Source organism: Chromobacterium sp. W521 (assembly GCF_052805975.1).
This window is the reverse complement of record NZ_JBRBAF010000008.1, coordinates 1-223,878: the sequence shown is the minus strand read 5'-3', so window position 1 is coordinate 223,878 and position 223,878 is coordinate 1. Positions and strand designations below refer to the sequence as shown.

212 protein-coding genes, 5 tRNA genes and 2 pseudogenes (1 of these 219 only partly in view) are annotated in these 223,878 nt (G+C 64.0%); 119 read left to right on the top strand and 100 right to left on the bottom strand.

From position 1 onward, the window contains the following. Positions 1–97, top strand: partial view of an EAL domain-containing protein gene (locus ACUXV1_RS14705; RefSeq protein WP_446015722.1) — the end only. 2,399 nt of this gene lie to the left of the window's left edge; the window shows 97 of its 2,496 coding nt (coding positions 2,400–2,496); the start codon falls outside the window, past its left edge; it ends in the stop codon at positions 95–97. Between the two features lie 58 nt (positions 98–155). Here the strand turns inward: ACUXV1_RS14705 and serS are convergent, their stop codons facing one another. After that, the gene (gene serS, locus ACUXV1_RS14700; protein ID WP_043633099.1) at positions 156–1,442 is read right to left on the bottom strand and encodes a serine--tRNA ligase; all 1,287 of its coding nucleotides are present in this window, start codon (positions 1,440–1,442) and stop codon (positions 156–158) included. A gap of 26 nt (positions 1,443–1,468) precedes the next feature. Further along, complete coding sequence (locus ACUXV1_RS14695; protein ID WP_446015721.1) at positions 1,469–2,785, bottom strand: replication-associated recombination protein A; 1,317 nt, start codon at positions 2,783–2,785, stop codon at positions 1,469–1,471. 166 nt (positions 2,786–2,951) lie between these two features. Between ACUXV1_RS14695 and ACUXV1_RS14690 the strand changes: the two genes are divergently transcribed. The 4 genes from ACUXV1_RS14690 to ACUXV1_RS14675 all read left to right on the top strand — a co-directional run bounded on the left by ACUXV1_RS14690 (position 2,952) and on the right by ACUXV1_RS14675 (position 7,178). Beyond that, positions 2,952–3,482, top strand: a complete 531-nt coding sequence (locus ACUXV1_RS14690) for a GNAT family N-acetyltransferase (RefSeq protein WP_161524150.1) — start codon at positions 2,952–2,954, stop codon at positions 3,480–3,482. Positions 3,483–3,719: 237 nt separating this feature from the next. Continuing rightward, positions 3,720–4,352, top strand: a complete 633-nt coding sequence (locus ACUXV1_RS14685; RefSeq protein WP_043633106.1) for a helix-turn-helix transcriptional regulator — start codon at positions 3,720–3,722, stop codon at positions 4,350–4,352. A gap of 126 nt (positions 4,353–4,478) precedes the next feature. Next, positions 4,479–5,795 (top strand): amino acid permease, encoded by a 1,317-nt coding sequence (locus ACUXV1_RS14680; protein WP_081556688.1) that lies wholly within the window; start codon positions 4,479–4,481, stop codon positions 5,793–5,795. Positions 5,796–5,861: 66 nt separating this feature from the next. Beyond that, positions 5,862–7,178 (top strand): L-cysteine desulfidase family protein, encoded by a 1,317-nt coding sequence (locus ACUXV1_RS14675; protein WP_446015720.1) that lies wholly within the window; start codon positions 5,862–5,864, stop codon positions 7,176–7,178. Positions 7,179–7,782: 604 nt separating this feature from the next. On the opposite strand, the gene ACUXV1_RS14670 is transcribed toward ACUXV1_RS14675, so the two are convergent. Beyond that, complete coding sequence (locus ACUXV1_RS14670; RefSeq protein ID WP_446015719.1) at positions 7,783–8,535, bottom strand: PAS domain-containing protein; 753 nt, start codon at positions 8,533–8,535, stop codon at positions 7,783–7,785. Then, positions 8,495–9,028, bottom strand: coding sequence for a WbuC family cupin fold metalloprotein (locus tag ACUXV1_RS14665; RefSeq protein ID WP_446015718.1), 534 nt, complete (start codon positions 9,026–9,028; stop codon positions 8,495–8,497). Before ACUXV1_RS14665 ends, ACUXV1_RS14670 begins: the two co-directional genes overlap by 41 nt. 144 nt (positions 9,029–9,172) lie before the next feature. On the opposite strand from ACUXV1_RS14665, the gene ACUXV1_RS14660 reads away from it, so the two are divergent. The 3 genes and pseudogenes from ACUXV1_RS14660 to ACUXV1_RS14650 form a co-directional block, all read left to right on the top strand. Further along, a complete protein-coding gene (locus ACUXV1_RS14660) occupies positions 9,173–9,544 on the top strand; it encodes a hypothetical protein (RefSeq protein WP_162787860.1) in 372 nt (123 codons plus the stop codon). Positions 9,545–9,761: 217 nt separating this feature from the next. Next, positions 9,762–9,912 (top strand): annotated as a pseudogene (locus ACUXV1_RS14655) (transposase); the annotation flags it as partial. Beyond that, a pseudogene (locus tag ACUXV1_RS14650) lies at positions 9,898–10,193 on the top strand (integrase core domain-containing protein); the annotation flags it as partial. The pseudogenes ACUXV1_RS14655 and ACUXV1_RS14650, both read left to right, overlap by 15 nt. A gap of 400 nt (positions 10,194–10,593) precedes the next feature. On the opposite strand, the gene ACUXV1_RS14645 reads toward ACUXV1_RS14650, so the two are convergent. Beyond that, a tRNA-Leu gene (locus ACUXV1_RS14645) sits at positions 10,594–10,678 on the bottom strand. Between the two features lie 167 nt (positions 10,679–10,845). Here ACUXV1_RS14645 and ACUXV1_RS14640 point away from each other — a divergent pair. The 3 genes from ACUXV1_RS14640 (at position 10,846) to ACUXV1_RS14630 (ending at position 14,394) form a co-directional block, all read left to right on the top strand. After that, the gene (locus tag ACUXV1_RS14640; RefSeq protein ID WP_039753556.1) at positions 10,846–11,535 is read left to right on the top strand and encodes a Bax inhibitor-1/YccA family protein; all 690 of its coding nucleotides are present in this window, start codon (positions 10,846–10,848) and stop codon (positions 11,533–11,535) included. A gap of 595 nt (positions 11,536–12,130) precedes the next feature. Beyond that, the gene (locus tag ACUXV1_RS14635; protein ID WP_446015717.1) at positions 12,131–13,921 is read left to right on the top strand and encodes a S8 family peptidase; all 1,791 of its coding nucleotides are present in this window, start codon (positions 12,131–12,133) and stop codon (positions 13,919–13,921) included. 2 nt (positions 13,922–13,923) lie between these two features. Continuing rightward, complete coding sequence (locus tag ACUXV1_RS14630; protein WP_019100266.1) at positions 13,924–14,394, top strand: hypothetical protein; 471 nt, start codon at positions 13,924–13,926, stop codon at positions 14,392–14,394. 58 nt (positions 14,395–14,452) lie between these two features. On the opposite strand, the gene ACUXV1_RS14625 is transcribed toward ACUXV1_RS14630, so the two are convergent. Both ACUXV1_RS14625 and pta read right to left on the bottom strand, forming a co-directional pair. Continuing rightward, positions 14,453–15,937, bottom strand: a complete 1,485-nt coding sequence (locus ACUXV1_RS14625; RefSeq protein ID WP_446015716.1) for a methyl-accepting chemotaxis protein — start codon at positions 15,935–15,937, stop codon at positions 14,453–14,455. Between the two features lie 343 nt (positions 15,938–16,280). Further along, positions 16,281–18,374 (bottom strand): phosphate acetyltransferase, encoded by a 2,094-nt coding sequence (pta, locus tag ACUXV1_RS14620; protein WP_019100264.1) that lies wholly within the window; start codon positions 18,372–18,374, stop codon positions 16,281–16,283. Positions 18,375–19,045: 671 nt separating this feature from the next. Here pta and ACUXV1_RS14615 point away from each other — a divergent pair. The 7 genes from ACUXV1_RS14615 to ACUXV1_RS14585 all read left to right on the top strand — a co-directional run bounded on the left by ACUXV1_RS14615 (position 19,046) and on the right by ACUXV1_RS14585 (position 26,090). Beyond that, positions 19,046–20,155 carry an aromatic ring-hydroxylating oxygenase subunit alpha gene (locus ACUXV1_RS14615; RefSeq protein WP_019100263.1) on the top strand — a complete coding sequence of 370 codons (1,110 nt, stop codon included), beginning with the start codon at positions 19,046–19,048 and terminating at the stop codon, positions 20,153–20,155. 213 nt (positions 20,156–20,368) lie between these two features. Next, positions 20,369–20,896: a hypothetical protein gene (locus ACUXV1_RS14610; RefSeq protein WP_114152326.1), complete on the top strand. Its 528-nt coding sequence runs from the start codon at positions 20,369–20,371 to the stop codon at positions 20,894–20,896. Between the two features lie 29 nt (positions 20,897–20,925). Beyond that, positions 20,926–21,783: a DMT family transporter gene (locus ACUXV1_RS14605; protein ID WP_446015714.1), complete on the top strand. Its 858-nt coding sequence runs from the start codon at positions 20,926–20,928 to the stop codon at positions 21,781–21,783. An 81-nt stretch (positions 21,784–21,864) separates the two neighbouring features. Further along, positions 21,865–22,677 (top strand): DMT family transporter, encoded by an 813-nt coding sequence (locus tag ACUXV1_RS14600; RefSeq protein ID WP_052051953.1) that lies wholly within the window; start codon positions 21,865–21,867, stop codon positions 22,675–22,677. A 48-nt stretch (positions 22,678–22,725) separates the two neighbouring features. After that, a complete protein-coding gene (locus ACUXV1_RS14595; protein WP_194427871.1) occupies positions 22,726–23,241 on the top strand; it encodes a ClbS/DfsB family four-helix bundle protein in 516 nt (171 codons plus the stop codon). A 64-nt stretch (positions 23,242–23,305) separates the two neighbouring features. After that, positions 23,306–23,668: an STAS/SEC14 domain-containing protein gene (locus ACUXV1_RS14590; protein WP_019100258.1), complete on the top strand. Its 363-nt coding sequence runs from the start codon at positions 23,306–23,308 to the stop codon at positions 23,666–23,668. Positions 23,669–23,777: 109 nt separating this feature from the next. Next, positions 23,778–26,090, top strand: a complete 2,313-nt coding sequence (locus tag ACUXV1_RS14585) for a Tex family protein (protein WP_446015713.1) — start codon at positions 23,778–23,780, stop codon at positions 26,088–26,090. Positions 26,091–26,277: 187 nt separating this feature from the next. Here the strand turns inward: ACUXV1_RS14585 and ACUXV1_RS14580 are convergent, their stop codons facing one another. Beyond that, on the bottom strand, positions 26,278–26,760 hold the full coding sequence (locus ACUXV1_RS14580) for an Lrp/AsnC family transcriptional regulator (protein WP_043590381.1): 483 nt from the start codon (positions 26,758–26,760) through the stop codon (positions 26,278–26,280). A 131-nt stretch (positions 26,761–26,891) separates the two neighbouring features. On the opposite strand from ACUXV1_RS14580, the gene phhA reads away from it, so the two are divergent. The 4 genes from phhA (at position 26,892) to ACUXV1_RS14560 (ending at position 32,023) form a co-directional block, all read left to right on the top strand. Continuing rightward, a complete protein-coding gene (gene phhA, locus ACUXV1_RS14575) occupies positions 26,892–27,785 on the top strand; it encodes a phenylalanine 4-monooxygenase (protein WP_114152100.1) in 894 nt (297 codons plus the stop codon). 458 nt (positions 27,786–28,243) lie between these two features. Further along, entirely contained in the window at positions 28,244–29,236 is a 993-nt protein-coding gene (locus ACUXV1_RS14570) for an extracellular solute-binding protein (protein WP_039753549.1), read from the top strand. Between the two features lie 110 nt (positions 29,237–29,346). Beyond that, positions 29,347–30,957, top strand: a complete 1,611-nt coding sequence (locus ACUXV1_RS14565) for an ABC transporter permease (RefSeq protein ID WP_446015712.1) — start codon at positions 29,347–29,349, stop codon at positions 30,955–30,957. 1 nt (position 30,958) lies between these two features. Beyond that, positions 30,959–32,023, top strand: a complete 1,065-nt coding sequence (locus ACUXV1_RS14560; protein ID WP_446015711.1) for an ABC transporter ATP-binding protein — start codon at positions 30,959–30,961, stop codon at positions 32,021–32,023. Between the two features lie 106 nt (positions 32,024–32,129). On the opposite strand, the gene ACUXV1_RS14555 is transcribed toward ACUXV1_RS14560, so the two are convergent. The 10 genes from ACUXV1_RS14555 to queC all read right to left on the bottom strand — a co-directional run bounded on the left by ACUXV1_RS14555 (position 32,130) and on the right by queC (position 39,393). Further along, complete coding sequence (locus ACUXV1_RS14555) at positions 32,130–32,642, bottom strand: hypothetical protein (RefSeq protein WP_446015710.1); 513 nt, start codon at positions 32,640–32,642, stop codon at positions 32,130–32,132. 23 nt (positions 32,643–32,665) lie between these two features. Beyond that, positions 32,666–33,514 carry a phosphoserine phosphatase SerB gene (gene serB, locus ACUXV1_RS14550; RefSeq protein ID WP_043590365.1) on the bottom strand — a complete coding sequence of 283 codons (849 nt, stop codon included), beginning with the start codon at positions 33,512–33,514 and terminating at the stop codon, positions 32,666–32,668. A 60-nt stretch (positions 33,515–33,574) separates the two neighbouring features. Next, positions 33,575–34,045, bottom strand: coding sequence for a DoxX family membrane protein (locus ACUXV1_RS14545; protein WP_446015709.1), 471 nt, complete (start codon positions 34,043–34,045; stop codon positions 33,575–33,577). Positions 34,046–34,312: 267 nt separating this feature from the next. After that, complete coding sequence (locus ACUXV1_RS14540; RefSeq protein WP_446015708.1) at positions 34,313–35,062, bottom strand: HvfC/BufC family peptide modification chaperone; 750 nt, start codon at positions 35,060–35,062, stop codon at positions 34,313–34,315. After that, positions 35,049–35,876 (bottom strand): MNIO family bufferin maturase, encoded by an 828-nt coding sequence (gene bufB / locus ACUXV1_RS14535; RefSeq protein ID WP_231138311.1) that lies wholly within the window; start codon positions 35,874–35,876, stop codon positions 35,049–35,051. Before bufB ends, ACUXV1_RS14540 begins: the two co-directional genes overlap by 14 nt. Before the next feature lie 48 nt (positions 35,877–35,924). Then, positions 35,925–36,200, bottom strand: a complete 276-nt coding sequence (locus ACUXV1_RS14530; RefSeq protein WP_019101487.1) for a BufA1 family periplasmic bufferin-type metallophore — start codon at positions 36,198–36,200, stop codon at positions 35,925–35,927. A 163-nt stretch (positions 36,201–36,363) separates the two neighbouring features. Beyond that, positions 36,364–36,624 carry a BufA1 family periplasmic bufferin-type metallophore gene (locus ACUXV1_RS14525; RefSeq protein WP_043590359.1) on the bottom strand — a complete coding sequence of 87 codons (261 nt, stop codon included), beginning with the start codon at positions 36,622–36,624 and terminating at the stop codon, positions 36,364–36,366. Positions 36,625–36,934: 310 nt separating this feature from the next. Next, positions 36,935–37,570, bottom strand: coding sequence for a 7-carboxy-7-deazaguanine synthase (gene queE / locus ACUXV1_RS14520; protein WP_043590358.1), 636 nt, complete (start codon positions 37,568–37,570; stop codon positions 36,935–36,937). A 103-nt stretch (positions 37,571–37,673) separates the two neighbouring features. Beyond that, complete coding sequence (locus tag ACUXV1_RS14515) at positions 37,674–38,693, bottom strand: 6-pyruvoyl trahydropterin synthase family protein (protein ID WP_446015707.1); 1,020 nt, start codon at positions 38,691–38,693, stop codon at positions 37,674–37,676. A 1-nt stretch (position 38,694) separates the two neighbouring features. Then, a complete protein-coding gene (gene queC, locus ACUXV1_RS14510; RefSeq protein WP_203391436.1) occupies positions 38,695–39,393 on the bottom strand; it encodes a 7-cyano-7-deazaguanine synthase QueC in 699 nt (232 codons plus the stop codon). Positions 39,394–39,754: 361 nt separating this feature from the next. Here queC and ACUXV1_RS14505 point away from each other — a divergent pair, with 361 nt between their 5' ends. Beyond that, positions 39,755–40,864, top strand: coding sequence for a M35 family metallo-endopeptidase (locus tag ACUXV1_RS14505; RefSeq protein ID WP_446015706.1), 1,110 nt, complete (start codon positions 39,755–39,757; stop codon positions 40,862–40,864). 121 nt (positions 40,865–40,985) lie between these two features. Here the strand turns inward: ACUXV1_RS14505 and dcuC are convergent, their stop codons facing one another. The 7 genes from dcuC to ACUXV1_RS14470 form a co-directional block, all read right to left on the bottom strand. Beyond that, a complete protein-coding gene (gene dcuC / locus ACUXV1_RS14500) occupies positions 40,986–42,335 on the bottom strand; it encodes an anaerobic C4-dicarboxylate transporter DcuC (protein WP_446015705.1) in 1,350 nt (449 codons plus the stop codon). A 323-nt stretch (positions 42,336–42,658) separates the two neighbouring features. After that, positions 42,659–43,192, bottom strand: a complete 534-nt coding sequence (locus tag ACUXV1_RS14495; RefSeq protein WP_161524137.1) for a DUF5610 domain-containing protein — start codon at positions 43,190–43,192, stop codon at positions 42,659–42,661. A gap of 179 nt (positions 43,193–43,371) precedes the next feature. Further along, on the bottom strand, positions 43,372–43,998 hold the full coding sequence (locus tag ACUXV1_RS14490) for a DUF5610 domain-containing protein (RefSeq protein WP_081557137.1): 627 nt from the start codon (positions 43,996–43,998) through the stop codon (positions 43,372–43,374). A 216-nt stretch (positions 43,999–44,214) separates the two neighbouring features. After that, positions 44,215–45,291 (bottom strand): glycerophosphodiester phosphodiesterase, encoded by a 1,077-nt coding sequence (gene glpQ / locus ACUXV1_RS14485; protein ID WP_446015704.1) that lies wholly within the window; start codon positions 45,289–45,291, stop codon positions 44,215–44,217. Positions 45,292–45,714: 423 nt separating this feature from the next. Beyond that, positions 45,715–46,731, bottom strand: a complete 1,017-nt coding sequence (locus ACUXV1_RS14480) for a Gfo/Idh/MocA family oxidoreductase (RefSeq protein WP_446015703.1) — start codon at positions 46,729–46,731, stop codon at positions 45,715–45,717. Between the two features lie 20 nt (positions 46,732–46,751). Further along, positions 46,752–47,747, bottom strand: coding sequence for an inositol 2-dehydrogenase (gene iolG, locus ACUXV1_RS14475; protein WP_446015702.1), 996 nt, complete (start codon positions 47,745–47,747; stop codon positions 46,752–46,754). Beyond that, a complete protein-coding gene (locus tag ACUXV1_RS14470) occupies positions 47,740–48,606 on the bottom strand; it encodes a MurR/RpiR family transcriptional regulator (RefSeq protein ID WP_019101473.1) in 867 nt (288 codons plus the stop codon). The genes iolG and ACUXV1_RS14470 overlap by 8 nt, the downstream gene beginning before the upstream one ends. Positions 48,607–48,810: 204 nt before the next feature. Between ACUXV1_RS14470 and ACUXV1_RS14465 the strand changes: the two genes are divergently transcribed. The 15 genes from ACUXV1_RS14465 (at position 48,811) to ACUXV1_RS14395 (ending at position 66,018) form a co-directional block, all read left to right on the top strand. Then, positions 48,811–49,854, top strand: a complete 1,044-nt coding sequence (locus ACUXV1_RS14465; protein ID WP_043633192.1) for a sugar ABC transporter substrate-binding protein — start codon at positions 48,811–48,813, stop codon at positions 49,852–49,854. Between the two features lie 63 nt (positions 49,855–49,917). Beyond that, positions 49,918–51,063, top strand: a complete 1,146-nt coding sequence (locus ACUXV1_RS14460; protein ID WP_114152106.1) for an ABC transporter permease — start codon at positions 49,918–49,920, stop codon at positions 51,061–51,063. Positions 51,064–51,336: 273 nt separating this feature from the next. Next, entirely contained in the window at positions 51,337–52,131 is a 795-nt protein-coding gene (locus ACUXV1_RS14455) for an ATP-binding cassette domain-containing protein (protein WP_114152108.1), read from the top strand. 14 nt (positions 52,132–52,145) lie between these two features. Continuing rightward, a complete protein-coding gene (locus ACUXV1_RS14450; RefSeq protein ID WP_446015701.1) occupies positions 52,146–54,104 on the top strand; it encodes a bifunctional 5-dehydro-2-deoxygluconokinase/5-dehydro-2-deoxyphosphogluconate aldolase in 1,959 nt (652 codons plus the stop codon). After that, on the top strand, positions 54,101–55,957 hold the full coding sequence (gene iolD / locus ACUXV1_RS14445) for a 3D-(3,5/4)-trihydroxycyclohexane-1,2-dione acylhydrolase (decyclizing) (protein ID WP_446015700.1): 1,857 nt from the start codon (positions 54,101–54,103) through the stop codon (positions 55,955–55,957). Before ACUXV1_RS14450 ends, iolD begins: the two co-directional genes overlap by 4 nt. Before the next feature lie 14 nt (positions 55,958–55,971). Beyond that, entirely contained in the window at positions 55,972–56,892 is a 921-nt protein-coding gene (iolE, locus tag ACUXV1_RS14440) for a myo-inosose-2 dehydratase (protein ID WP_446015699.1), read from the top strand. After that, the gene (iolB, locus tag ACUXV1_RS14435) at positions 56,889–57,698 is read left to right on the top strand and encodes a 5-deoxy-glucuronate isomerase (protein ID WP_043633212.1); all 810 of its coding nucleotides are present in this window, start codon (positions 56,889–56,891) and stop codon (positions 57,696–57,698) included. The genes iolE and iolB overlap by 4 nt, the downstream gene beginning before the upstream one ends. Positions 57,699–57,785: 87 nt before the next feature. Then, entirely contained in the window at positions 57,786–59,081 is a 1,296-nt protein-coding gene (locus ACUXV1_RS14430; protein WP_446015698.1) for an aminopeptidase P N-terminal domain-containing protein, read from the top strand. Between the two features lie 43 nt (positions 59,082–59,124). After that, positions 59,125–60,288 carry an FAD-dependent oxidoreductase gene (locus ACUXV1_RS14425; protein ID WP_081555343.1) on the top strand — a complete coding sequence of 388 codons (1,164 nt, stop codon included), beginning with the start codon at positions 59,125–59,127 and terminating at the stop codon, positions 60,286–60,288. Between the two features lie 13 nt (positions 60,289–60,301). Then, the gene (locus tag ACUXV1_RS14420; protein ID WP_446015697.1) at positions 60,302–61,453 is read left to right on the top strand and encodes a UbiH/UbiF family hydroxylase; all 1,152 of its coding nucleotides are present in this window, start codon (positions 60,302–60,304) and stop codon (positions 61,451–61,453) included. Positions 61,454–61,477: 24 nt separating this feature from the next. Further along, the gene (locus tag ACUXV1_RS14415) at positions 61,478–62,212 is read left to right on the top strand and encodes a DsbC family protein (protein WP_043633224.1); all 735 of its coding nucleotides are present in this window, start codon (positions 61,478–61,480) and stop codon (positions 62,210–62,212) included. A gap of 96 nt (positions 62,213–62,308) precedes the next feature. After that, positions 62,309–63,034, top strand: coding sequence for a hypothetical protein (locus ACUXV1_RS14410; RefSeq protein WP_194427887.1), 726 nt, complete (start codon positions 62,309–62,311; stop codon positions 63,032–63,034). Between the two features lie 129 nt (positions 63,035–63,163). Further along, complete coding sequence (locus tag ACUXV1_RS14405; protein WP_043633234.1) at positions 63,164–63,424, top strand: acyl-CoA-binding protein; 261 nt, start codon at positions 63,164–63,166, stop codon at positions 63,422–63,424. A 321-nt stretch (positions 63,425–63,745) separates the two neighbouring features. Then, positions 63,746–64,216, top strand: coding sequence for a molybdopterin-dependent oxidoreductase (locus ACUXV1_RS14400; RefSeq protein ID WP_052051949.1), 471 nt, complete (start codon positions 63,746–63,748; stop codon positions 64,214–64,216). After that, the gene (locus ACUXV1_RS14395) at positions 64,216–66,018 is read left to right on the top strand and encodes an ATP-binding response regulator (RefSeq protein ID WP_043633241.1); all 1,803 of its coding nucleotides are present in this window, start codon (positions 64,216–64,218) and stop codon (positions 66,016–66,018) included. The genes ACUXV1_RS14400 and ACUXV1_RS14395 overlap by 1 nt, the downstream gene beginning before the upstream one ends. A 212-nt stretch (positions 66,019–66,230) precedes the next feature. On the opposite strand, the gene ACUXV1_RS14390 is transcribed toward ACUXV1_RS14395, so the two are convergent. The 8 genes from ACUXV1_RS14390 to ACUXV1_RS14355 form a co-directional block, all read right to left on the bottom strand. Then, positions 66,231–67,094 (bottom strand): helix-turn-helix domain-containing protein, encoded by an 864-nt coding sequence (locus tag ACUXV1_RS14390; RefSeq protein ID WP_019101843.1) that lies wholly within the window; start codon positions 67,092–67,094, stop codon positions 66,231–66,233. Positions 67,095–67,567: 473 nt separating this feature from the next. Continuing rightward, positions 67,568–69,658 carry a flagellar biosynthesis protein FlhA gene (locus ACUXV1_RS14385; protein ID WP_043633243.1) on the bottom strand — a complete coding sequence of 697 codons (2,091 nt, stop codon included), beginning with the start codon at positions 69,656–69,658 and terminating at the stop codon, positions 67,568–67,570. Next, positions 69,655–70,797, bottom strand: a complete 1,143-nt coding sequence (flhB, locus tag ACUXV1_RS14380; protein ID WP_043633245.1) for a flagellar type III secretion system protein FlhB — start codon at positions 70,795–70,797, stop codon at positions 69,655–69,657. The genes ACUXV1_RS14385 and flhB overlap by 4 nt, the downstream gene beginning before the upstream one ends. Then, a complete protein-coding gene (gene fliR, locus ACUXV1_RS14375) occupies positions 70,790–71,569 on the bottom strand; it encodes a flagellar biosynthetic protein FliR (RefSeq protein WP_043633249.1) in 780 nt (259 codons plus the stop codon). Before fliR ends, flhB begins: the two co-directional genes overlap by 8 nt. 2 nt (positions 71,570–71,571) lie before the next feature. Next, positions 71,572–71,844, bottom strand: a complete 273-nt coding sequence (gene fliQ / locus ACUXV1_RS14370; protein ID WP_043590304.1) for a flagellar biosynthesis protein FliQ — start codon at positions 71,842–71,844, stop codon at positions 71,572–71,574. A 25-nt stretch (positions 71,845–71,869) separates the two neighbouring features. Continuing rightward, on the bottom strand, positions 71,870–72,634 hold the full coding sequence (gene fliP, locus ACUXV1_RS14365) for a flagellar type III secretion system pore protein FliP (RefSeq protein ID WP_043633252.1): 765 nt from the start codon (positions 72,632–72,634) through the stop codon (positions 71,870–71,872). After that, positions 72,634–72,996, bottom strand: coding sequence for a flagellar motor switch protein FliN (fliN, locus tag ACUXV1_RS14360; protein WP_043633256.1), 363 nt, complete (start codon positions 72,994–72,996; stop codon positions 72,634–72,636). The genes fliP and fliN overlap by 1 nt, the downstream gene beginning before the upstream one ends. Positions 72,997–73,027: 31 nt before the next feature. Further along, a complete protein-coding gene (locus ACUXV1_RS14355; protein ID WP_043590303.1) occupies positions 73,028–73,894 on the bottom strand; it encodes a FliM/FliN family flagellar motor switch protein in 867 nt (288 codons plus the stop codon). 474 nt (positions 73,895–74,368) lie between these two features. On the opposite strand from ACUXV1_RS14355, the gene ACUXV1_RS14350 reads away from it, so the two are divergent. From ACUXV1_RS14350 to ACUXV1_RS14265, 18 genes are all read left to right on the top strand, one after another. Continuing rightward, a complete protein-coding gene (locus ACUXV1_RS14350; RefSeq protein WP_446015695.1) occupies positions 74,369–74,710 on the top strand; it encodes a flagellar hook-basal body complex protein FliE in 342 nt (113 codons plus the stop codon). Between the two features lie 18 nt (positions 74,711–74,728). Then, positions 74,729–76,429: a flagellar basal-body MS-ring/collar protein FliF gene (gene fliF / locus ACUXV1_RS14345; RefSeq protein WP_446015694.1), complete on the top strand. Its 1,701-nt coding sequence runs from the start codon at positions 74,729–74,731 to the stop codon at positions 76,427–76,429. After that, entirely contained in the window at positions 76,413–77,465 is a 1,053-nt protein-coding gene (locus ACUXV1_RS14340) for a flagellar motor switch protein FliG (RefSeq protein WP_019103733.1), read from the top strand. The genes fliF and ACUXV1_RS14340 overlap by 17 nt, the downstream gene beginning before the upstream one ends. Beyond that, positions 77,462–78,169: a flagellar assembly protein FliH gene (fliH, locus tag ACUXV1_RS14335; RefSeq protein ID WP_043633262.1), complete on the top strand. Its 708-nt coding sequence runs from the start codon at positions 77,462–77,464 to the stop codon at positions 78,167–78,169. The genes ACUXV1_RS14340 and fliH overlap by 4 nt, the downstream gene beginning before the upstream one ends. 3 nt (positions 78,170–78,172) lie before the next feature. After that, positions 78,173–79,486 (top strand): flagellar protein export ATPase FliI, encoded by a 1,314-nt coding sequence (gene fliI / locus ACUXV1_RS14330; protein WP_043633264.1) that lies wholly within the window; start codon positions 78,173–78,175, stop codon positions 79,484–79,486. Further along, a complete protein-coding gene (gene fliJ, locus ACUXV1_RS14325) occupies positions 79,483–79,917 on the top strand; it encodes a flagellar export protein FliJ (RefSeq protein ID WP_043590291.1) in 435 nt (144 codons plus the stop codon). Before fliI ends, fliJ begins: the two co-directional genes overlap by 4 nt. 110 nt (positions 79,918–80,027) lie before the next feature. After that, positions 80,028–81,371 carry a flagellar filament capping protein FliD gene (fliD, locus tag ACUXV1_RS14320; protein ID WP_043633265.1) on the top strand — a complete coding sequence of 448 codons (1,344 nt, stop codon included), beginning with the start codon at positions 80,028–80,030 and terminating at the stop codon, positions 81,369–81,371. 115 nt (positions 81,372–81,486) lie between these two features. Next, a complete protein-coding gene (gene fliS / locus ACUXV1_RS14315; RefSeq protein WP_019103737.1) occupies positions 81,487–81,879 on the top strand; it encodes a flagellar export chaperone FliS in 393 nt (130 codons plus the stop codon). Next, positions 81,866–82,153, top strand: a complete 288-nt coding sequence (locus ACUXV1_RS14310; RefSeq protein ID WP_019103738.1) for a hypothetical protein — start codon at positions 81,866–81,868, stop codon at positions 82,151–82,153. Before fliS ends, ACUXV1_RS14310 begins: the two co-directional genes overlap by 14 nt. Further along, the gene (locus tag ACUXV1_RS14305; RefSeq protein ID WP_446015693.1) at positions 82,150–83,151 is read left to right on the top strand and encodes a flagellar hook-length control protein FliK; all 1,002 of its coding nucleotides are present in this window, start codon (positions 82,150–82,152) and stop codon (positions 83,149–83,151) included. Before ACUXV1_RS14310 ends, ACUXV1_RS14305 begins: the two co-directional genes overlap by 4 nt. Positions 83,152–83,168: 17 nt before the next feature. Next, complete coding sequence (locus ACUXV1_RS14300) at positions 83,169–83,612, top strand: hypothetical protein (protein WP_043633268.1); 444 nt, start codon at positions 83,169–83,171, stop codon at positions 83,610–83,612. Positions 83,613–83,618: 6 nt separating this feature from the next. Beyond that, a complete protein-coding gene (locus ACUXV1_RS14295; RefSeq protein WP_081555331.1) occupies positions 83,619–84,311 on the top strand; it encodes an RNA polymerase sigma factor FliA in 693 nt (230 codons plus the stop codon). 17 nt (positions 84,312–84,328) lie between these two features. Then, complete coding sequence (motA, locus tag ACUXV1_RS14290; protein WP_043633272.1) at positions 84,329–85,195, top strand: flagellar motor stator protein MotA; 867 nt, start codon at positions 84,329–84,331, stop codon at positions 85,193–85,195. A 13-nt stretch (positions 85,196–85,208) separates the two neighbouring features. After that, entirely contained in the window at positions 85,209–86,192 is a 984-nt protein-coding gene (locus ACUXV1_RS14285) for a flagellar motor protein MotB (RefSeq protein WP_446015692.1), read from the top strand. 223 nt (positions 86,193–86,415) lie between these two features. Further along, positions 86,416–87,108, top strand: a complete 693-nt coding sequence (locus ACUXV1_RS14280) for a Crp/Fnr family transcriptional regulator (protein WP_043633274.1) — start codon at positions 86,416–86,418, stop codon at positions 87,106–87,108. Between the two features lie 125 nt (positions 87,109–87,233). Beyond that, on the top strand, positions 87,234–87,503 hold the full coding sequence (gene flgM, locus ACUXV1_RS14275) for a flagellar biosynthesis anti-sigma factor FlgM (RefSeq protein ID WP_081555330.1): 270 nt from the start codon (positions 87,234–87,236) through the stop codon (positions 87,501–87,503). Beyond that, complete coding sequence (flgN, locus tag ACUXV1_RS14270; RefSeq protein ID WP_043633278.1) at positions 87,504–87,929, top strand: flagellar export chaperone FlgN; 426 nt, start codon at positions 87,504–87,506, stop codon at positions 87,927–87,929. It abuts the gene before it with no gap. Beyond that, positions 87,910–88,626, top strand: a complete 717-nt coding sequence (locus ACUXV1_RS14265; protein ID WP_446015691.1) for a glucosaminidase domain-containing protein — start codon at positions 87,910–87,912, stop codon at positions 88,624–88,626. The genes flgN and ACUXV1_RS14265 overlap by 20 nt, the downstream gene beginning before the upstream one ends. 521 nt (positions 88,627–89,147) lie before the next feature. Here ACUXV1_RS14265 and ACUXV1_RS14260 read toward each other — a convergent pair. The 3 genes from ACUXV1_RS14260 to ACUXV1_RS14250 form a co-directional block, all read right to left on the bottom strand. Continuing rightward, positions 89,148–89,555 carry a VOC family protein gene (locus ACUXV1_RS14260; RefSeq protein WP_081555328.1) on the bottom strand — a complete coding sequence of 136 codons (408 nt, stop codon included), beginning with the start codon at positions 89,553–89,555 and terminating at the stop codon, positions 89,148–89,150. Between the two features lie 187 nt (positions 89,556–89,742). Next, positions 89,743–90,921: an MFS transporter gene (locus ACUXV1_RS14255; protein WP_446015690.1), complete on the bottom strand. Its 1,179-nt coding sequence runs from the start codon at positions 90,919–90,921 to the stop codon at positions 89,743–89,745. A gap of 15 nt (positions 90,922–90,936) precedes the next feature. Beyond that, positions 90,937–91,671, bottom strand: coding sequence for a hypothetical protein (locus ACUXV1_RS14250; protein ID WP_194427893.1), 735 nt, complete (start codon positions 91,669–91,671; stop codon positions 90,937–90,939). A 419-nt stretch (positions 91,672–92,090) separates the two neighbouring features. Between ACUXV1_RS14250 and ACUXV1_RS14245 the strand changes: the two genes are divergently transcribed. The 7 genes from ACUXV1_RS14245 to frdD all read left to right on the top strand — a co-directional run bounded on the left by ACUXV1_RS14245 (position 92,091) and on the right by frdD (position 99,011). After that, complete coding sequence (locus ACUXV1_RS14245; RefSeq protein ID WP_043633286.1) at positions 92,091–92,642, top strand: GNAT family N-acetyltransferase; 552 nt, start codon at positions 92,091–92,093, stop codon at positions 92,640–92,642. 194 nt (positions 92,643–92,836) lie between these two features. Beyond that, on the top strand, positions 92,837–94,162 hold the full coding sequence (locus ACUXV1_RS14240) for a methyl-accepting chemotaxis protein (RefSeq protein WP_043633289.1): 1,326 nt from the start codon (positions 92,837–92,839) through the stop codon (positions 94,160–94,162). Positions 94,163–94,357: 195 nt separating this feature from the next. Continuing rightward, complete coding sequence (locus ACUXV1_RS14235) at positions 94,358–95,683, top strand: anaerobic C4-dicarboxylate transporter (protein WP_043633291.1); 1,326 nt, start codon at positions 94,358–94,360, stop codon at positions 95,681–95,683. Between the two features lie 13 nt (positions 95,684–95,696). Further along, the gene (frdA, locus tag ACUXV1_RS14230; protein ID WP_446015689.1) at positions 95,697–97,481 is read left to right on the top strand and encodes a fumarate reductase (quinol) flavoprotein subunit; all 1,785 of its coding nucleotides are present in this window, start codon (positions 95,697–95,699) and stop codon (positions 97,479–97,481) included. Beyond that, complete coding sequence (locus ACUXV1_RS14225) at positions 97,478–98,254, top strand: succinate dehydrogenase/fumarate reductase iron-sulfur subunit (protein ID WP_446015688.1); 777 nt, start codon at positions 97,478–97,480, stop codon at positions 98,252–98,254. Before frdA ends, ACUXV1_RS14225 begins: the two co-directional genes overlap by 4 nt. Continuing rightward, positions 98,251–98,649, top strand: a complete 399-nt coding sequence (locus ACUXV1_RS14220; protein ID WP_043633295.1) for a fumarate reductase — start codon at positions 98,251–98,253, stop codon at positions 98,647–98,649. Before ACUXV1_RS14225 ends, ACUXV1_RS14220 begins: the two co-directional genes overlap by 4 nt. Then, positions 98,646–99,011 carry a fumarate reductase subunit FrdD gene (gene frdD / locus ACUXV1_RS14215; protein WP_446015687.1) on the top strand — a complete coding sequence of 122 codons (366 nt, stop codon included), beginning with the start codon at positions 98,646–98,648 and terminating at the stop codon, positions 99,009–99,011. Before ACUXV1_RS14220 ends, frdD begins: the two co-directional genes overlap by 4 nt. Before the next feature lie 74 nt (positions 99,012–99,085). Here the strand turns inward: frdD and ACUXV1_RS14210 are convergent, their stop codons facing one another. Both ACUXV1_RS14210 and ACUXV1_RS14205 read right to left on the bottom strand, forming a co-directional pair. Further along, on the bottom strand, positions 99,086–99,334 hold the full coding sequence (locus ACUXV1_RS14210) for a hypothetical protein (RefSeq protein ID WP_081555321.1): 249 nt from the start codon (positions 99,332–99,334) through the stop codon (positions 99,086–99,088). Between the two features lie 120 nt (positions 99,335–99,454). After that, positions 99,455–100,348: a LysR family transcriptional regulator gene (locus tag ACUXV1_RS14205; RefSeq protein WP_446015686.1), complete on the bottom strand. Its 894-nt coding sequence runs from the start codon at positions 100,346–100,348 to the stop codon at positions 99,455–99,457. Between the two features lie 109 nt (positions 100,349–100,457). On the opposite strand from ACUXV1_RS14205, the gene ACUXV1_RS14200 reads away from it, so the two are divergent. Continuing rightward, entirely contained in the window at positions 100,458–101,846 is a 1,389-nt protein-coding gene (locus ACUXV1_RS14200; protein ID WP_446015685.1) for an MFS transporter, read from the top strand. After that, complete coding sequence (locus tag ACUXV1_RS14195; RefSeq protein WP_446015684.1) at positions 101,843–102,241, top strand: hypothetical protein; 399 nt, start codon at positions 101,843–101,845, stop codon at positions 102,239–102,241. Before ACUXV1_RS14200 ends, ACUXV1_RS14195 begins: the two co-directional genes overlap by 4 nt. 6 nt (positions 102,242–102,247) lie before the next feature. Here ACUXV1_RS14195 and ACUXV1_RS14190 read toward each other — a convergent pair whose 3' ends face one another. Further along, positions 102,248–103,444 carry a phosphatidylinositol-specific phospholipase C gene (locus ACUXV1_RS14190; RefSeq protein ID WP_446015683.1) on the bottom strand — a complete coding sequence of 399 codons (1,197 nt, stop codon included), beginning with the start codon at positions 103,442–103,444 and terminating at the stop codon, positions 102,248–102,250. Positions 103,445–103,681: 237 nt separating this feature from the next. After that, positions 103,682–104,524 (bottom strand): LysR family transcriptional regulator, encoded by an 843-nt coding sequence (locus ACUXV1_RS14185; protein WP_446015681.1) that lies wholly within the window; start codon positions 104,522–104,524, stop codon positions 103,682–103,684. 251 nt (positions 104,525–104,775) lie between these two features. Here ACUXV1_RS14185 and gloA point away from each other — a divergent pair, with 251 nt between their 5' ends. After that, positions 104,776–105,171, top strand: coding sequence for a lactoylglutathione lyase (gene gloA, locus ACUXV1_RS14180; RefSeq protein WP_114153878.1), 396 nt, complete (start codon positions 104,776–104,778; stop codon positions 105,169–105,171). A gap of 55 nt (positions 105,172–105,226) precedes the next feature. Here gloA and ACUXV1_RS14175 read toward each other — a convergent pair whose 3' ends face one another. The 3 genes from ACUXV1_RS14175 to ACUXV1_RS14165 form a co-directional block, all read right to left on the bottom strand. Then, positions 105,227–106,855, bottom strand: a complete 1,629-nt coding sequence (locus tag ACUXV1_RS14175) for a methyl-accepting chemotaxis protein (RefSeq protein WP_194427900.1) — start codon at positions 106,853–106,855, stop codon at positions 105,227–105,229. A gap of 149 nt (positions 106,856–107,004) precedes the next feature. After that, entirely contained in the window at positions 107,005–107,967 is a 963-nt protein-coding gene (locus ACUXV1_RS14170) for a sugar-binding transcriptional regulator (protein ID WP_337882635.1), read from the bottom strand. Between the two features lie 75 nt (positions 107,968–108,042). Beyond that, complete coding sequence (locus ACUXV1_RS14165; protein ID WP_446015679.1) at positions 108,043–108,516, bottom strand: RpiB/LacA/LacB family sugar-phosphate isomerase; 474 nt, start codon at positions 108,514–108,516, stop codon at positions 108,043–108,045. 302 nt (positions 108,517–108,818) lie between these two features. On the opposite strand from ACUXV1_RS14165, the gene ACUXV1_RS14160 reads away from it, so the two are divergent. From ACUXV1_RS14160 to dhaL, 7 genes are read left to right on the top strand one after another with little or no spacing between them, the layout of a single operon-like run. Next, a complete protein-coding gene (locus ACUXV1_RS14160) occupies positions 108,819–110,303 on the top strand; it encodes a sugar ABC transporter ATP-binding protein (RefSeq protein WP_446015678.1) in 1,485 nt (494 codons plus the stop codon). A 39-nt stretch (positions 110,304–110,342) separates the two neighbouring features. Continuing rightward, positions 110,343–111,323, top strand: a complete 981-nt coding sequence (locus ACUXV1_RS14155; RefSeq protein ID WP_446015677.1) for an ABC transporter permease — start codon at positions 110,343–110,345, stop codon at positions 111,321–111,323. A 54-nt stretch (positions 111,324–111,377) separates the two neighbouring features. Continuing rightward, positions 111,378–112,379 (top strand): substrate-binding domain-containing protein, encoded by a 1,002-nt coding sequence (locus ACUXV1_RS14150; protein ID WP_166452732.1) that lies wholly within the window; start codon positions 111,378–111,380, stop codon positions 112,377–112,379. 11 nt (positions 112,380–112,390) lie between these two features. Then, positions 112,391–113,485: an MDR/zinc-dependent alcohol dehydrogenase-like family protein gene (locus ACUXV1_RS14145; protein WP_446015676.1), complete on the top strand. Its 1,095-nt coding sequence runs from the start codon at positions 112,391–112,393 to the stop codon at positions 113,483–113,485. An 11-nt stretch (positions 113,486–113,496) separates the two neighbouring features. Then, the gene (locus ACUXV1_RS14140) at positions 113,497–114,276 is read left to right on the top strand and encodes a GolD/DthD family dehydrogenase (protein ID WP_446015675.1); all 780 of its coding nucleotides are present in this window, start codon (positions 113,497–113,499) and stop codon (positions 114,274–114,276) included. 10 nt (positions 114,277–114,286) lie between these two features. Then, positions 114,287–115,297, top strand: coding sequence for a dihydroxyacetone kinase subunit DhaK (locus ACUXV1_RS14135; protein ID WP_446015674.1), 1,011 nt, complete (start codon positions 114,287–114,289; stop codon positions 115,295–115,297). Further along, entirely contained in the window at positions 115,291–115,962 is a 672-nt protein-coding gene (gene dhaL / locus ACUXV1_RS14130) for a dihydroxyacetone kinase subunit DhaL (protein ID WP_446015673.1), read from the top strand. Before ACUXV1_RS14135 ends, dhaL begins: the two co-directional genes overlap by 7 nt. A gap of 20 nt (positions 115,963–115,982) precedes the next feature. Here the strand turns inward: dhaL and ACUXV1_RS14125 are convergent, their stop codons facing one another. Further along, on the bottom strand, positions 115,983–117,668 hold the full coding sequence (locus ACUXV1_RS14125) for a S8 family peptidase (protein WP_114153886.1): 1,686 nt from the start codon (positions 117,666–117,668) through the stop codon (positions 115,983–115,985). Positions 117,669–118,335: 667 nt separating this feature from the next. Between ACUXV1_RS14125 and ACUXV1_RS14120 the strand changes: the two genes are divergently transcribed. Beyond that, positions 118,336–118,842 (top strand): hypothetical protein, encoded by a 507-nt coding sequence (locus tag ACUXV1_RS14120; protein WP_196783858.1) that lies wholly within the window; start codon positions 118,336–118,338, stop codon positions 118,840–118,842. A 135-nt stretch (positions 118,843–118,977) separates the two neighbouring features. Here the strand turns inward: ACUXV1_RS14120 and ACUXV1_RS14115 are convergent, their stop codons facing one another. Further along, entirely contained in the window at positions 118,978–120,162 is a 1,185-nt protein-coding gene (locus tag ACUXV1_RS14115) for an MFS transporter (protein ID WP_446015672.1), read from the bottom strand. A gap of 193 nt (positions 120,163–120,355) precedes the next feature. On the opposite strand from ACUXV1_RS14115, the gene ACUXV1_RS14110 reads away from it, so the two are divergent. Both ACUXV1_RS14110 and modA read left to right on the top strand, forming a co-directional pair. After that, positions 120,356–121,738: an aminotransferase-like domain-containing protein gene (locus ACUXV1_RS14110; protein ID WP_446015671.1), complete on the top strand. Its 1,383-nt coding sequence runs from the start codon at positions 120,356–120,358 to the stop codon at positions 121,736–121,738. Positions 121,739–122,108: 370 nt separating this feature from the next. After that, positions 122,109–122,852, top strand: a complete 744-nt coding sequence (gene modA / locus ACUXV1_RS14105) for a molybdate ABC transporter substrate-binding protein (RefSeq protein ID WP_446015670.1) — start codon at positions 122,109–122,111, stop codon at positions 122,850–122,852. A gap of 776 nt (positions 122,853–123,628) precedes the next feature. Here modA and ACUXV1_RS14100 read toward each other — a convergent pair. Next, positions 123,629–124,093 (bottom strand): hypothetical protein, encoded by a 465-nt coding sequence (locus tag ACUXV1_RS14100; RefSeq protein ID WP_446015669.1) that lies wholly within the window; start codon positions 124,091–124,093, stop codon positions 123,629–123,631. Between the two features lie 161 nt (positions 124,094–124,254). Then, positions 124,255–125,931 carry a DUF6119 family protein gene (locus ACUXV1_RS14095; protein ID WP_446015668.1) on the bottom strand — a complete coding sequence of 559 codons (1,677 nt, stop codon included), beginning with the start codon at positions 125,929–125,931 and terminating at the stop codon, positions 124,255–124,257. Positions 125,932–126,394: 463 nt separating this feature from the next. Between ACUXV1_RS14095 and ACUXV1_RS14090 the strand changes: the two genes are divergently transcribed. Continuing rightward, complete coding sequence (locus tag ACUXV1_RS14090) at positions 126,395–126,844, top strand: hypothetical protein (protein ID WP_446015667.1); 450 nt, start codon at positions 126,395–126,397, stop codon at positions 126,842–126,844. A gap of 207 nt (positions 126,845–127,051) precedes the next feature. Here ACUXV1_RS14090 and ACUXV1_RS14085 read toward each other — a convergent pair whose 3' ends face one another. Continuing rightward, positions 127,052–128,836, bottom strand: coding sequence for an acyl-CoA dehydrogenase C-terminal domain-containing protein (locus tag ACUXV1_RS14085; RefSeq protein WP_446015666.1), 1,785 nt, complete (start codon positions 128,834–128,836; stop codon positions 127,052–127,054). Between the two features lie 198 nt (positions 128,837–129,034). Here ACUXV1_RS14085 and ACUXV1_RS14080 point away from each other — a divergent pair, with 198 nt between their 5' ends. The 7 genes from ACUXV1_RS14080 to folE all read left to right on the top strand — a co-directional run bounded on the left by ACUXV1_RS14080 (position 129,035) and on the right by folE (position 136,764). Beyond that, positions 129,035–129,586, top strand: coding sequence for a DUF2062 domain-containing protein (locus ACUXV1_RS14080; protein WP_019100393.1), 552 nt, complete (start codon positions 129,035–129,037; stop codon positions 129,584–129,586). A gap of 9 nt (positions 129,587–129,595) precedes the next feature. After that, a complete protein-coding gene (locus ACUXV1_RS14075) occupies positions 129,596–130,153 on the top strand; it encodes an NUDIX domain-containing protein (RefSeq protein WP_043633343.1) in 558 nt (185 codons plus the stop codon). After that, a complete protein-coding gene (locus ACUXV1_RS14070; protein WP_081545720.1) occupies positions 130,140–130,457 on the top strand; it encodes a PilZ domain-containing protein in 318 nt (105 codons plus the stop codon). Before ACUXV1_RS14075 ends, ACUXV1_RS14070 begins: the two co-directional genes overlap by 14 nt. Before the next feature lie 400 nt (positions 130,458–130,857). Then, positions 130,858–132,786, top strand: a complete 1,929-nt coding sequence (locus tag ACUXV1_RS14065; RefSeq protein WP_043633347.1) for a PrkA family serine protein kinase — start codon at positions 130,858–130,860, stop codon at positions 132,784–132,786. Positions 132,787–132,935: 149 nt separating this feature from the next. After that, positions 132,936–134,219: a YeaH/YhbH family protein gene (locus tag ACUXV1_RS14060; RefSeq protein WP_043633352.1), complete on the top strand. Its 1,284-nt coding sequence runs from the start codon at positions 132,936–132,938 to the stop codon at positions 134,217–134,219. A gap of 168 nt (positions 134,220–134,387) precedes the next feature. Beyond that, on the top strand, positions 134,388–135,902 hold the full coding sequence (locus tag ACUXV1_RS14055) for a SpoVR family protein (RefSeq protein WP_043633356.1): 1,515 nt from the start codon (positions 134,388–134,390) through the stop codon (positions 135,900–135,902). 223 nt (positions 135,903–136,125) lie between these two features. Next, the gene (gene folE / locus ACUXV1_RS14050; protein WP_043633360.1) at positions 136,126–136,764 is read left to right on the top strand and encodes a GTP cyclohydrolase I FolE; all 639 of its coding nucleotides are present in this window, start codon (positions 136,126–136,128) and stop codon (positions 136,762–136,764) included. Between the two features lie 4 nt (positions 136,765–136,768). On the opposite strand, the gene ACUXV1_RS14045 is transcribed toward folE, so the two are convergent. From ACUXV1_RS14045 to ACUXV1_RS14030, 4 genes are read right to left on the bottom strand one after another with little or no spacing between them, the layout of a single operon-like run. Then, the gene (locus tag ACUXV1_RS14045; protein ID WP_446015665.1) at positions 136,769–137,548 is read right to left on the bottom strand and encodes an ABC transporter ATP-binding protein; all 780 of its coding nucleotides are present in this window, start codon (positions 137,546–137,548) and stop codon (positions 136,769–136,771) included. Next, positions 137,541–138,515, bottom strand: a complete 975-nt coding sequence (locus tag ACUXV1_RS14040; RefSeq protein WP_114153900.1) for a FecCD family ABC transporter permease — start codon at positions 138,513–138,515, stop codon at positions 137,541–137,543. Before ACUXV1_RS14040 ends, ACUXV1_RS14045 begins: the two co-directional genes overlap by 8 nt. Before the next feature lie 35 nt (positions 138,516–138,550). Next, entirely contained in the window at positions 138,551–139,363 is an 813-nt protein-coding gene (dapB, locus tag ACUXV1_RS14035; protein ID WP_043590230.1) for a 4-hydroxy-tetrahydrodipicolinate reductase, read from the bottom strand. Then, entirely contained in the window at positions 139,360–139,743 is a 384-nt protein-coding gene (locus tag ACUXV1_RS14030) for an outer membrane protein assembly factor BamE (protein ID WP_019101531.1), read from the bottom strand. The genes dapB and ACUXV1_RS14030 overlap by 4 nt, the downstream gene beginning before the upstream one ends. 93 nt (positions 139,744–139,836) lie before the next feature. On the opposite strand from ACUXV1_RS14030, the gene fur reads away from it, so the two are divergent. The 3 genes from fur to ACUXV1_RS14015 are packed head-to-tail and all read left to right on the top strand — an operon-like array spanning position 139,837 to position 141,684. Then, positions 139,837–140,262: a ferric iron uptake transcriptional regulator gene (fur, locus tag ACUXV1_RS14025; RefSeq protein WP_019101530.1), complete on the top strand. Its 426-nt coding sequence runs from the start codon at positions 139,837–139,839 to the stop codon at positions 140,260–140,262. Beyond that, positions 140,259–140,960 carry a leucyl/phenylalanyl-tRNA--protein transferase gene (gene aat / locus ACUXV1_RS14020; RefSeq protein ID WP_019101529.1) on the top strand — a complete coding sequence of 234 codons (702 nt, stop codon included), beginning with the start codon at positions 140,259–140,261 and terminating at the stop codon, positions 140,958–140,960. Before fur ends, aat begins: the two co-directional genes overlap by 4 nt. Next, positions 140,947–141,684, top strand: a complete 738-nt coding sequence (locus ACUXV1_RS14015; RefSeq protein WP_039754930.1) for an arginyltransferase — start codon at positions 140,947–140,949, stop codon at positions 141,682–141,684. The genes aat and ACUXV1_RS14015 overlap by 14 nt, the downstream gene beginning before the upstream one ends. A 258-nt stretch (positions 141,685–141,942) precedes the next feature. Here the strand turns inward: ACUXV1_RS14015 and ACUXV1_RS14010 are convergent, their stop codons facing one another. From ACUXV1_RS14010 to ACUXV1_RS13975, 8 genes are all read right to left on the bottom strand, one after another. Next, on the bottom strand, positions 141,943–142,410 hold the full coding sequence (locus ACUXV1_RS14010; protein WP_043633371.1) for a glycine zipper 2TM domain-containing protein: 468 nt from the start codon (positions 142,408–142,410) through the stop codon (positions 141,943–141,945). Positions 142,411–142,525: 115 nt separating this feature from the next. Then, a complete protein-coding gene (locus tag ACUXV1_RS14005; RefSeq protein ID WP_446015664.1) occupies positions 142,526–143,554 on the bottom strand; it encodes a quinone-dependent dihydroorotate dehydrogenase in 1,029 nt (342 codons plus the stop codon). Positions 143,555–143,612: 58 nt separating this feature from the next. Next, entirely contained in the window at positions 143,613–144,203 is a 591-nt protein-coding gene (locus ACUXV1_RS14000) for a malonic semialdehyde reductase (RefSeq protein WP_446015663.1), read from the bottom strand. A 28-nt stretch (positions 144,204–144,231) separates the two neighbouring features. Then, positions 144,232–145,068 (bottom strand): flagellar motor protein MotD, encoded by an 837-nt coding sequence (gene motD, locus ACUXV1_RS13995; protein WP_019101524.1) that lies wholly within the window; start codon positions 145,066–145,068, stop codon positions 144,232–144,234. Between the two features lie 19 nt (positions 145,069–145,087). Continuing rightward, on the bottom strand, positions 145,088–146,029 hold the full coding sequence (locus ACUXV1_RS13990; protein WP_194427912.1) for a S49 family peptidase: 942 nt from the start codon (positions 146,027–146,029) through the stop codon (positions 145,088–145,090). A 40-nt stretch (positions 146,030–146,069) separates the two neighbouring features. Continuing rightward, positions 146,070–146,432 (bottom strand): Rieske (2Fe-2S) protein, encoded by a 363-nt coding sequence (locus ACUXV1_RS13985; RefSeq protein ID WP_081555305.1) that lies wholly within the window; start codon positions 146,430–146,432, stop codon positions 146,070–146,072. Beyond that, on the bottom strand, positions 146,408–147,067 hold the full coding sequence (locus tag ACUXV1_RS13980) for an HAD-IA family hydrolase (protein WP_081555304.1): 660 nt from the start codon (positions 147,065–147,067) through the stop codon (positions 146,408–146,410). Before ACUXV1_RS13980 ends, ACUXV1_RS13985 begins: the two co-directional genes overlap by 25 nt. Position 147,068: 1 nt before the next feature. Then, complete coding sequence (locus ACUXV1_RS13975) at positions 147,069–148,004, bottom strand: RluA family pseudouridine synthase (RefSeq protein ID WP_446015662.1); 936 nt, start codon at positions 148,002–148,004, stop codon at positions 147,069–147,071. A 522-nt stretch (positions 148,005–148,526) separates the two neighbouring features. Here ACUXV1_RS13975 and ACUXV1_RS13970 point away from each other — a divergent pair. From ACUXV1_RS13970 to ACUXV1_RS13955, 4 genes are all read left to right on the top strand, one after another. Continuing rightward, the gene (locus ACUXV1_RS13970) at positions 148,527–151,469 is read left to right on the top strand and encodes an Rne/Rng family ribonuclease (protein WP_446015661.1); all 2,943 of its coding nucleotides are present in this window, start codon (positions 148,527–148,529) and stop codon (positions 151,467–151,469) included. 95 nt (positions 151,470–151,564) lie between these two features. After that, a tRNA-Asn gene (locus ACUXV1_RS13965) sits at positions 151,565–151,640 on the top strand. Positions 151,641–151,885: 245 nt separating this feature from the next. Then, entirely contained in the window at positions 151,886–153,328 is a 1,443-nt protein-coding gene (locus ACUXV1_RS13960) for a sensor histidine kinase (protein ID WP_446015660.1), read from the top strand. Then, positions 153,325–154,932, top strand: coding sequence for a diguanylate cyclase domain-containing protein (locus ACUXV1_RS13955; protein WP_446015659.1), 1,608 nt, complete (start codon positions 153,325–153,327; stop codon positions 154,930–154,932). Before ACUXV1_RS13960 ends, ACUXV1_RS13955 begins: the two co-directional genes overlap by 4 nt. A 55-nt stretch (positions 154,933–154,987) precedes the next feature. On the opposite strand, the gene ACUXV1_RS13950 is transcribed toward ACUXV1_RS13955, so the two are convergent. The 3 genes from ACUXV1_RS13950 to ACUXV1_RS13940 all read right to left on the bottom strand — a co-directional run bounded on the left by ACUXV1_RS13950 (position 154,988) and on the right by ACUXV1_RS13940 (position 155,230). Then, positions 154,988–155,063 (bottom strand) — tRNA-Ala (locus ACUXV1_RS13950). A gap of 8 nt (positions 155,064–155,071) precedes the next feature. After that, positions 155,072–155,147: transfer RNA gene (locus ACUXV1_RS13945), tRNA-Glu, on the bottom strand. A gap of 7 nt (positions 155,148–155,154) precedes the next feature. Beyond that, positions 155,155–155,230, bottom strand: a tRNA-Ala gene (locus ACUXV1_RS13940). Positions 155,231–155,696: 466 nt separating this feature from the next. On the opposite strand from ACUXV1_RS13940, the gene ACUXV1_RS13935 reads away from it, so the two are divergent. Continuing rightward, the gene (locus ACUXV1_RS13935) at positions 155,697–156,038 is read left to right on the top strand and encodes an H-NS histone family protein (protein WP_081555299.1); all 342 of its coding nucleotides are present in this window, start codon (positions 155,697–155,699) and stop codon (positions 156,036–156,038) included. 353 nt (positions 156,039–156,391) lie between these two features. On the opposite strand, the gene ACUXV1_RS13930 is transcribed toward ACUXV1_RS13935, so the two are convergent. Next, positions 156,392–157,156 (bottom strand): FCD domain-containing protein, encoded by a 765-nt coding sequence (locus tag ACUXV1_RS13930; RefSeq protein WP_043633390.1) that lies wholly within the window; start codon positions 157,154–157,156, stop codon positions 156,392–156,394. A gap of 164 nt (positions 157,157–157,320) precedes the next feature. On the opposite strand from ACUXV1_RS13930, the gene ACUXV1_RS13925 reads away from it, so the two are divergent. The 5 genes from ACUXV1_RS13925 to ACUXV1_RS13905 all read left to right on the top strand — a co-directional run bounded on the left by ACUXV1_RS13925 (position 157,321) and on the right by ACUXV1_RS13905 (position 164,838). Then, positions 157,321–158,061 (top strand): (Fe-S)-binding protein, encoded by a 741-nt coding sequence (locus tag ACUXV1_RS13925; protein WP_052370338.1) that lies wholly within the window; start codon positions 157,321–157,323, stop codon positions 158,059–158,061. Next, positions 158,058–158,762 (top strand): LutC/YkgG family protein, encoded by a 705-nt coding sequence (locus ACUXV1_RS13920; RefSeq protein ID WP_019101513.1) that lies wholly within the window; start codon positions 158,058–158,060, stop codon positions 158,760–158,762. Before ACUXV1_RS13925 ends, ACUXV1_RS13920 begins: the two co-directional genes overlap by 4 nt. Further along, positions 158,759–160,222, top strand: a complete 1,464-nt coding sequence (locus ACUXV1_RS13915; RefSeq protein WP_118268083.1) for a LutB/LldF family L-lactate oxidation iron-sulfur protein — start codon at positions 158,759–158,761, stop codon at positions 160,220–160,222. Before ACUXV1_RS13920 ends, ACUXV1_RS13915 begins: the two co-directional genes overlap by 4 nt. Then, positions 160,219–163,047 (top strand): FAD-binding and (Fe-S)-binding domain-containing protein, encoded by a 2,829-nt coding sequence (locus ACUXV1_RS13910; RefSeq protein WP_446015658.1) that lies wholly within the window; start codon positions 160,219–160,221, stop codon positions 163,045–163,047. Before ACUXV1_RS13915 ends, ACUXV1_RS13910 begins: the two co-directional genes overlap by 4 nt. A 162-nt stretch (positions 163,048–163,209) precedes the next feature. After that, complete coding sequence (locus ACUXV1_RS13905) at positions 163,210–164,838, top strand: lactate permease LctP family transporter (RefSeq protein ID WP_446015749.1); 1,629 nt, start codon at positions 163,210–163,212, stop codon at positions 164,836–164,838. Between the two features lie 212 nt (positions 164,839–165,050). Here the strand turns inward: ACUXV1_RS13905 and ACUXV1_RS13900 are convergent, their stop codons facing one another. The 3 genes from ACUXV1_RS13900 to ACUXV1_RS13890 all read right to left on the bottom strand — a co-directional run bounded on the left by ACUXV1_RS13900 (position 165,051) and on the right by ACUXV1_RS13890 (position 167,129). Further along, entirely contained in the window at positions 165,051–165,518 is a 468-nt protein-coding gene (locus tag ACUXV1_RS13900; RefSeq protein WP_446015657.1) for a hypothetical protein, read from the bottom strand. Continuing rightward, positions 165,494–166,528, bottom strand: coding sequence for a winged helix-turn-helix domain-containing protein (locus tag ACUXV1_RS13895; protein ID WP_446015656.1), 1,035 nt, complete (start codon positions 166,526–166,528; stop codon positions 165,494–165,496). Before ACUXV1_RS13895 ends, ACUXV1_RS13900 begins: the two co-directional genes overlap by 25 nt. Before the next feature lie 313 nt (positions 166,529–166,841). After that, positions 166,842–167,129 (bottom strand): hypothetical protein, encoded by a 288-nt coding sequence (locus ACUXV1_RS13890; RefSeq protein ID WP_162787923.1) that lies wholly within the window; start codon positions 167,127–167,129, stop codon positions 166,842–166,844. 329 nt (positions 167,130–167,458) lie between these two features. Here ACUXV1_RS13890 and ACUXV1_RS13885 point away from each other — a divergent pair, with 329 nt between their 5' ends. Then, positions 167,459–167,677 (top strand): hypothetical protein, encoded by a 219-nt coding sequence (locus ACUXV1_RS13885; RefSeq protein WP_162787924.1) that lies wholly within the window; start codon positions 167,459–167,461, stop codon positions 167,675–167,677. A gap of 45 nt (positions 167,678–167,722) precedes the next feature. Then, entirely contained in the window at positions 167,723–167,869 is a 147-nt protein-coding gene (locus ACUXV1_RS13880; protein WP_156038819.1) for a hypothetical protein, read from the top strand. 246 nt (positions 167,870–168,115) lie between these two features. Here the strand turns inward: ACUXV1_RS13880 and ACUXV1_RS13875 are convergent, their stop codons facing one another. Genes ACUXV1_RS13875 through phnG form a run of 7 tightly spaced genes read right to left on the bottom strand, consistent with a single transcriptional unit; the run spans position 168,116 to position 173,698 of the window. After that, positions 168,116–169,264: an alpha-D-ribose 1-methylphosphonate 5-triphosphate diphosphatase gene (locus tag ACUXV1_RS13875; protein ID WP_446015655.1), complete on the bottom strand. Its 1,149-nt coding sequence runs from the start codon at positions 169,262–169,264 to the stop codon at positions 168,116–168,118. After that, complete coding sequence (gene phnL / locus ACUXV1_RS13870) at positions 169,261–169,968, bottom strand: phosphonate C-P lyase system protein PhnL (RefSeq protein ID WP_446015654.1); 708 nt, start codon at positions 169,966–169,968, stop codon at positions 169,261–169,263. Before phnL ends, ACUXV1_RS13875 begins: the two co-directional genes overlap by 4 nt. 4 nt (positions 169,969–169,972) lie before the next feature. After that, the gene (gene phnK / locus ACUXV1_RS13865) at positions 169,973–170,746 is read right to left on the bottom strand and encodes a phosphonate C-P lyase system protein PhnK (RefSeq protein ID WP_446015653.1); all 774 of its coding nucleotides are present in this window, start codon (positions 170,744–170,746) and stop codon (positions 169,973–169,975) included. Beyond that, positions 170,743–171,600, bottom strand: coding sequence for an alpha-D-ribose 1-methylphosphonate 5-phosphate C-P-lyase PhnJ (locus tag ACUXV1_RS13860; protein WP_446015652.1), 858 nt, complete (start codon positions 171,598–171,600; stop codon positions 170,743–170,745). Before ACUXV1_RS13860 ends, phnK begins: the two co-directional genes overlap by 4 nt. Continuing rightward, complete coding sequence (locus tag ACUXV1_RS13855; RefSeq protein ID WP_446015651.1) at positions 171,597–172,682, bottom strand: carbon-phosphorus lyase complex subunit PhnI; 1,086 nt, start codon at positions 172,680–172,682, stop codon at positions 171,597–171,599. Before ACUXV1_RS13855 ends, ACUXV1_RS13860 begins: the two co-directional genes overlap by 4 nt. Position 172,683: 1 nt before the next feature. After that, positions 172,684–173,256, bottom strand: coding sequence for a phosphonate C-P lyase system protein PhnH (phnH, locus tag ACUXV1_RS13850; RefSeq protein WP_043590162.1), 573 nt, complete (start codon positions 173,254–173,256; stop codon positions 172,684–172,686). Between the two features lies 1 nt (position 173,257). Next, a complete protein-coding gene (gene phnG, locus ACUXV1_RS13845; protein WP_019103505.1) occupies positions 173,258–173,698 on the bottom strand; it encodes a phosphonate C-P lyase system protein PhnG in 441 nt (146 codons plus the stop codon). A gap of 169 nt (positions 173,699–173,867) precedes the next feature. On the opposite strand from phnG, the gene phnF reads away from it, so the two are divergent. The 4 genes from phnF (at position 173,868) to ACUXV1_RS13825 (ending at position 176,470) form a co-directional block, all read left to right on the top strand. Further along, positions 173,868–174,590: a phosphonate metabolism transcriptional regulator PhnF gene (phnF, locus tag ACUXV1_RS13840; RefSeq protein ID WP_019103506.1), complete on the top strand. Its 723-nt coding sequence runs from the start codon at positions 173,868–173,870 to the stop codon at positions 174,588–174,590. Next, entirely contained in the window at positions 174,590–175,282 is a 693-nt protein-coding gene (locus ACUXV1_RS13835; RefSeq protein WP_203391473.1) for a DUF1045 domain-containing protein, read from the top strand. Before phnF ends, ACUXV1_RS13835 begins: the two co-directional genes overlap by 1 nt. Further along, positions 175,272–175,841, top strand: a complete 570-nt coding sequence (phnN, locus tag ACUXV1_RS13830; protein WP_194427926.1) for a phosphonate metabolism protein/1,5-bisphosphokinase (PRPP-forming) PhnN — start codon at positions 175,272–175,274, stop codon at positions 175,839–175,841. The genes ACUXV1_RS13835 and phnN overlap by 11 nt, the downstream gene beginning before the upstream one ends. 299 nt (positions 175,842–176,140) lie before the next feature. Beyond that, the gene (locus ACUXV1_RS13825; protein ID WP_043633645.1) at positions 176,141–176,470 is read left to right on the top strand and encodes a hypothetical protein; all 330 of its coding nucleotides are present in this window, start codon (positions 176,141–176,143) and stop codon (positions 176,468–176,470) included. Between the two features lie 180 nt (positions 176,471–176,650). Here ACUXV1_RS13825 and ACUXV1_RS13820 read toward each other — a convergent pair whose 3' ends face one another. Together ACUXV1_RS13820 and ACUXV1_RS13815 are read right to left on the bottom strand one after the other, a co-directional pair. Next, positions 176,651–178,273: a diguanylate cyclase domain-containing protein gene (locus ACUXV1_RS13820; protein ID WP_114152845.1), complete on the bottom strand. Its 1,623-nt coding sequence runs from the start codon at positions 178,271–178,273 to the stop codon at positions 176,651–176,653. Between the two features lie 77 nt (positions 178,274–178,350). Next, positions 178,351–178,995 (bottom strand): TetR/AcrR family transcriptional regulator, encoded by a 645-nt coding sequence (locus tag ACUXV1_RS13815; RefSeq protein WP_043633440.1) that lies wholly within the window; start codon positions 178,993–178,995, stop codon positions 178,351–178,353. Positions 178,996–179,092: 97 nt separating this feature from the next. Here ACUXV1_RS13815 and ACUXV1_RS13810 point away from each other — a divergent pair, with 97 nt between their 5' ends. The 7 genes from ACUXV1_RS13810 (at position 179,093) to ACUXV1_RS13780 (ending at position 185,123) form a co-directional block, all read left to right on the top strand. Next, a complete protein-coding gene (locus ACUXV1_RS13810; RefSeq protein ID WP_114152847.1) occupies positions 179,093–179,773 on the top strand; it encodes a DAPG hydrolase family protein in 681 nt (226 codons plus the stop codon). A 153-nt stretch (positions 179,774–179,926) separates the two neighbouring features. Beyond that, positions 179,927–180,949: a putative 2-aminoethylphosphonate ABC transporter substrate-binding protein gene (locus ACUXV1_RS13805; RefSeq protein ID WP_446015650.1), complete on the top strand. Its 1,023-nt coding sequence runs from the start codon at positions 179,927–179,929 to the stop codon at positions 180,947–180,949. Between the two features lie 68 nt (positions 180,950–181,017). Next, complete coding sequence (locus tag ACUXV1_RS13800; protein ID WP_052051936.1) at positions 181,018–182,118, top strand: putative 2-aminoethylphosphonate ABC transporter ATP-binding protein; 1,101 nt, start codon at positions 181,018–181,020, stop codon at positions 182,116–182,118. Next, a complete protein-coding gene (locus tag ACUXV1_RS13795; RefSeq protein ID WP_446015649.1) occupies positions 182,112–183,200 on the top strand; it encodes an ABC transporter permease subunit in 1,089 nt (362 codons plus the stop codon). Before ACUXV1_RS13800 ends, ACUXV1_RS13795 begins: the two co-directional genes overlap by 7 nt. Next, positions 183,097–183,834 carry an ABC transporter permease subunit gene (locus tag ACUXV1_RS13790; protein ID WP_446015648.1) on the top strand — a complete coding sequence of 246 codons (738 nt, stop codon included), beginning with the start codon at positions 183,097–183,099 and terminating at the stop codon, positions 183,832–183,834. Before ACUXV1_RS13795 ends, ACUXV1_RS13790 begins: the two co-directional genes overlap by 104 nt. Before the next feature lie 60 nt (positions 183,835–183,894). Next, positions 183,895–184,287 (top strand): DUF4280 domain-containing protein, encoded by a 393-nt coding sequence (locus ACUXV1_RS13785; protein WP_081555265.1) that lies wholly within the window; start codon positions 183,895–183,897, stop codon positions 184,285–184,287. Positions 184,288–184,622: 335 nt separating this feature from the next. Then, positions 184,623–185,123, top strand: a complete 501-nt coding sequence (locus ACUXV1_RS13780; RefSeq protein WP_446015647.1) for a hypothetical protein — start codon at positions 184,623–184,625, stop codon at positions 185,121–185,123. Positions 185,124–185,363: 240 nt separating this feature from the next. On the opposite strand, the gene ACUXV1_RS13775 is transcribed toward ACUXV1_RS13780, so the two are convergent. After that, on the bottom strand, positions 185,364–186,188 hold the full coding sequence (locus tag ACUXV1_RS13775; protein WP_446015646.1) for a substrate-binding periplasmic protein: 825 nt from the start codon (positions 186,186–186,188) through the stop codon (positions 185,364–185,366). A 182-nt stretch (positions 186,189–186,370) separates the two neighbouring features. Here ACUXV1_RS13775 and ACUXV1_RS13770 point away from each other — a divergent pair, with 182 nt between their 5' ends. Further along, positions 186,371–187,462 (top strand): agmatine deiminase family protein, encoded by a 1,092-nt coding sequence (locus tag ACUXV1_RS13770; RefSeq protein WP_446015645.1) that lies wholly within the window; start codon positions 186,371–186,373, stop codon positions 187,460–187,462. Positions 187,463–187,694: 232 nt separating this feature from the next. Then, on the top strand, positions 187,695–188,645 hold the full coding sequence (locus ACUXV1_RS13765) for a LysR family transcriptional regulator (RefSeq protein ID WP_446015644.1): 951 nt from the start codon (positions 187,695–187,697) through the stop codon (positions 188,643–188,645). A 151-nt stretch (positions 188,646–188,796) separates the two neighbouring features. On the opposite strand, the gene ACUXV1_RS13760 is transcribed toward ACUXV1_RS13765, so the two are convergent. From ACUXV1_RS13760 to ACUXV1_RS13720, 9 genes are all read right to left on the bottom strand, one after another. Next, positions 188,797–189,735 (bottom strand): carbohydrate kinase family protein, encoded by a 939-nt coding sequence (locus tag ACUXV1_RS13760; RefSeq protein ID WP_446015643.1) that lies wholly within the window; start codon positions 189,733–189,735, stop codon positions 188,797–188,799. Further along, positions 189,732–191,204, bottom strand: coding sequence for a xylulokinase (gene xylB, locus ACUXV1_RS13755; protein ID WP_446015642.1), 1,473 nt, complete (start codon positions 191,202–191,204; stop codon positions 189,732–189,734). The genes ACUXV1_RS13760 and xylB overlap by 4 nt, the downstream gene beginning before the upstream one ends. A 55-nt stretch (positions 191,205–191,259) precedes the next feature. Beyond that, positions 191,260–192,651: a D-arabinitol 4-dehydrogenase gene (gene dalD / locus ACUXV1_RS13750; protein ID WP_446015641.1), complete on the bottom strand. Its 1,392-nt coding sequence runs from the start codon at positions 192,649–192,651 to the stop codon at positions 191,260–191,262. A 19-nt stretch (positions 192,652–192,670) separates the two neighbouring features. After that, entirely contained in the window at positions 192,671–193,783 is a 1,113-nt protein-coding gene (locus ACUXV1_RS13745; protein WP_446015640.1) for an ABC transporter ATP-binding protein, read from the bottom strand. A 22-nt stretch (positions 193,784–193,805) separates the two neighbouring features. Continuing rightward, a complete protein-coding gene (locus ACUXV1_RS13740) occupies positions 193,806–194,489 on the bottom strand; it encodes an HAD family hydrolase (protein ID WP_446015639.1) in 684 nt (227 codons plus the stop codon). Then, positions 194,486–195,310: a carbohydrate ABC transporter permease gene (locus ACUXV1_RS13735; protein ID WP_194427938.1), complete on the bottom strand. Its 825-nt coding sequence runs from the start codon at positions 195,308–195,310 to the stop codon at positions 194,486–194,488. The genes ACUXV1_RS13740 and ACUXV1_RS13735 overlap by 4 nt, the downstream gene beginning before the upstream one ends. Next, the gene (locus tag ACUXV1_RS13730; RefSeq protein ID WP_194427939.1) at positions 195,307–196,239 is read right to left on the bottom strand and encodes a carbohydrate ABC transporter permease; all 933 of its coding nucleotides are present in this window, start codon (positions 196,237–196,239) and stop codon (positions 195,307–195,309) included. The genes ACUXV1_RS13735 and ACUXV1_RS13730 overlap by 4 nt, the downstream gene beginning before the upstream one ends. A gap of 85 nt (positions 196,240–196,324) precedes the next feature. Further along, positions 196,325–197,632, bottom strand: a complete 1,308-nt coding sequence (locus ACUXV1_RS13725) for an ABC transporter substrate-binding protein (protein ID WP_446015638.1) — start codon at positions 197,630–197,632, stop codon at positions 196,325–196,327. Positions 197,633–197,783: 151 nt separating this feature from the next. Next, a complete protein-coding gene (locus ACUXV1_RS13720) occupies positions 197,784–198,560 on the bottom strand; it encodes an L-iditol 2-dehydrogenase (RefSeq protein ID WP_043633477.1) in 777 nt (258 codons plus the stop codon). A 233-nt stretch (positions 198,561–198,793) separates the two neighbouring features. On the opposite strand from ACUXV1_RS13720, the gene ACUXV1_RS13715 reads away from it, so the two are divergent. Next, positions 198,794–199,741: a sugar-binding transcriptional regulator gene (locus ACUXV1_RS13715; RefSeq protein WP_043590141.1), complete on the top strand. Its 948-nt coding sequence runs from the start codon at positions 198,794–198,796 to the stop codon at positions 199,739–199,741. A gap of 73 nt (positions 199,742–199,814) precedes the next feature. On the opposite strand, the gene ACUXV1_RS13710 is transcribed toward ACUXV1_RS13715, so the two are convergent. After that, complete coding sequence (locus ACUXV1_RS13710; protein ID WP_446015637.1) at positions 199,815–200,156, bottom strand: hypothetical protein; 342 nt, start codon at positions 200,154–200,156, stop codon at positions 199,815–199,817. A 527-nt stretch (positions 200,157–200,683) separates the two neighbouring features. On the opposite strand from ACUXV1_RS13710, the gene ACUXV1_RS13705 reads away from it, so the two are divergent. Further along, positions 200,684–201,304, top strand: coding sequence for an XRE family transcriptional regulator (locus ACUXV1_RS13705; RefSeq protein ID WP_446015636.1), 621 nt, complete (start codon positions 200,684–200,686; stop codon positions 201,302–201,304). Between the two features lie 3 nt (positions 201,305–201,307). On the opposite strand, the gene ACUXV1_RS13700 is transcribed toward ACUXV1_RS13705, so the two are convergent. The 13 genes from ACUXV1_RS13700 to tssB form a co-directional block, all read right to left on the bottom strand. Continuing rightward, positions 201,308–201,835: a toxin-antitoxin system YwqK family antitoxin gene (locus tag ACUXV1_RS13700; RefSeq protein WP_043633482.1), complete on the bottom strand. Its 528-nt coding sequence runs from the start codon at positions 201,833–201,835 to the stop codon at positions 201,308–201,310. 4 nt (positions 201,836–201,839) lie between these two features. Continuing rightward, positions 201,840–203,846 carry a type VI secretion system Vgr family protein gene (locus ACUXV1_RS13695; RefSeq protein WP_446015635.1) on the bottom strand — a complete coding sequence of 669 codons (2,007 nt, stop codon included), beginning with the start codon at positions 203,844–203,846 and terminating at the stop codon, positions 201,840–201,842. Between the two features lie 23 nt (positions 203,847–203,869). Further along, positions 203,870–204,538: an endonuclease/exonuclease/phosphatase family protein gene (locus ACUXV1_RS13690; RefSeq protein ID WP_446015634.1), complete on the bottom strand. Its 669-nt coding sequence runs from the start codon at positions 204,536–204,538 to the stop codon at positions 203,870–203,872. A 37-nt stretch (positions 204,539–204,575) separates the two neighbouring features. Beyond that, positions 204,576–205,532 carry a hypothetical protein gene (locus ACUXV1_RS13685; RefSeq protein ID WP_446015633.1) on the bottom strand — a complete coding sequence of 319 codons (957 nt, stop codon included), beginning with the start codon at positions 205,530–205,532 and terminating at the stop codon, positions 204,576–204,578. Positions 205,533–205,602: 70 nt separating this feature from the next. Then, positions 205,603–205,752 (bottom strand): hypothetical protein, encoded by a 150-nt coding sequence (locus tag ACUXV1_RS13680; RefSeq protein WP_446015632.1) that lies wholly within the window; start codon positions 205,750–205,752, stop codon positions 205,603–205,605. A gap of 187 nt (positions 205,753–205,939) precedes the next feature. Beyond that, a complete protein-coding gene (locus tag ACUXV1_RS13675) occupies positions 205,940–207,004 on the bottom strand; it encodes a hypothetical protein (RefSeq protein WP_446015631.1) in 1,065 nt (354 codons plus the stop codon). Positions 207,005–207,103: 99 nt separating this feature from the next. After that, the gene (tssH, locus tag ACUXV1_RS13670; RefSeq protein WP_446015630.1) at positions 207,104–209,683 is read right to left on the bottom strand and encodes a type VI secretion system ATPase TssH; all 2,580 of its coding nucleotides are present in this window, start codon (positions 209,681–209,683) and stop codon (positions 207,104–207,106) included. After that, entirely contained in the window at positions 209,680–210,729 is a 1,050-nt protein-coding gene (tssG, locus tag ACUXV1_RS13665; RefSeq protein ID WP_446015629.1) for a type VI secretion system baseplate subunit TssG, read from the bottom strand. The genes tssH and tssG overlap by 4 nt, the downstream gene beginning before the upstream one ends. Further along, on the bottom strand, positions 210,693–212,492 hold the full coding sequence (tssF, locus tag ACUXV1_RS13660; protein ID WP_446015628.1) for a type VI secretion system baseplate subunit TssF: 1,800 nt from the start codon (positions 212,490–212,492) through the stop codon (positions 210,693–210,695). Before tssF ends, tssG begins: the two co-directional genes overlap by 37 nt. Then, complete coding sequence (gene tssE / locus ACUXV1_RS13655; protein WP_081557045.1) at positions 212,492–212,959, bottom strand: type VI secretion system baseplate subunit TssE; 468 nt, start codon at positions 212,957–212,959, stop codon at positions 212,492–212,494. Before tssE ends, tssF begins: the two co-directional genes overlap by 1 nt. Before the next feature lie 3 nt (positions 212,960–212,962). After that, positions 212,963–213,460, bottom strand: coding sequence for an Hcp family type VI secretion system effector (locus ACUXV1_RS13650; protein ID WP_019103270.1), 498 nt, complete (start codon positions 213,458–213,460; stop codon positions 212,963–212,965). Positions 213,461–213,525: 65 nt separating this feature from the next. After that, positions 213,526–215,004 (bottom strand): type VI secretion system contractile sheath large subunit, encoded by a 1,479-nt coding sequence (gene tssC / locus ACUXV1_RS13645; protein WP_019103271.1) that lies wholly within the window; start codon positions 215,002–215,004, stop codon positions 213,526–213,528. Between the two features lie 35 nt (positions 215,005–215,039). Next, positions 215,040–215,585, bottom strand: a complete 546-nt coding sequence (gene tssB / locus ACUXV1_RS13640) for a type VI secretion system contractile sheath small subunit (RefSeq protein WP_019103272.1) — start codon at positions 215,583–215,585, stop codon at positions 215,040–215,042. Between the two features lie 275 nt (positions 215,586–215,860). Between tssB and ACUXV1_RS13635 the strand changes: the two genes are divergently transcribed. The 5 genes from ACUXV1_RS13635 to tssA are packed head-to-tail and all read left to right on the top strand — an operon-like array spanning position 215,861 to position 223,430. Next, positions 215,861–216,322, top strand: a complete 462-nt coding sequence (locus tag ACUXV1_RS13635) for a type VI secretion protein (protein WP_114152206.1) — start codon at positions 215,861–215,863, stop codon at positions 216,320–216,322. A gap of 24 nt (positions 216,323–216,346) precedes the next feature. After that, complete coding sequence (gene tssK / locus ACUXV1_RS13630) at positions 216,347–217,693, top strand: type VI secretion system baseplate subunit TssK (RefSeq protein ID WP_446015748.1); 1,347 nt, start codon at positions 216,347–216,349, stop codon at positions 217,691–217,693. After that, positions 217,683–218,447: a DotU family type IV/VI secretion system protein gene (locus tag ACUXV1_RS13625; RefSeq protein ID WP_081557113.1), complete on the top strand. Its 765-nt coding sequence runs from the start codon at positions 217,683–217,685 to the stop codon at positions 218,445–218,447. The genes tssK and ACUXV1_RS13625 overlap by 11 nt, the downstream gene beginning before the upstream one ends. Next, positions 218,444–222,295: a type VI secretion protein IcmF/TssM N-terminal domain-containing protein gene (locus tag ACUXV1_RS13620; RefSeq protein ID WP_043633499.1), complete on the top strand. Its 3,852-nt coding sequence runs from the start codon at positions 218,444–218,446 to the stop codon at positions 222,293–222,295. Before ACUXV1_RS13625 ends, ACUXV1_RS13620 begins: the two co-directional genes overlap by 4 nt. Before the next feature lie 31 nt (positions 222,296–222,326). Then, on the top strand, positions 222,327–223,430 hold the full coding sequence (gene tssA / locus ACUXV1_RS13615) for a type VI secretion system protein TssA (protein ID WP_446015627.1): 1,104 nt from the start codon (positions 222,327–222,329) through the stop codon (positions 223,428–223,430). Positions 223,431–223,878 lie beyond the last annotated feature (448 nt).

Here is a 223,878-nt window from a genome sequence, read left to right as displayed (position 1 = left end):
CCTGCTGCGGCAGGGCTGCCGGCTGGGCCAGGGCTATCTATTCAGCAAGCCGTTGCCGCGAGCCGAGTTCGAGGCGCTGCTGGCGGCGCGGATGTGAAAAACGGCGCCCGCGATGGGCGCCGTTGTCTTGTGTCGGTCTTAAGCCAGGCTTGAGTTTAACCGCCGATTTTGTCGCGGCCGCCAAAGTAAGGCCGCAGCACCGCCGGGATGGTCACGCTGCCATCGGCGTTCTGGTAGTTTTCCAGCACCGCCACCAGAGTGCGTCCCACCGCCAGACCGGAGCCGTTCAGCGTGTGCACCAGCTGGTTCTTGCCGCTTTCGTCCTTGTAGCGCGCCATCATGCGGCGTGCCTGGAAGGCCTCGCAGTTGGAGCAACTGGAGATTTCGCGATAGGTGTTCTGCGCCGGTAGCCAGACTTCCAGATCGTAGGTCTTGGCGGCGCCGAAGCCCATGTCGCCGGTGCACAGCGTGATCACGCGGTAGGGCAGTTCCAGCGCCTTGAGGATGTTCTCGGCGTGGCCGACCATTTCCTCCAGCGCGGCGTAGGAGTCTTCCGGCTTCTCGATGCGCACCATTTCCACCTTGTCGAACTGGTGCTGGCGGATCATGCCGCGGGTGTCGCGGCCGTAGCTGCCGGCTTCGGAACGGAAGCAGGGCGAATGCGCGGTCAGTTTCAGCGGCAGTTCCTCAGCCTTGAGGATGCTGTTGCTGACGGTGTTGGTCAGCGTGATTTCCGAGGTGGAGATCAGGTACTGGTCCACATTGCCTTCTTCGCCGCCCTTGGTCACCTTGAACATGTCCTCGGCGAACTTGGGTAGCTGGCCGGTGCCCAGCAGCGCGCTGTCGTTGACGATGTAGGGGGTGTAGTGCTCAACGTAGCCGTGATCGCCGGTATGGGTGTTCAGCATGAACTGGGCGATGGCGCGGTGCAGCCGGGCGATGTCGCCCTTGAGCACGGTGAAACGCGCGCCGGACAGCTTGGCGCCGGTGTCGAAGTCCAGGCCCAGCGGCGCGCCCACGTCGACGTGGTCTTTGACCTCGAAGTCGAACTGGCGCGGCACGCCCACGCGGCGCACTTCCACATTGTCGTTTTCGTCCTTGCCCGTCGGCACCGATTCGTGCGGCAGGTTGGGGATGGACATCAGCCAGGCGTCCAACTGCTTTTGCACCGCGTCGAAGCCTTGTTCGGCGGCTTTCAATTCATCGCCCAGCGTCGCCACTTCGGCCAGGATGGCTGACACGTCTTCGCCCTTGCCCTTGGCCACGCCGATCTGCTTGGAGGAGGCGTTGCGCTTGGCTTGCAGTTCCTGCATGCGGGTTTGCAGGGATTTGCGTTCGGACTCCAGCTGATTGAAGGCTGCGGTGTCCAGGGTATAGCCGCGGCCGGCCAGACGGGCGGCGACGGCTTCGATGTCGTTGCGAAGCAGATTGATGTCGAGCATGGTTAGGTTGGTCCTGTTTCTTTCACTTATTCGGAGTCTTGCCGGGCGTCGTCGTCTAGCTGACGCAGGAAATCCAGCTTGTCCCGTATTTTGCTTTCCAGTCCGCGCGGAGTCGGCTGATACCAGCGCATGTCCTCTATTCCTTCCGGCAGATAGGTCTCGCCGGCGGCGTAGGCATGGGGTTCGTCGTGGGCGTAGCGGTATTCGTGGCCATAGCCCAACTCTTTCATCAGCCGAGTGGGCGCATTGCGCAAGTGTACCGGCACCGGCCGGGATTTGTCCTGTTTGATGAAGGCGCGGGCCTCATTATACGCCTTGTAGCCGGCGTTGCTCTTGGCGGCCACGGCCAAATACAGCGCGGCTTGAGCCAGCGCAAGTTCGCCTTCCGGGCTGCCCAGCCGTTCATAGGTGGTGGCGGCGTCGTTGGCGATCTGCATCGCGCGCGGGTCGGCCAGGCCGATATCCTCCCAGGCCATGCGCACCAGCCGGCGCGCCAGGTAGCGCGCGTCGGCGCCGCCGTCCAGCATCCGCGTCAGCCAGTACAGCGCCGCGTCCGGATTGGAGCCGCGCACCGATTTGTGCAGCGCGGAGATCTGGTCGTAGAAATCGTCTCCGCCCTTGTCGAAGCGACGCGCGTTGACGGTCAGCACCTCGGACAGAAAGTCGCGGTCTATCTGGCCGGTCTTGCGGGCGTAGGCGGCGGTGCGGGTCTGCTCCAGCAGGTTGAGGAAGCGGCGGGCGTCGCCGTCGGCGTAGCCGGTCAGCGTATTGATGGCGGCATCGTCGAAGCTCAGCCCCTCCAGCGCGCCGTTGGCGGCGGCCCGTTCGAACAACTGGCGCAGTTCTTCTTCGTCCAGGCTGTTCAGCACATAGACCTGGGCGCGCGACAGCAGCGCGGAGTTGACTTCGAAGGAGGGGTTTTCCGTGGTGGCGCCGATGAAGGTGAGCAGGCCGGATTCGACAAAGGGCAGGAAGGCGTCCTGCTGGCTCTTGTTGAAGCGGTGCACTTCGTCGACGAACAGAATGGTGTGGCGGCCGGAGCGCTGCAGCGCGGCGTGCGCGCGCTCCACCGCCTCGCGGATGTCCTTGACGCCGGAGAACACTGCCGACAGCGGGATGAATTCGGCGTCGAAACTGGCGGCGAGAATGCGCGCCAGCGTGGTCTTGCCGACGCCGGGCGGGCCCCACAGAATCATCGAGTGCGGGGTGCGCGCCTCCACGGCCAGCCGCAGCGGTTTGCCAGGGCCGATCAAGTGCCGTTGGCCGATCACCTCGTCGAGGCGGCCGGGACGTAGCGCTTCGGCCAGCGGTTTTTTCGGTTCATGGGCAAACAGATCGTTCATGGCGGGGTTCTGCGGCGGGGGAAATCAAAGCGACAGTATATCAGCTGAGCCGCTGGGCGCGCCTACCGCGCGGATTTGTTGCAGCGCAAAAAATATGGCGTTGACGGATGATTGCTGGCAGATTGTTTCCATTGTCATGATATTGCAAACGGCTTGGGAGGCAGAAATGCAAGCAGTGGATACCGGCCGCATGATTTTGCGGCCTTTCAAGGAGGATGATCTGGACGCCTTTTACCGGCTTGGTACCGTGGCCGAGGCCATCCGCTATGTCGGCAACACGCCTTTTGGCTCGCCCGAGCAAGCTTTGCAGGCAATGCGCGACGGCCCGCTAGCGGATTATGAGCGGCATGGTTTTGGCCGAGTGGCCTGCGTGTGGAAGGATAGCGGCGAAGTAATAGGCTTCAGTGGCCTGAAATACATGGCGGCGGTGGACGCGGTGGAATTGGGCTATCGCTTTCTGCCGGAGTACTGGGGTTTGGGCCTGGCCACCGAGTCCGGTCGCGCCTGTCTGCGCCTAGCGCGGGATGTTTACGCGCTGGACCGGCTGGTGGGCTTGGTGCATCCGGACAATGCCGGCTCCGCGCGCGTGTTGAGCAAGCTGGGCTTCGCGGTGGAGGGGCAGGTGCGTTTGGACTTCATTCCGGACACGCCGGTGGATTTGTTCGCCAGAGGGTTGTCGGCGGATGAGGCTTTGTAATGTGTAAAGAGGGAAGCGCCTTGACCTAGCTGTCCGGCGTTCAACTCCGCCTGGCCTGACGGCTGTCACTCTATTGTGTAACCCGCTCTTTTGGCGGGTTTTTTCATGGAGCGCCGCGTTGGCGACGGGCGGCGGCCTGAACGGGTTTGACGCGCGTCAAATGCGCTCGTGGTTGCGCATGACATGGATGAGTGGTGATGCATAGAATCTCAACGTGATAATTTTTTTGTCATCGCCATGAAACTGCAACTTGACGCGGAAGTGCTCGCCGATTTCGTGTCGGCCCTGTTGGGGCCGGACAGCGAAGTGGCTGTGCACGATCTATCCGATCCCAGCGCCTCGCTCAAAATCATCCGCAATGGGCATGTGTCCGGCCGCAGCGTCGGCGCTCCGGCCACCGACCTCGCCTTGAGCATGGCGCGGGAGTGCTCCGTCAAGGGGGGCGAGAACTATCGGCTGAACTACCGCAGCAAGACCCGAGGCGGAGTGTCGCTGCGTTCGTCCACCCTGGTGATCAAGGACGAGACCGGCCGCGTGCAGGCCATGCTCTGCGTCAACTCCGACGACAGCCGCTACAAGCGCGCGCTGGAGGCGGTGCAGGCTCTGCTGCCGGCAGAACTGTCTCACGACTCGCATCAGGAAACCTTGTCGCTAGGCATTGATGATGTTGGCGTGGGGATTATGCAGGGCGTGCTGGAGCAATACGCGATTGATCCGACGCGCTTGTCCGGCGATGAAAAACTGGAGGTGATCAGGGAGCTGAATCAGCGGGGCTTGTTCTCTATCCGCGGATTCGTCGGCAAGGCTTCGCAGGCGTTGGAAATCTCCGAACCCACTCTTTACCGCTATCTGAAGCAGTGTCGCGACTGAGGGCTTCCGATACGCATCCGAGAATCCCTTCACGCGCTGTTGGCGCAGCGCGGCGGGGAAACCCAAGCATCCGGTTGGCGCCGGAGGGCTTGAGACAGCAGATGAACCACTAAAGGAACAACGAGTATGGACATCACCCAAGTGGGCGTCAAGCCCAGGGCAAGCGCTGCCGAGCGCGCGGGCATGAGCGAAGCGGAGTGGCGGGAGGCGGTGCGTTTCGACGCTACCGACCGAGGTTGGGTCGTGATGAGCATCGGCATGGCGATAGGCGCCGGCATTGTTTTTCTGCCGGTCCAGGTGGGGTTGATGGGGCTGTGGGTGTTCTTGCTCTCCTCCGTTATCGGTTATCCGGCGATGTATTTGTTCCAGCGTCTGTTCATCAACACCTTGGCGGAGTCGCCGGAGTGCAAGGATTACCCCAGCGTGATCAGCGGCTATCTGGGCAAGAACTGGGGCATTCTGCTGGGGGCGCTCTACTTCATCATGCTGGTGATCTGGGTTTTTGTGTATTCAACCGCCATCACTAACGACAGCGCCTCCTTTCTGCACAGCTTCGGCGTGACCGAGACGCTGCTGTCCGCCAATCCCTTCTATGGCCTGGGGCTGATCTGCCTGCTGGTGGCGCTGGCTTCCCGTGGCGAGCAATTGCTGTTCAAGATTTCCACCGGCATGGTGCTGACCAAGCTGGGCGTGGTGGCGGTGCTGGGTCTGGCCATGGTTTCGGAATGGCGAATGGTCAATGTGGGCGCTTTCCCCTCGCTGGGCAGCCTGATCAAGGACGCCATCGTCATGCTGCCGTTCACGCTGACCTCCATCCTGTTCATTCAAAGCCTGAGCCCGATGGTGATTTCCTACCGCGCGCGGGAAAAGTCGCGGAAAGTGGCGCAGTACAAGGCAATGCGGGCGATGAACATCGCCTTCGGCATCCTCTTCGTTACCGTCTTTTTCTACGCGGTGTCCTTTACCTTGGCGATGGGGCACGAACAGGCGGTCAAGGCCTCGCATGAAAACATTTCCGCTTTGGCCATGGTAGCCAGCAGCATGCCGGGCGATATGGTGAAGCTGTTCAGCCTGATCCTGAATATTTTTGCGGTGATGACCGCGTATTTTGGCGTTTATCTGGGCTTCCGCGAGGCCTGCCAGGGCCTGGCGATGAATCTGCTGCGCCGGGTAATGCCGGAGGAGCGTATCCGGCCCGAGTGGGTGGCCAAGGGCATCATGGTGTTCACCGTCTTGCTGTCCTGGGGCGCCATCGTGCTGAACGCGCCGGTGCTGAGCTTCACTTCGATCTGCAGCCCGGTTTTTGGCTTGGTGGGCTGTTTGATCCCGGCCTATCTGGTTTACCAAGTGCCCTTCCTGCACAAATACAAGGGCGCCGCGCTCAAGATCATCATCGCCACCGGCCTGTTGCTCTGCGTGTCGCCGTTCCTGGCTTTCTCCTGATTTTCGCCGCCGGCCCGCCTTGTGGGCGGCGGCAAGGCATTTACTTGATTTGAAAGCGTAATCACTATGTGTACACCAACTCTCAACACCGATCTGTGGCCGAAGTTCGTCAAGGCGGCGCGCGCGGAAGTGGCGCCGGCGCTGGGTTGCACCGAGCCGATTTCATTGGCCCTGGCCTGTGCCATCGCCGCCAAGACGCTGGGCCGCGCGCCAGAGCGCATCGAAGCGCGGGTTTCGCCCAATCTGATGAAGAACGGCATGGGCGTGACGGTGCCGGGCACTGGCGCGGTGGGCCTGCAGATCGCCGCCGCGGTGGGCGCGCTAGGAGGCGACCCGGACGGCAAGCTAGAAGTGCTCAAGGGTTTGAGCGGCGAAGTGGTGGATGCCGCCAAACGCATGCTCGCGGAGCAGCGCGTGACGCTGAGCATCGCGGACGTGCCGAATATCCTGTATTCGGAAGCCCAAGTGTTCGCCGGCGACGAGACGGCACGGGTCTGCATCGCGGACTCTCACACTAATGTGGTGCTGATCGAGCGCAATGGCGCGGCGGTGTTCCGCGCCGAACTCGAGAGCTCCGGCCAGGCCGGCGCCGCATACGACTTTTCCGACGCGACGGCGCGGGATGTTTACGACTTCGCCACCCAGGCTCCGCTGGAAATGATGGATTTCATCCACGAGGCGGCCACGCTGAACGAGGCGCTGTCGCGAGCGGGCATGGGGGGGCAGTTTGGCCTGCACATTGGCGCAACCCTGCACAAGCAGGTGAGCGCCGGTTTGCTGTCGGACAATCTGTTGACCCGCATCCTCACCCGCACCACCGCGGCGTCCGACGCCCGCATGGGAGGCGCCACCCTGCCGGCGATGAGCAACTCCGGCTCCGGAAATCAGGGCATTGCCGCTACCATGCCGGTGGTGGTGGTGGCCGAGCATGTCGGCGCCGATCGCGAGGGGCTGACGCGGGCGCTGATGCTGTCGCACTTGATGGCCATTTATATTCACGCCCGGCTGCCCAAGCTGTCCGCGCTGTGCGCGGTCACCACCGCGTCCATGGGCGCGGCGGCGGGGATGGCCCAGTTGCTGGGCGGCGGCTACGCGGTGGCGGGCATGGCCATTTCCAGCATGATAGGCGACTTGGCCGGCATGATTTGCGACGGCGCGTCCAATAGCTGCGCGATGAAGGTGTCCACTTCGGCGGGGTCTGCTTACAAGGCGGTACTGATGGCGCTGGACGGCGTGTGCGTGGCGGGCAGCGACGGCATTGTGGAATGCGAGCTGGACGCCTCCATCGCCAACCTGGGCAAGCTGGCCAGCCAGGGCATGGTGCAGACTGATGCGCAGATTCTGAAAATCATGATGGACAAGCAAACCGCCGCCAGCGCTTGATCCCATCGCGCTAAATCCAACGCCCTCGACGCGTCTGCGTCTTCGAGGGCGTTTTTCATGGCGTGCGCTTGTGATCCCGGGAGCGTGCTTGCGAGCTAAGGCTCAAGCGGCTGGGAAAGCAGAGTGTACATACGAAGCATGAGCATGCTGAGCTTGTTTTAACGACGCATCGCCGAAGCGCAGCAGGTTTTCAACAGGCCCTGAGGAAAAGTGTGGAGCGTGGGCGGGACAAAGATAATGCAAGATAAACGGAAAACAGCGTGTTGAGCCGAGCCGCTTTGCTATGGCGGGAGGACGCTTGGCCCAAGCGTTTTGGAGAGGTATGGCTGCAATCAGGGTTGGTGCGAAAGGAGAGACTTGAACTCGTCCTGGTCGACATGAATGTGTAAAAATTCCGATTTGATCTGACAGTCAGGTGCCATCAAAGCGGGAGAATTTCAGATCGGGTCCGAGCTTCTAAAATTCAGATTGGCTAGGGCAGGTTTTTGCGTCGTGTCAGGAAGATGGTATCGACTATTTTATCCTGCTGGCATTGCTTTCAATGGTTGTTCTCATTGATTGGTAAGGTTCTGGTTTTCTTGAGGATGACTTATTCAGATCATTTTTAACTAGGCATGCGCAGAGGGATGAGACTGTATGCGGCTGCTCGCTCTAATAGCTGACTTGTCGTGTTTACATCGAACTTTACATAAAGCCTATCGCTAATGGCTGTTTGCACCGCACGAATTGAAATGTCTTTGCCATGAATCGTTGATAATATTTTTGCGATCTCTTTTGGGGATTTGTAGATGGATAGATAGTAAATTATCTCCTGCTCTCTATTGCTTAGACTTATTTGTATTCTACTTTTTTTGCTATCGCCGTGATTTATGCCTAGACGCTGGTTTAGGATGGATAGTTTAGTGTGCTGTGCATCATTCATGAACTTGTCAACTAAGTTGGCAAGTTGTAAATGTAGTTTATCAACGCTGCGTTCACGCTCTATCTCTTGCAGCCTTCTTTCAATGGTGACGTCTTTACAAAATCCGACCAATCCCACGGTCTTGCCATCTTGTATGATTGGGTGCTTAATGGTTTCTGACCAAATGGAGTCGCCATTTCCAGAAGGTATTTGTTCGAGTCTAGTGACAGTCTGTCCCGTCTCTAAAACAAGCCTATCATCTTTTTCAAAGAGTTCCCAATTGTGTGCCCAAGGCAGATCTATATCTCGTTTTTTGATAAGGGTGTCTATATCCTCGACTTCAACCATATCAAGAAATTTTTGATTGCACCCCATGAAGAATCGTTCCGCATTCTTCCAGAAAGTTGGGACGGGACTATAGTTTATTATCTGAAAATAATTTTCGCTCTTGTTCATACTGTTTTCCAATATCAGCTTCTTTCAGCCAAGTGGTAAAGTTTTTTACCTCGTGTTCGCCTTCGTCAGGCGCCCAGTCGGCAAATGTACGATCTATTTCTGGCCGCCCATAAGTAAAGCTACAGTTCCGTATCTCAAGATATGCACAGTCGGATAAAGGGACATAGCTGTGATACAAATTTTGCGGTATCTCAATTACGCGGTTGCAGTACTGACTTATCTCAACCTTGTTCAGTATTTTGCCTGCATCATCAAAAATGATAACAAGCATTTCTCCAGATATCCAAGTTAACAGCTCCCATTGATTATCACTTTCATGCTTGTGCGGCTTGATGTAAGAGTCCGACGCCATGCAGTTCACGAAGCGTTGAGGGATCTCATCGTAGCTGCTATGGATGAGGATTGGCGTGCGTTTTCGTGGGGCGTTTCTGCTCTCTTCAATAACAGCTTCTATGCAGTCGTTGCTAATAAGCTTAGATGTGATTGGCTGCATTTGAATTGTTCTTTCTTGAACTATTTGTAAAATGTGTTAACTTTAGCATGTTTTTTTGCCGTCGTGAACAGTTGTTTTTGCGTCTTGAAATATCCTCAAATCTTATAAAATCCCATCAGCTTTGCTTGATCGGAGTGCTTTGCCATGAATCCAGAAGAATATGCGTACAAACATCCTTCCTGTATGGGGTTGCTGTCATTTAAGAATTCATTTGCCCAAGTAGTGGCGCAACATGTTTTATCTTTGCCGGATAACGAGCTATCTCAGTTTGAACATTGCGCGAGGCGGCACGGCAAGATATCTGATATGGTTTGTATAGATGAGGTGTCTGTCAGTGATATGTTGGCCTCTCCATTTTATCGCCACCGAGCTGACATTATTGCTTACATTGACAGGAAGCCGGTCTTCTACTACACAGGGGTGGGCATCTATCAATGGAGCGATACCCTTGATAGGGAATGTCTGAGCTACTGGATCAGTTACCCGGAATTGCCTTTGGGTTGGGAGATAAACTAATAAATTTCGGTGAGGTTATTGGAAATGGGAGACTATTGTTTGAGCCTGTTATGTCGGCAATATGTTTTACCTGATAATTTAGCCTGGCCAGGCTCTGTGTACTCGAAGAAAAAAATCTTCACACTTGGCACCGCAGCAATTCAGCGTACGCGACGCCCCCCGGTATTGTGTAGCGCACGGCTTTAGAGTCCAGTCCACCATGACATGGAGATTGGATATGAAGAAACATTTCATTTGAAGAGCTGATCATCGGTTTCCTGCGCGAAGCAGAAGCCGGCATGTCCGCAGCAGAACTGTGCCGCGAGCACGTTTTCCCGGAGGCCAGTGATTACCTCTGGCGCAGCAAGTTTGGAGGCATGCATCTTACGCGTGTCCTCGAGCATTTGGCGCAGACAGGCGACTTGCCTAAAGCGATCAGGACCGATAATGGTCAGAAATTCTGCAGCCGTGCCATGCTCATCTGGGCTTATGCCCGTGGCGTCCTGCTCTTCCTCTCAAGCCCGGCAAGCCCAATCAGAATGCCTGCATCGAATCGTTCAACGGGTGCTTACGGGATGAATGCCTGATCGAACACGGGCTCACCCGCCTGCTCCATGCCAAGGTCGTCATCGAAGCCTGGCGAAGGGAATACAACAATGAAAGACCTAAGAACGTGTTTATGCTCTAGCGAGCAAGAGCTAGACAAGGCGAAAACGGCTGAGGAAAGTGGAATGGTCGAGTGGTACATGAGCATTTCGAAGAGGTTTTTAACGCCGTATCGCCGACGCGCAGCAGACTTTGAACAGGCGCTAAGAAAGTCTTAGATGGTTTGACGCCAGCAGCCTACGCCAAATCACTCGCTGAGAAGTCAGATAAATTAACCCCGGACTCTACGGTTCAGTGCTACTGAGAATGGGGTGGGCGTTGGTAGTCGGCTGAAGAGCCTGTGTGACAGAGTGCGCTGGTATGCTTGAGCATGTCTGCATGGGGCTGTGGCATGCAACTGTAGCAGGTAGTCGGCCTGGAATGGCCTTTGAAATCAGTAAGTTATTGAGGCTTAACAGATTTAATGGTGCGAAAGGAGAGACTCGAACTCTCACGCCTTGCGGCGCTGGAACCTAAATCCAGTGCGTCTACCAATTCCGCCACTTTCGCTTTGATGCCGCTTGCAAATTAGAACAACCGTCCTCATTTGCAAGGGAGTGCAAGAATACCCGAAGCGTTTGCGCGACGCAAGCCGGGCCGCCGGGAAACTTATTGCCACAGCGGCTGTCACTGTCGGTACAATTTGATAAAAATCCCTTTGGAGAAAGGCTTACATTATGCACCCGAACCTTGAGACGGCCTATCAGACGACCGGTATGGCCGAGGTACGCCATAAGGTTCTTCGCAATACTTATGGTTTGCTGGGCTTGTCGATGATTCCCACGGTGATGGGAGCCATCGTCGGCACCAATATGAATTTCGGCTTCCTGGCCGGCAGCCCCATCATCGGCATGCTGGCGATCCTTGCCGTGTTCTACGGCTTGGTGTTCGCCATCGAGAAAAACCGCTACAGCTCGGCTGGCGTGTTTCTGATGCTGGGTTTCACTTTCCTGATGGGCTTGCTGTTGGGGCCCTTGCTGCAACTGGCGTTCAAGTTTTCCAACGGCGGCCAGCTGATTATGACCGCGGGCGCGGCCACCGCGCTGGTGTTCTTCGTGATGGCGGGCATCGCCACCACCACCAAGCGCGATCTGAGCGGCCTGGGCAACTTCCTCACCGTGGGCGCCATCGTGCTGATGGTGGCGGTGGTGGCCAACATCTTCCTGCGCATGCCGGCTTTCCATCTGATGATTTCCGCGGCTTTCGCGCTGTTCAGCTCGCTGATGATTCTGTGGCAGGTCAAGGTGGTGGTGGACGGCGGCGAGGACAGCTACATTTCCGCAGCGTTGTCGATCTACATCAGCATTTACAACCTGTTCACCAGCTTGTTGCAACTGTTGCTGGCTTTTGCCGGAGAACGCGACTAAACCTCGCGTCGGCATCGTCTTCCAATCCAAAACGCCCCGTCCGGGGCGTTTTTTATTTGTTCCTTTTTCTTCTCTTTCTTAGTGCTTCTGTCTGACAAATCCTGACGTTCTTCTCTGGGCCTGGCTGTGTTTATGGGCGACTGGCCGCTGCGCCGTCGGCTACGGTAATTGTTGGATGTTTCATGCTAAGCGGTTGATTTTGACACCATTTTTCTTAGTTTGTTGCTTCTGTTTGTCATATTTGCGAATGGGAATTATTGCATTTTGTATTATGAAGTTTTTATATACGATAAAAATAAATAGGACTTTGGCATTTTCGATTTTGATGGTTCACTGCTTGGGCGGACGCCGCTTGGGCCGGCCGGAGCGCGGTGATGGAGGCCGTCTCGGCGGCCCGGCGCGAGCGCCGACGCAGGTTTGGCGCATGGTGCCCGCATAAGAATGGCTTGGCCTTTCGAAACCGGACGCCGGCGCAGGACCGAGGATTTCGCCGCCGCTGGCAGGCGGGGCGAATGGCCGAGAGCGATGGGGTGGCAGCCCCGGACTCGCGGCAGTTGTTCTCTATCGACAGCAGTTTCGACACTTAGGAGATGCAATGCGTATCCATATCACGGTGGGCGCGGTTTCGCTGGCCCTGGCGTCCTTGGCCGGTCAGGCCGCAACGCCCTTGCAAGCGGGAGATCCGCTGGTGTCCCAGCAATGGTTCCTGCAAAACACAGGGCAGAACGCGTTCTCGCAACGCGGCGGCGTGGCTGGCATCGATCTGAACCTGGCGCTCAGCCATTCGCGCAGCATCCAGGGGCGCGGCGTGACGGTGACCGTCATCGACGACGGCCTGGAGATCCGCCACCCGGACTTGGCGGGCAATGTGGTGCCCGGTTCCAAGAACCTGGCGAACAATAGCGACGATCCGACTCCCAGTTCGGCCACCGACAGCCACGGCACCGCCGTGGCCGGCATTGCCGCCGCGGTGGGCTTCAACAATCTGGGCGGTCGCGGCGTGGCGCCGGCGGCCAGCCTGAACGGTTTTAACTGGTTGAAGGCGCAGACGACCGCCGGTTGGATGCTGTCGCACGGCAAATCGCCGAGCGACGGCGCCGGCCAGTCGTCCACCAGTTCCCGCGTGTTCAACCAGAGCTACGGCAGCTCGGCGATCCGCTCGATTCCGGGCAATCCCGATACTGATATGTCGTTGCGGGTGCGAGACGAAGCGCACGAGGATGTCAGCCTGCGCAGCAACGGCGGCAAGGGCGCGGTGTTCGTCAAGTCGGCGGGCAACGCCTACGTCAGCTTCCAGTCCGGCTCGGACAATGACGGCAAACCCACCTATGTACTGGCGAAGGCCGGCAACGACGGTCTGCCGATCCAGGATTCCAACCTGACCACCGACAACAGCAACTACTGGAACGTGGTGGTGTCGGCGCTGAACGCCGACGGCGTGCGCTCGTCCTACTCCTCGGTAGGCGCCAACGTGCTGCTGACCTCCCCTGGCGGCGAGTACGGCACCGCCAGCCCGGCGATGGTGACCACCGATCTGGTGGGTTGCGACCGCGGCTCCAACTCCACGTTGCGTCCGTCCACCAATCAGTTGCACGGCGGCACCGCGCTGGACCCTAATTGCGATTACCGCGGCACCATGAACGGCACTTCCGCCGCGGCGCCAGCGGCTTCCGGCTCGTTCGCGTTGCTGATGTCGGCTTATCCCAGCCTGAGCGCGCGCGATGTGCGCGATCTGTTGATCAAGTCGGCGCGCAAAGTGGACGCCAATCATGCCGGCGTGACCCTGGCCTTCAAGGACGCCAAGGGCGGCGCGCACAGCTACCAGGCTTTGCCGGGGTGGCAGAACAACGCCGCCGGTCTCGCCTTCCATCCGTTCTACGGCTTTGGCCTGATCGATGTGGACAAGGCGGTGGAACTGGGCCGCAATCACAAGCCGTTGGCGGCGCTGGAGAAGACGCGCTGGCAGACGGTGTCGGTGATGAAGGAGATTCCGGATGCCAGCGAAGCTGGACTGGATAGCGTGTACACCCATGCCGAGGATTTGACGGTGGAAGCCGTGCAGGTGCTGGTGGATGCTAAGCACGGCCGCGCCAACGATCTGGCGGTGGAATTGATTTCGCCGGCAGGCACTCGCTCGGTGCTGCTGTCGCCGCGCACCGGCCTGGTGAACGAGAGCTACGGCCTGAACCAGCAACGCTTGTTGTCCAACCACTTTTACGGCGAATCGGCGCGCGGTCAATGGCGGCTGCGCGTGACCGACACCAACGGCGCCGAGTACTATTACGACTACCGTGACGCTAAGGGCCAGCGCACGCTAAGCCTGCCCAACGCCACCGGCACCCTGCGGTCTTGGTCCATCCGCTTCATCGGCCACAAAGGAGCATAACGATGAAACATTCCCTGATTCTGGCCGGCCTGCTGGCCTTGGCCGCCGGCGCACAGGCCGCCGACGTTCCGTCCTTCAAGCAGAAGCCGGGCGGCCAGCCGCTGGTGATCAACGGCAAGACCTATTACAAGCAAGCGGCTCCGGCCGGCAAGCTGCCGCAGGGCGTCAGCGCCCGCTCGGCGGCGAGCGAGGGCGGTGTGACGCTGAAGCGCGGCGACGTGCTGCGTTCCGAAGGCGAGCTGGCTCCGTCCAGGGTCAGCGGCGTGGTGATGGTGAAGCTGGCTTCGCCGCGAGACGAGGCCGCGGTGGCGCGCGATCATAGCCTGAGCGTTCGTTACCGCACTCAGAGCGTGGTGGTGTTCGACGCGCCGGCCCAGGTCGAGTTGCTGTCCTTGCAACAGCGTCTGTCCGCGGACAAGCGGGTGAAGCAAGTGCAGTTGGAGGTATTCAGCAATAGCGAGTTGCCGCAATAAGGGCGTTCGCGGGCGAGAGCCTGTTCAAAGGACGACGCCGGCCCTGGGCCGGCGTTTTTCATGCCGTGGCGTTTTGCGTCTGAAGATGGCGGGTGTTTTGGCCCAGATCCACCAACAAGCGGTCCAGCCGGGCGATGGCGTCCGCGATGGCCTGGGTTTCGCCGGACAGGCTGCGGGTGGATTCGCCCACCGCGGTGATGTCGTTGGCGAACTGGGCGAAGCCGCGGTTTTGATTGGCTTCCGCCTGCGACATCTGGCTGAGCAAGCTGGCCAGCTCGCCGGTTTCGCCTATGATGCCGGACAGCTTGCGTTGGGCGTCCAGCGAGTTGTCGCGGCCCGCCTGCATCTGCTGATTGCCGTCCCGCATCGCGATGAGCGCCTGGTTGGTGCCGTCGACGATCAGCCGGATTTTCTGTTCTATGTCCAGAGTGGCGTTCTGGGTGCGCTCGGCTAGTTTGCGCACCTCGTCGGCCACCACCGCGAAGCCGCGGCCCAGCTCTCCGGCGCGCGCCGCCTCGATGGCGGCGTTGAGCGCCAGGAGGTTGGTCTGGTCGGCGATGTCGCGGATCAGTTGCACGATGCCGCTGACTTCGGCACTGCGCTCGCCCAGCTGTTCCAGCCGGCTGGAGGCCAGCGCGATCACTTCGCCGGCCTTGCTCAACTGCCTGACCGCCTGGTCCATTGCTTCGCCGCCGCCCAAGGCGGCTTGGCCGGCGGTGTGCGCCAGCTGAGTGGCCGTCACCGATTGCTCGGCGTTCTGGCTGGTGACCACCGCCATTTGTTGGGCGATCACTACCATGTCTTCGGAGCGTTCGCGCTGGCTGGCCATGGTTTCGGCCATATTGCCGGTGCTGCCGGCGATATCGCGGCTGGCGCTGGAAGCGGCCTGGATGGATTCGGTCAACTGAGCCATCAGCTGCCGCATCGCCTGTTGAGCTTGTTCCGCCTCGCGCCGCGCGCCTTCCAGTTTCTCAAAGCTTTTGGCCTTGGCCTTGTCGAAGGCCAGCGCCAGGGCCAGCACCACCAGCGACAAGCCTGCCAGCGATTTGGCCTGCAGCTTGGGAATTTCGGCGTGGGGAATCGGGTTGGCGGGCAGCAGTCCCTGAGCGCTCATCCACAAGAACAGGCCGATGGCGGCCGCGGTCAGCCCCAGCCAGACCATGCCGGAGACACGGGTGGCGACGAAGACGGCGGTGAAGGGAATGGCGGCGAACCAAACGATGCTGGTGGACTGGATGCCGCCGTTGACGTAGACCATCCAGCACACCATCGCGTACATGCAGCTGGTGATGAATTCAGCGCTGAAGCGCACCGCGCCGCTCAGTTTGAGCAGAAGCGGCCCCAGCAGCAGGCCCAGGCCGCCCAGCGCGATGCCGGCGGCCATCGCACGGTGGCCCAGTTGCAGGTATTCGATGGCGAACAGCGGCGCCACCAGGCCGGCCAGCAGGCCGACCCCGACGACGGTGCGGCCGCGGATAGCCTGTTCCGGAGATTGGCGTACGCGGTCCGGGATGAACCATTCCGTGATGGTTTGAATCGACATGGAGTGCCCCTCTGATGCGTTGTAGACGCGGCTGCGGACGCAGCTTGTTGTTGTGCGGCTTTTATGGCGCTCCAATGTAAAACAATTGTTTGAATTAACGCAATGGCATAGCCGGGCAGGGCCGAATAGGAGAGGGGAACTGTTGTGCGTAATGGCGAAACCGCCTGCCGGGAGGCAGGCGGTTGGATAGGGGGCTGGGCTTAGAACGTGTTTACGATCTCGCGAGCTAAGGCGAGACAAGGCGAAAATGGCTGAGAAAGCGGAATGTACGTGTGGTACATGAGCATTTCGAAGCCGTTTTCAACGCCGTATCGCCGACGTGTAGCAGATCGTAAACAGGCTCTTAGATGGACTCGCCTTGCTCCGCCTGCAGCGCGGTCAAGGCGATGGTGTAGACAATGTCGTCCACCAGCGCGCCGCGCGACAGATCGTTGACCGGCTTGCGCAGGCCTTGCAGCATCGGGCCCACCGACACCACATTGGCTGAGCGCTGAACGGCCTTGTAAGTGGTGTTGCCGGTGTTGAGGTCCGGGAATACGAACACGGTGGCGCGGCCGGCCACTTCGCTGTCCGGCGCCTTCTGGCGGCCTACCGATTCCACGCTGGCGGCGTCGTACTGCATCGGGCCGTCTATCATCAGATCCGGGCGCTTTTCCTTGGCGATGCGTGTGGCTTCCCGGACTTTCTCCACGTCCGATCCGCTGCCGGAGGAGCCGGTGGAGTAGGAGATCATCGCCACACGCGGCGGAATGCCGAAAGCGGCGGCGGAGTCCGCCGACTGTATGGCGATGTCGGCCAACTGTTCGGCGTCAGGATCGGGGTTCACCGCGCAGTCGCCGTAGACCAGTACCTGCTCCGGCATCAGCATGAAGAACACGCTGGACACGATGCTGGCGCCCGGCGCGGTCTTGATCAGCTGCAGGGCGGGGCGGATGGTGTTGGCGGTGGTGTGCACCGCGCCGGACACCAGGCCGTCCACTTCGTCCAGCGCCAGCATCATGGTGCCCATCACCACATTGTCTTCCAATTGCTGTTCGGCCATCGGCGCGTTCAGACCTTTGCTCTTGCGCAGCTCCACCATGGGCGGCACATAGCGGCTGCGCACCTCGTTGGGATCAATGATTTCCACCGACTCCGGCAGCGTCACGCCCTGGGCTTCCGCCACTTGCAGGATTTCGGCGCGCTGGCCGATCAGCACGCAGCGGGCGATGCCCTTCTCGTGGCAGATGGCGGCGGCCTGGATGGTGCGCGGCTCGTTGCCTTCCGGCAGCACGATGCGTTTATTGGCCTTGCGCGCCTTTTCCATCAGCTGGTAACGGAAGGCAGGCGGCGGCAGGCGCAGTTCCTGAGGCGTGCCGATGTATTGTTTCAGCGGCGCCACGTTCAGGTGCTCGGCGACGAATTCGATCACGCGCTCCATGCGCTCGCGGTCGTCGGACGGCACTTGCAAGCTCATATTGTTAAGCGCGCTGCTGGTGTCGAAGGTGTTGGATTCGCTGGCCATCACCGGCATGCCGCCGGTGAAGGCCTGCTGGCACAGCAGCATGATGCGCGGGTCCGGCATCGAATCGCAGGTCAGCAACAGCCCGGCCAGCGGCACCCCGTTCATCGCCGCCATCGCGGTGGCCAGCACGATGTCCTCGCGGTCGCCGGGAGTGATGATCAGCGCGCCGGGCTTGAGCAGGTGCACGATATTAGGAACGGTGCGAGCGGTCACCACCATGGTGCGCACGCGGCGGCTGGTCAGTTGGCCGGCGTGCAACAGCCGCGCCTTCAGATGATTGGCCACGTCCAGGGTGCGCGGCGCCAGCAGTTCCGGCTCGTGCGGGATGGCGCCCAGCATCGGCAGCCGCGCCTTTTTCATCAAGCTGCCGCTTTCCAGCACCTCGGTGGCGATGTCCTGAGCGTTCTGGTCCTTGGGCACCCGGTTGAGGATGTAGCCGGCGATCTGGCCGCCCTGGCCGCCGCCAAAGGCCTGAATGCTCATTTCCAGCTGCTCGGCGATCTCGTGGCTGGCCAGGTTGTCGGCCGCGCTGACCAGGATGGTCTGCGCTTGCAGATTGCGCGCGATCTTGGTGTTTAGAAAGGTGGAGAACACCTGTTTCTGGTCCGGTACCAGGCCCTCCACCAGCACCACGTCCACCTGATTGGCCGCCTGTTGATACAGGCTGACCACTTCTTCCATCAATTGATCCACCTGGCCTTTGGACAGCAGGCGTTCCACCCGCTCCATCGGAATCGGCTCCGGCGGATTGAGCCGGCAGATGGCGCGGGCGAAGTGGGTGGAGCGTTCCGGCTCCTTGGGGTCCGCGCCCTGGGCGATGGGTTTGACGAAGCCGACGCGCAGGCCGGCTTGCTCCAGGCTGTGGATGGCGCCCAGCGCCACCGAGGTCAGGCCGGCGTTGAAGCCGATGGGAGCGAGGAAAAAGGTTTGCATGTTTTCAGAGGCTTTCCTGTGACGCGCGGGGGGAATGGGCGCGAACGACGGTCCGGCACCGACCGAGCGGTGTCGCAGGCTGCAGGCGCGTGGCGCGATGAGTCGTAAAATTTGGCATTTAGGCAAAAATCAGCGGTTTTGTCGCCATGGATCCCAAGCTTGCGGCCGCGGCGGCGAGGGTGGGTTCTCGCTGTGGCGGGCACGGCTTTTCAATCGGTATAGCATTGCCGGAAGCTGGCGTCAGCGCTGCCGCGCCACCGGCGAAAGCATGGCTGCGCCTGTATTTACGCGGCAGGCATTGTAACTGGCGGCATATCGGCTACAGTCCAGAAGGGGCCGTGGCTCAAAGCCGGACGGAGGCGATGACGGCGATTATAACATCATGAATTAAGCGACTCTAATATTGCATTGCAGCGTGAATGCTAAATCTTTGATTCCTATCAAAAATATTATTCTAAGTATGATTTGGGTACGGCAAGCTGATGTTTTTACGCCAAAAACCCGCTTCCGGTAGAGAGGAAAGGCTTGCCCCGGTGGGGGGGCGGGGGCATAATCCGCCCCTCTGTTGCAAGGTTCGGCCTTGTTTTTGTTGATTGTTTTTGATAGTCCCGCAAACTCGTTTTAAGCGAGATTCGGCTGGTCTTATATCTTCTACCGGAGGTGTGGGAATAATGTCTGATCTGGCTTCCGCGCAGTTGCTTCAAGCATCTGCTGCCCAGCTACCCGTCTATACCTATTTTGATCCTGCCTATTACGCTCAGGAACAGCGGCTGCTGTTTGGAGACGCGCCCATCTACTATGGCCATGAGCTGATGACGCCCAACGCCGGCGATTATCAGACTCTGGAATGGATGGGGCACGGCAAGATGCTCAAGAATGTGGATGGCCGGATCAAGCTGATCTCCAATGTATGCCGTCACCGCCAGGCCATCATTTATAAGGGCCGCGGCAACGGCAATCATATCGTCTGCAATTTGCATGGCTGGACTTACGACGCCGAAGGCTCTTTGCTGGGCGCGCCGCATTTCCCGGAGACGCCGTGCTTGAACCTGAGCCAGACCGAACTGACGCGTTGGAACGGCCTGTTGTTCGACGCGCGCCGCAATGTGGCGCGCGACCTGGAAAACCTGGGCGTGGCCAAGCACATGAGCTTTGACGGTTACGCCTACCATTCCAGCCATCTGACGGAGTACGCCTTCAACTGGAAGACCTTCATCGAAGTGTATTCCGAGGACTACCACGTCGATCCCTTCCACCCCGGCCTCGGCAATTTCGTCGATTGCGACGATCTGAAGTGGGAGTGGGGCGCGCAATACCATGTACAAACCGTGGGCGTGAAGAACCAGCTGGCCACCTCGGGCTCCCGCGTCTACGGCAAGTGGCACGAGGAAGTCCGCCGCCGCTACGCCGATCAGCAGCCGGAGTTCGGCGCCATTTGGCTGACGTACTACCCCAACATCATGGTGGAGTGGTATCCGCATGTGCTGGTGGTCAGCGTGGTGATGCCGCGCGGGCCGGAGCAGTGCACGGTGTTGACCGAGTTCTACTACCCGGAGGACGTGGTGTGGTTCGAGCCGGAGTTTATCGAGGCGGAGCAGGCGGCCTATTTTGAAACCGCCAAGGAAGACGACGAGATCTGCTACCGGATGCACGAAGGCCGCCGGGCCTTGTGGATGCGCGGCGAGAGCGAGGTGGGGCCTTATCAATCGCCCACCGAAGAAGGCATGCTGCACTTCCACGAGTTCTACCGACGCAAGATGGGCGAGGCGCTGACTGGTTAAGCGACGGCTTGCGGTGTCATAATGCAAAGGCGCGGACTTGTCCGCGCCTTTTTTACGAGCCTGTTCAAAGTTTGCCGCGCGTTGGAAGGCGTCACGCGGGAGGACCGCTGCAGAATGCTCATGTACCGTCAGCACATGCCGCTGCTTCCGCCGTTTTCGTCTTGTCTCGCTCGCCGGATTGTGAGCAGGCTCTTATCTGGTTTGCCCGATTCCATGCTCAAAACGCTTTTCCGCTGTTTGCCCTTGTCGCTGGCCTTGCTGGCTCCGTTGGCCCAGGCCGCTGTCTACACCGATGCCGTGAGCCGCGTGCGTTTCACTGTGCCGCCGGGCTGGAAGGTTCGTCCCAGCGTGGTGGACGGTCAACGCGTGCTGCGGGTGGTGCCGCCCAAAGCCGATCAGCGCGAGCGCGCCGCCATCGATGTGCAGGTGTTCTCGCGCAAGCCGGGGCGCGGCGACACCCTGGCCCGGCTGGCGCAAAAATACCGCCGGGAGGACGATAATCGCGAAGCCGCCAATTTCGCCCGCGTCAACAGCCGCAGCGGCCGGCTGGTGACCGAATACCGCGACGGCCGCTTCGTTTCCAATCGGCTGTGGATTGTCCGCCACAACCTGCATGTGTTTCAGTTGGGGGACAAAAAGCGCATGGCCGAGGCGCGCTGCGCCGCCAACGCTTCTGAATTCAAAACCTATCGTCGGCAGATGGAGGCCATCTGCCTGTCGCTTGAATTGTTGAAGCGATGACGCCGGCGTTGAGCGACGGCGCACGGGCCATGGGACGGCGCTTGCGCCAAGGCCGGCTGGGTTCCGGCTGGATGGTGGTGGCGGCGCTGTGTTTCGCGCTGATGAGCATGTTCGTCAAGCTGGGCGCCGACGCCTTCGCTTCCACTGAGCTGCTGTTCTGGCGCACCGCCATCGGCGCGCTGGCTTTGGGCGCTGCGATGGCCTGGAAGCGCCAGTCGCCGTGGACGCCGCATTGGCGCGGGCACGTCAAGCGCAGCTTCGTGGGCTACGCGTCCATGGTGGCGCTGTTCTATGCGCTGACCCGGCTGCCCTTGTCCACGGCGGTCACGTTGAACTACACCTCCTCGCTGTTCTTCGCCTTGCTGTGTGTGATCAAGTTGAAAGACCGGCTGACGCCGCGCACCGGGCTGGCCCTGTTGCTGGGCTTCGTCGGCATCGTTATCCTGCTGCGCCCCACTTTCAGCTCAGAGCAGTGGCTGGCCGGCTTGATTGGTCTGATGTCCGGCGTCAGCGCCGGCTTCGCGGTGTTTCAGGTGCGCGAGTTGGGGCAGATGGGGGAGCCGTCCTGGAAGGTGGTGTTCTGGTTTTTCGCCATTTCCAGCGTGTTTGGCGGCATCTGGCTGGCTTTGGGGCCGGGTTTCAGCGCGGTGACGGCGGACAATGTCTTGCCGCTGCTTGGTGTTGGCGTGTGCGGCATGTTGGGACAATTGGCGATGACCCGCGCTTACAAGGACGGACGCAAATATCTGGTGGCCAGCTTTGGCTATCTGACGGTGCTGTTTTCCGCGCTGCTGGGCGTGGTGTTGTGGGGCGATCCGCTGAGCGCCTGGTCGCTGGCGGCGATGGTGTTGATAGTGGGCTCCGGCCTGATGGCGGCCTTGCGTTGAAGCAGAGCTTGGGGGGTCAACAAGAATGAATAAGGATAATGTGGTTTGACTAGTGGAAAGTGGCGCCTGGGTTCGGGCTGGATGGTGGTGGCGGCGGTGTTTTTCGGCCTGATGGGGGTGTTCGTCAAGCTGGGCGCCGAATATTTCTCCTCCACCGAGCTGGTGTTCTGGCGCACTCTTGTGGGCGCAGTCACGCTGGGCGCGGCGGCCTTGTGGCGGCGCGAGCGTTTCTCCACCCCCTTGCTGCGCTATCACGTGCAGCGCGGCCTGATCGGCTACGCTTCCTTATTGCTGTATTTCTACGCCATCGCTCATTTGCCCTTGTCCACGGCGGTGACGCTCAACTACACCTCGCCGATGTTCCTGGCGCTGCTGTCGGTGGCGCTGTTGCGCGAGCGCCTGCCCAAGCAGGCGCTGGCCGGCCTGGCGCTGGGCTTTGTCGGCGTGGTGCTGTTGCTGCGGCCCACCTTGTCCAGCGAGGCCTGGGTGGCCGGTTTGCTTGGCGTCGGCTCCGGCCTGCTGGCCGGCTGGTCCTATCTGCATGTGCGGGAGCTGGGCCGCCAGGGCGAGCCGGAATGGAAGGTCGTGTTCTATTTCGCGCTGATTTCCACGCTGGGCGGCCTGCTGTTGATGCTGTTTGAAACCTGGCATCCGGTGACGCTGGAGAACGCGTGGCTGCTGCTGGGCTTGGGCGCCACCGCCACCATCGCCCAATTGGCGATGACCCGCGCCTACAAGGTGGGGCGCAAGCTCTTGGCCGCCAATCTGTCTTACCTGACCGTGGTGTTTTCCACCTTGCTGGGCGTCGGCTTGTGGGGCGACCCGCTCAGCGCCGCCGGCCTGGCGGCGATGGGTTTGATCATCGTCAGCGGCATGTTGGCCAGCCGGCGTTAAGCTGCCACCATGGTCCGGCGTTTGACCGGACGCGGCGAGGGAACGGCGATGACGGTGCCTGCGGGCAAGGCCGCCTTGTTGGAGGCGATGAGGGACGAATACCGGCGCTTGAGCGCGGTGCTGGCGCGGGTGCCGCCGGAGCGCGCTTTCGCTCAGGAAATGGATGGGCACGCCAAGGGCAGCCGCATGAGCGCCGCGGACCTGATGGCCTATCTGCTGGGCTGGCAGGCGCTGGTGTTGAAGTGGCATCGATTGGAGCGGGACGGCTTGCCTATGGACTTTCCCGACACCGGCTACCGTTGGAATCAGTTGGGCTTGTTGGCGCGGAAGTTCTACCGCGATTACGGGGATGTCGACGACTGGGCGCGGCTGTGCGCGATGCTGGACGATAGCCAGCGTCAGGTAGAGGCGTTGGTGGAGAGCTATTCCGACGAGGCGCTTTACGGCGGCCCCTGGTACGACAAATGGACGCGCGGGAGGATGATTCAGTTCAATACCGCCTCGCCCTGCCGCAATGCCCGCGGGCGGCTAGCCGCCTGGCTCAAGACGCTGCCGGCCGGCTGAAAAAGCTTGCCGCGCCAGTGCGGCCAAGCCTTAAAATGAAAGCGACACCGCAAAGGAGAAGGACATGATCTCGATACGCGAACAACACTACGGCCTGGACGTGGCGCTGTACAACGAATTCACGCTGGCGGACTTCAAGCTGCTGGAGGAGGCCCTGCTCAAGCGCCAGTCCGAGCGTGCCAAGCCCGATCTGCTGCTGGACCTGACCGAGCTGAAGGACTTCACGCTGGACATGGCGCTGGAAGAGGTCAAATTCATGCGCGCCCATGAAAATCACGTCGGCCGCGTGGCGCTGGTGGTCAGCGATGTCTGGATCAAGCTGGCCGCCCACATCGCCGGGCTGCTGTCCAATACCCGCACTCAGTATTTCGATACCGCGGAAGAGGCCCAGGCCTGGCTGGAAAGCCCGGTGGCGGCGGGCACCTGACTTGTCCGGCGGCGCTGATTTCGGGACGTCCGACGCGGCGTCCCGGTTGATTTTGTCGGCGATGGCGGTACAGTAGCGGTTTTTGTTCAACTCGAAAGAATAAAAACCGATGTTGAAAAGCATTTCCAGCCGCCTGGCGGCCGAACTTTCCGTCCGCGAGGCGCAAGTCGCCGCCACCATCGACCTGATAGACGGCGGCGCCACCGTTCCCTTCATCGCCCGCTACCGCAAGGAAGCCACCGGCGGCCTGGACGACACCCAGCTGCGCACGCTGGCCGAGCGCTTGGTCTATCTGCGCGAGCTGGACGAGCGCCGCGTCAGCATCCTCGGCAGCATCTCCGAGCAAGGCAAACTGAGCCCCGAACTGGAAGCCGCGCTCTATGCCGCGGACAACAAGACCGCGCTGGAAGACCTTTACCTCCCCTACAAACCCAAGCGCCGCACCAAGGCGCAGATCGCGCGCGAAGCCGGGCTGGAGCCCTTGGCCGACGGTCTGTTGACCGATCCTAGCCAGGACCCCAACGTCGCCGCGGCCGCCTATGTCAACGCCGAGGCCGGCGTGGCCGACGCCAAGGCGGCGCTGGACGGCGCGCGCGCCATCCTGATCGAGCGCTTCGCCGAAGACGCTGAGCTCTTGGGCCAACTGCGCGAAAAGCTGTGGAACGAGGGCGAGCTGGTTGGCCAGGTCGTGGCTGGCAAGGAGAACGAGGGCGCCAAGTTTTCCGATTATTTCGAACACCGCGAAGCCATCCGCGCCACGCCCTCGCACCGCGCGCTGGCGTTATTGCGCGGCCGCAACGAGGGCGTGCTGAGTCTGGCGCTGAAATACCAGCCGGACGAAACCCCGATCACCGAACGCTCCGCCTACGAGCAACTGATCGCCGCGCGCTTCGGCGTGCGCGACGCCGGCCGTCCGGCCGACAAATGGCTGCTGGACACCGTGCGCTTGTGCTGGCGCGCCAAGATTTTCCTGTCGCTGGAGCTGGAACTGGTGTCGCGGCTCAAGGACGCCGCCGACGCCGAGGCGATCAAGGTGTTCGCGGACAATCTGCATGACCTCTTGCTGGCGGCCCCGGCCGGCCAGCGCGCCACCTTGGGCCTGGACCCGGGCCTGCGCACCGGCTGCAAGGTGGCGGTGGTGGACGGCACCGGCAAGCTGCTGGACACCGCCACCATTTATCCGCACGAGCCGCGCCGCGATTGGGACCGTTCGCTGGCGGTGCTGGGCGCCTTGTGCGCGCGTCATCGCGTGGATCTGATCGCCATCGGCAACGGCACCGCCAGCCGGGAAACCGACAAGCTGGCGCAGGAGCTGATCCGCGCCTATCCGCAATTGGGCATGACCAAGATCGTGGTGTCCGAAGCCGGCGCTTCGGTATATTCGGCGTCGGAACTGGCGGCGCGAGAATTCCCGGACCTGGACGTGTCACTGCGCGGCGCGGTGTCCATTGCCCGCCGTTTGCAGGACCCGCTGGCCGAACTGGTGAAGATCGATCCCAAGTCCATCGGCGTTGGCCAGTACCAGCACGACGTCAACCAGAGTCAATTGGCGCGCGCCTTGGACGCTGTGGTGGAGGATTGCGTCAACGCCGTCGGCGTGGACGTCAACACCGCCTCTGTGCCGCTGCTGACCCGCATCTCCGGCCTCAACGCCACACTGGCGGCCAATATCGTGTCCTACCGCGATCAGAACGGCGCCTTCCGCAGCCGCAAGCAATTGCTGAAAGTGCCGCGGCTGGGCGACAAAACCTTCGAACAGGCGGCCGGCTTCCTGCGCATCCGTGATGGCGATAACCCGCTGGACGGCTCCGCCGTGCATCCGGAAGCCTATCCGGTGGTGGAGCAGATTGTGCTCAAAACCGGCCGCGAGATGAAATCGCTGCTGGGCGATTCCGGCTTCCTCAAAACCGTGAAGGCGGTGGACTACACCGACGAACGCTTCGGCCTGCCCACGGTGATGGACATCCTGCGCGAGCTGGACAAGCCGGGCCGCGACCCGCGTCCGGAGTTCAAGACCGCCACCTTCCAGGACGGCGTCGAGGACATCAAGGACCTGCAGCCGGGCATGGTGTTGGAGGGCGTGGTCACCAATGTCGCCAACTTCGGCGCTTTCGTCGATATCGGCGTGCATCAGGATGGACTGGTTCACATCTCGGCCTTGTCCAACAAGTTCGTCGACGACCCGCGCAAGGTGGTCAAGGCCGGCGATGTGGTCAAGGTCAAGGTGATGGAGGTGGACGCGGCGCGCAAGCGCATCGCGCTGACCATGCGCTTGGACGACACGCCGGGCGCCGGCAATAGCCGCGGCCCGCGCAACGACGGCCCGCGCGCGCAGGACCGGCGCGGCGGCGATCGCCAGCGCGGCCAGCAACCGGCCGGCGATACCGCGATGGCGGCGGCGTTCGCCAAGCTCAAGCGCTGAGGCGGTTTTAAGGGCCTATTCAAAGTCTCGCGAGCTAGAGCGAGACAAGGCGAAAACAGCTGAGAAAGCGGAATGGTCAAGCGGTACATGAGCATTTCGAATGCGGTACTCACCGTGCCAAGTTTCACGAAGCGCGGCAGACTTTGAACAAGTTCTAGAAGAACGGCGGGGGATTCCCCGCCGTTCTTCATTCCGGCACCGACGAGAGCGGCAGCTTCATCGTCTGCTTGATCGCGTTCAAGGCGATGGTGGATTTGACGCTGCGCACCAGCGACAGCCGCATCAGGCGGTTCATCACGAAGGTGGACAGCGAGGGCAGGTCCGGCACCACGATGCGTAGCAGGTAGTCCGCCTCGCCGGCGGCGGCGTAGCATTCCAGCACCTCCGGCAGTTCGTTGATGGCCTGGGCGAACTCCTGCAAGGCGCTTTCGCTGTGGCGCTCCAGGCTGACGTGGGCGAAAGCCATCACGGACAAGCCGACCTGTTCCGGCTTCAAGGCCACCTGATAACCCTGAATCACGCCGTTTTCCTCCATGCGCTGGATGCGGCGGCCGATCTGGGACGCGGACAAGGCCACTTGCTGGGCCAGCTTTTGATGGGTGACGCGGGCGTCGTGTTGCAGCGCTTCCAGAATCTGGTAATCGAAGCGGTCTAATTCAATTTTGCGCATAGTGAGCGTTTCATGGCGGTTATATGCGGCAAGTGTGCAAAAAAAATCGCATGCAGGCAAATTTTGCGGTCTTCCCGCATGGCTCCGGGCCTAAACTAGAGTTATCCACCTAAATATCCGGACCCACCGCCATGAACGACCGAGCCGATTTCGTCGTGCCCGACATCACCACTCGCAAGAATGTCGGACTCAGCCACGACAGCGCGGATTTCACCCTGCCGCAACCGCTGGAGCGCTACACCGCCGCCGACCACGCCACCTGGGCCACGCTGTACCGCCGCCAGAGCGAGATGCTGCCGGGCCGCGCCTGCGACGAATTCCTGGAAGGTCTGGAGCGCCTGGGCGTGGACGCGGACCGGGTGCCGGATTTCGCCAAGCTGAACGAAAAACTGATGGCGGCCACCGGTTGGAAAATAGTGGCGGTGCCCGGACTGATTCCGGACGACGTGTTTTTCGAGCACCTGGCCAACCGACGTTTCCCGGTGACCTGGTGGCTGCGCGAGCCGCACCAGTTGGACTACCTGCAAGAACCCGATGTGTTTCATGACTTGTTCGGCCATGTGCCGCTATTGATCAACCCGGTGTTCGCCGACTACCTGGAGGCTTACGGCAAGGGCGGCATGAAGGCCAAGGCGCTGGGCGCTTTGCCGATGCTGGCGCGCTTGTACTGGTACACGGTGGAGTTCGGCCTGATCAACACGCCCAAGGGCATGCGGATCTACGGCGCCGGCATTGTGTCCAGCAAGGGAGAGTCGGTGTACTGCCTGGACAGCGCCAGCCCCAACCGCGTCGGCTTCGATCTGGAACGCATCATGCGCACCCGCTATCGCATCGACACTTTCCAGAAAACCTATTTCGTCATCGACAGCTTCCAGCAGTTGTTCGACGCCACCGCGCCGGACTTCGCGCCTATCTACGCGCGGCTGGCGGCGGAGCCGACGCTGGGCGCCGGCGACGTGGCGCCGGAAGACAAGGTGTTCAATATCGGCGACCGCAGCGGCTGGGGCGATTCCGAAGATGTGTGAGGCCCGGGCGCGATAGCGCCGGGATGCAGCAAGAAGACCCGCCGCGGCGGGTTTTCTTATTTGTTTTGATTAAAACTAAGATGCGAGTGTTTACTAGATTGATAAGCATTCTCATTTTTGTTAGAGTCCGTTTACGATCTTGCGAGCTAGAGCGAGACAAGGCGAAAACGGCTGAGAAAGCGGAATGTACACACGGTACATGAGCATTTCGAAGGCGCACTCACCGTGTAACGCGCCACGCAGCGCAGCAGATCGTAAACAGGCTCTTAGAGCCTGTTCAAAGTCTCGCGAGCAAGGGCGAGACAAGGCGAAAACGAGCGAAAAAGCGGAATGTACGAGTGGTACATGAGCATTTTGAGCTCGTTTTCAACGCCGTATCGCTGAAGCGCAGCAGACTTTGAACAGGTTCTTAGATTGAGGCTCTGATTCCTATCGCTCAACCCAACAGGGGACACACCTTGAAAACGCACTTGATGCTTGCCGCCGTTCTGGCGGGGTTCGCCGGTCACGCCGTGGCGGAAGATGTAGTGGTTTACAGCGCTCGCGCCGAGCAGCTGCTCAAGCCCATCATCGAGGTTTACAAGAAGGAAACCGGCGTCAACATCAAGCTGGTGTCGGACAAGGAAGGCCCGCTGATGGAGCGCCTGCGCGCTGAGGGCAGCAACAGCCCGGCGGATCTGCTGTTGACCGTGGACGCCGGCAATCTGTGGCAGGCCTCCAAGATGGGGTTGTTCAAGCCGGTGAAGTCGCCGCTGCTGGACGCCAACATCCCGTCCTATCTGCGGGACCCCGGCCATGAATGGTACGGCCTGTCCATCCGCGCGCGCACCATTTTCTACAACACCCAGAAAGTGAAGCCGGGCCAGCTGTCCAGCTACGCCGACCTGGCCGATCCCAAGTGGAAGGGCAAGCTGTGTCTGCGCACGTCCAAGAAGGTCTACAATCAGTCGCTGGTGGCGATGATGCTGTCCGATCTGGGCCCGGTGAAGACGGAGAAAGTGGTCAAGGGCTGGGTGGATAATCTGGCCACTCGCGAATTCCCGGACGACACCAAGATGCTGGAAGCCATTGCCGCCGGCCAGTGCGAAGTGGGCATCGCCAACACCTATTACTACGGCCGCCTGATGGAAAAATCGCCGAATCTGCCGGTGGGCATCTTCTGGGCCGACCAGGCGGGCAAGGGCACCCATGTGAACATTTCCGGCGCCGGCGTGGTCAAGCACGCCAAGAACGAAAAGGGCGCGTTGAAGTTCCTGGAATGGCTGTCCAGCGCCAAGGCGCAGAATATGTTCGCCGATGTGAACATGGAATTCCCGGTCAACCCCAAGGTCAAGCCTGACGCGCGCGTCGCCGCCTGGGGCGATTTCAAGCACAGCTACATCAATGTCGCCAACGCCGGATCGCGCCAGGCGGAGGCGGTGAAGTTGATGGACCGCGTCGGTTATAAATAAACTTTGACGGGCCGACCCGGCCCGTATTTTTTTACAGCCTGTCGGGCACCAAAGCCCCGGCGGGCTGTCTTTGCTTGTTTCCCCGCGTTTTTGACATGGTTTCTCCGCCGATGATTCGTTCTCTGTCGCCCTGGCGCGGCCTGGCTTTTGGCGTCAGCCTGCTCACCGTCGCGCCCTTGCTGGTGATTTTATGGTCGCTGTTGGCGCCGGACTGGGAAGTGTGGCGGCATCTGTACGATTACACCTTGCCGGAGCTGCTGCTCAACACCGCGTATCTGACGGGCGGCGTCGGCGCCGGCGTGCTGCTGCTGGGCGTGCCGCTGGCCTGGCTGACCGCGGTGCATGACTTTCCTGGTCGTCGTTTCTTCCACTGGGCGTTGATGCTGCCGCTGGCGATGCCGGCCTATGTGCTGGCTTTTTCGCAGCTGGGCCTGTTCGATTTCACCGGGCCGGTGCAAACCTGGCTGCGCGAGCGTTTCGGCGATTCGTCCTGGGTGCCCAATATCCGTTCCATGCCGGGCGTGATCCTGGTGATGTCGCTGGCTTTTTATCCCTATGTCTACCTGCTGGCGCGCAACGCCTTCGCCACCATGGGCCGGCGCGCGCTGGAGGTGGGGCAGTCGCTGGGCTTGTCGCGCTGGCAGGGCTTCCGCCGCGTGGCCTTGCCGATGGCGCGGCCGTGGATCGCCGGCGGCCTGATGCTGGCGCTGATGGAGACGCTGGCGGATTTCGGCACCGTGGCCATTTTCAATTTCGACGCTTTCACCTCGGCCATCTATAAAGCCTGGTTCAGCCTGTTCTCCTTGCCGGCGGCCAAACAGCTGGCCTCGCTGCTAGTGTTGATGGTGTTGCTGCTGCTATGGCTGGAGCAACGCTCGCGCGGGCGCCGCGCCTATACCCAGGCCGGCAAGGCGGCGCCGCAGCCGCGTTTGCGCCTGGAGGGCGCCGCCGGCTGGCTGGCCGCCGCCGCCTGCGCGCTGGTGCTGACGCTGGCTTTCGCGCTGCCCTTCGGTCAGTTGCTGGTTTGGGCCGGCGCTCATCTGGCCGAGGATCTGGACGCGGACTTTTTCGGCCATGTGGCCAACTCGCTGCTGCTGGCCTCGATGGCCGCCGTCCTGGTGGCCTTCATCGCCCTGCTGTTGAGTTACGCGACGCGGCGCGACCCGACGCGCTGGACCCGGCTGTGGAGCCGGTTGGCGACGCTGGGCTACGCGGTGCCGGGCACGGTGCTGGCGGTGGGGGTGTTCGTGCCGGTGGCCTGGTTCGACAATCTATTGCTGGACTGGCTGCGGCCGTGGCTGGCGGAGGACGCCAGCGCCGTGATCAAGGGCACTTTGCTGGTGCTGATGCTGGCCTATGCGGCGCGGTTTTTGGCGGTGGGGCACTCCGCAGTGGATGCGGCCATGCATCGCATCAGCCGCAGCCAGGAAGAGGCGGCGCGCAATATGGGCTACAGCGGCCTGCGTTTGTTGGCGCGGCTGCATCTGCCGTTATTGCGCGGCGGCTTGTTCACCGCGGCGCTGATGGTGTTCGTCGATGTGATGAAGGAGATGCCGATCACCTTGATGACTCGGCCTTACGGTTGGGACACGCTGGCGGTGAGGATTTTCAATTTGACGACCGAGGGCGAATGGGAGCGCGCGGCCTTGCCAGCGGTGGCCATCGTGCTGGCCGGCTTGTTGCCGGTATGGGTGCTGTCGCGGCAGAAGGATGCGGTCTGAGATGAAGCGGATGGATATGCAAGCTTTGCTGGAGTTCGACCTGGTCAGCCAGAAGTACGGTGAGACTCGCGTGGTCGACAATATGAGTTTCGAATTGCAGGCGGGCGAGATCGCTTGCCTGTTGGGCAGCTCCGGCTGCGGCAAAACCACGGTGTTACGCTGCATTGCCGGTTTCGAGAGCCTGCTGGGCGGGGAGATCCGGCTCAACGGGGAGGTGATCAGTTCTATCCGCGAGCAAGTGCCGGCGCATCAGCGCCGCATTGGCATGGTGTTCCAGGACTACGCGCTGTTCCCGCACCTGACCGTGGCCGGCAATGTCGGCTTCGGCCTGGACGCCTTGCCCAAGAGCCAGCGCGCGGCGCGGGTGCTGGAGGTGTTGGAGGTGGTGGGGCTGGCGGAGTGGGGGCGGCGTTACCCGCACGAGCTGTCCGGCGGCCAACAGCAGCGGGTGGCGCTGGCGCGCGCCTTGGCGCCCAAACCCAGCCTGCTGTTGCTGGACGAGCCGTTTTCCAACCTGGACGTGGATTTGCGCGAACGCCTCTCGCGGGAGGTGCGCGAGATTCTGAAAAGCCAGGGCGCCACCGCCATCATGGTGACCCATGACCAGCACGAGGCCTTCGCCATCGCGGACCGCGTCGGGGTGATGCAGCAGGGTCGGCTATTGCAGTGGGACGCGCCGTACCGGCTTTATCACGAGCCGGCCACCCGTTATGTCGCCGACTTCATCGGTCAGGGCGTGTTCCTGGACGGCAAGGTGACCGGGCCGCGTTGTGTGGAACTGGAGATAGGCGAATTCTGCGGCATTGTGCCCTTGCAGTTCGAAACCGGGGACGAGGTGGATGTGCTGGTGCGGCCCGACGATGTGCAGCACGACGACGCCAGCCCGACGCGAGCCCTGGTCTGCGCCAAGGTGTTCCGCGGCGCGGAGTTCCATTACACGCTGGCGCTGCCGTCCGGCCAGCGGGTGCTGGCTCAGGTGCCCAGCCATCACGACCACGCGGTGGGGGAGGCGATAGGCATCCGGCTGGAACTGGATCATTTGATCGCTTTTCCGCGTCAGGGCTAAGAACCTGTTCAAAGTCTGCTGCGCTTCGTGAGGCCCCCACGGTGAGTACGGCTTCGTCTCGCCCCTGGCCCGCGAGCTCTTGACTCGCGAGATCGTAAACACGCTCTTAGCGTTCCAGTATCGCCTTGCGATGGCGGCGGAACACCCACTTCTCCCACAGCAGGCGGGTTGCCTCGTCGAAGGCGCCGGTAATATCGGCGCGGATCAGGTAATTGCCGTTTTCGCCCGGCGTCACCGTGCTGATGCGGGCGGCGAGGAAGAGCAGCAGCGCGGAGTCTGGATTGGGGCATAAGGCCACCAGCACCGGTTCGCTGCCGTGGTTGGCGTGGTCTGAGATCCAGGCGATGCTGTCCAGGCCCAGCCGGCAGGGCGTCAGAGGCGGGCGTTCCGGGTGACGCGACAACAGCGACACTTCCAGCGCCAGATCCAGCTTGGCCTCCAGCCTGACCAGCATCGGGTCCGCCTCGGGCAGGGTTTCGGTGGGCGCGGCCAGCACCCGCAGCGCCAGCCGGGTTTCGCGCTCTTGGCGCGCCGGGCAGATCCCGCCAGGCAGGGGCTGGACCGAGAACGGCAATTCAGCGTCGAAGCTGGCGCTGTCCAGTTCAGGAAATAAGCTCATTGGTCGGCTCCCGCTGTGGCCGTTCAGTGGTACAGGTTCAGGATGCGGTCCAGGCCGCCGTGATTGACGGCGATGTCGGCCTGGGCGCGCACCACCGGCTTGGCGTGCACGGCCACGCCGACGCCGGCTTCGGCCAGCATCTGCAAATCGTTGGCGCCGTCTCCCATCGCCAGCACCTGTTCCGGCTTCAGCCCCAGCGCTTCGCGTTGCTGGATCAGCAAGCGCTTCTTGGCTGCGGCGTCGACGATGGGGCCGCGCACACGGCCGGTCAAGGCACCGTTTTCGATCTCCAGTTGATTGGCGTAGGCGAAGTCCAGGCCCAGCTCGGCTTTCAGCCTGTCGGTGAAAAAGGTGAAGCCGCCGGACACCAGCATGAACTTGACGCCGTGGCGCTTGCAGGCGGCCAGCAGCGCCTCGGCGCCCGGCATCAACTTGACTCTTTCACGATAGACCTGTTCCAGCGCGCTTTCCGGCAGCCCGCGCAGCAGCGCCACCCGCTCGGTCAGCGAGGCGGCGAAATCCAGTTCGCCGCGCATCGAGCGCTCGGTGATGGCCGCCACCTGCGGCTTGAGGCCGTTCATGTCCGCGATTTCGTCTATGCACTCGATGGTGATCAAGGTGGAGTCCATATCCGACACCAGCAGGCCGAAATCGGCGAAGCTGCGGCCGGCTTCGACGTAAGCCCCGTCGTACCCCCATTGCTCGCACAGCGCCAGCGCAGCGGCCCGTTGCGCCGGCGCCGCGCCGCGCAGGCGCGCCACGCTGGGGCTGGGATGGTCCATATGGGTGGCCTCGACAAGGTGGGCCAGTTCATGCAGATGATGCGGGTCCAGCGTGTCGGCTTGGATCACCAGGGTATAGGCGAGGCTCATGGCGTGGCGGGTCAATGCGTGTTGGAGCGGACATTATGCCACGCCGCGTTGGCGGCTGGCTCAGTCCCGTGCCGCGCAGCGTCCGGCCCAGCGCCGCAGCAGCGCGTCCACGGACAGCAGGCCGGGGCCGAAGGCGAGCACCACGGCGATCAGCATGCCCCAGTAGTAATGGAATTCGCGCGTGGCTTCGGTCAGTCCCGGGTAGCTGATCACGGCCACTGCGTTGAGAATGAACAGGCCGGCGGCGGCGAACCGCCCGCCCAGGCCCAGCGCCAGCAGCGCGGACAGGCCCAGTTCACCTGCGGCGGCCAAGGCCGCGGCGACGGCCGGCGGCAGCAGCGGCACGTGGTATTCCTCGGTGAACAGCAGGATGGTGGTATCCCAGTCGTCTATCTTGGTCAGGCCGGACTTGAAGAACACATTGGCGATCCACAGCCGGAACAGCAGCAAGAGCAGCGGCTGCAGCAGGTCGCCGCCGCTGATCAGCCAGCGGTACGGGGTGCTGAGGCGGGAGCAAGTCAAGGGGTTCATGGCGGGTGTCTCCTGTGTGTTGAGTATGGTTCAGCGGCGGCGCATGGCAAGCCGCGGGCGTGCGTATCCCCTCCATGCCCGCAAGCTTGGATGAGATTCGGTGCTTAGAACCTGTTTACGATCTGCTGCGCTGCGTGGAGCGTTACACGGTGAGTGCGCCTTCGAAATGCTCATGTACCACTCGTACATTCCGCTTCCTCAGCCGTTTTCGCCTTGTCTCGCTCTTGCTCGCGAGATCGTGAACAGGCTCTTGGGGTTTAAGCGTGTTTACAGTGTGACGTCTTGGATCAGTCGCTGTTGGAACAGCCGCAGCAGGCCGGCTTGCAGATCGAAGCCCGCTTCGGCGGCCAGCGCCTGTTCCACCGCGGCCTCCAGCGTTGCGCCGTCGCGGAAGGCCTGTAGCAGCGCGGCCAGGCCGGCGCCGACGATTTCGACCTGAACCCGGCCTTGTAGGCGGTAGATCAGCATCGCCTCCGGCTGGCTGTGCAGGTCCACGTTCAGTTCCACCGGTTGGCGCTGGTGGGCCAGCCAGATCGACGCCGCCGGCCAAGGGCTGAGCAGGGCGGCGACATCGGGCAGCGGCCGCAGCTTGAGTTCGCCCCAGCGCTGTTGCGGGAAGGCGGCGAGCGCGGCGCTGTCGGCCGGCGCCGCGTCGGCGGCGTAGTAGGCGCGGTGAACCCGCCATTCCAGTCGAGCGACGTCGGCCAGATAGGGCAGTTCGCGCGCGTGTTCGAAGCCGGCGACGAAGTCGCCGAAGGCGGCGCCGTACAGGTGCAGATTGCCGCTGAGCGACGGGTGGCCGCCGATGAAGACGCGGGCCAGGCCGGTGAAGAAGTCCCCGCCCACCAGTTGGAGGCAGACCGGGTAGATGAAGGCCAGGGTGTCGATCAAGCCCACCCGGTAGTTGTTGCGGTAAACCGCGAGCCCGGCCGGGTTCAGCGCCGGCGCGGTTTCCGCCGAGAGAGACGGATCGGCGATCCGCTCCAGCAGCTCCGCCTGCCAATCAGACCAGTTCATGCGCGGCCTCCAGAATGGCTTGAGCCTTGGCGGCCTCGCCGCGCAAGGTGGCCAGCGGCGGAATCTCCAGGTCCCATTCGATCAAGGTGGGGCGCGGCCCCAGCCGGGCAATGGCCTCGCGGTACAGTTGCCAGACGCCGTCGTGCACTGGCTGGCTGTGGGTGTCCACCAGCATGCCTTCGCGTTCGCTGTAGCCGGCAAGGTGGATTTCGCCTATCGCCGCCGCCGGCAGCGCGTCCAGCACCGCGTCCGTGTCCACACCCAGATTGACGCGGTTGACGTAGAGATTATTGATGTCCAGCAGGATGCCGCAGCCGGTGCGGCGCACCAGTTCCGCCAGGAATTCGCCCTCGTGCATCTCGTTGCCGGGGAATTCCAGATAGCTGGACAGGTTTTCCAGCAGGATGGGGCGGCCCAGCGCGTCCTGGGTTTCCGCGACGTGGCCGGCGATCACCGCCAGCGATTCGCGGGTATAGGGAATGGGCAGCAGGTCGTTGACGAAGCGGCGTTCGGAATGGTTGAAGGACAGGTGTTCCGACACCGCCGCCGGCTGCACGGCGTCCACCAGCCGCTTGAGCGAGGCCAGATGGGCCGGGTCCGGACGCGCGGCCGAGCCCAGGCCCAGGCCGACGCCGTGCAGCGACAGCGGCCAACAGGCGGCCACTTCGCGCAGCATGCTCCAGGGCATGCCGCCGTCGAAGAAGTTCTCGCTGTGCACTTCCACCCAGCCCAGGTCCGGGCGCTTGTCCAGCGCTTCGCGATAGTGCGGGGCGCGCAGGCCGATGCCGCAGACCGCGGGAAGCTTGGTTTCCATCATCATTCCCCTCGGGTCGCCCGCCACGGCGGCAGCCCGGCGGCACGATCAGGATTGTTTGGGCGGCGGCGTGGTGCGGCCACCCAGGCTCTCGCATGTGCCCTTGGGCACGTTGTGCCACTCATTGGGATCATTGTCGACCTTGGCTTCGCCGGCGCAATAATGGGCTCCGTCGGCGGACGCGCAGTCGTTCTTGCCGGCCGGGGTGACGCCGTAGCATTTTTCCTTGGGCTGCGGCGCGTCCTCGGCCTGGGCCGAGGCGGCGACGCCCAGCGCAATGACGGCGCCGACGGCGGAGGCAAGCAGTTTGCGAGCGGTGTTCATGTCAGTCTCCTGTGAGGTAGGTGCGGGCCCGCCTTGGAGAGCATTTCCAGGCCGGCGGTTGGCAAACCTCGCTGAGACTACATGAATTTAAAATTCGTTCTTTCAGATTTCGTTCAGACTCCGTCCGGCGCGCGACGAAGGCCGCGCGCCGGACGGATCCGGCTTACTTCTTGGGAGCGGTGCTGCCGCCCATTTTCTCGCAGCTGCCTTTGGCCACGTATTTCCAGTCGCCCGGGTCCTTGTCCATCTTGGCCTGACCGGCGCAGGAGTGCGCGCCGGTGGCGGACGCGCAGTCGTTCTTGCCGGCCTGGGCGATGCCGTAGCATTTCTCTTTATCGGCGGCGGCCGCCGGAGCGGAGGCCAGCGCGCCGAGGGCGACGACGGCGCCGAGGGCGGATGCGATCAGGGTTTTGCTGGTACTCATGGTGTTTCTCCTGTTTAACGGCCGGAGGCCGAATCATGATGGGGTGATTATAAACGAGCCAGTCTGCCGGGCTCTCGCATTGAGAAAGCTTGCCGGGTCCGGACATTCATTAAGTCGGGGTCGTTTCCGGCTTCTTACACTGTAGTCGCGATTTTTTTTATCGCGGCGCCAGATGTGGTCGGCAGTCCTTCCTGGCCATGAGTCGATGTTGGCGAGGCCTTATTACAGCGGAGCGCGATATTTTTTGAGGGAGGAGCGAAGTGGAGCGGGGGAGGCGGATAAAGATTGGGCCCCGAAGGGCCCGGCAAGTTCAGCGGATATTGGTAACTTTATGTGTCTGAACCGACAGCCGCCAGCGCGGGTGCGCCATGCAGTAGGCGATGGCGGCGCGGGTGTTGGCCGCAAGGTTCGGGCCGTCCATGGGCTGCAGATAGAAGGTGTCGAAGTCCAGCTGTTCTACGGTTTCCGGCATCTGCGTCGCCTGCGGGTAGACCAGCTTGAGTTCGTCGCCGCTGCGCAGCAGCAGCTCCGCACCGGCCTTGGGGCTGACGCAGATCCAGTCCAGCCCCGGCGGCGCGGCCACCGTGCCGTTGGTTTCCACCGCCACTTCGAAGCCGCGCTGGTGCAGTTCGGCGATGAGCTGGGCGTCCAGCTGCAGCAGCGGCTCGCCGCCGGTGCACACCACATAGGGCGTGCCGCCCGCGCCGGCCGGCCATTCCGAGGCGATGCGCTCGGCCAGCGCCGCCGCGCTCTTGAACTTGCCGCCGTCCGGACCGACGCCGACGAAGTCGGTGTCGCAGAATTGGCAGACCGCCTTGGCGCGGTCCTCTTCGCGGCCGGACCACAGATTGCAGCCGGCAAAGCGGCAGAACACCGCGGCGCGGCCGGCCTGGCGGCCCTCGCCCTGCAGCGTATAGAAGATTTCCTTGACCGTGTAAGTCGTCACAGTGCGTTCTCTACATGAATGAGGTGGGCTTGGAGCGTGTGCATGATCTTGCGAGCTAAGGCGAGCCACGTTTCACGACGCGCAGCGGATCGTAAACAGGTTCTTACAGCAGCGGCCAGCGCATGGCGTCGCGGAACATCAGCGACACGCCGCGCAGCTCTTGCTCCATCAGATCGATGCGCGCCAGTTCCGGCACCAGCGGGGACAGGTGGGCGTGCACCCATTCCGCCACCGAGACGCTGTCGCCGCCGCGCACGCCGCTGAGCTGGTCCAGCGGATTGTGGTCCAGTTGGCGGTAGAGGGGCTTGAAGCGGTCCTTGACGTCGCCGAAGTCCAGCAGCCAGCCCATGGCCTGGTCCAGTTCGCCGCTGAGCATCAGCCGGACCAGGTAGCTGTGGCCGGTGTAGGCGCCCTTGTCGTCGAAGGGCCTGGCGCTTTCGAAGCGCTGCTCTTTCCAGATGCGGAAGCGCTGGCCGTCGAACTGGCTGCCGGCGCTATGAGTTTCTCGCACCTCCACCCATGCCAGACCCGGCAGCGTGTCGGCCAGCCGCTGGTGCAGCCACTGAGCCAACACTTCGCTGGTGGGGTTGTCCAGGCCGCCGATGTCGTTGAGGTAGCGGTGATTGAGTTCCAGGAACAACGGCTTCCAGGCGGCTTCCAGCCGCGGGTGGCCGCTTAGCCTGGCGTCGGCGGCCAGGCGCACGCCGAAGCCGTGGCCGTGCAGACGGCCGCATTTGTGGCCAGCCGGCACATGGGGTAGTTGATGGGCGGCTTCGAACTGAACCTGTATCCAATTCAGAGCGGTGTCGCCGTCCAGGGCCACGCCGCGTTGCGGCGAGCTTTGCAGGCTCAGCGTCGCCGGGCAGGGCAGGGCGGCGCGCAGGTGGGCGGCTAGCGCCAGATCGTCGCATTGGGCCAGCTGGCGGTTCAGGTCGGCGTAGTCCAGCGGCGCGACGGCGGCGTCCAAAGCCGCCTGTAGTTGTTCGTGACCGGGGTATTGGGCATCGGCGCGGGCGATGACGCGGAAGCTGTGGCCGTGCGGGCGCGCGGTGAGATCGGGCGCGCCGTTCACCTGCCGGGCGGCTTCGAAGCGGGCGCCGGCGATCAAGTTGGAGGTGTGCATCTTAGTCCTCCCGGCGAGTTTGGCAGCGGACGATCAGCGGGTCGGGCACGCCGGCTTCGGCGAAACCCTTGGCGCGCAACTCGCAAGACGCGCAATGGCCGCAAGGCGGCACCTGTCCGTTATAACAGGTGTGGCTCCAGGATAATGCGTCCATCGCGCCAACTTGTTGCGCCAAAGCGACGGTTTCCGCCTTGGACAGATACATCAGCGGCGCGTGCAGCTCCACTCTGCTGTCCATGCCCAGCCGCAAGGCCACTTCCAGCGCCTTGAGGGTGTTTTCGCGGCAATCGGGATAGCCGGAATAATCGGTTTGCGCGACGCCGGCGACCAGGTGGCGCGCGCCGCGGGTATAGGCCAGCGCGGCGGCGAAGGTCAGGAAGATCAGGTTGCGGCCGGGCACGAAGGTGTTGGGCAGCGCGTCGTCGTCGCGGGCGCCGTCTTCCGGCGCAATGTCGGCGTCGGTCAGCGCGTTGCCGCCGATGGCGGCGAAGGTGTCGATGGGCAGCACGGTTTGGCGCACGTCGGCGAGCGCGGCGATCTTGCGCGCGCAGTCCAGCTCGACGCGATGGCGCTGGCCGTAGTCGAAGGTCACGGCCTCGACATTGCCATGGCCGAAGGTTTGCAAGGCCCAATACAGGCAGGTAGTGGAGTCCTGGCCGCCGGAAAGGACGACCAGAGCCTTTTCAGGTGTCTGATTCATTGTGTTCGCCATTCGATAAACAGTCGAAGGTTGAGTTGCGGAGCCGGGCGCGGCGCGGGCCTGCCGGCATGTCGCCTGCCTGGATCGGTCTCACCAAGCAGGGCAACCCGTTACTTTAACCTAGAACAGGCTGTTTTATGAAGCGTGCCAAAAATCAGACAGCCGCCGATTCTGTGTCGGCAGGGGCGCTTTTCTTGATTGAAATCATGTCTTCGTCATGTAATTAATGACTTTCGCATTCGAAATATGTTTGCGATCCATTTTAATAAACACGTGATGACAAAGGGGTTGGGTGTGCCGGAAGCCTTGCCGGGCCACAAGCGCGGCGGGACTGGCCGGTGGTCCCACCAGGAGAAGATCAATGAAAAAATTGTTGCCGATTCCGTTGTTCGTGATGGCTTTGGGGAGCGGCCTGGTTCAGGCGCATGATCTGCAAGTGAGCGTGGCCAAGCAGCAGGCCTCGGTGGCGGCGGATCAGGATGTCGAGGTGGTGTTGAATTACCGCAATACCGGCAAGGAAACCTTGCGCATCTACAAGTGGTATGTGCCGGGGCAGGAACTGCAGGAACAGATTTTCGAGGTGAGCCGCGACGGCAAGCCGGTGAGCTATCTGGGACCGCGTTACAAGCGCGCTGTGCCCACCATCAAGGATACCGTGGCGCTGGCGCCGGGCGCTTCGCTGAGCGTCAAGGTCAAGGTGTCCGACTACTACGATATGTCGAAAAGCGGCCGTTTCGACGTGCGCTTTCTGGCGGCCAGCTCCCGCGTGCTGAACCGCTCCGCGCCGCAGCTTAACGCCAAGATCGCCTCCGGCGCGGACGCCGCGGTGGCCGACGAGGTGTTGAGTTCCAACACCGCCAGCGTGTCGGTGGTCGGCCGCACCAGCAAGCTGCTGAAGCAGTCGCTGGACGCGCAGCGCGAATGGTCCATTCTCAGCCGCAAGGCCGCCGCGTCCAGCGTCACTTACGCGGCCAATTGCTCGGTGACCCAGCAAAGCCAGACCAACGGCGGGGTCAGCGCGGCCATCAATATGGCCAACGATTCGGTCAGCTATTTGTCCGGTTCCCCGTCCGGCACTCCGCGCTACACCACATGGTTCGGCAATTACACGTTGGCCAACTGGAACACCGCCAAGTCCCACTATGTCAGCATCAAGGACGCGCTGGACACCAAACCGATCAGCATCGATTGCGGTTGCACCCAGGCCGGCACTTACGCCTACGTCTATCCTGCGCAACCGTACAAGATCTATCTGTGCGGCGCTTTCTGGACCGCGCCGACCAGCGGCACCGACTCCAAGGGCGGCACCCTGGTGCATGAGTTGTCTCACTTCACCGTGGTGGCGGGCACCAGCGATCACGTCTATGGTCAGACCGGCGCCAAGAACCTGGCTAAAACCAACCCGACCCAGGCCTTGAACAACGCGGACAGCCACGAATACTTCGCCGAAAACACCCCGGCTCAGCAGTAAGCTTTCCCTTGAGCAATGAGAAACGGCCGCCTGCGGGCGGCCGTCTTGTCTTTGTCGAGCGATGGGTTTAACGGCGTTTCAACGCCGTATCGCCGACGGGCAGCAGACTTTGAACAAGTTCTCAGGCCGGCACCAGCGCCAGCGTGCCCAGCACCACAATCACCAGGCCCACGATCACCGGCACCGAGGTGCGCTTGACGATCTCGAACGGCGACACCTGGCCCATGCCGGCGCAGGCCACCACCACGCCGGACACCGGCGACACGGTGCGGCCCAGATTGGACGCCTGAAGCATGGGGATGGCGAGGAAGGCGGGGTTGATGCCGGCTTCGGCCGCCAGCTTGGGGATCAGCTCCACAAAGGCGTAGAAGGGGGCGTTGCCGGAACCGGTGGTCAGCGCCGCCAGCGTGGTGATCGCCACCAGCACCAGCATCAACACCATGGCGCCGGAGCCGAAGGACTGCGCCAGGCCGATCAACTGATTGATGAAGCCCAGCGCGGACAGGCCGTGGGCGAACACGCCAGCGGCCACGATCAGCATCACCACGCTGCTGAAGGCGTCGCCCATGCCTTTGTAAGCTACTTCCAGTCCGGCGAACACCGGCGCGGCGCGGCGATGGCGCAGGAACTCCACCAGCGCGGCCAGCGCGATACACAGGATCAATACGGTGACGATGTGCAGTTCCGGAGCCAGTTTGCCGTTGAACACCAGCACGCCGGCAATCGGCGTGAACGGCAGCAGGCAGTACAGCGACGGCGCATCGGTGACGATTTCATGCACGTCCTGGCGCGTCAGCGGCAGGTTTTCCTTGCGGTCCAGGTAGCGCTGCCAGAAGAAGTGGGCGCAGCCTATGCTGGCGATGGCCAGCAGGGAAATGGGCAGCGTGGTCTTGAAGGCGAAGTCGATCAGCGGCATGCCCGAGGCTTGGGCGGCAATCACCACGTCACCGGAGGTGGGCGACAAGATCAACGCCGCCGGCGACGCGCAGATGGCCGCGGCTGCGCCGCGGCTGATGCCCATGTTCACCATGAGCGGGAACAAGGTGGCCATCAGCAATACGCCCAGGCCGGTGGCGGAAGACACCGCCAGCGACAGCAGACAGGCGACGAAGTAAGCCGCCACCATCAGCACGTAAGGGGACTTGATGCGGCTGAGCGGCTTGGAGGCCAGTTTGACCACCATGTCGTTGGCGCCGATATGGGTCATATAGCCGGCGAAGCCGCACAGCGCCATCACCATCAGGCCCAGGTCCGCGGCGCGGCTGCTGAGCAGGGATTTGACGAACTCGGCGATGTCGGTGGCGGCGTGACCGGTGGCGGCCACGTTTTTGGGCAATACCGGCAAGCCTTGCAAGGCGGTGGCGACCAGCAGCGCCAGGCCGCCCAGCATCAGCACGCCGGTGGCGGAGTAGCCTTTGAAAATAGCCCGGCCCACCAGCAGCGTGACTATCGTGCCTATCAGTAATTCCATATCCAGCTCAATGTAAATAACAAAATTATAATTTACTAAAAAATATGAATGAGCATATTTTTAGATGAATCAAGATTGATATGGGGCAAGAACGCGGCGCGCGGCTGTGCTTGGCAAAGATGGAAGAGGGGAGCTTGGTGTTTGCAGGAGGTGTGGAGCGTGCAGGGGAGCAACCCCCTAAGAACCTGTTTACGATCTGCTGCGCTTCGTGAAGCGTTGCGCGGTGAGTGCAAGCTCAAAATGCTCATGCACCGTGCGCACACTCCGCTTTTTCAGCCGCTTTCGCCTTGTCTCGCCATAGCCCGAGAGATCGTAAGCACCTTTTAAGTCTCTTTCTGGACCGGGGGCTGACCGAAATTGATCAGCGCCACCGTCACCTGCTCTTTGGCCGAGACCAGGTCGTGGTAAGCGACGTGAAGCATATTCATGCTTTCCAGCACCTGATGAGTTTCATTGAAGCCGCACTCCAGGCTTTGCCGCGCGACGGCCAGGAAGATGAATAGCTGTTGCATCGGCGATTGTTTGGGGTGTTGCTGCCGGTAGAGGGCGAACAACTGGTAGAAGTCGCGCATGATCCGTTCCGCCGCGTAGCAGGGGTTGTGTTCCAGCCCCAGGCCGGTCAGCAGGTCCTTGCCCATTAGCGGCAGGTCCAGCGCGCAGCTGAGCGGGTCCATTACCGCGTGGTGGAATAAGTCCAGAAATTGCTTGTCGGCGGAAAAACGGCTGTCGGCGACGGGATTGGCCGAGGCGGGGGCGGGCTCGCGCTGGCGGCCTTGCTTTCCGCCATGCTCCTGTTGCGAGAGCGAGTGTCCGGCGGAACGGCCGGCCTGGGTCAGGGTAACAGGCAGGATGGGCATGACGGTCTCCTTGCGAGCATGCCGCCGGTCTGGCTGGCGGCGTTCGGCCGGAAACGCAGTCTGGGTCTGATTCGTTTCCCCGGCCATGCCTTATTTTCGGCAGGGCCGGCGGAAACTTTATTTTTAATTTAACAATATATGAAGTTTAAACAAATTATTGATTAAGACGCCGCTATCCATCAGCCGGCGTTGGAGTCGCTCTGTTGCTGGGGCTTCATGCTGGCGACGAAATCGTCGAAGCCTTTATTGACCAGATCGCGGGTTTTCTTGACCTCGTCGGCGATATTGCCGTTGAACACCTTGAGGCCGTTGAGGACGTCCACGGCCTCGGCATAGCCTTTTTCGAAGCCGCCGCGCACGATGTCGACGAAATTCTTGGCCTGCTCTTCCTGGCTCAGCTCCGGATGCTGCTTGGCGTAGGTGCTGAAGAAGCTGAGCGCGCCGGACAAGATGCGCTGGGACGTGCCTTCCGGCGAATTGTCCTCGCTCAACTTCTGCTGCAGGATGTTGGGCGTTTGCTGAGCGCCCTGGGCGCTTTGCGTGTTGTCGGCCCCGCCGCTGCCGCCGGCGGCGTTCAGTTGGTCGGAGAGGATCTGATTGATGCTGTCGATCGCGGTGCGGTAGAGCAGGGACAGCGATTTGCCGTCGGTATTGGTGGAAACGTCCAGATTGGCCACCAGTTGCGCGTTCAATTGATTGCGCGCGGTGGCGGAGCTGCTGCCTGTTGGCGCTGTGGCGGCGCTTTGGCCGCTTTGTTTCAGCGGCAGGTCGGCCCCGCTCTGGCCGTTCAAGGGATTGATGGACATGTTGCGCTCCTAAGCGATAAAGGGCGTGTAGGCACGGAAGCCATGCAGGCTTGTTGTTTGTCGCGCCAATGGGCGCAACGATGCGGAGGGATGCCAGTCCCTCAGTATGGCCTTATTTTCGGCGAGGCCGGCGGAAACTTGAGGCTTATTTCGGTGTGTGCGATCGGCGGACTCTGGTTTTGAAAGCCGGCGGCCGCCGGCTTCCGGAGCCGCCGCTTAACGATGCTGTTTTTGACGGCGCAGGAAATTGACCGCCAGGTCCGGGAAGTCGCTGAAGGCACCGTCCACCTGGGCGCGGTTGTACACCGCGTCCAGCAACTGGTCCATATTCTTGGCGTAGGCCGGCAGCGCGTCCTTGCGCAGGGTGTAGGGGTGGATCGCCAGGCCGTTGGCGTGCGCGGCGCGGCTCATGCCGGTGAGCTTGATCTTGTCCGGTGTCGAAGTCTTGTCTATCAGCATCGGGTATTGCGGGCCGATGCCGTCGGCGTACTTGGCGATTTCCTTCATGCCTTCCGGACGGAACATCCAGTCATAGCTGTAGTTCACCCACTGGCCGGCGGCGTTCTGCTCGAAGGTTTCCTGCCAGTCGGTATAGGCGATCAGTTGCACCAGTTTGAGGTCCATGCCGGCCTTGGGCATCAACTCGGTCTTGATGCGCTTGAGTTCGTTGAAGTCGAAGCACTGTAGATAGACCTTGTCGTTCTTGCCGGTGTAGCCGTAGCGCTTCAGCACTTCCAGCGCCTTCACCGTGATGTCCTTGCCTTCCTGGCGGTGGAACCACGGCGCCTTGATCTCCGGGTACAGGCCGATGTCGCGGCCGGTGGAGTGGTTCAGGCCCTGGATGAATTCGATTTCATCTTCAAAAGTGTGGATGCGGAAATCGGACTTGCCCATCGGGAAGCGGCTGGGGTAGGTCTGTCGCTTGACGCCCTTGTCGATGTCGAAGCCTTCGGTGAAGCGCAGCGATTTGATCTCGGCCAGGGTGAAGTCGATCGCGTAATAGCGGCCGTCCTTGCGCGCGCGCTCGGGAAAGCGTTCGGCCACGTCGGTGACGCGGTCCAGGTAATGATCGTGCAGCACGATCAGCCTGTCGTCCTTGGTCATGACCAGGTCTTGCTCCAGATAATCCGCCCCTTGGGCGTAGGCCAGCGCCTTGGACGGCAGCGTGTGTTCCGGCAGGTAGCCGCTGGCGCCGCGGTGGGCGATGACGATTTTGTCGGCGGCCTGGGCGGACGCGGCCAGGCCGATGGCCAGCGCGACGGCGGCGAGCAGGGGTTTGCAAGCGAATGACATGGATTCTCCCTTATATATAAGTTCGCAACGGACGTTGGCGCGACGCCATGATGGGATGCGCGGATGTCGGCGTGATGAAATCCGGTCAGTCCATCGGCATCGCCATGGTTTTGTTTTGATGAAAAGGAGTAGGACGATAGGGTATCGCCGCGCCGGCGACAAGCCCCTCCGGCGCGGTAGTTTTGAAGATGTTCACGCTCTTGCGGCGGCCGCGAGGCAAGCGGTTTTCACGCTTTTCTCCATGGTTCCCGCCGACGCGTAGCGGAGCGTGAACACGTTCTTAGAGCCTGTTCCAAGTCTCGCGAGCGAGAGCGAGACAAGGCGAAAATCGCTGAGAAAGCGGAGTGTACAAGTGGTACATGAGCATTTCGAAGCGGTTTTTAACGCCGTATCGCTGAAGCGCAGCAGACATTGAACAGGTTCTTACAACTCCACCGCCTGCCGGGTCCTCAAGGCCTCGGTAATGGCCAGGCCGATGCGGGTGGCTTCGCGGGCGTCGGCCAGGCTCAGGGCCAGCGGCTGGTCCAGGCGCGCGGCATCGACGAAATGCTGCAACTCCAGCGCGAAGGCTTCAGCGAAGCGCTGGTAGAAGTCCGTTACGCACTCGTTGCGCACGCCGTGGCGGTCGCTGATCTCCACGCGGTTGGCGCGCGGGTTGGCGCCCACGCTCAGCCGGCCCTGGGTGGCGAAGATCTCGGTCAGCGTCTCGTGGCCGTGCGCCTGAGTGCGCGAGGCGTAGAAGCAAGCCAGCTTGCCGCCCTCGAACTCGCACATCGCCACGCCGTTGTCCACATCGCCGTATTGCGCCAACGCGCCGTGCACCGCGTTGACGCCGCTGGCCCACACCCGCAGCGGGCGCGGCGCGCCCAGCAGCCAGCGCGCCAGGTCGATGTCGTGGATGCTGCAATCCATGAAAATGCCGCCGCTGCTGGGCGCGAACTGCACGAAGAAGCCGCTGTCGTCGTTGAGGTCGCAAGTCTGCGAGCGCACCAGATAGGGCTGGCCCACCAGGCCTTGCGCCAGTTTGGCGGCGGCGTCCTGGTAACTGGGGTCGAAACGGCGGACGAAACCCACCATGGCCTTGAGTTCCGGGCGGTGGGCGGCGGCGCGCTCCACCCGCAGGCAATCATCCAGGTTCAGCGCCAGCGGTTTTTCGCAGAACACATGTTTGCCGGCGTCCAGGCAGGCGATGATCTGCTCGGCGTGGAGGGCGGTGGGCGTGGCCAGCAGCACCGCGTCCAGCCCCGGTTCGGCCAGCAGGCCCTCCAGCGCGGCGTGGCCGGCGGCGTCGGGCAGCTCCCGCCGCGCCCAGTCGAGTTCCTCTTGCAGCGGCGAGCAGACGCCGATCACGCGCGCGCCGGCGATGCGGTCGCGCAGATTGAGCGCGTGGCGGCGGCCCAGCCGGCCCAGGCCGGCGACGCCGAGGTTCAATGTAGACATGACAAGCCCCCCCTGTTGAGTTAGACCTGATCCAGTTCGACAACCCGGCCCAGCCGCCAGGAGCGGGTGGCGGCGTCGGCCAGCTCCAGCGCGCGCACGCCGTCTTCCACCGCGGTGCGCGGCGCGGCGCCGTCGCGCATCACCTCCAGGAAGTGTGCCATCTCGGCGGCGTAGGCTTGGCGGTAGCGTTCCAGAAAGAAGGGCTCGGGCAGGTCTGCGGCCACGGCGCGTTCGCCGTAGGCGGTGACCTCGGTGGGGCGGTGGTTGCCGGCCTGCAGCATGCCGCGGCTGCCCAGCACTTCAAAGCGCTGGTCGTAGCCGTAGGCGGCGCGGCGGCTGGTGTTGATCTGGCACAGCCGGCCCTGGCGGGTGCGCAGCGTCACCGCCGTGCTGTCGGCGTCGCCGGCGGCGGCGATGGCCGGGTCGCTCAGCGCGCTGGCGCTGGCGTGCACGCTGACGACTTCGTCGTCCAGGATCCAGCGGCAGATGTCGAAGTCGTGGATCAGCATGTCCTTGAAGATGCCGCCGGAGCGGCGGATATAGTCCAGCGGCGGCGCGCCGGGGTCTCGGCTGGTGACGATGAGCATTTCCGGCGCGCCGATTTCGCCGGCTGCCAGCCGGGCCTTGAGCGCCGCGAACGTGGGGTCGTAGCGGCGCTGGAAGCCGATCAGGCAGGGCACGCCGGCCGTCGCCACCGCCCGCGCGCACTGGCGCGCGCGTTCCAGTTCCAGGTCCACCGGTTTTTCGCAGAAGATGGCTTTGCCGCGCGCGGCGGCGGCCAGGATCAGCTCGGCGTGGGTGTCGGTGCTGGAGGCGATGACCACGGCGCGCACTGCCGGATCGTCCAGCGCCTGTTCCGCGGAGCAGGCCTCTGCGCCGTGGACGGCGGCCAGTTCCCGCGCCGCCGGCGCATGGCTGTCCACCACGTATTTGAGCCGCATGCCCGGCAGGCGGGCGAGGTTGGCGGCGTGGATCTTGCCGATGCGGCCGGCCCCGAACAGCGCTGTGTCAATCATCGTATCCTCCAGTCTCCTTGGTTTCTTCTATGTTCAGCTCCAGCCGGCAGGCCAGCGCGATGAACAGCGCCTGGCACAGACAGATGGTGCTGGTCAGCGAACGGAAGGCGAAGGCGGAGCCTTCCCGGACCGTCAATACCGCGTCGGCCCCGCGCGCCAGCGGGCTGAGCTGGCTGTCGGTGATCACCAACTGCTTGGCCTTGTGTTGTGCCGCCACCCGCGCGCAATAGCGGCTTTCCTTGCCGTAGGGCTGGAAGCTGATGGCGATCAGCACGTCTTTTTCTCCAATGCTGCGGATCTGCTGCGGAAACATGCCGCCCAGGCCGGATAGCAAATGCACTTTTTTGGCGGTGTGCTGTAAGGCGTAGGCGATGTAGGAGGCGATGGGAAACATGCGCCGCACCCCGGCCACGTAGATGTTGTCGGCGTTCAATAGCAGCTCCACCGCTGCTTCCAGCTGCGCCTCGTCCAGCGAGGCGTCCAGCTCTTGCAGCCCTTGTTGGCAGGCGGCGATGAAGTCGCGGGTCATGCCGCCGGCGGAGCGTTGCTCATCCCGGTTGGCGATCAGGCTCTGGATGCGCTGCCGGTAATTGGGTTGCGGCGCGCCCTGTGGCGTAAATGCGTCACGAAACAGCGCCTGCATGTCGGAAAAGCCGGCGAAGCCGAAGCGCTGGGCGAAGCGGACGATGGCGGAGGGCTGCACCTCGCAAGCCTGAGCGATGTCGGTAATGCGTTGCAGCATCAGCGTGCCCCGATGCTGCTCCACGTAAGCGGCAATCACTTTCAACTGCTTGCTCAGCGTGTCGTATTCGGCTGCGATGCGCTGCATCAATTCCTCCGCGGGGGCGGTATTGGCCATGAGCGGGCTTTCCTAAGGTTTTGGCCAGTATACGTTTTGTCCTTGTGTTCGAAAATAATTTTCTATTGAAAAACAATTTTGGAAAATTATTTGCAGAGTAGAGCGAAAGCTCTTAAGGTGATTTCACGCCCGGCGCCGACTGCGTCCGCGGCCGACACCATAGCGGGCTCCACGATGGGCCGGCGGAGAATAAGGAGGAGAGAGATGCAGCAGCGATCCTGGACTTGCAAGTGGAAGCGGGCTCTGCCCGCGGCGGCGCTGGCGCTTTGCGCGCTGGCTCAAGCCGCGCAGGCGGCCGACGCCCGCCTGGTACTGATCAGCCACGCGCCGGATTCCGACGCCTGGTGGAACACCATCAAGAACGCCATCAAGCAGGCCGGCGAGGATTTCAACGTGCAGGTGGATTACCGCAACCCGCCCAACGGCGACCTGGCCGACATGGCGCGGCTGATCGAGCAGGCGGCGGCGCGGCGTTACGACGGCGTGATCGCCAGCATTGCCGATTACGACGTGCTGAAGCGGCCGCTGGGCCAGGTGGTGGCCAAGAAAATCCCGCTGATTACCATCAATTCCGGCACCGTAAAGCAAAGCGAAAGCCTGGGCGCGGCCCTGCACGTCGGCCAGCCAGAATACGACGCCGGCTTCGATTCCGGCAAGCAGGCCAAGGCCGCGGGCATCAAGACCTTTCTCTGCGTCAACCATTACGCCACCAACCCGGCCTCTTTCGAGCGCTGCAAGGGCTTCGCCGACGCCATCGGCGCCGATGTGCGCAAATCCACCCTGGACGCCGGCGACGACCCCACCGGCATCGAGAGCAAGGTCAGCGCCTATCTGCGCAACAACCCCGGCACACAAGCGATGCTGACTTTGGGGCCAACCTCGGCCAGCCCCTCGATCAAGGCGGTGAAGAAGATGGGCCTGGCCGGCAAGCTTTACTTCGCCACCTTCGACCTGTCCGAGGACATCTCCAAGGCGATCAAGGACGGCACCATCAAGTTCGCCATCGACCAGCAGCCCTATCTGCAGGGCTATATCCCGGTAGCGGCCTTGGCCATCATGAAACGCGACAAGACCACGGACCCGGCCAAGGTGGAAGCCGCGCTCAAGGCCAGCCCCAAGTTCCAGGCCAGGCTGAAGGAGTACGGGCTGGCGCCCCTCTACAAGGGCCGCCACATCAACTCCGGCCCCGGTTTCGTCACCAAGGACAATATCGCCAAGGTGGAGAAGTACGCCGGGCAGTACCGCTAGCCGCCGTTTTCCGATGGATCTGACGCCCGGCGCCGCGACGGTTCCGAGGCGGGGAGCATAGCAATGAGCATGAGCAAGGCCAGCCCGGGCAAGGCCGCGGGCATCCGTATGGCGCCGCCCGGCGACGATGAAAGAGTGCGGCGGCTGTCGCTGTTCGACCGGCTGATGGGCCGGCCGGAATTCGCCGCCGTCGCCGGCGCGGTGCTGGTGTTCGTGGTGTTCGGCGTGGGCGCAGGCGGTTCCGGCATGTTCGCGGTGGACGGCATCGTCAACTGGTCGCAGGTGGCGGCCTATCTCGGCATCATCGCCATCGGCGCCTGCCTGCTGATGATAGCCGGCGAGTTCGATCTGAGCCTGGGCTCGATGATAGGCTTCGCCGGCATGATGGTGGCGATTCCGCCGCTGTACTTCGGCTGGCCGTTCTGGCTGGCCATCCTGTTCGCCTTCGCCGGCTCGCTGGCGGTGGGCTGGCTCAACGGCTATCTGGTGCTCAAAACCCGGTTGCCGTCCTTCATCGTCACCCTGGCTTTTCTCTTCATCCTGCGCGGCCTGACGCTGGCGCTGTCCATCCTGTTCGCCAACCGCACCATCGTCAGCGGCGTCGGCGACCTGGCGGCGGCGGACCCGCTGGCGCAATGGCTGTTTGTCGGCCATGTCGGCGCCGGCCTGTTCCACTGGCTGGCCGGCATCGGCGCCATCGCCTCCCTGCCGGACGGCGGCGCGGCGGCGGCCGGCGTGCCCAAGGTGCTGTTGTGGTGGCTGGCGTTGGCGGGGATTGCGGCCTTTGTGCTGGCGCGCACCCGGATCGGCAACTGGATCTTCGCCGCCGGCGGCGACGCCAACGCGGCCAAGAACGTGGGGGTGCCGGTCAAGCAGGTGAAGATAGGCCTGTTCATGTTCACCGCCTTTTGCGCCTGCTTGTTCGCGGTGCTGCAAGTGTGCGACGTGGGCTCCGCCGCCGCCGACCGCGGCCTGCAAAAGGAGTTCGAGGCCATCATCGCCGCGGTGATAGGCGGCTGTCTGCTCACCGGCGGCTACGGCTCGGTGGTGGGCGCCTGTGTCGGCGCGCTGATCTTCGGCGTGGTGCAGATCGGCATTACCTACACCAATATCAACTCCGACTGGTTCCGCGTCTTCCTCGGCCTGATGCTGTTGATGGCGGTGTTGTTCAATCACTATGTCCGACGCCGCGTGACGGAGGCCAAATGAGAGCCGACCCTCGATCCGCTGCGCGTCATCGATACGGCGTTGGAAACCGCTTCGAAATGCTCATGTACCAACCGTACATTCCGCTTTCTCAGCCGTTTTCGCCTTGTCTCGCTCTAACTCGCGAGCTCGTGAACCGGCTCTGGGTCACAACCGGCAAAATCCCTGCGGCCGCGTTGCGCTTCCTTGCCGTACTCGATGCACTGTCCGCGTCGGCGCGCCTTGCCGCGGCCGCAGCCCCGAACAACCCTGGCCAGCGGCCGCAAGGAGTCGAATATGAAATCGCGTGACGACTACATCCTGGAGCTGGATCAGGTCAGCAAGACCTTCGGCTCGGTGATCGCCTTGCAGAAGGTGGATCTGCAACTGCGCCGCGGCGAGGTGCATTGCCTGCTGGGCGACAACGGCGCCGGCAAGTCCACGCTGATCAAGACCCTGGCCGGCGTGCACCGGCCCAGCGGCGGCGAATACCGGGTGGACGGACAGCCGGTGCGCTTCGAATCGCCGCGCCAGGCGCTGGATTTGGGCATCGCCACCGTCTACCAGGATCTGGCCCTGGTGCCGCTGATGTCGGTGGCGCGCAATTTCTTCCTGGGGCGGGAGCCGTTGAAGAAGTGGCTGGGCTTGCTGCCGGTGCTGGATCTGGAACTGGCCGGCGAAGTGGCGCGCGACAAGCTGGCGGAAATGGGCATCCACATCCGCGATCCCCACCAGGCGATAGGCACTTTGTCCGGCGGCGAAAAGCAATGCCTGGCCATCGCCCGCGCCATTCACTTCGGCGCGAGGGTGCTGATCCTGGACGAGCCCACCGCCGCGCTGGGCGTCAAGCAGAGCGTCAATGTGCTAAAGCTGATTTCCAAGGCGCGCGAGAAGGGCATCTCGGTGATCTTCATCACCCACAACGTCAACCACGCTTATCCGATAGGCGACCGCTTCACCCTGCTCAACCGCGGCCGTTCGCTGGGCACTTACGCCAAGGACTCGGTCAGCAAGGAGGAAGTGCTGGACATGATGGCCGGCGGCGCAGAAATGCAGAAACTGATGGCCGAGCTGGACGGCGTCCATATCTGAAAGGTAGATCTAGCATGCAAAACACCACCCGTTTCGCCAGCGGCCGCGACCGCGACCTGGTCTGCCTGGGCCGGCTGGCGGTGGACCTGTACGCGCAGCAGTTGGGCGCGCCGCTGGAAGACGCGGCCAGCTTCGCCAAATATCTGGGCGGCTCCTCCGCCAACATCGCCTTCGGCGCGGCCCGGCTGGGCTTGAAGTCGGCGATGCTGTCCCGCGTCGGCGACGAACAGATGGGCCGCTTTCTGCTCAACACCCTGCGCGCCGAAGGCTGCGATGTCAGCCAGGTGAGGGTGGACCCGGAGCGGCTGACCGGCCTGACCCTGCTGGGCATCAAGGATCGCGATACTTTTCCCTTGCTGTTTTACCGCGAAAACTGCGCCGACATGGCGCTCAGCGCCGATGACATCGACGAGGGCTTTATCGCAGGCAGCCGGGCTTTGCTGATCACCGGCACCCATTTGTCACGGCCCGGAGTGGAGGCGGCCAGCCGCCGCGCGCTGCAATACGCGCGCCGCCACGACGCGCGCACGGTGCTGGACATCGACTACCGGCCGGTGCTGTGGGGCCTGGCCGGCCGCGGCGACGGCGAAACCCGCTACATCGCCAGCGCCGAGGTCAGCGCCCATTTGCAGAGCCTGCTCTCCGAGTTCGACCTCATCGTCGGCACTGTGGAGGAGTTCCTGATCGCCGGCGGCGAGGCCGAGCTGATGCCGGCCTTGGCCCGAGTGCGCGCGCTGAGCCAGGCGGTGCTGGTGGTCAAGCTGGGGCCCTTGGGGTGCGCGGTGATTCCCGGCGAAGTGCCGGCGCGCATCGAGGACGCCTTCAGCGTGGCCGGCGCGGAAGTGGACGTGATGAATGTATTGGGCGCCGGCGACGCCTTTCTGGCCGGTTTCCTGTCCGTCTGGCTGCGCGGCGGCGACTACGCCGAATGCTGCCGCCGCGCCAATGCCTGCGGCGCGCTGGTGGTGTCGCGCCACGGCTGCGCGCCGGCGATGCCGACCCCGGCCGAGCTGGAGCGCTTTCTCGCCGCGCCGACGCGGCGGCCGGGCGAGGACGCGGCCCTGAGCCGGCTGCACCGGGTCAGCGCGGCGCGGCCGCGTTGGGACGAGTTGTGCGTGTTCGCCTTCGACCATCGCAGTCAGTTCTTTGAGCTGGCGCGCGCGGCGGGCGCGGACGAGGCGCGGCTGCCGCGTTTGAAACAGCTGCTGGTGCAATCGGTGGCCGGCGTGGAGCAGCGCTTGGGCCTGCGCGGGCGGGTGGGGGTGCTGATAGACGAGCGCTACGGCGCCGACGCGCTGTACGCCGCCACCGGCCGCGGTTGGTGGGTGGGCCGGCCGGTGGAGCTGCCAGGGTCCAATCCGCTGGTGTTCGAGCAAGGCCGAGCGATGGCCGGCGCGCTGGCCGCCTGGCCGCGCGAGCACGTGATCAAATGCCTGGTCCAGTACCACCCGGACGATGCGCTGGACAACCGGCTGGAACAGGAAGCGCAGATCCGCGCGCTCTACGACGCCGCCCAGGCCAGCGGACACGAACTGTTGCTGGAAATCATTCCGCCCAAGGATTTGCCGCGCGCGGACGACACCGTCTACCGCGCGCTCAAGCGCTTGTACAACCTGGGCATCTATCCGGACTGGTGGAAGCTGGAGCCGCCCGCCGCCGCGCAGTGGCCGGCGCTGGACGCGCTGATCGCCGAGCGCGACCCCTATTGCCGAGGCGTGGTGCTGCTGGGCTTGAACGCGCCCTTGGACGCGCTGCGCCGGGGCTTTGCCGCCGCGCGCGCCAGCCGCAGTTGCCGCGGCTTCATGGTGGGGCGCAGCCTGTTTCAGCGGCCGGCCGAGCGCTGGCTTGCGGGCGAGATCGACGACGCCGGCCTGGTGGCCGAGGCCGGCGCCCGATTCACTGAACTGGTGGCGGTCTGGCGCGAGGAACGCGGCACGGCCGGCCGCGCCCTCAGCGAGGAGGGCGCGCGATGAGCACGATTCGCTTAACCATGGCCCAGGCGCTGGTGCGCTACCTGGCCGCGCAGCGGGTGGAGCTGGGCGGCGAGGAGCTGCCGCTGTTCGCCGGGGTGTGGGCCATTTTCGGCCACGGCAACGTCGCCGGTCTGGGCGAGGCGCTGCAGCAGGCCGGCGACAGCCTGCCCACCTGGCGCGCCCACAATGAGCAAGGCATGGCTCATGCCGCCATCGCCTACGCCAAAGCCCATTTCCGCCGCCGGATGATGGCGGTGACCAGCTCCATCGGCCCCGGCGCCACCAACCTGGTCACCGCCGCGGCGTTGGCCCACGTCAACCGGCTGCCGCTGCTGCTCTTGCCCGGCGATGTGTTCGTGTCGCGCGCGCCGGACCCGGTGCTGCAGCAATTGGAAGCGCCGCAGGATGGCACCTTGTCGGTCAACGACTGCCTGCGGCCGGTGTCGCGCTATTTCGACCGCATCGTCCACCCGGCGCAGCTGCTCACGGCATTGCCGCGCGCGCTGGCGGTGCTGACCGACCCGGCGCAGTGCGGGCCGGCCACGCTGGCGCTGCCGCAGGACGTGCAGACCATGGCTTGGGACTATCCGACGGACTGGTTCCGGCCGAGGCGGTGGCGCATCGCCGCGCCGCCGCCGGAAACGGATGCGCTGGAGCGGGCTGCGCGGGCGCTGGCCGCCGCGCGGCGGCCGCTGATCGTGGCCGGCGGCGGCGTGCTCTACAGCGCCGGCGGCGCGGCGGCCTTGCGCGCCTTCGCCGAGCGCCACGGCGCGCCGGTGGCCGAAACCCAGGCCGGCAAGAGCGCCTTGCCCTGGGACCACCCGCTGCAATTGGGCGCAATCGGCGTCACCGGCTCGCCAGCCGCCAACCGGCTGGCGGAACAGGCCGATCTGGTGCTGGCCCTGGGCACCCGCTTGCAGGATTTCAGCACCGGCTCCGGGCAGTTGTTTCGTCAGGCGCGGCTGCTCAGCGTCAACGTCAACGCGCTGGACGGGATCAAGGCCGACGCCGTGGCTTTGACCGGCGACGCCGCCTTGTGCCTGGAGGCGCTGTCGGCGCGGCTGGACGGCTGGCGCGCAGACGCCGGCTGGAGCGCCGAGGCGCGCGCGCTGGCCGAGGACTGGCGCGCGGAGACGGCGCGCGTCACCAGCCAGCGACAGCCTCACGGCCTGCCTTACGATGGCGAGGTGATCGGCGCCGTGCAGCGCCACCCCGGCTCCGAGCGCGACGACATCGTGGTCTGCGCCGCCGGCACCCTGCCGGCAGAACTGCACAAGCTGTGGCGCGCGGCGACGCCGGGCGGCTACCACCTGGAATACGGCTATTCCTGCATGGGCTATGAAATCGCCGGCGGTTTGGGCGTGAAGATGGCGCGGCCGGAGCGCGAAGTCATCGTGATGGTGGGGGACGGCAGTTATCTGATGATGAACAGCGAATTGGCGACCTCGGTCATGCTGGACCGGAAGCTGATCGTGGTGGTGCTGGACAACCGAGGCTACGGCTGCATCAACCGCTTGCAGCAAGCCTGCGGGGGCGCGCCGTTCAACAATCTGCTGGAGGACTGCCGCCAGGGCCGCCACGGCGCGCCGAGGGTGGACTTTGCCGCTCACGCGCGTGCTTTGGGAGCCGAGGCCGAGCATGTGTCCGACATCGCCGGCCTGGAGGCGGCGCTGGTCCGTGCCCGTGCCGCCGAGCGCAGCTATCTGATCGTGATCGACACCGATCCGGCGCGCACCACCGAGGCCGGCGGCTGCTGGTGGGAAGTGGCGGTGCCGGAGGTGTCGGAACGGGCCGAGGTCCGCGCCGCGCGCCAGGTTTATGAAGACCGGCTGCGCCGGCGTCAATACGAATAGCGGGGAACAAGGCAATGCATGCATTCGATGTGAAAATCGGCATCAATCCGATCTCCTGGAGCAATGACGACCTGCCGTCGCTGGGCGGCGAGATTTCGCTGGAGCAGGCGCTGGCCGAAGGCGCGGCCATAGGCTACCGAGGTTTTGAACTGGGCAATAAATTCCCGCGTCAGCCGGAGGCGCTGGCGGCGGCGCTGGCGCCGCACGGCCTGCAATGCGTGTCCGGCTGGCATTCCGGCCGGCTGGCCGAGCGCGGCGTGGACGCGGAAATCGCCGCGGCGGAGCCGCATGTGCGTTTGCTGGCCGCCAGCGGCTGCCGGGTGATGGTCTACGGCGAGGTGGCGCAGGCGATACAGGGCCAGCCGAGGCCCTTGAACCAGCGGCCGCGCTTTGGCTCGGAGCGGCAATGGCGGGATTACGGCGAGCGGTTGAACGCCTTCGGCCGCCATCTGCAAAGCCACGGCCTGACGCTGGCTTACCACCACCATATGGGCGCTTACGTCGAAACCCCGGACGATGTGGACGCGCTGATGGCGGTCACCGGCCCGGAAGTGGGCCTGCTGTTCGACAGCGGCCACATCGCCTTCGCCGGGGGCGAACCGTTGGCGGTGCTGCGCCGTCATATCGGCCGCGTGGTCCACGTTCATTGCAAGGACATCCGCCCGCAGGTGGCGCGGCTGGCGCGCAACCGAGGTTGGAGCTTCCTGGAAGCGGTGCTCAACGGCGTGTTCACCGTGCCCGGCGACGGCGTCATCGATTTTGAAGCCCTGCTGCGCACGCTAGCCGAGCACGGCTATCGCGGCTGGCTGGTGGTGGAGGCGGAACAGGACCCGGTGGTGGCGCCCAGCTACCGCTACGCCGAGCTGGGCTTTCGCACCCTGGCCGGCCTGGTGGCCGCCATCCGCGCCGGCGCGCCGGAAAGGAGCTGCGCATGAATCAGCCTGATTTGCGGGTTAGAGCGGCGGCCGGCCGTGTCGCCGCCGATGTGACGCCGGCCTCCGCCGGCTGGCGACATGTCGGTTTCCGCGCCTTGCGCCTGTCCGACGGCGAGTCCGAGGACTGGCTGCAAGCAGAGCGGGAGTGCTGCGTGGTGGTGCTGGCCGGCGTTGTCGACCTCGTCGCCGGCGACCAGCGCTGGCCAGGCGTGGGGGGCCGCGCCGACGTATTCGACGGGCAAGCGCCGTGGGCGGCCTACATCCCCGCCGGCTGCCCGCTGCGCGTCGTCGCCCGCGGCGCGGCCGAAGTGGCGTTGTGCTCGGCGCCGGGCCGCCCGCTCAGCCGTCCGCCGCGGCTGATCCCGCCCCAGGACATGGCGCAGAGCGTGCGCGGGCAGGGCGCCAACACTCGCTACGTCACCGACATCCTGCCGCAGCAGGCCGAGGCGGACAGCCTGCTGGTGGTGGAAGTGCGCACCCCGTCCGGCCATTCATCCAGCTATCCGCCGCACAAGCACGACCGCGACGCGCTGCCGGCGGAGAGCCAACTGGAGGAAACCTATTACCACCGGGTAAGCCCGGCGCAGGGCTTTGTGTTCCAGCGCGTTTACACCGACGAGCGGGATCTGGATCAGTCCCACGCGGTGGAGGACGGCGATGTGGTGCTGGTGCCGCGCGGCTACCACCCGGTGTGCGTGCCCCACGGCTACGAATCCTACTACCTCAACGTGATGGCCGGGCCGCGCCGCGAATGGCGCTTCCACAACGACCCGGCGCATGAGTGGATGTTGTCCACCGCCACTTGAAGCGCGGCGGCGGGGCTTGGGTTGGCGCGGGCGGCGGTGTAAACTGCCGCATTTACGACCGCGCCGGTCTCTTGCCTGGATTCCGCCATGCCCACGCCTCATGCCGCCCGCCGCGCCCGCCTGCTGTCCGCCCTGGGCGACGCCGTCGCGGTGCTGCCCACCGCGCCGGAAGCGGTGCGCAACGCCGATAATTTCTATCCCTATCGCCCAGACAGCCATTTCCTGTACCTGACCGGCTTCCCCGAACCGGAAGCGGTGCTGGTGCTGGACGGCCGCCGCGGCAAGTCCATCCTGTTCTGCCGCGACAAGAATCCGGACATGGAAATCTGGGAAGGCTTCCGCCACGGGCCGCAGGCTGCGGCCGAGGCTTTCGGCTTCGACGAGGCTTATCCCGTCGCAGAGCTGGACGCGCGGATGCTGGAGCTGCTGTCCGGCTGCGGCCGGCTGTGCTGGAGCCTGGGCCGCGACGCCAAGTTCGACGCGCGCGTCAACGGCTGGCTGGACAGCCTGCGCCAGCGCGCCTACCACGGCGCGCCCGCGCCCAGCTGCTATGGCGACGTGCACGCGCTGCTGGACGAGATGCGCTTGATCAAGGACGACAGCGAGATTGCGCTGCTGCGCCGCGCCGGCGAGATTTCCGCCGCCGGCCATGTGCAGGCGATGCGCGCCACCCGGCCCGGCCTGCATGAATACCAGATCGAGGCGGAAATCCTGCATGCCTTCGTCAGCCGCGGCGCGCGCCAGCCCTCCTACGAGAGCATCGTCGCCGGCGGCGCCAATGCCTGCACTCTGCATTACTGCGCCAACAACGGCCTGCTGCGTGATGGCGAGATGCTGTTGATCGACGCCGGCTGCGAGCTGGAAGGCTACGCCGGCGACATCACCCGCAGCTTCCCGATCAACGGCCGCTTCAGCGGCCCGCAGCGCGATGTCTACGAAGTGGTGCTGGCGGCGCAGACGGCGGCCATCGCCGCGCTGGGCCCCAATGTGCCCTGGAACGCGTCCGGCGACGCCGCGCTGGCGGTGCTGGCTCAGGGCATGCTGGACCTGGGGCTGCTGCAAGGCAGCGTGGACGGGGTGATCGAATCCGGCGCTTACCGTCAGTTCTACATGCACGGCATCGGGCATTTGATCGGCCTGGACGTGCACGATGTGGGCGCGCGCAAGCGCAACGGCCTGTGGCGCGCTTACCAGCCCGGCATGTGCGTGACGGTGGAGCCGGGCTTGTACATCCGCCCGGCGGACGGCGTGCCGGCGGCCTTGCACAATATCGGCGTGCGCGTAGAGGACGATGTGCTGATTACCGAGCAGGGCTGCGAGGTCTATACCGGCGGTGTGCCCAAGCAAATTGATCAGATCGAAGCGCTGATGAACGAGAATTGAGTATCCGGAGCCTGTGTCCCGAGGAAACAGGAAGGAAGCAGACATGCAGCAACAGACAAATGAACATGCGGACGTGGTGATCATAGGCGGCGGCCCGGTGGGGGCGCTGGCCGCGCTGCGGCTGGCGCGCGCCGGCCGCGAGGTGACGCTGGTGGAGGCCCGAGGCCGCGACGAGGCGGTGCGCGACGCGCGCGCGCTGGCGCTGTCCTGGCACAGCCGCGAGCTGCTGCGCGAAGCCGGCGCCTGGCCGGAGGATTTGCCGGCGTCCTTGATCGACAGCGTGCACGTGTCGCAGCAAGGCGCTTGCGGCCGCACCCTGTTGCAAGGCGAGGATGTGGGCCTGCCGCACTTGGGCGCGGTGGTGGACTATCCGGCGCTGGTGGCGGCGCTGGGCGGCGCGCTGGAGCGCGCCGGCGTGCGCGTGCTGTGGCGCCACCGGGTGCGGACGGTCAAGAGCCTCAGTCATTACGCGGTGGTGACGGTGACGTCCGACGCCGGCGAGAGCGTGTTGACCTGCCGGCTGGCGGTGATGGCCGAAGGCGGCGCGCTGGCGGAAAGCCTGCCCGGCGTCAAGCGCCTGAGCCACGATTACCGCCAGTGCGCGGTGCTGGCCGAGGTGCACACCGAATTGCCGCCCAAGGGCGTGGCTTATGAGCGCTTCGCCCATGACGGGCCGTTGGCCCTGTTGCCTCACGGCGACGCTTATATGTTGGTGTGGACCCGCAGCGCCGAGGACGCCGCCCGCTTGCAGGCGGCGGACGACGCCGAGGTAGCCGCCGCTTTGCAGCACGCCTTCGGCGAGCGCCAGGGCCGCATTCTGAGCGTGGGGCCGCGCGCGGCGTTCCCGCTGACGCTGAAGCAGCTCAACCGCGTGGTTAGCGGCCGGGTGGCGATGATAGGCAACGCCGCGCAAACCATGCACCCGGTGGCGGCGCAGGGCTTGAATCTGGGCCTGCGCGACGCAGCCGGCCTCAGCGAGGCGCTGGCGGGCGCGGCCGACCCCGGCGACGCCGCCGCGCTGGCGGCCTACGCCGCGTCGCGACGGGTGGACAGCCACGCGGTGGTGGGTTTCACCCATGGTTTGATTAAATTATTCGATGGCCATCATCCGGTGGTCAGCGCCATGCGCAGCGTCGGCCTCAGCGCGCTGGACGCGCTGCCGCCGCTGCGGCGCAAGTTCGCCAGCCATCTGGTGTTCGGCGTGTGATGGGAGAGCGAGCGTGAAAGCATGGCAGTACGATGTGATCGTCGTGGGCGGCGGCCTGGTGGGCGCCAGCCTGGCGCTGGCCTTGGACCGCGCCGGCAAGCGAGTGGCCTTGCTCGAAGGGCGGCCGCCTCGGCTCGATGGGCTGGAGCAGGGCTGGGACGCGCGCATCTACGCGGTAAGCCCGGCTAACCGCTGCTTCCTGGAGAGCCTGGACGCCTGGCCCGGCGCCGAGCGCTTGGGGGCGATTGAAGCGATGGACGTGCGGGGCGACGCCGGCGGCCGCATCCAGTTTGCCGCCAGCGACGCCGGCGAGCCGGCGCTGGCCTGGATTGCCGAAAACCGCTGGCTGCTGGCCGCGCTGTGGCGGCGTCTGGCGGCGTCCGGCGTTGATTGTCTGCCGGGGCTTAAGCCGCAGGCGCTGAGCGCCGACGCGCTTAGCGCGGCATTGACGCTGGACGACGGCCGCCGGCTGAGCGCCGCGCTGCTGGTCGGCGCCGACGGCGCCAACTCCTGGGTGCGAGAGCAGGCCGGCCTGGCCGCCAGCGTCAAGCCTTACGGCCAGAGCGGGGTGGTGGCCAATTTCGACTGCGAACGCCCGCACGGCGGCGTGGCGCGGCAGTGGTTCACCGGCGGCGACATCCTGGCCTGGCTGCCCATGGCCGGGAACCGAATTTCCATGGTGTGGTCAAGCTCTGATCCCGCGCGTTTGCTGGAGCTGCCTCCGGAGCAACTGGCGGAGACAGTGGCCGCCGCCGGAGGACGGGCGCTGGGCGAATTGGCCGTCATCACCCCCGCGGCGGCGTTCCCGTTGCGCTTGATCCAGCCGGAGCGAGTGGCGGCGGAGCGGGTGGTGCTGGTGGGCGACGCCGCCCACACGGTGCACCCCCTGGCCGGCCAGGGGGTGAATCTGGGCTTCCAGGACGCGGCGCAATTGGCCGCCTTGCTGGTCGGCGAGCGCGACGCCGGAGACTGGATGCTGCTGCGTCGTTACGAGCGCCAGCGGCGCGAAGCGGTAAAAACCATGCAGCTAGGCTGCGATGGCCTGTTTCAGCTGTTCCAGGCCAAGGCGCCCGGTTTGTCCTGGCTGCGCAATACCGGCTTGAACCTGACCAATTCCCTGAAGCCTTTGAAGCGGCAATTCGCTCGCCAGGCAATTGGCTACTGAACCTTCCCTTGAGGATAAAGATTGATGAAGAAGAACCTGAAGTCCCTGGCGCTGGGCGCCTCCCTGATGATGGCGCTGGCCGCTTGCTCGCAAGCCGCCGGCAGCGGCAATGCCGGCGATGTGAAGAAGGCGTTTGAAGGCCGCTTCCCCGGCAAACCGGTCAAGGCGGTGACCGCCACGCCGGTGAAGGGCATCTACGAGGTGGTGGTGGACAATAAGCAGGTGGTGTACACCAATGCGGACGCCAGCTATCTCTTCGTCGGCGATCTGATCGATGCGGTGAAGAAGGAAAGCCTGACCGAGAAGAAAATGGCCGAGCTGAACAAAGTGGACTTCAAGGCTCTGCCGTTCGAATACGCGTTGAAGGAAGTGCGCGGCAAGGGCGAGCGCAAGCTGGCGGTGTTCTCCGACCCGGACTGCCCGTTCTGCAAGAAGCTGGAGCGCGAAGGCCTGAAGAATCTGGACAACGTCACCATCTACACCTTCCTCTACCCCTTGACCCAACTGCACCCGGACGCGATGCGCAAGTCCAAGCAGATCTGGTGCTCGCCCGACAAAGTGGCGGCCTGGTCCGGCTTCATGCGCGATGGCAAGCCGCTGACTGGTCCGGACAATTGCGACACTCCGCTGGAAAAGATTCAGCAACTGGGCGAGAAGCTTGGCATCACCGGCACGCCGGGCCTGATCTTCGCCAACGGCCAGCTGGTGCCGGGCGCGATCGATGCCGACGATATCGAGAAGCTGCTCAACGCCAAGTGAGCGCATGAAGACATGCGCCGCTAAGCGATTTGCCACGGCCTGTTCCTGCGTCCACGCGACGCCGGCTCAGGCCGTTGACGCGCCTGGAGCGCGGCGATGACGGCGCGGCTGGGCTGGGAGGCGCGCTGGCGCGGCCTGTCCAACGGCGACCGCGTCTTGCTGGGCCTGTCGTTTTCGCTGGCCGTGCATAGCCTGGCTTTTTTCGTTCCGTGGCCGGTGGGCGGCGCGCACGGCGAACCGGCGGGACTGAGCGTGCGCCTGACGGCGGGGAAGCCGGCGGACAGGCCGCCGCCGCGGCTGGAGCCGGCCGCCGCGCCGCCGGCATGGACCGCGCCGCGGGCGGAGCAGACCTTGCCGGAGGCGGCGCTTGAGGCGGAACCAGAGCCGGCGCCTAGACCGAGTGCCTCGGCGCCCGCCGCCGAGCTTCCCGCCGCGGCGTCGGCGCCCCTTGCGGAAGCCGCGCAGCCGGGGGACGAACTGCCGCAGCGTCTGGGCTTGGACCTGTACTATCCGGCCAGCCAGCTGGAGCAACTGGCCGTGCCGCTGCAGCCGATCGAACTGCCTGAACTGGCCGATTTGACGGGGGGGGCGATCCGGATCGAATTGCGCGTCTATATCAATGAACGGGGCGAAGTGGATGCGGTGCAATGGGTCAGCGCCCAGCCGGCCGGCAGCGAACAGCCCTTGCTCAAGCATTTTAGTCAGGCGGTGTTTTCACCCGCGCGCAAGGACGGCATCGCGGTGAAGAGCTATAAACGTATTTTGATCGAGTCCGAACCTGGCGACGGAACGGCTTCGCCGCCGCAGCCTGGACAGCGCTGACGGCGTGGGCCTGCGGGCTGACCGCAGCGCGGGTTCGTGGTAAATTCCGCTCTCCGGCACTGGCTGCCGGCGGCTAACATCTCCAATCAGGGGCGCACCAACGTCCCGGTCTTCAACAAAGGAATTCCCATGTCTGATCTACAGACTCTGTTCACCCAGGCCCAGGCCGATGTCAAGACCCTGTCCGAGCGTCCGGACAACCAGACTCTGTTGCAACTGTACGCGCTGTTCAAACAGGCGACCGAAGGCGATGCTACCGGTGAACGCCCGGGCATGATGGACTTCATCAACCGCGCCAAGTTCGACGCCTGGGAAAAGCTGAAGGGCAAGGGCAGCGACGAGGCCAAGCAGGAATACGTGGACGTGGTGAAGCGCCTGCTGGAAGAGTAAGCCGGCCGCGGCCGACCCCTGCCGCCGAAACGGCGCGCCTGCGGGCGGCGCCGTTTTCGGCGGCGAACCGGCACCAGACTAGCGTGCCGATTTTTTTAGAACCTGTTCAAAGTCTGCAGAGCGTTGCCGATACGGCGAGCGTGTTTTCGAAACGCTCATGCGCCGTCGGCGCAATCCGCTATTTCCGCCGCAGCGCCTTGTCTCGCCCTTGCCCGCGAGGCTTTGAACAGGCTCTATAGTTGTCTGACTGTTGATGAGCAGTGCGGCGGTATGGTTTTTCAATCAAGTGAAGCGTTGGCCAAGATGAAGAGAGTCTTTTGCTTGCTGGTTTTCGTCCTGCTGGCGCAAGCGTGCCGGGCGGGCGACGACCCGGTTTTGCTGGTGGTGTCGGGCAAGATCAGCCATTTCACCGATTCGGCGCGCGGCGTGTACGAATTCCGCGAAAGCGCGCTGATGGCCTTGCCGCAAACCTCGCTGGTCACCGCCACCAGCTGGACGCCCAAGGCGACTTTCAGCGGGCCGCTGGTGCGGGACATCCTCAATAAAGTGGGCGCCTACGGCCATCAGGCCCAGTTTGTGGCGCTCAACGACTATACCTATTCCATTCCTATCGGCGAGCTGGTCAAGTACCGCGCCATCCTCGCGCGCCGCTTCAACCAGCAGCCGATGAACGTGGCCCGTTACGGCCCGTTGTGGCTGATGTATCCGCTGGAGCAGATGCCGGATTCGGCCAAGGGGCCGGCCTTGGACGCCAAGCTGATCTGGCAGATAGACGGTTTGGTGGTGAACTGATGAACCAGGACAATCAAGCGTCGTCCGGCGTGGAGCCGGGCTGGGCCGGCCGCCTGCGGCGGCTCATTTCCGGATGGGGCGGCTGGCCGGAAGGCCGGCGCATGCTGTGGGTGGGCCTGCTGGTGCTGATCACCGCCGCCGGCGGCATGTATTACAGCATCAGCCAGCTGGGCAAGGTCAACTCGGTGGCCAACAGCAGCGAGGATTTGTATTGGTCGGTGGCGCAATTCCAGCTGGAAATGGAGCGCGCCAAGTCCGCGCTGGTGGGTTTCCAGGCCGGCCGCATCACGCAAGACGAGCTGTTGCGGCGCTTGGAAGTGGCCAGCAGTCGTTTCCATGTGTTTTCCGAACCGGCGCCGGTGCGGGTGCAGATGTTGCTGCGCCAGGTGAAGGGTTTCGACACCCTGGTGGCGGATTACCAGCAATTGTTCAACGACCCTGCTTTCAGCCACCCCGCGCTGGCCTCGGTGCCGGCGCTGCTGGAACGCATCGACCTGCTGCGGCCGCAACTGATGGCCTTCGCGGTGGAGGCGAGGGTGGCGGAGGTGAAAAGCCGCACCGAGCGGCTGGAGGACCTGGACCGACAGCGCAGCAATGTGCTGTATCTGCAGTCGGTGTTGTGGGGCGTGATCTGCGCGGTGATTCTGCTGCTGTCGCGCTACAGCTCGGTCAAGCGTCTGGCCAGCGCCAAGCAGGCCTTGCTGGAGAAGGAGCAGTCCGCGCACCAGGCCACGGTGGCGATGGAACTGGACCGCACCACCTTCCTGGCCACGCTGAGCCATGAGATCCGTTCTCCCTTGCAGTCGATGCAGGTATGCATCGAATTGCTGGAGCCGGTGGCGGACGGCCAGAAAACCGCGCGCACCGCCTTGCAGCGCTTGAAAACCAGCGTGTCGCATTTATCCGCCCAGGTGCACGACATCATGGATATCAGCGCCATCCGCAATATGAAGCTGCGGATGAATCCGCAGCCGATGCCGCTGGCCGAGGTGCTGCAAGCCACCATGGACGTGATGCGGCCCTTGGCCGACGCCAAGGGGCTGGCGCTGAATTACCAGGCCGGCCCGCTGCCGGCGACGGTGCTGCTGGACGAGGTGAGGCTACGTCAGGTCGTGGGCAATCTGGTGTCCAACGCCATCCGCTACACCGATAGCGGCTCGGTCACGGTCAGCGTGTCCTGCCTGCGCGCCACCGGGCATCACGAACTGGTGCTGCAAGTGCGCGACACCGGGGTGGGCATTCCGCCGGAGTACCAGCAGCGTATTTTTCAGCCTTTCATCCAGGGCAAGCATAGACGCGCCGGCAGCTGCGGGCTGGGTCTGTCCATCGTCAAGGAGCTGGTCAATCTGTTTGGCGGCTGCATCGCGCTGGACAGCGCCGAGGGCAAGGGCGCCTGCTTCACCGTGCGCATACCGGTGCAGGCGGCGGAGACGCCGGGCTCGCAGTCGGTTCTGATCGTGGACGACGACGCCGACATTCGCGACACCCTGGCCGAGTTGCTGCAGCGCGACGGCTATCAGGTGGCCACCGCGGAGACGGCGGCCTTGGCGGAACGGGCGCTGGAGCAAGCCGATTTCGACGCTGTGCTGCTGGACATGCACCTGGGCGCGGACAGCGGCTACCAGGTGGCGGAGCGGGCCTGGAACGGCCAACGCGCCGAGCATACCGCCGTTGTCGGGATGAGCGCTTATCCGGAGGCCTTTGACGATCCGCGCGCGAGCCGCTTCGCCGGCATCCTGGCCAAGCCCTTCGACGCCGGTCAATTGCGGCAGATGCTGGCCGTGGTCAGCAAGCGGGCCTGACCCGCGTCGCGCAAAAAAGCCCTGGATGACCTCCAGGGCTTTTTCAATGCCGCGCGGTGATAGTGAACCGCTGCCTATTCAACATCTCGCGAGCCAAGGCGAGACAAGCGAAAACCGCTGAGAAAGCGGAGTGTGCACACGGTACATGAGCATTTTGAGCTTGTACTCACCGCGCAACGCTTCACGACGCGCAGCAAACTTTAAACAGGTTCTCAGACTTCCAGGTCGTGGGCGGCGGTGACCACATTGGTGATCTGCAGCGCCAGGATGGAGCCCGGGGTCGGCTTGCCGATGTAGTAGACACCCTGGATGCGCAAGGCCTGCTGCAGCGCGGATTCGTATTCCTCGGCGTGGCCGGTCAGCACGATGATGGGCACGGTGGACGAGCGCTGGCGTATGGTCTCGATGACCTTCATGCAGTCCTCGTCGCCCAGCACCCAGTCCAGCACGAAAGCGTCGAACTCTTCGTGCGGCAGCGCGGCCAGCAGTTCGGACGGGGATTCGTAGGGCAGGGCGAACAGGCCCTGGCGCACCAGCACCGCGGCCAGGATGTCGGCGTCCATATCGTCCAGCACCGCCACCAGCAAGCGCTTGTTGTTGGCGCGCTTGGGCGGCTGCACCGCCAGATAGGTGACTTCGTGGCCGTTGATGCAGCGGTCGTGGCTGCCTGGATACACGTGCCAGCTGTCGCCCTGACGACGCGCCAGCAGCAGCGGCGAGATGGAATCGTCCTGCACCACGTCGCCCAGCTGTATCCAGCAATGAGCTTCCTCGGTGTGGTCGGTCAGGTGGAGGATGGCCGGGATCAGGTCGGCGTCCGGCACCCGTACCGGCCGGCGGTTGTCCTGAGACACCAGCAGTTCGGACGTGGGCAGGCCCAGATATTGGGCCAGCTTCTCCAATTGACCCAACTGCCACTGGCTGCTGCCGTTGAGCTTGCGGTAGGTTTGCGACGCGCTCAGGCCCAGCACTTCTTCGATCAGGCTGACCTGTTGAGACTCCGCCAGGCCGCGCTGTTCCAGGTGCGTGCGGATATTGGCGTTGATGATTTCCGTGGTTGGCTTGTTCTGTGTCATTTGCATATCTTTGGAGTAGGGCGACTATCGGGTCGTTCTGGTCCGCAGCTTGCCGTCGGCGTGGGCGGAGGGCTGCTGTCTTTGTTCATTATCGGCGGCGGCGAGCGGAAGGCGGATGGCCTTCCGGGCAGGGGTGGGCATGTCGACGCTTTGGTTTATGTTTTAGCCGATATTAGTCAGTTTTTGCAAAATTTGCGAAAAATTTCGCTAAAAGTGCAAAAAAGTTTTCATTTTAAAAGTAGTCATACAGATTGAAACCTGTTCCTTGGTACAGATCGGGGCTGGATTATGCCTTTGCGTTATCGTGTTGGGTTTGAAATTTTTTGGCTAAATAATTGATTGTTTTTGGGTATTCGGGAAATGAGGACGACGGCGGGCGCAGGGGGTGGAGTGTTGTAATTTCGCATATCATGCGAAGGGCGCGCGGGCGCGGCGACGCGCGCCCACACGCCCCACGGCCTTGGGGCGGCGGATCAGCCCAGGGTGCCGGTGAGGCTGACCTCTCGGGTTTCCGGCACTTCGTTGTAGGACAGCACGTGCAGGCCGGGCGCGAACAAGCGCGCGTAGCGGGCCAGCAGCGGGCGGATCTGCGGCATCACCAGCAGGATGGGAGCGTGGCCCAGTTGTTTCATCTGGTCGCGCACCACCGGCATATTGGCCTGCAGCTGCTGCAGCACATTGGGGTCGATGGGGAAGCTGTCCAGCTGCGGCTTGCCGGTTTGCTGCGCCTGGCTCAGCGCGCCCAGCAGCAGGTTTTCCAGATCCGCGGACAGATTGAAGGCCTTCATCTCGCCGCGCGGCCCCAGGATGGATTGCACGATCTGGCGTTTCAGCGCGCAGCGCACCTCGGCCGCCAGCATGATGGGGTCCTTGCTGCTTTCGCTGGCGTCCAGCAGGGCGTTGGCGATGGGGGCGATGTCTTTCAGCGACACATTGTCGGTCAGCAGTTGGCGGTAGGCCTTGAGCTGCAAGGGCGCAGGCAACGCCTGGTTCAGCGCGGAAGCGAGCTTGGGCGCCAGCGCGGACAGCCGCTCGTTGATGGCGGCCACGTCGTCGTGGCGGAACAGCTCGGACAAGTGCTCGCGCATCACCTTGTTCAGATGGGTGGCCACCACGCTGGCGCAGTCCACGACTTGGTAGCCCAGGCCCAGCGCCTTGCTCTTGTCGTCCGGCAGGATCCAGGTCACCGGCATGGCGTAGGCCGGGTCCACGCCGGGCATGCCGTCCACTTCGCCGTACAGTTCCGGCGAGGGTATGGCCATCAGCCGGTCGGCGTAGACCTCGCCTTCGGCCACGGTGTTGCCGCTGAGCAGGATGGCGTACTGCGAGGGCTTGAGGCGCAGATCGTCGCGCAGATTCACTTGCGGCATCAGCACGCCCATGCTCTCGCTCAGGCTTTGACGCACGCCGCGCACGCGCTTGGCCAGCGGCGCGCCCTGACTCTTGTCCAGCAGCGACACCAGTTTGTAGCCCAGGTTGACGCCCAGGGTGTCCACATAGGGCAGGGCGGCCCATTCCAGTTCGATGTCGGCGTCGCCGGCCAGCGCGCTTTTCGCCAGCGCCGGGTCCGGCAGGTTGGGCAGCACCTGCTGGCGCTGGTGCAGCCGCCAGGCGACGAAGCCCAGCAGCAGCGCGAAGCCGAGGAAGGTGGGCCAGGGCATGCCGGGGATGGCTGCCAGCACCAACATCATGCCGGCGGCGCTCATCAGCACGGTGGGAGAAGCCAGCATCTGCTTGCCCACTTGTTCCTGCATGTCGCCGCCGTCGCTGATGCGGGTGACGATGATGGCGGCGGCGGAGGACAGCAGCAGCGCCGGAATCTGCGCCACCAGGCCGTCGCCTATGGTCATCAGCGCGTACTGGCGGAAAGCGTCGCCGGCGGACAGGCCGTGCATCAGCGCGCCGATGGCCACGCCGCCGAACAGATTGATGATCAGGATCAGGATGCCGGCGATGGCGTCGCCGCGCACAAACTTGGAGGCGCCGTCCATCGCGCCGTAGAAATCGGCCTCGGTGGCGATGTCGCGGCGGCGCTGCTGCGCCTGCTCCTGATTGATCAGGCCGGCGTTGAGGTCGGCGTCGATGGCCATCTGTTTACCGGGCAGCGCGTCCAGGGTGAAGCGGGCGGAGACTTCCGAGATCCGTTCCGCGCCCTTGGTCACCACCATGAAGTTGATGATCATCAGGATGACGAACACCACCATGCCGACAACGAAGTTGCCGCCTATCACCACCTGGCCGAAGGCCTCGATCACCCGTCCGGCGGCGTGGGTGCCTTCATGGCCGTGCAGCAGCACCACCCGGGTGGAGGCCACGTTCAGCGACAGCCTGAGCAGGGTGGTGGCCAGAATGATGGTGGGGAAGGCGGAGAAGTCCAGCGGCCGCTTGGCGGAGACGCTGACCAGGATGACGATGATGGCCAGCACGATGTTGAAGGTGAACAGCATGTCCAGCGCCATCGGCGGCAGCGGCAGCATCACCATGGCCAGTATGGCCAGCAAAAACAGCGGGGCGGCGATCTTGTGGCGGCCGATGTCGGCCAGCAGTCGGGTGAAAGCGTTCATGGTGCGGTTCTGGGATCGGCCATGTCGCGCGGGATCGGCAAATCGTCCGGCAGCCGCGGCTGGCTGCGGCGCGATCCGTTGCGGAAGGCTTTGAGTTGCATGACATAGGTCAGGACTTGCGCCACCGCTCGGTACAGGGGCGCGGGAATTTGCTGGTTGACCTGAGTGGTGTGGTAGACGGCGCGCGCCAGCGGCGGCAGCGGCACGATGTCCACTTGGTGCTCCTGAGCCACCTGACGGATGTAGAGCGCCATCTCGTCCAGGCCCTTGGCGATGATGAACGGCGCTTCGGCGCGTTCCTCATCGTATTTCAACGCCACCGCGTAGTGCTCCGGGTTGACGATGACCACGTCCGCGGTGGGCACGGCCTTGCGCACGCCGCGCTGGGCCATCTGCATCTGGATCTGCCGGATGCGCTGCTTGATCTCCGGCCGGCCCTCGGTGCTTTTGTACTCTTCCTTGATCTCCTGCTTGCTCATCTTCTGCTGCTTCATGAACAGCAGGATCTGCAGCGGCAGGTCGATCAGCGCGAACAACATGAACACCGCGGTCAGCGTCAGCAAGGCGTTGATCAGCAGCTCCGCGCTGCCGGCCAGCGCGGTGGCGAAGGGCGCGCCCTGCAAGGCGAAAAAATCCTCTAGCGCGCTCTGGCTCAGCCTGTACAGCACCCAGCCCAGCAGCAGCGCCTTGGCGATGGATTTGCCGATTTCGCTGGCGTGGCGCGCCGAGGCGATGCGGCCGAAATGGGCCAGCGGGTTGAAGCGCTCCAGCTTGGGCTGCAGATGGTTGAAGCTGAAGACCCAGCCGCCGGGGTAGAGCGAAACCACGATCATGCACAGCGGAATCACCGCCAGGGGCAGCACCATCTTGACCAGCAGCAGCAAGGTGCCGGCAAACAGCTTGGACCAGCTGTTGTCCAGCGCGCCGCTGCCGGAGAGCGGGGCGAAGGCCAGGGCGAACAGCTGCCGGAACTCGTCCAGCCACTGCGGCATCATCCAGAAAGCCAGTTTCAGCGCCAACAGCAGGCCCAGCGCGGCGGCCAGATCGCGCGAGCGCGGCACCTGGCCTTGCTTGCGCGCCTGCCGCAGCTTGTGCGGCGTGGCCTTTTCGGTTTTATCGCCGCCGCGCCCCTCAGCCATGACCGGCCCTCAGCATGCCGCCCAGCAGGCGCAGCATCTGTTCGTTCAGGTTCAGGTATTGCTGCGGGATGAAGCGCGCCACCAGGCCCAGCGTGCCCAGGCCGAACAGAGTAATCAGCGGGAAGCCCAGCGAAAACAGGTTCAGCGACGGCGCCACCCGGTTGATCATGCCGACGCCGGCCTGCACCACAAAGGTGGCGAACACCGCCGGCAGCGCCAGCAGCATGGCGGCGGACAGCACCCAGGCCACGCCGCCGGCCAGCATGGACAGCGAGGCCGCCGGCACGCCGCCGCCCACCGGCCAGGCCTGGAAGCTGGCGTAAACCACCTGGATCAGCAGCAAATGGCCGTCCAGCGAGAAGAAGATCATGGCGCCCAGCAGGTAGAGCAGGCTGGACACCACGTCGGAGGAGTTGCCGTTGCCGGGGTCGTTCATCACCGCCATGGACAGCGCCATCTGCGAGGACACCAGGAAGCCGAGCACGGCCAGCACGGCCAGCACCAGCTGAAAGGCGAGGCCGAAGACGAGGCCGATCACCGCCTGCTCGATGCTGGCGGCGACGCCGGCCAGCGAGAACAGGTCCAGCTTGGGCAGCGGCAGGGTGGCCGGCAGCGTGGCGGCGGACAGCGCCAGCGCCAGGCCGATGCGCACCCGCACCGGCACCATGCCCTCGCCGATGAAGGGCGCGACGCTGAAGGCGGCCATCAGCCGGCAAAACGGCCACCAGAAGGCCGGAATCAACTCCAGCAGTTGGGCGTAGAGGCCGGTCACGGCTATCCGACCAAACCGGCGGCGCGTTGGAACATCGCCACGCAGAAATCCATCAGAAAACCGGTGATCCAGTGGCCGGCGATGGCGATGGTCAGCAGAGTCACCAGCAGCCGCGGCAGGAAGGACAGCGTCTGCTCGTTGATCTGGGTGGCGGCCTGAATCAGGCTGACGATGACGCCGACGATCAGGCTGGGCAGGATCAGCAGCACCACCAGGGTGACGACGACGCGCAAGCTGTCGTTGACGATGTCGACGGCGATGTCGGGGGTCAGCATGGCAAGTCCATTCTCAAAAGCGCGCTTAATAAGCCTGTATCGAGGTGACCAGGGTGTTCACCGTCAGCGACCAGCCGTCCACCAGCACGAACAGCAGCAGCTTGAGCGGCAGCGAAATCACCAGCGGCGACAGCATCATCATGCCCATCGCCATCAGCACGCTGGACACCACCAGGTCTATCACCAAGAAGGGGATGAACAGCATGCAGCCGATCTGGAACGCGGTTTTCAATTCCGACAGCACGAAGGCCGCGAGCTTGACCGCGAAGGCGTGGTCCTGCGGATTGCTGATCTTTTCCTCGCCGGACAGCCTGGCGATCTGCGCCAGCGCGGTTTTGCTGGTTTGCGCCAGCATGAAGCGGCTGATGGGCTTCTGCGCGATCTCCAGCGCCTGCTGCATGGTGATCTTGTCCTGATCGAAGGGCTGCAAGGCCTGGTTCCACACCTCCAGCCCCACCGGCCGCATCACCAGCAGGGTCAGGATCAAGGACACGCCGGTGACGATGCGGTTGGGCAGGCCCTGTTGCAGGCCCAGCGCCTGGCGCAGCAGCGAGAGCACGATGATGAAGCGGGTGAAGCTGGTCATCATCAGCACCAGCACGGGCAAGAGCCCGAGCAGGGTCATCAGGATCAGGATCTGGGTCTTGATGGTGAAATCCACCGGCGTGCCGCCAGCGTTGGCCGACAGCAGTTTCAGCGGTTCGGCCTGACAGGCGGCGGCCAGCGCCCAAAGCCCCGCAGCGATGAGGCTGGGTTGCAGCAGCGGGCGCAGCTTCTTCAAGGCTTCCATCAGGTCAGGCTGTCCAGTTCCAGATCGTTGAGCTCCACCACCCGCAGGCCGTAGTTCTCGCCGGCCACCACCACCTCGCCGCGGCCGATCACGGTGCCGTTGACCTTGATGTCCAGCGGTTCGCCGGCCAGCTTGTCCAGCTCCACCACCGAACCGTTCTCGATATTGACCAGATCGGCCAGCGAGATGTCGGCGCCGCCCACTTCCAGCGTCAGCCGGACCGGGATCTTGCGCAGGAACTGGGTCATGTCGCGCTGCGGCCGGCGCGCCGCGCCGTCGTCTGCCGGCTTGGCGTCCGCGTCGTTTTGGCCGTCCAGGCCGTCCAGCACGCCGCCCAGATCGAAATCGTCGTTCAAGTCCATGCTCATCCTTGCTTGTTCTGTGTTTGTAGAGTTATTCGCTGACGACAAAGCCGGTCAGGCACAGCTTGCCGTGCTGCTCGGCCACCTCGGCCTCGAACAGCCGCGAAGCGCCGACCAGCACTTCGCTTCTGGCCTGCAGCGTCACCGGCAGCACGCTGCCGGGGCGCAGGTCCATGATGTCGCCCAGCGCCATTTCGCGGTCCAGCAAGCGCGCTTGCAAGCGCACCCGCAGCCGGTCGCGGAAGGTCTCCGCCGGCGCGGCTTGGGCGTCGGCGCTGTCGCGGCGGCCGGACAGGTTTTTCAGCAGACGTTCGAAGCAGGCGGCGTCCAATTGCAGACGCAGCGCGCCGACGGCGTGTTCGCCGTCGCCGATGTCCAGGCGGATTTCCCAGACCCCGGTGCCGGGCGGCACGAAGGGCAGCAGCGCGCAGTCGGCGGGGCCGGGCGGCAGGCCGCCGGCCTGACGGTCCAGCCGCAATACGCATTGCAGCAGGCGGGGCAGCAAGCGCTCGGCCAGGCTGCGCGCCAAGCGGCGCTCGGTTTCGGTTTCCGCCGGCGCGCCGGCGTCGGCGTCCGGCTGCGTTGCCGGCGCGCCGAAGCGGTAATCCAGCAAGCGCAGCAACAGCGGCCGTTCGATATGGCTGCCCAGCTGGCAGCCGTCCAGCGCGTGCCACAGCCAGCGGCGCTCGTCGGCGGCCGGCTGCGCCTGCTCAAGCGCGCGGATATGGAAGCGCGCGTGGTAGCGGCGGTTCAGCTCTTGCTGCAGGAAATCCGCCAGCTCTTCTTGCAGCGCTTTGCCGAAGACAGGCAGCAGATGGAACGGCCGTCCCAGCGTGCGCAGGTCGAGAGCCGGCAACTGGGCGCCGTCATGCTGCGAAATGATTCTGGCTCTTGGCATCTCGATTCTCGGTGAAGGCGTGGGCGTGGCGCCGCCGGCGTCTGCGCGCCCGGCCGGCGCGCGCGAGCGACGGAAAGGGCGCGGTTCTTAAGCCGCGGCGGCCTGGTGTACATCAAGGCCGGCCTTCTGCGACGCCGGATGCGAAATGTACTAGAAGGTACTAAATTCGCGGCTCGCGGACGGAGGCAAACGGCAGGCTAAACCTTATGGAGTGTGCATCTTACTGGCTGCCGCCGCTGGGTAAAGGGGGAAAATTCACGTCACACTTTGTGAAAATTCACGGCTGTTGGTTTAAGCATAAAGTTTAAAATCGCCGCTCGTATCCTGGCGTCAGGATGATGGCATGGTTACAAGTCCTCATCTCGGGGCTGCCGCTTCGATACGCTCGCCGCCGCAGGGCGGCGGGCCGCAGACGTGAAACCGGCCTTGATTGGCCACTCAATAATAACGGGCTCCGCCCGACAAGGATTTCCGATGGCGACCAACCTGGGTTTGATGATTCATGCCGACCGCAAGCAGATGCTCGGCGAAATGGCCGGGATGGCGCGCAGCGCGCCGATTGCGCCGCCGCAGCACAGCGAAGAACCCGCCACCTCAGCCAGTTTCTCCGACGCCATGGGCGCGGCCATCCGCGACGTGGACGCGCAGAACCGCGCGGCTTCCGAAAAAATGGCCGACGTGGACAGTGGCAAAAGCGACGACCTGGTCGGCGCCATGCTGATGAGCCAGGAAGCCAGCCTGTCGTTCTCCATGCTGATGCAAGTGCGCAATAAGGTAGTGGGCGCCGTGGACGACTTGATCAAGATGCAGCTGTAAGCCGCGAGGACCATGCCCGTGTTGAATCGTTTTCGCAGCGGCGTCGCGGCCGTGCAAACCCGTCTGGGCGGCCGTTGGCCCGTTTCCGGAGACTCCTTGCGCCTGGCGCTGCCCATCGTCGCGCTGGCCATAGGCGTCACCGTCATGATCAGCCTGTGGCTGTGGCGCGACGACGCCAGCTACAAGCCGGTGTTCGGCGCACAGGAAAAAGTGGTGGCCGCCGACATGATGGCGGTGCTCGACGCCGAAAAAATCCCTTATCGCATCCATCCGCAAACCGGCCAGGTGTTGGTGCCGGACAGCCAGCTGGGCCGCGTGCGCATGCAGCTGGCGGCCAAGGGCGTGGTGGCGCAGCTGCCGTCCGGCCTGGAGTTGTTGGACAAGAACGACCCGCTGGGCGTCAGCCAGTTTGTGCAGGACGTGCGTTTCCGCCGCGGACTGGAAGGCGAACTGGTGCAAAGCATTCTGGCGCTGGAGCCGGTGTCCGCGGCGCGCGTGCATCTGTCGTTGCCGCGCGCCACGTCCTTCGTCGGCGCCGCCAACGACAAGGGCTCCGCCTCGGTGGTGGTGACCCTCAAGCCCGGCCAGCAACTGAACAACGAGCAAGTGGCCGCGGTGATCAAGCTGGTGGCCGGCAGCGTGTCCACGCTGTCGCCGTCTCAGGTCACTCTGGTGGACCAGGCAGGCAATCTGCTGTCTTCCCGCGTGGACTTGAGCGACGACGGCATGCTGGGGGGCAATGAGAGCGACGCCGCGCGACGCTTCCGCGAGGAAGCGCTGCAAAACGTTCGCGACCTGCTGACCCCGGTGTTGGGCAAGGACAATTTCAAGGTGAGCGTCACCGCCGACGTGGACAACGACCGCGTAGAGGAAACCCGCGAGAAATACGGCGAAGCGCCCAAGGTCACCAACGAGGCCTCCCGCGAGGAAACCTCCACCGAGAAAATGGCCTTGGGCGTGCCCGGTTCGCTGAGCAACCGTCCGGTCAACACCGACGCCTCCGGCTCCGCCTCGGAAAAAGCCGGCAACAGCAAGAACGCCGTCACCCGCCAATACGCTTACGACCGCAGCGTCACTCAGATCAAGAAGGCGCGCGGCACGCTGCGCCGCCTGAGCGTGGCCGTGGTGTTGAACCAGGCCGCCGCGCCGGCCAAGGGCGGCTGGAAGCCGGCCGAGCTGGCCAATGTGGACAAAGTGCTGCGCAACGGCCTGGGCATCCACGCCGAGCGCGGCGACACCCTGGCGGTGTCCACGCTCAACTTCTCCGCGCTGTCCGAGCCGGAGCCGATCTGGATGCAGCAAGACACCTGGTTCGAAGCCGCGCGCTGGGCTGTCTACGCCTTCGGCGTGCTGCTGGCCTACCTGTTGCTGGCGCGTCCGCTGCTGAAGATGCTGCGCCAGCTGACCGACCGCCAACTGCGCGAATACCAGCAGCCGGAAGCGCTGGAATTGAAATCCGATCCGTTGATGGACGGCGCCGATCTGCGCGCCGCGCGTCAGGCTCAGCTGTCCTCCGCGCCGCAACAGGCGGCCTTGGCCGCCGCGGCCGGCGCAGGCGGAAGCCCGGTGGTGCCGCTGCTGGAAAACTACGATCTGCCGCCGGCCGGCTCCAGCGTCGATGTGTTGGTGGACCATCTGAAGGGCTTGGCCGCCAAAGAGCCGGAACGCGTCGCCGAAGTCGTCAAACAATGGGTGCAGAAAAATGGACGAAACCAATAACGCCGTAGCGCCGGCCCTGCCGCCGGCCGCCGCCGCGCCCGCCGCAGATGCGATGAACACCATCGAGCAGGCCGCCGTGCTGCTGTTGTGCATGGGCGAAGAGCCCGCCGCCGCCGTGCTGCGCTGTCTGAGCCGCGAAGAACTGCTGCAAGTGACCCAGGCGATGTCCGGCATGAGCGGCATCAAGGTGGACGCGGTCAAGACCACGATTCAGAAATTCTTCGACGAATACCGCGAGCAGAGCGGGGTGCACGGCGCCAGCCGCGCCTTCCTCAAGCGCTCGCTGGACCTGGCGCTGGGCAGCGACATCGCCAACAGCGTGCTGGACACCATCTACGGCGACGCCATCCGGCCCAAGATGGCGCGGCTGCAATGGGTGTCGCCGCAATGGCTGGCGGACCGCATCGCCGGCGAACACGTGCGCATGCAGGCGGTGTTCCTCGCCTTCCTGCCGCCGGCGCTGGCCGGCCAGGTGGTGGACGCGCTGCCGGCGGACAGCCGCGACAGCGTGCTGGTCAACGTGGCCCGGCTCAAGGACGTGGACCGCGAACTCTTGGAAGAACTGGAAGAACTGGTCAACCGCTGTCTGGAAAGCCTGCACACCCAGAGCACCGCGGTGGAAGGCATGCAGCAGACCGCCGACATCCTCAACCGCCTGCCGGGCGACCGCCAGCGCATGATGGAACTGCTGCGCGCCCACGATCCGGACATCGTCGAGGAAATCGAAACCCGCATGTACGACTTCTTCATCCTGTCGCGCCAGACCGAAGCCGTGCTGATGCGCATCAGCGAAGACATTCCGCTGGAGCAATGGGCCATCGCGCTCAAGGGCGCGGAGCCGGCGGTGCGCGAAGCCATCGTCCAGACCATGCCGCGCCGCCAGGCGCAGAACTTCGACGCCATGATGCGCCGTTCCGGCCCGGTACCGCTCAGCCGCGTGGAAGAAGTGCGCGCGGACATCATGGCCCAGGTCAAACAGCTGGCCCAGGCCGGCGAAATCGACCTGCAGCTATTCCCCGAGGAAGTGGTCGAGTGAAGGCCTGGCGCCCCTTCCGCTTCCCGCCGCTGATCCACAGCGCGCTGGACCTGCCGCTGGACGCGCAGGATTCCGCCCAGATCCAGGCCTCCGCCGCCGATGGTTTCCGTCAGGGCATGGACGCCGGTTACAACGAAGGCCTGGCCAGCGGCGAAGCCGCCGGCCGAGAGGCCGGCTATGCCGCGGGCCTGGAACAGGGCCGCCAGGAAGGGCTGGCGGCGGCGCGCCGCGAAGCCCGGGCGGAACTGGCCGATCTGGGCCGGCCGCTGGAAGCCGCGCTGGCCGAGCTGCGCCGCGTCAGCGAGGAGTACCAGGCGGCGATGCGCGACGAAGTGGTGGAACTGGTGGCCAAAGTGGCGCGCCAGGTCATCCGCTGCGAGTTGGCGCTCAAGCCGGTGCAGATCCTCGACCTGGTGGACGAAACCCTGGCCGCCTTGCCGCCGGGCCAATACCAGCAGGACGAGGTGGAAATCCTGCTCAACGCCGAGGAGTGCCAGCGCATCCGCGAACTGGCGCCGGAGCGGGCCGCGCGCTGGCGTTTGGTGGCCGACGCGCAGCTGCCGCACGGCGAGTGCCGGATCCGCACGCCGGAGTCCGAGGCCGACGCCGGCTGCCAGCAGCGGCTGGAAGCCTGCATCGCCACCGTGCGCGAACAATTGCAAAGCGACGCCGTCGAGCCGGCGGCGGAACAGGCGGAGGCTTAAGCCATGTTGCGTCAGGCGCTGGGACGACTGGAATTGCCTGAGGTGCCGGTGGCCACCGTCAGCGGCCGCCTGGTGGGCGCGTCCGGCCTGCTGCTGGAAAGCGTAGGTTGCCCGTTGGAAACCGGCCAGCGCTGCGTGATTGAAACCACCGGCGGCGGTTGGCTGCAAGCCCAGGTGGTGGGCTTCAAGCGCGAAGTCTCCTATCTGATGCCGTTCAAGAAGCCGGTGGGCCTGACCACCGGCGCGCGGGTGTTGCCGGCCGCAGACGGCGGCGGCCTGATGATAGGCCCGTCCTGGCTGGGCCGCATCGTCAACGGTCTGGGCGAGCCGCTGGACGGCCTGGGCCGCCTGGGCGGCGAACAGCCGCTGGCCGCCCATCCGCCGCAGGTCAATCCTTTGAAGAAACAACCGGTGTCCGCGCCGCTGGACGTGGGCGTGCGCGCGATCAACAGCCTGCTCACCATTGGGCGCGGCCAGCGCGTCGGCCTGTTCGCCGGCTCCGGCGTCGGCAAGAGCGTCTTGCTGGGCATGATCACCCGCCATACCGAGGCCGACGTGGTGGTGGTGGGCCTGATCGGCGAGCGCGGCCGCGAAGTGCGGGAGTTCGTCGAGCACTCGCTGGGCGAAGCCGGCCTGGCCAAGGCAGTGCTGGTGGTGGCGCCGGCCGACGAATCGCCGCTGATGCGGCTCAAGGCCACCGAACTGACCCACACCATCGCTGCCCACTTTCGCGACCAGGGGCGCAATGTGCTGCTGCTGGTGGATTCGCTGACCCGCTATGCGATGGCGCAGCGCGAAGTGGCGCTGGCGCTGGGCGAGCCGCCGGCCACCCGAGGCTATCCGCCTTCGGTGTTCGGCCTCTTGCCCTCGCTGGCGGAGAGCGCCGGCAACGGCGAGGGCGGGGCAGGCAGCATGAGCGCCATCTACACCGTGCTGGCCGAGGGCGACGACCAGCAAGACCCGGTGGTGGACACCGCGCGGGCCATTCTGGACGGCCACATCGTGCTGTCGCGCGAACTGGCCGAGCGCGGCCACTATCCGGCCATCGACATCGGCCGCTCGGTCAGCCGCTGCATGAGCCAGCTCACCGAGGCGGAACACGCGGAGGCGGCGCGCGGCGCGCGCGGCGCCTGGTCCCGCTACCAGGAAGTGCGCAGCCTGATTCCCTTGGGCGGCTATGTGGCCGGCGCAGACGCCGAAACCGACCGCGCGGTGCGGCTGATGCCCCGGCTGGAGGCTTTCCTGCGCCAGGGCGCGGCCGAGGCCGCGAGCTATGAAGACAGCCGGAACGGTTTGATGGAGATGATAGCGACATGAACCAGCCCGAAGACGTGCGCCGCCTGGGCCTGATGGTCCAATTGCGGCAACAGGATGTGGACCGCCTGCAAAGCGAGGTGGAAGGCAAGCGCCAGTTGCAGGAACGCTACCGCCGCAACATTTTGCGCATGGGCGAGCTGTGCGGGCAGAGCGGCGCCAGCGCCGACGCCGGCCATCCGGCTTTGGCGCGCAATTGCGCCGACTACAAGGGCGCGCTGCTGGGGCTGATGGCCTCGCAGCAGCAGGATCTGCAACTGGCCGAGGCGGACGCCGCCGTCAGTCAGCGCGCGCTGCTGCAAGCCAGCCTGCGCCGGGAAGTGATGGTCCAGGTGCGCGATCAGGCGGCGGAAAGCCTGCTGCGTCTGCGGCTGAAGAAAGAACAGAAACAAACCGATGAACTGGCCGGGCAAGCCTGGCTGCGGGGAGCGTGATTATTCACGGCGGCTCAAGAAAAGCCGGACGGCGGTCGCACTGAACAGTCACTACCATCCATCTTCCGCCCGGACGCCGATCCGGCCCGCGCACAGCGAAAGGATTCCAAATGGCTATCGATTTCAGCAAGACCCCGCCCTCGGCGCTGGCTCAAAACGCCGCCAGCCTGTACCTGCAAGACGCCCAGAACCAGCTGGACACCCAGAACAAGGCGGCGCAGGCGCGCGGCGACGCGCTGAACAAGCTGCAAAAAGCCTTGCAGGACTATCGCAGCGCGCTGTCCGGCATCACCAGCAAGAAAAGCCTGGTGGCGATGAACGCCAGCATCAGCCAGGAAGGCTTCGGCAGCGTCAGCGCCAAGGGCAACGCCCAGCCGGGCAACTACTCGCTGTTCATCGAACAAGTGGCCACCGCCCACCAGATGTCTTTTGGCAGCCTGTCCGGCGCCAAGGCTCAAGCCGGCGACAAGATCACCATCCGCCAGGGCAGCGACAGCTTTGAAGTGGACCTCAGCAGCGCGGACCGCGACGGCGACGGCAATCTGTCCCCGTCGGAACTGGCCTTGGCCATCAACCGCGCCAGCGGCAACAGCGGCAAGGTCAACGCCATGGTGTTGAACAACGGCGGCACCAGCCAGCTGGTGATGTCCTCCGGCAAGACCGGCGAGAGCGGCGCCATCACGCTGGACCTGAGCCAAGTCAGCGACGCCGGCCTCAAGACCGGCCTGGCCAATCCCAAGGAACTGACCAAGGGTCAGGACGCCATCGTCTGGCTGGGCAATAAGGACACCGGCGTGCAAATGAAGCAGGCGTCCAACACCTTCGAAAGCATAGACGGCGTCAGCCTGACCATCAGCAAGGCGATGAAGCCGGGCGACACCCCGTTGCAGCTATCGGTATCGCGCAACGACGCCGACACCGTGAGCAATGTGCAAGGCTTTGTCGACAGCTACAACAAGCTGGCCAGCGCCATCGCCGACCTGTCCGCGCCGGGCAAGGAAGGCAAGGCCGGCGGTCCCTTCGCCAGCGACTCCGGCATCCGCAGTTTGAAAGACGGCATCAACAGCCTGCTGCGTCAGCCCTACGACGGCATCACTTTGAACCAGCTGGGCATCAAGGCCAACCGCGACGGCAGCTTGAGCCTGGACAGCAAGAAACTGAACGAAACGCTGAAGGACAAGCCGGACGCGCTGGACCGTTTCGTCAACGGCGACAACAAGAACGGCGTGGTCAAGCAAAGCAGCGACTACCTGGACAAATGGCTGAACGGCAGCAGCGGCCTGCTCAAGCTGCGCAAGGACTCCGAGGCGCGCATCCAGAAAGACCTGGACAGCCGCCAGACGCGGCTGAAAGCCCAGTACGACCAGAGCTACAAGCGATACCTGACGCAGTTCACCCAGCTGCAGAAGATGCAGGAAGACATGCAGAAGACGGTGGACATGCTGTCTTTCTAAGCATGCGCGAGATTGTGAATAGGCTCTGAATCCGTCGCCGGATTGGCTTGGCCGCATTGAATTCGGCGGGAGGGACAACCTCCCGCCTATTGATTTAGAACAGGAGCACGACAACGTGGATTACGACGCCTACCGCAGCTATCACGCGGTCAATCTGGAAGCGCAGACCCACTCCGCCTCGCCGGTGCAGTTGGTGCTGGTGCTGTTCGACGGCCTTCTGGAAGAAATGGCGCGCGCGCGCGGCCATCTGGAAAACCAGCGCTACGAGCAAAAGGGCGAGAGCATCAGCAAGTGCATCAACATCCTCAACGGCCTGTCCAGCGCGCTGGACTTCGACTCCGGCGGCGAGGTGGTCACCAATCTGGCGCGGCTTTACGACTACTGCGCCTACCGGCTCTACCACGCCAGCGTGAACTTGGACGTGGCGGCGCTGGACGAGGCCGAGCAGCTGCTGATCAAGCTCAAGGGCGGTTGGATAGGCGTGCGGGACCAGCATGAAGCCGCCTGAGCCGGCCGCGCTGGAAGCCGCCATCCGCCGCGCCTGCGCCGAGCGCGACTGGGAGCGCCTGGCCGCGCTGGACCAACTATTGGCGGAACTGCTGCGCACCCAGCCTCAGGCGCTGGACGCGGCCGCGCGCGCCGCCTTGCGCGCCGCCTACCGCGACGCGCTGGAGGTCTGCCGCGCCGACTCCGCGGAACTGCAAGAAAAAATCGCCGCGCTGAGCCATCAGCGCGAAGCGCAAATCGCCTACGCCGAAGTCAGCGACTGGAATCAAGCATGAACGTATCCTTGCCCCCCAATCTTCTTGCCGGCTGCGCGTCAACGTCCGCCGACGCCGCGCCGGCCGATCCCTTGCTGGACCCGAACGCGGCGGCGCCGGATTCCGGCGGCGATTTCGCCAGCGCCTTGCTGGCCAGCCTGATGGACGGGCAAAGCGCCGCGCCGGCGGTCGACGCCGACGCCGAGGCCCCCGCGGGCGACGAAGCCAAGGCGGAGAAGCCGGCCGCGCAGCCCGGCGTCCTCGTCGCTCAGCCTCTGCCGCTGATGCCGGCTGCGCCGCAGCCGCCGGCCCTTGCGCCTCAGGCCGGAGCGCCGGCGCAAGCCGGCGTGGATGCGGCCGCGCGCGTCGCCACGGCGGCGACGTCGCGTCAAACCGCCGAGGCGGCGATGCCGTCGGACGCCTTGTCCGCCGCGATCAACACCCTGGCGCCGCTGCCGGCCAAGCCGGCCGGCGAGGCCCAGGCCGGCCGCGAACTCCCGACGCCGGCGCAACCCGCTTCGCCGCTATTGGCCGCCATTGCGCCGCAGCCGCAGGACAAGGCCGGCGCGCCGCTGCCGGAATGGGCGCCGATCAAGCTGCCGGCGGAGCAGCCGGCCAAGTGGGGCGACAAACTCAGCGCCGCGCTGGGCGAACGTCTGCAAGTGCAAAGCAGCCACGGCATGGACCGCGCCCTGATCCGCCTGGACCCGCCGTCGCTGGGCTCCCTGGAAATTTCCATCCGTCACGAAGCCGGCGCGCTGCAAGTGCAGTTGACCGCCTCGCACGGTGAAGTGGTGCGGCAGCTGCAAGCCATCGGCGACGCGCTGCGTCAGGATCTGTCCAACCGCCAATACACGCAGGTGGCGGTGGACGTGCGCGAAGGCGCGCCGGGGCAGGGCGGCCACGGCCAGCAGCGTCAGGAACGCCAGGGGCAACAGCAGCCGCAACGCGCGCCGGGCCGGGCGCTGGCGGAAGCGGGGCAGGGTGATGGACAAGGCTTCTGGCTGGGCCAGAGCTGAGCAGCGGAAGCACAAGCATGAACAGAAACATCGTAGTGATTTTGATCGTGGCCATCGCGGCGGCTTTGGCCGCCGGCGGCGGCGCTTGGTGGTGGCTGAGCGCCCGCGCGCCGCAGGCCGCGGCGGCGCCCAAGCCGGCGGCGGCGCCGGATGCGCGCTTCGTCAGCATGGACAAGGTGATCGTAATGCTGCGCGGCGGGGAATCCGCCACCCGCTTCATGGCGGTGGACCTAGTGTTCCGCAGCAATGAAAAGCAGGAGTCCGAAGTCAAGGCCCAACTGCCCTTCCTGAAAAGCATCGCTGTGCGCGCGCTCTCGGAGCTGCCGGCGGACAAGGCGCTGGCGATGAGCATAGACGACTACCAGCGCTTGCTGGCCAAGGCCTATGCCGGCGGCTTCCTGCGCGAGCGCCGCGACGCGCCGTTCAGCGAGGTGATGGTTAGCAAGTTGATCATCGAGTAAGCCCCTATGTACGCCTGTTACGACGAGGCCCCGGTCAGCGCCGGCGGCGAAGCCGAGGCGCTGCGCCAGTACGCCCACCTGGTCAAGCGGGTGGCGCGTCAGCTGTCGTCCCAGGCCGGCGGCGTGTTTGATCGCGAAGATATGGAGCAGGTGGGGCTGATGGCCTTGCTGGAGAGCCTGCGCCGCTATGGCGAGCCGGACGACAAGTTCGCCGGCTTCGCCATTTTGCGCATCCGCGGCGCCATTCTCGACGAACTGCGCCGGCTGGACTGGCGGCCGCGCTCGGTGCGGCAGGAAGCGCACCGCGTGCGCGACGGCCTGCGCCTGCTCAGCCGCAAGCTGGGGCGCGAACCCAGCGAGGCGGAAGCGATGCAGCTGTTGGGACTCAGCGCCGAGGCCTATCAGGAAGCGCTGCTGGCGGACAACGCTGAAGCGCTGTCCAGCTTCGACGAACTGATGGCCCAGGGGCTGGAGCCGGCGGCGGAAGACAATCCGGAGCGGCGGCTGGCGCTGAAAAACGCGTTGACCGTGGCCTTGCAGGCGCTGAACCCGCGCGAGCAGCAAGTGATCCAGCTGTATTACGAATTTGAACTGAGTCTCAAGGAGATCGCGGCGGTGCTGGCGCTGACCGAAGCCCGCGTCTGCCAGATCAACAAGAGCGCTCTCAAAAAAATGCAGGCCCGCCTACAAGCGGCCTGAGTCCGAGGAAAGAAAACATGCAGCAATTATTCGGCATTCTGATCGTGCTGGTTTGTGTCTTTGGCGGCTTCATGCTGCATGGCGGCATCATGTCGGTGATCTGGCAGCCGGTGGAGCTGCTGATCATTTGCGGCGCCGCCGTCGGCGCCATCGTGCTGGGCAACCCGCAGCACGTGCTCACGGAAATGGGCGGCCAGATCAAACGCGTCGGCATGCGCAAGAAATACGACGCGGAATTCCAGCGCCAGCTGCTGCTGCTGATGTACGAATTGCTGATTACCGCCAGCCAGGGCCTGAAAGCGCTGGACGAACACGTGGAGGCCCCGCGTCAAAGCCCCTTGTTCAATCGCTACCCGCTGGTGCTGGAGGAACCCAAGCTGCTGGCCTTCATCGTGGACAACTTCCGGCTGATGGCGATGGGCAAGATCAACGCCCACGAACTGGAAAGCGTGCTGGATCAGGAACTGGACGCGATTCATGAAGAACTGAACCAGCCATCCAAGTCGCTGCACAAGATCGCCGAGGCGATGCCGGGCTTCGGCATCCTGGCCGCGGTGCTGGGCATCGTGATGGCGATGAACAGCGTCAGCCAGGGCGCCACCGCGGGCGAGATCAGCGAGAAAGTGGCCGCCGCCATGGTGGGCACCTTCATCGGCATCTTCTTCTGCTACGGCGTGCTGGACCCGCTGTCCAACATGATGCACCAGCTGGTCAAACAGGAGCTGTCCAACTACGAATCGGTGAAAGTGGTGTTGACCACCCACGTATCCGGCAAGCCGCCGCTGCTGGCCATCGACGCCGGCCGCCGCCTGGTGCAACTGAACACCAAGCCCAGCTTCTCTCAGCTGGAAACCTGGATCAACGCGCTGGAAGGCGTGAACTAATCGGATGGCGGGCATGGCGAATAAACCCAATCGCGAGCATGAAGCCGCGGTGATCAAGAAGGTGTCGCGCCGCCAGGATTCCGAAGGGCACGGCGGCGCCTGGAAAGTGGCGTTCGCTGACTTCGTGCTGGCGCTGATGTGCTTGTTCCTGGTGTTGTGGGTGCTGGCCGCGCGCGATCAGGAAAACCTGCAGCAATTGCTGACCGCGGGCGGTGGCAGCCCGCTGAAGGTAGGCGGCTCGCGCAGCATCGAACACACCGGTACCCCGCCGGGCAGCCTGATCCCGCGCGATCCGATTCCGGGCCAGCCCACCACCACCACCAAGGCGGACTCCATGCTGCAGGAGAGCAACAAGGTGGCCAAAAAGACCTTCGACGGCCAAGGTCAGCGCAGCCTGGACAGCGTGGCGGACCTGGAAAAGCTGGCCGGCTTGCTGGCCAAAATGAGCCAGGACGCCGGCTTGGCAAGCAATCTGCAGACCGTGGTCACGCCTTATGGTTTACGGGTGATGCTGCACGATACCGACAATCAGGGCATGTTCGAGCGCGGCAGCGCCATCGTAGAGCCGCGCTTCAAGCGGCTGCTGCATGAAATGGGCGATATGTTCAGCCATATCGACAATCAATTGCTGATTGTCGGACATACGGACGCCGCGCAATACCGCACCGCCGGCTTCGGTTCGTTTTCGAACTGGGGCTTGTCCAGCAACCGCGCGATGGCGGCGCGGCTGCACTTGCTGGAAGGCGGCATGAACGCCGCGGGCATCCTGCAAGTGGTGGGCATGGCGGACCGGGCGCCGCTGGACGCCGCGCATCCCTTGGCCGCTTACAACCGCCGCATCGAGCTCTTGGTGATGACCAGCAAGCAAGCGCAGGCGGTGGTGGCCATGTTCGGGCCGCCGGGGCAGAGCGGCAATCGCGAGGCCAGTGTTGTAAGTTCGCCACTACAGAAATCCGATCTGGATAGCGCGCTGCAAGATAGCCTAACTACCCGATGAACTTTTATTTTTTTGGGTTCGAAACAAAAGCCTGATTCGTTTCAGGCTTTTTTTATGTGTGTTTTTTCACACTTTTGTTAACCGCTAATATTATAATCCGCACCTGATTAATAAAAATTCGAGCGAAAGACTCGGATGATGTTGACAAAAAAAGACGCCAAAAGGCGGCAAACATCTGCGGGAAAGTCGATTCAATCGCAAGACTATCGGGGACGACGTGGTCATGAATGAAAACCACAATATCAAAGCCTTGTTAAGAGGCACACATTTGTTCGGACATCTGGACAATGACAAGCTGGACAAAGCGCTGGAGCTGGCCGAAAGCCGCCGCTTGAGCAAGGGCGAGGTGCTGTACAACGAAGGCGACAGCGCCAACGAGGTCTACCTGCTGGCCAGCGGCTGCATGCAAGTCTTTGTTTCGGATGGGCTCAGCAAAAAATATATTCTGCAAATCTGCGCCTCCGGAGAGCTGATCGGCATGGTCGGCTTCATCGACAGCGGCGAGCGCAGCTCTAATTGCGCGGCGGACGAGGACAGCCACCTGCTGGTGTTCAGCCGCGAGAGCCTGATGCAGCTTTTCGACACCGAAGACGGCCTGCCGCACAGCCCGGAGGCCCGCACCCGGATCATGTGCCATCTGGTGCAAGTGGTGCGCCGCATGTCCAACAAGGCCAAGAACCTGGCGCTGATGGACGTGTACGGCCGCGTGCGCATCCTGATCAATCAAATGCTGGAAGAGCAGGACGGCGACGAGATGGTGCTGAAAAAGCAGCTGACCCAGCAGGAAATCGCCGACCAGATCGGCTCTTCCCGCGAGATGGTGGCGCGCATCCTGAAGGAACTGGTGTTTGGCCGATATATCCGTCTGGAAAACCGCCGCATTGTCGTTCTGAAAATGTTACCGGTAAATTTTTAAGTTTTTTTCCAGACTGTCGCCTTGAAGGGGTGAGGGCGGGCCGCAAAGCCCGCCCCGAGCGGCCGCGCAACGCGGCATCAAGCGCCCCAGCCGCTCGCACAGCCAACCCAGACGGATTTCAAACTATGCAAATCAACTCGACCTCGTCGCAACGCCGCGAACTGGCGGTCGGCGGCCAGAGCGCCGCCGCGGAAACGCCGGCCCGCGCGCCTGCGGCCGTCGCCACGCCCGCCGCGAGCCAGGACATGGCGCCGGCGGTGGCGGAGCTGCGCGCGCTGCCGGATATCGACATGAAACGGGTGGAAGAAGTGCGCGCCGCGCTGGCGCGCGGCGAAGTGCGCTTCGACGCCGCCCGGCTGGCCGACCTGGTGGAGCAATATCACCGGAGCCGCTGAATGAATCGCGAGCAAGCCTTCAAACAACTGCTGGCCACTGTGGGGCAGGACCTGCAAGGCTACGGCCGCTTGGAACAACTGCTGGAACAGCAGTTCGCCGCGGCGCTGGAGCACCAGGCCGAAGCGTTGCGACAACTGGGCTCGGACATCGTCGCCCAGTGCGACGCCCTGCAGGCCAGCCGCGATCAGCGGCTGCAACTGGCCGGCCAATTGCTGGGCGCGGGCCGTGCCGCCTCGATGGACGCGGTGCTCAAGCTCTTGCCCGCCGCCGCGGAGCAAGCCTGCCGTCAGCGCTGGAATGCGCTGGTGGAGCAGATCCGCCTGTGCCAGACCCTGAATCTGCGCAATGGCCAACTGCTGCAACAGCAGCAGGACCTGATGAACCGCGTGCTGAATGGAGACAGCGATGTTTACTGTGCGCAATGACATCAACGCCGGGCCGGACTTCGGCGCCGATACCGTCGCCTTGCCGCTGATGGGCCAGGGCGGCGGGGGCGGCGAGCGTTTCGCCGACCAATGGAGCAGCCAGCTGCACGGCGAGGTGCGCGACTTCATCGAAAACGGTTCGGACAGCTGGGCCAGCCTGTCGCCGGAAGGCGCTTGGGCGCGTCAGCGCGTCCAGGACGCCACGCTGGGCGGCAGCATGCCCTACGGTGCGGATCGGCAAGCCTTTCTCGACAGCATCGCGCCTTACGCGCAGCAAGCCGCCGCCAAGCTGGGCGTGGCGCCGGAGTTGGTGTCCGCGCACGCGGCGCTGGAGTCCGGCTGGGGTCAGCATCCGCTGCTCCGCGCCGACGGCGGCAGCAATCACAATCTGTTTGGTATCAAGGCCGGCAAGGGCTGGCAAGGCGAAGTCACCCGCGCCTTGACCACCGAGCATGTGGATGGCCGTGATGTGAAGCGGACCGAAAGCTTCCGCGCGTATTCCGGCTTGCAGGACGCATTCGCCGATTACGCGCAGTTGCTGGCCGGCAACCCGCGTTACCGCGGAGCGTTGGGCGTGGGCGGCAACGCCCAGGCTTTTGCCCAGGCGCTGGCTCAAGGCGGCTACGCCACGGATCCGGGCTATGCGGACAAGCTGCGGAAAGTGGCGGCGGGCATTCAGGCGCGCAAACAGCCCTGAACGCGGACTCACGCAACAGAAACTCCTGAACGCGCAGCATGCTTCAGGGGTTTTTTATATTTGCCGCGCGCGGCCGGTTGTGCGGCGAATAAGGACCACTGTCGATATTTAATACCAATTCAATGCCAGTTTGAATTTCGGTATTTACTCCAAACGATTGTTTGAATTAAGTCAGCCAGGGGTGGTGGATTAAATGCCCTATTAACAAAGCGGTCTAGACTAGAGTATTTATGTCTAAATAAAAAAATCAAAACCAGTAATATTTAAAACCGCCGCCCATGCTGGAGGAGAGACCAAGCAGAGATGGATTCCACTAGAACTATCAGCCTCCGGAGGGCAAGGAGGCGCAACGCAGGATCAGGGGTTTTGTTAGCGGGTCTAAGAGCCTGTTCAAAGTCTCGCGAGCAAGGGCGAGACAAGGCGAAAACGAGCGAAAAAGCGGAATGGTCAAGTGGTACATGAGCATTTTGAGCTTGTTTTTAACGCCGTATCGCTGAAGCGCAGCAGACTTTGAACAGGTTCTAAGGGCAGGACGGGCCTTTCAGCTCCACCACATTGCCTTCCGGATCCTGCAGGTATAGCGAGGGACCCTCGCCTTCGGCGCCGTAGCGCTGAGCGGTTTCCCCTGCGCTCAGGCCGTGCCGGGCCAAGTGGGCGCGTATCGCATCCTCATCGAAGGGGTCCACGCGGAAGCAGAAGTGATCCAGGTTACGGCCTTCCGCGGAAGGCGCGCGGCCGCCTGCCCGTCCCAGAGGCCCATCCACCGGCACCAGGTCCAGCAGCGAATGGCCGGCGCGCAGTTGCACCAGCCCCAAGTCCTCGCGCCGACGTTCCACGGTGCAGCCCAGCACCTCGCCGTAAAAGCGTTCCATCTTCGCCAAGTTGCTGACCCGCAGCACGATATGATCAATTTCCCGAATGACGATCATGACAATTCCTTAGTTAAACGGCATTTTGTTTTGTATTTGTCATTATTTGTCCGGCCGGCGAATTTGCAAGCCGATGCCGAAATTGTATTTCTCAATGCCGGCGATAGGTTTGAAACCTGTTCAAAGCCTTGAGAGTCCGGGCAGGATGGGGCGCACTTACCGTGTGAGGTTGGGTTTTGAGCCGCCTTCAGGAAGGGTTGGCGCTTGCCGGCCGCAAGCCCGGCCCGAAGGGCAGCAACAACAGCGCGCCGGCCAGGGTCAAGAGCCCGGTGGCGGCGCAGAACCAGGCGATGGGTCTCGGCTCGCTGCTCAGGCCCAGCAGCAGGGAAGCTGAAAAAATGCCCAGGTTCAGCAAGCTGGCGTGATAAGAATTGAGGGTGCCGCGATAGCGTTCGGACAGCGTGCTGAGGCGCGCGTGGTGCAAGGGCCCGGCGCAGCCATAGCCGAAGGCCCAAAGACTGCCGGCCAGCGCCAACTGCCACAAAGCGGCGAGGGGCAGCAGGAAGGACAAGATGCCCAGCGCGGCCGCCAGCGCCGCCGCCGGCAAGGCCGCCTCGCCCAGCCGCCGTTGCAGCGGGGGGCCGCACAGATTCCCCAGCACAACCACCAGGCCGAAGCCGCCGGCGAGCAGACCGCCGCCGGTGGAACTGAGGGAGAGTTTGCGCGCGGCCACCTCGGCCACTACGGCGCCGAAGCCGGCCACCCAGCCCAGCCACAGATAGCTGACGCACAGCCGCCGCCGCGCGCCGGGCGTGCGCCAGGCGCCGGCCAAGGTGGCTAGAAAGCCGCTGTCCGCCGTCAGGCGGCCGCCGTCGGCGCGGAACAGCCGCCGCACCGCGGCCCATGCCAGCAGACCGGCCGTGGCCAGCGCGTAATAGCTGGCCTGCCAACCCGCGGTATCCGCCAGCCTTCCGGCCAGCGCCGGGGTCAGCACGAAGGCCAGCATCAAGCCGATGAAGACCTGGCCCAGCCTTTGGCCAAGCTGGGCGCGAGGGGCCAGGTCCGCCACCAGCGCCAGCGCATTGGGCTGGATCACCGCTGCGCACAGGCCGCTCAGCGCGGACAGCGCGACGGCCGCGTTCAGGTTGGGCGCGACGGGCAGCAGCGCGCAGCACAAGGCGAAGCCGAGCAGGCCCAGTTGCAACGGGGGGTTGCGGCCGAAACGGTCGGACAGCGGGCCGGCCACCAGCGCGAACACGCCGTAGCACAGTCCGTAAGCGGCGGGCAGATAGGCTATGGCGCTGGAAGGCACGCCGAAATGGCGGCCCATCAAGGCCATCATCGGGCCGGCCGCTACTTCGGCCGAGCCGATGATGAACATGCAGCAGAACAAAGCGCCCAGTTGGGGGCGGCTTATGTTGGCCATGCGCGCCCGGAAGAATCAGAAGAAATGAATCTCAAGCCGGATATCCTCGATATATTGCCAATCTATGCCGTACCGGCGGTAGGCGTCCGGATCATAGACGCCGTCATCGTAAGCGTCGTTGGGATCAATGGACAAGCCGGCGCAAATGTAGCGGCGCAGATAGTCGTGGTCGCTGGGCACGATGGCGGCCTTGCCGCCGCTCGACACGTCGAGAATATAGTTGATGTCGCCCACCTGATAACGCTGAATCAGGGCCTCCGCCTGGCTAAAGCCGATGTCGGCCAGCAGGTCGGCGGCAAAGCGGTTGGCCCCCACCTCGAAGGACACCCGGTCCTTGCGTTTCTGCGCCGTCATCGGCGGCGGCTGATCCAGGCCGCTGCCCTGTCCTGCGGTTTCGTAATAGTGCAGCGCCGTCTGCACCCCGCGCAGATCGTAAATATAGTCGTAGCGCTTGATGTTCTTGCGCTTGGCCGCGCAGATGAAAATATAATGCCCCAGGCTGTGCAGGATCATGAAGGCGCGCGAGGCCGGCGACACCCCGCGCGAAAAGCGGATCTCGCGTCCCTTGATGATGGTTTTGATATTGAACGGATGAGCGTCGGTTTCGGAATACTCCAACTGATACCGTTGTTGCAACTTGGCTTGCAGCCGTTGCAACTCCTGGGTGGACATCATGGCCAGCACTTTTTCGATCTGAGCGTCGATGTCTTCGACGACAGGATCTTCCAGTACGGCTTGGTCTAGATTCATGGCGAGGCTCCTTCGCAAGTTGGGGTCGATCAAAGAGCGAGCCTGTGCCGCTCGGCGCGCAGGCGCGGCGGCTGAATATTTGTCCTGTCGCATTATGACGAAGCCTGGCTGATAAGGCGCCGGCCGAAAGGCTAGTTTCAACACCGTTTTCACTCCCTCCCGCCACCGCTCGCGGATGATGCGCGCAAGGCAATGCAGGGCTTCTTCTCCGGCGATAGCCCGCACATCCCGGCGGCTTTTAGCCTGCGTCTGCCGACATGAATATCTGGGCCCATCCCGAGGCTCCGCCCGCATATCGGCTTTCTATTGGCGAGCTATCTTCTAGAATGGAATGCGGTCTTTCGCTCTACACAATAAAGCGCGGCCGGGTCCACTCGCTTGCAGGCGCGGGGCCGGTCCCCTCATTTCTGGTGCTCGTGATGAATGTGATACCCCCGCCGTCTATCGATATGCAGGGCTTCAGCCTGCGTCCAATGGAAATGCTGGATATTCCTGACTGGTACGATTATCTGCGCCTGCCGGAGGTGGCGCAGCATCTGCGCTGGGTGCTGCAGTCGGCGGCGGATCTGGCGCCCTTGGTGCAGGCCTATCGTTCCGATGAACCGGGCGCGCCGTTGCGGCTGGCCATTGTGGACGATGATCTGGGATGCTTGGCCGGCTCCATTGGTTTTGACGCCGTCTGGCCGGCGGACCGCAGCGCGGAAATCGATTTCGACCTGGCGCCGGCCTATTGGGGGCGCGGGCTGGGCCTGGCGGCCTGCAAGGCGGTTACGGCTTGGGCGTTTGGCGGTTGTCGCTTGTACCGGGTGCAGGCGGTGTCGCGCGACGGCAACCGGCGCGCCGAGCAATTGCTACGCGGCTGCGGTTTCCAGTACGAGGGGCTGCTGCGCGCATATCGTCAGGTACGAGGCGAGCCGTGCGATTTCAGGATGTTCTCGCGGCTGGCTACCGATCCGGATGCGCAGGGCTGAGCGACTAGCCTGGTTTTTTTCCTCCTGCCGCCGCCGAAAGGCGGCTTGTTTTTTTGTGAAGCCCCGGCATTTTGGCTACCGAAGCGTGGTAAGTGTTTTTACGGTTTGACATTGGCATGGGTGGCTTTGTAAATAAAAGTGTGGGGGATGAGCGCTGACGGCAAGAACTAAGACTCGAGCGGAAGGGTTGCTGCATGTTCAATATGGCCTTGAAACGCAAATTGCAGGACACGGTGGCGGAGCTGCATAAGCAGCAGGGCGTGTTGCAGGCGATTGACCGCTCAATGGCGGTGATAGAGTTTTCTCCGGACGGCGTGGTGCGCTCCGCCAACGCCAATTTCGAAGCGGTGATGGGCTACCGCGCCAGCGAGGTGATAGGCCAGCATCACCGGCTGTTTTGTCCGGCGGAGTTTGTGAGCAGCCCTGAGTACGGCAACTTTTGGAGCCGGCTGCGGCAGGGGCATTTCGTCAGCGACCGCTTCAAGCGCGTCACCAAGAACGGGGATATCGTGTGGTTGGAGGCCAGCTACAACCCGGTGCGCGACGAAGCCGGCCAGGTGACGGCGGTGGTCAAGTTCGCGCTGGACGTGACCAAGTCGGTGCAGGCGGAACTGGAAGCGCGCAATACGATGAAGGCGGTTAGCCGTTCGATGGCGGTGATCGAGTTCTCCGTCGACGGCATTGTGCTGCGCGCCAACAGCAATTTCCTGAACACGGTGGGCTATAGCGAGCAGGAAATCATAGGGCAGCATCACCGGGCTTTCTGTCCGCCTGAATACGTGCACAGTCCTGCCTATGCCGAGTTGTGGCAGCGGCTGAACCAGGGCATCTTCATCGCCGGCAAGTTTGAACGCCGCGACAAGCAGGGCCGGCCCATCTGGCTGGAGGCCAGCTACAACCCCATCGTCAACGACGAGGGGCAAGTCTACAAAGTGATCAAGTTCGCGCTGGACATCACTGAGGAAGAAGAGGCCGCGCAGCGCGACCAGCACCTGGTGAAAGAGGCGCACCGCTTGTCCGCCGCGTCGGACGCGGCCTCGTCCGACGGCTTGGCGGTGATCAAGGACACCATAGGCGAGATGAGTCTGATCGCCAACAGCGCAGAGCGCTCGGTCAAGATCATAGAGGATCTTGACTCCAAGACTTTGCGCATTACCTCCATCGTCAACACCATTCACGAGATTGCCGACCAGACCAATCTGCTGGCCTTGAACGCGGCGATCGAGGCGGCGCGCGCCGGGGAGCAGGGCCGCGGCTTCGCGGTGGTGGCGGACGAGGTGCGCAAGCTGGCCGAGCGCACCAACGCCTCCACCAAGGAAGTGGCCGGCATGATAGACGACATCCGCAACGGCACCTCGTCCGCCAGCGAGAGCATCCATGAAATGCAGGTCAAGGCGCGGATGGGCGAGGAGCACGCCGGCGTGGCCAGTACCTCCATTGATCAGATTCGCAGCAGCACCGCCCAGTTGAGCGAGGTGGTGAGTCATTTTTCGGCGGTGCAGGGACAGAAAACACTTTAAGAATCTGTTCAAGGGCTATCTTGCTTAGCCGTTATCAAGGTTGGTAGAGCAGGCGGGAAGCCTTGGAGCACAGGCTGCGCTCAATGCCAATGGTCTGTTTTGGAATCGTTGTGGGCCGGACTTGATCAAGGTCTATTAGCCGATGCTGTTAATCCCCTATAACAGCGGAAAACAATGGCTAATAGGGACAAGATCATGTGGGTTTTCTGGATACAATTCGCGCTGCTGCTGACGGCGATACTGATGGGCATACGCCGAGGCGGCGTGGCCTTGGGCATGATAGGCGGGCTGGGCGTGGCGGTGCTGTGTTTCGTGTTCCGCGTGGCGCCGGCGGAGCCGCCCATCACCGTGATGCTGATCATTCTGGCGGTGGTCACCGCCTCGGCCACGTTGCAAGTGGCCGGCGGCCTGGATTTCCTGGTGCAGCAGGCGGAGCGGCTGATGCGCCGCCATCCGCAGCAAATCACCTTTCTGGCGCCGCTGTCCACCTTCCTGCTCACCATGTGCGTGGGCACCGGTCACGCGGTGTATTCGCTGCTGCCGGTGATCGCCGACGTTTCTCTCAAAACCCGCATCCGCCCGGAGCGGCCGATGGCCATGGCCAGCGTGGCCTCGCAAATGGGCATCACCGCCAGCCCGGCGGCGGCGGCGGTGACCTCGCTGCTGGCGATGACCGCCCATAGCGGCCAGCCGCTGACCCTGTGGCAAATCCTGATGGTGACCGCGCCGGCCGGCCTGCTGGGCGTGTTGGCAGCCGCTTGTTGGAGCCTGCGCCGCGGCGTGGAGCTGGACCGCGATCCGGAATTCCTGGCTCGGATGCAAGATCCGAACTTCCGCGCCTCGGTGGAACAATCCGTCACTACCCTGGACAAGACGCTGCCGGCGGCGGCGCGGCAATCGGTGGCGCTGTTCTTCGCCGGCATCTTCGTCATCGTGCTGCTGGCGTTGTTTCCGCAATGGCTGCCGGTGAGCCAGGGCAAGCCGGTGCCCATGACCACGGTGGTGCAGTTCGTGATGCTGGCCTTCGGCGCCTTCATCCTGTTCCGTTCCAACGCCAAGGCGGCGGTCATCGCCCGCTCCGAGGTCTTCACCGCCGGCATGATCGCCGTGGTGTCCATCTTCGGCATCGCTTGGATGAGCGACACCTTCGTCAAGGCCAACGAGCCGCTGTTGGTGGCCAATATCAAGGCCATGGTGGCCTACGCGCCGTGGACCTTCGCGCTGGCGATGTTCGCGGTGTCCGCCTTCGTCAAAAGCCAGGCCGCTACGCTCACCATCATGGTGCCCTTCGGTCTGGCGCTGGGCCTGAGCCCGCACCAGCTGCTGGCCATTATGCCCTCCTGCTACGCCTATTTCTTCTTCGCCTTTTATCCCAGCGACCTGGCGGCCATCAATATGGACCGCAGCGGCACCACCCGCATCGGCAAGTATCTGCTCAACCACAGCTTCATGATGCCGGGGCTGATAGGAGTGGGGGTGTCCACGCTGGCGGCGTACGGATTGACGCATTTGTACTTCTAAGTGAGGAAAGCTTGTGGAAACTTACCAAGCAGACATTGTGATCGTGGGAGCGGGGGGCGCGGGCTTGCGCGCCGCCATCGCCGCCGCCCAGGCGGACCCGGAGCTGCGCATCGCGCTGGTGTCCAAGGTCTATCCGATGCGGAGCCACACCGTGGCGGCCGAAGGCGGCTCCGCCGGGGTCAAGCAGGCGCACGACAGCTTCGATGCCCATTTCAACGACACCGTGTCCGGCGGCGACTGGCTGTGCGAGCAGGACGTGGTGGAATACTTCGTGGCTCAATGCCCTGAGGAAATGGTGCAGCTGGAACACTGGGGCTGCCCGTGGAGCCGCAAGGAGGACGGCAGCGTCAATGTGCGCGCCTTTGGCGGCATGAAGATAGAGCGCACCTGGTTCGCGGCCGACAAAACCGGCTTCCACATGCTGCACACCCTGTTCCAGACCTCCATCCGCTTCCCGTCCATCCGCCGCTTCGACGAATACTTCTGCGCGGATCTGATCGTGGAGGACGGTGAGGCGCGCGGCGTGCTGGCCATCGACATCGCCAGCGGCGACAGCCTGCTGATCGAAGCCGGCGCGGTGGTGATGGCTACCGGCGGCGCCGGCCGGGTGTTCCGCGAGAACACCAACGGCGGCATCGTCACCGGCGACGGCATGGCGCTGGCCTACCGCCACGGCGTGCCGCTGCGCGATATGGAATTCGTCCAATATCACCCCACCTGCATGCCCGGCACAGGCCTGTTGTTCACCGAGGCCTGCCGCGGCGAAGGCGGGCTACTGGTCAACAAGGACGGCTACCGCTATCTGCAGGATTACGGCCTGGGGCCGGCGGAGGACAAGCCGCGCAACAAATTCATGGAGCTGGGCCCGCGCGACCGCCTGAGCCAGGCCTTCTGGTACGAGCAGCAACAGGGCCGTACCGTGGAAGGCCCATGGGGCTCCGCGGTGTATCTGGACCTGCGCCACCTGGGCCACGCCAAGCTGCGCGAACGGCTGCCGCAAATCTGCGAGCTGGCGGAGGAATTCCTGGGCATAGACCCGGCCAAGGCGCCGATTCCGGTGCGCCCGGCGGTGCACTACACCATGGGCGGCATCCTGGTGGACGGCCGCTGCGCCGCGCCCATGCCCGGCCTGTTCGCCGCCGGCGAATGCTCCAGCGTGGGCATCCACGGCGCCAACCGCCTGGGCTCCAACTCGCTGGCGGAGCTGTCGGTGTTCGGCAAAGTGGCCGGCGAAGAAGCCGCTCGCTGCGCGCGATCGCGCCGTCCCGCGCGGCGCGAAGCGCTGCAAAAGCAGGCCGAGGCCGCCGAGGCGCGCCTTCACGCGCTGCGCGCGCGCGAAGGGGGCGAACGCATCGCCGAACTGCGCCGCGAAATGGCGGAAACCATGGAAGCCGGCTGCGGCATCTACCGTTTGGAAGCCTCGATGCAGGCCACCTGCGACAAGCTGGCGGAGCTGAAACAGCGCTTCCGCAATGTGCACGTGGAAGACAAATCCAGCGTCTGGAACAGCGACTGGCTGCTGGCCATCGAGCTGGGCTATCAGCTGGACGTGGCCGAGGCGATGGCGCATTCCGCGCTGCAACGCCGCGAATCGCGCGGCGCCCATCAGCGGCTGGACGGCTGCGAACAGCGCGACGACCTCAACTTCCTCAAGCACAGCCTCGCCTTCTACCAGGGCGCGGACGCGCCGCGCATAGACTACGGCGCGGTGAAGATCACCAAATCGCAGCCGGCGGTGCGCGCCTATGGCGCAGCCGGCCTGGCGGCGGAAGCCGCGGCCAAGGAGGGCAAGGCATGAGCGAACACACCATGACCAGACACACGATGACCGCTCAGACCAAGACCATCGCGGTGATGCGCTACCGGCCGGAGCAGGACAGCGAGCCGTGGCTGCAACACTTTGAAGTGCCGTACCGCGACGACATGTCCGTGCTGCAGGCGCTGCAATACATCCGCGATTACCTGGACGGCGGCCTGGCCTTCCGCTGGTCCTGTCGCCAAGCGATTTGCGGCAGCTGCGGCATGATGGTGAACGGCGTGCCCAAGCTGGCCTGCAAGACCTTTCTGCGCGACTACCCGGACGTGGTGCGCATCGAGGCGCTGAACCACTTCCCGATAGAGCGCGATCTGGTGGTGGTGCTGGACGACTTCATCGCCAAGCTGGAAAGTATCCAGCCCTATATCGTGCCCAAGGAAGACAAGCCGCTGTCCGACGGCGAATACCTGCAAACCCCGGCGCAGATGGATTGGTACGCCCAGTTCAGCAGCTGCATCAACTGCCTGCTGTGCTACGCCGCCTGCCCGCAATACGGCTTGGACGACAAGTTTCTGGGGCCTGGCGCCATCGCGCTGCTGCACCGCTACAACATGGACAGCCGCGACGGCGCGGCCGAAGAGCGGATGGAACTGTTGGCCGCGCAGGAGGGCGTGTTCAACTGCACCGCGGTGGGCTATTGCTCCGAGGTCTGCCCCAAGATGGTGGACCCGGCCAATGCGGTGAACCTCAACAAGACAGCGGTAGCCAGGGATTACTTCCTGCGCTTCGCCCGGCCCAAAGGAGCTTGTAAATGAACAAGCGAAAACCGTATGTCCGGCCAATGGAAGGCTGGTGGCGCAAGAACCCTTACTTCATCGAGTACATGGTGCACGAAGGCACGGCGCTCTTCGTCGCCGGCTACGCGCTGACCCTGCTGTGCGGGCTGTGGCGGCTGAGCCAGGGGGAGGCGGCCTGGAACGGCTTTGTCGCCGCGCTGCAAAGCGCGCCGGCCTTGCTGCTGCACGCGGCGGCGCTGCTGATGATCGCCTACCACAGCTACACCTGGTTCAAGATCATGCCGCGCACGCTGCCGCCGTTGATGCTGGCCGGGCGGCGGGTATCCGCGCTGGCCATCACCGCCGGCGGCCTGGCCGCCGCCGTGGTGTGCTGCGCCGCTTTGTTGATGCTGGTATGGGGGATGACGGCATGAAACCGGGACTGAAACGCTCTCACGCGCCCATCTTCTGGGGCTTGTTTGGCGCCGGCGGCATGCTGGCCGCCTTGTTCGGGCCGATGCTGGTATTCATTACCGGCATCGCCGCGCCGTTGGGCTGGCTGCCTGACGGCACCGCTGATTACGATACCCTGCGCGCGTTGGCGCAAAGCCTGATCGGCAAGGCGGTGCTGTTTGGCCTGATCGCTCTGCTGCTGTGGCACGCGGCGCACCGCATCTACCATAGCTTGCACGATGTCGGTGTCCACGGTGGACCGTTGGCCAAGGCCTGCACCTATGGGGTGGCGGCGCTGGGCACGCTGGCTGCGGCGGGGTTGTTGTTGGCGGTGGGGTTCTGAGCTCTCATTGTTTTGAGTTGAAACCACCTTGGCAGGGAGGCGCTTGGCGGTGTCGCCCATGCCTGGGGTGGGAGTTAGCGCACCGAGATCAAGAGCATCCAGAACAGGGGAAACAGCAAAAACAACAGCGTGAACCCGAACTGGGCTCCGGCCGTGCGCCGGCGCAGCAGCCAGAACACCAAGCAAGTCAGCGCCAGCCAGAATGCGATGGCGAACAGTGCCAGATTGACCATGAAGGCGCCCATGCTGCCCATATCGGCCAGACAGAATTCGGACAAGAGCAAAAGGGCGGGCAGGAGCGAGGCAGCGCGGAGGTAGGACATTCGAGTGGCTTCTTGGGGGTGACGCGGGCATTTTGCATCAAGGTCGCCATTTTGCCCACCGCTCCGCGCGTGCCGGCATGAACGCGGTGCCCAGTGCCGGAGCAATGACCGGGACGTCCGCTAGCCCGCCGCCTCGCGCTCGCGCAAAAAATCGATAAAGGCCCGTACCTTGGCCGGCAGGTGGCGGGTACGCGGGTAGAGCGCGTGAATGCCTTGCTGCGGGAATGTGTGATCGGGCAACAAGCGGCATAGCCGGCCGGCCCGCAGATCGGCGTTGACCAGCCAGTCCGGCAGCAGGGCGACGCCGAGGCCGGCCAATGCGTAGGCCCGTAGGATGGACGCGCTGTCCGAGCTCAGCCGCGCCGGGTGCGGCGGGAGCCAGGATGTCTGGCTCCCGTCCGGCGTGTCCACCAGCCAGGGCGGGGCGTGCTTGAGCCGGCTGTGTCCCAGCCAGGGCAGCCGGCCCAGCGCGGCCAGGTCGCCGGGCTGTTCTTGTGTCAGCAAGGCCGGCGCCGCCACCGGGAAAATATCGAAGCGGGCCAAGGGCACCGCGTGCAGCTCGGCCTCTGGCAAGCTGCCCAGGCGGATGGCGATGTCGAAGCGCTCGGCGATCAGATCGACATGCAGCGAGGATGTGGACAGCTGCACCTGCAGCGCCGGGTGCAGCTGGGCGAAGGCCTGAATCGCCGGCGCGATCTTGGCCAGGCCGTATTCCAGCGTGGCGGTGACGCGCAGCGCGCCGCTGAGTTCTCCATGTTCGGCGCGGGCGTCGTCTATCGCCAGCCGCGCCTGCTCCAGCATATCGGCGCAGCGCTGGTAAAAGCGCGCGCCGGCGTCGGTCAAAGCCAGGCTGCGGGTGTTGCGGATCAATAGCGCGACGCCGATTTCCTGCTCCAGGCGCTTGATATTGAAGCTGACCACGGCGCGGCTCTGGCCCAGCGCCGCGGCGGCGGCGGTGAAGGAGCCGGCGTCCACCACGGCCTTGAAGGTTTCGAAACGGTCCAGACTGACCATGGCATTGCCTGTTATTGTCAAAAATAGTTTGACAGTTTAGGCGAGATTGGCGGGTTTTTCCATGTGCTGGCGCTGACTATACTCGGCCGCTTTACCGTGGAGGCCGCCGATGCCGCTCCGTTTGAAACTGACCCTGGTGTACCTGCTCGGCTTTGCGCTGGACCTGATCAATATGTTCATCGTCAGCGTCGCCTATCCCGACATCGGCCGCGATTTGCAGGCCTCGCTGGCGCAACTGGCCTGGGTGGGCAACGCCTATATGCTGGGCCTGACCCTGGTGATTCCGCTCAGCGTCTGGCTGGCCGGCGCGTATGGCGAACGGCGGGTGATGCTGCTGTCCCTGGCGCTGTTCATGACGGCCAGCGCGCTGGCGGGCAGCGCCGGGTCGATTGAGGCCTTGATAGGCTGGCGCGCGCTGCAGGGCCTGGGCGGCGGCCTGCTGATTCCTATCGGCCAGGCCATGGTTTACCGGCACTACCCGCCGGCGCAGCGCGCTCGGCTCACCGCCTGGATCATGAGCGTGGCGCTGATCGTGCCGGCGTTGTCGCCAGCGCTGGGCGGCCTGCTGGTGGACATGCTGTCCTGGCGCTGGGCGCTGCTGGCCAGCCTGCCGCTGGCCTTGCTGACCTTGCTGTTGGCGGCCGCCTGGCTGCCGCGCGGGGACGTGGCGGCGCGGAGCGGCGCCTTGGACGGCTCCGGCCTGATGCTGGTGGCGCTTGCCATGAGCGCGCTGCTGCTGGCCTTAGGCTGGTTGGGCGAAAGCGGCCATGAGCCGCGCGGCGTCGTCGCGTTGGCATTGGCGGCGCTGGCCCTGGCGGCCTATGCGCGCGGAGCCGCCGGCAAGGCCGAGCCGGTGCTGAAGCTGGCGCTGCTGCGCGGGCGTTTGCTGCGCACCGCCATGCTGGTGTACCTGTTTGTGCCCGGCGTGTTCATGGGCGTCAGCCTGGCGGCGATGTTGTATCTGCAAGAGGTGCTCAAGCTGGGCGCTGCGCGGACCGGCGCGCTGATGTTGCCCTGGGCGCTGGCCTCGGCGCTGGCCATTAGCCTGACCCGTCTCGCTTTCAACCGTCACGGCCCCAAGCCCTTGCTGCTGCTGGGCATGGCGGTGCAGAGCGCCGGCATTCTGCTGTTGGCGGTGGGCGTCAGCCGCTATGGCGGGTTGATGGCCGCTTACGGCCTGATGGGTTTCGGCGGCAGCTTGTGCAGCAGCGCCGCGCAAAGCGCCGCCTTTCTGGATGTGGCCGAGACCGAGCTGCGGCAGGCCAGCGCGCTGTGGAACATCAACCGCCAATTCAGCTTCGGCCTGGGCGTGGCCGCAATCAGCATGCTGTTGAATGCCTTGGGCGGCGGCGCCTCCGTGGCCGTCGTCCAGGCCTACCAAGCCTGTTTCTTCATTGCCGCCGGCCTGACCCTGGCGCCGGCGGTGTTCGTGCTGCGCATCCACACCCCGGCGGTGCTGGCCCTGCTGCGGCGCCCCCACTCAGAGAGAGCGTCATGACCGACCAAAATCCTTATTTCGACGAAGTGATTGCCGCGCATATCGCCATCCGGCAATGGTTTGCCGGCCCGGCGGACGCCGCCGCGCTGGCGGCCTTGATGGCGCGTTTCTCGCCGCGCTTCACCATGGTGGCGCCCAGCGGCGCGCCATTGGACCTGGACGCGCTGGGGCGGCTGTTCGCCGCAGCCGGCGGCGGCAAGCCCGGCCTGGAGATCGTGGTGGATCAACTGGCGCTGCTGGACTGGCACGCCGGCGGCGCGACGGTGGCTTATCGCGAAGCGCAATATCAGGGCGGCTGGTTAAGCAGCCTGCGGCTTGCCACCGCGGTGTTTGAACGCGATGAGGCCGGGGCGCCGCGCTGGCGGCATTTGCAGGAAACCCTTTACCCCGGCTGAGCGCGGTCAATCGCGGCAGGCGCTGGCATGGCCCAGGTATTCCCAGTCTCCGTTGCTGGACTGATTGGTGGGGAAATACCAATAGCCGCCGCTCTTGCGGCTGCGGAAATAGTCCACCGTTTTGGAGTAGGGGTTGTCGTAGCGGTAGATGTCGCCCAAGGTGGCGCGGTCGCCCGAGCTCCAGCGTTTGCAGGTTTTCAGATTGAGCTGGATCAGCGTGTCGATCAGCCCCGGCCCCGGAAAATCGGCCATCACCATCCCCGCGTAAGCCGGACGCTGGCGCTGGATGTATTCCTGGGTCAGCACATTGCTGCCTTCAAAGGCGATGGTGCAGATGCCGATGAAGCAATTGACGCGAGGGAAATCAGGATAGCTGTTTTTCCAGCCCGGGGTTGTCAGGCCGGTGGCCAGCCGCGGCGCGCCGGTGGCCGGGTTGGAATGGCCGCTGGCGATGAAATAGGGAAAGGAGCCGCCGGAGGCGGTCAGATAATTGATGTAGCCGTTGCCGCGCGGACCCGTATTGGCCTGGTTCAGGTGGGCCTTGATCTTCTCCCATTTGCCGTACAAATCCCAGTTGGTGGAAACGCTGTACTGGTCCTGGATGTTGTAGGCGCCGTAGGAAATGCCGTAACGCTTGCTGCTGGAGAAGTTCTGCAAGAACACGATTTTGCCGCGCACCTCGCGCAAGCTGGGATTGTTGCTGGCGGGAATGGCGATGTAGCCGCTGTAGCGATTGTAGTAGGACTCGAAAATCTGCTGGAAGGACATTGAGCTGTTTTCCGGCGTGTGTTCTTCCTTGACCCGGACGAAGAGGGTCTCGCTGGGGTTGGCGCGCAGGAAGGCGCTCATGTCGTTGAGCACATCGCCGAACATCGCCTGCTGGAATACCGGGCCGTGATGGATGGCGAAGCTGTTGGCTATGGAACGCAGGCGGATATCGAAAGCGCGCACGCCGGCGTCCAGCTGGGTGCGTAAGGGCAGGGTCTGGGTGGCGACGCTGTCGCCGCCGTAGCGGCTCATGGTGTCGTGAGTGCCGGGCAGCGACAGCTGGCTGACCGTGAGGCCATCGTCCAGCAGGCCCATCCACTTGGGATGGCGGTAGCTGAAGTTGCTGTCGTGGGAATACGCCGAATGGGCATGAGCGAGGACGGCCGGACTGCTTGCGGCCAGGCTGAGCGAAAGCGCGGCGAAAAGAGTTTTCATGATCGGGTCCCAAGTGAAAGGAAGGGCCGGCGTACGGATGCCGGCTGGCCGACCTTACGACGAGATCATGTTATGCCGATTGCGATTTTTGCTCATTGCGCCCATGCCGTTCTTTCGCTTGCCCGGCCTTGTGTGGTTTTTTTGCGCCGGTGCACAGTCTCGCGGGCAAGAACGAGACTAGGCGTATGGCGGGGAAAGCGGGCGCAGGCGCTAGCGTGGCAGGCATTGAACAGGCTTTTAATCCGTGGCGATGGACTGGATGAAACCGTCGACCAGGGCCGACTCCTGCTGCTTGCGCCAGATGAAGTGAATATCGCTGATCGCCAGGTCCGGCAGCGCGAAGCCGCGGTAACCATCTTGCGGCCGGCACAGGCTCTCCGGCACACAGGAAAAGCCGGCGCCAGCGGCAACGCAGGCAAAGATGGCCGGATAAGATTCTATCTCCAGCACCGCGCGCGGCCGCACGCCGGAGGCTTGCAGCCATTGCTCCACCAAGCGGCGGTAATGACAGGCGGCGCCGAAGGTGTATAGCTCCAGCCCGGCCAAGGCCTCGGCTGTGGGCGCGGCGGTGTTTGGCGGCGAAATCAGCATCAGCTTCTCCCGGAAAGCCAGCCGGCTGGTCAGCAGCGGATGTTCCACCGGGCCGTCGCTAAGAATCAGGTCCAGTTCCCCGTCCTGCAACTGGCGCTCCAGCAGTAGCGAATGGCCGGCGCGCAGGTGTAGCTCCACCTCCGGTTGTTGGCGGCGATACCGGGCGATGCGCGCCGGCAGATGGCTGACCAAGGCGCCTTCCAGCGCGCCCACCCGCAGCAGGCCGCGCGCCGGTGCACCGGCGAACAGGTTGCCCACCTCGTCGGCCTGTCGCAACAAGCCACGGGCGTGGCGGTAGAGCAGCAGGCCTTCCGGCGTGGGCAGCAGGCGGCGGTTTTCGCGGCTGAACAGCTTGACTCCCAGTTCCGCCTCCAGCTCCTGTAAGCGGGCGGTGAGGTTGGACGGCACCCGGTGCAGTTGCTCGGCGGCGGCGGCGATGCTGCCTTGCTCCACCACCGCGCAGAAGAAATTCAGTTGCGACAGTTTCATTTTTCATTTTTTGTGATTGATTTAAGCATTATAAGTCGCTTTTAATGGGCTATGTGCGAGGCTAAGATGGGCGCGATCTTAGAACGTGTTTACAATCTCGCGAGCTAAGGCGAGACAAGGGGAAAACGCGCGAAAAAGCGGAATTTGCTCGTGGTACATGAGCATTTTGGGCTCGTACTCACCGTGCAACGCTTCACGACGCACGGCAGATCGTAAACAGGTTCTTAATCTCAACCATCAGGAACAAGCGCATGAGAATTCTGCACACCATGCTGCGCGTGGCCGATCTGGACGCCGCGCTGGCTTTCTACACCCGGGCGCTGGGCATGCGCCTGCTGCGCCGCAATGACTTTCCGGACGGCCGCTTCACTCTGGCTTTTGTCGGTTACCGTGATGAAACCGAGGCCGCCGCCATCGAGCTGACCCATAACTGGGACCAGGGCGATTACCAACTGGGCAACGGCTATGGCCATGTGGCGATTGAAGTGGACGATGCCGCCGCCGTTTGCGAGCAAGCGCGCGCTCTGGGCTACGTGGTGGCCCGCGAAGCCGGGCCGATGAAGCACGGCCGCACCGTGATCGCCTTTTTGCAGGACCCGGACGGTTACAAGGTGGAATTGATCCAGAAGGGCACCCAGTACGACTGAGCGCGGAGAAGGGCGGGCCCGAGCTTGCCGGGCCCGCCTCGTTTGAAACCGCTTTTTAGAGACGGAAGCGCGCGGTCACGCCCTGCAGGTTTTGCGCCAGCGCGTTGAGCTGGCTGGAGGTGGTGGCCAGTTCTTCCACCGTGGCGCTGTTTTCCTCCGCCATCTGAGATACCCGCTCCATGCTCTGCGCCAGGTTCAGGCTGGCGGTGCGCTGTTCGCTCAGCGCGCTGGTGATGTTGCCGATGGAGTGCACGATGGAGTGAGTGCTGCCTTCAATCTCCTGCATGGAGTCGGTGGCCTGGCTGGCGCCGTCGGACACCGTACCCACGCTGGACAGGCTCTGCTCCATGCTGCCCACCACCCGGTTGGCGCTGCCTTGGATGGAGCCGATCATCTGAGTGATTTCCTGGGCGGAACTGGCGGTGCGTTCCGCCAGCTTGCGCACCTCGTCCGCCACCACCGCGAAGCCGCGCCCCATCTCGCCGGCGCGCGCCGCCTCGATCGCCGCGTTCAAGGCCAGCAAGTTGGTCTGGTCCGCCACGTCGCGGATCACCGTGACGATATTGCCTATCTTCTGCACTTCCTGAGTCAGGCCCTTCATCTGGTCCGAAGTGGCCGCCACTGAGGACGACACCGATTCGATATTGCCCACCGACGCCTTCACCGCATGGCCGCCGCGGCTGGCCAGATCGCCGGCCATCGCCGCCTGACGGGAAGCTTCGTTGGAGTTGTCCGCCACATGGTTGATGCTGACCGTCAGTTCCTCGATGGTGGCGGCGGCTTCGGACGTGGCCTCGGATTGGCGCTGAGCGCCGTGTGCCACTTGCTCGGACATGCTGGCCAGCTCGTGAGCGGAGTCGGACACTTCGTTGGCGTTTTTCTGGATGCTGGCGACCACCTCGCGCAAGCCCTGGCGCATCTCCTGGATATCCTTGGCCATGGCAATGGCTTCGTCGCGCGCGTCGGGAATCCGCTCATCGTGGCCGGACAGATCGCCCTGCTTGATATTGCGCACCAACTGCGCGGATCTCTTCAGCGGCACCGTCACCAGGTTGGCAATGAACATCGCAATCGCCATCGCGGCGATCAAGGCGATCACGGCCACGGTAAGCAGCACCGTCACCGCCTCGCTTTGAGCGGTTTTGCTGGCCTCAATCGACTTTTGCATCAAGTCTTCCTGAAAGTCCGACATCTCTTTCAGCGACTTCAAAAACGCGTTGTTGGCCGGCGCAAAGGTTTTCATCAGAAAGGTTTTGGCTTCCTCATTCTTATTGGCGCGCGCCAAGGCGTACAAGGGTTCAAACTGAGCGCCCAGATGAGTGCTGGCGGCCTTGAGCTTATCAAACAGCTCCTTCCCCTTGGGCGTGGACAGCAGTTTTTCCATCTGGTCCAGATTGGATGCGTTGGCGGCGCGGAGCTCCTCCACCTTCTTGAGGTGGGTCTCTGTCTCTTCCGGCGTTTGCACGATGATGGCGTTGCGGATGGAGCGGCCCACGTCCAGCGTGGTGACGCTGATCTTGTTGGCCAGCATGATCTTGGGATAGCGGTCCTCGGTCACATCGCGGATCTTGTCCCCGATAGTGTTGAACTTCATTATCGCCACCGCCACGATGATGGCGATCAGGACGATCAGCAGGCCGAAGCCGGCCAGTAGTTTTTGCTTGACGGTCAACTGGTGCAGCATGGAGTGCTCCCCCGGACAGATATTGTGTCTAACTTGTGCATCGGCACGCCTCCCAGCGGTGGCCTCTTGATGAAACATAGTTGCCGAAATGGGCTAGATCAAACCGTCCGCGCATCCGAGGGGGAAAAGGGGGCGCCGTATCGGGCAGCCTAGGCCACCGGTGTCTTGCGAGTGATGTCGTCCAGGCTGATTACCGTCATGGCGTTGACCGTGGTGGTGGCCAGGGTGTCTATCACTCCGGTGCGCAGCGCGCCCAGTAGAGCGGTGGCCTTGGATTGCTCGCTGGCGATGGCGATCACATTGGGGATGCGTTCCAAATCGCTTCGATTGATGCCCAGCACACGGCCCTGCAGCGTCGTGTTGGCCGGTTGGCCGTAAATGTCGAAGAAGTCATAACCCATCACGTCGCCTATGGTGCCGCCGCGTTTGGCCGCGGCGATCTCGGTCGGGCTGAACCAGCCCATGCGCACGATATTGCTGTCCTCCGACATGTCGCCGACGCCGATCAGCGCAAGGTCGGCGCGGCGGGCGCGGTCCAGCGTCTGGCGCACGGTGTCGTTCTCCAGCAGGCATTGGCGCAAGGCTGGGTCTTGTATCAGCGCCGGCGCGTACAGTGTTTCGCTTTCCCCGCCGAAGCGCGCAGCCAGCCGACGGCAGATATGATCGGCGTTCATGGCTTCGCCGCCGCGGTAAGCGCCTCCTATGGCGGAGATGAAGGCGCATTGGCGTCGCGTGGGGGTGGAAATATAGTCGGACACCGCGCTGATATTGCGGCCCATGCCCACAGCAACCACCATGCCATCGTCCAGGGCTTGGTCCAGATAGGCGGCCACCTGCGCCGCCAGTAGCGCACGCTGCTTGTCGCTGTCCTGATGGTCGATGGCGATGATGGCGCGCGAGATGCCGAAGCGTTGGCGCAGCTCCTGTTCCAGGCCGCTGGCGTAAGCCGGGTGTTGGCGCACCCGGATTTCCACCACGCCTTCTTCCTGGGCCTTGCGCAACATGCGGCTGACGGTGGCGCGCGAGATGCCGAAGCGTTTGGCCAGCGCCTCCTGAGTGTGGTTGTCCACGTAATAAAGGGTCGCCAGTTCTGTCAGCTCGTCTTGATTCATGCCTTCCTCTTTGTCGGGCCGCCGGCAGGGGCGGGGCCGCCAGTTTATGCCAAATCGGCGGAGCGTGGTCTGGCCTCAACTTGGCTCGCCATCACCATCACGGTGCGGGGAGGCCTGCTCGTATTGATGAATTCTGTCCAGTTTAGGTTGCGATGCGCCGCCGTCAAACCGGGCCTCCAGCCAGGTGTCCACGATGCGCTTGGCCAGCTCCGGTCCCACCACGCGCGCGCCCAAAGTGATGATTTGCGCGTCGTTGCTGCGTTTGGCCCGCTCGGCGGAGTAGGTGTCGTGGCATTGCGCGGCTCGTATGCCTGTTACCTTGTTGGCGGCGATGGCCATGCCTATGCCGGTGCCGCACAACAACACCGCGTGGCTATAGCGCCCGGCGATGATCTGCTCGGCGATGGGGATGGCGATATCGGCGTATAGCGCCGGCTGGCGGTCGAATACGCCGCAGTCGCTGACATGGCGGCCTTGCGCATGCAGATGGCGCAACAGGATTTCCTTGAGGTCGAACGCGGCCTCGTCGCAAGCGATGGCGATGTGCATCTGGCTCTCCTTGGCTGGGTGGCTTGGAGCGCGGGTGGCGCTGCTGATGAATACAATGAACGTAATTTCAATTAATGGAAAGTTTTTCATTGTTGTTGCTGAAAAGCTACCATGAATTTATTGCACTTGCAGCATGATGTACAGCGCTTGTCCCTGGCGGCATTAACAGATTGGCTCAGTGTTTTAGCCGGAATTATCATGCGCTGCATGATTGTTGTATGGCTGGTTTGAATTGACGTTAGCAAAATCCGTTGCTTAGCATGTGTTCAATTAATGATCATTTGTTCTTGACGGAGGCGCTAATGGAAACCGTGCTACTGCAGGCGATGGGGATTGCGAAATCCTTTAACGGCGTGGCGGCTTTGCGCAACGGCTGCCTGGAGCTGGGCGCCGGCAGCGTGCATGCGCTATGCGGGGGCAACGGCGCCGGCAAATCCACCTTTTTGAGTATTGTGATGGGTTTGCTGCGACGAGAGGGCGGCAGCCTGCGGCTGCGGGGGCGGGAGGTGGATTTCGCCTCGCCACTGGCGGCCTTGAACCGACGCATCGCCATGATCACGCAAGAGCTGTCGCCGGTGCCGGGTTTGAGCGTGGCGGAAAACCTGACACTGGGCCGCGAGCCGCGTCTCTGGGGCGCTCTGGTGGACCGCCGCCGCCAACTGGCCGATGCCGAGGCGTTGCTGCAGCGGTTAGATTTCGATCTCGACCCACGCTGCCCGATGTCGCAGCTCAGCCTGGCGCAGACCCAGCTGGTGGAAATCGCCAAAGCTTTCAACCGCGACAGCGACATCCTGATCATGGACGAACCCACGTCATCGCTGGGCGAACGGGAGACCGAAGCCTTGTTCGCCGCGGTCCGCCGCCTTGCCGCCCATGGGGCCGGCATCATCTACGTGTCACACCGGCTGTCCGAAATTTTTGAGATTGCGGATTGCTATACCGTGTTCCGCGACGGCGCTTTTGTCGAAAGCGGCCGGCTGGCCGAGATCGACCGCCCCCACCTGGTTAGTCAGATCGTTGGCCGGGAACTGCGCAGCGAGCGCGCCCGCCGCCCTGCCACCGTGACCGCCGCCGCCCCGCTGCTGCAAGTGGAAGGGTTGGGGCGCGACGGAGAGTTCAAGGACATCAGTCTGGTGGTGCATCCGGGTGAAATCGTCGGCATTTACGGCCTGCTGGGTTCCGGCCGCAGCGAACTGCTCAACTGTCTGTACGGCTTGAGCCAGCGTCAGCGCGGCAGTGTGCGGCTGGCTGGCCGGGAAGTGCCGGCCAGCCCGGCGGGAGCCATCCGCGCTGGCCTGGCCCTGGTGACGGAAGACCGCAAGGACAGCGGCCTGGTGTTGTCGGCCTCGGTGGCCGACAACATCGCCTATCCAGTGTTGCCGCGCCTGGCACGCGGAGGTGTGGTGAGGCGCGCGGCGCAACGGGCGCTGGTGACGGAGCTGTGCCGGAGGCTGCGCGTCAAAACCGCCTCGCCGAATATGCCCACCGGGCGGATGAGCGGCGGCAATCAGCAGAAAGTGGTGCTGGCCCGCTGTCTGGCCGCTCGGCCGCGCTGCCTGCTGTGCGATGAGCCTACCCGCGGCATTGACGAAGGCGCCAAGCGCGAGGTGTACGCCTTCCTGGACGACTTTGCCCGAGAGGGCGGCGCCGTACTGCTGGTGTCGTCGGAAGCGCCGGAAATCCTGGAACTGAGCGACCGAATCGCCGTGTTCAAAGCCGGCAGGCTGGTGGCGATGTTGGACGGCGCGGAGGCCAGCCAGCAGGGTTTGCTGCACTTGGCCTCCTGAGTCCCTTCGTCCCAAGCGATCATCTTGAAAGGAAACCCGATGGACGATTCCCTGAGTCCCAAATCGCCGGCTTTTACCGCTCGTTTGCCCGGTCGCGCCGCGTTGTCCCGCTATGGCATTGTCGCTGTGTTCTTGCTGTTATGCCTGTTGCTGAGTCTGGCCAGTCCGTATTTCCTCAGTTGGGACAACTGGGCCAACATCCTGCGCCAGACTTCGATCAACGGCATTCTGGCGGTGGGCATGACCTTTGTCATTCTCAGCCGCGGCATCGATCTGTCGGTGGGCGCGGTGCTGGCCTTCGCCGGCATGGTGGCCGCCAGCATGGCCGTCCTGCCGGAAGCCGGCGTTTTTCCGGCCCTGTTGACGGGGTTGGGCTGCGGCCTGGCGTTGGGCGCGGTCAACGGCGTGCTGGTGGCGCGGCTGTCGGTACCGTCCTTTGTCGCCACCCTGGGCATGCTCAGCGCCGCGCGCGGGCTGACTTACATCTATAGCGACGGCATGCCGGTTTCCAGTCTGCCGGATGGTTTCCGCCTGATCGGTCAGGGTGAATGGGCGGGCGTGCCGTTGCCGGTGCTGATCTTCGCGCTGGTGGCCGCGCTGGCCTGGTTCACGCTGACCCACACCGTGTTCGGCCGCTATGTCTACGCGGTGGGCGGCAATGAAAAAAGCGCGCGCACCAGCGGCATCCGCACCCGCTGGATCACTTTCTGTGTCTACCTGATTGCCGGCGGCCTGTCCGGGTTGGCCGGCCTCATCCTCACCGCTCGCACCACCGCGGCACTGCCGCAGGCCGGTGTGGCTTATGAGCTGGATGCCATCGCCGCGGTGGTGATCGGCGGCGCCAGCCTTTCCGGCGGCGTCGGCTCGGTGATTGGCACCGTGATGGGCGCATTGATCATCGGCGTGATCAACAACGGGCTCGATCTAATGGGGGTGTCGTCCTATTACCAGCAGTTGATCAAGGGCGTGATCATCGTGGCGGCGGTGTTGCTGGACGGCTCGCGCCATCGGCAAACCTGAGCCAAACGCTTTGTCCGCGCCCGTTGCGGCGCAATCTCAAAGGAGGAATGGAGCATGCAACGATTCAAACTCGGCGCGGCGGCGCTACTCTGCGCGCTGGCGCTTCCGGCCTGGGCGGCCCAGCCGCTGCGCATCGGCGCCGCGGTCTACGGACTCAAGGGCGAATTCATGCAGATGTGGGTGGACGCGTTGAAGCAGCACCCCGCGGTGAAGGACGGCTCGGTGCGCATTACGGTGTTTGACGGCCGCTACGACGCGCTGACGCAGAACAACCAGTTCGACACCATGATTACCCAGAAGTACGACGCCATTCTGTTTGTGCCCATCGACATCGCCGCCGGGGCGGAAGCGGTGGCCAAAGCCGTGCGCGCCAAGATTCCGGTGATTGGGTCCAACACCCGCGTCAAGGGCGACCAGCTCACCGCCTATATCGGAAACAACGACACCGTGGCCGGCGAGTTGCAGGCGGAAGCCGTGGCCAAGGCGCTGAAAGGCAAGGGCAATGTGGTGATCATGGAAGGCCCTATCGGCCAGTCTGCGCAGTTGGAGCGCAGCGCGGGTAATCAGAAGGCGCTGGCGCGCTATCCGGGCATCAAGGTATTGGAACGCAAACCGGCCAACTGGTCGCGCGCGGAGGCGTTGACGCTGATGGAAAACTGGCTGACCGCGCGGCCGGGCCAGATCAACGGCCTGATCGGTCAGAACGACGACATCGCGCTGGGCGGATTGGAAGCGGTGCGGGGCAAGGGCCTGGACCCCGCGAAAATGCCGGCCTCCGGCATCGACGGCATTCGCGACGGCATCCTGGCGGTGAAAAACGGCACCTTGATGGTTAGCTTCTTCCAGGACGCCAAGGCCCAGGCGCAGGGCGCTTTGGACCTGGCCCTGCGCGCGGTCAGGGGGCCGGCTTACCAGCCGCGCTCCGACATCTGGCGCGAATACGCCAAAACCATGCCCTGGGCCGGCGGCGCGGCCAAACGCTACGACGTGCCCTGGACCACCATCACCCCGGCCAATGCCGATGCGCTGCTGGCCAAACTCAAGTCTGGCGCTTGAAGGAGACAGCCATGAGCGCAAGCGAAATCCTCATTCCCGCCGCCATGCAGGCGGTAGTGGCCTACGCGCCGGGCGATTACCGGCTGGAAACTGTTTCGGTGCCGGAACCGGGGCCGGGAGAAATCCTGGTCAAAGTGGAAGGCTGCGGCATCTGCGCAGGCGATCTGAAAGCCTATGACGGAGCGCCCAGCTTTTGGGGCGACGAGAACCAGCCCGCCTACATCAAGGCGCCGATGATACCCGGCCACGAATTCATCGGACGCATCGTCAAGCTGGGTGCTGGCGTGACCCGGTTCTCCATCGGAGAGCGGGTGATTTCCGAGCAAATCGTGCCCTGCTGGACCTGCCGTTTTTGTCAACGCGGCCAGTACTGGATGTGCGAGAAACACGATCTCTATGGTTTCCAGCACAACGTCAACGGCGGCATGGCCGAGTACATGAAATTCACCAAGGAGGCGATCACCTACCGGGTGCCGGAAGAACTGCCGCTGGAGCAGGCGGTGCTGATCGAACCCTATGCCTGCTCCTTTCACGCGGTTCAGCGCGCCCAGATCCAGCTGGGCGACGTGGTGGTGGTGTCCGGCGCAGGCACCCTGGGCCTCGGCATTATCGGCGCCGCGCGCAAGGCCGGGCCGGCCAAGCTGATTGCGCTCGACCTGTTCGACGAGCGTTTGGAGTTGGCGCGTCGCTTTGGCGCCGACCTGACGCTGAACCCGAGTCGCGACGACGTCAACACCGAGATCAAGCGGTTGACCGGCGGCTACGGCTGTGACATCTACATCGAGGTCACCGGTCATCCCAAGTCAGTCAGCCAGGGCCTGGCCATGCTGCGCAAGCTGGGGCGCTTCGTTGAAGTAGGCGTGTTCAAGGACCCGGTGTGCGAGGACTGGAGCATCATCAGCGACCGCAAGGAACTGGACATCCTCGGCTCCCATTTGGGGCCTTACTGCTACCCGCATGTGATTGAGGGCATCCGCGACCAAAGCCTGCCCACCCAGGGCGTGGTCACTCACACACTTCCGCTGGCGCGCTTTCGCGAAGGGTTCGACCTGGTGCGCAGCGGTGACCGCTCGCTTAAGGTCATGTTGCTGCCGGGAGAGGCCTGATGGAGAACGCAATGGAAGAAATCGCGAACCGGGCTTGGGACGCCGGCTTCAAGCTTGACGGCAAGGTGGCTCTGGTTACCGGAGCCGCCGCCGGCATCGGCCTGGCCATCGCTGAGCGGCTGGCGGAACTGGGCGCGGCGGTAGCGCTGGCGGATATCAGCGGCAGCGTGGAGGAGCGTCTGCCGCAACTGGCCGGCGGCCCGCAACGCCATCTGGCGATAGTGGGCGACCTTGGCGCCTGCGGCCACGCCGAGCAAGTGGTGCGTCAGGCTCATGGCTGGGGCAAGCGGCTGGACATCTTGATCAATAACGCCGGCATTGCGCTGCTGGACCGCGCCGACGATGTTAGCGAAGCGGCATGGGACGCCACCATGGCGCTCAATCTGAAGGCGCCGTTCTTCCTGGCCCAGGCAGCCGGCCGCTTGATGCGATGGCAGGGCGGCGGCCGCATCGTCAACATCGCCTCCCAAGCCAGCGTGGTGGCGCTGGAGCGCCACAGCGCCTATTGCGCCAGCAAGGCGGGTCTGGTGGCGCTGACTCGGGTGCTGGCGGCTGAGTGGGCGCCCTACGGCATTACCGTCAACGCCATTTCCCCCACCGTGGTGGCCACTGAGTTGGGCCGTCAGGCCTGGGCCGGCGCGGCGGGCGAGGAAATGCGGCGGCGGATACCGCTGGGTCGCTTTGTCCGTCCGGACGAGGTGGCCGCGCTGGCGGCCTACCTGGCCAGCGAGCACGCCGCGATGATCACCGGCGAGAACCTGTTGATAGATGGCGGCTACACCGTCTTATAGGAGCTACACCATGAACCGCATCCTCAATCATCCCGATCGCATGGTCGAAGACATGTTGATCGGCTTTCTGGCCGCGCATGGCGACCGTGTCGCCGCCACCGCCAACCCGCGCGTGATCAAATCCATCTACGCCGGCGCGCCCGGCCGCGTCGGCATCGTCAGCGGTGGCGGCTCCGGTCACGAGCCGGCATTTCTTGGCTACCTGGGTCGCCACCTGCTGGACGCCGTGGCCGTAGGCGAGGTGTTCTCCTCGCCCAGCGCCAAGAGCTTTGCCGACGCTTTCGCCGCCGCCGACGGCGGCGAGGGCGTGGTCTGCCTATACGGTAATTACGCCGGCGACAATATGAATGTGAAAATGGCGATGCGCCTGGCCGAGCAGGCCGGCGTCAGGGTGGAGGCGGTGGTGGCCAACGACGACGTGCCCTCCGCCCCGGCTCAAGAGAGCGAGCGCCGCCGCGGCGTGGCCGGTGAAATCCTGATGTGGAAGGCCGCAGCGGCCTGCGCCGCGGCGGGCGGCAGCCTGGAACAGGTGGCGGACGCCGCGCGTCAGGCCATCGCCCATACCCGCAGCATGGGCATCGGCCTGTCCGCCTGCACCATCCCGGCGGCGGGCAAGGCCAATTTCCACATTGCCGATGGTCAGATGGAGGTGGGAATAGGGCACCATGGCGAGCCCGGCGTCCAAGTTCTGCCCACCGCCAGCGCCAGACAAATGGCGGAGCTGATGCTGGAAACCCTGCTTGCCGACCTGCCCTTGCAGCGGGGCGACCAAGTGGCCTTGCTCTTGTCCGGCATGGGCGCCACCCCGTTAATGGAGCAATACATTCTCTATGGCGAGCTGTTCTCCCAACTGCAGGCGCGCGGGATACAGGTGAACCGGCCGCTGGTGGGCAACTATTTCACCGCGCTTGAGATGATGGGCGCCAGTGTCACACTGATGAAGTTGACGCCGGAACTGGCCGCCGGCTTGGACCACCCCTGCCAATCCCCAGCCTTGACGGTGGGAGCGCTGCCATGTTGAGCGTGAACGCGAGCCTGTCATGGTCCGCCACCATCCATATGGCGCCAGCGCTGATAGAAGCCATCCGCAGTCAGCGCGACCGTCTCAGCGAGATCGATGGCGCGATTGGCGACGGCTACCACGGTGTCAATATGAACAAGGGCTTTGGCCTGTGCCGGCAAGCGCTGGACGCCTTGCCGGCCTTGCCGCCGCTGCCGCAGGCGCTGCGGCTGCTGGCTCGCGGCTTGATGGACGATATCGGCGGCTCGATGGGCCCGCTGTACGGCAGCCTGTTCCTGGCCATGGCGGACACGCTGGATTCGCGGCCCCGGCTGGATGCCGCTGGCTTCGGCGCGGCGCTGGCCGCCGGCACGGAGGCGGTGCTGGACATGGGCGGCGCGCGCGCCGGCGACAAAACCCTGGTTGACGTGTTGTTGCCGGCGCGGGATGCCTATCAGCAAGCGCTGGCCAGCGGGGAGGGGTGGCCGCAGTGCCTGCGGGCGATGCAAGCGGCGGCGGCGCAGGGCTTGGAGTCCACCCGGATGATGCAGGCCCGGTTGGGGCGCGCCGCCCGCCTGGGCCCGCGTTCCGTGGGGGTACTGGACGCCGGGGCCGCGTCATGCGAATTACTGCTGCGCACCCTGGCGGAGGCTGTGCTGCGCGCCGTCAAGCCGTCTGCCGGCTGAAGGCGCGCCGCCGCGACGGATCAATCAACGGAGAGGGCTGGCGCGGGCTGCGGCTCGGCCTGAGCCAGCCGCTTGGCGATGAGTACCGCGTTTTCGGCGTTCACCCGGCCATAGCCGTAAAAACGGCTGTGGCCCTTGCCATCGTACTGGCCGCCTTCGCCATCGCCAGGGTGCGAAATCTTGTCGCAACTCTGCGCGATGATGTTGCGCACCTCCTGCCAGCCCAAGGCCGGATGTGCCGCCAGGATCAAGGCCGCTACTCCGGCCGCGCCGGGGCAAGCGCTGGAAGTGCCGCCAAAATCATCGGTGTAATTGCCCCACTGGTCCCCGCTGTCGATGCTGCCAGAATTGTAGCCGGCCCCGCCGCTGCGATCCGAAGTCCATATGCCGCGGCTGCGTGGCGGCCGGCCATCTGGCTCCGGCTCCGGCCGAATGCTCGGGTCCGGGTGGGTAATATCGGCGCTGGGAAAAGCGCACCAGATCGCATGGCCGTAATCGCTGTAGATGCTGCGCCGGCTGTACTCATTGCAAGCCGCCACCGCCGTCACCTTTTCGTAGCTGGCGTAACCATCGTTATCCACGCTTTCATTGCCATTGCCGGCCGCAAAAAAGATTACGCAACCCTTGCCGCCCCGTCCTTGCTGGACGGCGTAATCCATCGCCAGCCGCGTACTTGCAGGCAAGGCCGCCACCTGGTGATGCAGCGGGTCGGCCGGGTCGAACCAAGCGCCGTCACTAGGTCCCCAACTGCAACAAATGACGTCGGCGCCTTGATTGGCCGCCCATAAGAAAGAGAAGGCCTCTGCCATCGAGCCCAAATCGCTGGCCAGGCGGATCGGCATCAGCCGCGCCTTGGGGGCCACGCCGCTGGCGCCGTAGCGGCCGCTGGCGCAAGCCACGCCCGCCACCGCCGTGCCATGGTTGTCCCCCGCTTCCTTGGGCCGGGGGTCCGTGCTGGCGGCGGGATCGCTGACATCCGCCGGCGCCACGATCTTGCCCGGCAGGGCAAACTCCGGGTGCTCGATATCCACGCCGTCGTCGATCACCGCGATCACAACGCCTTCCCCCTGACTCAGGCGATGCGCCGCCTCCACATTGGCGCTGGCGTCGATTTCCGCCTGATAACTGACCGTGGTTTTCTTCAGATGCCACTGATTCGGGTGAATGGCGCGCCGCTTGCGCTGGCGCAGCAGTTCAGGGTGGCAGTACTCCACCTCCTTGCGTCGCAGCAAATCCAGCGCGGTTTGAAACACCTGCGTGCCGCTGCCCTCCTTGGCCGCGGCAAAATAAGCGTTGGCGGCGTAAGCCGGCCGCTGCTTCACCGTGAGGCCGGCGGCGTGGAGGATGGCCAGGCAGCTTTGCTCATCCAGCGAATCAATAAACTTGATGAATATGTTCTCGGTGTAAATCACCGGCTCGCCAGTGAGCCGGTCAACCAGCGCGCTGCCGGCGAAACGCACCTCAGGCAAACCGCGCAAACTGGTTTTCCGCGTATTGACGGATTGCTGGCCCGGCGGCACCCGGTACACCTCCAAACCCGCATCCGGAAACTGCAATACCAATTCGCCACTGGCGATGCCGGCTGGCATTGTAGCGCTGAGCTTGGTGGAAATCGGCTGATTGTCTCGAGTGCGCACCGCAATTAAATCCTTGCTCTTTTCCAGAAAAAACGAGGGCTCGTTCTTTTTGCCAAATTTGACTTCCATGGGGAATCCTCCATTGGTGTTCAGCGAAAAACCAGGGCAAAACCAATTGCCGTCAATCTCATGCGTTTGATGCCGCATTGCGTGTCATTGCTGCGGAGAATGCGTGGCAATCAAATGCGTAAATCATGACGGACACGGTTTGGAGTCTGGGTTTTCGATATTAATTTCCCCAATCTGCACATTAAAAACAAAGCGAGGACAAAATGCATACATAGCGATGCTATTGTGAGTGAGAAAAATCAGCAGTGAATATAGGGGGTGGGCAAATAGTGTGGGCTTTGAGATTTAATTTCACAATGACGAATCATATATTCTGTTGGGAGAATATTTCAATATGAACAATTTTGCGATGGCGTTTTTTCGCCAGCCAAACTTGGCCAACAACGGAGACGCCAAGGCTAGCCGCCACTGGAGGCGGGGCAATGAACATGGGCTGGTCGATTAGCTGAAATGCACGGCATATTGATTGGAAAAATCCATTTGACATTCATTTTGGGTGAATTATAAATAATGCTGTATGAGTAATTTGGACGCCGCCACATGTCAGCGCTGCGGTGTCAAAAGCGAGTCCACGAATGTTTGCGCGGTCTTGGCGGAAGCCTCCTTGCCGCCCTGCGGCTAGCGGCAAAGCCATCCGGCCTTCCCATTCACCACAAGGAGTTTCACCATGCGCCAAAACGCCCAGAAAACCCCCCTTAACCGCTTGTCCATGGCCATCGCGCTGCTGATTGCCGCCGGCCTGCCCAGTCTGGCCCACGCCGTAGAATGTCGGGCCATCCCCAGCGTCAAGACCAGCGGTGTGTCCGCCAACAACAACGCCGCGGGCGGCCACCTCAACCAGCACATCTACGGCGCCACCCCGCCGGCCGGCACCAGCCAGGTGGGCAAGACTCTGTTCACCAGCGTGGAGGAATACACCGGCTTCTGGAACAACTACGTGGATCCCAAGAAGTACACCGGCGCCGCGGTACAGTGTTCCGGCAACCACGCCCGCCAGAGCGTCACCGTCTACAGCGTGCTGAAGAAGGACAAGATAGGCGGCTATAGCTGCACCGCGGCGGACGCGGCGGGCAGGTGCACCGCGCAGACCCGCTCGCAGTTCTCCAGCGTGCAGCTGGATTTTGAGGTGGTGAAGGGCAGTTGGGTTTTGCTGACCGCCTATCCGGTGAACTGAGCAGTCTGGCTGGGCTAGTCGGCTAAGAGTGGCTAACAAATTCCTGATGCTGCGTTGCGCCGACTTGCCATACTCAAGTACTGCCTGCGTCGGCGCGTCTTGCCTCAGCCGTAAAACTGATTTTTGTTAGCCGCTCTAATCGCGCCGGCCGGCCGCCGCCAAGGCGGGGAAAGCGGCGCTTGCCGCCGCGCTCCGTCCAATCGCCCAGGCAACCAGGGCTGCGCCGGCGGCCAGCGCCAGGCCGAACAGCAGCAAGGCCATGGGCGCGCCCAGGCGGTCCACTAGCAAGCCGGTGAAGATCACCGGCAGGCTGAAGCCTATATAAGCCAGCAGGAAGAAACCGGCGCTGGCGCGTGGTTTTTCCGCGCCGGCCAGCGCGTTTACCGCGGACAAGCCGCCCAGATAAGTGAAGCCGTAGCAGGAGCTGCTCGCGCCCAGCGCGCCCAAGAGCACCGCCGCCAGCGAACCCTGAGTCGCGCCCCACGCCAGCAAGGCGTAGCTGGGCGGCAGCACCAACATGCCCAGGCGGGCGGCCCGGCTGGGCGGCATCGCGCGGGCCAGCGGCTGGAACAACAAGCCGCAGCTGATCACGGTGAAGGTGGAAAAACCGGACCAGCGCGCCAGCCCATGCGCGGCCAATACCGACGGCAATAAGGCGATCACCAGCCCCACCGCGGCCCAGGCCAACAGGATGGCGCAGCCGAAAGGCAGGCTGCCGGCCGGGAAATAGGGCGGGCGCAGCATGGGCGTATGGTGGCCGCGCGGCGCCGGGTCCGGCAGCCCGGCCACCGCCAGCAGCGCCGTTCCGACCAACGCCAAGTGCAGCCAGAAACTGGCCGGCGTCAGCGTGCTCTGCCACAGCAGGCACAAGCTGGTCAGCGCCGCGCCCAAGCCAAAGCCCAGCGAAGTGCTGGCCGTCACCCACAGCGTGGCGCGGCGGCCGTCCGGTTCCGCCATCAGCTCGCTCATATAGGCGGCGCCGGCGGCGGAAGCCAGCGCGGTGCCGCAGCCCAGCAGAAAGCGCGCCACGGCCAGGGCCTCCAGCCGCGGCCACAGCGTCATGACGGCGGTGGCCAGCATTGCCAGCGTTAGCGCCGCCAGGATCAAAGGCTTGCGCCCCAGCCGGTCCGGCAGGCCGCCCAGCGCCAGCAGCACCGGCAACACCCCCAGCACATAGGCGGAAAACGCGGTGGCGGTGGCCGCCGCGCCCTGGCCGGCTAGCTGCGCGTAAGTGGTGTACAGCGGCGCTTGCAGGTTCACCGCGCACGTGATCAGGCACAGGCCGAAGGCCAGCCGGGCAGGGTGGCGACGTACGTTCATGCGGCCTCCGGGAACAAAAGGGAAACGGCAGCGCAAACAGAGCGGGCGGACAGTGGAACAGTCATAAGCTATGGCCTGGCGATGAAAAGGGTACGACACGCCACTATCCGGCCCACCCATGACGACAACAAGTGACAGCAGCGGCCATTTGCGCTTAACTGTTTGCTCATTATCAGCAAACAGTGAGCCCGCCATGCGGCTAGAACTCGACCGCGCCAGCCGGCAGCCGCTGGCGCAGCAAATCGCCGATCAACTGCGCGCCTGGATACGGCGCAGCCGCGTCCGCCCTGGCACCCGGCTGCCCTCCATCCGCCAACTGGCCAAGGAACAGCAACTCAGCCAGTCCTGCGTGATCGACGCCTACGACCGGCTGGTGGCGCTGGGCCTGCTGGAATCGCGCCACGGCGCCGGCTTCTTCGTGGCCGCGCCGCCGGGCCGCGAAGAAAACGAATGGCGGGAAACCATGGAGCCGGCCTGGGGACAGTTCAGCGACAGCGGCGAGCAGTTGAAGCTGGGCTGCGGCTGGGTGCCGGACAGCTGGGGCGACCAGGAAGAACTGGGCTACGCCATACGCCACATCACCCGCTGCCAGCCGGCGGACCTGTTCGACTACAGTACCCCGCTGGGCCTGCCGGCCTTGCGCCGGCAACTACAGCAGCGGCTGCGCCAGATCGACATCCATGTGGAGCAAGAGCAAATCCTCACCACCAACGGCGGCAGTCACGCGCTGGACCTGCTGGCGCGCGCGCTGCTCAAGCCCGGTGACACCGTGCTGGTGGAAAGCCCCGGCTACTACAATCTGTTCAACCTGCTGAAATTCCACGGCGTAGAAATGCTGGCGGTGCCGCGTGCCGGCAACGGGCCGGACCTGGCGGCGCTGGAGGCCATCCTGGCCCGACATCGGCCCAAATGCCTGTTCATCAACAGCCTGTTCCACAACCCCACCGGCACCTGTTTGACGCCGGCGGTGGCGCACCGCCTGCTGCAACTGGCGGAGGCCCACGATTTCCTGATTGTGGAAGACGATATCTACGCGGATTTCCAGAACCACCCCGGCGTGCGCCTGGCGGCGCTGGATTCGCTGCGTCGGGTGATCTACGTATCCAGCTTCTCCAAAACCCTCAGTTGCTCGCTGCGCGTCGGCTATGTGCTGGCCCAGCCGCAACTGATCCGCCAGCTAGCCAATATCAAGATGTACACCGGCATCGGCACCCAGCGCTTTGCGGAATGCGTGGTGGCCCAGCTCTTGTCCAGCGGCGCTTACCGCAAGCTGACGCAAAGGCTGCGGCTGCGGCTGAACCGGCAAATGGCCGCCACGCTGCAAACGCTGGAAGCCAACGGCTGGCAAGTGTTCGCGGAGCCGCAGGGCGGCATGTTCGTCTGGGCGCGCACCGGCCGCCACAGCTTTAAGGAAATGCAGGCGGAAGCCGCCAAGCGCGGAATCCTGTTGTCGCCGGGCAGCGGCTTCATGCCCGGCGGCGAGGATAACGATTGGCTGCGGATCAATGTGGCTTATGCCGGCGATGCGCGGGCGCTTGGGTTTTTTGAGGGGCTGGGGAGCCCGCAGGCTGAATGATGATTTGGAAGGTTAGTTACGTTTCTTGGCCGGAGTGGTTACATGAAAAATACATTGGCATCGATGGCTGTTTGTGAATAAGCCGTCTGATCTAACTGTCCTTAGAACCTGTTTACGATCTCGCGAGCTAAGGTGAGACAAGGCGAAAACGAGCGAAAAAGCGGAATGTACAGGTGGTACATGAGCATTTTGAGTTGGTACTCACCGTGCAACGCTTCACGACGCGCAGCAGATCGTAAACAGATTCTTAGGCCAGGGGCAGCCCAGTGTCGCGCCGTCTGGCTTCACATGGTCTACTAGGTTTTGTCGCCGGTTCATATTGTCTACAGCACATGTCCTATGCTGAATTGTCGGTGCTTGGGAGCATGAGATGTCGAAGATACTGGCGATGTGGCTGTTGGTTTGCATGTCTGCCATCGCCTATGCCGAGCAGGTGAGGGTGGCCGCCGCCAGCAATACGGAACCGGCTTTGGGCGAGATCATCAGGCGCTTCTCCGCGGAAACGGGCGTCGGTGTCGATGTCACATATGGCCCGTCGGTGGCGCTGGCCTCGCAAATCGCCAACGGCGCGGAATTTGAGATTTATCTGTCGTCGAGCGAGGAATACACTCGGCGGCTGAGGGCGCTGGGCCGTTGTTTGAGCGAGCCGCGTATTTATGCTTTGGGATCGTTGGTGCTGTGGTCATTGGATGCGGATTTTCGCAGCGACCATTGGCTGGAGTGGCTGCGAGATGGTCATGGCACAATCGTGTTACCTGATCCGGAGGCTAGTATTTATGGCCAGACCGTCTTGTATAGTTTGAACCACTATCAATTGGCCGAACGGCTGCGGCCGCGCTTCGTCCGAGTACCGGATGTGGCGCACGCAGCGGAGTGGGTTGCATCCGGCAAGGCCTCGGGCGGTTTTGTCTCAAAATCCCAAGTGCTGAAGCATTCCAATCTGGGCAAGGGGCTCTGGGTGGAAATCCCGGCGGAGACCTACCCACCGATCAAACAGACCGCCGCGTTGCTGACGCCTGCGGCCAACCATCCAGCGGCCAGAAAACTGTACGAGCAACTGTTCGATCCGGGGTCGCAGAAAATTTGGAGTAAGTACGGGTATGGTAAGCCATGATGTGCCGGGTATCGCTTCGAACGGCTAACAAAACCTGTCGATAAATCGTAGACAGACCATTGAGAAAGCCTGCTTGAGCAAGCCGTAATGCGCATCCTGAATTGCTCCGGGATTTATAGTCACATCAAATGACTGCTTGGGCTGACCCGGCGCTTGTAGGCAATCCTGCCCTATGATTGGCCGGTAGTACGCCTTCACTCGAACCCAAGATGGCCGGTATGTGCTCCTGAGCAGACGCTCACAGCAGATAGGGTGGCAGACCGCATTGGCCGAGAAGCAGCCTTCTCTATATCTGGCGCGCAGATAGCGTGGCTAAGGGAAGTAAGGCCGGCGTATGCTCACCGGCGCGGCGCAGACTTTGCTGCGGGTGGTAGTGCAGCATCCGGAAGCGCTGCGGGCGTTGAAATAAGCCTGATGATCAAACGACCTCTTTTTATGACATTCCTCGTCGCTCTGGCTGGCTGCTCCGATCCAATGACAGGGCCATCGCAAGCCGTGACACCCTCGCTTACGCTGCCGTAAACGATGCAAGAGACAAGCCGGCCTTCATGATTCAAGCCGGTACATCCTGCCTGGTTGGTAAGACCTTATTCGGCAAAGTTGATGCTTACACGGAGGTGGTCTGTGGTGACCAAAGAGGGTGGGTGTTGGAGCCGGAAAACGTGAAGTTCTCAAAGTCGGTTGGTGGTTAGGCGGACTATGTCTTCTTAGCTTTACTTTGAGAAGGCACACCTAACTGGTGGGCTTTGTTACCTTCTTGGCTAACAAGCACGCTTTTAGCGTTGTGTTCGACGCTGCACAACTATTTGGTTCAGAATACGTCGATTGATCCTCTCTTTCCAAGCCTTTTGGGCCGCACTCAAGTTTCGCTTGAGTGCGGTAGAACGAAGGAAGCCAGGCTCTTTGGCATATAGGAATCCTCTTGTCTCTGCATACTCAATGACCGCCAAATTTGCATTGGCTGAAGGATTCTCTTTGATTCGTCTCAAGCCATCAAAAATAGTACCGGTATCAATGCCAATGAAACGGTTGACGCAGACATTGCCAACATAGGTGCGGTGGCCGGTAACAGTATTGCGAAGATAGCAATGTTCTTTAATGGTCTGTCCACAAGGGCAAGAATCAAACACCTCACTAATCTCAACGGCCTCTAAAATCCATTCTCTACGCGCAATGTCGAAGGTCTTCGCCATCGAAAGTGGTAGAATGTGGTCTTTTAATTTTTCAAAGTTGTGAGTCATAATCGTTTAGTCCCTCATTGGTCTTCCAAGTAACGGGATCTATTTGAGTTCTGGGTCTATTTATTCTAAAAATGATTTTTGGTTGTTAACCAGTTGGCGTTAGCAGTGACTCATAATCTTCTATCGCTCAGTCAGGCTTTTTGCAATTTTTCGCATAGGTCTCATATGTTCCCGGCACTTCCTGCCGAGTTATCAGCATCTATCATAGGTGTAGTGCGCTTCCTTCTTTTCTTTTTCTTTCCCACCCTTTCCTCTGATTGATCTGCAACAAAAATGAGATCAGCAGGAACATTCATCAGTTGAAGCGTTTTCATACTTCGCATGAGGCTGATTCTTGAAAATAGCGGCAAATTGAGTGATTTGCCGACAGCATCCTTAGAGGTGATTACCGCAAAAACGACTCGGCAGTCCTGTTCTTTAATCCGTGTAATCAGATTGTTCGCATGGTCTTCATTAGTTTTGCCACGAATAAGGTCTTCCAGCTTTTCCAATGCAGAAGTCTCTAGGCGAAGCAACTCGATCGAGTTGGTGCCTTGATTAAATAGATGGCTGAGCTGTGATGAAAGTGTCGAAATCTTTACATGATAGAAGGTCGCCGTATTTCCAATAAGCTTGAGGAGGTCACATGGTTCAACCTGCGTTTGGCCGCTTGGGCTAATATTTGTCCTGTCTAGACAGATGAAACAGTTATCGTTGTTCGCGATGTCTTCGTTGTATGCGCCTTCGTTTGGATGGGCATATGGGGCAAGATCGCAATCTGCACAGCGGGGGTCGAGGTAGAAATTTAGGCGGGCTACATAGTCCCGATCGACCTTGTACCAACTGGCCTCACAAAAGTGGTAACTTTGATTTTCTTCTCCCTCAATGTAGAGATCAAAAACAAGAGACTTAAAGATACTGTAGTGATTACGAGGATTGCCATCCTCGTCAGAGAGGACTAGATTGTGGCTGCGCAGTAAGTCGAGATCAATTGTCTCCCGATCTATTCCCCGGTTATCCAAATACTCGAAATAGTGATCGATGTGGACATCATCGTAGATTAGGCTAGATCCTGCACCGGAGAAAGTGGCAAAGACATTATCACTGTAGTTGATGATATCTGGTATCGTTAGGGTGAGGTTAGCATCCCCATCCCGGAAAGCTTGAAGCAAACGGTTATTCAGGATGCTAGTTTGTTCGGGGTCACGTACCGGGATAATATTTTGGATTGCAGGAAAGGCGATTTTGTATTGATCACTTTTATAAAGCCCAAGAAGCTGGTCACAAAGTGCTATTAATTGGTCTGCTGAAATATCTGAACTAATTTTCAGGTTGCTGCCTCCTGTCGCATGTCTGATTAGTTCTCTATACTCATCTCGAACTTTACCAGTTAGACTTCTCAAAATCGTACTGTCACGGTCAAAGTCGAAGAAAGTTAATTCTGACTCAACAGGTAATTGAGTACGCATACGTTTTGCCGCCCCAGGGTCAAGAGTGTCTGTACTTTTTAGCTTTTTGGGGTCTAGGCTGTTCAGGGTAACTCGTAGGCCAAAATCATACTCATAGCTGGTGTCTCGGAGGTTGTGAGCAACATGACCAAATGAAAGCGCAAACCATCGATCCTGTACAGGAAGGAAGATCAATGCGCCTTTTTGAACCTGAGTCAACTCTTTCTCAATAGAAAAATACTCCTTCCACCATGGGGATCGTGGACAGCTATCTAAAATATATAGGACAGACGCATCTGGGAGATTGTTTGCGATGACATCGCTGGCTAGTGTGTGGTCAAGTCGCAGCGCATTTTCAGCTGAGTAGTCTTCTTTCAGCAGATATATCGAAAACGATCTACTCTTTGTCATTATGCCCTCTGTGTATCTTAAGATTTCTATGTCATTAGTGATTGTAATATCATTAAAAGCATCGATTATGCAAATGTCAATGTACAAAATTGTGTTTTCAGATTTTAAGTTTACGTCTCATCGTAGAATGAACTTTTACAATCGAGGATGAGAGTCACTCCACGTTTAAAACCTAAATTATAGAATTGCGCAGAAGGGTAGCTACTTTGGCCGACAGGCCCTTCCTCTCCATCTGGAATGTTGATAGCGGCACAAAATTTATAGCCCCTAAATCGGCTTCAGTGGCTTGACCCCCACCCCCTTCTAAGCAACAATCCCTCCGTGCCGTTTCATCCCGGTACTGGGCCGTGAGAACCCATCGACTGCAGGCGAGGTGCTGTTTTCAGCACGTTTTCCAAACTTGCGTTGTGTCTGCCTGACCGGCAGCCGCTGGTTTTCACGCACTTCTAGTAAGAGGTTGCCCATGTCTGATTTCTCTAAACCCCGCCGTTCCCGCTACCGCTTCCCCTCCAGCGAAGCCAAAGACCTCCGTCTGCCCTTTGTCCGCCGCGTGCCGGGCCGCACTTATCCGCATTATTGGCAGCCGGCGGAGCCCCAGGATTATTTCGAGGCTTGCGCCATTGGTCGTCAGTACGCGGCGCATATGGCGCAGTTGTTGAAGTGCAACCGCCAGCATGCGGCGCGCGGGCTGTTGTTCCGCATTGCCAGCGATATGGATTTTGCCGATAAGAGCTACCGCATCGGTCTGTGCAAGGGCTTCTTCAATTATCTGGAGATGCTGCTGAATCTGGCGGTGGAGCGTGTGGATCTGGCCCAGCATGTGGAGGCGGTGCAGCAGCTTTATCTGTGTCTGGAGCAGTTGGCGGAGGCGCAAACGCAGAAGCGTTACCGCAAGCGAGGCCGGGGCCGCTAGCGCGGCGGAGTCGCCCATGAGAAACGGCCCCCAGGGGCCGTTTTCGTTTCATGTTCTAAGAACCTGTTTATGATCTGCTGCGCGTCGGCGATACGGCGTTGAAAACCGTTTCGAAATGCTCATGTACCGCTTGTACATTCCGCTTTCTCAACGGTTTTCGCCTTGTCTCGCCCTAGCTCGCGAGATCGTAAACACGTTCTAGGTGGCTTAGAACGCGAAGTGCTCGTCCTGCAGCTCCATCAACGGCTTGGCGCCGGCCTTGAGCTTGGCCAGCAGGCTGTGCACTTCCGGGAACAGCTTAGCCATATAGAAGCGGCCGGTGAGGATCTTGGCCTGGTAGAAGCCGTCTTCGCCGCCGCCCAGCTTGGAATGAGCCACTTCCGCCATTTGCGCCCACAGCCAGGCGTAGCTGAGGTGGCCGATCAGGCGCAGGTAGTCGGTGGCGGCCGCGCCGGCTTCGTCGCGGTTCTGCATGCCGGCCATGCCGATGCCCATGGTCACTTCGCCCACGTCTTTCAGCAGCTTGGACAGCGGGGCCACGTAGTCGGCCAGTTTGTCGTTGCCTTCATTGGCCTGACAGAACTTATGGATTTGCTTGGTGAACTTGCGCAGCTTCTGGCCTTGATCCATCAGCACTTTGCGGCCCAAGAGGTCGATGGCCTGGATGCCGTTGGTGCCTTCGTAGATCTGGGAGATGCGGCAATCGCGCACCAGTTGTTCCATGCCCCATTCGCGGATGTAGCCGTGGCCGCCGAACACTTGCATGCCCAGGTTGGCGGCTTCGTAGCCGTTGTCGGTCATGAAGGCCTTGGCCACCGGGGTGAGCAGGGCCACGAGGTCGGCGGCGTCCTGGCGGGCGTCGGCGTCCGGGTGTTTGTCTTCGATGTCCAGTTGCAGCGCCAGCAGGGTGGTCAGCGCGCGGCCGGCTTCGGTGTAGGCTTTCTGGGTGAGCAGCATGCGGCGCACGTCCGGGTGGACGATGATGGGGTCCGCCGGCTTGTCCGGGCATTTGTCGCCGGTCAGCGAGCGCATTTGCAGGCGTTCGCGCGCATAGGCCAGCGCGCCCTGGAAGGAGGCTTCGCCTATGCCCAGGCCTTGCATGCCGCAGCCCAGGCGGGCGGCGTTCATCATGGTGAACATGCAGGACAGGCCCTTGTTGGGTTCGCCAATCAGATAGCCCTTGGCGCCGTCCAGGTTGATCACCGCGGTGGCGTTGGCCTTGATGCCCATTTTGTGTTCCAGGCTGCCGCAGGCCACGGCGTTGCGGCTGCCGTCGTCATGAAATTTGGGCACGATGAACAGGGAGATGCCCTTCACGTCCTTGGGCGAGTCCGGCAGGCGGGCCAGCACCAGGTGAATGATGTTGTCGGACATATCATGTTCACCGGCGGAGATGAAAATCTTGGTGCCGGTGATGCTGTAGCTGCCGTCGCCGTTGGGTTCGGCGCGGGTTTTGAGCAGGCCCAGGTCGGTGCCGCAGTGCGGTTCGGTCAGGCACATGGTGCCGGTCCAACTGCCGTCCACCAGCTTGGGCAGGTAGGCCGCTTTTTGCGCTTCGGTTCCGTGGGCATGAATGGCAGAATACGCGCCGTGGGACAGGCCGGGGTACATGGACCAGGCCACGTTGCTGGAGCACTGCATTTCCATGATGGGGAAGCTCAGCGTCTTGGGCATGCCCTGGCCGCCGTAGGCCGGGTCGCAGTCCAGCGTGGGGAAGCCCAGTTCACAGTATTGCTGGTAGGCTTCCTTGAAGCCGGGCGGGGTGGTGACGGATTTGGTGGAGCTGTCGTAGTGACAGCCTTCTTCGTCGCCCTGGCGGTTCAGGGGCGCCAGTTCGCTTTCACAGAACTGGGCGGCGGCTTCCAGGTAGGAGCGGAAGATGTCCTGGGTGGCTTCTTCGTAGCCGGGCAGGGTGGGGATGATGTCCTGTACCTTGATCAGCTCGTGGAGCACGAAATCGAAATCCCGCAGCGGGGCTTGGTATGCAGGCATGGGTCTCTCCTGTTGGTTTTGCGCGGCCTGGTCTATCCGGCCAGGTCTGTCGTGTTTGGGTGCGCCCTGCGCTTGGGCGGCAACAATTCAAACGCTTGTTTAAATTATCGACGTGGCTTTGACAAGCTTTTCGCGTTTTCCCCGCCGCCGAGTGTGGTTTAACGGCAACGAGCGCGCACAAGGATCAAAAAATTCCAGATGACTTGGTTTAGACGCAAGGTACGCAAATGGGTTGCCTACCGGCACCATTGGTTTCAAAAGCCGGGCCTGCGCCGGCTGGCGCCTTACCTGGACCGGCCAGCGTATTGGTCGTTGAACCGCCGCAAGGTGGCGATGGGGGTGGGGGTGGGTTTGTTCGCCGGCCTGATGCCCGGCCCCACGCAAAAGGTGACGGCGGTGGCGCTGGCGTTGTTGATGCGGGTGAATCTGCCGGTGGCGGTGTTGTTCACGCTGTACACTAACCCTTTGACCGTATTGCCGCTGTATTTTCTGGCTTATGCTTATGGCAAGCTTTTACTGGGCAATCCGGCTGCGGGTACAATGACGCCGCCGCCCAATTGGGACCGGATGAGCTTGCCGGATTGGTGGCACGCCTGCCTGAATTGGCTGGCGGAGCTGGGCTGGCCCTTGCTGGTGGGGTTGCCGGCGCTGGGCCTGACCTTTGCCGTGATCGGCTACGCGTTGACGCGGCTGCTGTGGCGCTGGGCGGTGATCAGCGCCTGGAAAAGCAGGCATTGCAGAACACTTTAAGGGGTCATTGTGGATCTGGTTGAAAAGCAGTTGTCGACGGAGCTGGTGTATCAGGGCGGTTTTCTCAAGGTGCATAAAGACGAGGTGGCGCTGCCGGACGGCGCGGCGTCCACGCGCGAATACATTCTGCACCCCGGCGCGGTGGCGGTGCTGGCGCTGACCCCGGACGGCAAGCTGGTGCTGGAGCGTCAGTACCGTTACCCGGCCGGCCGCGAGTTCGTGGAGATTCCCGCCGGCAAGATAGACCCGGACGAAGTGCCGGCGGCCACGGCAAGGCGGGAGCTGCTGGAGGAAACCGGCTACACGGCGGAGCGCTGGACGTATCTGGGCACCGCGTATCCGTGCATTGGCTATTCCAACGAGCGCATCAGTTATTACCTGGCGGAGGGGCTGAGCCAGCAGGGCAGCCGGCTGGACGAGGGCGAATTCCTGGAGGTGCTAGCGGTGCCGGTGGCGCAGGCGATGGAGATGACGCTGAGCGGGGAGATCTGCGACAGCAAGTCCATCGTGGGGCTGCACTGGTTGGCGGCGCATCAGGCCGGGAGGATGCCGGGTGTCGCCGTTTGATCCTTACCGGGATCGACGGCGCGGGCGCCGCATCAGCATGGGCTGCAAGGCCCGCATTCGTTCTTTGATCAGCGGCGAAACCCATTACGGCGAGTGCGTGGATCTGTCGGTGGACGGCATGGCGCTGCGCTCGTCCTTTGTGCCGCAGTTTGGCGAGCGCTTGTCCGTGATTGTGCTGGCGCCGGGCGTGGGCGGCATGCCGGGCAAGCCGCTGGAGGCGGTGGTGGAGGTGAAGCGCTGCAACGAGGTGCAGCGCGGCCGCATCTATGAAATCGGCGTGCGCATCGTGCAGCGCAAAGGCTGATCGCCGCCGTCCGCGCCGGGGCTCCGGCACGTTTTATATTCCCTTCTCTTTTATTCGTCAGGCGGTTTGGTCTAAATCTTCCGATGGCCCCGCAGGAAACGTTTGATTACCAAGGCCTTTTTTTGGGGCCGATTTCCGTTTACCCCCGCTTACACGCCGCTCGTCTTCCGTTACAAAAAAAAGCTGGCGGAATTCACCATCCATTTCAAATACTTGTATTGAATCTGGCTCACGATCTCATATTTTGTGTGCAGGCGCGGTTTTGCCCTGCCAAGCTGTGCGTTATGCTATACCCAGAAAAAGAAAGCCGGAAACAATGTGAATACTCTAATTCAGCAAGGGGAGCAGCGGATGCCGCGTGCATGTCGTTTGCGCCTCTGCTACCTGCCAGGAGAGAGCCATGCACCCGGATATCTTCAGTCACTACGCTGCTCGTTACGACAAGACTCGTGAGGAGGAGTACACCATCCAGGAGTACCTGGAGCTCTGCAAGAAAGACCCCGGCGCTTACGCCACCGCCGCAGAGCGCATGCTGGCCGCCATTGGCGAGCCGGAGCTGGTGGACACTCGACATGATTCGCGTCTGTCCCGCATTTTTTCCAACAAAGTCATCAAGGTCTATCCCGCGTTCCGTGATTTCTACGGCACCGAGGAGGTGATCGAACAGGTGGTGTCCTACTTCCGCCACGCCGCGCAAGGCCTGGAAGAGAAGAAGCAGATCCTCTATTTGCTGGGCCCGGTGGGCGGCGGCAAATCGTCCATTGCCGAGAAGCTGAAAGAGCTGATGGAGCTGGTGCCGTTCTATTGCCTGAAAGGCAGCCCGGTCAACGAGTCTCCACTGGCGCTGTTCAACTACGACGAGGACGGGGCGCTGCTGGAAGAGGAATACGGCATTCCGCGCCGTTATCTGAAGAGCATCCCCAGCCCGTGGGCGGTGAAGCGGCTGCATGAGTTCAACGGCGATATCGGCCAGTTCCGCGTGGTCAAGCGCTATCCGTCCGTGCTCAAGCAGATCGCGGTGGCCAAGACCGAGCCGGGCGACGAGAACAACCAGGACATCTCGTCCCTGGTGGGCAAGGTGGATATCCGCAAGCTGGAGAAATACGCGCAGGACGACCCGGACGCTTACAGCTACTCCGGCGGCTTGTGCCTGGCCAACCAGGGCTTGCTGGAATTCGTGGAGATGTTCAAGGCGCCGATCAAGGTCTTGCACCCGCTGCTGACGGCTACCCAGGAAGGCAACTTCAAGGGCACCGAGGGCTTTGGCGCGATTCCGTTTGAAGGCGTGATCCTGGCTCACTCCAACGAGTCCGAGTGGAAGCAGTTCCGCAACAACAAGAACAACGAGGCCTTCCTCGACCGGATTTACATCGTCAAGGTGCCGTATTGCCTGCGCGTGTCGGACGAGATCAAGATCTACGACAAGCTGATCCGCAACTCTTCGCTGGGCCGCGCGCCGTGCGCGCCGGGCACGCTGAAGATGATGGCGCAGTTCGCGGTTCTGTCGCGGCTGAAAGAGCCGGAAAACTCCAGCCTGTTCAGCAAGATGCAGGTGTACGACGGGGACAACCTGAAAGACACGGATCCCAAGGCCAAATCCATCCAAGAATACCGCGATTACGCGGGGGTGGACGAGGGCATGAGCGGCTTGTCCACGCGCTTCGCCTACAAGATCCTGTCCAAGGTGTTCAACTTCGATCACAGCGAAGTGGCCGCCAACCCGGTGCATCTCTTGTACGTGATCGAGCAACAGGTTGAGCGCGAGCAGTTCCCGGCGGAAACGGAGCAGAAGTATCTGACCTTCCTGAAGGAGTACCTGGCGCCCAAGTACGTGGAGTTCATCGGCAAGGAGATTCAAACCGCTTACCTGGAAAGCTACTCCGAGTACGGCCAGAACATCTTCGACCGCTACGTCAGCTTCGCGGACTTCTGGATTCAGGATCAGGAGTATCGCGATCAGGACACCGGCGAGATCTTCGACCGCACTTCCTTGAACGCGGAGCTGGAGAAAATCGAGAAGCCGGCCGGGATTTCCAACCCGAAAGACTTCCGCAACGAGATCGTCAACTTCGTGTTGCGGGCGCGGGCCAACAACGGCGGCAAGAACCCCACCTGGACCAGCTACGAGAAGCTGCGCACGGTCATCGAGAAGAAGATGTTCTCCAACACCGAGGAGCTGTTGCCGGTGATCTCCTTCAACGCCAAGGCCAGCGCCGAGGATGCGAAGAAGCACGAGGACTTCGTCAACCGCATGGTGGAAAAAGGCTACACCGCCAAGCAAGTGCGTCTGTTGTGCGAATGGTATCTGCGAGTGCGCAAGTCCTCGTAAGCCATCGCTGATCCGGCGCCGTCCAGGCTGCGCCGGCAATCGCCCAAGCGGCCGCTGTCGCCGCCGGGCGGTGAATAATATAACAACAGCAAGTCAGGCGGTGGCCGCCAGCGCGCGGCCGCCGCCGGCACAGGCAAAGCGAGGTGCTTATGTCCCACATCATCGATCGGCGCCTCAACGGCAAGAACAAGTCCGCGGTCAACCGCGAACGGTTTCTGCGCCGTTTCAAGGCCCAAATCAAGGAAGCCGTCGCCAAGGCGGTCAAGGGGCGCAGCATTACCGACATCGAGAGCGGAGAGAAGGTCTCGATTCCGGTAAAGGATATTTCCGAACCTGTTTTCCATCATGGCAAGGGCGGCATGACGGAAAACGTGCATCCCGGCAATGAGGAGTTCGTCAAAGGCGACCGCTTGCCGCGGCCGCAAGGCGGCGGGGGAGGTGGCGGCAGCAAGGCCAGCCAGGACGGCGAGGGCGAGGACGATTTTGTGTTCCAGCTGTCGCGCGAAGAGTTCATGAACGTGTTCTTCGACGACCTGGCGCTGCCCAATCTGATCAAGACCCAGCTGATGGGCATTGAGGAGATGAAGACGGTGCGCGCCGGCTACACCAACGACGGCACGCCGGCCAACATCAATATCGTGCGCTCGCTGCGCGGCGCGCTGGCGCGGCGAGTGGCGATGGCCGCGCCGACGATGGCCACGCTGGGCGACGCGGAGGAGGAACTCGACACCCTGATGGAGGATGACGAGGACAACACGCTGGAAATCCGCGAAAAACGGCAGAGCATCCATCGGCTGCGCGAGCGCATTGCCAGCATCCCGTGGATAGACCCGTTCGACCTGCGCTACAACAACCGGGTCAAGCAGCCCAAACCCACCAGCCAGGCGGTGATGTTCTGCATCATGGACGTGTCCGGCTCTATGGACGAGCAGAAGAAGGACATGGCCAAGCGTTTCTTCATCCTGCTTTACCTGTTCCTGCAGCGCAATTACGAAAAGATAGAGGTGGTGTTCATCCGCCACCATACCAGCGCGGTGGAGGTGAGCGAGGAGGATTTCTTCCACTCGCGCGAATCCGGCGGTACCGTGGTGTCTTCGGCGCTCAACCTGATGGCGGAGATCGTCAAGAAGCGCTACGCCGGCAGCGAATGGAACATCTACGCCGCCCAGGCGTCCGACGGCGACAACTGGGACAGCGATTCCGCCAACTGCGGCCGCATCATGGAGGAGGACTTACTGCCTTACTGCCAGTACTTCGCCTACATTGAGATCACCGAAGGGGAGCCGCAAAACCTCTGGTACGAATACCTGAAGGTACAGGAACGCAACCGCCAGTTCGCAATGCAGAAAATTCGTTCGGCTTCCGACATCTACCCGGTTTTCCGGGAACTGTTCAAGCGTCAGCCGGCCAATAGCCGTGCCGCCACCGCCTGAGAACGTGTTTATGATCTCGCAAGCTAAGGCGAGACAAGGCGGAAACGAGCGAAAAAGCGGAATGTACACATGGTACATGAGCATTTTGAGCTTGGTTTCAACGCCGTATCGCCGACGCGCAGCAGATCGTAAACAGGTTCTGAGCGGTCTTGCCAAGGGGGAAGCAACATGACACCCATTTCTACCGGGTCCGAATGGACCTTTGACCTGGTCAACGAATATGACCGGCAGATACGCGCCATCGCGGTGGATGAATTCAAGCTGGATGTCTATCCCAATCAGCTGGAGGTCATCACCGCTGAGCAGATGATGGACGCCTACGCCTCGGTGGGCATGCCGGTCAATTATCACCACTGGAGCTACGGCAAGCATTTCGTCGCCACCGAGAAAAGCTATAAGCGCGGCCAGATGGGGCTGGCTTATGAAATCGTGATCAATTCCAACCCCTGCATCGCTTATCTGATGGAAGAAAACTCCATGACGATGCAGGCGCTGGTGATCGCCCACGCCGCCTACGGCCACAACAGCTTTTTCAAGGGCAACTATCTGTTCCGCGCCTGGACGGACGCCTCGGCCATCATCGATTACCTGGTGTTCGCCAAGAGCTACATCACCAAGTGCGAGGAGCGCTACGGCATAGACGCGGTGGAAGAGTTGCTGGATAGCTGCCACGCGCTGATGAACTACGGCGTGGACCGCTACAAGCGGCCGCAGAAGCTGTCTTTGGCCAAGGAGCAGGCGCGCCAGGAAGAACGCGAGCAGTATCTGCAAATGCAGGTCAACGACCTGTGGCGCACCATTCCCAAGCGCGACAAGGACGGCAGCGACAAGGCGCCGCCGCGCTTTCCGCCGGAGCCGCAGGAAAACCTGCTCTACTTCATCGAAAAATCCGCGCCGCTGCTGGAGCCCTGGCAGCGCGAGGTGGTGCGCATCGTGCGCAAGGTGGCGCAGTATTTCTACCCGCAGCGTCAGACTCAGGTGATGAACGAGGGCTGGGCCACGTTCTGGCACTACACCATCCTCAATCGTCTGTACGATAAAGGCATGGTCACCGATGGTTTCATGATGGAGTTTTTGCAGAGCCACACCAATGTGGTGTATCAGCCGCCGGTGACGGCGCGTTGGTACAACGGCATCAACCCGTATGCGCTGGGCTTTTCCATGTATCAGGACATCAAGCGCATCTGTGAAGCCCCCACTGATGAAGACCGCGCCTGGTTTCCGGACCTGGCCGGCACGCCGTGGCGCGAGTCCCTGGAGTTCGCGATGAAGAACTTCAAGGACGAGAGCTTCATTTCGCAGTATCTGTCGCCCAAGCTGATTCGCGATTTCCGCCTGTTCTCCATCCGCGACGACGACCACGACGACAAGCTGGAAGTGTCCGCCATCCACGACGATATGGGCTACCGCGACATTCGCGGCAAGCTGGCCGAGCAGTACAACCTGGGTTCGCGCGAGCCCAATATCCAGGTGTGGTCGGTCAATGTGCGCGGCGACCGCAGCCTGGTGCTGCGCCATACCATGCACAACCGGCGCCCGCTGGACGACAACAGCGCCAACGAAGTGCTCAAGCATGTGTGCCGGTTGTGGGGCTTCGATGTGAGGCTAGAGAGCGTGGACGGCAATGGCGATGTCAAGCAGAGCTATGAGATGAAATCCAATCTGGAAGGCGCGCGCGTGTAGCGGCGGCGGCCTGTGATATAGTCGCAAACCCGGGGCCGGCGTCGCCGCCCCGGGTTTTTCATGCCGCCGGCGGATGCAACTTTCCCTCCGGGCCGCTCTCGAATTCCTATTTCGATTGAAGCCGCCGCCCAAGAGCCGGCTCAAATTTGCTGGCCGGTTTTCGTTGCGCCATGCGCCGCCGGCGCGCAGCGGACGTTGAATCAGCGGTCACAAGGGAGACGATATGGACCATCAGCATTGCGATCATCCAGCGCCGGAGCGCGAACCCAAAGTGGGCGTGGAGCGGTTACGGCCGTTCGACAAGGAGGCGTTTGAGCGCGCGGTGACCGATTTGCTGACCGCGTGCGGCTTTCAGCCGCAAGGCGATCCGCATCTGGGCAGGACCGCGGAGCGGGTCAGCGCGTTCTGGCGGGACCGCTTGCTGGACGGCTACGCCGCTGATCCCAGCGAGGTGCTGGGCTGCGGCTTTGAAGACAACTCCCGCGAGATGGTCATCATCAGCAATATCTCCATCCACAGCCTGTGTCCGCATCACCTGGTGCCGTTTGAGGGCATTGCCCACGTGGCCTACATTCCCGGCGGGCGGCTGCACGGGTTCGGCCGCATCGCGCGCTTGATCGACGTGATCTCGCACCGTTTGAATTATCAGGAATGGATTTGCCAGGAGGTGGCGGACGCCTTGGTGCGGCACGGCATGGCCAAGGGCGCGGCCTGCGTGATCCAGGCCAAGCAGATGTGCTTGCAGCTGGGGGAAAACCGGCGCGGCGCGGAGGCGGTGATCACTCAGGGCTTTGCAGGAGAAGTGAGCGAGGCCGACCGCGCGCGTTTTCTCAGCGAGTGCAAGCAGGCCCCGCACCGCTGAGCGTTTAGTCTGGGTGCGGGTGGGGCAAGGGCACGAAAGCCCGCAAGGCATGCTCTTGGCTGCTCAGCTCCGCCAGCCGCACGCCGTAAACCGCTTCCAGTGTTTCCCGCCGCATGATCTGCGCCGTGGGCCCGAAGCCTGCGGCGCGCCCTTCGTTCAATAGCAGCACATTGTCGGCATGGCGCAGCGCCAGGTTCAGATCGTGCACCACCGCCAGCGCGCCGATATTCAGTTCGCGGCAGATGCGGGCCACTTGCGCCAGCAGCGCGTCCGCCATCGCGAAGTCCAGCGCGGCGGTGGGTTCGTCCAGCAGGAGATAGCGTTCCGCGTCCGCAGAAGCCAACAGCTGGCACAGCGCGCGCGCCAAGTGAGCGCGTTGCTGTTCGCCGCCGGACAGCGTGCGCGCCTGGCGTTGCGCCAGCTCCTCGGTACAGCTCAGTTCCATCGCCCGGCGGCAGGCATCGGTGGCATCGCCTAGCAGGTAGGCGCCGGACTGAATCAGCTCCAGCGTGCTCCAGCCCGCCGGCGTCAACGGATTTTGCTCCACCACCGCGCGTTGGCGCGCCAGTTCCGCGGCGGATTGGCCGCGCAGCGGCCGCCCGGCCATCCACACCTCGCCGGCGCTGGGGGCGTACAAGCCGGCCAGCATGCCCAGCAAGCTGCTTTTGCCGGCCCCGTTGGGGCCTAGCACTATATTGAGTTCGCCCGGCGCCACGCGCAGGGAAACCGACTCCACCAAGAGGCGGCCCTGGCGGGAGAGGCTGACGGCGCGCGTTTCAAGCATGGCTGTCCTTTTCCGCGCTTTGCCGCAGCAGCCACAGGAAGAACGGCGCGCCTATCAGGCTGGTGATCACGCCCACCGGCAGCTCGCTGGGCGCCAGCAGGCTGCGCGCCAGCCAGTCCGAGGCGATGGCCAGCAGCGCGCCCAGCATGGGTGCTATCCACAGCAACCGGCGCGCGTTGCCGCCCACCAATTGGCGAGCCAGGTGAGGGCCCATCAAGCCGATGAAGCCTATCATGCCGCAGGCGGACACCACCAAGCCGGCGGCCAGGGCGGCGAGAACCACCACCTGCCATTCGCGGCGGCGGACTTCGAAGCCCAGGTGAAAGGCGGCGGTTTCGCCCAATTGCAGCGCGTTGAGAAAACGCCATTGCCGGTGCAGCGCCAGCCAGACCAGCGGCGCGGCTGCGGACAGCAAGAGGGTTTGTGGCCAGTCCACGCTGGCGAAGCTGCCCATCAGCCAGAAAATCACCACGCGCAAGGAGCCGTCGGGCAGGGTGGTGATCAGCAAGGTCAGCAGGCTGCCCAGCAAGGAACTGATGGCCAGGCCGCTGAGGATCAGCCGGCTGCCGCCTTGTTGAGTCTGGCCCAGCAGGCGGATCAGCAATAAGGAAGACAGGCCGCCGACAAAGGCGGACGCGGACACCGCGTAGAGGCCGGCGCCCAGGCTCAGCGCCGCGGCGGCGGCCAGCGCCGCGCCGCTGTTGATGCCGATCAGGCCGGGCTCGGCCAGCGGATTGCGGAAACGCGCTTGCACCGCCGCACCGGCGCTGGCTAGCAAGGCGCCGGCGCTGGCGCTGGCCAGCAGACGCGGCAGGCGCAATTCCAGCAGTAGCTGCCATTCCAGTTCCGGCGGCGGATGGCCGGCCAGCAAAAGGGAGGCGTCCATGCCGCTGCCGTGCAGCAGTGAAACCAAGGAGAGCAGGATCAGGCCGACGGAGAGGCCCAGGGTCAGCGGAAGGAGGCGCATGGGAAGGGGGCGGGGAGCGGGCTCCCCGCCGGCGCTCAGCGCAGGCCCAGCACGTCCTGCATATCGAACAGGCCGTGCGGTTTGTCGGCCAGCCAGCGTGCGGCGCGCACCGCGCCGTTGGCGAAGGTGGCGCGGCTGGAAGCCTTGTGGCTGATTTCGACGCGCTCGCCGATGGCGGCGAACAAGGCGGTGTGGTCGCCGACCACGTCGCCGCCGCGCACGGTGGCGAAGCCTATGGTTTGCGGGTCGCGTTCGCCGGTCACGCCTTCGCGGCCGTAGACGGCGCACTCGTTCAAATCGCGGCCCAGCGCGTCGGCGATCACCTCGCCCATGCGCAGGGCGGTGCCGGACGGCGCGTCCACTTTATGGCGGTGGTGGGCTTCGATGATTTCGATGTCGTAGCCGTCGTTCAGCACCCGCGCCGCCATGTCCAGCAGCTTGAAGGTGAGGTTGACCCCCACGCTGAAATTAGCGGCGAATACAATGCCGATCTTGTCGCCGGCGGCGCGGATAGCCGCCTTGCCGGCCTCGTCGAAGCCTGTGGTGCCGATGATCATCCGCACGCCGCGCTCGGCGCAGGCCGCCAGGTGTTCCAGCGTGCCTTCCGGTCGGGTGAAGTCGATGACGGCGTCGGCCCCTTCCAGCGCCTGGAGGAAGTCGCCGCTGATCTTGACGCCGGTGTGCCGGCCGATGAACAGGCCGGCGTCCTGGCCGATGAACTCCGAACCGGGGCGGTCCACCGCGGCGTGCAGCGCCACGCCCGGCGCGGCCAGCGTCGCTTCTATCAGGGTCTTGCCCATGCGGCCGCCGGCGCCCACGATCACCAGTTTCAGCGGGTTGGCGCTCATGGCTTGGCTTCCTGGGCGGGAGCGGAGGCGGTCAGCGGCGGGCGTTCGGCCGGCTGCGCCTGGCCTTCCACGCGCTCCAGCACGTCGCCGTTGAAGTAGACGGTCAGCAGGCGGTTGCTGCTTTTGTCCAGCTTGCCCTGCTTGATGTCGCTGTAGGTGTAGTCCCAGCGGTTGGCGTGAAACGCGTCGGCCAGTAGCGGAGAACCCAACAGGAAACGCACCTGCGAGCGGGTCATGCCCGGTTTAAGTTTGGCTACGGCATCCTCTGTGACATAATTGCCCTGCTGGATTTCCATCTTGTGCGGGCTGAGCCAGTTCAGGGGGTTCATCGAACTGCAGCCGGAGAGGGCAATGACGGCGGCAAAAATCAGGGCGCGCATGATACTCCGTGACCGAAAAGTTATGAGGCGGTAATTAGGCAAAGCCGTGAAAAGGCTTTATCATGATCTGAAATCGACCCACTTTATATCACGATGAGCAAAGCCAGTCACCTTAAAGATATCGGCCTCAAGGCCACCGGCCCGCGTTTGAAAATCCTCGATCTGTTTGAGGAAGAGCACGCTGGCCACATGTCGGCGGAAGATGTCTATCGCAAGCTGCTTGCGGAAAATATCGACATCGGCCTTGCCACCATTTACCGCGTGCTGACGCAGTTCGAGCAAGCGGGCATTTTGGTGCGCCACCATTTTGAAACCGGCAAAGCCGTGTACGAGCTGAACCAGGGCGGCCATCATGATCATATGGTGTGCGTCAGCTGCGGCAAGGTGGTCGAGTTCTTCGATCCGGAGATTGAAGCGCTGCAAGACCGCATCGCGGAGCAGCACGGTTTCCGCATCGTCGATCACGCGCTGTACATGTACGGCGAGTGCCCGGACTGCCTCAACGCCAAAAAGGCATGATTCCCTGGCTCGGTCCTGAGCCGGTTTTCCCTCCGGTGCGGCTGGCTCTGCGCGAACCCAACGGTTTGCTGGCCGCTGGAGGCGATTTATCCCCGCAGCGCATCCTGGCTGCTTACTCCCAAGGCATCTTTCCCTGGTTTTCCGAAGGCGAGCCTATCTTGTGGTGGTCTCCGGCGCCGCGCATGGTGCTGTGCCCGGACGAACTGAAAGTCAGCCGGTCCATGGATAAAGTGCTGCGCAACCAGCGCTATGAAATCCGCGTGGACACCGCGTTTCGCGAGGTGATGTCGGCCTGCGCCGAACCCAGAACCCAGCAGCAGGGCACCTGGATCGTGCCGGAGATGGTGGACGCGTATTGTCGTTTGCACCGCTTGGGCTACGCGCATTCCTTCGAGACCTGGATAGACGGCGAACTGGCCGGCGGCCTGTACGGCATTGGTCTGGGCTTGATGTTCTATGGCGAATCCATGTTTTCCCGTCGCAGCAACGCGTCCAAACTGGCCTTCATCCATATGGTGCGTCATTTGCGCGAGCAGGGGGTGACAATGATAGATTGCCAGATGCACACCCGTCATTTGCAGAGCTTGGGCGCCAAGCTGGTTTCGCGTCAGACATTTCTTGCTACTCTGAAAGAGAATGCCCGACGGGCGCAGCCCGCCGCGATGTGGAACTACCGGTATACCAATGAGCCATCGTGATCCCGGCCCGACAGTGGCCATCCATTTTTACGCCACCGCGCCCTATCCGTGCAGCTATCTGGCGGGGCGTCAGGCGCGCTCGCAAGTGGCGATCCCGGCGGAGGCGATCGATGGCGAGGTTTACAGCCAACTGGTGAAGCTGGGGTTTCGCCGCAGCGGCCTGTATACCTACCGTCCTTATTGCGACAGCTGCCAGGCGTGCGTGCCGGTGCGGATTCCGGTGGAGCGCTTCGCGCCCAGCCGTACTCAGCGCAAGGTGGCGCGCAGGCTGGAGGCGATGCAGGTGCGTTTGCTGCCGTTGGAGTTCAACGCCGAGCACTACGCCTTGTACCGCTGGTATCAGCAGTCGCGGCACGCCGGCGGCGGCATGTCGGACGACGATCCGCAACAGTACTCGGAGTTCATTCTTAAAAGCGGGGTGGATAGCATGCTGGCGGAGTTTCGCCTGGACGGGGAATTGAAGATGGTCAGCCTGATCGATCGTCTGTCCGACGGACTGTCCGCAGTGTACACCTTCTACGATCCGGACGACGCCAAGTCCAGCCTGGGCGTGTTCAACGTGCTGTGGCAGGCGGAGCTGACGCAGCGGCTGGGGCTGCCGCACTTGTATCTGGGCTATTGGATACGCGAATGCCAGAAGATGTCTTACAAGGCGATGTATCAGCCCTTGCAGGCTTTGATGGATGGGCGCTGGGTGGAGCTGCCCAGGCCGCGGGACGAGTGAGACCTGTTCAAGGTCTGCTGCGCTTTAGCGATGCGGCCTTGAAAACGAGCTCAAAATGCTCATGCATCACTCGGCCATTCCGCTTTTCGCTCGTTTTCGCCTTGTCTCGCCCTTGCTCGCGAGATCGTAAACACGTTCTGAGAGAAGCTATGTGAAAAAAGCCGGCGCTCGCGCCGGCTTTTTTATTGCGGACGCCGTCCGCCTTAGAGCCCGTTCGGCGCCGTATCGCAGGCGCGCATCGGGTTCTCGTGCCGTTGCTTAGAACGGCACCACGCGGTCGTTGCCGCCGCCGGTCAGCACGCGCACGCGCTGGTTGGCGGTGAACGGAATGTCGGCTTCCTGCACGATGGAGATCATGCGGCCGGAACCGTCCAGCTTGACGGTGATTTCCAGCGCGTTCTTGCTCAGGCCGCGTTGAGCGGCCTGGGCGCCGAAGCCGCCGGCCAGCGCGCCTACGATGCCGCCGGCGATCTGGCCTTTGCCGCCGCCGATATTGCTGCCGGCCAGGCCGCCCAGCGCGGCGCCGCCCAGGGTCAGCAGCTCATTGTTGCTGCCTTCCATTTTCACGTTCTGAACCGACACCACGGTGCCCAGCTGCACGGTCTGAGCCTGGCGCATCTGGCCCTTGGAATAGACGGCCGCGGAGTCGGAGGTGGCGCAGCCGGTGAGCACGCCGGCGCTCAGCAGCGCGATGGCGGAAAGACGAATCAGTTTTTTGGCGTTCATAAGAGTGAGTCCCATGTTTATATAAGCGAGCCGGTTTGCCCCGGGATTGTCGCCGCGGGCCTGTCGCCGGGTTTCCGGTGTCGGAGCGCCCGTGCGCGGCCGCGCATGCTGTTGTTTAGGGTTTGGCGCGCGCTGCGATCGCATTCGCGCATTCGGCCACCAGCGCCGGGCCTCGGTAGATCAGGCCGCTGTAGACTTGAACCAGACTGGCGCCGGCATCCAGTTTTTCCACGGCGTCCCGCCCGGACAGGATGCCGCCAACTCCTATGATAGGCAGAGCGCCGTCAAGTTCCTTGGCTAATTTGCGAATAACTGTTGTCGAACGGTCTTTGACCGGCGCGCCGGACAGGCCGCCGGCTTGATCCGCCAGCGGATGGCCGGCCACCGCCTCGCGCGACAGCGTGGTGTTGGTGGCGATGACGCCGTCGATGCGATGTTCGGTCAATAGGCGTGCGATGGCAATGACTTGATCGTCGTCCAGATCCGGGGCGATTTTCAGCGCCAGCGGCACGTGGCGGCCGTGTTTGTCGGCCAGCGCTTGCTGGCGTTGCTTCAATTGCGCCAGCAGCCGGCTCAGTTCGTCGCCCTCCTGCAATTGGCGCAGGTTCTTGGTATTGGGCGAGGAGATGTTGACGGCGACGTAGCTGGCGTAAGCGTAGACTTTGTCGAGACAAGCCAGGTAGTCGTCAGCGGCGTTTTCTATCGGGGTGGCGGCATTTTTGCCGATATTGATGCCGAGCACGCCTTGGAATTTGCAGCGGCGCACATTGTCCAGCAGGGTGTCCACGCCCAGGTTGTTGAAGCCCATGCGGTTGATGATGGCTTGGTGTTCCGGCAGACGGAACAGCCGCGGCTTGGGGTTGCCCGGCTGGGGCCTTGGGGTGACGGTGCCGATTTCGATGAAGCCGAAGCCCAGCGCGGCCAAAGCGTCGATATGCGCTCCATTCTTGTCCAGCCCGGCGGCGAGCCCCACCGCGTTGGGGAAGGTCAGGCCCATGGCTTGCACCGGTTTGCGAGCGGCGCTTTGGCAGGTCAGCGCGCTCAGACGCAGCTTGTGCGCCTGGTCCAGCATGGCCAGCGTCTGTTCATGGGCGGTCTCTGCGTCAAAGCGGAACAGCAGCGGGCGCAGAAGCGAATAGAGCATCTTGATTCTCCAGGCAGCAAAATGCCCGGCATTATAACCGGGCATGCGTGAGGGGGGATTAAAGAATCTGGCAGGCTTCGTCGAACTCGAAGCGCGGCGAACGCGGGTAGAGCTTGTCGGCGGCGCCGTAACCCAGGTTGACCAGGAAGTTGGACTTGAAGCGTCCGTCCGGGAAGAAGGCCTGGTCCACCGCGGCGTTGTCGAAGCCGGACATCGGGCCGCAGTCCAGCCCCAAGGAGCGAGCGGCCAGCAGCAGGTAGCCGCCTTGCAGGCTGCTGTTGCGCGTGGCGGTGGCCTGGATCGCCGCGTCGTTGCCTTCAAACCAGCTTCTGGCGTCGGCGTGCGGGTAGAGTTTGGGCAGGTGTTCGTAGAAGCGCATGTCCTGGGCCACGATCACGCATACCGGCGCGGCCATGGTTTTTTCGACGTTGCCTTCGGCCAGGCAGGGCTTGAGCTTGGCCTTGGCGGCGTCGCTTTGCACAAAGATGAAGCGAGCCGGCGAGCAGTTGGCGCTGGTGGGCGCCATTTTCAGCAGATCGAACAGCTGGTGCAGCGTTTCGGCGCTGACCGGACGGTCTTGCCAGTGGCTGTGGGTGCGGGCGTTGAGGAACAGCTGTTCCAGCGCGGAATGATGAATCGGGGTGCTCATATCGTGCTCCTCTTGAGAAACAGGGGTGTTAGCGGCCATTGGCCATGGATGCGTCTTGCGGCGACAACACTTCGGCGTCGCTCAGCCCGCTCGCCAATACGGTGATGGCGACGCGGCGGTTGCTGGCGCGGCCGTCGGCGGTGGCGTTGTCGCCCACCGGGAGGTTGGCTCCGCGGCCCACCGCCACCAATCGCTCCGGCTTGATGCCGTTTTCCTGGAACAGGCGCACCACGCTGCCGGCTCGCGAGGCGGACAGCTCCCAGTTGGATGGGAAATAGGAGTTGCGGATGGGCACGGTGTCCGTGAAGCCTTCCACCCGGATCGGGTTGTCCACCTTGGCCAGTTGCAGCGCCATATTGGCCATCAGTTGGCGAGACTGTTCGTTGGGCTGCGCCTGTCCCGTGGGAAAGAGCGCGGTGTCGCGGATGTCGATGGTGACGCCCTTGCTGCTGTGCGTGATGGTGACCTGGCCGCTCTTCACCAGCGGGTCCATGACTTTGGCCAGATCCTGTGTCAGGTTGGCGAGCCGGGTTTTTTCATCGCCCTGGGCCGAGCCGGTATTGGCTTTTTTCTCGGCCTGATGTTCTCCCTTGACCGCCTTGGCTATTGGCTTGGTCTCGGGGATTTCTATCATGGTGTTGGCCCCGCCGCTGGGCGGGGTGGTGTTGACGCTGATGGTGGACCCTGAGCGGAAGGCGTCCACGATGGCGGAGGAGAGCACGCGGTATTTGCCCTCGTTGACCGAGGAGATCGCGTACATCACCACGAAGAAGGCGAACAGCAGGGTGATGAAGTCGGCGTAGGAAACCAGCCAACGTTCATGGTTCTCGTGTTCTTCTTCTTGCCGTTTTCTTCTGCGCGCCATGGTGTGCCTTGCCGATTGATCAGAACAGCTTGGTGTCGAACAGACTCTTCACGCCGCCGGCGAACTCCACGCCAATCTTGCGCGCCACGCGGCTGGACAGGTCGTCTTGCTGAGTATAGTCGACGGTTTTCTCCGCCTTGATCACGTCGCGCGCCACCGAGCGCACCGTGCCCAAGCCATCGGCCAGGCCCAGCGGAATGCTTTTCTCTCCCAGCCACACCATGCCGGAGAACAGCTGCGGATCGTTGGCCAGGCGCTGCCCGCGTCCGGTTTTGACCGCCGCGATGAATTGCTGATGGATGTCGTCCAGCAATTGTTGACGGATGGCTTCTTGCTTGGGGTTGACCGGGGAGAAGGGGTCGCCCATCGCCTTATTCTCGCCGGAGGTGCGCAGGCGGCGGTCCACGCCCAGTTTTTCCATGGCGCCGGTGAAGCCGAAGCCGTCGGACAGCACGCCGATGGAGCCTACGATGCTGGCTTTGTCGACGAAGATCTTGTCGGCGGCGGAGGCGATGTAATAGCAGCCGGACGCGCAGACCTCGCTGACCACCACGTAGACCGGGACCGCCGGATGCAGCTTCTTCTGGCGGCGGATCTCGTCATAAGCCATGCCGGACAGCACCGGGCTGCCGCCGGGGCTGTTGGCGTCGATAATGATGCCCTTGGTGCTCTTGTCGCCGTAGGCGTCCGTCAGCGCCTGGCTCAGCTTGTTGGCGGTGTCGCTCTGGCTGTCGATCACGCCTTCCAGCGTGATGACGGCGGTGTGTCCGGCGCCGGAGAGGCCGGCCGCGGCCTTGTCCTCGTTGCGCATGAACAGGCTGAACAGCACGAAGCCGATGATGATCAGCCAGATCATGCGGAAGAAAATCTTCCATTGGCGGGCGCGGCGTTGTTCCACCAGCGCGGCGCTGGCCAGTTTTTCCAGCAATTGGCGTTCCCAATGGTTGGAGGTGTCGCTCATGTGTGGTGCTCCCTGAATAATTCCAGGAGTCTAGCAAAGTTCACGACGGCATGACATTGATGCAGATATTGCCGTCCTGTTCGAAGACGGGCACGGCGATCAGCCGCTGGCCGCGGCAGGGGCCGGACACGCAATAGCCGGTGTGCGCTTCGTAGCAGGCGCCGTGCATGCTGCATACCAGATAACGGCCGCTGAGGTCGAAGACTTCGCCGTCGCGCAAATCCAGCTCCACCGGGATGTGGCGGCAGGCGTTGACGTAAGCGTAGACCTTGCCGCGGTAGCGCACGGCGAAGGCGGACAGCGGGGGCGCGCCGTCTGTCTGTTCGATCTCGAAGCGCCAGGCGCGGCCGCCGTCCTGAAGCTCGGCCGCGGCGCAGATTACCCGAGTTTCGGCAGCAGCCATGTCTGCAGCTCGGGGTAGGAATGGAACAGCGCCAGCGGTCCGCAGCTTTCCAGGTGTTCGCTGTCGTGGGCGCCGAAGCTGACCCCCACGCTATGGCAGCCGGCGTTGCCGGCCATCAGCAAGTCGTGGCTGGTGTCGCCTATCATAAGCGTGCGGCGAGGGTCCGCGCCCAGCATCTCGGTCAGCGACAGCAGCATGTCCGGGTGCGGCTTGGAATGGCATTCGTCCACCGTGCGGGTGGCGTGGAACAGCGGGCCGAGTCCGGTTTGCTCCAGCAGGCGGTTGAGGCCGGCGCGGCTGTTGCCGGTGGCCACCGCCAGAAAAACGCCGCTGTCCGCGACGGCGTTCAGGCACTCCACAGCGCCGTCGAACAAGGTCACTTGATGCTGGTTTGCGTGGTAATGATGGCGGAAGGCTTCGGTCAGGCGCGGCAACTGCTCGGCGGTGGCGGCCGGGCAGGCCTGTTGCAGCGCCTCGGCCAGCCGCAGGCCGATGACATGGCTGGCCTGCTCGCGGCTGGGAACGGGCAGGGACAGGTCGGCGCAAGCCTGCTGGATGGACTGGCTGATGTGGGCGGTGGAGTCCATCAAGGTGCCGTCCCAGTCGAAGACGACCAGATCGAAGCGAGGGTTCATCTCATGACCTCAAGATTTTCAGGAAGCGCTCCAGTTCCGGCGGCAGCGGCGCTTCCAGTTTCAAGGGTTCGCCGGTCAGCGGGTGGGGCAGGGACAGGCTGCGCGCGTGCAGGAACATGCGTTTCAGGCCGCGCTTGGCCAGTTCCTTGTTGAGCGCGAAGTCGCCGTATTTCTCGTCGCCGGCGATCGCGCAGCCGTTGGCCTGCATGTGCACGCGGATCTGGTGGGTGCGGCCGGTGCGCAGGTGCGCTTCCACCAGCGTGAATTCCGCAAAGCGTTCCTTGATCGCGAAATTAGTGTGCGCGTACTGGCCGTTTTCGGCGTCGCTGACCCGCACGCGGCGTTCGCCGTCCGGAGTGTGGAACTTGAACAGCGGCAGCTTGACCTGGCGGGCGTCCTCCGGCCACTGGCCTATGCCCAGCGCCAGGTAGCGTTTGTCCGGCACGTTGGCGCGCATCATGTCGTGCAGCTTGGTCAGCGCGGAGCGCTTTTTGGCCAGCATCAAGAGGCCGGAAGTTTCGCGGTCCAGCCGGTGCACCAGCTCCAGGTAGCGCCAATCCGGGTGGGCCTGGCGCAGCTGCTCGATCACGCCGAAGGACACGCCGCTGCCGCCGTGCACCGCCACGCCGGCCGGTTTGTCTATCACCAGCAGCGCGTTGTCTTCGTAAACCACCGGAAAGGTGGCGGCCGGCACGTTCTTTTCCGCGCGTTCGGCCACGCGGATGGGCGGAATGCGCAACTCGTCGCCGGCCTGCAGGCGGTAGGCGGCGTCGATGCGGCCCTTGTTCACCCTCACCTCGCCGGAGCGCAGGATGCGGTAGATATGGCTTTTGGGCACGCCCTTGAGCAAACGCACCAGATAGTTGTCGATGCGTTGGCCGGCGTCGCCGTCGTCCACTTGGACGAAGGAGACGGAATCTTTGCGAATGTCTGTCATATTGCTTATACTTCTGGCGCTGTCCCAAGGTGTGTTGCACCAAGATGACGGCGAAATGTCAAGCCAAGGTCACGGCATGTTGCGTGGCGCTGCTGCAAGAGGTTAGAGACGGCCGGCAGGGGTTTACAGGCCCTGACCTGATGCCGCTCGCGACGTTTGCAGCCAAGGTTAACTCGCTCACCGAAAAGCAGCGATGGTAATGCATTTGTACGCATAACGCACTCACGAGTATTCCATTTCCTGATGCTAAGCCAGTCAGGAAATTTTGCAGCGAAGTTTGACCCGGCATGCTAGCCCCCCTGCACTGTATGTCCTGCCCTTTGAGGCAGGCCGGCGATCCCGGAGCGCCAATTGCGCACATGAGTCAGGTCTGCGTGTGATCGATTTTCAGGAAGTAGGCTTGTCAAAACTGTTTTTTTCGATCTTTACATCGACACTTCTTTCGGAAAGCGCCCATCAATAGTCACTGGGCCGTCAAATACTGGCTGCATCCCTTGCGTGAGTGCCGCGCAAGGAATGTAAATGAAACGCATGTTGTTCAACGCAACGCAGGCTGAAGAGCTGCGCGTTGCCATTGTCGACGGGCAGAAGCTCGTCGACCTCGATATCGAGACTGTAGGCAAAGAGCAGCGCAAGGGGAATATCTATAAGGGTGTGATTACCCGTATCGAGCCCTCCCTTGAGGCTTGTTTTGTCGATTACGGCACCGAACGCCACGGCTTCCTGCCGTTCAAAGAGGTGTCCCGTTCCTATTTCCAGGGCTATGACGGCGGCCGTCCGCGCATTCAGGACGTGCTGCGCGAAGGCATGGAAGTCATCGTGCAGGTGGAGAAGGACGAACGCGGCAACAAGGGCGCGGCGCTGACCACCTATATCAGCCTGGCCGGCCGTTACCTGGTGCTGATGCCCAACAACCCGCGCGGCGGCGGCGTATCGCGCCGCATCGAGGGCGAGGAGCGTCAGGAACTGAAGGACCTGCTGTCGCAGCTGGAAGTGCCGCATGGCATGAGCCTGATCGCCCGCACCGCCGGCATTGGCCGCAACCTGGAAGAACTGCAGTGGGACCTGGGTTACCTGATGCAGCTGTGGCGCGCGATTGAAGGCGCGGCCGGCGCTCAGAACGGGCCGTTCCTGATTCTGCAGGAAGGCAGCCTGGTAATCCGCGCGATCCGCGACTATTTCCATCCGGACATCGGCGAAGTGCTGATCGACACCGAGGAAATCTACGATCAGGCCCGTCAGTTCATGAGCCATGTGATGCCCAACATGCTGTCGCGTGTGAAGCTGTACAAGGATCATGTGCCGCTGTTCTCCCGTTTCCAGATCGAGCACCAGATAGAAACCGCCTTTTCGCGCAGCGTGCAGCTGCCGTCCGGCGGCGCCATCGTGATCGATCACACCGAAGCGCTGGTGTCCATCGACGTCAACTCCGCGCGCGCCACCAAGGGCGCCGACATCGAAGACACCGCGGTCAAGACCAACCTGGAGGCGGCCGAGGAAATCGCCCGCCAGCTGCGCTTGCGCGACCTGGGCGGCCTGGTGGTGATCGACTTCATCGATATGGAAAGCGCCAAGAACCAGCGCGACGTGGAAAACCGTTTGCGCGACGTGCTGAAGCACGACCGCGCTCGCGTCCAGATGGGCAAGCTGTCCCGCTTTGGCCTGCTGGAGCTCTCGCGTCAGCGTCTGCAGCCCAGCCTGGGCGAAACCAGCCATGAAACCTGCCCGCGCTGCCACGGCATCGGCTTCATCCGCGGCACCGAGTCCTCCGCTCTGCACATCCTGCGCATCATCCAGGAAGAGGCGATGAAGGAGAACACCGGCGCGGTTCACGCGCAGGTGCCGGTGGACGTGGCCACCTTCTTGCTCAACGAAAAGCGTTCCGAAATCCATTCGATCGAAGAGCGTCTGGACGTGGACGTGGTGCTGATCCCGAACATTCATCTGGAAACCCCGCATTACAAGATCGTGCGCGTGCGCCACGACGATGTGGCCGAAGCCGGCGAAGCGCCGAGCTACAAGCGGGTGGAAGTGCAGGAAGAAGACGTGATCACCAACTTCGGCCTTGAAAAGCCGAAGCTGGAGCGCCAGGAAGCCGCGGTCAAAGGCATTACCCCGCAACAGCCGGCGCCGTCGGTGGCGGCCAAGGTGGCTGAGCCTGAGCCTGGCCTGTTCGGCAAGTTGGGCGCTTGGGTCAAGAGCCTGTTCGCCGAGCCGGAAGCGGCCGCTCAACCGGCCGAGAAGAAAAAGCCGGTGGCGCAGCCGCAGCAGCGCGGCAACCGCCAGCGTAACGCCGAACGCCGCCCGGGTGGCCAGGCGCGTCGTGAACACGAGCAGCGCCGTCAGGGCGCCGACGAGGCCAAGCCGCGTCGTCCGGAGCGCGCCGAACGCGGCGAGCGTCAGGACGGCGAGCGTCAGGAGCGTCCGGAACGCAAGGAACAGCCGCAACGCGAAGAGCGCCAGGAGCGCGGCGAGCAGCCGCGCAACAGTCGCCGCCGCGAGCGCGAAAACGGCCGCGAAGGTGGTCGTGAAAGCCGCGAGCCCCGCGAACTGAAGGACGTGCAGCGTCAGCAGCCGGCGCGCGAAGAAGCGCCGCAAGAGCGTCCGGAGAAGTTGGAAAAGCAGGAGCGTCCGCAGCAGGAGCCGCGCCGTCGTCAGGCGCCGCAGGCGGAAGAGCAGGCTTTGGAGCTGAACAAGCCGGCGGCCGACGAGGTTCGCGCCGAGGGCGACGCCGAGCAGCAGGAGCGCAATGAGCGTCGCCGCCGTCGCAGTCGTCGTGATCGTCGTCGCGACGATCCGTCCGCTGCGCCGCAGGAAGAGGGTGCTGCTCTGCCGGCGGCGGAAGCTGCGCCGGTTGCGGCAGTGGCCGCAGTCGTTGTCGGCGCGGTAGCGGCGGAAGTCGCCGTGGACGCGGTGGCGGAAACGGTTCCGGCCGCGGCGTCTGAAGCCCCTGTGCTTGAGCCGGTGGTTGAGTCCGCTGTTGTCGAAACGGCGCAGCCGGTGCGGGAAGCGTTCGAAGTGGAGGCCGTGACCCCCGTGCTTGAGTCCGCTGCGGCGGCTGAGCCGGAATTGCCGGTAGTTGAAGCGGCCGCGGCGGCTGAGGCTGCTCCGGTTGTTGAGACGGCTCCGGTTGAAGTGGCTGTTGTGGTGGAGGCTGTCGAAGCGTTTGCCGCGGCGGAGCCGGCGCTTGCGCCGGAACCGGTTGCCCTGGCCGCGCAAAGTGAGCCGGAGCAGGCGGAGCCGGAAGTCGAGGCGCCGGTGGTGATTGAAACCCGCGCCGTGGCCGCGTCTGAACCGGTAAGCCTGGGCGGCTTGGTGATGGTGTCCACCAAGTCGGTGGTCGAGGCGCCCGCTGTGCAAGAGCCGGTGGTGCCGGCTGGGCCGCGTCGTCGCGACGTGACTCGTCTGGCTCAGCAAGAGGTTGCTCCGGCGGAGCTGGTGCAGGTGGAAACCCGCAATCCTTGAGCGCGGTTTGAGATCCGGGGCGCAGGCATTTTGCGCTCCGGGTATTGACGCTGCCTTGGTGCTTGGTTAATATACCCCTCTCTCGCAAGAGATGTTCCCTGATAGCTCAGTTGGTAGAGCGACGGACTGTTAATCCGCAGGTCGCAGGTTCGAGCCCTGCTCGGGGAGCCAAAATTCAAAGGCCACGCATTGCGTGGCCTTTTTCCATTTCCGCGCGTTCGTCGCGGCCTTTTCTCTGTTTCTCGCCGCTCCGGCGGGTTTCCCGATTGATTGCGCTAAGCAATTCTAACAGTTTGCTTCCCATTCCATACGTCATATAACACAAGCTAATGGCGGCTTGACTGTCTTGCTGGCCGCTTGAATGCGGCTATTTGGGGTTGTGCGGGGCGTTGAGCGGCGCGGCGCGAGGAGGCTGGGTGACGGAATCTCTGGTGGGTGAAGACGGTGTGCTGGATGACGCGGAACGGCTATTGTCCGATGTGCTGGAGGCTGTCCCGGTGGGGCTGGCGCTGATTGACGGCCAGATGCGCTATCGGCTGGTCAACCAGCGTTTGGCGGAAGCCAATGGCTTGCCGCGTTCTGCTCATTTGGGGAGAAGCGTGGCGGAAATGTTGCCGCGGATCGGCGAATATTTGGAATCGCTGCTGAGGCGGGTGATTGAGAGCGGAGAGCCGGTGCTCGATTTCTGCGTCAACTCCAAGGTGGGGCTGGACGACGGAGAGGTGCTGAGGGAGTGGCAGGTCAGCTATTTGCCGTATCGCGAATCGACGGGCGAGGTGGTGGGGGTGGTGGCCGTGGTTCGGGATGTGGCGGCGGAGCGGCGTGCCGAGCGTCTGCGCGGTGAGGGCGAGGCCCGCTTGCGCATGGTGGTGGACTCTGCCTTGGACGGGCTGGTGATGATAAATCAGAGCGGGCGCATCTTGATGGCCAATCATCGGGCGGAGGCGATGTTCGATTATCTGGGGGTCGGCATGGAGGGTCTCATGATTTCCAGTCTGGTGCCGGTGCGGTATCGCGATGGCCATGGGCGGCTGATCGAGAATTACATGAGCCGTCCGGAGGCGCGAGAGATGGCGCGCCAGCAGGAGATTTTCGGGCTGCGGCGGGATGGAGGCGAATTCCCGGCGGAAATCGGTCTGACCCCGGTGCGCGACGGCGGGGAGTTGCAGGTGTTGGCCACCATTACCGACATCAGCGCCCGCAAGGCGGCGCAGGCCAGTCTGGAGCGGGCGCTGAAGGAGAAGACCGCGCTGCTCAACGAGGTGCACCACCGGGTCAAGAACAATCTGCAAGTCATTTCCAGTCTGCTCAATCTGCAAACGCGCTCGGCGCCGCCGGAGGCGGTGGCGGTGCTGACCGAGTGTCAGAATCATGTGCGCGCAATGGCGTTGATCTATCAATTGCTGTACGAGTACGGCGATTTTTCTCGTATCCACGTGGGTGTCTATCTGGAGAGGTTGACCCAGTTGCTGGGCGGCAGCATATCGGATGCCGGGGTGCGCTTGCGCTGTCGCGGCATGGACGCCGTGGTGCACCTGGGCATGCAGCGGGCGATTCCCTGTGGGCTGCTGGTGAATGAGTTGGTGACCAATGCGCTCAAGCACGCTTTTCCCGGTGGGCGCGGCACGGTGGAGGTGGCGCTGGAGCGGGAGGAAGATGGGCGTTGCCGGATTCTGGTCTCGGACGACGGAGTGGGCATTCCCGAGTCAGTGAAGCTGGGGGAGGTGAGTTCGCTGGGTTTTCGCCTGATTCCCACATTGGTGGGGCAGTTGAAAGGCGTGGCCAGGCTATTGCGGCCCGAGGCGGGCGGTGCTTGTGTGGAAATCGTGTTCAGCGACGAGTCGGAGAACGCGGAATGAATATGGGCAACGGTTTGTTGATTGTAGAGGACGAAGGAGTGGTGGCGCTGGACTTGCAGACCAGCCTGGAGTCTTTGGGGTACCGGGTGCTGGGCGTGTGCGCCAATGCGGATGACGCGGTGCGACGGGCGGAGACGGATCAGCCGGATCTGGTGTTGATGGATATTCACCTGGACGGCGATGTGCCGGGAACCGAGGCGGCGCGCGTGATACGCGAGCGCTTTCAGATTCCATCCATCTTTCTGACGGCTTACGCCGAGGACGATATGCTGCGCAACGCGGAAGTCAGCGCGCCGTACGGCTATTTGCTGAAACCATATCAGTTGCGCGAACTGAATGCCTCGGTGCGTATGGGGTTGGCGCGGCGCAGGGCGGAGGTGGAGGAGCAGCGGCAGCGTCGTCGTTTGCGCATGGCGGTGGAGGCGGCCCGTTTGGGGGTGTGGGAATGGGGTGGCCGGCGCGGCGAGATGGTGTGGGCGGAGGAGTTTCTGGACGCGTTTCCATTCTCCGTCGCGAAGAACGGGCGGCCTGCCCTGCTGGGCATGGCGGAGGCCGAGGCCGCCGAGCTGGCTCGGGATCTGGGGTCGGGGCGGGCCTTGCAGAAAACGTTGAAAATCAACGCGGAGGGCGCGGTAAGGTGGGTTGAGTTGTGCGGGCGCAACTTTGCCGCGGAGGGAGAGTCGGCGCGTTGGGTGGGCGTGGCGCGGGACGTGACGGAGGCGTATCTGAGCGAAGTCAGGCTGAGGCAGGCCAGTGTGGTGTTCCAGGCCAGCGCGGAAGGCATTCTGGTGTTGGACCACGCGCGCCGCATTGTGTCTGCGAACGAGTCCTTTTACCGTTTGACAGATTTGAGCGCGGAGGAGGCCTTGGGGGAGGATCCGGACGTCTGCCTGCATGTGGAGCCGCACGGAGAGGCTTTTTACCGCCGTTTGGAAGGCGAGAGGTATTTTTGGCAGGGCGAGGTGATGTGCCGTCGCCGGAATGAGGTCTTTCCCTGTTGGCAGCATGCGTCGGTGGTGAGGGACGTTGAGGGAGGGGTGAGCCACTATGTGCTGGCGATCTCCGATATTTCGGCGATCCGCGCGGCGGAGGCGCATATTCACTTTCTGGCCTATCACGATCAGTTGACCGGCCTGGGCAATCGCCACTTTCTACAGGTGGAGCTGGAGAAGGAGATCATCAGAGCCAAGCGCCGTAATGAATGTATTGCGTTGCTGTTTATCGATCTGGATGGTTTCAAGGCGGTGAACGACGGCTGGGGGCACGAGGCGGGCGACGCGCTGCTGGTGGCGATGGCCGAGCGTCTGCGGCAGCATGTGCGCGGGGAGGATTTAGTGGTGAGGCTGGGTGGGGATGAGTTTCTGGTGGTGGCGCCCGGTCTGGATCGAGAGGAGGCGTGCGGCGTCATGGTGAGGCGGTTGTTGTCGGTATTGGCGCAGCCGGTGGCTCTGGATGGCGGCGAATGCTCGGTGTCGGCCAGCATTGGCGTGGCGTTTTTTCCGGAAAACGGCGGCGATCTGGGTGGTTTGTTGCATGCGGCCGACAGGGCGATGTACGAGGCCAAGCGAGCGGGGAAAAACGAGTTCAGGATGGCGGCTGAATAGTATTTTCCGCCGGAAAGAATAAAAGCCGAAATCGGTCGATTTCGGCTTTTATATTTGGTGGAGATAAGCGGGATCGAACCGCTGACCTCTTGCATGCCATGCAAGCGCTCTCCCAGCTGAGCTATACCCCCGGTATTGCTGGCGTCCCCACGGGGATTCGAACCCCGGTTACCGCCGTGAAAGGGCGATGTCCTAGGCCTCTAGACGATGGGGACTGAATTGTGGTGGAGATAAGCGGGATCGAACCGCTGACCTCTTGCATGCCATGCAAGCGCTCTCCCAGCTGAGCTATACCCCCACGTATTGTCTTGTTCCTTCCCGGCTATTCGCCCGGTCGGTCTCGACAGGAAGCGAACTATACCTAGGCTTTTCAGGCTGCGCAAGGCTTTTCTAAAAATATTTTCCCAGACGGCGGTGGGCTGTGAAAGAAGTCAAAGGAGGGAGGGGGCCGGTCTTTCGCGCCATGGGTTTGGATGGGGGCGGCGCGCGCGCTGACGATGCCATGCCCGCGAGCGGCAAAGGCGTGATTTCCTAGGAAAAATCAGTTTTTTCCTATTCCAAGCCATTGGGGTGCTGGCGATAGAATATTCAAAGAAAAACAATTTGTGTGCCGCATTAGCGTAAAGCGTTAATACCGGATGATATGAAAACCTGGGGCAAATCGACAGCTAATGATGGATGGCATAGACATGAGAATTGAGCGACAACGGTTGGCCGGCGTTTGGAACAGAAACGAAAATCCGGCAAAGCTTTAGGAGGCGTGTATGCATAAAAAAGTGTTGATCAACGAGGAGTTGCTGGATTCCTGCTCGGACCAGGCGCTGAAGGACGCGGCGGTTTTTCTGTTGAATACGCTTACCGATCGCATTCAACTGCGCCAACAAAAAGGGATAGAGGAAATTGAGCGGCTAGCGATGGCTTACGGCTTGATTCTGCCCAAGCTCTACGCCAAGAACGGCGTAACGCCAAAGTACCAGAACCCGGCGATGCCGCACCAGACATGGTCCGGACGAGGCCGGCCGCCAGTGTGGTTGGTGGAGGCTGAAGCGAGGGGGGAGAGCCGGGAGCGCTTTGTGATCAAGAGTCAGAAGAAGTTGCAGGTCTAGCAAGGCGGGAAGCCGGCCGTTGTCGCACTGAGCCTATGCCGGCGCCCGCCGGCGGGCTCATGCGCCGGTTCAGCGTTTCGCCAGCGGCGGCGAGACAAGGCGAAAACGGCTGAGAACGCGGAATGGTCAAGTGGCGCATGAGCATTTCGAAGCCGGTTTCAACGCCCTTTATCCATCCATCCCGCCGCCGCGCAGCAGACCATGAACAGGTTCTAAGAGCGGCTAACAAAAATCCGTTTTACGGCTGAGGCAAGGTGCGCCGACACAGGCGGTACTTGAGTACGGCAAGTTGGCGCAACGCAGCATCAGGACTATTGTTAGCCGCTCTAAGCGCAGCAGATTTTGCCCTGGCGCTAAGGGTCCAGATGCTCCAAACGCATGCGCGCTCGCGCATCGCGTTCCGCTTGCCGCCGCCGGCTTTGCAGCGTGGTGGCGACAAAGTCCAGATGTTGTTCCACCGCTTGCTGCGCGGCGTCCGGCCGTTTGTCGCGGATGGCTTCCCAGATGGCCAGATGCTGCGCGCGCAAGGCGTCCGCCACCTCCCCCACGGCGAACAGATCCGCGATATTGTCCTTGACGTGCCGGTGCAGCATGGCAAGCAGGCTGCCGCTCAAATGCGCGAACAGCACATTGTGCGAGGCTTCCGCCACGGCTTGGTGAAAGCGCACGTCGGCCTGGGCCTGTTGAGTCAGGTCTCCTCCGTCGTAGGCGTCCTGCAATTGGCTCACGCAATGCTCCAGCCTCAGCAAGTCCGCCGGCGTGGCCCGGCTGGCCGCGCCGCGCGCCGCCGCGCCTTCCAGCACCCGACGGAATTCCAGCAAATCGCCGTGCAAATCCTGATGTTGGTTCAGCAGTTTTTCCCAAGGGTCTGAAAACGCGGTTTCCAGCCGGTCCGTCACCCAGGTGCCGCCACCCTGGCGGCTGCTGAGCAGGCCGCGTGACGCCAGTTGCTGTATCGCTTCGCGAAGCGAGGGGCGGGACACGCCGAACTCCTCGGCCAGCTGCCGTTCCGGCGGCAGGCGGTCCCCCGGCTTGAGCACGCCGTCCAGGATGCGTTTTTCCAGTTGTTCGACGATGACGTCGGAGAGTTTGGGGATGTTCAGTTTGGGATAGGCCATGGCGCCGGGCTTGTTCGTTCAGCGAAAGTGGTCAGACCAGAGTGAGTGCAGCTTACCACAGCCGAATGGGGAATCCGCTATCGTCATATTGACGGAGTCAAGCAATCACTCTAGAGTTATTTTAATAAAAATAATTGGTCTTACCAATTTACAAAGGAAATCGGATGAAGCCTGCCAACGTCTATCTGTTTGGCACCTGTCTGCTCGACCTGTTTTTGCCGCAGGCCGGCGTGGACGCCATCGCCCTGCTGGAAGGGCTGGGCTTGCGGGTGCACTTTCCTCAGCGGCAAAGCTGTTGCGGCCAGCCGGCTTATACCAGCGGCCACCCGGCGGAAGCACTGGCGGTGGCGAGGGCGCAGCTGGACTGCTTTGCCGAGGACTGGCCCATCGTGGTGCCCTCCGGTTCTTGCGGCGGCATGATCAAGCACCATTGGCCCAAGCTGTTCGCCGGCCAGCCGGACGAGGCGCGGGCTTGCGCGGTGGCCGCGCGGGTGGTGGAGTTCAGCGACTTCCTGCTCAACCGCCTGGACTGGCGGCCTGAGGATCTGGGGCCGAAGGTGAAGGTGGCGGTGCATACTTCCTGTTCCGCCCGCCGCGAGATGAATGTGCACCTGTCCTGTTGGGCCTTGCTGGAGCGTCTGGCCAATGTCGAGAGGGTGACGCACGACCATGAGTCCGAGTGCTGTGGTTTTGGCGGCACGTTTTCGATCAAGCACCCGGATATCGCCGGGGCGATGGTGGCGGACAAGGCCGCCGCCTTGCAGGACAGCGGCGCGGTGGAGTTCATCACCGCGGACGGCGGCTGCCTGCTCAATATCAACGGCAAACTGGCCAAGGAGGGCAGGGCGTTTCAAGGCCGGCACCTGGCCAGTTTTCTGTTGGAGCGCGTGGGAGGCAAGGCATGAGCGCCCGCGACGCCATCCTGGCCAAGCTGCGCGCCGCGCCACGCCAAGAACTGCCGCGGCCGGAGCTGGACGCGCATTTCCGGCGCTTTGCGCCGCCGCAGCACAGCCTGGCCGCTTTGCGGGGCTGGGCGCAGGCGATGCGGGCGGTGAAGACCGAAGTGTTGTGGGTGCGCGCCGACGATTGGCACACCCGCTTGGCGGTATGGATCGCGCAGCGGCGTCCGGCGTCCTTGCTGCTGTCCGACACTGCGCACGGCCGCCGCGCCGAGGCGGCGCTGCAACACTTGCCGACGCCGCCGGCTTTACGTTTCTTCGACCGCGAGGTGGATGGCTGGAAGGCCGAATTATTCGAGATCGAGGCCGCGTTCACCACGGCGCGTTGCGGCATCGCCGCCACCGGCACCCTGGTGCTGTGGCCGGACGCGCAGGAGCCGCGGACCATGAGCCTGGTGCCGCCGCTGCACATTGTCTTGTTCGACACCGCCACGCTCTACCCTGACTTCTACAGCGCGATGCGCGTTGAAAACTGGCAGGACGGCATGCCCACCAACGCCTTGCTGATTTCCGGGCCGTCCAAGACCGCGGACATCCAGCTGACGCTGGCCTACGGCGCGCATGGGCCGCGCGAACTGCTGGTGCTGGCGCAATTGCCCGAGCACATCGATCCGGCGCAGCTGGAGCAGGAGGAGGCCCGGCCATGAGCGAGCACAAGATCGAACTCTATCCATCGCGCCAATTCAAGCAGCAGGCGCGCGCGGCGCTGGCCGACGGCGAGCTGCGCCACAGCCTGCGCGGGGCGATGGATTTTCTGATGGCCAAGCGCTTGTCGGCCTTTGACGACCCGGCGGAGCTGGACGCCTTGCGCGCCTTGGGCGAGGCCATCCGTCAGCGCTGCCTGTCGCGCTTGCCGGACTTGCTGGAGCAACTGGAGGCGCGGCTGAGCGCCAACGGCGTGCAAGTGCACTGGGCCGAGACCGCCGACGAGGCCAACCGCATCATCCACGGTTTGGTAGAGGCGCGTTCCGGCCGCTTGATGGTCAAGGGCAAGTCCATGGTCAGCGAGGAGATTGAACTCAACCATTATCTGGAAGCGCGCGGCGTTGCCGCGGTGGAAAGCGATATGGGCGAGTACATCGTGCAGCTGGCCGGAGAAAAGCCCACCCACATCATCATGCCGGCGATACACAAGACCAAGGCCGACATCGCGCGCTTATTCCACGACAAGTTGCCGGACACGCCGTACACCGAGGACGTGGACGAGTTGATCCAGATAGGCCGCGGCGCGCTGCGCCGGCATTATCTGGACGCCGACGTGGGCCTGTCCGGCGTCAATTTCGCGGTGGCGGAAACCGGCACCTTGTGCCTGGTGGAGAACGAAGGCAACGGCCGCATGTGCACCACGGTGCCGGACTTGCACATCGCCATCACCGGCATTGAGAAAGTAGTGGAGAAGCTGGCCGACGTGCCGCCCTTGTACAGCCTGCTGACCCGTTCCGCCATCGGCCAGCCCATCACCACCTATTTCAATATGATCAGCGGGCCGCGCCGCGCCGGCGAAAAAGACGGCCCGCGCGAGGTGCACCTGGTGCTGCTGGACAACGGCCGCAGCCAGGCCTACGCCGACGCGCAGTTGCGCAAGACTCTGCAATGCATACGCTGCGGCGCTTGCATGAACCATTGCCCGGTCTACGCCCGCATCGGCGGCCACGCTTACGGCACCACTTATCCGGGGCCGATAGGCGAGATCATTTCGCCGCACCTGCTGGGCCTGGAAAACACCCGAGACCTGCCCACGGCTTCCAGCCTGTGCGGCGCTTGCGGCGAAGTCTGCCCGGTGAAGATTCCCATTCCCGAGATGCTGATGCGGCTGCGCGAAGAAAGCCAGCGTCCGGCCGACGAGGCGGTCAGCCATCCCTTGCGCGGCCAGGGCGCGGCGGCGAGCGCGGCGGAGCGGCTGGCCTGGAAGGGATGGCGGCAGGTCCATGCCTCGCCGCGGCTATACCGCTGGTTTGGCTGGGGGGCCACCCGGCTGCGCAAGCTCGCGCTTGGCGGTCAACTGGGCTGGACCCAAAACCACGCGCCGCTGACGCCGGCGCCCAAGACCCTGCACGAGCTGGTGCGCGAACGCGAAGCGCGTCGCGGCGGCGGGGAGCGGCCATGAGCATGAGTCCAGCGCATCAGGCTTTCCATCGGGATCTGCTCCAGATCATGCCGGCGGCGCGCATCCACACCGATCCGCTGTCCACGCTGGCTTACGGCACCGACGCCAGTTTCTACCGGCTGCGGCCGCAAATCGTCGCCCGCGTCGACAGCGAGTCGGAAGTGGCGGCCATCCTCGCGCTGGCGCGCCGCCACCGGGTGGCGCTGACTTTCCGCGCCGCCGGCACCAGCTTGTCCGGCCAGGCGGTCAGCGATTCGGTGCTGGTCTTGCTGGGCGACGGCTTCAACCACGGCCAGGTGCTGGACGGGGGCGCGCGCATCCGGCTGGGGCCGGCGATGATAGGCAGCCACGCCAACGCCTTGCTGGCGCCTTACGGCCGCAAGATCGGCCCGGACCCGGCGTCGATCAACAGCGCCAAGATCGGCGGCATCGCCGCCAACAACTCCAGCGGCATGTGTTGCGGCACCCGCGACAACAGTTATCACACCTTGGCGGCGATGCGTTTGTTGTTGTTGGACGGCGCCGTGCTGGACACCGGCGACGCCGCCAGCGTGGCGGCTTTTCGCCAGTCCCACGCCGCGCTGCTGGCCGGCTTGTCCGGCCTGGCCGCCGAACTGCGCGCCGACGAGGCGCTGGCCGAGCGCGTGCGCCGCAAATACCGGCTGAAGAACACCACCGGCTACGGCATCAACGCCTTGCTGGATTTCGACGACCCGGTGGACATGCTCAGCCATGTGTTGATCGGCTCCGAGGGCACGCTGGGCTTTATCAGCGAAATCACCTTCCACAGCGTGGTGGAACATCCGCACAAAGCTTCGGCTTTGCTGCTATTCGACGCGCTGGAGCCCTGTTGCCGCGCGGTGTCGGCGCTGAGCGCGGCCGCGGACGCCCACGGCGTGGCGGCGGTGGAACTGATAGACAGCCGCAGCCTGCGCGCCTTGCACGGCAAGCCGGGGCTGCCGGATTTTCTGGCGCGGCCGTTTGGCCCGGACGAGGCTTGTCTGTTGATTGAGGCGCGGGCCGGTTCCGAGGCGGAACTGGAGCGCCATTGCGCGGAGATAGAGGGTTTGCTGGCCGGTTTCGCGCCGCGCTTGTCCAGCGGCTTCAGCCGCGAGGCCGCGGTGTGCGACAGCTATTGGGCCTTGCGCAAGGGCTTGTTCCCAGCGGTGGGAGCGGTGCGTCCGCTGGGCAGCACCGTGGTGATCGAGGATGTGGCTTTTCCGATTCCGCTGCTGGCCGACGGCGTGGCCAGGCTGACCGCCTTGTTCGACCGCCACGGCTATCACGAGGCGCTGTTGTTCGGCCACGCGCTGGACGGCAATCTGCATTTCGTGTTCGCGCCCAGCTTCGACAATGAGCGCGAGGTGGCGCGCTACGACGCCTTCATGCAGGATGTGAGCGCGCTGGTGGCCGGCGAATACGACGGCTCGTTGAAAGCCGAGCACGGCACCGGCCGCAATGTCGCGCCCTTTGTGCGTCAGGAATGGGGCGACGCCGCCTGGAACATCATGCGCCGCATCAAGGCCTTGTTCGATCCGGACGGCCTGCTCAATCCCGGCGTGATCATCACCGACAACGACCGGCTGCACCTGGAAAACCTCAAGCCCCTGCCGGCGGCCGATCCCATCGTCGACCGCTGCATCGAGTGCGGCTTTTGCGAGGCGGCCTGCCCGTCGCATGGGCTGACGCTGAGCCCGCGCCAGCGCATCGTCGCCTGGCGACGCATCCAGCAGTTGAACCGCGACGGCGACGCGGGGGAAGAATTGGCCGCGCTGCGCGCCGATTTCCGCTACCGCGCCATCGATACCTGCGCCGCCACCGGCATGTGCGCCACGCGCTGCCCGGTGGGCATCAATACCGGCGAACTGATGAAGCGGCTGCAAGGCCCGTCGCCGCGGCCCCGCGCCGCGCGCTTCGCAGCCCGCCACATCGGCGGCGCCGCCGCCGCCGTTCGCGCCGGCCTGAGGCTGGCGCATCTATTCGGTCCGGAGCGGCTGCATCGCATCAGCCAGCGGCTGCGCCGCCGCCATAAGGTGATTCCCCTGATTCCGGCGCACCTGCCGCGTCCGGCCGGCCGTCTGCCCGCCGCCGTTAGCGGCGACGGCGAGCCGGTGGTGCTCTTTCTCAGCTGCGTCAACCGAACGCTGGCCGTCGACGCCGCCGGCGGCAACGCGGCCGCGCCCACCTTGGCGCTGTTGCGCCGCGCCGGCTTCACCCCCCGCTATCCGCCCGGCCACGACGGCCTGTGCTGCGGCCAGCCTTTCGCCTCGTCCAATGCCGCCGAGGCGCTGGACATCAGCCAGAACGCCTTGAACCGGGCGCTGCTGACGGCCAGCGAAGACGGTCGGCATCCGGTGTATCTGGACAACGGGCCGTGCGCGGCGCGCATCCTGTCCGCCCAACGTCAAGGCCGGCTGGACGCCAGGCTTCGGCTGTTCGACGCGGCCCGATTTCTGGAGGCTTTCGTCGCGCCGCGGCTGGCGGTGACGCGCAAGCTGGAGCAGTTGGCGCTGCACATTCCCTGCAGCGCCGCCGAGATGGGCGCGGCGGAGGCGCTCACGCGGCTGGCCGGCCTCTGCGCCGAGCGGCTGACGGTGCCGGACATCGCCTGTTGCGGCTTTGCCGGAGACAAGGGCTTCACCGTGCCGGAACTGAACGCGCACAGCTTGCGGCGCTTGCCGCCGGCCTTGCCCCCCGGCTGCCGCCACGGCGTGTCGATGAGCCGCACCTGTCAGATCGGCCTGAGCGAACACGCCGGCTTCGAGTACCGCGGCATCGAGGCGCTGCTGGATTTTTGCACCACCCCAAAAAGCGGCCCGCTATGAAGGCCGCATCGTTGGCGCCGCCGTCCGGGAGGACGGCCGGCTCCGAGTTGAAACGCCCGTAAACATCCTTCCCTGAGCGCATTCCGTCCACACGGCCGCGGCTAGCCCGCCGCCGCGCGGCGTCCCGTGCGCGCAAGGAGAAGGAGAGACTACAGAGGAGACATCATGGTTTGGACCCAAAACTACTTTCCGTCCGGCGGCATGGCGCTGTCGGCGCTGATGGCGGCACTGCCGATTATTTTCTTTTTCCTAGCGCTGGCGGTGTTCCGGCTCAAGGGGCACGTCGCCGGCAGCCTGACCGTGCTGCTGGCGCTGCTGGTGGCCACGCTGTTCTATGGCATGCCGGCGGACATGGCGCTGGCGGCCGCGGGTTTCGGCTTTGCCTACGGTCTGTGGCCCATCGCCTGGATCATTATCGCCGCGGTGTTTCTGTACAAGATCACCGTCAAGACCGGGCAGTTCGACATCATCCGCGCTTCGGTGTTGTCGGTGACCGAGGATCAGCGTCTTCAGATGCTGCTGGTGGGCTTTTCCTTCGGCGCCTTTCTGGAGGGCGCCGCCGGCTTTGGCGCGCCGGTGGCCATTACCGCCGCGTTGCTGGTGGGGCTGGGCTTTAATCCCTTGTACGCGGCCGGCCTGTGTCTGATCGCCAATACCGCGCCGGTGGCTTTCGGCGCGATGGGCATTCCCATTATCGTGGCCGGCCAGGTGACCGGGCTGGACCCTTTCGCCATCGGCGCCAAGGCCGGCCATCAGTTGCCCTTCTTGTCGGTGCTGGTGCCGTTCTGGCTGGTGATGATGATGGATGGCCTCAAGGGCGTGCGCCAAACCTGGCCGGCGGTGCTGGTGGCGGGGGGCTCTTTCGCCGTCACCCAGTATTTCACCTCCAATTACATTGGGCCGGAACTGCCGGACATCACTTCGGCGCTGGTGAGCCTGGTGTGCCTGACGCTGTTCCTGAAAGTCTGGCAGCCGCGCGAGATCTTCACCTTCGCCGGCCGCCGCGCGCCCAGCCCGCGCCAGGCTTCCGGCTTTAGTCTGGGATGGATCGCCCGCGCTTGGGGGCCGTTCCTGATCCTGACCGCGCTAGTGACCTTGTGGAGCCTGAAGCCGTTCAAGGCGCTGTTCGCCAAGGGGGGGGCGCTGGAGCATTGGGTGTTGAAGTTCCACGTGCCGCATCTGGACAATCTGGTGATCAAGACCGCGCCGATCGTGGCCGTGGACAAGCCTTACGAGGCGCTGTACAAGCTGGACCTGCTGTCGGCGGTGGGCACCGCTATCTTCGTCGCGGCATTGCTGTCCATTGTGCTGCTGCGTTTCCGGCCGGCGCAGGCTGTCGCCGCCTTCGGTGAAACCCTGGCCGAACTGAGGCGGCCCATCTTATCCATCGGCATGGTGCTGGCCTTCGCTTTCGTCGCCAATTATTCCGGCATGTCCAGCACGCTGGCGCTGTGCCTGGCCAATACCGGAAAGGCCTTTCCTTTCTTCTCGCCTTTCCTTGGATGGCTGGGGGTGTTCCTGACCGGCTCCGACACCTCGTCCAATGCCTTGTTCTCGGCCTTGCAGGCTTCCACCGCGCATCAATTGGGCGTGTCCGACATCCTGCTGGTGGCGGCCAACACCACTGGCGGCGTCACCGGCAAGATGATTTCGCCGCAATCCATCGCCGTGGCCTGCGCGGCGGTGGGCTTGGTGGGGAAGGAGGCGGACCTGTTCCGCTTTACCCTCAAGCACAGTCTGATCTTCTGCAGCCTGGTGGGGGCGATGACTTACGCGATGGCCTATTTCTGACAGACAGGCTCAGGACCCGGCGGGCCGGTGGTGCCGACCCCGCCGGCTTGAGGCCTGGTTTGCCGTGAGAGCCTGTTTACGATCCGCTGCGCTTCGTGAGACGTGACACGGTGAGTACCGCTCCGAAATGCTTATGTACCACATGACCATTCGGCTTTCTCAGTGGTTTTCGCCTTGTCTCGCCCTCGCTCGCGAGATCGTAAACAGGCTCTTTAGAGAATTTCCTGGTTTTCGCAGAAAAAGCTGATCGAGTCGAAATTGACTTGGGTGACATGGTTGGTGACCGGCACCATATTGATCAGGTGACGGGTGCCGATGTCGAAAATGTGGTATTCGCTGGCCAGGCTGCCGTATTCGGACGGCGACTTGGTCTTTTTAACGATGGTGACCGCGTTGGCTTCTCCGTTCCACCCGTAGCTGGTTTTGAACTGCAGCAGGCGGTTAATGTAATCGCCGGTGGGCGAATGCAGGAAGAAGTGGATGGTCTCGTTCTTCATGTCCAGGTCGATGAAGCCGCTGGTGGTGGCGACTTCGCCGCTGTGGCGCGGGAAGCGCAGCTCGGAGATGCGAGCGGTGCAGATGGTGCGGCTGTCCAAGATGTAGTTGCGGCTGGCATAGCCCAGGTAGAGCGCGACCAGAAACAATCCGAGAGCGATCAGAAAACGATTTTGTTTTTGCAATTGAGATCGCTCCCGTATTTCTTGTCGCACAGATAGCTCGCCGTGCACTTGCCGCTTTTGATGTAGAAGGCGTCGCCGCCGCTTTCCGGCAGTTTGGGCGCGTCGCGGTAGACATTGCCCACCACGAACAGGCTGCGCGCGCCGTCGCGCATTTTATGAATATTCATTTGCGGAATCCACCAAGAGGCATGCCAGCCCAGCAGCAGGCCTAGGGCGATGATGGCCAGCGCGGCCAGCGTCTGGCGGCGATCAATGCGGGCCGGCAAACGCCAGCGGGCTTTGCGTCGTTGTGGTGCGGGCGCGGGGCGGGGCTCCTGCGGGCCGGCTTCCGGCGCCGGCGATGGGGCGTCGACATCCGCCTGCGGTTCCAGCAAGACGAAGGCGCCGACGAATTGGCAGCCGCGTCTTGGAATGGTCTTGATGATCTTGGGGTCCAGCCCGCTTTTCTCAAGCTGCGCGCGCAGATCGAACACCAGCTTGTGGTAGCTGGAGTCTGTGACGATGGTTTTCCCCCATACGTTTTCAATCAGCTCGTTTTTTTCGAACAGCCCGGAGAGCAAGAGCTTGAGCAGCAACGCTTCGTTGTACTTCAAGATGATCTTGTCTTGATCCCAGGGCAGCAGGCTGCCCTCATCAGGGTCGAAGACGACTTTGTCTTCAATATGGAATCTCATTTTTATAATCTTTCTGTCCACGCGAAGGCCTGTATTGGAAAATTTGATATTACGGCCAATGCGGGGTCGGCGATATTTTAAATTACCCCATAGGTAATTTGCTCTAAATCGATTATAGATAGCAATACCCAACTGCCAAGCTGGCCTTGCCAAGTGGTGCTGCGGGGGAGCCGAAAGGTAAGCGGAAATGACAAGAGCGCCAGGGGCGCTCTTGGTTTGACGTGAAATATTTTCCAACAAAATCCGCTTCTTTTCAAGAGGATGGCCGCTGCCGCCGCATGGGGCGCAGGCGCGGGCGCGCGGCGAAATCTGCTGGAACTCAGGCCTGTTGGGCATTGCCGCCGGGATGGCGGCGCCGGGGAATCATGCGTATTCGACGTGGCCTGTCCGCAACGAAAACCATGAATTTGGCAAAAGGCCTGAGTAGGGGGCGATGACTACGGAATTGTAGCGTCCCGATTACAGCGCTCCGGCGCGGTAGCGGGGCGGAAAAGGTCCGTATTGGCCAATCCGGCGAGCGCAGCGTTTGAAAATCTGGGGCGGAAAACCGTCAATGAAGATAGGCGGGCGCTATCTAACTAGGATTGGATGGAATAGACGGGGCAGTGAAATGGCGGAGCCGGCTTGTTGAGCCAGCGCCGCCTTTTTTTTAATGAGTGGATTTAAGCTGTTTGATTTCTTGTTGCGCCAGAAGCAGCTCTTGCTCTATCGCGTTAATTCTTTTATCTCTGCTGTTAAGTTCGTTTAACAGTTGCTCGCTCAGCAATTGGGCCTGGTCCAGGCATAGGATCAGAGCGGAGAGTTTCGCGCTGTTGGCGAGTTGCTCCATTAGCGGAGCGCCGGCGTTGTCGTGGTCTTTGTTTTTATATTGCATGCTGATTGATGTGGTGTCGTTATTCAATACATTTAGGCTGACGAAATCGGATTTCGTGCCCACGGAACAGAGTGCAGATCATAGCATGCAGTTTGGATGGGTGGGGGCGCAAGGCTTGAGAATTAAGCTTTTTGCCAGGGGTGGTAAGGAATGATAATGATTGCTGAGGCTGTTCCGGCCCTGTGCTTGGGACTGTATTGGACATTTCCGGTTCTTTCAGGACCGCTATAACGATAATCATTTCTAATGGCTGATAATAAATTGTACTGATTAAGATAAAGACATTTAGTATCAATGGGGTTAAGCTGGCCGCTCATGTTTTTGGGAGGCAAGTGGCCATGTTAATAGCGAGAAATGAAAAGGTATTGGAGGGGTTGGCCCGAGAGCGGCAGATGATTTGGCGGCAAGATCTGGAGAGCTTGACGGTGTATATAGAAAACCTGATCAGAAAAACCAGCGCCATGGGCGCGGTGGTGCCAGGTCTATATCGCGCCTTGAGAATATGCAGCGTCGCATTAAAAGGCGGCGGTGTGGGCGGTAAAGTGTATCTGACGCGCAAAGAGCGTTTGGATATTTATTGGGCGGTAAAATCAGAATCCTTTTCAATTTGATTTTTGGTCAGTAGTGGCGTGTATTTTTGGATTGGGAAATCAACAGTGTCGCTGATCGGCTTTGTATGTTATCGGGTATTTAGCATTGCTTTGTTCTGGTGCGGAATGAAAGCGCTAGGCATTGGCGTGTTGATGCTGCTCTTGCATATCGGCAAGGAGAAAGCATTGAATGCGCCGTTGCGGCGCGAGTGAGCGCCTGCGCCTGGTTTGTGGCAGCAAAGTCAGGCGCGGGTTTCTTCTCGCCTTGCCGGAGCGGGTGTAAGTAGACATTTTCGGATTGAAATGAAATAGGGCCGCGTTGTGATAACGCGGCCCTTTTGGCGTGAGGAGAATCCGGCCAGTGCAAGGCGGCGTCGCCTAGCGCAGCGGATCGTAAACCGGTTCTCAGAGCCTGTTCAACGCCGTATCGCCGAAGCGCAGCAGACTTTGAACAGGTTCTCAGAATACGCGTTGGCCGGCGCTCCATACCTGGCGCACCAGCGGGATGCCGTCCCGTTCGCGCGCCTGAACCAGATCCGCGCGCTGGCCTACGGCGACGGCGCCGCGGTCCGCCAGGCCCACCGCCCGCGCCGGGTGGCGCGTGACGGTGGCTATTGCGCGGTGCAGGTTCCAGCCCGGCTGCCGGCCCAGCAGATAGGCGGCGTGCAGCAGGCTGGCGGGCACGTAGTCGGAGGACAGGATGTCCAGCAAGCCGTGGCCGGCCAGCTCCAAGGCGGCGACGTTGCCGGAGTGGGAGCCGCCGCGGACGATGTTGGGCGCTCCCATCACCGTCATCAGTCCTTGGTCGCGGGCGGCGCGGGCGGCGGCCAAGGTGGTGGGAAATTCGGACATGGCCACGCCGTCGCGCACCGCCTCGTCGATATGACTGAGTTCGGTGTCGTCGTGGCTGGCCAGCGCGACGCCGCGGGCGCGGGCCAGCTCCACCACCGCCTGGCGGTGACGGCCGGCGTATTGCCGCTGCTTGAGTTTGCGCTGTTCCACCGCGGCGAGGAAGGTGTTGTCGTTCCAGCTGACGTTTTTCTTGGCGTAGTACTTCTTGTATTGCGCCAAGTCGCGGTATTGGCGCTGGCCGGGGGTATGGTCCATCAAGGACACCAGGCGCACCGCCGGGTGGCCGATCAAGGGCGACAGAGCGTCCAGCAATTGGGGATAGGCCAGTTCGCAGCGCAAGTGGAACAGATGCTCGGCGCGGAATACGCGCTGGCGCATGCCGGCGTCTATCGCCTCGAAGGCGCTTTGCAGGGTGTCCAGCCGCACGCTGTCGCCTTCCAGATCGCCCACCGACAGGGCGTCCAGCACCGTGGTGATGCCGGCGGCCACGCATTGCGCGTCGTGGGCGACCACGGCCGGCAGGGTGGGCCACAGCACGCCGTTGCGCGGCATCAGATGTTTCTCCAGATTGTCGGTATGCACTTCCACCAAACCCGGCAACAGGTCGTCGCCGTTCAGGTCCTCGCTATGCGGCGGCGGCGCGCTCAGCGGCCGCGAGTGGATGGCGACGATGACGCCGTTGTCGATCTCCAGCGCGCCGCGCTCAAGAATGTCGTCGGCCAGGATCAGCCTGGCGTTGTTCAAGATCCGTTTCATGCTAGGGCTTCCGGTTTGTTTGCCAGCGGTACGTCAAACACGCGGTGGGCGACGGCGTCGCGGGTGGCCTCGTCGTGGAAGATGCCCACCAGCGCCGCGCCGCGCGCCAGCGCTTCGCGCATCAAGTCGACGACCACCGCGCGATTGGCCGCGTCCAGAGAGGCGGTGGGCTCGTCCAGCAGCAGAATGGGCCGCGGAGCGATCATGCCGCGCGCGATATTGACCCGCTGTTGTTCGCCGCCGGAGAAGGTGGCCGGCGGCAACCGCCACAGCCGCTCCGGGATGTTCAGCCGCGCCAGCAAAGCGCCTGCCTCGCGCCGCGCCTCGTTGGCGTCCACGCCCCATTCGCACAACGGTTCGGCGACGATGTCCAGCGCCGGCACCCGCGGAATGGCGCGCAGGAACTGGCTGACGTAGCCCAGGGTGTGGCGGCGGGCGTCGGCGATCTCGTGCGGCAACGCGGCGGCCATGTCCAGCCAGTTTCCGCGATGGCGGATGCGGATGCTGCCGCGCTCAACCAGATAATTGGCGTACAGCGCCTTGAGCAGCGTGCTCTTGCCGGCGCCGGAAGGGCCGGCCAGCGCCACGCATTCGCCGGCGGCCGCTTGCAGCGAGACTTGGTCGAGCACAGGCAGCGTCAGGCCGCCTTGCTGGTGCAGGGTGAAAGTTTTGCTGATTTGCCTTGCGTCTATCAATACGTTCATGGCTTCAGGCCTGCAGGATGGAGGATACCAGCAGCTGGGTGTACGGATGCTGCGGGTCGTCCAGAATTTGATCGGTGAGGCCGGCTTCCACTACGCGGCCGCCTTGCATCACCAGCGTGCGCTGCGCCAGCAGCCGGGCCACGGCCAGGTCGTGGGTGACCATGATGACGGCGATGCCGCTGTCGCGCACCAGTCTTCGGGTCAGGTCCAGGAAACGGGCTTGCACCGAGACGTCCAGGCCGCCGGTGGGTTCGTCCATGAACACCAGCCGCGGATGGGTGGCCAGGCTGCGGGCGATCTGCAGCCGCTGCTGCATGCCGCCGGAGAAGGCGCTGGGCGGGTCGTCCAAGCGCGCGCGGCCGATTTCCACCCGCTCCAGCCAGTCGCCGGCGGTTTGGCGCAGTTGGCCGTAGTGGCGCTGGCCCAGGGCCATTAGCCGTTCGCCGATATTGGCGCCGGCGGAGACGTTCATGCGCAGGCCGTCGCGGGCGTGTTGGGACACGAAGCCCCATTCGCTGCGTGCCAGCCGGCGGCGCTCGGATTCGGCGATGGCGGTGAGTTCGTGTTCGCGGCCGTCGCGTTCGCGAAAGCGCGCGCTGCCGGCGTCGGCGGCCAGCTTGCCGGCCAGCGCGGCCAGCAGCGTGGATTTGCCGGAGCCGGATTCGCCGACCACGCAGAGCACTTCGCCGGCGTAGAGGTCGAAGTCCACGTTGAAGCAGCCGTTGCCGTTGCCGTGGTCCTTGCCGAGGCCGCGGACGCTGAGGAGGGGAGGGGTCATTGCGGATTGTCCTGTGTGTCGCGGCATTGCCGGCAGTGATCGCTGTCGGAGCAGACGTATTGGCGCGCGCCGGCGTCGTCGGTGATGATTTCGTCCAGGTAGCTGTCGCGTGCGCCGCACAGCGCGCAGGCTTGCTCCCAGCTTTGCGTCTGGAAGGGGTGATCGTCGAAAGCCAGGCTTTCCACTTGGGTGTGAGGCGGGATCGCGTACAGCCGTTTTTCACGGCCGGCGCCAAACAGCATCAGGGCCGGGCTTTTGTCCAGCTTGGGGTTGTCGAACTTGGGGATCGGCGATGGCGAGGCCAGGTAGCGGCCGTTGACCAGCACCGGGTAGTCGTAGCTGGCGGCGATGTGGCCGTAGCGGGCGATGTCCTCGTACAGCTTGACGTGCATCAGGCCGTAATCCTGATGGGCGTGCAGCTTTCGGGTTTCCTGTTCGCTGGCCTCCAGCGTGCGCAGCGGTTCCGGTTCCGGCACTTGGAACACCATGATCTGGCCGGCGCGCAGCGGGGTTTCCGGAATGCGGTGACGGGTCTGGATCAGGCTGGCCTCGGCGGTGCGGGTGGTGGTGGCCACGCCGGCGACGCGGGCGAAGAAGCGGCGGATGTTGACCGCGTTCGTGGTGTCGTCGGCGCCCTGGTCTATGACCTTGAGCACGTCGTCGCGGCCGATCACGCTGGCGGTCACTTGAATGCCGCCGGTGCCCCAGCCGTAGGGCAGCGGCATTTCGCGGCCGCCGAAGGGCACTTGGCAGCCGGGCACGGCCACGGCTTTGAGCAGGGCCCGGCGCAGCATGCGCTTGGTGTTTTCATCGAGAAAGCCGAAGTTGTACGCCCATGGCGCGGCGGTGTTCATGCTTGTTGCTCCTTGGCGGCGTGTTCGCTGCGAAGTTGGCGGATCAGCGACAGCTCGGCCTGGAAGTCGACGTAATGCGGCAGCTTGAGGTGCTGGACGAAGCCGGACGCTTCGACGTTGTCACTGTGGCACAGCGCGAATTCCGGCTGCTGAGCCGGCGCGTGCGCGGGCTCGTCCAGCTCCGCGGCACGCAGGCTGCGGTCCACCAGCGCCATCGCCATCGCCTTGCGCTCGGCTTCGCCGAAGCTCAGACCGTAGCCGCGGGTGAATTGCGGCGGCGCGCTGCGGCTGCCGGCGAACTGGTTGATCATCTGGCATTCGGTCAGGGTGATTTCGCCGATGTCGATGTCGAAGCCCAGTTCCTCCGGGCAGACCAAGACGCTGACTTCGCCCATGCGGATTTCGCCGGCGAAGGGATGGCTTTCGGCGTAGCCGCGCTGGGTGGAGTAAGCCAGGCCCAGCAGCCAGCCCTCGTCGCCGCGCGCCAGGTTTTGCAGCCGGGCGGCGCGGCCGGCGGGGAACAGCAAGGGCTCTCGGGTCAGGTCGACGGGTTCCGGGTCGCCCGGCGGCGGCGTTTCCGGCTCGATCAAGCCTTCTTGCGCCAGGGCGTCCAGCACGCAGGGCAGCCGTTCCGGCAGCGGCAAGTCGGACAGAGCAGGAGCGGGCGGTTCGCTGGCCTGGGCCAGATCGAAGTCCAGCAGCCGCTGAGTGTAATCGGCGGTGGGGCCCAGCACCTGGCCACCGGGCACGTCTTTGAAGGTGCCGGACACGCGGCGGCGCACCCGCATCGCCGCGGTGTCCAGTGGACGGCTGGCGGCGAAGCGCGGCAGGGTGGTGCGGAAGGCGCGCAGCAGGAACACGGCTTCCACGCAGTCGCCGGCCGCTTGTTTCAGCGCCAGCGCCGCCAGCTCCTCGTCGTACAGTGAGCCTTCCTGCATGACTCTGGCCAGCGCCAGCCGCAATTGGCCGCGGATCTGGGCCAGGCTCAGCTCCGGCGTCGCCGCGTCGCCGCGGCGCTTGGCGGCCAGCAAGTCCCAGGAGCGGGCGATGGCGGTTTCTCCGCCTTTGACGGCTACGTACATATCAACCCTCCTTGACGCGGGTGCTGCGCGGCAGGCCGGCCACGCGCTCGCCGCTGATCAGCAAGATGTCCACGCCCAGCGGGAAGCGGGCGTGATTGTCCCGCCATTGCCGCCAGAAACCGTCCGGCGCGCCGTCTATGCCGAAACGGCGCGGCGCGGCGAAGCCCGGTCCGCCGGCTTCCACTTGCTCGGCGTTGAAGCCGGCGGTTTCCAGCAGCACGGTGGCGGACCGGTCCGGGTATTCGGGCTCGCCGGCCTTGAGCGCGGCCAGCGGCGGCAGCGGCGCGCCCAGCGGCAGCACCACGAAGTCGGCTTGTTCCGGCGCGGCGGCCAGGCGCAGGCCGGTATGGAAGCGCAGGCTGGCCAGGGTGTCCGCCGGCAGCGGCGGCAGCCAGACGCCGACATCCTGGTCCAGCAGGGTGTAGAGCAGGGCGGCGGTGGCCGGCATCAGGCCGGGCAGCTCCGGCGGCAAGGCCGGCAGCGTTTGCGGCAGCAAGGGTTCGGCCAGCGCGGCCAGCGCGGCGCGGAAGCAGCGCTGGCTGTCGTGGACCGGATCGGCGAAGGCGGCGCGCATCTCATTCCCCCCTGACCAGGGTGAAAAACTCCACCTTGCTGGCGGCGGCTTCGCGCGCGGCGTGGTCGCGGCGCGCGGCGCGTTCGGCGCGCAAGGGCGCGATCCACAACGCCAGCAGCTGGTCTTGGCGCGCCGGATCCTGCAGCAAGGCGTCGGCCTGGGCGATCAACTCGGCGTGTTCGCCGTTGCTGCCCAGCGCCCAGCCGTGGCCCAGGCGGCCTGCTATCCGGCAACTGGCGCGGCTGACGCTGGCTTCGCCCAGATTGAAGCGGGCGCCGCCGCCGCCGGCGCGGGCCTGTAGCATGACGAGCCCGGTTTCGGCGCGGCGCAGCCATTCCACTTGCGGCGCGGGCGGCAGTTGCGGGCTTAGCAGCCGGCGCAGCCGCGGCGGCGGAGTGTGGGCCAGCACGCTGAGCCAGTCTTGTCTGGTCGAGGTTTCCATATCGGGTATTCCCCTGTGCGGTTTCAATAAAAATTCATATAAACGTATAGACGTATCCATGATAATGGCCGGCGACAAAGCGCAAACAGCATGCGGCGATGAAGGTTTTGTGACGGTTTGGTGGCGGGGCTAGACCTAGGCCGCCTCTGGGGGAGAAAGGATTTGAACGATGATTGAACGCGGTTCCGGCGTCGCCGTTTGGCGGCAGATAGAAAACAGCCTGGCGGAGGAGATCGCCAGCGGGGCGATCCGCGCCGGCGAGCAATTGGCCACCGAGTTGCAATTGGCTCAGCGCTTTCGCGTCAACCGCCACACCATACGGCGAGCGGTGGCCACCTTGGTGGAGCGCGGCTTGCTGCGGGTGGAGCAGGGCCGCGGCACCTTCGTTCAGGACAACGCGATTGATTACGCGATCAGCAAGCGCACCCGCTTTTCCCAAAATATGGCCAGCCAGAATTTGAGTTCGGATATCGACGTCCTGGCCAGCGACACGGTGCCGGCCAACGCGGAGCTGGCCGAGCTGCTGCAAGTGGCGGTGGGCGAGCCGCTGTTGCGCATCAAAACCCTGAGCCGGGTGGAGCTGCGGGTGGTGGATTGGGCGACGCTGTTCTTCCCGGCGGCGCGCTTCCCCGGCTTGCCGGAGATCTATCGAAGAGAGCGCTCCGTGACGCGCGCGCTGGCGCATTTCGGCGTGGACGATTACACCCGGCGCTTCACCCGCGTCAGCGCGCGGCTGCCTGACAGCGAGACGGTGGACTACCTGGGCCTGCCCAAAAACCGCCCGGTATTGCATGTGAAGTCCTTGAACGTGGACACGCAGGGGCGGCCGGTGCAGTACGGGATCACCTGTTTCAACGGTGATTTGGTGCAGTTGGTGATGGAGGATCTCTGATGCGTTACGCGCTGTATTACGCTCCGAGGCCGGACAGCGCCTTCTGGCGCGCCGGCAGCGGCTGGCTGGGACAAGATGCGCACAGCGGCCTGCAAGTGTTGCCGCCGCACGCGCCGGGCCTGGACGCCGAAGCCTGGGCGGAGCTGACCGCGGTCCCGGCCCGTTACGGCTGGCACGCCACCTTGAAAGCGCCGTTTTCCCTGCGCGCCGGGGTGGACGAGGCGGCGCTGTTGGCGCGGACGGCCGCTTTGGCGCGCCGTTTCCAGCCCTTTGAGCTGAGTTTGGAAGTGGCCTGGCTGGCGGATTTTTTGGCGCTGCGGCCGATGGCGCCGCCGCCGGATCTGGCCGAACTGGCCGCCGCTTGCGTGATTGAGCTGGAAGCGCTGGCTGATCGCGAATCGCCGTGGAAAACGCGCGGCGGCCTGGACGCGCGTCAAGAACAGCTGCAGCGGCGCTGGGGCTATCCCTATGTGTTCGAACAATACCGCTTTCACCTGACGCTGAGCGGCCGGCTGACGCCGGACAGCGCGGAGGGGCGGGCGCTGGAGCAGGCGGCGCGCCGGCACTTCGCCGTTTTCGCCCGCGCAAGGGTGGATGGCGTGGCGGTATTCGTCGAAGCGGCGGCGGGGGAGCCCTTCCGCTACCTGGCGCATTGCGGCTTTGACGGCCAGGCGGCGCGTTATGAAGCCTGAACCCGGCGCGCTGTGGTATGTGATTGGCCCATCCGGCGCCGGCAAGGACAGCCTGCTGGCCTACGCGCGGGCGCGGCTGCCGCCTTCTGGCCGGCTGGTGTTCGCTCACCGCTACATCACACGGCCGGCGGACGCCGGCGGCGAGAACCACGTGGCCTTGAGCCTGGAGGAGTTCGAACAGCGCGAGCGCAGCGGCTGTTTCGCCTTGAGCTGGCGGCGGCACGGCCTGGCTTACGGCCTGGGGATGGAGGTGGCGCTGTGGCTGGATCAGGGCCTGGACGTGGTGGTTAACGGTTCGCGTTCGGCCTTGCCGCTGGCGGCGCGGCGTTTTCCCGGCCTGAGGCCGGTATGGATCGTCGCCAGTCCGGAGGCGCTGGCAGCTCGGCTGGCCGGACGCGGCCGCGAGTCCGCCGAACGCGTGGCTCAGCGGCTGGAAGAGGCCGCCGCGCTGACGCCGCCGCCGGGCGCGGCGGTGTTGCGCAACGATGGCGAACTGGCCGAGGCCGGAGAACGGCTGCTGCGTTTGCTGAGCAAGGATTTGGACCGGTACTGTCCTTAATGTCTGGAAAACCGGGCAGGCGAGGCCGCGGCCGCTTGCTATAACCGGTGCAGTTCGCCGGCAGCGCGGCGGCGAGCCGCGCGCCGCTTCCGGCTGGCGGGACGCCGGAGAACGTGTTTACGATTTCGCGAGCTAAGGCGAGACAAGGCGAAAACCGCTGAGAAAGCGGAATGTACAGGTGGTACATGAGCATTTCGAAGTGGTTTTCAACGCTGTATCGCCGACGCGCAGCAGATCGTAAACAGGTTCTGAGCGGTGCGCATGCAATGGTCGTCCCGCCATTGGCAGGAGTAATGGACATGGCTTTGCAATCGAGAAACTGGCATGCCTGGCTGAACGCGATGCCGGGCCACCCCAAGAGTTTGCATGTGGCGGGCGATGTGGTGGTGGCCAACCCCGGCGTGGAAGCGGTGCTGACCATGCGCGAGCCGCAGGGCATCAACCCGGCCATCCTGATGCTGGATTTGCACCTGGTGCAGAAGCCCGGCATGTGGCCGCAGGTGCTGGCGGTGGCGAACGCCCGCTACGACCGGGTGTTGCCGCCGGGCGCGCCCAAGTATACGGCGGTGGAAGTGCTGCACAATAACGAGCGGGTGGCTTATATCGAGCCTATTCCCGAGATAGTGTAGACAGCGGCGGCGGCCTGGCAGGGCCGCCGCATGCTTAGAGCCTGTTCAAAGTCTCGCGAGCAAGAGCGAGACAAGGCGAAAACGGCTGTGAAAGCGGAATGTGCGCGTGGTACATGAGCATTTCGACGGGGTACTCACCGTGGGGCGCATCACTAAGCGCGGCAGATCGTAAACAGGCTCTTACAGCGTGATGCTTTCGCAGCCGCTAAGGCCGGATTTCTTGGCCCGGTACATGGCTTGGTCGGCCGCCTGCAGCAGGCTGTCCGGGCTGCTCTCGCCGTTGCCCAGCGCGATGCCGACGGAAATGCCCAACTGGCGCTGTTCGCCGCCGATGTCGAACGGCGTCTGCATCGTCTCTATGCACTTGGTCGCCACGATGCGCGCCACCTCCTCGGCGTCCTCGCCCAGATCGCCGATCAACAGCACGAACTCGTCGCCGCCGATGCGCGCCAGGGTGTCGGTCTGGCGCACGATGCCGCTCAGGCGCTGCGCCGCCTGCCACAGCACCTTGTCGCCGGCCTTGTGGCCGTAGTTGTCGTTGATCTGCTTGAAGCCGTCCAGGTCCAGAAACAGCAGGCCCAGCTTGCCTTTCTTGCGCTGGGCGCGGGCCAGCGCCATGTTCAGGCGGTCCGCCAGCAGCGCGCGATTGGGCAGGCCGGTCAGGGCGTCGTGGTGGGCCATGCGGGCCAGCTCCGCCTGGTGTTGGTTCAGTTTGCTCAAGAGCCGGTTGAAGGCGGCCAGCAAATGTCCCACTTCATCGTTGCGCTTGACCGGCAGCGGCTCCAGCGGCAACTCGCCGCGGGTCATGCGGTCCGCGTGGCTGGCGGCGCGAAACAGCGGGCGGAACAGCAGGTACAGGCCCGCGCCCGCGGCCAGGGCGAACACCAGAATGGCGAGCGCCGCGTTTTTCAGTAAAAAGGTTTGCACCCGGTCCACGGTGGCGAAGGCCTCGCTGCTGGGCAGCCGGGCCACCACGAACCAGCCGGTGCTGGGCACGGAGGCGATGGCGGACACTTCCTCGTCCCCTTGGGCGTTGATGGTGATGCCGACGCCGCGAAAGCCGGCCATCGCCCGGTCGTGCAAGGGGTTGATGCCTGTCGGCGGCGTGGGCTTGAGCACCATGTCAGGCTGGGAGGAGGCGATGAACATCTGGTCTTGCGGAGAGATCAGCAAGAAGCCGCTGTTCGGCCCGCCGATGCGTGAGGCCAGCAGCAAGTCCAGAAAGCCCGGCGCGGCCAGCGCGGTGACGCCGGCCAGCGCGCCTTGCGGCTGTCCGTGGCGCCAGGGCAGGGCCGCGGCCATCGGCAGCACCGGTTTTTTGCTGACGCGGCCGACGATGGGCCGGCCGATGGCGGTGCGGTCAAGATTGGGCGGGCTGGACAGCGCGATGCGGATGTAGTCGCGGTCGGAAAAGTTTCGGCCGGCGCGGCCCGGCATCTGCGGGTAGTCGGCAACGGCGCGGCCGTCCGGCGTCACTACGTAGAGGCCTTGCGAGAACGGACATTGGAAGTCGCAATGCAGGCGCAGCCAGGCTTGCAGTTCGGCCGGGCGTTGCAGCAGATCCAGGGGAAGTTCGGCGGCCAGCCGGCGCAGCAGCGCCTGACGCTGCTGAATCTTGAAGTCCACGTCGCGAGCGACATAGCTGGCCAGCGCCATCTGCTGGTTTTGCACCACCTTGCTCAAGTCTTCGCGCAGAAACTGGCTGACCGCGTAGTAGCGCGCCACCGTGCCGGTGACCACGATGCCCAGCGCCAGCAGCAGCAAGCGGGTAACGATGCTATCAAGGACGCGGCGCAGGCTCATGGCGGCAAACAGAGTTGTCTTCCAGATAGTTTAGTCAAGGTTTTGTGCCTTGTATGCCCAAGGCCTGGCGGGACGGTTCAGCGCGGCAGCAGCCCGGCGCAACACAGCGCCACCGCGGCGTGGATGCGTTCGCCGGGATCGTGGTCCGGCAGCGGCGGGATCAGGCCCAAGGCCATTTGGCGCAGCGGCTCGGCTATCGTCATCGCCAGCAGCAGTTCGGCGGTTTGCGCCGGTTGCGGGCAGTGGATCAGGCCCTGTTCCGCCTGGCGTTCCAACCAGCCGGCCAAGAGCGCGGCGCAGCGTTGCACGCCGTGTTCCGCGTATTGCGCCAGCGCCTGTTCGCGGCCGGGAAAGTCCCCTATCAGCAGGCGGAACAGCCCTACAGCCTCACGCGTCAGCACCTTGGCCGCCACTGTGTTCAGCAAGGCCTCCAGCGCCTGGGGCAGGTGGGCGGAGGCCGTCAGCGGCTCGCTCATCGGCGCGACGAAGGCGTCGGTCCAGCCGTGAATGACCGCGCCCAGCAATTGCTCGCTGTTGTCGGCGAAGCGGTACACCGTTTTCTTGGCCACGCCCGCCCGCTGCGCCACCGCCGCCATGGTGGCGGCCTGATAACCCTGGCTCAGCAAGAGTTCGGTGGCGGCGTCCAGCACCTGTTGACGCAACTCCCGTTCCGGCATGGCGGGGCGGCCGCGCGCGCGCGGCTCCTGATCCTGGCTTGACATCTGGATATGGCTTCCTCATTATGGAAACGTGATGCGTTTCCAAATTAATGGAAGCCGCGCATCCCGCCCTGTCATTCTTCACGCCAAGGAGTGTACTGTGAATTCTCTCTATGAAACATCTTACGACGAGCTGTTGCAGCCCGGCCCGCTCATGCTGGAAACCGGCGTGCGCCGCCTGGATGATGGCCGGCTGCTGGTGGCCGCGCGAACCGAGTTGCCCGGCTGCGCCGGCCGCATGTTCGATTGGTGGTTTACTTTCTTTGATTCCACCCAGCACATCCGCTGGTGGCATCCGCACGACCATGTGGAACTGCGGGGTTGGGACGGACGCCGCTCCACCGGCCGCGGCTATGTGGGCGCCACCGTGCGCGCGGTGGAGGCGTTGGGCGAGGTCCCGCCGGTGCCGGCGGTGTTGAAATTTCACCCGCCGGAAACCTTCTTCGGGGCCGGCCGGCTCAGCGCCGCGCTGGCGCGCGGCGACGTCTCGGCTGCGGTGTGCGCGCGGATTGCCTTTGGAGAGGAGCCTCGCCTCAGCGCCGACGGCGATCCGCTGGACGGCGAGATGGTGCATCTGACGAGGGACACCGCCCATGGCGCGGTGCTGCGCAGCCGCTTTCTGCTGGGCGCGGCCGACGGCGTCGGCGAACCGGTGCCGGAACGCCTGGGCCTGGAATTGATGCGCCACTGCTACAACGAGTTCAGCTGCCTGGCGCGGCTATTGCCCTCGCTGTATTACGGCGAGCACGCCAACGGCGAGAAAGGGCCGCTGGCCTGGTAGGCCGCTCTCCGGCGGGAAGACATCCAGCCGCGCAAGACAAGCTTCACCCGGCCGTCACCGCGCTGTCATCGGCGCGTCGTAAGGTGGCGGCTGATTGAAGGACGGCGCATGGGCCATGAGGTCTATACGTCTAAACCCATTGGAGCGATGTCGATGAAACAGCTGATTGCCTTGGCCGCCGGCCTGGCCCTGTCCGGCCTGACGGCCCCTCTGGCGCAGGCCGCCACCACCCTGACCGTGTACACCGCGCTGGAGGCGGATCAGGTCAAGGAATACAAGGAGGCTTTCGAAAAGGCCAACCCGGACATCGAAATCCGCTTCGTGCGCGAATCCACCGGCATCATCACCGCCAAACTGCTGTCCGAGAAAAACAATCCCCAAGCCGACGCGGTATGGGGCCTGGCCGCCACCAGCCTGATGGTTCTGGACCAGCAGGGCATGCTGCAGCCTTACGCGCCCAAGGGCGTGGACAAGCTGAGCCCGCAATTCGTCGACAAGGCCAAGCCGCCCAAATGGACCGGCATGAATGTGTGGGCCGCCACCATCTGTTTCAACACCGTGGAAGCGGCCAAGAAAAACCTGCCCAAACCCGAGAGCTGGGCCGACCTCGCCAAGCCGGTTTACAAGGGCCAGATCGTGATGCCGCACCCGGCGTCCTCCGGCACCGGCTATCTGGACGTGTCCGCCTGGTTGCAGATGATGGGCGAAAAAAAGGGCTGGGATTATATGGACAAGCTGCACGTCAATATGGCGCAGTACGTCCACTCCGGCTCCAAACCGTGCAAGATGGCCGCCGCCGGCGAGTATCCGATAGGCATCTCCTTCGAATACCGAGGCGCCCAGCTGAAAGAGAAGGGCGCGCCCATCGACCTGATTTACCCGAAGGAAGGCCTGGGTTGGGATCTGGAGGCCACCGCCATCATCAAGGGCAGCAAGAAGCTGGCCGCCGCGCAGAAGCTGGCGGACTTCTCGGTCAGCCTGCCGGCGATGCGTTTGTATGAAAAGAACTATGCGGTGCTGGCCATGCCCGGCGTGGCCAAACCCAACCCCTTCATCCCCGCCGACTACGCCCAGCGCCTGAGCAAGAACAACTTCGCCTGGGCCGCCAAACAGCGCGAGGCCATCCTGCGCGAATGGTCGCGCCGCTATGAAAGCAAGGCCGAGCCCAAGAACTGAGCCGGTTCCCGCCATTACGCCGCCCGCCGGGCGGCGTCGTTTCATTTCAAGACACCCTGGAGTTGCGCATGAAACCGGCCGATAGTTTGGACGGCTTGTCCGAACACCTGTCCGTCCGCGGCCTCAGCCGCCGTTTTGGCGGCTTCACCGCCTTGGACGAGGTGTCCTTGTCCATCCGCAAGGGTGAATTTGTCTGCCTGCTGGGCCCGTCCGGCTGCGGCAAGACCACCTTGTTGCGCCTGATCGCCGGGCTGGACCAGCCGGACGCCGGCAGCGTCCATTTGCTGGAGCGCGACATCACTCGCGAACCGCCGGCCCGCCGCGACTACGGCATCGTGTTCCAGAGCTACGCCTTGTTCCCCAATCTCAATGTCGCGGACAACATCGCTTACGGCCTCAAGCCGCGCGGCGGCGGCGCGCGCCACGCCCGCCGCGTGCGGGAGCTGCTCGACCTAGTGGGCTTGCCCGGCGCCGAGGAAAAATACCCCGCCCAGCTGTCCGGCGGCCAGCAGCAACGCGTGGCGCTGGCGCGCGCGCTGGCCACCTCGCCCGGCCTGTTGCTGCTGGACGAGCCGCTGTCCGCGCTGGACGCGCGGGTGCGCGATAAGCTGCGCGACGAACTCAAGGGCCTGCAAAAACGCTTGGGCGTCACCACGCTGATGGTGACCCACGACCAGGCCGAGGCGCTGGCCATCGCGGACCGGGTGGTGGTGATGAACGCAGGCGGCATCGAGCAGATCGGCACGCCGGCCGAGATCTACCGCCGTCCCGCCAGCCGCTTCGTCGCGGAATTCGTCGGCGCCGCCAACTGGCTGCCGGCGCGGCGGCTGGACGGCCACGAGGCCGCCGTCGGCAACTGCCTGCTGCGCTTGGACGCGCCCTTGCCGCAGAGCGAGGCGCTGACCCTGTTCCTGCGGCCGGAAGACATCATCGTCAAGGCGCGCTGGGACGGCGCGCCCAACACCTTGCTGGCGCGGGTGGCCGACATCAGCTTCGGCGGCGCGATGACCCGGCTGCGGCTGCAGCCGGAAGCCATGCCCGGCCTGGCGTTGCACGCGGAAATCTGTCCGTCCATGCTGCAGCGCCAGCCGCTGACGCCGGGCGAGGTGGTGCCGGTGGAGTTGCCGGCCGCGCTGCTGCGCGCCTATGCCGGGGAGGGCGCATGCTGAGCCGCGCGCTGAACGGCTGGCGCGCCGCGCCGGCCTGCGGCGAGCGCCGGGCCGCCGCCGCGCTGGTGTGGACGCTGACAGCGCTGCTGGCTTTGGCGCTGGGCCTGCCGCTGCTGTTCATCTTCGGCAAATCGGTATTGGACATGGACGGCGGCTTTGTCGGCCTGGCCAATTTCGCTCAGGTATTGGACAGCCCCGGCCTGATGCGCGCCGCGCGGCACAGCCTGTGGCTGGCGCTGACCGTCACCGCGCTGGTGTTGCCGCTGGCCTTCGCCTTTGCCTGGGGGCTGAGCCGCAGCCGCGTTTGGGGCCGCGGGGTGTTCCGCCAGATCGCCTTGTCGCCGCTCTTGGCGCCGTCGCTGATGCCGGCCATCTCGCTGGTGTATTTGTTCGGCAACCAGGGCCTGCTCAAATCCTGGCTGGACGGCGGCAGCGTCTACGGCTTTTGGGGCGTGGTGCTGGGCGAGGCCTTCTATACCTTTCCGCATGCGCTGCTGATCCTGCTGACCGCGTTGTCGGCGTCGGACGCGCGTTTGTACGAGGCCGGCCGCGCGCTGGGCGCGGGCGCGCTGCGTCGCTTCCTCACCATCACCCTGCCGGGCGCGCGCTATGGCCTGGCCTCGGCGGGCCTGGTGGTATTCACCCTGGTGATCACTGATTTCGGCGTACCCAAGGTGGTGGGCGGCGACTACAACGTGCTGGCGGTGGAAGCCTTCAAGCAGGTGGTGGGCCAGCAACACTTCCCGCGTGGCGCGGTGGTGGGGCTGATGCTGCTGCTGCCGGCGGTGTTTTCCTTCTTTATCGAGCGGCGCATGGCGCGCCGCCAGCAGGCGGCGCATGGCGCGCCGCCAGCAGGCGGCGCTGGGCGCGCGCGCGGTGCCGTTTTCGCCGGGGCGTGGGCCATGGCGCGACGCGGCCGCCGGGCTGTTGTTGGCGATGATCTCGGTGCCGCTGTTGGCCTTGCTGGGCGTGGGCGTCGTGGCTTCCTTCATCAAATACTGGCCTTACGACTTAAGCCTGACGCTGGCGCACTACCAGTTCGACAGTGTGGACGGCGGCGGCTGGAGCGCTTATTTCAATAGTTTGAAGCTGGCCTGCATCACCGCCGGCGCGGGCAGCCTGCTGGTGTTCGCCGGCGCTTACGCCTGCGAGAAGCTGCCGGCCGCGCCGCTGGGCCGCGTGCTGTTGCGCTTTTTCGCCATGCTGCCGATGGCGGTGCCCGGCCTGGTGCTGGGTCTGGGCTATGTGTTTTTCTTCAACCATCCGGACAATCCGCTGCATGGGCTCTACGGCGGCATGACCTTGATGGCCGCCTGCACTATCGCCCACTTCTACACCACCGGCCACCTGACCATGAGCACCGCGCTCAAGCAACTGGACGGCGAGTTCGAAGCGGTGGCCGCCTCGCTCAAAGTGCCGTTCTGGGTGACGTTGCGGCGGGTGACGCTGCCGGTGTGCCTGCCGGCGCTGCTGGACGTGATGCGCTATCTGTTCGTGTCCGCGATGACCACGTTGTCGGCGCTGATCTTCATCGCCAGCCCGGACAACAGCCTGGCCGCGGTGGCCATCGTCACGATGGACGACGCCGGCGACACCGCGGCGGCGGCGGCGATGGCCACCCTGATCGCGCTGAGCTCGGCCGGGGTGTCGTTGTTGTTGCTGGGGCTGGAGCGAGTCTTGACCCGGCGCGGCCAGGGCTGGCGCGGCCGCGCTTGACGATGGCTCGCTTTGGCGTGACGATGTCATGTCTTGGCCCGCCGGAGTGAGGAAACGCGCATGGGATGTCCGCAAGTGTGCATGGGCGCGATGCTGCAATGCAGCTTCGGCGTCGCCCCCAGCAGCCTGATGGTGTTGCCCGCCAACCGGGTGATGGCCGGCGGCGTGCCGGCCGCCAATATCATGGACCATGTGCCCATGCTCAACGTCATGCCCTTCGGCATGTGTCAAAGCCCGGCCAACCCAATGGTGGCGGCCGCCACCGCCGCCGCCATGGGCGTGCTGACGCCCATGCCCTGCATCCCGGTCACTGCCGCGCCGTGGACGCCGGGCGCGCCCACGGTGCTGATTGGCAATATGCCGGCGCTGGACAGCAACAGCATGCTGATGTGCAACTGGGGCGGGGTGATCAAGATCAACTCGCCGGGTCAGTTCACCGTGATGATTCCCTGAGAACCTGTTTACGATCTGCTACGCGTCGTGAAACGTGGCTCGGTGAGTACACCTTCAAAATGCTCATGTACCGTGTGTACACTCCGCCTTTTCAGCTGTTGTCGCCTTGTCTCGCTCTTGCTGCGAGACTTTGAACAGGTTCCGCTCTGGAAGCCTGTTTGCGTTTGAGCGACCGGGTTTTGGCGCCGACAGCTGGCGCTTGTTCATCAGCCTATAGGTCAGGCAGCCGACGGACGGCGGCTTGATGAAAATCAAACGTTTAATTTAAATGGCATTTTAATTTATGGGCTTCTTGCCGATTGGCATGAATCAACCTTCTCAAGCAAGGAGCCGTCATGAGCTTTTCCCATTGTCTCGCCGCCGCTGCACTCAGCCTGGCCGTCGCTTCCGCCTTCGCCGTCACCATCACCCCGCCGGGCCCCGGCGGCGCGGCCATGCCGTTTTCCGCGGTGGGGCCGGCCAAGGTGGGCAAGCTGGGCATTGATCTGGATTGCAAGGCGGTGTTCAGCGGCACCGTGGACGGTTACGGCAATGTGGCCATCACCAGCGCCTCGTTCAGCGGCGGCGCGCTGTGCAAGCTGATCAAGCCCACCGCCTCGGTCGCCTCGCCGTGGACCGGTCACGTGGACACCGCGACTCAACTGACTTTGGATAATGTGTCGGTGAATGTGAAATCGCCGATCGCCGGCGGCCTGTGCGGTCCCACCAAGATTGTGGGCAGCGTGGCCGACAACGGCAGCGAAACCGTGATCGGCCTGGATGCGGCTCAGTTGTCCGGCGGCTGTTCCATTACCGCGACGTTGAACACTACGCCGTATATGCGGGTTACGCCCTAGAACCTGTTTACGATCTGCTGCGCTGCGTGAGGCGTGACACGGTGAGTACCGCCTCGAAATGCTCATGTGCACTATGAACATTCCGCTTTCTCAGCCGTTTTCGCCTTGCCTCGCCCTTGCTCGCGAGACTTGAACAGGCTCTTGGCGATCGGCATTGAAAACGCCTTAATGGACCCCTGACGCGCCGCATGGCGGCTTCAGGGGTTTTGTTTATGCGGGCGGAAGCCGGCGGCCTTCTATTCAACGGGCCGGCGTCTGGAGAAAATGCTCGACGATGCGTTCGGTTTCGCCGGACTGCTTCATCGCCTGCAAGGCCGCGCTCAGCTTGCCGGCCAGAGAGGCCGGGTCCAGCCGTTGCGGGTAGTTGTCCGGGCTTAGCGGCTGGTCGGAGCGGTAATCCGGGTTGGGCAGCGCCCGGTAAAAGCGCGAATGCTTGGAAAAGCCCATATGCATTGCCTGCCAGGGCTCCAGCGACGGGTGCAGCGTCAGCCCGGCTGGCCGCAGCCGTTCCCAGTAGAAGCGCAGCGTGAGTTCGTCATAGATGTAGAAATCCGCCTTGCCGGCGCTGATCAGGCGGAAGGCGCGTTCGACATCCAGCTCCGGCACTTGCAGCAACTTGGTGCGCGCTTGCCAGGGAGGGGGAAGCAGGTCCGGGTTGCCCAGGCTGCGCAACTCAACATTATTATCCAGATCGGCGTAGCCGCGTACGGGCGCGTGTTTGGCGCGGGTAATGATCACATGGCGCTCACGCAGGCCGTTGGCCACAAACAGGACGATTGGTTCGCGCTCCGCGTTGTAGGTATAGCCGGGGTAGAAGTCCACCTCGCCCTGCGCCAGCGCTTGCAACACCCGCTTCTTTGGCAGACGCACCACTTTCAGCGTGCAGCCGATGCGCTGGCAGGCGCGGCTGTACAGGGTTTTATAGATGCCGTCGTCGCTCTCGTCCTCGATATAGGGACGCCGCTCATTGGTGCGGTAGCCCATCACCAGCTCGGGGTCTTGCGCCCATGCGGGGAAGGCCTGGACCGCAATGGCGGTGATGAAAAGGCAAAGCGCGAGACGCATGACGGTCCCTCCGGTCGTTCGTTTTCAGCTTATGTCATTCCCGTCGCCAGCGCGCGGCGGAGACAAATACATGATAGAAATAGATAGGTTTTCGCAAAATTCATCGCTTTTTCAAATGTATGTCCACTTGCACAATGCTGACCGCAGCCATGTGGCTGAAAACCGGTCTTGGAGACGCGGCGATGAGTACTAGACGACACTTCCTGGGCGCTAGCCTGTTGACGGCGGGGAGCCTGCTGGCCGCCCGCGGCTGGAGCGGCGCGCCGAGCGCGGCCGGCTACCGCATGCCGGACGAGGGCGAACGCCACGCGGCCACCTGGATGGCCTTTGGTCCCAGCCTGGCGGTGTGGGGCGATGCCTTGCTGCCGGTGGTGCGGCGCGATCTGGCGCGGGTGGCTCAGGCCATCGCCGCCCACGAGCCGGTGCGCATGCTGGCGCGCGCCGAGGACATGGAACTGGCGGCCAAGCTGTGCGGCCCCAAGGTGGAGCTGCTGGAGCAACCGCTGGACGATTTGTGGATACGCGACAGCGGCCCGGTCTTCGTCAAGGGCGAAGGCGGGGCGCCGGCGGCGGTGGATTTCAACTTCAACGGCTGGGGCGGCAAGCAGGCGCACCGTCGGGACGCCAAAGTGGCCGCCGCGGTGGCGGCCAAGAGCGGGGCGCCGGCCGTGAGGACCTCGTTGGTGCTGGAGGGCGGCGGCATTGAAGTGGACGGCGAGGGAACCGCCATCATCACGGAAAGCTGCGTGCTCAACCCCAACCGCAACCCCGGCTGGAACAAGGCGCGGTGCGAGCGCGAACTGCGCCGGCTGCTGGGCGTGGACAAGGTGATCTGGCTGCCCGGCATCGCCGGCCGCGACATCACCGACGGTCATACCGATTTCTACGCCCGTTTCGTCCGCCCCGGCGTGGTGGTGGCCGGCTTGGACACGGATCCGCAGTCCTACGATTACGCTGTGACCCGTCGCCACCTGGCCTTGCTGCGTCAGGCGCGGGACGCGCGCGGCCGCAAGCTGGAGGTGGTGGTCTTGCCGGGGCCCGAGCGGGTGCGGCCCGAGTACGAGGGCCATGAGATGGCGGCGGGCTACATCAATTTCTTTGTCTGCAACGGCGCGGTGATTGCGCCGGAGTTCGGCGACGCCAAGGCGGACCGCAACGCGCGGGCGGCGCTGCGCGAGTTGTTTCCGCAGCGCGAAGTGGTGCAGTTGAACATCGACGGCATCGCAGCCGGCGGCGGCGGCATTCATTGCGCCACCCAGCAGCAGCCGGCCTGAGAACCCGTTTACACGCTGCCGCGCGTTGGCGATACGGCGTTGAAAACGAGCTCACAATGCTCATGCGCCGCCTGTACATTCCGCTTTCTTAGCCGCTGCGCCTTCTTCTTGCTTGTGGGACGTTGAGCAGGTTCTCAGCTCGCGGGATCGTAAACATGTTCTAATCGGGCGGCGTAGAAGGCAATATCGCCTCCACGCCGGCCCAGGCCGGAAACCAAGAGGACATATCCGGATGGATAGAGGCAGTAACAGCGGCGGGCCTAAGGCGGGCGAGTGGGAAGACCAGGCAACCGGCGAGCTTGGCCGTCTGCCGTCGCTGCGGCTGCTGACCGGTTTCGAAGCCGCCGCGCGCCTGGGCAGCGTCTCCCGCGCCGCCGAGGCGCTGCACCTGTCGCAGTCCGCGGTCAGTCACCAGATTCAACAGTTGGAAGCCTTTGTCGGCCAGCCCTTGTTCCAGCGCGTGGGCCGCGGCATCGAACTTACCTTTGCCGGCGAAATGCTGCAGCAGAGCGTGCGACGCGCGCTAGACACGCTGCGGCGCGGGCTGGACCGCATCGCGGTGTACACCGATCCGGGCCTGGTGGTGCTGGTGGGGCCGGCTTTTTTGCTGCACGGCTGGCTGCAGGGGCGCTTGGACCGCCTGCGCGCAGCCCACCCCGACATCGTGCCGCTGCTGTCCACGGATGAAGAACCGGGTCAGGCCGATGAGATCGACGTCGACATCGTCATCGGCCGGCAGCCGCTGGCGATGGCCGGCTGGGAAGACGCGGCCTGGCTGCGCGAGGACTGGCGTTTTGTCGCCGAGCCGGCCTTGGCGGAACGGCTGGCGGCGCTGCCGGCCGAGCGTCATCCGCAACTGACGCGCTTGATCTGCCTGGAAAAAGCCAGCATGCCGGAGGCGGCCGCCGCCGCGATGCAGTCCATGCTGCCGCGCTTCGGCATCGCCGCCGCCTACGACGCGCCGCAGTTGGCGCTGGACGCGGCCTTGCGCGGCCACGGCATCGCCTGCCTGCCGTCTATGGCCTTGGAAGAAGCGCTGGCAGAAGGCCGGCTGCGCGAACTGGCCGGCTACCCGCGCCAGCCGGGCGCGCAATGGTGGTTGTCCCGGCCGAGAGACGCTCTGCGCAGCGAGGCGATGGCGGGTATGTTCGATTGGTTGCGGAAAGAGGGCGGCTGCGAGTAGGCGGCGCCTCAGAGCCTGCTCAAAATCTGCTGAGCGTTGGCGATACGGCGTTGAAAACGTCCTCGAAATGCTCATGCCCCGTGTGTGCACTCTGCTTTTTCAGCCGTTTTCGCCTTGTCTCGCCCTTGTTCTCGAGATCGTAAACAGGTTCTTAGCCCGTCAGTTGTTCCCGTCGCGGCAGGTCCGGCCCTCGCCGCGCGCAGGTCAGGGCTGCTGCGCGCGTTGCGAAGCGGACGAGATCCTCGGTTTCCGCCCGGCTCAGCGCCGCCAGCCCGTCCGGGCTCAGCCGGTCCAGCTCGGCCAGCCGGCACAGCAGCGCGGCCTGGAAGCTATCGCCGGCGCCCACGGTGTCCACAACCTGAACGGCGGCGGCTGGATGTTCCCATTCGCCGTGACGGCGGCTGAAGACGCGAACGCCTTGTTCGCCGCGGGTGAGCAGCAGCAACTGGCATGGCGGGGCGAGCCAGCGGCGGGCGCAGGCTTCGACCTCCTGCCCCGGATACAGCAGGGTCAGATCCTCGACGCTCACCTTGATCAGATGGGCGTGGCGGCGATGGATGTCCAGGCATTGCCGCCAGCGCGCTCGTTCCGGCTCCACGTTCAGCCGCAGATTGGGGTCCAGCGAGATCAGACGCCGGCCGCTTTCGCGTGTCGCCAGCGCTTGCAACGCCTCGCCGCCGGGGCGGCTCACCAAGGCGTAGGAGCCGAAGTGCACGGCGGCGATTTCGTCTTCCAGCGTCGGCAGTTCTTCAGGACGTAGGCTGGCCTCCGGCGCGCGCTCGCCATAAAAGCCGTACTGCGGCTGGCCGCCTTCGTCCACGCTCACCATCGCCAGCGTGGTGGGCAGATCGCGCGGCAGCAGATAGCGGCTGTCCACTCCCTCCTGTTCCAACAGCCGCCGCAGCTGTGCGCCCAGATAATCGTTTGACAAGGGCGTCAGCAGGGCCGAGCGCCGGCCCAGCCGCGCCAGGCCCCGAGCCACATTGAACGGCGAACCGCCGGGCACGGCGCGGTAGTTCAGTTGCGGCCATTCCGCCGCGCCGGGTTCCAGGAAAAAATCGTACAGGGCTTCGCCGCAGCACAGAATCATATGGGGGTCTCCGCAAGTGAGGGGGGGCGCGCCTGGTAGAGCGCGCGAAAGTGACGCAGACGAGCTTGCAAGGCCTGAAGCCGGGCGGGGTCCGGGGCGTGGAGCGCTCGCGGCGACGGTTTGACGCAGACGGCGCCGAGGTCGCTGCCGTCTGCCAGCCAGCCCAGGCGAGCCGCGCCCAGCGCAGCACAGGCTTCGCCGCCCTGATGGGTGAGAATCTCGGTGTCCAGCGCGTCGGCCAGCAATTGCGCCCAGAACGGGCTGCGCGCGCCGCCGCCCACCAGGGACAAGGCTCGCGGAGCGGCGCCGGCGGCGCGCAGCGCGTCCAGCCCGTCCGCCATGCCGAAGGCGACGCCCTCCAGCACCGCGTAGCCCAGCGCGGCGCGGCAGTGCGCCTGGCTCAGGCCCCAGAAGGCGCCGGGGGCGAAGGGGTCGTTGTGCGGTGTGCGCTCGCCGGACAAATAGGGCAGGAATACCGGCGCGGCGGCTTGCTCCGCCGGGCTCAGCCGCTCTATTTCCGTCAGCAGCGTGGCCTCGTCCACGCTGGCCAGGCGGCAGAACCAGCGCAGGCAGCTGGCGGCGGACAGCATCACGCTCATCAGGCTCCAGCAAAGGGGCAGCGCGTGGCAGAAGGCGTGCAGCGCCTGCGCCGGATTGGGGCGGAAACGATCGTTGACGACGAAGATCACCCCAGAGGTGCCCAGAGACAGGAAGCCGTCGCCCGGGGCGATCGCGCCGATGCCGACGGCGCTGGCCGCGCCATCCCCGGCGCCGCCGGCGATCAGAGGCGGCTGAGCGATGCCCCAGGCGGCCGCGGCTGCCGGGCTCAGCCTCCCGGCCGGAGCCAGTCCTTCCACCAGCCGCGGCATCTGACGACGCGAAAGTCCGCCGGCCTCCAGCAACTCGTCGGACCAGTCGCGGCGGCCCACGTCCAGCCACAAGGTGCCGGAGGCGTCCGAGGTGTCGGTGATCTTGTCGCCGCACAGGCGCAGGCGCAGATAGTCCTTGGGCAGTAGCACGGTGGCGACGGCGCGGAAGGCGTCCGGTTCATGCCGCGCCAGCCAGCGCAACTTGGGCGCGGTGAAACCCGGCATGGCCAGGTTGCCGGCGACGGCGTGGAGCTTCGGCGCGGCGGCGGTCAGCTCGGCGCACTCGGCCACGCTGCGCAGGTCGTTCCACAAGATAGCCGGCCGCAGCACCCGGTCCCGGTTGTCTAGCAGCACCGCGCCGTGCATCTGGCCGGACAGGCCCACGGCGCGGGTGGCGGCCAGTGCGGCCGGCGCCTGTTCGCGCAGCTTGGCGACCGCCGCGCAGGCGGCGCGCCACCAATCTTCCGGGTCTTGTTCGGCCCAGCCCGGCCGCGGCCGCGAGACGTCCAGCGCCGCGCCGGCGCTGGCGAGCGGGCGGTTGTCGCCGTCCAGCAGCACGGCCTTGATTTCCGACGTGCCCAGATCAATGCCTAGATACATGGTTTTGTCCTTGGATGGAGTAGCGGACGGCCGGGTGGCGGCGCTCTCGCGCAGTCTATCCCCGTCCGCGGCTTTCCAGCCAGCGGTCCACCCGCGCCAGCGCGGCGCGCAAGGGCGCGGCCAACGCCGGGGCGCCGGCCAAGGGGCCCCATAGCCCTGGGTCCGCGCAGAAGGCGGCTACCGGGTCGGCGGCCGCCAACATGCGATGGCAGGCGGCGATGTCCATGCTGCCGTCCTGGTAGGAGTAAGCCAGCCGGCCGGCGCGCCAGCGTTGCAAAAAGCGTAGGAACAGCGCCGGCAGCATGGCGCAGGCGTCCGGCCGGCGGCCGGCGGCGATGGATTCCCGCAGCGTGGGCGCAATGAAGCCGGGCAGCTTGGCGTAGCCGTCCGCCGCCACGCGCTGATTGCTGTCGCACAGCGCCGGATTGCCGAAGCGCTCCAGCACGCTGTCGCGGTAGCCGGCCAGATCCAGCGGGCTGGGGCTAAGGCAGGGGATTACATCCTGGCTGACGTAGTCGTAAGCCAGCCGCCGGATGTCCGGGTCCGCCGCCCCCTGATGGATGAAGTCCAGGCCAAGCAGGCTGCCGGCCCAGGCGATGCCGCTGTGGCTGGCGTTGAGGATGCGAATCTTGGCTTCCTCATAGGGTTGGACGTCGGCCACCAGCTGCGCGCCGACGCGCTCGAGCGCCGGGCGGCCGGCGGCGAAGCGATCCTCTATCACCCATTGAGTGAAGGATTCCGCGGTGATCGCGCAAGGGTCGCGCCAGCCGGTGGCGATGGCCACCCGTTCCGCCAGTTCCGGCGGCGGCCGCGGGGTGATGCGGTCCACCATGGCGTTGGGGCAACTGCTGTGGCGGCGCGTCCACGCCAGCAGCTCGTGTTCCTGGCGCAGGGTCAGAAACTGTTCCAGGCCCTGGCGGAAGCGTTCGCCGTTGTGGCGCAGATTGTCGCAATTGAGCAAGGTGAGCGCGCCGCCGCCGCGCGCCGCGCGCGTGCGCAAAATCGCGGCAACCGCGCCGTACAAGGTATTGAGCCCTCCGTGCAAATCGTCCGCCAGCTCCGGATTGGCGGTGTCCAGCGCCTGCTCCTGGTTCAGGTAGTAGCCGGCTTCGGTGACGGTGAAGGAGATCACCCGGGTGGCCGGATGCGCGCCTTCGTCTATCAGCGCGCTCAGCCGGCGGTTCCAGGGCAGCACCGCGTCAATGGCGCGGATGCGCCGGTAGAGGCGCTCGCCGGCCGGACTGACCGTTTCCAGCGTGTACTGGCCTTGTTGCGCCGCCAACTGCTCCAGTAGCGGGTTCTGGTCGGCGCGGATATTGCCGACGGCCAGCCGCCAGGGCTCGGCGCCGGCGCCGGCCAGTTGGTCCAGATAGGCGGCTTGGTGGGCTCGATGGAAGGCGCCGGCGCCGATGTGCAGCCAGCGCGGCGGGGGTGAGGTGAGTGTCATCGTTTGGCTCCGTGGTGGCCTAGGGCTGCGGCGAGACGGTTTGGCGCGGCAGGGCCTGGCCGTTTTCGCGGAACAGGTGGCAGTGCCGCGGCAGGGCGTTGAAGCCCGTTTCGTCGCCGGCGGCGAAGTTCTGCGCGTCAGAGATTCTGCTGATCAGCGACTCGTCGGAGTCCGGGGTCTCGGCGTACAGATAGGCGCAGTCGCCCAGACTTTCCACCGCGGCCACGCGTGCGCGTAGCGCCGCTGGCGCGGCGGAGGCCGGCTGCAGGTGTTCCGGGCGGATGCCGACGGTGACGACGTCGCCGGGCGTCAGATTTTGCGCCTCCACCGCCGCCAGCAGTTCGCCGCCGCCGTCCAGGCGCACGGCCACGCCTTCCGGCAGGATGCTCAGCACGCGGGCCGGCAGAAAATTCATCCGGGGCGAGCCGATGAAGCCGGCGACGAAGCGGTTGGCCGGATGGTGGTACAGCGCGCGCGGCGCGCCCACCTGTTCTACGCGGCCGGCCGACAGCACCACGATCTTGTCCGCCAGCGTCATCGCTTCGACTTGGTCGTGGGTCACGTAGATCATGGTGGTTTTCAGTTGCTGGTGCAGGCGGGCGAACTCCAGCCGCATTTTGACCCGCAGCGCCGCGTCCAGATTGGACAGGGGCTCGTCGAACAAGAACACCTTGGGTTGGCGGGTGATGGCGCGGCCTATGGCCACCCGTTGGCGCTGTCCGCCGGACAGAGCCTTGGGCTTGCGCTCCAGCAGGTGGTCAATGTGCAGGATGGAGGCGGCGCGGCGCACTGCTGCGTCGATCTCGGCGCGGCTCTTGCCGGCCAGCTTGAGGCCGAAGGCCATATTGTCGTACAAGCTCATATGCGGGTAGAGCGCGTAGGACTGGAACACCATGGCGATGCCGCGCTTGGCCGCGGGCACCTCGTTCATGCGTTCGCCGCCTATCTCCAACTCGCCGGCGCTGATCTCCTCCAGGCCGGCGATCATGCGCAACAGCGTGGACTTGCCGCAGCCGGACGGGCCGACGAAGACGACAAACTCGCCGTCGTCGATGTGCAGTTGAATATCGGACATCACTTCCGGACCGTCGCCGTAGCGTTTGCCCACATTGCGCAATTGGACGCTTGCCATGCGTTTTCTCCTTACTCGTATTTCAGAACGGACGGGCTTGCAGCCGGCGCACCAGCTCCGGCAGCCGCCGCATATCGTCGAAGACCTGGCCGGCACCGGCTGCCAGCAGCCGCTCCGCGTGGCCGGCGGCGATGTGGCCGGCGCCCGCGAAGCCCAGCACGCGCAGGCCGGCGGCGCGGGCGGCGGTGACGCCGGTAACGCTGTCCTCCAGCGCCAGGCAGTGATCCGGCGCGGCGCGCAGCGAGCGGCAGGCCGCCAGGTAGACATCCGGCGCCGGCTTGGCCGCGCCCACCTCGTCGGCGCAATGCACGCGGCCCTGGAACAAGGGCCACAGTCCGGTGCGGCGCAGGGCCGTGCGCACCCTCGCCCCGGCGCTGTTGCTGGCCACCGCCTTGGGCAAGGGAATGGCCCGCAAGGCGGCGGCCACGCCGGGGACGGCCCGCAGCCGCGACGCCACCTCGGCGTCCACCGCGCGGCGGATGCGCGCGATCTCGTCCGGCGTCAGCGGCAAGGGGTGCTGGCCGGCGATGTCGGCCAACAGAGCCTCCAGCGTCATGCCCAGCCGCGGCTGGATCACGGCGGCCGCGTCCACCCCGGGCGGCAAGCGCGCCGCCAGTTGTATTTGCAGTGCCCGCTGGGCGGCGGCCTCGCTGTCCAGCAGCACCCCATCGCAGTCGCAGACCAGATGGGCGACGGCGCCGCTCATTTGACCGCACCGAATGTCAGGCCGCGCACCAGCTGCTTTTGCGTCAGCCAGCCCAGCGCCAGGATAGGCGCCACCGCCAGCAGGGAGGCGGCGGACAGCTTGGCCCAGAAGAGGCCCTCCGGGCTGGAGTAGGAGGCGATGAACACCGTCAGCGGCGCGGCGTGGGCGCTGGACAGATTGATGCTCCAGAAAGCCTCGTTCCAGCTCAGAATCAACAGCAGCAAGCTGGTGGAGGCCAGGCCGGGCAGCGCCATCGGCAGCAGCAGGTGGACGATCTCCTGCCACAGGCCCGCGCCGTCTATGCGCGCGGCCTCCAGTATTTCGCGCGGGACTTCGCAGAAATAGGTGTAGGCCATCCATACCGCGATCGGCAGATTGGCCAGCGCGTAGACCAGCGCCAGTCCGGTCACGGTATCCAGCAGGCCGCCCTGTTTCAGCAGCAGATAGACCGGCAGCAGCACGCCCACCGAAGGCAGCATCTTGGTGGACAGCATCCATAGCAATAGCGGCTGCGCGCGCGCGCCGGGATGGAAAGCCAGGCTGTACGCTGCCGGCACCGCCAGCACCAGGCTGAGCGCGGTGGCGCCAAAGGACACGGCGATGGAATGGCCGGCAAAGGCCAGGTAGTCGCTGCGGGCGAAGACCTCGCGAAAGCTGTCCAGCGTGGGCTGAAACCACAGGCTGAGCTGGTAGGCCTGGGCCTCGGTCTTGAAGGCGGTCAGCAGCATCCACAAGATGGGGAAGAACAGCAGCAGCGCGATCAGCCAGGCCGAGGCGGAGGTGGCGGCGTAGCGCCAGGACAGGGTTGGTTTACCATTCATGCTTGCCTCTCCTCCTTGAAGTTTTGCGCCAGCATGCGGATCAGGAACACCGCCACGATATTGGCCAGCACCACCGCCAGCACGCCGCCGGTGGAAGCCAGGCCGACATCGAACTGCTGCAGGCCCACCGCGTAGATCAAAAAGGACAGCGTGGTGGTGGCGGTGCCGGGGCCGCCGCCGGTGGTGGCGTAGATCTCCGCGAACACTGACAGCAGAAAGATGGTTTCAATCATCACCACCACGCCGATGGGCCGCCTCAGGTGAGGCAGGATGATGTGGAAGAACATGGCCAGCGGGCCGGCGCCGTCGATCTGGGCCGCCTCTTTCTGTTCTGGGTCCAGCGACTGGATGGCGGTGAGCAGGATCAAGAAGGCGAAGGGCAGCCATTGCCAGCTGACGATCAGGATGAGCGAGAACATCGGGTATTGGCCCAGCCAGTCCACCGGCGGCAGGCCCAGCGCTTGCGCGGCGGCGGCGAACAGGCCGTAGACCGGGTGCAGCAGCATATTTTTCCAGATCAGCGCGCCCACGGTGGGCATTACGAAGAAGGGCGCAATGGCCAGCAGCCGGGCCGGGCCGCGGCCGAAACAGGGCTGGTCGAACAGCACCGCCATTAGCACGCCGCCGACGACGGAGATCAGCAGCACCGCGCCGGTTAGCAGCAAGGTGTTGGCGATGGAGGGAAAAAAGGCCGGGTCGCTCCACAGAAAGCGGTAATTGTCCAAGCCGGCGAAGCCGGATTCGTCCGGGCTCAGCAGGCTGTAGCGGTTGACCGAGAAATACAGGGTCATCGCCAGCGGCACCAGCGACCACAGCAACAGGCTGAGCACCGCCGGCGCCAGCAGCCAGCGCTGCGCGCCGCCGCGGCGTGTCCTGGAAGGCGGGGCCGCGCCGGCGGCGGCGCGCAAAGTATGAGCGGGAGAGGGCATGGGGTTTCCTCCGGACCGCCGTGGCGGCGGTCGTGGGTGGATGGGGGCGGCGAAGCGCTGGGAACAGGCTCTTGGGTTCTGATGCTTACGGCTTTTGATAGCCGCCCTGCCGCACCGCCCGTTCCGCCGCCGCCTGGCCGGCTTTCAGCGCGGCGTCCACGCTGCTTTGACCGGCTAGCGCGCCGGAAACGGCCTGGCCCACCACGGTGCCGAAGGACTGGAACTCCGGGATGCCGACATATTGGATGCCGGTGTAGGGCACTTTTTTCAGCGCCGGGTCGTTGGGATTAGCCTGCTGGATCGCCGCCAGCACGAATTTGGCGAAGGGCGCGGCCTTCAGATATTCCGGCTGTTGGTAAGTGGACAGGCGGGTGCCGGGCGGCACCGAAGTCCAGCCCTGATCCTTGGCCACCAGCCGGATGTAGTCCTTGGAGGTGGCCCATTGGGCAAACTGTTTGGCCGCCGCTTGCTGACGCGAGGATTGGGGCACCGCCAGTGCCCAGGACCACAGCCAGCTGGAGCCCTTGGGCGTCACCCCCGTCGGCGCCTGGGCGAAGCCCACTTTATCCGCCACCTGAGACTCCTTGGGATTGAACAACAGCCCTGCGGCCACGGTGGCGTCTATCCAGATACCGCATTTGCCGCTGGCGAACAGGGTTAGATTCTCGTTGAAACCGTTGGTGCTGGCGCCGGGCGGGCCGTAGCGGCGCATCAAGTCCACGTAGAAGTTCAGCGACTGCTTCCACTCCGGGCTGTCTATCGTCGGCCGCCATTGCTCGTCGAACCAACGGCCGCCGTTGGTGTGCACCAAGGTGGACAGATAGGCCATGTTCTCGCCCCAGCCGGCCTTGCCGCGCAGGCAGATGCCGTACACCCCGCCTTTTTCCTTCAGCGTTTTGGCGAAACCGGCGATCTGCTGGTAAGTGGGCCGCTCCGGCATGTTCAGCCCCAGTTTGGCGAACAAGTCCTTGCGGTAATAAGTCATCGAGCTTTCCACGTAGAAGGGCAGCGCGTATAGCTGGCCCTTGTAGGACAGCGCGTCGCGCGCGGTCTTGACCACATCGGCCAGCTCATAGCCGGGCGCCAGTTGATCCATAGGCTGCAACCAGCCTTTTTTGGCCCAGATCGGCGCTTCGTACGTGCCTATCGTCATCAGATCGAATTTGCCGCTCTTGGTGGCGATATCGGTGGTGACGCGTTGGCGCAGCATGTTTTCTTCCAGCACCACCCAGTTGAGCTTGATGCCGGGGTTTTGGGCCTCGAAAGCCGGGGACAGCTTTTTCAGCGTGATCATGTCCGGGTTGTTCAGCGTGGCGATGGTGAGGGTGGCGGCGTGGGCGGAGCCGGCCAGCAGCAGAGCGGCGGCCAGCGGGAAGCGGTAGGGTCTGGTCATGGCGTTTCTCCTTGCTTGAAGCGTTGCGGACAAAGCTTGTGCGGCCGGCTTGCCGTGTGCGATGCGGCGGCCCGGCTTGGGCGGTGTCAACGGTTGTGGATCGGGTCTTGCAGCGTGGGACAGGGTGGTTTGCTGGCGCGGGCGCGGCGGCTCAGCTCATCCAGTTGCCGCCGTCCACGTTCAGCGTCTGGGCGGTGATGTAGTCCGCGTCGGCGGAGGCGAGAAACACCGCCGCGCCGCATAAATCCTCCGGCCTGCCCATGCGGCCCAGCGGCACCGCCGCGCCCACGCGTCGTTTTTTCTCGCCGGGGGCGAGGCCCTCGTAACGGGCGAACTGCGCGTCCACCTGCTCCCACATCGGCGTGTCCACCACGCCGGGCGCGATGGCGTTGACGTTGATGCCGTGCGGAGCCAGCGCCAAGGCGGCTGACTGGGTGTAGCTGATCACAGCCGCCTTGGTGGCGCAGTAATGGGCTACTAGCGCCTCGCCGCGGCGGCCGGCCTGGGACGACAGATTGATGATCTTGCCGCCCTCGCCCTGGGCCACCATTTGCCGCGCCGCCGCCTGCATCAGAAAGAACATGCCCTGGACATTGACCGCGAACAGCCGCTGATAGCTGTCCCAACTGGCTTCCAGCAGCGGGGCCAGATCAAACAGCGCCGCGTTGTTGTAGAGGATGTCGACGCGGCCGAAGCGCTCGATCGCGGCGCGGACGATGTGTCCGATATCGTCGCGCTTGCTAATGTCGGCGGCCAGCAAGGCCGTGTTGTCCGCATCCGGCCCGTCGGCAAGGGCTTGCAGCTCAGGGCTCAGCCGCAGGTCCACCAGCAGGCAGCGAGCGCCTTCGGCCAGGTAGCGGCGCGCCACCGCCAGCCCGATGCCGCTGGCCGCGCCGGTGACGATGGCCACCTTGTGTTTCAGCTTCATGATTTCTCCTCCTGATAATTTTTGAGCATTTGCTCTTTTTTTGGGCAAATATTCGATAAAATGCAGGAGGCTGTCAAGCGCGGAGAGCGAAAAAGAAGTGCTGCATAGCAGCATGATTTTAAAAGGCTATTTCTTCGCTTTCGCGGCAAATGAAGCGCGATGCGCCAATCGTTTAGAATGCGTGTCTCCGCGTTGCGGACGCGGGCGGGGCCACATCAAGCGAGGAGGGTGTTTTGTCCAAACAGCAGGAAAAGCTGGACCAGGCGGCGCGGGCCGCCTGGCTGTATTACGTGGCGGGCAAGACCCAGAACGAGATCGCCGAGCAGTTGCAAGTGTCGCGCCAGGTGGCGCAGCGGCTGGTGGCGGCGGCGGTGGACCAGGGCCTGGTCAAGGTGACGGTGGCGCATCCGGTGGCGGCCTGCCTGGCATTGGCGGAAGCCTTGCGCCAGCGTTTTGGTCTGCAGCTGTGCGAGGTGGTGCCGGCCGACGGCGACGCCCCGGCCGAATTGCGCAAGAAGCTGGCTGTGGCCGGCGCGCGCGTGTTCGAGAGCTATTTGCAGCAGCCGCGCCCGCTGGTGGTGGCCCTGGGGTCCGGCCGCACGCTCAAGGCCGTGATCGACGAACTGGGCGACATTCACAGCCCGCAGCACCGGCTGGTGTCGCTGATCGGCACCATCGCCCACGACGGCTGTTCCAACCGCTACGACGTGGCCTTGCCGGCGGCGCAGAAAACCCAGAGCCGCTACTATCTGCTGCCGGCGCCTTTGTACGCCGACAGCGCCGACGACCGCGCGCAATGGTGCAACCACCGGCTGTACCGGGCGGTGGAGGCGCTGGGCGCGGAGGCCGACGTGGCCTTCATCGGCATCGGCGCCATTGCGCCGGGCTGCCCCTTGCAGGAGGACGGCTTCCTGGATCCGCAGGAGATTGCCGGGCTGATGGCGCGTGAAGCGGTGGCGGAGCTGCTGGGCCGGCCGATGGACAGCGCCGGCCGGCTGGTGGGCGAAACGGTGCAGGAGCGGGTAACCAGCCTGGCCTTGAGGCCGCGGCCGGCCAAACCGGTGATCGCCTTCGCCGGCGGCGAGGACAAGGCGGCCGCCATCCTGGCGGCGCTGCGCGGCGAATGGCTGTCCGGCCTGGTTACTGACGAGGCCTGCGCGCGGCGGATATTGGAGGGATGAGGGGCGCCCGCCGCGTGTATCTCCCATGGCGCCAGCGCAGCCCAAGCATCAGGCAATGCGGGCCGATGGGCGTTCAGGACGTTACCGCCTCCAGCTTGGCCGCGGCCAGCTGCAAACGTTGTTGCAAAGGCTCCAGCAAAGCCCACAGCGCCTTGCCGCGCAGTTGCGCGTTTTCCGTGTGGCGCAGCATCAGCAGCAGCGCGCTCAGCGCCTCGCAGCATTGGCGCAGTTCGTCGGCGATGTCGTCGTAGTGTTCGCAGCAGCGGGACAGATAGGCCAGTTCAAGGTCGATGGCGGCGAGGGCGGGGTTGTCGCTGCGCTGCGCGTGCAACTGCTGGACGGTCTTGATCAGGCGGGCGGGCGGTTTGGCCGGCGGCGGTTTGGCGAATAGGGCGAGGAGGTTGCGTATCGGCATGGAGGCTCCTAGAAGTCCGTTATGGGCTGGCGCGGGGCGTGGTCCGCTGGGCGGAAGCCGGACCGGCTGGATTCGCGATTTCGAGATGAGCGGCTTAGAATGCACGAATCGTGTCGGAACTCCGGTTCCGCCTTGACCCAAGGGCGGCCTGGCGGGTGGCCGCGGGGCTTATCCGCTGACTGGTTTGGCTGGCCTTGGCGGCGTTAGCCTGTTGAGTCATTGGCGTGACGCTATCTCACCACGATCGCGGTTAATTGCAAATGCGAGCGTGGTCCGCAATTTTAAAATATAAATATATTCAATAAAATCAACTCATTGCAGTGACCGTGAATGTGGTTTTTCCGTCTATCCGCTTCGTTCCTTGTTGAAGCTGAGAGCCTGTTCAGGGCGCTGGGGGGCTCAAGCGGGACAAGGCGTTGCGGCTGAGGCAGCGGAATGGCGGCGCGGCGCGGTACAAGGCGCCATGAAGCGCAGCAGACTTTGAACCGATTCTGAGGGGGTGGATATTGGAATCTCTTGGCAAACGATTGAGGTTTATCCGCGACACGGTGCTGAAAGAAGCGCGCGACGTCACTGCGCAGAAACTGGGCATATCGCTGGTGTCGCTGCAGAACTACGAAGGCGGCACGCGCAAACCGTCCGCCGTGCTGGTGGCCAAGTTTTCGCGGCTGACCGGCGCGCGGCTGGATTGGCTGCTGTTTGGCGAAGGGGAAGCCTTGCCGGGGGCGACGGGGCCGCGCACCGGCGAGCCCTTGGCGCCGTATGCGCCGCAAGGCGCGCATGTGGAGGTGCCGTGTTACGGCGACGGCGCGACTCTGCCGCTGGCGCTGGGCTGGCTGGAATCCCGGCTCAAGTTGCCGGCCGGCCAGCTGGCGGCGGTGGCGGTGGCGGGCGATGCGATGGACGGCGTGTTGAATGACGGCGACCTGGCCCTGATCAACCGGGCGGAAACCCAGCCGGGCAGCGGCTTGTACGCGCTGGAACTGGACGGCGAGGTGGTGGTGCGCCGGGCGCAGAGGCTGCCGGGCGGCAAGCTGGGTTTGTCCAGCGCCAATGAGGCTTATCCGCCGTTTGAGGTGGACCTGGCCGCGCCGCCGGCGGATTTCTCGGTGTTGGGGCGAGTGGTGTGGCTCGGGCGGCAGGTGTAGCGCTCACCCCATCATTTTTTGCCACCACCAGCGCCAGCGCGCCATCGGTTTGCCGTCGGCGTTCAGCGGCCGGCCGTCGTCGGCGAAGCGTTCCGGCGGCCCCAGCGGTTTGCCCTCGATGAAGTTCTGCCGTTCCGCCAGCGCGCCGTTGGGGTGGTAGCGCTGTTGCAGGCCGTGCTTGAGGCCGTTGCGGTAGACCGCCAGCTCCGCCGCCTGGCCGTTGGGAAACAGGGTGCGGGTTTCGCCGTGCGGCAGGCCGTGGCGGTAATGAGCCTGGCGTTGCAGCGCGCCCTCCGGCGACCAATACTGCGCGGCGCCGTGCAGCTGGCCGCACTGGTAATGCAGCTGGGCCGAGGGCTGGCCGCTGGGGTGCAGCAGGGTGGCCGGGCCGTGCAGCTGGCCGTCCTGGTAGTGGAAGCGCGCCAGCGGCGCGCCGGCTTGCTCGATGCGCGCCGGGCCTTGCAGCTTGCCGTCGCCCAGCTGGCCGACGAAGCGCTGCTGGTCTTGCTGGATGTCTATCGGTTCCGCCATCGCATCAGTTCTGCTGGATCAGCCCGCCCTTGAGGGTGAGCATGCCGCCGCCGTCCACGGTCTGGCTGGCGCTGGCCTTGTTGGTTAGCGACACCCCGGCGTCGTTGGTCAGCGTGGTGCCGGCTTTATTGGTCAGCTCGGTGCCCGCCTGGTTGGTGAGCCCGGTGCCGGCCTTGTTGGTCAGGCTGGTGCCGGCCTGGGCGGTGTAGGCGGCGTCGCTCTTGGCGGTGAAGGCGCCGCCGCTTTGCAGGGTGAGGGTGCCGCTGACCTTGATGGTGAGGTTGCCGTCCACGGTTAGCGTGTAGTTGCCGCTGACCTTGTGTTCGTGATTGCCGCCGGTGCTGTGGCTCTGGTCGCCCTCCACCTTGACGGTGCGCTTGCCCTTGACGTTGAGGGTTTCATTGCCGGTTTTCACTTCCACCGTGCGGTTGCCCTTGTCCACGCTGAGGCTGTCGTTGCCCTCGGTGACGCTGCGCTTGCGCTCGTTCTTCACCACCAGGGTTTCGTCGTGGCCCACGTCGGCGGCCGCGTCGTTGAGCACTTTCACCGTGTAGTCCTTCTGCGCCTGGAAGAACACCTCCTCCTTGTCTTTGCTGTCGTCGAAGCGCAATTCGTTGAAACCGCCGCCGCCTTTTGTCGAGTTGGTCTTGAGGCCGGACTGCGCCTGCTTGGCCGGCAGTTCGTAGGGCAGCGCGTTGTCGCCGTTGTAGACGCAGCCGCTGACTAGCGGCTTGTCCGGGTCGCCGTCGATGAAGCTGACAATCACCTCCTGGCCGATGCGCGGGATGAACTGCATGCCAAAGCCCTTGCCGCTCCACGGCTGCATCACCCGCAGCCAGCAGGAGCTGGATTCGTCGTCCTTGCCGTCGCGGTCCCAGGGGAATTGCACTTTGACGCGGCCGTATTTATCGGTCCAGATCTCCTCGCCGGCCTTGCCCACCACCTTGGCCACCTGCGGGTGCATCACCGGCTTGGGGGTGAGCCGCGGCGGGCGGTAGGGGGTGGCCTTGGGAATGGCGGCGAAGCGGTTGCGGTAATGCTGCTGGCCGGCCTCGTGGCTGACGCGGGTCACCACCCAGGCGATATTACAGGCCGGGTCCGGGTGGCCGCTCAGGGTGAAGCAGTGGCCGGGAATCAGCCAGCGGCAATCGCTGTCGCCCACCAGCTCCACTTCCTCGGCGCGCAGGCCGTCGCTGCGCTGCTTGGCCAGCGCGTCGCCGTCGGCTTTTTTGGCGTAGCCGCCGGGGTATTGGTAGAGGTTGGGCAGGTCGGACTTGGCCAGCGCCTGCGCGTACAGCGAGGCGCTGGCGGTGGTGAATTCGTAATCGCCGGCGCGGTAGCCGCCGGCCACCGCCTGGCGGCTGATGCCGGCGCTGCGCACGCCTTCCAGCTCGCGCCCGCCCAGGTCCTGGCCCAGGTAGGGAATCTTGGCGTTATTGGGGCAGTCCGGGAAATGGCTGTTGCCGTCCGCCAGCACCAGGGTGTGTTTGCCGTCGGCGTGAGTGAAGAACCAGAAGATGCCGGCGTCTTCCAGCAGCCGCATCACAAAATTGAGATCGCTCTCGCCAAATTGCACGCAGTACTCGCGCTTGGGATAGGTGGCGTCTAGCTTCAGCTGGTAGTCGCTGAAGCCGTGGCCGGCGAACACCGCTTTTACGATGTCCGGCACGCTCTGGTTCTGGAAGATGCGGTTGTTGCCGGCCAGGCTCAGCCACCACAACCAGGGCCGCAGCGTCACGCTGTAGCGGTCCGCGGTGGCGTCGCCCGGCAGCTGGCGTATCGCCGCACACAGGCCGTCTAGCGGCCGGGTCTTGTCGTCGCGGCGCAGGCTCAGGGTCAGGTGGGAGGCCACCGCCTTGTCCAGCGTCAGCGCGCTGTCGCTGAAGCCGGCCAGGGTGAAGCTGCCCAGCGCGTTCAGCGCCTCGTCGCCGGAGAGGCTGTCCGGGTACAGCGCTTTCAGCGCCGGGGCGCTGAGCGAGAGCGGGGTGGTTTTGTCGGAGGGGCGGGGCATGGGGGTTCTCGCGGCAGCGGCGCTCAGCTGAGGACGTCGAAGACGATGGGGCGATGGTCCGGGCCGCTCATGTCGAACGCGTCCGCCCAGCCGCTGATGTCGAAAGGCGCGACTTTGACGTCGACCGAGGCCAGCACCCAATCCAGGATGCCGCCTTTGGCGTGGGTGGCCTGTCCTTGCCAGCATTCATAGGCGACGCCCGGGGTGTCCAGTTCCTCTACACGGGTGTAGTCCAGGTTCAGATCGCCGGTGGCCACCCAGTGCCCGCCCAGGCTGGTGCAGTCCCGCAGCTGGCTCTTGGTCAACCCGCCCTGGCCGGATTTGAAGTGAGCCAGAAACAGAAAGCCGGTGTAGCCGTTGACGGCTTCGGCCCAAACCGCGATCAGGTCCCGGTTCAGGCCTTTCAAGTGCCCCTGGCTGACAACTTCGAGATGCGGCCCTTTTCTGGTCATCACCATGTAGCCGTTGGAGTGGCCGCCGGCAAAGGCGTGGACATCATAGTCTTGATACACCTTGCGTAAATAATCGTAATAGTCGTCCAGCCTGGCGGAGTGCACTTCGCACAGAAACACTACGTCAACGTCCCAGTTGTCGTTGGAACAGCATTGGTGGATGAAGGTCTCGACCTGTGCCTTTTTATCCAGCGGCGAGGATTCGCCATTTTTTTCCAGATTGAAGCTGGCTACGCGCATCTTTGCTCCTTGGCCGATCTAATTTAACGCTGCGGTGTTAGTGCTGCTTTTCTTGGTCCCCGTTTTGCGCTTTGGAGTAGGTGCTGAAGGTGCACATGGATAAAGTGTCCCAGATGATTTTAATCAGGGAGGTGCAGCAATTGTCATCGCTCTGATAATAAGACAGCAGGTCAAAATCGATATCGAACAAGTCGAATTCGTCAAACTGACTTTTCCCGGTTCTGGAGATTCTATTGGGAGCGTAGCCCAGCAAGTCCGCGCTCAGCAGGCCTTGTTCGCTGAGTTGCGCCAGGGTGTTTTTCTGGATGTTAAAGGCCAGCTTGCTCACCGAGGTGGGCGAATGGCAGCAGCAGATGCAAGCGCATAAGGGCAGGGTGCAGCCGGTGGTCAGCGGCCTATCCGGTGCGTCGGTGATGCCGGCTTCAAGCACCGCCGCCACCACCTCCGCACAGTTGCCCCGGTTTTCCCCATGATTCTCTGCCATGAATTGGATCATTCTGTCTTGATCCAAGCCCAGCGCTGTTGGCGTTTTTTTTAATAGCGGCTTATGCGAGAAGGCCTTTTCATCGCCATGGCTGCCGCCAATGTCAATCAAGACATCATCGCCGCGGCGCATGGTCATGGTGGGCGGCTTCATCTCCACTACCGAACTCATGCTCTGATGGGCTGGCGGCGGCCTGCCGCTGGCGCTGGTTGGCGGGATGCCGATTTCCGGCGGCTTGCTTCTTAGAATGTGCGCCACTTCATTCTTGCTGGGGATGTAAATCACATGCCGGACCCTGATGCCCTTGGTTTTGGTGTTGTCCCAAAACCGGGTGATCTCCTCCTTGGTGGTTCTGAGATGCATTTTTTGATGGCCGGCGGAGTATTGAAACTGATAGACCTCACGGTTTTGAGTGGTAATGGAAATGAGACTGTGGTCTTGGCAGTCCCCATTCTTGCAACTGCAAAACATGGTGCCCGAGCCACCGCTGAGGGTCATAACGGTAATCATGCGGCCTCCGTGTTTTTGCTTCCAATGAGTTGATACTCTGCCGGGTGCTGCTTAAACCATCACATCAGTTCTAAATTTGTTCTGCCATCTTGCTAACCAAGGCGGAAGAACTTTTGTTCAGCGTCAGCGCGCTGTCGCTGAAGCCGGCCAGGGTGAAGCTGCCCAGCGCGTTTAGCGCCTCGGCGCCGGACAGGCTGTCCGGGTAGAGCTCTTTCAGCACGGTGGCGCTGAGCGAGAGCGGGGTGGTTTTGTCGGAGGGGCGGCACTTGGTTGTTTAATTTTTTATTACATTTTATGTAGCAAAGGGAGAGTCCAACGTATATTGATTGTGGATGGTGCGCGATAAACATGGCAGTGCATTACATTTCACGAAACCCCGGTCTAATTATTCTGATTTCTCTGTTGGGTTAATAGCCTCCTTTTAAAAATTTATCCAGGGTTACCCAATTTTTTGGGCGGCCTATTTTTTCTTTGCTATAAGGGTTTTTAAAGCCGCACAGCATTCGTGGAATTATAATTCTGCAGCGATTGCATGAATCAATGCTGCCAGTGTCATTGTGAAGGTTGTGGCTATTCGCTTGCTGATACCATATCTCAGATAAGTAGATATTGTCATTAGTGTTGTAGAGTTTTCTTTGTGTTATGTATTGTATTAATTTGGGGGCTGCGCATTGCAAAATGCTTTCTGATGTGAAATGTTCGTTTTTTATTTCATCCCCATTTAAGTTTTGTAATTTTTGCTCAATTTTGTCGGCTGTGACATATTTTATTTCATTGGCTTTGCAGAAAACTCTTGTAAGATTTTGTATTCTTGTTGTGTCTTCGCCTGATTTTGAAATGGAACAATATAGGCTAGGCTTTTTTGAGTTGCTGTAGTGCTCTAAAACACCTATCATAAAGCTTTGTCCACATTGATTTTGTCGTAGATGTGAATGCACTTTTAGTGCGACGCTCCTGGCTGTAGCTGTTTCTAGTATTTTGTGATCGCTATTCTGACCTAGACAATATGGGCACATTTTTTTTGCCATTTCCAGGTTGACGAATGAAGTTTTATTAATGTCGCGTTCGGACATTTTTTTATAATCACTTATTTTGATCGTTGAGTTGTCTTTGATGCCGATGCTGTAAATATCAGATTTCTCCTTAGCTATGCTTGCATCACTACTTCTAGAGTAACTTCCATACTTTACACCGGTAAAATCAACGTTATGGCTCCCAGGTATTTGCTGTATGTAGCAAGTGTGAACGCCAAACCTTGGGATGTAGCCAGTCACACCTATGTCATTTCCTTCGATTACTCTTGCCCAAATATATGGAATGCCAAAATGTATTAGGGCTGTTTCGTAAATTAATTCTACCTTTGTCATGGAGTTTAGTGATTTTTCTGGAATAAATGAAATTAATTTACCATTGGTGATGTCTTTATATATGGGGACTTTTCTAGCTAGTGTATATGCAATTATATTTGGCATTTCGGTTTCCAGTTCTGGTTCTTGAATTGTGGATGTTGTCTTGAATTGGTTTTGTAAATGAATAGACGTTTTTGGTGAATTGTTGTTGGTGTGAAGTATTCATCCCACCGCCCACTCCGCCAATTTCCCCACCACCTCCGCCAATAACACATTATCAATATCCCGCGCCCCCGCCCCACGACAGCGGTTTAGCACCGCCTGAATCAAGCCGGGATCAAAATCAAACATCTTGCCAGTGGCGCGTTGATAGCGTTGACGCAGCACTTCCAGCTTGCTGCGCACTATGTCGGCCAGCACTGTGTCGTCCAGCGCGCGGTAGGGCACCACCGTCATCCGCGCCAGCAACGCCGGGCGGAAGGCGGTGTTCAGTTGCGGCCGCAGTTGGTCGATGAAGCCGGAGTGGCCGATGGCGGCGGGCGCGGCGGCCAGGATGGCTTCCGCCCCCACATTGCTGGTGGCCAGGATGATGGTGTTGTTGAAGTCCACCGTCAGGCCGGTGCCGTCTTCCATGACGCCCTTATCGAACACGTTGTAGAAGGCTTCCAGCACGTCCGGGTGGGCTTTTTCGATTTCGTCGAGCAGCACCACGCTATAGGGCTTGCGCCGCACCGCTTCGGTCAGCACGCCGCCCTGGCCGTAGCCGACGTAGCCGGGCGGCGCGCCCTTGAGCTGGCTGACGCTATGGGCTTCCTGGTATTCCGCCAGGTTGACCACGATCAGATTGCGTTCGCCGCCATAGAGCGCGTCGGCCAGCGCGTAGGCGGTTTCGGTCTTGCCCACGCCGGTGGGGCCGAGCAGCAGGAACACGCCCACCGGTTTGCCGGGGTCGGTCAGGCCGGCGCGGTAGGCCTGGATGCGTTGGGCGATCTTGCCCAGCGCGGCCGGCTGGCCGATCACGCGCTGGCCCATGCGCTGGGCCAGGGTGCGGATGGCGTAGGCTTCGTCGGCCAGCATCTTGCCCACCGGGATGCCGGTCCAGCCGGCGATGACGGCGGCCACCGCCTTGGAATCCACGTGTTCCGGCACCAGCGGGTCGTCCTGGCGCAGCGCGTCCAGGCCGGCTTCCAGCCGCGCCAGTTGTTCCGCCAGCTGCAGCGCCGGGTCCGCGGCTTCGTCCTCGTCGGCCGTCGCTGGCCCGTCTTCGGCTTCTTCCAGCAGCAGCGGCGGTTCGCCGGCGGGCAGCTCGGGTTCGTTGGCCAGGAAGTCCAGCAGTTGCTGGTGGGTGTGCAGGATTTCGCGCACCGCGCGCAATTCGTCCTGCCAGCGCACGGTCAGTTCGCGCATGGCTTGCAGCTGGCGCGCGCTGTCTTGGCGCAGCGCGGCGATGCGGGCGGCGTGGTCCAGGCCGGTGGCCTGTTCGTTCAGCAGCCGTTCCAGTTCTTCGTCCAGCATGGCTTGGCGGTGGCGCAGGTTTTCCAACTGCGGCGGCTGGTCGTGCTGGGCCAGCGCCACGCGGGCGCAGGCGGTGTCCAGCACGCTGATGGCCTTGTCCGGCAGTTGGCGGCCGGAGATGTAGCGGTGGGACAGCTTGACCGCGTCGTGGATGGCGGCGTCCAGGATGCGCACGCCGTGGTGCTGTTCCAGCCGGGCGGCGACGCCGCGCAGCATGGCCACGGCGCTGTCTTCGTCCGGTTCTTCCACTTGCACCGGCTGGAAGCGCCGCGCCAGCGCCGGGTCGCGTTCGAAGTATTTCTTGTATTCCTGCCAGGTGGTGGCGGCCACGGTGCGCAGTTCGCCGCGCGCCAGCGCCGGCTTGAGCAGGTTGGCGGCGTCGCTGTGGCCCTCGGCCGCGCCGGCGCCCACCAGGGTGTGGGCTTCGTCGATGAACAGGATGATGGGCCGGGCGGCGGCGCGGATGTCGTCCATCACGCTTTGCAGCCTTTGTTCGAATTCGCCCTTGAGCCCGGCGCCGGCTTGCAGCAGGCCCAGGTCCAGCGCCAGCAGGCCGACGCCGGCCAGCGCCGGCGGCACTTCCTCATGGGCGATGCGCAGCGCCAGGCCTTCCGCCACCGCGGTTTTGCCCACGCCGGGCGCGCCCACCAGGATGGGGTTGTTCTGGCGGCGGCGCAGCAGGATGTCCAGGCATTGGCGGATTTCGCCGTCGCGGCCCACGATGGGGTCGATGAGGCCGGCGCGGGCGTCGGCCACCAGGTCGTGGGTGAAGCGCGCCAGCGCGCCGGCCGGTTCCGCCTCGGTGGCGGACGGGGCTTCGCGCGAGGCGGCGGCCCAGGCGTCCAGTTGTTCGCTCAGGGGCTGGCGCGGCGCGCGCAGCAGGCAGGGCGCGCCGATCAGCAGCAGATTGCGCAGTTCGTCGCGCTCCAGCAGGGTGAGCAGCAGCAGGCCGGAGCGGATGCTGGCCTGCTGGCGCAGCGTGGCCAGCAGCAGCGCTTCCTTGAGCCAAGCCACGGTGTGGCTGGAGAAGGCCGGGGCGCGGGTTTCACCGCGCTTGAACTGGTCCAGGCTGCGGCGCAGCTCCGCGCTCAGTTGGTCTGTGCTCAGGCCCAGCTTGGGCAGCAGCAGCTGCAGGTCGCCGTTGGGCAGTTCCAGCAGCTCCAGCAGCACGTGTTCGATTTCCACGTAGTAGTGGCTTTGCTGCAGGCAGCGCTGGGCGGCCAGCTCCAGCGCCTTGCGGCAGCTGGGGTTGAGGCGGGCCACCAGTTCGGACAGTTCGGCGCTCATGCCGGGTCCTCGCCGGCCGGGGGCGGCCGTTGCAGCCGGGTGTCCAGCTGTCGCGCTCCGCCGGGACCGCCCAGCCAGCTGTCCCAGCTCAGCCGCGGCGCGGCGCGGGCTTGCAGCTTGAGCGCGGCGGCTGGCGCTTGCCACAGCAGGCTGAGCTGGATGTCCAGGTCCGGGCCGAAGTAGAAGTCCGCCAGCGCGGCCAACGCGCGGTGGCGTTCGCCGCCGGGCAGGAAGGCGCGGTAGCCGGCCGGGTCCTGCGGGCCCACGGTCAGGCGGATGCCAGCGTGTTCGTCCCAGGCGCGGCGGCCGGCCAGCGCGCCCTGGCCCAGCGCGGCGTTGCGGCCGTTGGGGCCGATGCTGGTGCGGCTGGCCGGCGGGATCTCGCGCCAGCCGCCGGCGTAGGGGCTGGCCTGCACCGGCGCGGCCAGGTGGCGGCTGGCCAAGGCGGCGAAGCCGGCCAGCGAGCGGCGGCGGTCCGCCAGCAGGGCGGCGCGGGCCAGCAGCGCGGCGTCCGGCACCGCTTGGCGTTGTTGCAGGCCGGCGGGCAGCAGGCCGCACAGGCTGAGCAGCAGCGGCCGCGCCGGGCTGAGCCGCGGCGCGGCGAAGCTGGGCGCCAGCCGGTATTTGCGCTGGGCGCGGTAGAGCAGGGCCAGCAGCCGGTGCTGGAACAGTTGCAGGAATTCCGCCGGCGCGTGGTCTTTGTCCTGGCGGCGTTGTTGCAGCCATTCCTGGTAGGCGTAGGGCAGCGGGCCGTCCGGGCCGCCCAGGCCGAAGGATTCGACATCGAGCGCCGGCTGGCCGTCCCGCGCGTCGCCGCCCAGCGCGCCCGGTTCCAGCGCGCTCAGTTCGCTGGCGGCGAAGGCGGGCAGCAGCGGGCCGCGCAGCCGCAGCGCCTCGCGCGCCGGGTCCGCGCCCTGGCCCAGCGGCGCGGCTTGCGGCGTCAGCCGTTCCAGCAGCATCACCGCCTGGGCGAATTCGAAGCCCTGCGGCCGCGTCAGCAGCCGCTCGGCTACAGAACCAGGCTGGGGCCGGGCGGGGGCTGCCATGTCTGGATCTCCTGTTGCTGGTGGACGAGTCGGGTGCGCACGAAGCGGTTGGCGTGGGCGTAGAGGGCGAAGAAGTGGGCGAGCACGGCGGCGAACAGCACGCGGCTGCCGCCGGCGAAGCAGGTCGGGTCCAGCTCCAGCGTCAGCAGCAGGCCGTTGCGCCAGCCGCGCCAGGCGTCGGCGCCGACATGGTCGACGATGCGTTCGCTGCCGAGCGCGGCGATGCCTTCGATCTGGCGGCGCGCGGCCGGCTGTTCGCCCAGATTGTGCAGCGCCAGCATTTCGCGCAGCGCGGCCAGCGCTTGCGGGCCTTCGCTCAGCGACAGGTGGTTGAGGCTGAGCTGGGACACCAGTTTCCAGCGCGAGGCGCCGTCCAGCGCGGCTTCGGTTTGCGGCCGAGGCGGGCGCAGCAGCCGCGCCTGGCCCACCGGGCCGGGCAGTTCGAACATCAGCGGCGCGCCGGCCGGCAGTTGCTCGGCCAGGTGGCGGTTGGTGCACAGCAGCTCGGCGGTGAGGCTGAGTTCGCTGGCGGCCAGCGGGTCGAAATCGGCGTCCACCAGGGTGAGCAGCATGTCGCTGCCGGGGCGCAGGCGGTTGAGGCCGCGCACGCGGCGCGCGTGCCAGTAGCGGCCGTCGCCGCCCTCGCCGTGGCTGCAGGCGAAGTAGGGGGCGATGCGGCGCGCGCCGTCCGGGCCGGCGGCGCGCAGTTGGCGGATGGAGTGGATTTCCACGCTGTGGTCGCGGTGGGCGTCGGCCACCAGCAGGTATTCGCTGCGGCTGCCGTCCGGGCGCAGCGGCTCCGAGGTGTGCGGAAACAGATTGATCACCGGCGCGCAGCCCAGCGCGATGTCGCCGTGCTGGATGCCCAGGCGGCCGGCCGGCGCGCGTTCGAAGGCGATGACGATTTCCAGCTGCCGCTCCGCCTGGCGCGGCAGGCTGAGCGGCAGGTCGAAGAAAGCGAACTTTTCCGGGCAGGCGAAGTATTCCGCCAGCAGAGCGTGCGCCGGGTGCACGCCGTCCTCGGCCGGCAGCAGCGCTTCGTCGGCGCTAAAGCCGCAGGCGCGCGGCAGCGCGCCGGGGCGGATGGAGGGCGCGAGGCCGGGCCGCTCCGGCAGCCGGCAGCTGATTTGCAGGCTGTGGGCGGACAGCAGGTCGTAGAGCGCGGCGGCGTTGAGCGGGGAGCCGGCCAGGTGGATGCGCAGGCTGTTAAGCGGCAGCGCGCCCAGCGGTTCCGGCCCCAGTTTTTCCAGCCGCAGCACCAGGGCGGCGCGCGCCTGGGCCAGGCCGCTGGCGGCCTGGGCTTCGTCCTCGGTCAGCAGGCTGGCGGCGGCGAGCCGCAGCGGCCACAGGGTGACGGCGGCGCTGGTGCGAAAGCGCAGGCTGTCGCCGGCGGTGGTGGCCACGAACAGCGGGGTGCCGCGCTCGATGCGGTAGCCGGCGTCCAGCTTGCCCTTGTCCGGGTCCGGCTCGAAGCGGGCGATGGCGCAGGAGGGCATGGGCCGCAGCGCGTGCGGGTAGAGCTGTTCCAGCAGCGCGTCGGTGAGTTCGGAGTAGTCGTCGTCCAGCCGGCGTTGCAGCCGCGCGCACAGCAGGGCGAAGCCTTCCAGCAGCCGTTCCACTTGCGGGTCCGGGCATTCGCCGTCGCTCAGTTGCAGGCGGTGGGCCACCTTGGGGTAGCGGTGGGCGAATTCGCCGCCGGCGTGGCGCAGGTAGGCGAGTTCGCGTTGGTAGTAGTCCAGCAGGCGCGGGTCCAGCGATTCCATCAGCCGGCGTCCTCGCAGGCGGTCAGCCGCGCGCCGGACGGGTCCAGTTCGGCGACGAAGGCGGCCGGCCAGCGGCTGCCCTCGGCCTGGAGTTCGCCGTCTATGCGCACGCTGAGGAGCAGGCCGCGGCCCGGCACGGTGTCCACGCTGACGCGCGGCGCGGCCAGCCGGGGTTCGAAGCTGCGTATCGCCTGGCGGATCTCGCGCGCCAGGCGCTGGCGGTCTTCGGCGCGCTCCGGGTGCAGCGCGCTCCAGTCCGCCACGCCGTAGTCGATGACGCTGAGTTCGGGCAGGTAGGGCTGTTCGGCGCGGCGGCTGGACAGCAGCCGCGCCAGTTCCGCCCGCACCGATTCCTGCAGCCGGCGGCGGTCCACCCGCAGCAGCGGCTCGGCCTCCAGCCTGTGTCGCGGTTCGGCATCGGCCAGGAGTTCGAACAGACCCGGGCGGAACTGGGCGGGCTGGCGCATGGTTTACTTGGAGTACTTGTTGGCGGCCAGGTCCCACACCGCGGCGGCGTTGCCGTCCTTGGCGCCGGTGTCTTTCTGGGTGGTCAGCTCCCACTTGATCTTGGTGAAGTTGAGCGAGAGGTTTTCCACCGGCTTGCCGCCGGTGCCGCCGCTGACGCTGACGTTGGATAGGATGGCGTTGGTCAGGGTGTAGACGATGTAGGGCAGGATCTTGCCGCTGCTGTCGGCGGCGTTGCGGCCTATGGTGATCTTGACCTCGGGGATGTTCTTGCCCTGGCAGCAGTAGGCGTTGAGTTCCGGCGTGGATTTGTCGGTGAACTTGGTCAGGCTGAATTCGCCGATATGCGGCTTGCCGGAGGTGCGTTCGGTGTTGCTGACGTCGTTGGTCACCTGCATGGCCACGTTGTGGCTGTAGGACAGCACTTCGATCTTGTCGGTGTAGCCTTCCAGCTTGCACTCGCCCTTGATATCGCTGCCCAGGTCCAGAATGATGGCGTCCATTGCTTTGCTTGCTCCTTGGAGGGTATTGGTTCAGGCCCGCCGCGCGGCGGGCCCTTGGTGTGGCGTCAGGCGGCGGCCGGCGGCGGCAGCTCAGCCACCAGGCGGATGGACGCGGTCAGCTCTTCCAGCTGGAAGTGCGGGCGCAGGAAGACGGTGGCGCGGTAGGCGCCGGGCTTGCCCGGCACTTCGGTCACGTCCACCCGCGCTTCGCGCAGCGGGTACTGGGCTTTCACTTCCTGCGGCGCGTTGTCGTTGACCAGCACGTAGTCCGCTATCCAGTTGTTCAGATAGGTTTCCACGTTGTCGCGGGTCAGGAAGCTGCCGATCTTGTCGCGCATGATCACCTTGATGTAGTGAGCGAAGCGCGAGGCGGCCAGCACATAGGGCAGCATCGCGGAGATGCGGGCGTTGGCGTTGGCGGCGTTGGTGTTGTAGACCTTGGGCTGGTTGGCGCTCTGGCCGCCGAAGAACACCGCCAGATCGGTGTTTTTCTTGTGACACAGCGCGATGAAGCCCAGGCCGTCCAGCTCTTTCTCGCGGCGGTCGGTGATGGCGATCTCGGTGGGGCATTTGAGCGCGATGTCGCCGGAAACGGTGCCGAAGGTGTGGGCCGGCAGGCCTTCCACCGCGCCGCCGCCTTCCACGCCGCGGATGGCCGCGCACCAGCCGTATTTGGCGAAGGCGTCGGTGATGCGCTGGCCCAGCGCGTAGGCGGCGTTGCCCCACAGGTATTTGCTATGGTCGGTGCCGTTGACGTCTTCCACGTAGTTCATGCCTTCGGTGGGCTTGGTGTCCGGGCCGTAGGGCAGGCGCAGCAGGATGTGCGGCAGCACCAGGCTGACGTAGCGGGAATCCTCGCTGGCGCGGAAGGAGCGCCATTTGATCAGCTCGGCGCTTTCAAAGGCCTTGGCCAGGTCGCGCGGCACCGCCAGTTCGGTGAAGCTGCTCATGTCGAACAGGCGCGGGCTGGCGGCGGAGATCAGCGGCGCGTGCGCGGCGGCGGCCACATTGGACAGTTTTTCCAGCAGCGCCACGTCTTGCGGGTGGCGGCCAAACTCGTAATCGCCGATCAGCAGGCTGATGGGGTGGCCGCCAAAGGTGCCGTATTCTTCCTCGTAAATCTTCTTGAACAGCGCGCTCTGGTCGAATTCCACCGCCTTTTCCAGGTCGTTCTGCAGTTCGTCCTTGGTGGCGTTGAGCAGGCGCAGCTTCAGGCGGGTGCTGGTTTCGGTGTTCATCACCAGGAAGTGCAGGCCGCGCCAGGAGGCTTCCATCTTCTGCACGTCCGGGTGGTGCAGGATGTTGTTGAGCTGCTTGCTCAGCAATTGGTCGATGATGGCGATGCGGTGGTTGATCATCGCCACGGTGTCTTTGTCGATGGCCATGCCTTCGTCAAGCACTTGGGTGGCGAATTCGGACAGCAGGTCCTTGGCGTATTCCTGCTGGATGTCGTCGTGGGCCATGCGGCCTTCCTGGATGATGCGGTCCAGCAGCGACAGCGAGGCGGCGTCGCCGCTGGGGGCTTCGGCTTGGGTCTTGGCCATGAAGTGTCTCCGGTATCAGGTGGTCGAGCGGGGCGTCAGGCGGCCGGCGGCGCGTCCGGCGCCGGGGCGGCTTCCGCCGCGGCCGGGGCCTCGGGGCGGGCGCTCTTGATCTTTTGCAGTTCCTCGGTGTTGGCCACCACGTCCTGCAACAGCTTGTCCAGTTCGTCGTTGCCGTCCAGCTTGGTCAGCAGGTCGCGCAGTTTCTGGCGCGCCTCGTACAGCCGGCGCAGCGGGGTGACTTGCTTGACGATGTTGACCGGGTCGAAATCGTCGAAGTGATTGAACTTCAGCTCCACGTTGAGCTTGCTGCCGTCGTCGGACAGCGCGTTGTCCACCTGGGCGGTGACGCGCGGCGCCAGCGAGGCCAGCACCGCGTTGAAGTTGTCGCGGTCTATTTCCACGAAGCGGCGTTCGCTCAGCTTGGGCAGCGGCTGCTCCTGCTTGCCCGCCAGGTCCGCCATGATGCCTACCACCAGCGGCAGCTCCCGTTTTTCCAGGGCGTTGCCGATTTCCACGTCATACGTGATTTGCACGCGCGGCGGACGAATCCGGTCCAGCTTGTGCTGTGTGCTCTCTGCCATAACAGACCTCGATCGGTTGGGAAGCTAACGACGCCGGCTGCGGGCCGCGTATCCGGTCCGCTTTGGCGTGATTGCATGATTGTCAGACCATTGTTGCCCGGCCGGGCCTGGTCGCTCTTTTCCATTGAAGCCGGCCATGGCCGCTGCATGGAAGCCTTATTTGCTGACAAATGCTTGCAATTTGCATTTTTTAATGACCATGGCTTAACAATTCCTATAGAACTATCGGCATTTTTTTGCCAATATTATTTGCAATGGATAATGGCGTTTGGGTGATGCGGATGCGCAACGGGTATCTGGCTGGGCTGTGCTGCTGTTTGGCGCTGGGCGTGGGCGGATGCTCGTCGCTGGGCTTCGGTCCTTCGGTCAAATTGCAGGCGGCCACGCTGGACGTGGTCAGCATGGCCAACGACGACACGCCGTTGGCGGTGGATTTCGTCGCCGCCAAGGACCCGGAGCTATACAAGCTGTTGCTGGGGCTGCCGGCGGCCAAGTGGTTTGAACAGCGCGAGCAGTTGCTGCGCGATTACCCGGCGGATCTCAAGGTGTGGGAGCTGGAGCTGGTGCCGGGCCAGCACCTGGAAACCGAGGATGTGCCGATACGCGGAGAATCCGCGGCCGGCCTGCTGGTGTACGCCGGCTACGCCGGGCCGGGCATGCACCGGCTGAGCCTGGATACGCGCAAGAAGGTTTGGCTGCGTTTTGAAAGCAAGAATATGCGGCTGATGGAGCCGTAGCGGGGGGAGAGCGGTTTGAAAGCAGTGCCACAGGCAGTGTGTTGGTACGAGGGGATGCAGTTGCTGCCCCAGCATTTTCAATGGCAGGCGCTGAGGTCGGACGCGGTGTCCGCGGCGTTGGCGGCGGCGGCCCAGCCGCTGTATTGGGGCGTGCTGGAGCTGGAGCTGGACGAGGCGGCGCTGGCCGGCGGCGTGGCGCGGGTGTCCGCGCTGGAGGCGGTGCTGCCGGACGGCCTGCCGCTGCGCTTTGACGCCGGCGACGGCGCGGAGCTCCGCTGCGACGTGACGGCGGCCGCGGCGGAAGCGCCGGGCCGCACGGTGACGGTCTATCTGGCGCTGCCGCCCTTGTGGCGCGCCGGCCGGCTGGATCCCGCCGCCGGGCGTTTTCGCTCGGAAAACAGTGAGGCGGTGCCGGATTTGAGCAGCGGGGAAAACCCGGCCAGCCTGACGCTGTGGCGGCCGGACATCCGCCTGGTCACCGAGGCCGAACGCGCCGACATGATCTGCTTGCCGCTGTTGCGCATCGCCCAGCAAGGCGGCGGCTTCTCCCGCCGCGCCTACGCGCCGCCGTCGCCGCGGCTGCTGCCGGACAGCCTGCTGGGGCGCAAGGTGGCGGCGCTGTGCGCCAAGGCGCGCGAGAAGTGCGTGTTCCTGAGCGGCCGCCTGCGTCAGGCCAAGGAGGCCGGCAAGGACGACGATATCGACGAAATCCGCCGCCAGCTGGCGGCGCTGTGGGCGCGGCTGCCGGAAGTGGAAGCCGCGCTGGGCAGCCGCGCCGCCCATCCCGCCGCCCTGTTCGGCTTGCTGGCCGGCATGGCCGGCTCGCTGACCGCGCTGGACCCGGGCGCCGGCGCACCGGTGTTCCCCGCCTTCAACTACCAGGAATTGCTGGCTAGTTACGAGCCCTTGCTGAACTGGCTGTCCGCCGCGCTGGACCGGGTGCGCGCCGGCTATCGCAGCCTGCCGTTCAACCGCGACGCCGAGGGCTTCTGGATTTCGCTGCCGGAGGCCGCGCGCGATAGCGGGCGCTTGATCGTTGGCCTGCGCATGCCCGGCGGCGCGCCGGACTCCGCCGCCCAGCAATGGCTGGGCCAGGCCATCATCGCCTCGGAACCGCACGTGGCCACGCTGGCGCGCCAGCGCATGCGCGGCTTGTCCTTCCAGCCCTTGGACCGCGCGGAGCAAGTGGCGTACAGCGTGGGCGACGACACCCGGCTGTTCGCCTTGCTGGCCAGCGGGGACTGGCTGCAGCCGGAGCTGCCGCTGCGCATGACGCTGCCGGCCGGCGGCGCGGCGCTGGAGCCGTGGGAGGCGCTGCTTTTCGTCGCTGATCCGCGCGACGAGACCGATGGAGAACGCCATGCTGGATAGCGCGCTGTCCCAGCCGCTGGGGGCGCTGGCGCAAGCGCCGCTGAGCGCCACTTTTGAAGACGCCTACGCCGAATGGCTGCAAGTGTTCCGGGAATTGGCCGGCGGCGGCCACAAAGCCGAAACCGCCGCCGAACTGGCGGCCGAGCAGGGCGGCTTGCTGGCGCGGCGTTTGAGCCGCGCCGCCGGCGCGCGCGTGGGCGCGGCCGGGCAAAGCCAGATCGAGGCATTGCAGTATCTGTTCGTTGCCCTGATAGACGAGCGCCTGCTGTTTGAGGACTGGCCGGGGCAGAGCCTGTGGCAGGCCACGCCGCTGGAGCAGCGGCTGTTTGGCAGCCGCGCTGCCGGCGACAAGGTGCCGGCGCTGATAGAGCGGGTGTTGCGCGAGCGCGATCCGGCCAGCCGGGACTTGGCCAACGTCTGCCTGCAAACGCTGACGCTGGGTTTCTACGGCCGGCTGCGGGGACAGGGCGGGCTGGCCCAGCACGAGGAATGGCGGCGCGAGCTGTTCGCCTTCGCTTACCAGCGCGACGCCGACATCCGCAGCCTGGCGCCGGCGCTGGAGCGCAGCAGCAATGTGCCGCCGCTGCGGCTGACGGTGCGGCGCATGCTGCCGGACGGCTTCCGGCTGGCGCTGGGCGTGGCGGCCATCCTGGTGGGCATGTCGGTGGTGGGGCACGTGTTTTGGCATGACATCGTATCGAGAGTGGAGCCCATGCTGTACCGGGGGGCGGACGGGGACGGGCAAAGCAAATGACGATACAGACCATAGTGGGCATTGTATTGCTGACCCTGTTGATCCTGCTGGCCTTGGCGGCGTTGATCTGGTGGTTGCGGCGCGAGGCCGATCCGGCGCGGCGCAGCTTCCGCGGCTCGGTGCGTCGTTTCGAGCGCGAGATCGGCGCGGAAGACCGCTACCAGACCCCCTGGGTGCTGGCGGTGGGAGACAGGGTGCGCAATGTGGAGGCGCTGTGCGCCTCGCTGCAGCTGAAGAGCGAGGGCGAGGTCAATTGGTTTGGCCGCTGGTGGTACGGCGGCGACGGCGCGGTGTTGGTGATCCCGGACGATATGTTCAGTCATCCGGAAGGCGCGTTGGCGCCGCTGTCCGCCTGGCGGCGGCTCTTGGGCGTGCTGTTGCGCAGCCGCGCCGCGCGGCCGCTGGACGCGCTGATCTGGACCGTGTCCGCCAGCCAGCTGTGGAGCGAGCACCTGGCGGTGAGCGCCGGCCTGGCCGCTGCCAAGAAGTTTGCCGATCTGCAAAGACGGCTGGGCCTGAGCCTGCCTATCTATCTGGTGGTGACCGAGACCGAACAGGCTCCGGGCTTCCTGGAGCTGGCGCAGGCGTTGCCGCGCGAAGCGCGCGACGCGATGCTTGGGTGGTCCTCGCCCTACGCCGCCAGCGCCGCCTATCAATCCGACTGGATAGAACAGGCCTTGACGCGGCTGCGGCTGACGCTGAGCGAAACCATCGCCGAATTCGGTGCCCTGCAAGGCGGGATGTCCACCGATTTGTATTTGCTGCCGCGCAGCTTTGAGGCGGTGCGGGCCAATTTGCAAGCCTTGTGCGACCCGGTGTTCCGAGGCAACGCGCTGGGTGAGGCGCCGCAATTGCGCGGCATCTATTTCACCGGTGCCCAGGCCGCGCCGGAAGGCGATCTGGAAGACACCGCCGCGCCGCCGGCGCTGCCCCTGTTCGCCGGCCGGCTGCTGCGCCAGCGAGTGCTGGCGGAGCAGGGCCTGGCCCAGCCGGTGCCGCGCATCTTGCGGCTGCGCCAGCGCTGGCATCGCTGGACACTGATCGGCATGGGCCTGTTCGCCGCCTTGTGGCTGGCCGGCATCAGCTGGTATTGGCATACGGCCACCGACGACGCCGACGCGCTAGGCCGCCAACTGCGCATTCTGCAACTGGACCGGGGCGGGCCGCGGCCGGAGCTGGGCAACGACGCCGCGGCGCGCCAAAGCGTCGTCGCCTTCTGGCGCGCGCTCAAGGACGCGCCGTCGCGTCGTTTCGGCACCTTGTTGCTGCCCACCTCGCTGATGTCCCCGGTGGACGGCCGCATCGACGAAACCATCGAATACGCGTTGCGCCGCGCGGTGATGCTGCCTTTGCAACAGCGGCTGCTGCGCGACGCCGAACAACTGCGGCGGCTGGGCGAAGCCGGCGCGGACAGCGTCAGCGACGACACCGCCGCGCCGGAAAAATGGCCGGCCTATCTGCTGGCGCGGCAATTGACCGGCGACGCGACCAAGCTGGAACAGCGCGTCAGCCAGTTCAACCATGCGGTGCACGACGGCAACGCCACGCTGGACGAGGCGGCGGAGCTGGCCAACGGCCTGTTTGGCCTCAGCCTGCGCGCGCCGCAGAACGCCCAGCGCGACAATCTGCGCCGCATCCTGCTGTCCAGCGATCAACTGGTGGCCGCGCCCATCGACCTTGCCAAGATCCGCCCGCAAGTAGGCGATCACTTCAGCGCGCTGATGCAAGCCTGGCTTGGCCAGCTCTACACCAATCAAACCTTCGACCTTACCGCCCAGCAATTACAGAAACAGCTGTTGATGCTGGAGTCCGGCCAGGGCAACTCCTTGCCGGAACTGGACAGCGTGGCCGGTCACATCGGCCTGCTGCAAAGCCTGGTCAACGCCACCAACAGCGCCTGGAGCCGCGCCGCCGGCCAAGACCTGGTGCCCGGCTACAGCGCGATGCTGGACGGCGCGCGCCGTTCCAGCCTGATAGGCCGCGACGCGGTGGCGCGGGTAGCGGACTACTCCGCGGTGGCGCGCCAGGAATTCCGCAAGCGCTGGCTGGGCGGCGTGGGGGCGACTTCGGCGCTGCTGGCGCAAGGGCCGGCCGGCGGTCTGGAGCTGCAGGATCAGGTGCTCAAGCTGAACGTGACCCTGGCCTCGCTCTTGAAGCAAGACTTCGTCGCCAGCGCGCGGGCGCAGGGCGAGAGCGGCCCGACGGCGAGCGGGCTGGCGAATATGGACGCCGAGGCGATGGCGGCGGCGCTGCGCCATTACGACGGTTACCAGAAATACGTGGCCGGCAGCGCCGGCCTGATGCCGCCCGCCTACCGCAAGGGCCTGGAGCGCGCCTTGCAGGACAGCGCGGCGCGGGCGATGTGGAGCGCCTTGAGCGGCCGCCGCGCCGAGCCGTCGGTGGGTTTGAATGGCGGATCCATCGACGAGGGCAACGCCTTCGACGCACAGGCCAAGGCGGCCACCCCGGTATTGGCGGCGTTGGATGAACTAGCCCAACCCGCTTTCCGCGACAGCGTGCTGCGCGAGATGGACCGGCGCGCGCTGCAATCCTTGCGTCACGCGGAACGCAGCCTGCAAGGGCTGGCGGTGTACCAGCCGCTGCAAGGCAGCTTCCGCTGGTGGGACGGCTCGCGCAACGCCGGGGCCCGCGCCTTCCGCGCCGGCGGCGCGCGGGAATTGCAGCAATACCTGGGCTCTCAGCTTGAGCTGGTGGGCAATCTGGTCCAGGCCCAGGCTCCGGCGCTGAGCTGGCTGGCCTCGCACAAGTCCTCGATGTCGGTGAGCGATCAGCAACTGCAGCAACGCTGGCAAAGCGCCGCCGTCGAACTGCGCCACTACAAGGAAAAAGCCGCAAACAGCGCGCCGGCGGTGCTGGAAACCATGATCTCCAAGGATTTCAACGAGATGGACGTGGGCAATTGCCGCGCGGTGCTGGACCAGGTGGAACTGCCGGCCGCCGGCAACGTTTTCTCAGACCGCGCCCAGACCCTGGTCAGCCTGGCCAGCGACCGCTGCGGCGCTTTGCGCACCCAGGCGGGGGCCGCCGCTTACCAGAAGCTGAGCGCCTTCTTCAATCAATACCTGGCCAACCGCTTTCCCTTCGCCGCCAAGCTGAGCGCGCCGGACGCCGCGCCGGATCGGGTAGCGGAATTCATGCGGCTGATGGACGACAGCGGCGGGCTGGCCGCCGCGGGGCTGCAGGACCTCAAGTCCGGCCAGGCCCAGGCGGCGCGGCGCTTCCTGGACGCGGCCAAGGCGGCGCGTGGCTGGCTGGGCCCGATGTTCGCCCGCGAGGGCGGCGGGCCGTGGCAGGGCGTGGACGTGGAGGTGCGCTGGCGCACCGACCGCGAGCACGAGCAGGCGGCGGACCAAGTGATCGAATGGACACTGGCCAGCGGCGGCCAGCGCTTGCGCTACCCCGGCGGCGATGGTCAGCGCCTGCACTGGAACATCGGCCAGCCGGTGACGGCGACCCTGCGCTGGGCCAAGGAGTCGCAGCAGGCGCCGGAGGAGGATTCAACGCAAAGCGGGCTGACCGTGTTCGACCGGCTGGCCAGCTGGAACTACGGCGGTCAATGGGGCTTGCTGCGCTTGCTGCGCGAGAACAACTCGCCGTTGCGGGTCAACAACGCGGAGGGCTTCAACGACGTGGGCCTGATGCTGGCGCTGCCGGTGCGCAACCCGGCGCTGCAAGGCAGCGGCAACGCGCAAATGTTCATGAGGCTGACGCTGCAAGCGCCGGGAGGCAAGAGCGGCCTGGCCGTGGCCAGCCTGCCTTACACCGCGCCGCCGTCGCCGTTCCGCACGGCAGCCAACCCGCGGCTGGCCGCGATAGAGGGCAGTTGATGCGCGCTTTGAACACCATGAGGAAACGGCCATGAGCGCCACCTTGCGTCTGGATACCCTGTTGCAACCCATCGCCGCGGACAGCCCCGGCGGCGAAGCGCTGCGCTACGCGCCGGAATACGACCAACTGCGCGAACTGCGGCGCGAGGACGACCCCAGCCTGCCCGCCGGCATCTGGGAAAGCGATTTGAAGCGGGCGGACTGGCCCGGCGTGGAACGCGTCGCCTCCGCGCTCTTGGCCGAGCGCAGCAAGGATTTGATGGTGGCGGCCTGGCTGGGCGAATCCTGGCTGCACCTGTTGGGCCTGCCCGGCCTGGAAGCGGCGCTGGCGCTGAGCGCGCAGTGTTGCGAACAGTTTTGGGACAGCCTGCATCCCTTGCCGCAGCAAGGCGATCTGAGCTTTCGCACCGGCCCGCTGGAATGGCTGGCCAAGACCTACGCCGCCACGCTGGCGGCCCAAGTGCCGCTGCTGGACGCGCCGCCGCCGCAGGAGCGGCAACCGCTGACCCTGCGGCAATGGCAGGACCTGAACCGCCGGCTGCTGGCCGGCGGCGACGAGGGCAAGCTGGAGCGCGAGCAGGCGCGCCACGAGCAGCAGAAGCTGAACGACTGGGTGCGCGCGCTGCCGCCGGCTGTGCTGGAAGATAGCCGCGGCGCGCTGGCGCGCAGCCGGCAATGGCTGGCGCGGCTGCAGGCCTGGTGCGACGAACGCATGGGTGCGGACGCGCCGTCCTACGCGCCGTTGAACCAGGCGCTGGAGCAGGCGGCGCAGGCCTTGCAGGAGCTGGCCGTGCTGCATCCCGGCCCGCCGCCGGAATTGGAGAACGCCGCCATTCACCACGCCGAAACCGCTGCGCCGCCGGCCGCCGTCGAAGCCGGCAACAGCGTGCCGCCGCCCGTTGCGGCCGCGCCGATGTTCACCCAGCGCGAGCCGCAGGGGCGGGAAGACGCTTACCGTCAGCTGCGCGGCATCGCCGACTACCTGGCGCGCACCGAACCGCACAGCCCGGTGCCCTATTTGATCTACCGAGCAGTGGAGTGGGGAGAAAAGCCGCTGCGCGAACTGCTGGCGGAACTGATAGACAGCGACGCCGAGGCGCGGCGGCTGTGGTCCTTGCTGGGGGTGTTGCCTTAGAACCTGTTTGCGATCTGCTGCGCGTCGGCGATACGGCGTTGAAAACGTCTTCGAAATGCTCATGTACCACGAGTACATTCCGCTTTTTCGCTCGTTTTCGCCTTGTCTCGCTCTAGCTCGCGAGACTTTGAACAGACTCTAATAACCTGTTCAAAGTCTTTTGAAGAGCCGCTAACAAAACCTCGCAGAGAACCTGAGCCAAGGCGCGCCGACGCAGAAAACGAAGTTTCTGCGAAGCTACAATACAAGTCGTACGATAAGGAGGCGCAACGCAGGATCGGGGGTTTTGTTAGCGGGTCTAATGACGGCCTCATCCGAGGCCGGCCAAGCTTATTGTAGATCCTTGGGGATCACCGGGTTTTGCTGGCCCGGCGGCGGTGGCGGCAACTCCGGGTCTTTGTAGTCGCTGACAATGGGAATGCCCTGAGCCTTGAGAGTGGCTTCCTTT

Bases quoted from the DNA above. Each gene is read 5' to 3' on its own strand.
- serS (WP_043633099.1), bottom strand. From the start codon at position 1,442: ATGCTCGACATCAATCTGCTTCGCAACGACATCGAAGCCGTCGCCGCC.
- ACUXV1_RS14695 (WP_446015721.1), bottom strand. From the start codon at position 2,785: ATGAACGATCTGTTTGCCCATGAACCGAAAAAACCGCTGGCCGAAGCG.
- ACUXV1_RS14690 (WP_161524150.1), top strand. From the start codon at position 2,952: ATGCAAGCAGTGGATACCGGCCGCATGATTTTGCGGCCTTTCAAGGAG.
- ACUXV1_RS14685 (WP_043633106.1), top strand. From the start codon at position 3,720: ATGAAACTGCAACTTGACGCGGAAGTGCTCGCCGATTTCGTGTCGGCC.
- ACUXV1_RS14680 (WP_081556688.1), top strand. From the start codon at position 4,479: ATGGACATCACCCAAGTGGGCGTCAAGCCCAGGGCAAGCGCTGCCGAG.
- ACUXV1_RS14675 (WP_446015720.1), top strand. From the start codon at position 5,862: ATGTGTACACCAACTCTCAACACCGATCTGTGGCCGAAGTTCGTCAAG.
- ACUXV1_RS14670 (WP_446015719.1), bottom strand. From the start codon at position 8,535: ATGAACAAGAGCGAAAATTATTTTCAGATAATAAACTATAGTCCCGTC.
- ACUXV1_RS14665 (WP_446015718.1), bottom strand. From the start codon at position 9,028: ATGCAGCCAATCACATCTAAGCTTATTAGCAACGACTGCATAGAAGCT.
- ACUXV1_RS14660 (WP_162787860.1), top strand. From the start codon at position 9,173: ATGAATCCAGAAGAATATGCGTACAAACATCCTTCCTGTATGGGGTTG.
- ACUXV1_RS14640 (WP_039753556.1), top strand. From the start codon at position 10,846: ATGCACCCGAACCTTGAGACGGCCTATCAGACGACCGGTATGGCCGAG.
- ACUXV1_RS14635 (WP_446015717.1), top strand. From the start codon at position 12,131: ATGCGTATCCATATCACGGTGGGCGCGGTTTCGCTGGCCCTGGCGTCC.
- ACUXV1_RS14630 (WP_019100266.1), top strand. From the start codon at position 13,924: ATGAAACATTCCCTGATTCTGGCCGGCCTGCTGGCCTTGGCCGCCGGC.
- ACUXV1_RS14625 (WP_446015716.1), bottom strand. From the start codon at position 15,937: ATGTCGATTCAAACCATCACGGAATGGTTCATCCCGGACCGCGTACGC.
- pta (WP_019100264.1), bottom strand. From the start codon at position 18,374: ATGCAAACCTTTTTCCTCGCTCCCATCGGCTTCAACGCCGGCCTGACC.
- ACUXV1_RS14615 (WP_019100263.1), top strand. From the start codon at position 19,046: ATGTCTGATCTGGCTTCCGCGCAGTTGCTTCAAGCATCTGCTGCCCAG.
- ACUXV1_RS14610 (WP_114152326.1), top strand. From the start codon at position 20,369: ATGCTCAAAACGCTTTTCCGCTGTTTGCCCTTGTCGCTGGCCTTGCTG.
- ACUXV1_RS14605 (WP_446015714.1), top strand. From the start codon at position 20,926: ATGGGACGGCGCTTGCGCCAAGGCCGGCTGGGTTCCGGCTGGATGGTG.
- ACUXV1_RS14600 (WP_052051953.1), top strand. From the start codon at position 21,865: ATGGTGGTGGCGGCGGTGTTTTTCGGCCTGATGGGGGTGTTCGTCAAG.
- ACUXV1_RS14595 (WP_194427871.1), top strand. From the start codon at position 22,726: ATGACGGTGCCTGCGGGCAAGGCCGCCTTGTTGGAGGCGATGAGGGAC.
- ACUXV1_RS14590 (WP_019100258.1), top strand. From the start codon at position 23,306: ATGATCTCGATACGCGAACAACACTACGGCCTGGACGTGGCGCTGTAC.
- ACUXV1_RS14585 (WP_446015713.1), top strand. From the start codon at position 23,778: ATGTTGAAAAGCATTTCCAGCCGCCTGGCGGCCGAACTTTCCGTCCGC.
- ACUXV1_RS14580 (WP_043590381.1), bottom strand. From the start codon at position 26,760: ATGCGCAAAATTGAATTAGACCGCTTCGATTACCAGATTCTGGAAGCG.
- phhA (WP_114152100.1), top strand. From the start codon at position 26,892: ATGAACGACCGAGCCGATTTCGTCGTGCCCGACATCACCACTCGCAAG.
- ACUXV1_RS14565 (WP_446015712.1), top strand. From the start codon at position 29,347: ATGATTCGTTCTCTGTCGCCCTGGCGCGGCCTGGCTTTTGGCGTCAGC.
- ACUXV1_RS14560 (WP_446015711.1), top strand. From the start codon at position 30,959: ATGAAGCGGATGGATATGCAAGCTTTGCTGGAGTTCGACCTGGTCAGC.
- ACUXV1_RS14555 (WP_446015710.1), bottom strand. From the start codon at position 32,642: ATGAGCTTATTTCCTGAACTGGACAGCGCCAGCTTCGACGCTGAATTG.
- serB (WP_043590365.1), bottom strand. From the start codon at position 33,514: ATGAGCCTCGCCTATACCCTGGTGATCCAAGCCGACACGCTGGACCCG.
- ACUXV1_RS14545 (WP_446015709.1), bottom strand. From the start codon at position 34,045: ATGAACCCCTTGACTTGCTCCCGCCTCAGCACCCCGTACCGCTGGCTG.
- ACUXV1_RS14540 (WP_446015708.1), bottom strand. From the start codon at position 35,062: ATGAACTGGTCTGATTGGCAGGCGGAGCTGCTGGAGCGGATCGCCGAT.
- bufB (WP_231138311.1), bottom strand. From the start codon at position 35,876: ATGGAAACCAAGCTTCCCGCGGTCTGCGGCATCGGCCTGCGCGCCCCG.
- ACUXV1_RS14530 (WP_019101487.1), bottom strand. From the start codon at position 36,200: ATGAACACCGCTCGCAAACTGCTTGCCTCCGCCGTCGGCGCCGTCATT.
- ACUXV1_RS14525 (WP_043590359.1), bottom strand. From the start codon at position 36,624: ATGAGTACCAGCAAAACCCTGATCGCATCCGCCCTCGGCGCCGTCGTC.
- ACUXV1_RS14515 (WP_446015707.1), bottom strand. From the start codon at position 38,693: ATGCACACCTCCAACTTGATCGCCGGCGCCCGCTTCGAAGCCGCCCGG.
- queC (WP_203391436.1), bottom strand. From the start codon at position 39,393: ATGAATCAGACACCTGAAAAGGCTCTGGTCGTCCTTTCCGGCGGCCAG.
- ACUXV1_RS14505 (WP_446015706.1), top strand. From the start codon at position 39,755: ATGAAAAAATTGTTGCCGATTCCGTTGTTCGTGATGGCTTTGGGGAGC.
- dcuC (WP_446015705.1), bottom strand. From the start codon at position 42,335: ATGGAATTACTGATAGGCACGATAGTCACGCTGCTGGTGGGCCGGGCT.
- ACUXV1_RS14495 (WP_161524137.1), bottom strand. From the start codon at position 43,192: ATGCCCATCCTGCCTGTTACCCTGACCCAGGCCGGCCGTTCCGCCGGA.
- ACUXV1_RS14490 (WP_081557137.1), bottom strand. From the start codon at position 43,998: ATGTCCATCAATCCCTTGAACGGCCAGAGCGGGGCCGACCTGCCGCTG.
- glpQ (WP_446015704.1), bottom strand. From the start codon at position 45,291: ATGTCATTCGCTTGCAAACCCCTGCTCGCCGCCGTCGCGCTGGCCATC.
- ACUXV1_RS14480 (WP_446015703.1), bottom strand. From the start codon at position 46,731: ATGTCTACATTGAACCTCGGCGTCGCCGGCCTGGGCCGGCTGGGCCGC.
- iolG (WP_446015702.1), bottom strand. From the start codon at position 47,747: ATGATTGACACAGCGCTGTTCGGGGCCGGCCGCATCGGCAAGATCCAC.
- ACUXV1_RS14470 (WP_019101473.1), bottom strand. From the start codon at position 48,606: ATGGCCAATACCGCCCCCGCGGAGGAATTGATGCAGCGCATCGCAGCC.
- ACUXV1_RS14465 (WP_043633192.1), top strand. From the start codon at position 48,811: ATGCAGCAGCGATCCTGGACTTGCAAGTGGAAGCGGGCTCTGCCCGCG.
- ACUXV1_RS14460 (WP_114152106.1), top strand. From the start codon at position 49,918: ATGAGCATGAGCAAGGCCAGCCCGGGCAAGGCCGCGGGCATCCGTATG.
- ACUXV1_RS14455 (WP_114152108.1), top strand. From the start codon at position 51,337: ATGAAATCGCGTGACGACTACATCCTGGAGCTGGATCAGGTCAGCAAG.
- ACUXV1_RS14450 (WP_446015701.1), top strand. From the start codon at position 52,146: ATGCAAAACACCACCCGTTTCGCCAGCGGCCGCGACCGCGACCTGGTC.
- iolD (WP_446015700.1), top strand. From the start codon at position 54,101: ATGAGCACGATTCGCTTAACCATGGCCCAGGCGCTGGTGCGCTACCTG.
- iolE (WP_446015699.1), top strand. From the start codon at position 55,972: ATGCATGCATTCGATGTGAAAATCGGCATCAATCCGATCTCCTGGAGC.
- iolB (WP_043633212.1), top strand. From the start codon at position 56,889: ATGAATCAGCCTGATTTGCGGGTTAGAGCGGCGGCCGGCCGTGTCGCC.
- ACUXV1_RS14430 (WP_446015698.1), top strand. From the start codon at position 57,786: ATGCCCACGCCTCATGCCGCCCGCCGCGCCCGCCTGCTGTCCGCCCTG.
- ACUXV1_RS14425 (WP_081555343.1), top strand. From the start codon at position 59,125: ATGCAGCAACAGACAAATGAACATGCGGACGTGGTGATCATAGGCGGC.
- ACUXV1_RS14415 (WP_043633224.1), top strand. From the start codon at position 61,478: ATGAAGAAGAACCTGAAGTCCCTGGCGCTGGGCGCCTCCCTGATGATG.
- ACUXV1_RS14410 (WP_194427887.1), top strand. From the start codon at position 62,309: ATGACGGCGCGGCTGGGCTGGGAGGCGCGCTGGCGCGGCCTGTCCAAC.
- ACUXV1_RS14405 (WP_043633234.1), top strand. From the start codon at position 63,164: ATGTCTGATCTACAGACTCTGTTCACCCAGGCCCAGGCCGATGTCAAG.
- ACUXV1_RS14395 (WP_043633241.1), top strand. From the start codon at position 64,216: ATGAACCAGGACAATCAAGCGTCGTCCGGCGTGGAGCCGGGCTGGGCC.
- ACUXV1_RS14390 (WP_019101843.1), bottom strand. From the start codon at position 67,094: ATGACACAGAACAAGCCAACCACGGAAATCATCAACGCCAATATCCGC.
- ACUXV1_RS14385 (WP_043633243.1), bottom strand. From the start codon at position 69,658: ATGAACGCTTTCACCCGACTGCTGGCCGACATCGGCCGCCACAAGATC.
- flhB (WP_043633245.1), bottom strand. From the start codon at position 70,797: ATGGCTGAGGGGCGCGGCGGCGATAAAACCGAAAAGGCCACGCCGCAC.
- fliQ (WP_043590304.1), bottom strand. From the start codon at position 71,844: ATGCTGACCCCCGACATCGCCGTCGACATCGTCAACGACAGCTTGCGC.
- fliP (WP_043633252.1), bottom strand. From the start codon at position 72,634: ATGGAAGCCTTGAAGAAGCTGCGCCCGCTGCTGCAACCCAGCCTCATC.
- fliN (WP_043633256.1), bottom strand. From the start codon at position 72,996: ATGGACTTGAACGACGATTTCGATCTGGGCGGCGTGCTGGACGGCCTG.
- ACUXV1_RS14355 (WP_043590303.1), bottom strand. From the start codon at position 73,894: ATGCCAAGAGCCAGAATCATTTCGCAGCATGACGGCGCCCAGTTGCCG.
- ACUXV1_RS14350 (WP_446015695.1), top strand. From the start codon at position 74,369: ATGGCGACCAACCTGGGTTTGATGATTCATGCCGACCGCAAGCAGATG.
- ACUXV1_RS14340 (WP_019103733.1), top strand. From the start codon at position 76,413: ATGGACGAAACCAATAACGCCGTAGCGCCGGCCCTGCCGCCGGCCGCC.
- fliI (WP_043633264.1), top strand. From the start codon at position 78,173: ATGTTGCGTCAGGCGCTGGGACGACTGGAATTGCCTGAGGTGCCGGTG.
- fliJ (WP_043590291.1), top strand. From the start codon at position 79,483: ATGAACCAGCCCGAAGACGTGCGCCGCCTGGGCCTGATGGTCCAATTG.
- fliD (WP_043633265.1), top strand. From the start codon at position 80,028: ATGGCTATCGATTTCAGCAAGACCCCGCCCTCGGCGCTGGCTCAAAAC.
- ACUXV1_RS14310 (WP_019103738.1), top strand. From the start codon at position 81,866: ATGAAGCCGCCTGAGCCGGCCGCGCTGGAAGCCGCCATCCGCCGCGCC.
- ACUXV1_RS14305 (WP_446015693.1), top strand. From the start codon at position 82,150: ATGAACGTATCCTTGCCCCCCAATCTTCTTGCCGGCTGCGCGTCAACG.
- ACUXV1_RS14300 (WP_043633268.1), top strand. From the start codon at position 83,169: ATGAACAGAAACATCGTAGTGATTTTGATCGTGGCCATCGCGGCGGCT.
- ACUXV1_RS14295 (WP_081555331.1), top strand. From the start codon at position 83,619: ATGTACGCCTGTTACGACGAGGCCCCGGTCAGCGCCGGCGGCGAAGCC.
- motA (WP_043633272.1), top strand. From the start codon at position 84,329: ATGCAGCAATTATTCGGCATTCTGATCGTGCTGGTTTGTGTCTTTGGC.
- ACUXV1_RS14285 (WP_446015692.1), top strand. From the start codon at position 85,209: ATGGCGAATAAACCCAATCGCGAGCATGAAGCCGCGGTGATCAAGAAG.
- ACUXV1_RS14280 (WP_043633274.1), top strand. From the start codon at position 86,416: ATGAATGAAAACCACAATATCAAAGCCTTGTTAAGAGGCACACATTTG.
- flgM (WP_081555330.1), top strand. From the start codon at position 87,234: ATGCAAATCAACTCGACCTCGTCGCAACGCCGCGAACTGGCGGTCGGC.
- flgN (WP_043633278.1), top strand. From the start codon at position 87,504: ATGAATCGCGAGCAAGCCTTCAAACAACTGCTGGCCACTGTGGGGCAG.
- ACUXV1_RS14265 (WP_446015691.1), top strand. From the start codon at position 87,910: ATGTTTACTGTGCGCAATGACATCAACGCCGGGCCGGACTTCGGCGCC.
- ACUXV1_RS14260 (WP_081555328.1), bottom strand. From the start codon at position 89,555: ATGATCGTCATTCGGGAAATTGATCATATCGTGCTGCGGGTCAGCAAC.
- ACUXV1_RS14255 (WP_446015690.1), bottom strand. From the start codon at position 90,921: ATGGCCAACATAAGCCGCCCCCAACTGGGCGCTTTGTTCTGCTGCATG.
- ACUXV1_RS14250 (WP_194427893.1), bottom strand. From the start codon at position 91,671: ATGAATCTAGACCAAGCCGTACTGGAAGATCCTGTCGTCGAAGACATC.
- ACUXV1_RS14245 (WP_043633286.1), top strand. From the start codon at position 92,091: ATGAATGTGATACCCCCGCCGTCTATCGATATGCAGGGCTTCAGCCTG.
- ACUXV1_RS14240 (WP_043633289.1), top strand. From the start codon at position 92,837: ATGTTCAATATGGCCTTGAAACGCAAATTGCAGGACACGGTGGCGGAG.
- ACUXV1_RS14235 (WP_043633291.1), top strand. From the start codon at position 94,358: ATGTGGGTTTTCTGGATACAATTCGCGCTGCTGCTGACGGCGATACTG.
- ACUXV1_RS14225 (WP_446015688.1), top strand. From the start codon at position 97,478: ATGAGCGAACACACCATGACCAGACACACGATGACCGCTCAGACCAAG.
- ACUXV1_RS14220 (WP_043633295.1), top strand. From the start codon at position 98,251: ATGAACAAGCGAAAACCGTATGTCCGGCCAATGGAAGGCTGGTGGCGC.
- frdD (WP_446015687.1), top strand. From the start codon at position 98,646: ATGAAACCGGGACTGAAACGCTCTCACGCGCCCATCTTCTGGGGCTTG.
- ACUXV1_RS14210 (WP_081555321.1), bottom strand. From the start codon at position 99,334: ATGTCCTACCTCCGCGCTGCCTCGCTCCTGCCCGCCCTTTTGCTCTTG.
- ACUXV1_RS14205 (WP_446015686.1), bottom strand. From the start codon at position 100,348: ATGGTCAGTCTGGACCGTTTCGAAACCTTCAAGGCCGTGGTGGACGCC.
- ACUXV1_RS14200 (WP_446015685.1), top strand. From the start codon at position 100,458: ATGCCGCTCCGTTTGAAACTGACCCTGGTGTACCTGCTCGGCTTTGCG.
- ACUXV1_RS14195 (WP_446015684.1), top strand. From the start codon at position 101,843: ATGACCGACCAAAATCCTTATTTCGACGAAGTGATTGCCGCGCATATC.
- ACUXV1_RS14190 (WP_446015683.1), bottom strand. From the start codon at position 103,444: ATGAAAACTCTTTTCGCCGCGCTTTCGCTCAGCCTGGCCGCAAGCAGT.
- ACUXV1_RS14185 (WP_446015681.1), bottom strand. From the start codon at position 104,524: ATGAAACTGTCGCAACTGAATTTCTTCTGCGCGGTGGTGGAGCAAGGC.
- gloA (WP_114153878.1), top strand. From the start codon at position 104,776: ATGAGAATTCTGCACACCATGCTGCGCGTGGCCGATCTGGACGCCGCG.
- ACUXV1_RS14175 (WP_194427900.1), bottom strand. From the start codon at position 106,855: ATGCTGCACCAGTTGACCGTCAAGCAAAAACTACTGGCCGGCTTCGGC.
- ACUXV1_RS14170 (WP_337882635.1), bottom strand. From the start codon at position 107,967: ATGAATCAAGACGAGCTGACAGAACTGGCGACCCTTTATTACGTGGAC.
- ACUXV1_RS14165 (WP_446015679.1), bottom strand. From the start codon at position 108,516: ATGCACATCGCCATCGCTTGCGACGAGGCCGCGTTCGACCTCAAGGAA.
- ACUXV1_RS14160 (WP_446015678.1), top strand. From the start codon at position 108,819: ATGGAAACCGTGCTACTGCAGGCGATGGGGATTGCGAAATCCTTTAAC.
- ACUXV1_RS14155 (WP_446015677.1), top strand. From the start codon at position 110,343: ATGGACGATTCCCTGAGTCCCAAATCGCCGGCTTTTACCGCTCGTTTG.
- ACUXV1_RS14150 (WP_166452732.1), top strand. From the start codon at position 111,378: ATGCAACGATTCAAACTCGGCGCGGCGGCGCTACTCTGCGCGCTGGCG.
- ACUXV1_RS14145 (WP_446015676.1), top strand. From the start codon at position 112,391: ATGAGCGCAAGCGAAATCCTCATTCCCGCCGCCATGCAGGCGGTAGTG.
- ACUXV1_RS14140 (WP_446015675.1), top strand. From the start codon at position 113,497: ATGGAAGAAATCGCGAACCGGGCTTGGGACGCCGGCTTCAAGCTTGAC.
- ACUXV1_RS14135 (WP_446015674.1), top strand. From the start codon at position 114,287: ATGAACCGCATCCTCAATCATCCCGATCGCATGGTCGAAGACATGTTG.
- dhaL (WP_446015673.1), top strand. From the start codon at position 115,291: ATGTTGAGCGTGAACGCGAGCCTGTCATGGTCCGCCACCATCCATATG.
- ACUXV1_RS14125 (WP_114153886.1), bottom strand. From the start codon at position 117,668: ATGGAAGTCAAATTTGGCAAAAAGAACGAGCCCTCGTTTTTTCTGGAA.
- ACUXV1_RS14120 (WP_196783858.1), top strand. From the start codon at position 118,336: ATGCGCCAAAACGCCCAGAAAACCCCCCTTAACCGCTTGTCCATGGCC.
- ACUXV1_RS14115 (WP_446015672.1), bottom strand. From the start codon at position 120,162: ATGAACGTACGTCGCCACCCTGCCCGGCTGGCCTTCGGCCTGTGCCTG.
- ACUXV1_RS14110 (WP_446015671.1), top strand. From the start codon at position 120,356: ATGCGGCTAGAACTCGACCGCGCCAGCCGGCAGCCGCTGGCGCAGCAA.
- modA (WP_446015670.1), top strand. From the start codon at position 122,109: ATGTCGAAGATACTGGCGATGTGGCTGTTGGTTTGCATGTCTGCCATC.
- ACUXV1_RS14100 (WP_446015669.1), bottom strand. From the start codon at position 124,093: ATGACTCACAACTTTGAAAAATTAAAAGACCACATTCTACCACTTTCG.
- ACUXV1_RS14095 (WP_446015668.1), bottom strand. From the start codon at position 125,931: ATGACAAAGAGTAGATCGTTTTCGATATATCTGCTGAAAGAAGACTAC.
- ACUXV1_RS14090 (WP_446015667.1), top strand. From the start codon at position 126,395: ATGTCTGATTTCTCTAAACCCCGCCGTTCCCGCTACCGCTTCCCCTCC.
- ACUXV1_RS14085 (WP_446015666.1), bottom strand. From the start codon at position 128,836: ATGCCTGCATACCAAGCCCCGCTGCGGGATTTCGATTTCGTGCTCCAC.
- ACUXV1_RS14080 (WP_019100393.1), top strand. From the start codon at position 129,035: ATGACTTGGTTTAGACGCAAGGTACGCAAATGGGTTGCCTACCGGCAC.
- ACUXV1_RS14065 (WP_043633347.1), top strand. From the start codon at position 130,858: ATGCACCCGGATATCTTCAGTCACTACGCTGCTCGTTACGACAAGACT.
- ACUXV1_RS14060 (WP_043633352.1), top strand. From the start codon at position 132,936: ATGTCCCACATCATCGATCGGCGCCTCAACGGCAAGAACAAGTCCGCG.
- ACUXV1_RS14055 (WP_043633356.1), top strand. From the start codon at position 134,388: ATGACACCCATTTCTACCGGGTCCGAATGGACCTTTGACCTGGTCAAC.
- folE (WP_043633360.1), top strand. From the start codon at position 136,126: ATGGACCATCAGCATTGCGATCATCCAGCGCCGGAGCGCGAACCCAAA.
- ACUXV1_RS14045 (WP_446015665.1), bottom strand. From the start codon at position 137,548: ATGCTTGAAACGCGCGCCGTCAGCCTCTCCCGCCAGGGCCGCCTCTTG.
- ACUXV1_RS14040 (WP_114153900.1), bottom strand. From the start codon at position 138,515: ATGCGCCTCCTTCCGCTGACCCTGGGCCTCTCCGTCGGCCTGATCCTG.
- dapB (WP_043590230.1), bottom strand. From the start codon at position 139,363: ATGAGCGCCAACCCGCTGAAACTGGTGATCGTGGGCGCCGGCGGCCGC.
- ACUXV1_RS14030 (WP_019101531.1), bottom strand. From the start codon at position 139,743: ATGCGCGCCCTGATTTTTGCCGCCGTCATTGCCCTCTCCGGCTGCAGT.
- fur (WP_019101530.1), top strand. From the start codon at position 139,837: ATGAGCAAAGCCAGTCACCTTAAAGATATCGGCCTCAAGGCCACCGGC.
- aat (WP_019101529.1), top strand. From the start codon at position 140,259: ATGATTCCCTGGCTCGGTCCTGAGCCGGTTTTCCCTCCGGTGCGGCTG.
- ACUXV1_RS14015 (WP_039754930.1), top strand. From the start codon at position 140,947: ATGAGCCATCGTGATCCCGGCCCGACAGTGGCCATCCATTTTTACGCC.
- ACUXV1_RS14010 (WP_043633371.1), bottom strand. From the start codon at position 142,410: ATGAACGCCAAAAAACTGATTCGTCTTTCCGCCATCGCGCTGCTGAGC.
- ACUXV1_RS14005 (WP_446015664.1), bottom strand. From the start codon at position 143,554: ATGCTCTATTCGCTTCTGCGCCCGCTGCTGTTCCGCTTTGACGCAGAG.
- ACUXV1_RS14000 (WP_446015663.1), bottom strand. From the start codon at position 144,203: ATGAGCACCCCGATTCATCATTCCGCGCTGGAACAGCTGTTCCTCAAC.
- motD (WP_019101524.1), bottom strand. From the start codon at position 145,068: ATGGCGCGCAGAAGAAAACGGCAAGAAGAAGAACACGAGAACCATGAA.
- ACUXV1_RS13990 (WP_194427912.1), bottom strand. From the start codon at position 146,029: ATGAGCGACACCTCCAACCATTGGGAACGCCAATTGCTGGAAAAACTG.
- ACUXV1_RS13985 (WP_081555305.1), bottom strand. From the start codon at position 146,432: ATGGCTGCTGCCGAAACTCGGGTAATCTGCGCCGCGGCCGAGCTTCAG.
- ACUXV1_RS13980 (WP_081555304.1), bottom strand. From the start codon at position 147,067: ATGAACCCTCGCTTCGATCTGGTCGTCTTCGACTGGGACGGCACCTTG.
- ACUXV1_RS13975 (WP_446015662.1), bottom strand. From the start codon at position 148,004: ATGACAGACATTCGCAAAGATTCCGTCTCCTTCGTCCAAGTGGACGAC.
- ACUXV1_RS13970 (WP_446015661.1), top strand. From the start codon at position 148,527: ATGAAACGCATGTTGTTCAACGCAACGCAGGCTGAAGAGCTGCGCGTT.
- ACUXV1_RS13955 (WP_446015659.1), top strand. From the start codon at position 153,325: ATGAATATGGGCAACGGTTTGTTGATTGTAGAGGACGAAGGAGTGGTG.
- ACUXV1_RS13935 (WP_081555299.1), top strand. From the start codon at position 155,697: ATGCATAAAAAAGTGTTGATCAACGAGGAGTTGCTGGATTCCTGCTCG.
- ACUXV1_RS13930 (WP_043633390.1), bottom strand. From the start codon at position 157,156: ATGGCCTATCCCAAACTGAACATCCCCAAACTCTCCGACGTCATCGTC.
- ACUXV1_RS13925 (WP_052370338.1), top strand. From the start codon at position 157,321: ATGAAGCCTGCCAACGTCTATCTGTTTGGCACCTGTCTGCTCGACCTG.
- ACUXV1_RS13920 (WP_019101513.1), top strand. From the start codon at position 158,058: ATGAGCGCCCGCGACGCCATCCTGGCCAAGCTGCGCGCCGCGCCACGC.
- ACUXV1_RS13915 (WP_118268083.1), top strand. From the start codon at position 158,759: ATGAGCGAGCACAAGATCGAACTCTATCCATCGCGCCAATTCAAGCAG.
- ACUXV1_RS13910 (WP_446015658.1), top strand. From the start codon at position 160,219: ATGAGCATGAGTCCAGCGCATCAGGCTTTCCATCGGGATCTGCTCCAG.
- ACUXV1_RS13895 (WP_446015656.1), bottom strand. From the start codon at position 166,528: ATGCCCAACAGGCCTGAGTTCCAGCAGATTTCGCCGCGCGCCCGCGCC.
- ACUXV1_RS13885 (WP_162787924.1), top strand. From the start codon at position 167,459: ATGATTTGGCGGCAAGATCTGGAGAGCTTGACGGTGTATATAGAAAAC.
- ACUXV1_RS13875 (WP_446015655.1), bottom strand. From the start codon at position 169,264: ATGAAACGGATCTTGAACAACGCCAGGCTGATCCTGGCCGACGACATT.
- phnL (WP_446015654.1), bottom strand. From the start codon at position 169,968: ATGAACGTATTGATAGACGCAAGGCAAATCAGCAAAACTTTCACCCTG.
- phnK (WP_446015653.1), bottom strand. From the start codon at position 170,746: ATGACCCCTCCCCTCCTCAGCGTCCGCGGCCTCGGCAAGGACCACGGC.
- ACUXV1_RS13860 (WP_446015652.1), bottom strand. From the start codon at position 171,600: ATGAACACCGCCGCGCCATGGGCGTACAACTTCGGCTTTCTCGATGAA.
- ACUXV1_RS13855 (WP_446015651.1), bottom strand. From the start codon at position 172,682: ATGTACGTAGCCGTCAAAGGCGGAGAAACCGCCATCGCCCGCTCCTGG.
- phnH (WP_043590162.1), bottom strand. From the start codon at position 173,256: ATGCGCGCCGCCTTCGCCGATCCGGTCCACGACAGCCAGCGCTGCTTC.
- phnG (WP_019103505.1), bottom strand. From the start codon at position 173,698: ATGGAAACCTCGACCAGACAAGACTGGCTCAGCGTGCTGGCCCACACT.
- phnF (WP_019103506.1), top strand. From the start codon at position 173,868: ATGATTGAACGCGGTTCCGGCGTCGCCGTTTGGCGGCAGATAGAAAAC.
- ACUXV1_RS13835 (WP_203391473.1), top strand. From the start codon at position 174,590: ATGCGTTACGCGCTGTATTACGCTCCGAGGCCGGACAGCGCCTTCTGG.
- phnN (WP_194427926.1), top strand. From the start codon at position 175,272: ATGAAGCCTGAACCCGGCGCGCTGTGGTATGTGATTGGCCCATCCGGC.
- ACUXV1_RS13825 (WP_043633645.1), top strand. From the start codon at position 176,141: ATGGCTTTGCAATCGAGAAACTGGCATGCCTGGCTGAACGCGATGCCG.
- ACUXV1_RS13820 (WP_114152845.1), bottom strand. From the start codon at position 178,273: ATGAGCCTGCGCCGCGTCCTTGATAGCATCGTTACCCGCTTGCTGCTG.
- ACUXV1_RS13815 (WP_043633440.1), bottom strand. From the start codon at position 178,995: ATGTCAAGCCAGGATCAGGAGCCGCGCGCGCGCGGCCGCCCCGCCATG.
- ACUXV1_RS13805 (WP_446015650.1), top strand. From the start codon at position 179,927: ATGAAACAGCTGATTGCCTTGGCCGCCGGCCTGGCCCTGTCCGGCCTG.
- ACUXV1_RS13800 (WP_052051936.1), top strand. From the start codon at position 181,018: ATGAAACCGGCCGATAGTTTGGACGGCTTGTCCGAACACCTGTCCGTC.
- ACUXV1_RS13795 (WP_446015649.1), top strand. From the start codon at position 182,112: ATGCTGAGCCGCGCGCTGAACGGCTGGCGCGCCGCGCCGGCCTGCGGC.
- ACUXV1_RS13785 (WP_081555265.1), top strand. From the start codon at position 183,895: ATGGGATGTCCGCAAGTGTGCATGGGCGCGATGCTGCAATGCAGCTTC.
- ACUXV1_RS13780 (WP_446015647.1), top strand. From the start codon at position 184,623: ATGAGCTTTTCCCATTGTCTCGCCGCCGCTGCACTCAGCCTGGCCGTC.
- ACUXV1_RS13775 (WP_446015646.1), bottom strand. From the start codon at position 186,188: ATGCGTCTCGCGCTTTGCCTTTTCATCACCGCCATTGCGGTCCAGGCC.
- ACUXV1_RS13770 (WP_446015645.1), top strand. From the start codon at position 186,371: ATGAGTACTAGACGACACTTCCTGGGCGCTAGCCTGTTGACGGCGGGG.
- ACUXV1_RS13765 (WP_446015644.1), top strand. From the start codon at position 187,695: ATGGATAGAGGCAGTAACAGCGGCGGGCCTAAGGCGGGCGAGTGGGAA.
- ACUXV1_RS13760 (WP_446015643.1), bottom strand. From the start codon at position 189,735: ATGATTCTGTGCTGCGGCGAAGCCCTGTACGATTTTTTCCTGGAACCC.
- xylB (WP_446015642.1), bottom strand. From the start codon at position 191,204: ATGTATCTAGGCATTGATCTGGGCACGTCGGAAATCAAGGCCGTGCTG.
- dalD (WP_446015641.1), bottom strand. From the start codon at position 192,651: ATGACACTCACCTCACCCCCGCCGCGCTGGCTGCACATCGGCGCCGGC.
- ACUXV1_RS13745 (WP_446015640.1), bottom strand. From the start codon at position 193,783: ATGGCAAGCGTCCAATTGCGCAATGTGGGCAAACGCTACGGCGACGGT.
- ACUXV1_RS13740 (WP_446015639.1), bottom strand. From the start codon at position 194,489: ATGAGCGGCGCCGTCGCCCATCTGGTCTGCGACTGCGATGGGGTGCTG.
- ACUXV1_RS13735 (WP_194427938.1), bottom strand. From the start codon at position 195,310: ATGAATGGTAAACCAACCCTGTCCTGGCGCTACGCCGCCACCTCCGCC.
- ACUXV1_RS13730 (WP_194427939.1), bottom strand. From the start codon at position 196,239: ATGCCCTCTCCCGCTCATACTTTGCGCGCCGCCGCCGGCGCGGCCCCG.
- ACUXV1_RS13725 (WP_446015638.1), bottom strand. From the start codon at position 197,632: ATGACCAGACCCTACCGCTTCCCGCTGGCCGCCGCTCTGCTGCTGGCC.
- ACUXV1_RS13720 (WP_043633477.1), bottom strand. From the start codon at position 198,560: ATGAAGCTGAAACACAAGGTGGCCATCGTCACCGGCGCGGCCAGCGGC.
- ACUXV1_RS13710 (WP_446015637.1), bottom strand. From the start codon at position 200,156: ATGCCGATACGCAACCTCCTCGCCCTATTCGCCAAACCGCCGCCGGCC.
- ACUXV1_RS13700 (WP_043633482.1), bottom strand. From the start codon at position 201,835: ATGGCGGAACCGATAGACATCCAGCAAGACCAGCAGCGCTTCGTCGGC.
- ACUXV1_RS13695 (WP_446015635.1), bottom strand. From the start codon at position 203,846: ATGCCCCGCCCCTCCGACAAAACCACCCCGCTCTCGCTCAGCGCCCCG.
- ACUXV1_RS13690 (WP_446015634.1), bottom strand. From the start codon at position 204,538: ATGCGCGTAGCCAGCTTCAATCTGGAAAAAAATGGCGAATCCTCGCCG.
- ACUXV1_RS13685 (WP_446015633.1), bottom strand. From the start codon at position 205,532: ATGATTACCGTTATGACCCTCAGCGGTGGCTCGGGCACCATGTTTTGC.
- ACUXV1_RS13675 (WP_446015631.1), bottom strand. From the start codon at position 207,004: ATGCCAAATATAATTGCATATACACTAGCTAGAAAAGTCCCCATATAT.
- tssH (WP_446015630.1), bottom strand. From the start codon at position 209,683: ATGAGCGCCGAACTGTCCGAACTGGTGGCCCGCCTCAACCCCAGCTGC.
- tssG (WP_446015629.1), bottom strand. From the start codon at position 210,729: ATGGCAGCCCCCGCCCGGCCCCAGCCTGGTTCTGTAGCCGAGCGGCTG.
- tssF (WP_446015628.1), bottom strand. From the start codon at position 212,492: ATGGAATCGCTGGACCCGCGCCTGCTGGACTACTACCAACGCGAACTC.
- tssE (WP_081557045.1), bottom strand. From the start codon at position 212,959: ATGCGCCAGCCCGCCCAGTTCCGCCCGGGTCTGTTCGAACTCCTGGCC.
- ACUXV1_RS13650 (WP_019103270.1), bottom strand. From the start codon at position 213,460: ATGGACGCCATCATTCTGGACCTGGGCAGCGATATCAAGGGCGAGTGC.
- tssC (WP_019103271.1), bottom strand. From the start codon at position 215,004: ATGGCCAAGACCCAAGCCGAAGCCCCCAGCGGCGACGCCGCCTCGCTG.
- tssB (WP_019103272.1), bottom strand. From the start codon at position 215,585: ATGGCAGAGAGCACACAGCACAAGCTGGACCGGATTCGTCCGCCGCGC.
- ACUXV1_RS13635 (WP_114152206.1), top strand. From the start codon at position 215,861: ATGCGGATGCGCAACGGGTATCTGGCTGGGCTGTGCTGCTGTTTGGCG.
- ACUXV1_RS13625 (WP_081557113.1), top strand. From the start codon at position 217,683: ATGCTGGATAGCGCGCTGTCCCAGCCGCTGGGGGCGCTGGCGCAAGCG.
- ACUXV1_RS13620 (WP_043633499.1), top strand. From the start codon at position 218,444: ATGACGATACAGACCATAGTGGGCATTGTATTGCTGACCCTGTTGATC.
- tssA (WP_446015627.1), top strand. From the start codon at position 222,327: ATGAGCGCCACCTTGCGTCTGGATACCCTGTTGCAACCCATCGCCGCG.